207 protein-coding genes and 2 tRNA genes (2 of these 209 cut by a window edge) are annotated in these 226320 nt (G+C 66.1%); 73 read left to right on the forward strand and 136 right to left on the reverse strand.

Annotated elements, in window-relative coordinates:
* Positions 1-723, forward strand: partial view of a Xaa-Pro dipeptidase gene (pepQ, locus tag GRB96_RS10805; protein ID WP_161432147.1) — the 3' portion only. Its footprint begins 579 nt before the window's first position; only the last 723 of its 1302 coding nucleotides appear in the window; its start codon lies off the left edge, out of view; the stop codon is at positions 721-723.
* A gap of 18 nt (positions 724-741) precedes the next feature.
* Here the strand turns inward: pepQ and msrA are convergent, their stop codons facing one another.
* The 4 genes from msrA to GRB96_RS10825 are packed head-to-tail and all read right to left on the reverse strand — an operon-like array spanning position 742 to position 8136.
* Positions 742-1356, reverse strand: a complete 615-nt coding sequence (gene msrA, locus GRB96_RS10810; RefSeq protein ID WP_161432148.1) for a peptide-methionine (S)-S-oxide reductase MsrA — start codon at positions 1354-1356, stop codon at positions 742-744.
* A gap of 26 nt (positions 1357-1382) precedes the next feature.
* Positions 1383-5390, reverse strand: a complete 4008-nt coding sequence (tamB, locus tag GRB96_RS10815; protein ID WP_338074032.1) for an autotransporter assembly complex protein TamB — start codon at positions 5388-5390, stop codon at positions 1383-1385.
* Positions 5354-7216 (reverse strand): autotransporter assembly complex protein TamA, encoded by a 1863-nt coding sequence (gene tamA, locus GRB96_RS10820; protein ID WP_161432149.1) that lies wholly within the window; start codon positions 7214-7216, stop codon positions 5354-5356. Before tamA ends, tamB begins: the two co-directional genes overlap by 37 nt.
* Before the next feature lie 50 nt (positions 7217-7266).
* Positions 7267-8136, reverse strand: a complete 870-nt coding sequence (locus tag GRB96_RS10825) for a coiled-coil domain-containing protein (RefSeq protein ID WP_161432150.1) — start codon at positions 8134-8136, stop codon at positions 7267-7269.
* A 185-nt stretch (positions 8137-8321) separates the two neighbouring features.
* Here GRB96_RS10825 and GRB96_RS10830 point away from each other — a divergent pair, with 185 nt between their 5' ends.
* Positions 8322-8933 (forward strand): Fe-Mn family superoxide dismutase, encoded by a 612-nt coding sequence (locus tag GRB96_RS10830; RefSeq protein ID WP_161432151.1) that lies wholly within the window; start codon positions 8322-8324, stop codon positions 8931-8933.
* Here GRB96_RS10830 and GRB96_RS10835 read toward each other — a convergent pair.
* Complete coding sequence (locus tag GRB96_RS10835; RefSeq protein ID WP_161432152.1) at positions 8900-10189, reverse strand: nucleotide sugar dehydrogenase; 1290 nt, start codon at positions 10187-10189, stop codon at positions 8900-8902. The genes GRB96_RS10830 and GRB96_RS10835 overlap by 34 nt on opposite strands.
* A gap of 3 nt (positions 10190-10192) precedes the next feature.
* Positions 10193-11083 (reverse strand): UTP--glucose-1-phosphate uridylyltransferase GalU, encoded by an 891-nt coding sequence (gene galU / locus GRB96_RS10840; RefSeq protein ID WP_161432153.1) that lies wholly within the window; start codon positions 11081-11083, stop codon positions 10193-10195.
* A gap of 224 nt (positions 11084-11307) precedes the next feature.
* Here galU and ubiG point away from each other — a divergent pair, with 224 nt between their 5' ends.
* Together ubiG and GRB96_RS10850 are read left to right on the forward strand one after the other, a co-directional pair.
* Positions 11308-12033, forward strand: coding sequence for a bifunctional 2-polyprenyl-6-hydroxyphenol methylase/3-demethylubiquinol 3-O-methyltransferase UbiG (gene ubiG, locus GRB96_RS10845; RefSeq protein ID WP_161432154.1), 726 nt, complete (start codon positions 11308-11310; stop codon positions 12031-12033).
* Positions 12030-12689, forward strand: a complete 660-nt coding sequence (locus tag GRB96_RS10850) for an HAD-IA family hydrolase (protein ID WP_240894155.1) — start codon at positions 12030-12032, stop codon at positions 12687-12689. Before ubiG ends, GRB96_RS10850 begins: the two co-directional genes overlap by 4 nt.
* A gap of 24 nt (positions 12690-12713) precedes the next feature.
* On the opposite strand, the gene GRB96_RS10855 is transcribed toward GRB96_RS10850, so the two are convergent.
* The 14 genes from GRB96_RS10855 to GRB96_RS10920 form a co-directional block, all read right to left on the reverse strand.
* Positions 12714-13478, reverse strand: a complete 765-nt coding sequence (locus GRB96_RS10855; protein ID WP_161432155.1) for a YciK family oxidoreductase — start codon at positions 13476-13478, stop codon at positions 12714-12716.
* Positions 13479-13494: 16 nt separating this feature from the next.
* A complete protein-coding gene (gene ybgF / locus GRB96_RS10860) occupies positions 13495-14277 on the reverse strand; it encodes a tol-pal system protein YbgF (protein ID WP_161432156.1) in 783 nt (260 codons plus the stop codon).
* A 29-nt stretch (positions 14278-14306) separates the two neighbouring features.
* Complete coding sequence (gene pal / locus GRB96_RS10865; RefSeq protein ID WP_161432157.1) at positions 14307-14849, reverse strand: peptidoglycan-associated lipoprotein Pal; 543 nt, start codon at positions 14847-14849, stop codon at positions 14307-14309.
* 20 nt (positions 14850-14869) lie between these two features.
* A complete protein-coding gene (tolB, locus tag GRB96_RS10870) occupies positions 14870-16156 on the reverse strand; it encodes a Tol-Pal system beta propeller repeat protein TolB (protein ID WP_161432158.1) in 1287 nt (428 codons plus the stop codon).
* Entirely contained in the window at positions 16156-17334 is a 1179-nt protein-coding gene (gene tolA / locus GRB96_RS10875; RefSeq protein WP_161432159.1) for a cell envelope integrity protein TolA, read from the reverse strand. Before tolA ends, tolB begins: the two co-directional genes overlap by 1 nt.
* Positions 17335-17341: 7 nt before the next feature.
* The gene (gene tolR, locus GRB96_RS10880) at positions 17342-17782 is read right to left on the reverse strand and encodes a protein TolR (RefSeq protein ID WP_161432160.1); all 441 of its coding nucleotides are present in this window, start codon (positions 17780-17782) and stop codon (positions 17342-17344) included.
* 12 nt (positions 17783-17794) lie between these two features.
* Positions 17795-18484 carry a protein TolQ gene (gene tolQ / locus GRB96_RS10885; protein ID WP_161432161.1) on the reverse strand — a complete coding sequence of 230 codons (690 nt, stop codon included), beginning with the start codon at positions 18482-18484 and terminating at the stop codon, positions 17795-17797.
* Positions 18485-18495: 11 nt separating this feature from the next.
* Positions 18496-18912 (reverse strand): tol-pal system-associated acyl-CoA thioesterase, encoded by a 417-nt coding sequence (gene ybgC, locus GRB96_RS10890; protein WP_161432162.1) that lies wholly within the window; start codon positions 18910-18912, stop codon positions 18496-18498.
* Positions 18909-19946, reverse strand: a complete 1038-nt coding sequence (ruvB, locus tag GRB96_RS10895) for a Holliday junction branch migration DNA helicase RuvB (RefSeq protein ID WP_161432163.1) — start codon at positions 19944-19946, stop codon at positions 18909-18911. The genes ybgC and ruvB overlap by 4 nt, the downstream gene beginning before the upstream one ends.
* 4 nt (positions 19947-19950) lie before the next feature.
* A complete protein-coding gene (gene ruvA, locus GRB96_RS10900; protein WP_161432164.1) occupies positions 19951-20562 on the reverse strand; it encodes a Holliday junction branch migration protein RuvA in 612 nt (203 codons plus the stop codon).
* A gap of 136 nt (positions 20563-20698) precedes the next feature.
* The gene (gene ruvC, locus GRB96_RS10905) at positions 20699-21238 is read right to left on the reverse strand and encodes a crossover junction endodeoxyribonuclease RuvC (RefSeq protein ID WP_161432165.1); all 540 of its coding nucleotides are present in this window, start codon (positions 21236-21238) and stop codon (positions 20699-20701) included.
* 9 nt (positions 21239-21247) lie between these two features.
* Positions 21248-21997, reverse strand: coding sequence for a YebC/PmpR family DNA-binding transcriptional regulator (locus tag GRB96_RS10910; RefSeq protein WP_161432166.1), 750 nt, complete (start codon positions 21995-21997; stop codon positions 21248-21250).
* Between the two features lie 246 nt (positions 21998-22243).
* Positions 22244-24025, reverse strand: a complete 1782-nt coding sequence (gene aspS, locus GRB96_RS10915) for an aspartate--tRNA ligase (protein ID WP_161432167.1) — start codon at positions 24023-24025, stop codon at positions 22244-22246.
* Positions 24026-24086: 61 nt separating this feature from the next.
* Entirely contained in the window at positions 24087-24350 is a 264-nt protein-coding gene (locus GRB96_RS10920) for an FmdB family zinc ribbon protein (protein ID WP_161432168.1), read from the reverse strand.
* 171 nt (positions 24351-24521) lie between these two features.
* On the opposite strand from GRB96_RS10920, the gene GRB96_RS10925 reads away from it, so the two are divergent.
* Genes GRB96_RS10925 through GRB96_RS10935 form a run of 3 tightly spaced genes read left to right on the forward strand, consistent with a single transcriptional unit; the run spans position 24522 to position 27384 of the window.
* Positions 24522-25460: a D-2-hydroxyacid dehydrogenase gene (locus GRB96_RS10925; RefSeq protein WP_161432169.1), complete on the forward strand. Its 939-nt coding sequence runs from the start codon at positions 24522-24524 to the stop codon at positions 25458-25460.
* A gap of 2 nt (positions 25461-25462) precedes the next feature.
* A complete protein-coding gene (locus GRB96_RS10930; protein ID WP_161432170.1) occupies positions 25463-26425 on the forward strand; it encodes a ribokinase in 963 nt (320 codons plus the stop codon).
* A gap of 14 nt (positions 26426-26439) precedes the next feature.
* Positions 26440-27384: a nucleoside hydrolase gene (locus GRB96_RS10935; RefSeq protein WP_161432171.1), complete on the forward strand. Its 945-nt coding sequence runs from the start codon at positions 26440-26442 to the stop codon at positions 27382-27384.
* Positions 27385-27387: 3 nt separating this feature from the next.
* Here GRB96_RS10935 and GRB96_RS10940 read toward each other — a convergent pair whose 3' ends face one another.
* A complete protein-coding gene (locus GRB96_RS10940) occupies positions 27388-27660 on the reverse strand; it encodes an acylphosphatase (RefSeq protein WP_161432172.1) in 273 nt (90 codons plus the stop codon).
* Positions 27661-27687: 27 nt separating this feature from the next.
* Entirely contained in the window at positions 27688-28722 is a 1035-nt protein-coding gene (locus tag GRB96_RS10945; RefSeq protein ID WP_161432173.1) for a YihY/virulence factor BrkB family protein, read from the reverse strand.
* A gap of 154 nt (positions 28723-28876) precedes the next feature.
* Here GRB96_RS10945 and GRB96_RS10950 point away from each other — a divergent pair, with 154 nt between their 5' ends.
* Positions 28877-29971: a bifunctional nicotinamide-nucleotide adenylyltransferase/Nudix hydroxylase gene (locus tag GRB96_RS10950; protein ID WP_161432174.1), complete on the forward strand. Its 1095-nt coding sequence runs from the start codon at positions 28877-28879 to the stop codon at positions 29969-29971.
* A gap of 19 nt (positions 29972-29990) precedes the next feature.
* Here GRB96_RS10950 and GRB96_RS10955 read toward each other — a convergent pair whose 3' ends face one another.
* From GRB96_RS10955 to GRB96_RS10980, 6 genes are all read right to left on the reverse strand, one after another.
* Positions 29991-30908, reverse strand: a complete 918-nt coding sequence (locus tag GRB96_RS10955; RefSeq protein WP_161433089.1) for a LysR substrate-binding domain-containing protein — start codon at positions 30906-30908, stop codon at positions 29991-29993.
* A gap of 65 nt (positions 30909-30973) precedes the next feature.
* Positions 30974-32392: a cardiolipin synthase gene (cls, locus tag GRB96_RS10960; RefSeq protein ID WP_161432175.1), complete on the reverse strand. Its 1419-nt coding sequence runs from the start codon at positions 32390-32392 to the stop codon at positions 30974-30976.
* A gap of 94 nt (positions 32393-32486) precedes the next feature.
* Positions 32487-33992, reverse strand: coding sequence for a fumarate hydratase (locus tag GRB96_RS10965; protein WP_161432176.1), 1506 nt, complete (start codon positions 33990-33992; stop codon positions 32487-32489).
* Between the two features lie 234 nt (positions 33993-34226).
* Positions 34227-36248 (reverse strand): excinuclease ABC subunit UvrB, encoded by a 2022-nt coding sequence (gene uvrB, locus GRB96_RS10970; RefSeq protein ID WP_161432177.1) that lies wholly within the window; start codon positions 36246-36248, stop codon positions 34227-34229.
* Between the two features lie 58 nt (positions 36249-36306).
* Complete coding sequence (locus GRB96_RS10975) at positions 36307-36723, reverse strand: OsmC family protein (RefSeq protein WP_161432178.1); 417 nt, start codon at positions 36721-36723, stop codon at positions 36307-36309.
* A 15-nt stretch (positions 36724-36738) separates the two neighbouring features.
* Entirely contained in the window at positions 36739-36936 is a 198-nt protein-coding gene (locus GRB96_RS10980) for a hypothetical protein (RefSeq protein ID WP_161432179.1), read from the reverse strand.
* Positions 36937-37078: 142 nt separating this feature from the next.
* On the opposite strand from GRB96_RS10980, the gene ygfZ reads away from it, so the two are divergent.
* A complete protein-coding gene (gene ygfZ, locus GRB96_RS10985) occupies positions 37079-38113 on the forward strand; it encodes a CAF17-like 4Fe-4S cluster assembly/insertion protein YgfZ (RefSeq protein ID WP_161432180.1) in 1035 nt (344 codons plus the stop codon).
* Here the strand turns inward: ygfZ and GRB96_RS10990 are convergent.
* Positions 38108-38866: a TatD family hydrolase gene (locus tag GRB96_RS10990; RefSeq protein ID WP_161433090.1), complete on the reverse strand. Its 759-nt coding sequence runs from the start codon at positions 38864-38866 to the stop codon at positions 38108-38110. The two genes, ygfZ and GRB96_RS10990, sit on opposite strands and share 6 nt — an antisense overlap.
* A 202-nt stretch (positions 38867-39068) precedes the next feature.
* Positions 39069-40658: a peptide chain release factor 3 gene (locus tag GRB96_RS10995; protein WP_161432181.1), complete on the reverse strand. Its 1590-nt coding sequence runs from the start codon at positions 40656-40658 to the stop codon at positions 39069-39071.
* A 168-nt stretch (positions 40659-40826) separates the two neighbouring features.
* On the opposite strand from GRB96_RS10995, the gene GRB96_RS11000 reads away from it, so the two are divergent.
* Both GRB96_RS11000 and GRB96_RS11005 read left to right on the forward strand, forming a co-directional pair.
* The gene (locus tag GRB96_RS11000; protein ID WP_161432182.1) at positions 40827-42101 is read left to right on the forward strand and encodes an ATP-binding protein; all 1275 of its coding nucleotides are present in this window, start codon (positions 40827-40829) and stop codon (positions 42099-42101) included.
* A gap of 28 nt (positions 42102-42129) precedes the next feature.
* Positions 42130-42669, forward strand: coding sequence for a response regulator transcription factor (locus GRB96_RS11005; protein WP_161432183.1), 540 nt, complete (start codon positions 42130-42132; stop codon positions 42667-42669).
* A gap of 136 nt (positions 42670-42805) precedes the next feature.
* Here the strand turns inward: GRB96_RS11005 and GRB96_RS11010 are convergent, their stop codons facing one another.
* Together GRB96_RS11010 and hybE are read right to left on the reverse strand one after the other, a co-directional pair.
* Positions 42806-43573, reverse strand: a complete 768-nt coding sequence (locus tag GRB96_RS11010) for a 3-hydroxybutyrate dehydrogenase (protein ID WP_161432184.1) — start codon at positions 43571-43573, stop codon at positions 42806-42808.
* Positions 43574-43667: 94 nt separating this feature from the next.
* Positions 43668-44126, reverse strand: a complete 459-nt coding sequence (gene hybE, locus GRB96_RS11015) for a [NiFe]-hydrogenase assembly chaperone HybE (protein WP_161432185.1) — start codon at positions 44124-44126, stop codon at positions 43668-43670.
* A gap of 149 nt (positions 44127-44275) precedes the next feature.
* On the opposite strand from hybE, the gene GRB96_RS11020 reads away from it, so the two are divergent.
* From GRB96_RS11020 to GRB96_RS11030, 3 genes are all read left to right on the forward strand, one after another.
* Complete coding sequence (locus GRB96_RS11020) at positions 44276-45097, forward strand: inositol monophosphatase family protein (RefSeq protein WP_161432186.1); 822 nt, start codon at positions 44276-44278, stop codon at positions 45095-45097.
* A 149-nt stretch (positions 45098-45246) separates the two neighbouring features.
* The gene (locus tag GRB96_RS11025) at positions 45247-45522 is read left to right on the forward strand and encodes a GrxA family glutaredoxin (RefSeq protein WP_161432187.1); all 276 of its coding nucleotides are present in this window, start codon (positions 45247-45249) and stop codon (positions 45520-45522) included.
* Between the two features lie 99 nt (positions 45523-45621).
* Positions 45622-46389, forward strand: coding sequence for a VOC family protein (locus GRB96_RS11030; protein WP_161432188.1), 768 nt, complete (start codon positions 45622-45624; stop codon positions 46387-46389).
* A 161-nt stretch (positions 46390-46550) separates the two neighbouring features.
* Here the strand turns inward: GRB96_RS11030 and GRB96_RS11035 are convergent, their stop codons facing one another.
* Positions 46551-47210 (reverse strand): CoA transferase subunit B, encoded by a 660-nt coding sequence (locus tag GRB96_RS11035; RefSeq protein WP_161432189.1) that lies wholly within the window; start codon positions 47208-47210, stop codon positions 46551-46553.
* 58 nt (positions 47211-47268) lie between these two features.
* Entirely contained in the window at positions 47269-47970 is a 702-nt protein-coding gene (locus GRB96_RS11040; protein WP_161432190.1) for a CoA transferase subunit A, read from the reverse strand.
* 177 nt (positions 47971-48147) lie between these two features.
* Between GRB96_RS11040 and GRB96_RS11045 the strand changes: the two genes are divergently transcribed.
* From GRB96_RS11045 to GRB96_RS11070, 6 genes are all read left to right on the forward strand, one after another.
* Positions 48148-49050 carry a LysR substrate-binding domain-containing protein gene (locus tag GRB96_RS11045; RefSeq protein WP_161432191.1) on the forward strand — a complete coding sequence of 301 codons (903 nt, stop codon included), beginning with the start codon at positions 48148-48150 and terminating at the stop codon, positions 49048-49050.
* 88 nt (positions 49051-49138) lie between these two features.
* A complete protein-coding gene (locus GRB96_RS11050) occupies positions 49139-50008 on the forward strand; it encodes an acyltransferase (protein WP_161432192.1) in 870 nt (289 codons plus the stop codon).
* A gap of 14 nt (positions 50009-50022) precedes the next feature.
* The gene (locus GRB96_RS11055; protein ID WP_161433091.1) at positions 50023-50895 is read left to right on the forward strand and encodes a LysM peptidoglycan-binding domain-containing protein; all 873 of its coding nucleotides are present in this window, start codon (positions 50023-50025) and stop codon (positions 50893-50895) included.
* A 93-nt stretch (positions 50896-50988) separates the two neighbouring features.
* Positions 50989-52143: a glycosyltransferase family 4 protein gene (locus tag GRB96_RS11060; protein WP_161432193.1), complete on the forward strand. Its 1155-nt coding sequence runs from the start codon at positions 50989-50991 to the stop codon at positions 52141-52143.
* Complete coding sequence (locus tag GRB96_RS11065) at positions 52115-52657, forward strand: phosphatase PAP2 family protein (protein WP_161432194.1); 543 nt, start codon at positions 52115-52117, stop codon at positions 52655-52657. Before GRB96_RS11060 ends, GRB96_RS11065 begins: the two co-directional genes overlap by 29 nt.
* 24 nt (positions 52658-52681) lie before the next feature.
* Positions 52682-53284 (forward strand): alpha-ketoglutarate-dependent dioxygenase AlkB family protein, encoded by a 603-nt coding sequence (locus GRB96_RS11070; protein ID WP_161432195.1) that lies wholly within the window; start codon positions 52682-52684, stop codon positions 53282-53284.
* A gap of 179 nt (positions 53285-53463) precedes the next feature.
* On the opposite strand, the gene GRB96_RS11075 is transcribed toward GRB96_RS11070, so the two are convergent.
* Positions 53464-54870 carry an alanine/glycine:cation symporter family protein gene (locus tag GRB96_RS11075; protein ID WP_161432196.1) on the reverse strand — a complete coding sequence of 469 codons (1407 nt, stop codon included), beginning with the start codon at positions 54868-54870 and terminating at the stop codon, positions 53464-53466.
* A 552-nt stretch (positions 54871-55422) separates the two neighbouring features.
* Between GRB96_RS11075 and gcvH the strand changes: the two genes are divergently transcribed.
* On the forward strand, positions 55423-55815 hold the full coding sequence (gene gcvH / locus GRB96_RS11080; protein WP_161432197.1) for a glycine cleavage system protein GcvH: 393 nt from the start codon (positions 55423-55425) through the stop codon (positions 55813-55815).
* A 106-nt stretch (positions 55816-55921) separates the two neighbouring features.
* Positions 55922-58816, forward strand: coding sequence for an aminomethyl-transferring glycine dehydrogenase (gene gcvP / locus GRB96_RS11085; protein ID WP_161432198.1), 2895 nt, complete (start codon positions 55922-55924; stop codon positions 58814-58816).
* Positions 58817-58906: 90 nt separating this feature from the next.
* Here the strand turns inward: gcvP and GRB96_RS11090 are convergent, their stop codons facing one another.
* Positions 58907-59830 carry a LysR family transcriptional regulator gene (locus tag GRB96_RS11090; protein WP_161432199.1) on the reverse strand — a complete coding sequence of 308 codons (924 nt, stop codon included), beginning with the start codon at positions 59828-59830 and terminating at the stop codon, positions 58907-58909.
* 99 nt (positions 59831-59929) lie between these two features.
* On the opposite strand from GRB96_RS11090, the gene ppnN reads away from it, so the two are divergent.
* Positions 59930-61291 (forward strand): nucleotide 5'-monophosphate nucleosidase PpnN, encoded by a 1362-nt coding sequence (gene ppnN, locus GRB96_RS11095; RefSeq protein ID WP_161432200.1) that lies wholly within the window; start codon positions 59930-59932, stop codon positions 61289-61291.
* Positions 61292-61372: 81 nt separating this feature from the next.
* On the opposite strand, the gene GRB96_RS11100 is transcribed toward ppnN, so the two are convergent.
* Both GRB96_RS11100 and GRB96_RS11105 read right to left on the reverse strand, forming a co-directional pair.
* Complete coding sequence (locus GRB96_RS11100) at positions 61373-61738, reverse strand: hypothetical protein (protein ID WP_161432201.1); 366 nt, start codon at positions 61736-61738, stop codon at positions 61373-61375.
* 1 nt (position 61739) lies between these two features.
* Complete coding sequence (locus GRB96_RS11105) at positions 61740-62204, reverse strand: flavodoxin domain-containing protein (RefSeq protein ID WP_161432202.1); 465 nt, start codon at positions 62202-62204, stop codon at positions 61740-61742.
* A gap of 191 nt (positions 62205-62395) precedes the next feature.
* Between GRB96_RS11105 and GRB96_RS11110 the strand changes: the two genes are divergently transcribed.
* A complete protein-coding gene (locus GRB96_RS11110) occupies positions 62396-62605 on the forward strand; it encodes a DUF2788 domain-containing protein (protein ID WP_161432203.1) in 210 nt (69 codons plus the stop codon).
* An 80-nt stretch (positions 62606-62685) separates the two neighbouring features.
* Here GRB96_RS11110 and ihfA read toward each other — a convergent pair whose 3' ends face one another.
* From ihfA to GRB96_RS11155, 9 genes are all read right to left on the reverse strand, one after another.
* Positions 62686-62988, reverse strand: a complete 303-nt coding sequence (ihfA, locus tag GRB96_RS11115) for an integration host factor subunit alpha (RefSeq protein ID WP_132041108.1) — start codon at positions 62986-62988, stop codon at positions 62686-62688.
* Positions 62989-63076: 88 nt separating this feature from the next.
* Complete coding sequence (gene pheT / locus GRB96_RS11120; RefSeq protein WP_161432204.1) at positions 63077-65458, reverse strand: phenylalanine--tRNA ligase subunit beta; 2382 nt, start codon at positions 65456-65458, stop codon at positions 63077-63079.
* 40 nt (positions 65459-65498) lie between these two features.
* On the reverse strand, positions 65499-66518 hold the full coding sequence (pheS, locus tag GRB96_RS11125; protein WP_161432205.1) for a phenylalanine--tRNA ligase subunit alpha: 1020 nt from the start codon (positions 66516-66518) through the stop codon (positions 65499-65501).
* Between the two features lie 126 nt (positions 66519-66644).
* Positions 66645-66998 (reverse strand): 50S ribosomal protein L20, encoded by a 354-nt coding sequence (rplT, locus tag GRB96_RS11130; protein WP_013332273.1) that lies wholly within the window; start codon positions 66996-66998, stop codon positions 66645-66647.
* Positions 66999-67033: 35 nt separating this feature from the next.
* Positions 67034-67228 carry a 50S ribosomal protein L35 gene (rpmI, locus tag GRB96_RS11135; protein WP_089725334.1) on the reverse strand — a complete coding sequence of 65 codons (195 nt, stop codon included), beginning with the start codon at positions 67226-67228 and terminating at the stop codon, positions 67034-67036.
* A 114-nt stretch (positions 67229-67342) separates the two neighbouring features.
* Positions 67343-67885, reverse strand: coding sequence for a translation initiation factor IF-3 (infC, locus tag GRB96_RS11140; protein ID WP_282040319.1), 543 nt, complete (start codon positions 67883-67885; stop codon positions 67343-67345).
* A gap of 11 nt (positions 67886-67896) precedes the next feature.
* The gene (gene thrS, locus GRB96_RS11145) at positions 67897-69816 is read right to left on the reverse strand and encodes a threonine--tRNA ligase (protein ID WP_161432207.1); all 1920 of its coding nucleotides are present in this window, start codon (positions 69814-69816) and stop codon (positions 67897-67899) included.
* Positions 69817-70103: 287 nt separating this feature from the next.
* Positions 70104-70754: an OmpA family protein gene (locus GRB96_RS11150; protein ID WP_161432208.1), complete on the reverse strand. Its 651-nt coding sequence runs from the start codon at positions 70752-70754 to the stop codon at positions 70104-70106.
* A gap of 263 nt (positions 70755-71017) precedes the next feature.
* Positions 71018-71485: a DUF2489 domain-containing protein gene (locus GRB96_RS11155; protein WP_161432209.1), complete on the reverse strand. Its 468-nt coding sequence runs from the start codon at positions 71483-71485 to the stop codon at positions 71018-71020.
* A gap of 209 nt (positions 71486-71694) precedes the next feature.
* Between GRB96_RS11155 and GRB96_RS11160 the strand changes: the two genes are divergently transcribed.
* Positions 71695-73152 carry an SLC13 family permease gene (locus GRB96_RS11160; protein WP_161432210.1) on the forward strand — a complete coding sequence of 486 codons (1458 nt, stop codon included), beginning with the start codon at positions 71695-71697 and terminating at the stop codon, positions 73150-73152.
* A 73-nt stretch (positions 73153-73225) separates the two neighbouring features.
* Here the strand turns inward: GRB96_RS11160 and cyoE are convergent, their stop codons facing one another.
* The 4 genes from cyoE to GRB96_RS11180 are packed head-to-tail and all read right to left on the reverse strand — an operon-like array spanning position 73226 to position 76549.
* Positions 73226-74179 carry a heme o synthase gene (gene cyoE, locus GRB96_RS11165; protein WP_161432211.1) on the reverse strand — a complete coding sequence of 318 codons (954 nt, stop codon included), beginning with the start codon at positions 74177-74179 and terminating at the stop codon, positions 73226-73228.
* A complete protein-coding gene (locus GRB96_RS11170) occupies positions 74172-75239 on the reverse strand; it encodes a COX15/CtaA family protein (protein ID WP_161432212.1) in 1068 nt (355 codons plus the stop codon). Before GRB96_RS11170 ends, cyoE begins: the two co-directional genes overlap by 8 nt.
* A gap of 27 nt (positions 75240-75266) precedes the next feature.
* On the reverse strand, positions 75267-75830 hold the full coding sequence (locus tag GRB96_RS11175; RefSeq protein ID WP_161432213.1) for a hypothetical protein: 564 nt from the start codon (positions 75828-75830) through the stop codon (positions 75267-75269).
* Entirely contained in the window at positions 75827-76549 is a 723-nt protein-coding gene (locus GRB96_RS11180; protein ID WP_161432214.1) for an SURF1 family protein, read from the reverse strand. Before GRB96_RS11180 ends, GRB96_RS11175 begins: the two co-directional genes overlap by 4 nt.
* Here GRB96_RS11180 and GRB96_RS11185 point away from each other — a divergent pair.
* On the forward strand, positions 76548-76739 hold the full coding sequence (locus GRB96_RS11185) for a DUF2909 family protein (RefSeq protein WP_161432215.1): 192 nt from the start codon (positions 76548-76550) through the stop codon (positions 76737-76739). The two genes, GRB96_RS11180 and GRB96_RS11185, sit on opposite strands and share 2 nt — an antisense overlap.
* 23 nt (positions 76740-76762) lie before the next feature.
* Here GRB96_RS11185 and GRB96_RS11190 read toward each other — a convergent pair whose 3' ends face one another.
* The 5 genes from GRB96_RS11190 to GRB96_RS11210 all read right to left on the reverse strand — a co-directional run bounded on the left by GRB96_RS11190 (position 76763) and on the right by GRB96_RS11210 (position 81389).
* Entirely contained in the window at positions 76763-77620 is an 858-nt protein-coding gene (locus tag GRB96_RS11190) for a cytochrome c oxidase subunit 3 (RefSeq protein WP_161432216.1), read from the reverse strand.
* The gene (locus GRB96_RS11195; protein WP_161432217.1) at positions 77617-78210 is read right to left on the reverse strand and encodes a cytochrome c oxidase assembly protein; all 594 of its coding nucleotides are present in this window, start codon (positions 78208-78210) and stop codon (positions 77617-77619) included. Before GRB96_RS11195 ends, GRB96_RS11190 begins: the two co-directional genes overlap by 4 nt.
* Before the next feature lie 24 nt (positions 78211-78234).
* Positions 78235-79869, reverse strand: coding sequence for a cytochrome c oxidase subunit I (gene ctaD / locus GRB96_RS11200; RefSeq protein WP_161432218.1), 1635 nt, complete (start codon positions 79867-79869; stop codon positions 78235-78237).
* Between the two features lie 59 nt (positions 79870-79928).
* Positions 79929-81047, reverse strand: coding sequence for a cytochrome c oxidase subunit II (gene coxB, locus GRB96_RS11205; protein WP_161432219.1), 1119 nt, complete (start codon positions 81045-81047; stop codon positions 79929-79931).
* 168 nt (positions 81048-81215) lie between these two features.
* Complete coding sequence (locus GRB96_RS11210; protein WP_161432220.1) at positions 81216-81389, reverse strand: DUF2970 domain-containing protein; 174 nt, start codon at positions 81387-81389, stop codon at positions 81216-81218.
* 140 nt (positions 81390-81529) lie between these two features.
* Here GRB96_RS11210 and GRB96_RS11215 point away from each other — a divergent pair, with 140 nt between their 5' ends.
* Positions 81530-81859, forward strand: a complete 330-nt coding sequence (locus GRB96_RS11215) for a hypothetical protein (RefSeq protein ID WP_161432221.1) — start codon at positions 81530-81532, stop codon at positions 81857-81859.
* A gap of 63 nt (positions 81860-81922) precedes the next feature.
* Here GRB96_RS11215 and GRB96_RS11220 read toward each other — a convergent pair whose 3' ends face one another.
* The 3 genes from GRB96_RS11220 to GRB96_RS11230 form a co-directional block, all read right to left on the reverse strand.
* Positions 81923-82657 carry an LrgB family protein gene (locus tag GRB96_RS11220; protein ID WP_161432222.1) on the reverse strand — a complete coding sequence of 245 codons (735 nt, stop codon included), beginning with the start codon at positions 82655-82657 and terminating at the stop codon, positions 81923-81925.
* Positions 82654-83013, reverse strand: coding sequence for a CidA/LrgA family protein (locus tag GRB96_RS11225; protein WP_161432223.1), 360 nt, complete (start codon positions 83011-83013; stop codon positions 82654-82656). Before GRB96_RS11225 ends, GRB96_RS11220 begins: the two co-directional genes overlap by 4 nt.
* A 93-nt stretch (positions 83014-83106) precedes the next feature.
* On the reverse strand, positions 83107-83373 hold the full coding sequence (locus GRB96_RS11230; RefSeq protein WP_161432224.1) for a DksA/TraR family C4-type zinc finger protein: 267 nt from the start codon (positions 83371-83373) through the stop codon (positions 83107-83109).
* Between the two features lie 295 nt (positions 83374-83668).
* Here GRB96_RS11230 and GRB96_RS11235 point away from each other — a divergent pair.
* Positions 83669-83745 (forward strand) — tRNA-Pro (locus GRB96_RS11235).
* Between the two features lie 140 nt (positions 83746-83885).
* Here GRB96_RS11235 and GRB96_RS11240 read toward each other — a convergent pair.
* Both GRB96_RS11240 and GRB96_RS11245 read right to left on the reverse strand, forming a co-directional pair.
* The gene (locus tag GRB96_RS11240) at positions 83886-84287 is read right to left on the reverse strand and encodes a PB1 domain-containing protein (RefSeq protein ID WP_161432225.1); all 402 of its coding nucleotides are present in this window, start codon (positions 84285-84287) and stop codon (positions 83886-83888) included.
* Between the two features lie 254 nt (positions 84288-84541).
* On the reverse strand, positions 84542-84883 hold the full coding sequence (locus GRB96_RS11245) for a hypothetical protein (RefSeq protein WP_161432226.1): 342 nt from the start codon (positions 84881-84883) through the stop codon (positions 84542-84544).
* A 182-nt stretch (positions 84884-85065) separates the two neighbouring features.
* Between GRB96_RS11245 and GRB96_RS15845 the strand changes: the two genes are divergently transcribed.
* The 3 genes from GRB96_RS15845 (at position 85066) to GRB96_RS11260 (ending at position 86491) form a co-directional block, all read left to right on the forward strand.
* Positions 85066-85239, forward strand: a complete 174-nt coding sequence (locus tag GRB96_RS15845; RefSeq protein ID WP_161432227.1) for a ribbon-helix-helix protein, CopG family — start codon at positions 85066-85068, stop codon at positions 85237-85239.
* Positions 85229-85792: a hypothetical protein gene (locus GRB96_RS11255; RefSeq protein WP_161432228.1), complete on the forward strand. Its 564-nt coding sequence runs from the start codon at positions 85229-85231 to the stop codon at positions 85790-85792. The genes GRB96_RS15845 and GRB96_RS11255 overlap by 11 nt, the downstream gene beginning before the upstream one ends.
* 492 nt (positions 85793-86284) lie before the next feature.
* Positions 86285-86491 carry a hypothetical protein gene (locus GRB96_RS11260; RefSeq protein ID WP_161432229.1) on the forward strand — a complete coding sequence of 69 codons (207 nt, stop codon included), beginning with the start codon at positions 86285-86287 and terminating at the stop codon, positions 86489-86491.
* A 39-nt stretch (positions 86492-86530) separates the two neighbouring features.
* Here GRB96_RS11260 and GRB96_RS11265 read toward each other — a convergent pair whose 3' ends face one another.
* From GRB96_RS11265 to GRB96_RS11295, 7 genes are all read right to left on the reverse strand, one after another.
* Positions 86531-89410, reverse strand: coding sequence for a tape measure protein (locus tag GRB96_RS11265; RefSeq protein WP_161432230.1), 2880 nt, complete (start codon positions 89408-89410; stop codon positions 86531-86533).
* A 435-nt stretch (positions 89411-89845) separates the two neighbouring features.
* Positions 89846-90250, reverse strand: coding sequence for a hypothetical protein (locus GRB96_RS11270; RefSeq protein ID WP_161432231.1), 405 nt, complete (start codon positions 90248-90250; stop codon positions 89846-89848).
* A 111-nt stretch (positions 90251-90361) separates the two neighbouring features.
* On the reverse strand, positions 90362-91282 hold the full coding sequence (locus GRB96_RS11275) for a phage tail tube protein (protein WP_161432232.1): 921 nt from the start codon (positions 91280-91282) through the stop codon (positions 90362-90364).
* Positions 91283-91557: 275 nt separating this feature from the next.
* Complete coding sequence (locus GRB96_RS11280; RefSeq protein WP_161432233.1) at positions 91558-91974, reverse strand: phage tail terminator-like protein; 417 nt, start codon at positions 91972-91974, stop codon at positions 91558-91560.
* Complete coding sequence (locus GRB96_RS11285; RefSeq protein WP_161432234.1) at positions 91971-92333, reverse strand: HK97 gp10 family phage protein; 363 nt, start codon at positions 92331-92333, stop codon at positions 91971-91973. Before GRB96_RS11285 ends, GRB96_RS11280 begins: the two co-directional genes overlap by 4 nt.
* The gene (locus GRB96_RS11290) at positions 92330-92683 is read right to left on the reverse strand and encodes a glutamate 5-kinase (RefSeq protein WP_161432235.1); all 354 of its coding nucleotides are present in this window, start codon (positions 92681-92683) and stop codon (positions 92330-92332) included. Before GRB96_RS11290 ends, GRB96_RS11285 begins: the two co-directional genes overlap by 4 nt.
* 1 nt (position 92684) lies before the next feature.
* Positions 92685-93068 carry a hypothetical protein gene (locus tag GRB96_RS11295; protein ID WP_161432236.1) on the reverse strand — a complete coding sequence of 128 codons (384 nt, stop codon included), beginning with the start codon at positions 93066-93068 and terminating at the stop codon, positions 92685-92687.
* Positions 93069-93118: 50 nt separating this feature from the next.
* Here GRB96_RS11295 and GRB96_RS15700 point away from each other — a divergent pair, with 50 nt between their 5' ends.
* Complete coding sequence (locus GRB96_RS15700; protein ID WP_161432237.1) at positions 93119-93277, forward strand: ribbon-helix-helix domain-containing protein; 159 nt, start codon at positions 93119-93121, stop codon at positions 93275-93277.
* Here GRB96_RS15700 and GRB96_RS11305 read toward each other — a convergent pair.
* From GRB96_RS11305 to GRB96_RS11320, 4 genes are all read right to left on the reverse strand, one after another.
* Positions 93274-93516, reverse strand: a complete 243-nt coding sequence (locus GRB96_RS11305) for a hypothetical protein (protein ID WP_161432238.1) — start codon at positions 93514-93516, stop codon at positions 93274-93276. The genes GRB96_RS15700 and GRB96_RS11305 overlap by 4 nt on opposite strands.
* Positions 93517-93575: 59 nt before the next feature.
* On the reverse strand, positions 93576-94526 hold the full coding sequence (locus tag GRB96_RS11310; RefSeq protein ID WP_161432239.1) for a major capsid protein: 951 nt from the start codon (positions 94524-94526) through the stop codon (positions 93576-93578).
* 150 nt (positions 94527-94676) lie between these two features.
* Positions 94677-95366, reverse strand: coding sequence for an NAD(P)-dependent oxidoreductase (locus GRB96_RS11315; protein ID WP_161432240.1), 690 nt, complete (start codon positions 95364-95366; stop codon positions 94677-94679).
* Positions 95367-95463: 97 nt separating this feature from the next.
* On the reverse strand, positions 95464-96588 hold the full coding sequence (locus GRB96_RS11320) for a phage minor head protein (protein WP_161432241.1): 1125 nt from the start codon (positions 96586-96588) through the stop codon (positions 95464-95466).
* A 153-nt stretch (positions 96589-96741) separates the two neighbouring features.
* On the opposite strand from GRB96_RS11320, the gene GRB96_RS11325 reads away from it, so the two are divergent.
* Positions 96742-97365, forward strand: a complete 624-nt coding sequence (locus GRB96_RS11325) for a recombinase family protein (RefSeq protein ID WP_161432242.1) — start codon at positions 96742-96744, stop codon at positions 97363-97365.
* Between the two features lie 228 nt (positions 97366-97593).
* Here the strand turns inward: GRB96_RS11325 and GRB96_RS11330 are convergent, their stop codons facing one another.
* From GRB96_RS11330 to GRB96_RS11340, 3 genes are read right to left on the reverse strand one after another with little or no spacing between them, the layout of a single operon-like run.
* On the reverse strand, positions 97594-98937 hold the full coding sequence (locus GRB96_RS11330) for a DUF4055 domain-containing protein (protein ID WP_161432243.1): 1344 nt from the start codon (positions 98935-98937) through the stop codon (positions 97594-97596).
* Between the two features lie 52 nt (positions 98938-98989).
* Complete coding sequence (locus GRB96_RS11335) at positions 98990-100246, reverse strand: terminase large subunit domain-containing protein (RefSeq protein WP_161432244.1); 1257 nt, start codon at positions 100244-100246, stop codon at positions 98990-98992.
* Positions 100233-100796 carry a terminase small subunit gene (locus tag GRB96_RS11340; protein WP_161432245.1) on the reverse strand — a complete coding sequence of 188 codons (564 nt, stop codon included), beginning with the start codon at positions 100794-100796 and terminating at the stop codon, positions 100233-100235. The genes GRB96_RS11335 and GRB96_RS11340 overlap by 14 nt, the downstream gene beginning before the upstream one ends.
* Before the next feature lie 255 nt (positions 100797-101051).
* On the opposite strand from GRB96_RS11340, the gene GRB96_RS11345 reads away from it, so the two are divergent.
* The gene (locus GRB96_RS11345; protein WP_161432246.1) at positions 101052-101384 is read left to right on the forward strand and encodes a hypothetical protein; all 333 of its coding nucleotides are present in this window, start codon (positions 101052-101054) and stop codon (positions 101382-101384) included.
* Between the two features lie 94 nt (positions 101385-101478).
* On the opposite strand, the gene GRB96_RS11350 is transcribed toward GRB96_RS11345, so the two are convergent.
* Positions 101479-105000 (reverse strand): DNA-primase RepB domain-containing protein, encoded by a 3522-nt coding sequence (locus GRB96_RS11350; protein ID WP_161432247.1) that lies wholly within the window; start codon positions 104998-105000, stop codon positions 101479-101481.
* Between the two features lie 707 nt (positions 105001-105707).
* On the opposite strand from GRB96_RS11350, the gene GRB96_RS11355 reads away from it, so the two are divergent.
* Positions 105708-106169, forward strand: a complete 462-nt coding sequence (locus tag GRB96_RS11355; protein WP_161432248.1) for a hypothetical protein — start codon at positions 105708-105710, stop codon at positions 106167-106169.
* Between the two features lie 102 nt (positions 106170-106271).
* On the opposite strand, the gene GRB96_RS11360 is transcribed toward GRB96_RS11355, so the two are convergent.
* On the reverse strand, positions 106272-106715 hold the full coding sequence (locus GRB96_RS11360) for a hypothetical protein (RefSeq protein WP_161432249.1): 444 nt from the start codon (positions 106713-106715) through the stop codon (positions 106272-106274).
* Between the two features lie 178 nt (positions 106716-106893).
* Here GRB96_RS11360 and GRB96_RS11365 point away from each other — a divergent pair, with 178 nt between their 5' ends.
* From GRB96_RS11365 to GRB96_RS11375, 3 genes are all read left to right on the forward strand, one after another.
* Positions 106894-107091, forward strand: coding sequence for an excisionase (locus GRB96_RS11365; RefSeq protein ID WP_161432250.1), 198 nt, complete (start codon positions 106894-106896; stop codon positions 107089-107091).
* 1 nt (position 107092) lies between these two features.
* Positions 107093-108226, forward strand: coding sequence for a phage integrase Arm DNA-binding domain-containing protein (locus tag GRB96_RS11370; RefSeq protein ID WP_161432251.1), 1134 nt, complete (start codon positions 107093-107095; stop codon positions 108224-108226).
* A 666-nt stretch (positions 108227-108892) separates the two neighbouring features.
* A complete protein-coding gene (locus GRB96_RS11375) occupies positions 108893-109702 on the forward strand; it encodes a hypothetical protein (RefSeq protein ID WP_161432252.1) in 810 nt (269 codons plus the stop codon).
* Positions 109703-110931: 1229 nt separating this feature from the next.
* Here the strand turns inward: GRB96_RS11375 and brxL are convergent.
* From brxL to GRB96_RS15580, 5 genes are all read right to left on the reverse strand, one after another.
* Positions 110932-113022: a BREX system Lon protease-like protein BrxL gene (brxL, locus tag GRB96_RS11380; protein WP_161432253.1), complete on the reverse strand. Its 2091-nt coding sequence runs from the start codon at positions 113020-113022 to the stop codon at positions 110932-110934.
* A gap of 3 nt (positions 113023-113025) precedes the next feature.
* A complete protein-coding gene (locus tag GRB96_RS11385) occupies positions 113026-115551 on the reverse strand; it encodes a PglZ domain-containing protein (RefSeq protein ID WP_161432254.1) in 2526 nt (841 codons plus the stop codon).
* Between the two features lie 201 nt (positions 115552-115752).
* A complete protein-coding gene (locus GRB96_RS11390; RefSeq protein ID WP_205743524.1) occupies positions 115753-116880 on the reverse strand; it encodes a Fic family protein in 1128 nt (375 codons plus the stop codon).
* A complete protein-coding gene (locus tag GRB96_RS11395; protein ID WP_161432255.1) occupies positions 116880-118733 on the reverse strand; it encodes a DUF262 domain-containing protein in 1854 nt (617 codons plus the stop codon). The genes GRB96_RS11390 and GRB96_RS11395 overlap by 1 nt, the downstream gene beginning before the upstream one ends.
* On the reverse strand, positions 118730-119485 hold the full coding sequence (locus tag GRB96_RS15580) for a hypothetical protein (RefSeq protein ID WP_205743525.1): 756 nt from the start codon (positions 119483-119485) through the stop codon (positions 118730-118732). The genes GRB96_RS11395 and GRB96_RS15580 overlap by 4 nt, the downstream gene beginning before the upstream one ends.
* Between GRB96_RS15580 and GRB96_RS15585 the strand changes: the two genes are divergently transcribed.
* A complete protein-coding gene (locus GRB96_RS15585) occupies positions 119450-119878 on the forward strand; it encodes a hypothetical protein (RefSeq protein WP_205743526.1) in 429 nt (142 codons plus the stop codon). The two genes, GRB96_RS15580 and GRB96_RS15585, sit on opposite strands and share 36 nt — an antisense overlap.
* Positions 119879-120633: 755 nt before the next feature.
* Here the strand turns inward: GRB96_RS15585 and GRB96_RS11405 are convergent.
* From GRB96_RS11405 to GRB96_RS11440, 8 genes are all read right to left on the reverse strand, one after another.
* Positions 120634-122535, reverse strand: a complete 1902-nt coding sequence (locus GRB96_RS11405) for an Eco57I restriction-modification methylase domain-containing protein (RefSeq protein ID WP_161432257.1) — start codon at positions 122533-122535, stop codon at positions 120634-120636.
* Between the two features lie 3 nt (positions 122536-122538).
* Complete coding sequence (gene brxC, locus GRB96_RS11410; RefSeq protein ID WP_161432258.1) at positions 122539-126210, reverse strand: BREX system P-loop protein BrxC; 3672 nt, start codon at positions 126208-126210, stop codon at positions 122539-122541.
* 14 nt (positions 126211-126224) lie between these two features.
* A complete protein-coding gene (locus GRB96_RS11415; RefSeq protein ID WP_161432259.1) occupies positions 126225-126797 on the reverse strand; it encodes a BREX protein BrxB domain-containing protein in 573 nt (190 codons plus the stop codon).
* A complete protein-coding gene (locus GRB96_RS11420) occupies positions 126778-127563 on the reverse strand; it encodes a BrxA family protein (RefSeq protein ID WP_161432260.1) in 786 nt (261 codons plus the stop codon). The genes GRB96_RS11415 and GRB96_RS11420 overlap by 20 nt, the downstream gene beginning before the upstream one ends.
* A complete protein-coding gene (locus tag GRB96_RS11425; protein WP_161432261.1) occupies positions 127560-128057 on the reverse strand; it encodes a BrxE family protein in 498 nt (165 codons plus the stop codon). Before GRB96_RS11425 ends, GRB96_RS11420 begins: the two co-directional genes overlap by 4 nt.
* A 147-nt stretch (positions 128058-128204) precedes the next feature.
* Complete coding sequence (locus tag GRB96_RS11430) at positions 128205-129725, reverse strand: Fic family protein (protein WP_161432262.1); 1521 nt, start codon at positions 129723-129725, stop codon at positions 128205-128207.
* 97 nt (positions 129726-129822) lie between these two features.
* Complete coding sequence (locus tag GRB96_RS15805; RefSeq protein WP_161432263.1) at positions 129823-133293, reverse strand: SNF2-related protein; 3471 nt, start codon at positions 133291-133293, stop codon at positions 129823-129825.
* Between the two features lie 104 nt (positions 133294-133397).
* The gene (locus tag GRB96_RS11440; protein WP_161432264.1) at positions 133398-134612 is read right to left on the reverse strand and encodes a DUF4236 domain-containing protein; all 1215 of its coding nucleotides are present in this window, start codon (positions 134610-134612) and stop codon (positions 133398-133400) included.
* A 133-nt stretch (positions 134613-134745) separates the two neighbouring features.
* Between GRB96_RS11440 and mntA the strand changes: the two genes are divergently transcribed.
* Positions 134746-135147, forward strand: a complete 402-nt coding sequence (gene mntA, locus GRB96_RS11445; protein ID WP_161432265.1) for a type VII toxin-antitoxin system MntA family adenylyltransferase antitoxin — start codon at positions 134746-134748, stop codon at positions 135145-135147.
* A gap of 31 nt (positions 135148-135178) precedes the next feature.
* Positions 135179-135583: a type VII toxin-antitoxin system HepT family RNase toxin gene (hepT, locus tag GRB96_RS11450; RefSeq protein WP_161432266.1), complete on the forward strand. Its 405-nt coding sequence runs from the start codon at positions 135179-135181 to the stop codon at positions 135581-135583.
* Here hepT and GRB96_RS11455 read toward each other — a convergent pair.
* From GRB96_RS11455 to GRB96_RS11475, 5 genes are all read right to left on the reverse strand, one after another.
* On the reverse strand, positions 135568-137022 hold the full coding sequence (locus tag GRB96_RS11455; protein WP_161432267.1) for a DNA recombination protein RmuC: 1455 nt from the start codon (positions 137020-137022) through the stop codon (positions 135568-135570). The genes hepT and GRB96_RS11455 overlap by 16 nt on opposite strands.
* The gene (locus GRB96_RS11460) at positions 137022-137912 is read right to left on the reverse strand and encodes a DUF7281 domain-containing protein (RefSeq protein ID WP_161432268.1); all 891 of its coding nucleotides are present in this window, start codon (positions 137910-137912) and stop codon (positions 137022-137024) included. The genes GRB96_RS11455 and GRB96_RS11460 overlap by 1 nt, the downstream gene beginning before the upstream one ends.
* A gap of 112 nt (positions 137913-138024) precedes the next feature.
* On the reverse strand, positions 138025-139260 hold the full coding sequence (locus GRB96_RS11465; RefSeq protein ID WP_161432269.1) for a hypothetical protein: 1236 nt from the start codon (positions 139258-139260) through the stop codon (positions 138025-138027).
* A complete protein-coding gene (locus tag GRB96_RS11470; protein WP_161433093.1) occupies positions 139257-139883 on the reverse strand; it encodes a condensin complex protein MksE in 627 nt (208 codons plus the stop codon). Before GRB96_RS11470 ends, GRB96_RS11465 begins: the two co-directional genes overlap by 4 nt.
* A 26-nt stretch (positions 139884-139909) precedes the next feature.
* Complete coding sequence (locus GRB96_RS11475) at positions 139910-143587, reverse strand: ATP-binding protein (protein ID WP_161432270.1); 3678 nt, start codon at positions 143585-143587, stop codon at positions 139910-139912.
* A 535-nt stretch (positions 143588-144122) separates the two neighbouring features.
* Here GRB96_RS11475 and GRB96_RS11480 point away from each other — a divergent pair.
* Positions 144123-145079 carry a zinc metalloprotease HtpX gene (locus GRB96_RS11480; RefSeq protein WP_161432271.1) on the forward strand — a complete coding sequence of 319 codons (957 nt, stop codon included), beginning with the start codon at positions 144123-144125 and terminating at the stop codon, positions 145077-145079.
* An 83-nt stretch (positions 145080-145162) separates the two neighbouring features.
* Here GRB96_RS11480 and GRB96_RS11485 read toward each other — a convergent pair whose 3' ends face one another.
* On the reverse strand, positions 145163-145630 hold the full coding sequence (locus GRB96_RS11485) for a hypothetical protein (protein ID WP_161432272.1): 468 nt from the start codon (positions 145628-145630) through the stop codon (positions 145163-145165).
* A 180-nt stretch (positions 145631-145810) separates the two neighbouring features.
* Between GRB96_RS11485 and nfo the strand changes: the two genes are divergently transcribed.
* Entirely contained in the window at positions 145811-146659 is an 849-nt protein-coding gene (nfo, locus tag GRB96_RS11490) for a deoxyribonuclease IV (protein WP_161432273.1), read from the forward strand.
* Complete coding sequence (locus GRB96_RS11495; protein WP_161432274.1) at positions 146656-147144, forward strand: GNAT family N-acetyltransferase; 489 nt, start codon at positions 146656-146658, stop codon at positions 147142-147144. The genes nfo and GRB96_RS11495 overlap by 4 nt, the downstream gene beginning before the upstream one ends.
* A gap of 242 nt (positions 147145-147386) precedes the next feature.
* Here the strand turns inward: GRB96_RS11495 and GRB96_RS11500 are convergent, their stop codons facing one another.
* Positions 147387-148742, reverse strand: a complete 1356-nt coding sequence (locus GRB96_RS11500; RefSeq protein WP_161432275.1) for an IS1182 family transposase — start codon at positions 148740-148742, stop codon at positions 147387-147389.
* A gap of 78 nt (positions 148743-148820) precedes the next feature.
* Entirely contained in the window at positions 148821-149945 is a 1125-nt protein-coding gene (locus tag GRB96_RS11505; protein WP_161432276.1) for an RNA-guided endonuclease InsQ/TnpB family protein, read from the reverse strand.
* Between the two features lie 209 nt (positions 149946-150154).
* Here GRB96_RS11505 and GRB96_RS11510 point away from each other — a divergent pair, with 209 nt between their 5' ends.
* The 4 genes from GRB96_RS11510 (at position 150155) to GRB96_RS11525 (ending at position 153222) form a co-directional block, all read left to right on the forward strand.
* Complete coding sequence (locus tag GRB96_RS11510) at positions 150155-151150, forward strand: TRAP transporter substrate-binding protein (protein ID WP_161432277.1); 996 nt, start codon at positions 150155-150157, stop codon at positions 151148-151150.
* The gene (locus GRB96_RS11515) at positions 151151-151681 is read left to right on the forward strand and encodes a TRAP transporter small permease subunit (RefSeq protein WP_161432278.1); all 531 of its coding nucleotides are present in this window, start codon (positions 151151-151153) and stop codon (positions 151679-151681) included.
* Positions 151678-152937, forward strand: coding sequence for a TRAP transporter large permease (locus GRB96_RS11520; protein ID WP_161432279.1), 1260 nt, complete (start codon positions 151678-151680; stop codon positions 152935-152937). Before GRB96_RS11515 ends, GRB96_RS11520 begins: the two co-directional genes overlap by 4 nt.
* A gap of 72 nt (positions 152938-153009) precedes the next feature.
* Entirely contained in the window at positions 153010-153222 is a 213-nt protein-coding gene (locus GRB96_RS11525) for a hypothetical protein (protein WP_161432280.1), read from the forward strand.
* A gap of 54 nt (positions 153223-153276) precedes the next feature.
* Here the strand turns inward: GRB96_RS11525 and rluF are convergent, their stop codons facing one another.
* Positions 153277-154392 carry a 23S rRNA pseudouridine(2604) synthase RluF gene (rluF, locus tag GRB96_RS11530; RefSeq protein ID WP_161432281.1) on the reverse strand — a complete coding sequence of 372 codons (1116 nt, stop codon included), beginning with the start codon at positions 154390-154392 and terminating at the stop codon, positions 153277-153279.
* 242 nt (positions 154393-154634) lie between these two features.
* Here rluF and GRB96_RS11535 point away from each other — a divergent pair, with 242 nt between their 5' ends.
* The 3 genes from GRB96_RS11535 (at position 154635) to GRB96_RS11545 (ending at position 161343) form a co-directional block, all read left to right on the forward strand.
* The gene (locus tag GRB96_RS11535; protein WP_161432282.1) at positions 154635-157352 is read left to right on the forward strand and encodes a cation-translocating P-type ATPase; all 2718 of its coding nucleotides are present in this window, start codon (positions 154635-154637) and stop codon (positions 157350-157352) included.
* A gap of 89 nt (positions 157353-157441) precedes the next feature.
* Complete coding sequence (locus GRB96_RS11540; protein ID WP_161432283.1) at positions 157442-160009, forward strand: DUF2339 domain-containing protein; 2568 nt, start codon at positions 157442-157444, stop codon at positions 160007-160009.
* Positions 160006-161343, forward strand: coding sequence for a DUF3999 domain-containing protein (locus GRB96_RS11545; RefSeq protein WP_161432284.1), 1338 nt, complete (start codon positions 160006-160008; stop codon positions 161341-161343). Before GRB96_RS11540 ends, GRB96_RS11545 begins: the two co-directional genes overlap by 4 nt.
* Before the next feature lie 154 nt (positions 161344-161497).
* Here the strand turns inward: GRB96_RS11545 and hrpB are convergent, their stop codons facing one another.
* From hrpB to GRB96_RS11565, 4 genes are read right to left on the reverse strand one after another with little or no spacing between them, the layout of a single operon-like run.
* Positions 161498-163930 carry an ATP-dependent helicase HrpB gene (hrpB, locus tag GRB96_RS11550; RefSeq protein WP_161432285.1) on the reverse strand — a complete coding sequence of 811 codons (2433 nt, stop codon included), beginning with the start codon at positions 163928-163930 and terminating at the stop codon, positions 161498-161500.
* A 6-nt stretch (positions 163931-163936) separates the two neighbouring features.
* On the reverse strand, positions 163937-164239 hold the full coding sequence (locus GRB96_RS11555; RefSeq protein ID WP_161432286.1) for a type II toxin-antitoxin system mRNA interferase toxin, RelE/StbE family: 303 nt from the start codon (positions 164237-164239) through the stop codon (positions 163937-163939).
* On the reverse strand, positions 164224-164412 hold the full coding sequence (locus tag GRB96_RS11560; RefSeq protein WP_161432287.1) for a hypothetical protein: 189 nt from the start codon (positions 164410-164412) through the stop codon (positions 164224-164226). The genes GRB96_RS11555 and GRB96_RS11560 overlap by 16 nt, the downstream gene beginning before the upstream one ends.
* 41 nt (positions 164413-164453) lie before the next feature.
* Positions 164454-165122 carry a TetR/AcrR family transcriptional regulator gene (locus GRB96_RS11565; RefSeq protein ID WP_023007013.1) on the reverse strand — a complete coding sequence of 223 codons (669 nt, stop codon included), beginning with the start codon at positions 165120-165122 and terminating at the stop codon, positions 164454-164456.
* Positions 165123-165324: 202 nt separating this feature from the next.
* On the opposite strand from GRB96_RS11565, the gene xdhA reads away from it, so the two are divergent.
* The 4 genes from xdhA (at position 165325) to guaD (ending at position 171646) form a co-directional block, all read left to right on the forward strand.
* On the forward strand, positions 165325-166821 hold the full coding sequence (xdhA, locus tag GRB96_RS11570; protein WP_161432288.1) for a xanthine dehydrogenase small subunit: 1497 nt from the start codon (positions 165325-165327) through the stop codon (positions 166819-166821).
* Positions 166805-169306, forward strand: coding sequence for a xanthine dehydrogenase molybdopterin binding subunit (gene xdhB, locus GRB96_RS11575; protein WP_161432289.1), 2502 nt, complete (start codon positions 166805-166807; stop codon positions 169304-169306). The genes xdhA and xdhB overlap by 17 nt, the downstream gene beginning before the upstream one ends.
* A complete protein-coding gene (gene xdhC / locus GRB96_RS11580) occupies positions 169303-170148 on the forward strand; it encodes a xanthine dehydrogenase accessory protein XdhC (protein ID WP_161432290.1) in 846 nt (281 codons plus the stop codon). Before xdhB ends, xdhC begins: the two co-directional genes overlap by 4 nt.
* A gap of 181 nt (positions 170149-170329) precedes the next feature.
* Entirely contained in the window at positions 170330-171646 is a 1317-nt protein-coding gene (gene guaD / locus GRB96_RS11585; RefSeq protein ID WP_161432291.1) for a guanine deaminase, read from the forward strand.
* Positions 171647-171649: 3 nt separating this feature from the next.
* Here guaD and GRB96_RS11590 read toward each other — a convergent pair whose 3' ends face one another.
* On the reverse strand, positions 171650-172249 hold the full coding sequence (locus tag GRB96_RS11590; protein WP_161432292.1) for a protein-methionine-sulfoxide reductase heme-binding subunit MsrQ: 600 nt from the start codon (positions 172247-172249) through the stop codon (positions 171650-171652).
* Between the two features lie 14 nt (positions 172250-172263).
* Positions 172264-173229 carry a protein-methionine-sulfoxide reductase catalytic subunit MsrP gene (gene msrP, locus GRB96_RS11595; RefSeq protein ID WP_161432293.1) on the reverse strand — a complete coding sequence of 322 codons (966 nt, stop codon included), beginning with the start codon at positions 173227-173229 and terminating at the stop codon, positions 172264-172266.
* A gap of 232 nt (positions 173230-173461) precedes the next feature.
* Here msrP and GRB96_RS11600 point away from each other — a divergent pair, with 232 nt between their 5' ends.
* Positions 173462-174451, forward strand: coding sequence for a cytochrome-c peroxidase (locus GRB96_RS11600; RefSeq protein WP_161432294.1), 990 nt, complete (start codon positions 173462-173464; stop codon positions 174449-174451).
* Positions 174452-174588: 137 nt separating this feature from the next.
* Here GRB96_RS11600 and GRB96_RS11605 read toward each other — a convergent pair whose 3' ends face one another.
* From GRB96_RS11605 to GRB96_RS11635, 7 genes are all read right to left on the reverse strand, one after another.
* Positions 174589-175581, reverse strand: coding sequence for an adenosine deaminase (locus GRB96_RS11605; RefSeq protein ID WP_161432295.1), 993 nt, complete (start codon positions 175579-175581; stop codon positions 174589-174591).
* Positions 175582-175684: 103 nt separating this feature from the next.
* Positions 175685-177664 (reverse strand): DUF4139 domain-containing protein, encoded by a 1980-nt coding sequence (locus GRB96_RS11610; RefSeq protein ID WP_161432296.1) that lies wholly within the window; start codon positions 177662-177664, stop codon positions 175685-175687.
* Between the two features lie 39 nt (positions 177665-177703).
* Positions 177704-179431, reverse strand: coding sequence for a thiol reductant ABC exporter subunit CydC (gene cydC, locus GRB96_RS11615; protein WP_240894158.1), 1728 nt, complete (start codon positions 179429-179431; stop codon positions 177704-177706).
* Positions 179428-181101, reverse strand: a complete 1674-nt coding sequence (gene cydD, locus GRB96_RS11620; RefSeq protein WP_338074034.1) for a thiol reductant ABC exporter subunit CydD — start codon at positions 181099-181101, stop codon at positions 179428-179430. Before cydD ends, cydC begins: the two co-directional genes overlap by 4 nt.
* Positions 181102-181104: 3 nt before the next feature.
* A complete protein-coding gene (gene cydB / locus GRB96_RS11625; RefSeq protein WP_161432297.1) occupies positions 181105-182106 on the reverse strand; it encodes a cytochrome d ubiquinol oxidase subunit II in 1002 nt (333 codons plus the stop codon).
* Between the two features lies 1 nt (position 182107).
* Positions 182108-183520 (reverse strand): cytochrome ubiquinol oxidase subunit I, encoded by a 1413-nt coding sequence (locus GRB96_RS11630; protein WP_161432298.1) that lies wholly within the window; start codon positions 183518-183520, stop codon positions 182108-182110.
* 286 nt (positions 183521-183806) lie between these two features.
* On the reverse strand, positions 183807-184790 hold the full coding sequence (locus GRB96_RS11635; RefSeq protein ID WP_161432299.1) for a calcium/sodium antiporter: 984 nt from the start codon (positions 184788-184790) through the stop codon (positions 183807-183809).
* 197 nt (positions 184791-184987) lie between these two features.
* Between GRB96_RS11635 and GRB96_RS11640 the strand changes: the two genes are divergently transcribed.
* The 7 genes from GRB96_RS11640 (at position 184988) to GRB96_RS11670 (ending at position 192632) form a co-directional block, all read left to right on the forward strand.
* Positions 184988-186337: a paraquat-inducible protein A gene (locus GRB96_RS11640; protein WP_205743649.1), complete on the forward strand. Its 1350-nt coding sequence runs from the start codon at positions 184988-184990 to the stop codon at positions 186335-186337.
* Complete coding sequence (gene pqiB / locus GRB96_RS11645) at positions 186334-188013, forward strand: intermembrane transport protein PqiB (protein WP_161432300.1); 1680 nt, start codon at positions 186334-186336, stop codon at positions 188011-188013. Before GRB96_RS11640 ends, pqiB begins: the two co-directional genes overlap by 4 nt.
* Before the next feature lie 18 nt (positions 188014-188031).
* The gene (locus GRB96_RS11650; RefSeq protein WP_161432301.1) at positions 188032-188637 is read left to right on the forward strand and encodes a PqiC family protein; all 606 of its coding nucleotides are present in this window, start codon (positions 188032-188034) and stop codon (positions 188635-188637) included.
* Positions 188638-188789: 152 nt separating this feature from the next.
* Entirely contained in the window at positions 188790-190109 is a 1320-nt protein-coding gene (locus GRB96_RS11655) for a DEAD/DEAH box helicase (RefSeq protein WP_161432302.1), read from the forward strand.
* 69 nt (positions 190110-190178) lie between these two features.
* Positions 190179-190730 (forward strand): hypothetical protein, encoded by a 552-nt coding sequence (locus tag GRB96_RS11660; RefSeq protein ID WP_161432303.1) that lies wholly within the window; start codon positions 190179-190181, stop codon positions 190728-190730.
* Entirely contained in the window at positions 190723-191928 is a 1206-nt protein-coding gene (locus tag GRB96_RS11665) for an MFS transporter (RefSeq protein WP_161433097.1), read from the forward strand. Before GRB96_RS11660 ends, GRB96_RS11665 begins: the two co-directional genes overlap by 8 nt.
* An 86-nt stretch (positions 191929-192014) precedes the next feature.
* The gene (locus GRB96_RS11670; protein ID WP_205743527.1) at positions 192015-192632 is read left to right on the forward strand and encodes a hypothetical protein; all 618 of its coding nucleotides are present in this window, start codon (positions 192015-192017) and stop codon (positions 192630-192632) included.
* Between the two features lie 105 nt (positions 192633-192737).
* Here GRB96_RS11670 and murB read toward each other — a convergent pair whose 3' ends face one another.
* The 9 genes from murB to GRB96_RS11715 form a co-directional block, all read right to left on the reverse strand.
* A complete protein-coding gene (murB, locus tag GRB96_RS11675) occupies positions 192738-193757 on the reverse strand; it encodes a UDP-N-acetylmuramate dehydrogenase (protein ID WP_161432304.1) in 1020 nt (339 codons plus the stop codon).
* A complete protein-coding gene (locus GRB96_RS11680; RefSeq protein WP_161432305.1) occupies positions 193757-194233 on the reverse strand; it encodes a low molecular weight protein-tyrosine-phosphatase in 477 nt (158 codons plus the stop codon). Before GRB96_RS11680 ends, murB begins: the two co-directional genes overlap by 1 nt.
* Complete coding sequence (gene kdsB / locus GRB96_RS11685; RefSeq protein WP_161432306.1) at positions 194233-195039, reverse strand: 3-deoxy-manno-octulosonate cytidylyltransferase; 807 nt, start codon at positions 195037-195039, stop codon at positions 194233-194235. Before kdsB ends, GRB96_RS11680 begins: the two co-directional genes overlap by 1 nt.
* Positions 195039-195248, reverse strand: coding sequence for a Trm112 family protein (locus GRB96_RS11690; protein ID WP_161432307.1), 210 nt, complete (start codon positions 195246-195248; stop codon positions 195039-195041). Before GRB96_RS11690 ends, kdsB begins: the two co-directional genes overlap by 1 nt.
* A 10-nt stretch (positions 195249-195258) precedes the next feature.
* Positions 195259-196326: a tetraacyldisaccharide 4'-kinase gene (gene lpxK / locus GRB96_RS11695; RefSeq protein WP_161432308.1), complete on the reverse strand. Its 1068-nt coding sequence runs from the start codon at positions 196324-196326 to the stop codon at positions 195259-195261.
* A gap of 76 nt (positions 196327-196402) precedes the next feature.
* Positions 196403-198175 (reverse strand): lipid A export permease/ATP-binding protein MsbA, encoded by a 1773-nt coding sequence (gene msbA / locus GRB96_RS11700; protein ID WP_338074035.1) that lies wholly within the window; start codon positions 198173-198175, stop codon positions 196403-196405.
* Positions 198172-198609 carry an ExbD/TolR family protein gene (locus GRB96_RS11705; RefSeq protein WP_161432310.1) on the reverse strand — a complete coding sequence of 146 codons (438 nt, stop codon included), beginning with the start codon at positions 198607-198609 and terminating at the stop codon, positions 198172-198174. Before GRB96_RS11705 ends, msbA begins: the two co-directional genes overlap by 4 nt.
* Positions 198606-199304, reverse strand: coding sequence for a MotA/TolQ/ExbB proton channel family protein (locus GRB96_RS11710; protein ID WP_205743528.1), 699 nt, complete (start codon positions 199302-199304; stop codon positions 198606-198608). Before GRB96_RS11710 ends, GRB96_RS11705 begins: the two co-directional genes overlap by 4 nt.
* Positions 199305-199344: 40 nt before the next feature.
* A complete protein-coding gene (locus GRB96_RS11715) occupies positions 199345-201627 on the reverse strand; it encodes a DNA internalization-related competence protein ComEC/Rec2 (protein WP_161432311.1) in 2283 nt (760 codons plus the stop codon).
* Positions 201628-201740: 113 nt separating this feature from the next.
* On the opposite strand from GRB96_RS11715, the gene GRB96_RS11720 reads away from it, so the two are divergent.
* A complete protein-coding gene (locus GRB96_RS11720; protein ID WP_161432312.1) occupies positions 201741-202280 on the forward strand; it encodes a DUF2062 domain-containing protein in 540 nt (179 codons plus the stop codon).
* Between the two features lie 96 nt (positions 202281-202376).
* Here GRB96_RS11720 and GRB96_RS11725 read toward each other — a convergent pair whose 3' ends face one another.
* The 4 genes from GRB96_RS11725 to GRB96_RS11740 all read right to left on the reverse strand — a co-directional run bounded on the left by GRB96_RS11725 (position 202377) and on the right by GRB96_RS11740 (position 207610).
* Complete coding sequence (locus GRB96_RS11725; protein ID WP_240894159.1) at positions 202377-203090, reverse strand: ABC transporter ATP-binding protein; 714 nt, start codon at positions 203088-203090, stop codon at positions 202377-202379.
* A gap of 37 nt (positions 203091-203127) precedes the next feature.
* Positions 203128-204369 carry a lipoprotein-releasing ABC transporter permease subunit gene (locus GRB96_RS11730; protein WP_161432314.1) on the reverse strand — a complete coding sequence of 414 codons (1242 nt, stop codon included), beginning with the start codon at positions 204367-204369 and terminating at the stop codon, positions 203128-203130.
* Positions 204370-204482: 113 nt separating this feature from the next.
* Positions 204483-206789 (reverse strand): EAL domain-containing protein, encoded by a 2307-nt coding sequence (locus GRB96_RS15810; RefSeq protein WP_161432315.1) that lies wholly within the window; start codon positions 206787-206789, stop codon positions 204483-204485.
* Positions 206786-207610: an SEL1-like repeat protein gene (locus tag GRB96_RS11740; RefSeq protein WP_161432316.1), complete on the reverse strand. Its 825-nt coding sequence runs from the start codon at positions 207608-207610 to the stop codon at positions 206786-206788. The genes GRB96_RS15810 and GRB96_RS11740 overlap by 4 nt, the downstream gene beginning before the upstream one ends.
* Positions 207611-207768: 158 nt before the next feature.
* On the opposite strand from GRB96_RS11740, the gene GRB96_RS11745 reads away from it, so the two are divergent.
* Both GRB96_RS11745 and GRB96_RS11750 read left to right on the forward strand, forming a co-directional pair.
* Positions 207769-208824 carry an agmatine deiminase family protein gene (locus tag GRB96_RS11745; protein ID WP_161432317.1) on the forward strand — a complete coding sequence of 352 codons (1056 nt, stop codon included), beginning with the start codon at positions 207769-207771 and terminating at the stop codon, positions 208822-208824.
* Positions 208825-208908: 84 nt separating this feature from the next.
* On the forward strand, positions 208909-209808 hold the full coding sequence (locus GRB96_RS11750; protein ID WP_161432318.1) for a carbon-nitrogen hydrolase: 900 nt from the start codon (positions 208909-208911) through the stop codon (positions 209806-209808).
* Between the two features lie 82 nt (positions 209809-209890).
* Here the strand turns inward: GRB96_RS11750 and GRB96_RS11755 are convergent, their stop codons facing one another.
* From GRB96_RS11755 to GRB96_RS11785, 7 genes are all read right to left on the reverse strand, one after another.
* Complete coding sequence (locus GRB96_RS11755; protein WP_161432319.1) at positions 209891-211132, reverse strand: uracil-xanthine permease family protein; 1242 nt, start codon at positions 211130-211132, stop codon at positions 209891-209893.
* A 68-nt stretch (positions 211133-211200) separates the two neighbouring features.
* Positions 211201-211830, reverse strand: coding sequence for a uracil phosphoribosyltransferase (upp, locus tag GRB96_RS11760; RefSeq protein WP_161432320.1), 630 nt, complete (start codon positions 211828-211830; stop codon positions 211201-211203).
* A 118-nt stretch (positions 211831-211948) separates the two neighbouring features.
* Positions 211949-212647 (reverse strand): uracil-DNA glycosylase, encoded by a 699-nt coding sequence (gene ung / locus GRB96_RS11765; protein WP_161432321.1) that lies wholly within the window; start codon positions 212645-212647, stop codon positions 211949-211951.
* Between the two features lie 16 nt (positions 212648-212663).
* The gene (gene gpt, locus GRB96_RS11770; protein ID WP_161432322.1) at positions 212664-213143 is read right to left on the reverse strand and encodes a xanthine phosphoribosyltransferase; all 480 of its coding nucleotides are present in this window, start codon (positions 213141-213143) and stop codon (positions 212664-212666) included.
* Positions 213144-213147: 4 nt separating this feature from the next.
* Positions 213148-213693, reverse strand: coding sequence for an adenine phosphoribosyltransferase (locus GRB96_RS11775; RefSeq protein WP_161432323.1), 546 nt, complete (start codon positions 213691-213693; stop codon positions 213148-213150).
* A 22-nt stretch (positions 213694-213715) separates the two neighbouring features.
* Positions 213716-215020 (reverse strand): NCS2 family permease, encoded by a 1305-nt coding sequence (locus tag GRB96_RS11780; RefSeq protein ID WP_161432324.1) that lies wholly within the window; start codon positions 215018-215020, stop codon positions 213716-213718.
* A 147-nt stretch (positions 215021-215167) separates the two neighbouring features.
* Positions 215168-215797 carry a riboflavin synthase subunit alpha gene (locus tag GRB96_RS11785; RefSeq protein ID WP_161432325.1) on the reverse strand — a complete coding sequence of 210 codons (630 nt, stop codon included), beginning with the start codon at positions 215795-215797 and terminating at the stop codon, positions 215168-215170.
* A gap of 384 nt (positions 215798-216181) precedes the next feature.
* Between GRB96_RS11785 and GRB96_RS11790 the strand changes: the two genes are divergently transcribed.
* From GRB96_RS11790 to GRB96_RS11805, 4 genes are all read left to right on the forward strand, one after another.
* The gene (locus GRB96_RS11790; protein WP_161432326.1) at positions 216182-217243 is read left to right on the forward strand and encodes a methionine ABC transporter ATP-binding protein; all 1062 of its coding nucleotides are present in this window, start codon (positions 216182-216184) and stop codon (positions 217241-217243) included.
* The gene (locus GRB96_RS11795) at positions 217224-217877 is read left to right on the forward strand and encodes a methionine ABC transporter permease (RefSeq protein WP_161432327.1); all 654 of its coding nucleotides are present in this window, start codon (positions 217224-217226) and stop codon (positions 217875-217877) included. The genes GRB96_RS11790 and GRB96_RS11795 overlap by 20 nt, the downstream gene beginning before the upstream one ends.
* 88 nt (positions 217878-217965) lie before the next feature.
* Complete coding sequence (locus GRB96_RS11800; RefSeq protein WP_161432328.1) at positions 217966-218754, forward strand: MetQ/NlpA family ABC transporter substrate-binding protein; 789 nt, start codon at positions 217966-217968, stop codon at positions 218752-218754.
* A gap of 203 nt (positions 218755-218957) precedes the next feature.
* Positions 218958-219416, forward strand: a complete 459-nt coding sequence (locus GRB96_RS11805; RefSeq protein WP_161432329.1) for a GAF domain-containing protein — start codon at positions 218958-218960, stop codon at positions 219414-219416.
* 71 nt (positions 219417-219487) lie between these two features.
* Here the strand turns inward: GRB96_RS11805 and GRB96_RS11810 are convergent.
* Positions 219488-219564 (reverse strand) — tRNA-Val (locus GRB96_RS11810).
* Positions 219565-219688: 124 nt separating this feature from the next.
* Positions 219689-221173, reverse strand: coding sequence for a glycerol kinase GlpK (gene glpK, locus GRB96_RS11815; protein ID WP_161432330.1), 1485 nt, complete (start codon positions 221171-221173; stop codon positions 219689-219691).
* A gap of 117 nt (positions 221174-221290) precedes the next feature.
* Between glpK and glpD the strand changes: the two genes are divergently transcribed.
* Positions 221291-222787 (forward strand): glycerol-3-phosphate dehydrogenase, encoded by a 1497-nt coding sequence (gene glpD, locus GRB96_RS11820; RefSeq protein ID WP_161432331.1) that lies wholly within the window; start codon positions 221291-221293, stop codon positions 222785-222787.
* On the opposite strand, the gene GRB96_RS11825 is transcribed toward glpD, so the two are convergent.
* Positions 222774-223361, reverse strand: a complete 588-nt coding sequence (locus GRB96_RS11825) for a histidine phosphatase family protein (protein ID WP_161432332.1) — start codon at positions 223359-223361, stop codon at positions 222774-222776. The two genes, glpD and GRB96_RS11825, sit on opposite strands and share 14 nt — an antisense overlap.
* 109 nt (positions 223362-223470) lie before the next feature.
* Here GRB96_RS11825 and GRB96_RS11830 point away from each other — a divergent pair, with 109 nt between their 5' ends.
* Positions 223471-224535, forward strand: a complete 1065-nt coding sequence (locus tag GRB96_RS11830; protein WP_232910909.1) for an endonuclease/exonuclease/phosphatase family protein — start codon at positions 223471-223473, stop codon at positions 224533-224535.
* Between the two features lie 3 nt (positions 224536-224538).
* Here GRB96_RS11830 and GRB96_RS11835 read toward each other — a convergent pair whose 3' ends face one another.
* The gene (locus tag GRB96_RS11835; protein ID WP_161432334.1) at positions 224539-225918 is read right to left on the reverse strand and encodes a class II fumarate hydratase; all 1380 of its coding nucleotides are present in this window, start codon (positions 225916-225918) and stop codon (positions 224539-224541) included.
* Positions 225919-226111: 193 nt separating this feature from the next.
* Here GRB96_RS11835 and GRB96_RS11840 point away from each other — a divergent pair, with 193 nt between their 5' ends.
* Positions 226112-226320, forward strand: the 5' portion of a protein-coding gene (locus tag GRB96_RS11840; protein ID WP_420841784.1) for a phasin family protein. It continues 169 nt past the right edge of the window; 209 of the gene's 378 nt are visible here — the first part of the coding sequence; it begins with the start codon at positions 226112-226114; its stop codon lies beyond the right edge, outside the window.

Here is a 226320-nt window from a genome sequence, read left to right on the forward strand (position 1 = left end):
CTCGCCTATCTCGGCGCCTCCCGCCAGCGCGAGGGCGAACTGCCCTACGCCAATATCATCGGGGTCAACGCCCACGGCGGGGTGCTGCACTACCAGCACTATGATCGCCAGGCGCCCGGGTTGCGTCACAGCCTGCTGGTCGATGCCGGTCATCGCCACCGCGGCTACTGTGCCGATATCACCCGTAGCTGGGCCGGGCCCGATGCCGACCCGGCCTTCCAGCCGCTGGTCGACGGGGTCACCGCCATCAAGGATCGGCTGGGCGCGGCCCTGGCCCCGGGTGTCAACTTCGTTGCACTGCAGGTGAGGATGCACCGGGAGCTTGCCGAGCTGCTGATGGACCAGGGGATCGTCCGCGGTTCCGCCGAGAGCGCGGTGGAGAGCGGCCTGACCCGCGCCTTCTGCCCCCACGGCCTGGGCCACCTGCTCGGCGTCCAGGTCCACGACGTGGCCGGGCGCATCGATGCGGCGGGCCGGCCGCTGCCGCCGCCCGAGACCCACCCGGCGCTGCGCCTGACCCGGTCACTGGAAGCGGGCATGGTGGTGACCATCGAGCCGGGGTTCTACGTGATCCCGATGCTGCTGGCACCCCACCGCGGGCGGGCTGACGTCGACTGGGGGCTGGTCGAGCGACTGGCCGGCCACGGCGGCATTCGCATCGAGGACAACCTGGTAGTCACCGCGGATGGGGCCCGCAACCTGACGCCCAGTGACGCGGGCTGAGCATGGCCCGCCGGGGCCTCAGCCGATCGGGCAGCTGACCCCGGTGCCGCGCAAGCCGCAGTAGCCGCCGGGGTTCTTGTGCAGGTACTGCTGGTGATACTCCTCGGCGTAGTAGAAGTCGCCAAGCGGGGCGATCTCGGTGGTGATGCGCCCGCCGCCGGCCCGGGTCAGGGCCTGCTGGTAGGCATCCCGGGTACGCTCGACGACCGCCTGCTGGGTTTCGTCCTGGGTGAGGATGATCGAGCGGTACTGGGGACCGATATCGTTGCCCTGGCGGTCACCCTGGGTAGGATCGTGGGCCTCCCAGAACACCTGCAGCAGACGCTCGAGGTCGATCTCGGCGGGATCGAAGATCACCCGCACCACCTCGGCATGGCCGGTGCGCCCCGTGCAGGTTTCCTCGTAGGTCGGATTGGGGGTGCTGCCGCCGGCGTAGCCCACGGCGGTGACGTAGACGCCGGTCAGCTGCCAGAACAGCCGTTCGGCGCCCCAGAAGCACCCCAGACCCAGCACGATCTGCTGCATGCCCTCGGGCAAGGGTGGCAGCATGCCGCGGCCGTTGACCGCATGCACGCCGCTGATGGCAAGCGGTGTCGCGCGTCCGGGCAGGGCCCGGCTGGGATCAAGCGTCATGGCGTTCTCCTTCTCAATACTGTTCGCTATTCATCGTCCAGGATCCGCGGATTGCCGGCACGGCTGAAGGTGTAGACCAGGTCGACCGCCTGGGCAGCACCGGAGACCGCCTCCAGGTAGAGGCTGCGCCAGATGTTGTAGCGCAAGGTAAGCTCGGCGATGGGCGAGAAGACCCCCACACCATAGCGCACCTCGAGATCGTCGGTCAGCTGGCCACTGAGGGTCACCTGGCTGTCCTCGCCGCTGCCGGCGGTGTCCAGGGTCAGGTCGGAGACGCCAAAGGCTTCACCGATGCCGCCCACCGCGCCGCCGGCCTGCCCCACCGCCATACCCACCAGCGCCGAGGTCAGGGCGCCATCGGTGTCGCTGTCGTTGGGCGCGCGGCCGCGCAGCAAGTAGGAGAGCGCGCTGGCCTCGTCCATGGCTGGCTCCGAGAACACCCTCAGCTGCGGCGAGGCGGCACTGCCGGTCACGCGCAGGCCGGCGATCACCCCATCCTGGGTGGCATCGGGGTTGCGCACCGCCTCGAAGTTGAGCAGCGGCTGCCCGGGCGGGCCGCTGAACAGCAGCTGCCCCTCGCGGATCAGCAGGTCTTGTCCATAGGCGCGGAAGCGACCATCCACCAGGCTGACGTCACCGAACAGCTGCACCGGGCCGTCCTGCTGGCGCACCTCCAGGGTACCGGAGAGGCCGGACTCCAGCCCGTAGGCTGAGAGCTGCATGTCCGGGCCGAGGCGCAGCCCGATCTGCACATCCAGTGCCATGCCCGCCCTGGCCATGGCGTCGGCGGTATCCTCGCCGTTGTCATCCCCTGTCGCGGCCCGCTCGGCCTCGCGCCGGGCGCGCTCATCGTCCTCCCGCGTGATGATCACCTCGTCGGGGCTGGGGGCGACCGCCGAGGCGGGCAACTCGCCGACCTCCAGCCGCGCCCAGGGAACCTGGACATCGCCGCGCACCTGCAACAGGGTCGGTCGTGCGCGAATCTCTAGGTCGGGGGCGATGCGTAGTCTCCCGAACTCGGGCAGTACCGCCAACACCGGCTGCTCGCGGCCACGCAGGGAGACGTCGGCGCGCCAGTCGTCCGCCGAGGGCCAGGCGGCGTCGCCATCGATCGAAAGGCGCCCCTCCTCGGCGGCGATATAGCCCTGGATGCTCGCCGCCGTGCCGGCCAGCTCGATGCCTACCTCACCGTCGCGGACCTCCACGGGCACGTCGGCACCGCTGGCCTTGAGCCCGCTCAGATCGATGCGCCCGCGCATCTCCGGCGCCTCGAGGCGACCCGCCAGATCGATGTCACCAGCGAGGCTCCCCTCCAGGGTCTCCATGCCGGTGACCAGGCTGCGATAGGGCGCCAGGCGCAGACCCTCGAGGGCAAGGTTGCCCGTCAGGCGCCCGTCCCCGGCGGGGTCGTCGATCCGCGCTTCAAGCGCCAGGCTGCCGGCCTGGTCGAGGCCCAACTCCATGGCGATCTCGGCATTCTGCTCATCGGCACTGAACCGGCCGCCGAGGCGTGCCTCGGGCAACGACCAGGGCTGGCCATAGGCATCCTGTCCATCCAGGGCCAGGCGACTTTGCAGGCGACCGTCCGCCCGCCAGCTACCGCCGTCGCCCCAGCCGGCATCGAGATCCAGCTCGGTCACGCCTTCGGCCGACCAGGCCTCCGGCAGGAAGGGATCGAGCAGTGCCATGGGCACCTCCTCGATCCTGAGGGTGACTTCACCGCCCTCCGCCGAGGCAGCCATGGGCTCGACCAGGCACAGGCTGCCGCCCTGGCGTCGGCTCAGGCAGAACGGTTGCACCCGGGCACTACCCTGCTCCAGGTCGGCGGCGAAGAGCGCGGGGCCGTCGAGGCGCAACTCGCCCTGCTCGGCATCGACCTCGAGGCTGGAGAGCTGGCCCGCATAGCGGGTGCGCGCCTGGTCGAGCCCCCCTTCCAGCACCAGGGCGGCACGGGAGAGCGGCATGCCGGATGGCGCCGCGGCGTCCAGGGTCAGGCGGTGCTCGGAGAGTCGGCCATCCAGGGCTAGGGCGATCTCGTCGAGGCGCTGGCCGCCGGCCTCGAGGCCGGCAATCTCCAGGCCCACCTCCATGGCCGGATCCTCGAGCCCGCTGACCCACCCGACCAGGCTGAGCCGGCGAAGCCGGTTATCGGCGAAGGCCAGCGAGTCGCCGGCGAGATCCAGGTCCAGGCCGGGCGCCTCCAGGCTGCCCTCGGCCTCGATCCGACCGCTGATGCGGCCCGACAGAGCCTCGTGCAGGCTGGCCAGGTCCGGCATGTCGATCTCACCCGAAAGGTCGATGCTCGGCTCGCTTACCTGCCCGGCCAGCTGCAGGCGGTTCTCACCCTGGCGGAAATCCAGGGTGGTGACATCCCAGCGCATCTGGCTGTCACCCTCGAGCTCGGCTCGCAGGGCCAATGACCGCTCCTGCAGTTCGCCGTCGATGGCCAGGTTCGGTACCGCCAGGGTCCAGCCTTCATCGGTCTGGCGGAAACGCGCTTCCACGTCGCCGTCGAGGCGGCCGGGCAGGCCCTCCACGAAGCGGCCGGGGTCGACGTTGTCGAGGCGAGTCTCGGCATCCACCGTGACGCCATCGGTCCAGGCGACACGCCCCCGGCTGACCACAGAAGCGTCGCCGAGGGAGAGCGACAGCGGTGTCCAGGCAAACTGGCCGAGATCACCGCTGCCGGTCAGGGCGAGACGCGTGTAGGGGAGCTGGGGGCCCTCGGCATTGAGCGAGGCGGCGATCCGGTAGTCGACCAGGCTGCCTTCCAGGCGCAGGGCCAGGTCCTCGACCAGCCAGGGCTCGATAGCATCGCCCTGCTCGTCGACGCTGCCCGGCAGTGGCCACTGCACCAGCTCGCTCGCCAGGCCGGCGGTAAAGGGCAGGGTCGGATCCAGGACATCGAGACGCGCATCCAGGGCCAGATCGACCGGGCCGCTGAGTTCCAGGCGCACCAGCAGGTCTGCCAGGCTGCCATCGAGGCCCAGCTCGATACGCTGCCCGGCCAGCGCCGGCATGATGTCGGGAAGCCACAGGGCGCTCTCCAGGCGCAGCTCCAGGGGGTAGTCGCCAGTCAGGTCGACGGCGGCCGCCAGGCTGGCGTCGCCATCGCGGGTGGAGATATCCAGCGGGCGCACCTCCAGGGAGTGCCCCTCGCCGAACAGCGACAGGGCAAGGCGCTCGACCCCGTACTCCACGGCGCCCTCCACCGCACTGTCCTCCACCAGCAGTTCCGGCACCTCCACGCGCAGCGGCAGGGTCACCTCAGGCAACTCGCGGCGTGGCTCCTCCTCCAGGGCGCTGGCCGCCAGTCCCTCGGCGGGAGCGGCCACCTCGTCGGGGAGTGGCGAGCGCACCGTGATGGCGGCGTCGATGGCCTCGGCGGCGAGGCGCGGGCCTTCGTATTCGCCCTCGCCCAGTGCCAGCCGAGCACCGGGCGACAGCGGCAGCAGCAGACGGGTGCCGACCAGGCGGGTGGGCAGCAGGCTGAGCGTATCGCCCTCGGCCGTGGCGCCGGTGCTGAAGTGGTCCCAGCGCAGCCGGGTACCGTCGGCGAGCAGCACTTCGACGTCGTCGAGGAAGATTCGCCGCAGCTCGATGGGGAACGGCAGCTCGATCGCCCCCGGGGGTTCGCCGGAGGGAGATGGCGACTCATCCTCGGCTTCGCTCTCGGCCAGGCGCACCCGGGCCCCCTCCACGCCCAGTACCTCCAGGCACAAGCGGCCGGAGAGCACACACTCCTCCGACCACTCCAGCTCGAGTCGACGCACCGCCACGTTGGCCGGCCCGGCCTGCATGGCGAAGCCCTCGAGGACCAGGCGGTCCAGGGGAGCGCCCTCGTAGGCATCGAGGGTAAACACGCCCATCCGTTGGCCCTGGTCGAGCAGCAGACCGGTGCCCCAGGGCGACAGCGCGAGCCCCAGGGTGAAGAACACCAGGCCGAAGAGCCACAGGGGCAACAGGATCAGCAGGCGAATCAGCGCCCAGAGCAGGGTCAGAACTCTGGACCGATGGCGAAGTGTAGGCGCCACGAATTGTCCTCGTCGTCGAACGGGTGAGCGATATCCAGGCGAATCGGGCCGACTGGGGAGACCCAGCGCACGCCCAGTCCCGCGCCGGTCTTGAGGTCATCGGGGCCCCAGTCTTCGAAGGCGTCACCGGTATCGACGAAGGCCGCCCCCCACCAGTCGCCGGTCACGCGGTGTTGCCATTCCAGGCTGTAGGTGAACATCTGCTGGCCCCCGGTGAGTTCGCCCTCGTCGTCACGCGGCGAGAGGCTCTCGTAGCCGTAGCCACGCACGCTGTTATCGCCGCCGGCGAAGAAGCGCAGCGACGGGGGAATCAGCGAGAAGTCATCGGTCTCGATGGCGCCGACGCCGACGCCGGTGACCACGCGGTTGTTGGCACCGATCTTGCGGATCCAACGCGACTCGCCGGTGAGGCGCAGGAAATCGGCGTCGGAGCCCCACAGGCCGTCGGAGACCTCCAGGCTCAGCTGCTGGCGATCGCCCCAGGTGGGGAACGTCGGGTTGCGGGTTCGGGTGCGTGACCAGCGGACCCCCGGGTAGAGCAGCAGCACCTGCTCGCTGTCGCTGCCTTGGGTAAAGTCCTCGTAGGTGGTGCGCACATAGAGATGCTGGATCCAGCCATTCTCGAACTCCCAGCGGCGCGCCCCCTCGACGGTGGCTTCCAGCGACCGGGTGTCATCGTTGTCCTTGTGGCTGAGTCCGTACTGGAAGCGATAGCTGTCGCGCAGGGGGTTGTCGAGTGGCAACGTGTAGAGGCCCCCGAAACGCTGCTCGGGAGCCGACAGATAGAGATCATGGTCGAGGCCGTGGCCGTAGCGGTTGATCCACGGCTGCTCCCAGGAGAAGCGCATCCGCGGCCCCACGTCGGTGGCGTAGCCGACGCCCACCTCGAACTGGTGGCGGTCGGCCGGCGCCACGCTGACGTCGATGGGGACCGAAGGGAACTCTTCCTGGCGCGCCATCAGCGCCGCCGTCCCCGCCAGGGCCGCCCCGGAGAGGCGTGGTGGCAACTCGTAGCTGCCTTCGCCGTCGGTTGCCACCGCCTGGGACCAGCCCGGCTTGGCCTCCTCGAGCGCCAGGGGTGGGCGCTGCAGTCGGGGTCTCACGGTGACGGAACGGAACCACTCGGTCTGCCCCAGGCGCTGGTTGAAACTTGCCAGCTCGCCGGCCAGGTAGGGATCGCCGGGGGTGAAGGGCAGCAGCCGTCGCAGACGCTCGGGCTCGATATGGCTGCCGGAGATGGCCACGTCGCCGAAGCGGTAGCGCGGGCCGCTGTCCAGGGTCAGGTAGAGCCTGGCGCTCTCCTCAAAGGGGCGTACTTCCATGCGACGGTCGGCATAGCGCCACTCGAAGTAGCCACGCTCCAGGGCCAGGTTGGCCAGCTTTCCGCGCAGGCTGTCGTAGGGAGCGTGGACCAGTGGCTCTCCCACGGCCAGCGGGAAGGCATCGATGGCCTCCTGGAAGGGAGGATCCTCCTGGGCCCCCCCCTCGAGTCGGAAGTCGAGGGTCTCGATCCGCACCCGCGGGCCCGGCTCGATGGCGAGCTCGACATACTCGGGTGCCTCGCCTTCCGCCAGGCGGACCTCGATCTGGGGTTCGTAGTAGCCATAGACACGCATCGCCTCGGCGGTACGGCGACGCGATTCACCTTCCAGCCGTGTCCGGCTGTACTGGGTCTCGTCCAGCCCCTCGAGGTAGTGACGGATGTTGTCCGCCACACTGCCCTCGATACCATCGATGCGGGCCTCGATGGCCAGCACGCCCGGAGCGGGCAACAGGCCCAGCACCAGAGTCGCCGTGATCAGGCGCACTCCCACGCGATTCTCCATATCCCTACGCCTTGCCGTCTGCGACTCGTGGGGATGCCCTGACGCAAGCCTCAAGGCCTGAGTGCCTCGAGACGGGCGCTCAGCGCAAGCTGGCTGCGCCGCAGTTCGCCCGCCTCGGCCTCGAGCGCGCTCAGGCGCTGGCGCAGGGCATCCCGTTGTTGGCGATCATCTTCCCGCGCCTCGTCGACGCCTTCAAGCGTCTCGGCAAGCGAGGCGACTCGCGCCTGCAACTCCTCGAGGCGTGAGCGCTGCTCCGCCTGGCCATCGGCCAGGCTCTCCTCGACCGCGGCCTGGCGCTCCCGCAGTGCATCGAGGGCAGTTTCATCGATGGCCTGCTCCTGCAGTTCGGTGAGGCGCCGGTCATGCTGCTCCTGGGCCTCGCTGAGCAGATCGAGACGCCCCCCAAGGGCGCCGCGCCCCTCCTCGCCGGCGCGCTCCAGGGCGTCGAGGGATCCCTGGAAGGCGGCGAGCATCGCTTCGCGGGTTGCGGCGGCCTCGCCCATGCGGGTCAGGCGCGCCTCCTGGCGATCGATCATGCCTTCCAGGCGTTCGAGCCCTGCGGCGAGGTCCTCCTCGACCACGCCGAAGTGTCGTTCCTGGGAGGCGTCCTGACGCTCCAGGGCGTCGAGACGCGCCTCCAGTCGCTCGAGGCCATCACCTTGACCGATGGCAGCATCGAAGCGCGCATGAACATTGGAGAGTTCCCCGCTCAGCCGCGCTGCCTCGGCCTCAAGGCGCTGACGCTCCTGCCAGACGAACCAGCCCATGGCCCCCAGGGCTCCGACGAGCATCAGTACCAGCAGCCACAGCGGCCAGACCCGGGGAGGCTCGGGATACCGGGGGCGGTGTGCCGTCAGGCTGGCTTCCGGATCCGGGACGATCGGTCCGGCGTAGCGGCGCGGTTCCGGACGCTCTGCCATGCTCTACTCCTTGTGTGGCCGGGGCTGGGATGCCGGGATACGGGTCGCCTGATATCATGCCGAGGCGCCCGGAGGCATGCCCATGCGACGGCAACCAGTGTAAAGGGTTCACGGTCTCCAGCGCACGGGGCGAGGCCAACGCTGCTGCTCCCGTTGCCCATTGACCCAGTCGCCAAGGAAGCCCGATGTCATTCGAACTGCCTGCCCTACCTTACGACGCCAAGGCCCTTGAACCGCACCTCTCCCGCGCGGTGGTGCAGCAACGCCACGGCGAGCTGCAGCGGGCCTGCGTGGCTCGCCTCAATCGGCTGGTCGCCGGCACGCCCTGGGCGGAGTGCTCCCTGGAGGCCATTCTCCTGGGCGCTGAAGGCGCCCTCGCCCAGCAGGCGGCGCAGGCCTGGGCCTTGACCTTCCACTGGCACAGCCTGGCGCCGCGCCCAGGGACCCTGCCCGACCCGCTGGCCGCGGCCATCGGTACCGCCTTCGGCGACCTCGAGGGGCTCCGTTGCGCCCTCGAAGAGGCCGCCGCGGAAGTCAGTGAGGGGGGCTGGGTGTGGTTGGTCGCCCAGGGCGAGGCGCGGGAGCTGGCCGTGGTGACCACCGCCGACGGCGAGCTGCCTCTGGCGCCGGGAGTTATCCCGCTGCTGGCCCACTACGTGGCGCCAGAGGCCGAGGAGGCCGCGGCCTTCTGGGCACTGGCCAACTGGCGATTCGCCATCACCAATCTCATGGGTTCGGCCGCGCCAAGCCGGCCATCCATCCCTCAGGGGTCGGCGCGACGGCCGATGCCGCGATAGGTTAACCCCTGGGCGGCGACCCATGCCGGGTCATAGATATTGCGCCCATCCAGCACCAGGCGCTCGGCCAGCAGCGTGGCCAGTTGTCGCCAGTCGGGATTCCAGTAGGCCTTCCATTCGGTGACCAGCATCAGGGCGTCGGCCCCCCGACACGCCTCCAGCGGGTCGCCCTCGAAGAGCTCCAGCAGCGGGTGGTTGCCCACCTCCTCACGCAGCGCCGGCAGCGCCGCGGGGTCGTGGAGGCGAACCCGCACCCCCTGGGCCCATAGTGCGCGCAGCAGGGTCAGCACCGGGGCGTGGTCGATGCGAGCGGTTCCGGGCTTGAAGGCGGCTCCCCAGATCGCTACGCAGCGCCCTTCCAGACGGCCATGGAGGTGCGCCCACAGCTTGCGGAACAGCGTCTCCTTCTTGTGCTCGTTGATGTCGAGCACCTGCTCGAGCAGCGCCGAGCGACGCCCGCTGGAGAACTGTACGTCGGCCAGGCGCATCAGGTCTCGGGAGAAGTTGGGACCGCCGAAGCCACAGCCGGGGTAGAGATACTCGTAGCCGATACGGGGATCCGACCCCATCCCCTGGCGCACGAACTCGACGTCGACGCCCAGGCTGTCGGCGAGCCCCGCCACCTCGTTCATGTAGCTGATGCGGGTCGCCAGCATACCGTTGATGGCCAGCTTGGTGAGCTCCGCCGCACGGCGCGGCATGCGCTGGATCACCTCGCGGCGCCGATTGAAGGCACGCAGGAGCTCGCGGACCTGTGCCTCCGCCGACTCATCGTCGCAACCCAGCAGCCAGCGACCCGGCCGGGTGAAGGTTTCCCAGGCACGCCCCTCCTCGATCATGTCCGACAGGGCCACCGCGTGGCTGCCCTGCCCCAGCCTGGCCTCCAGCCGCTCGGTCTCGCCGACCGGGAAGGTGGAGTGGTTGACCAGCAGCCGTGACTGGGCCCCGTTGCTGCCCAGGGCCACGAACAGCTCGTCGAGATCGCCGCGCTGCTCCGGCGAGAGCGAGAGCCAGACCACCTCCTGGGGGTGCTGCAGAGCCTCCTCGGCGCTCGCCACTAGGCGCAGGCTGGCGTCGGCCAGTCCGGACTCCAGCTGGTCGAGCAGACGCGGCTCGCGAATCAGCCAGTCGGCCCGCCGCAGGGTGGACCAGGGCTGATCGCCGTGGGGCAGCCAGGTGACCTCATGACCCACCCAGCAGAGGGCGGCGGCGGCGGTGGCGGCGGAGAGTTCGCTACCGTGAACCAGCACATGCATGCGTCAGTCCTCCCCGGCGTAGCGGGTGAGTAGCTCGCGGAACCCCTCGCCGTAACGCGCATGGCGACGGCCATAGGCGAGGATCGCCTCGAGATAGCCGAGCTGATGACCGCAGTCGAAGGTCTTGCCGCGCATGCGATAGGCATCGACGCCCTCACGGGCGCGCAGGGCCTCGATGGCGTCGGTAAGCTGGATCTCGCCGCCGGCACCGGGCGGGGTCTCGGCGAGCAGCGCGAAGATGCTGCCGGGCAGCGCATAGCGGCCGATCACCGCCAGGTCAGAGGGAGCCTCCTCTACCGGCGGCTTCTCCACCACGCCGGCCAGCGGCCGTGACTCGCCGGGGGCGGGAACCTCCCCGCCGGTGTCGACGATGCCGTATTTGCTGGTCATCTCGTGGGGGACCTCCTCGACCATCAGCTGGGCGTGGCCGCTATGCTCGAAGGCCTCCAGCATGCCGGCCAGATCGTTGCGATCGAGACCCTCGTCATCCACCAGCACATCGGGGAGCAGCACCGCAAAGGGGGCGTCGTCGCCCACCACCGGGCGCGCGCAGAGCACGGCATGACCGAGGCCCAGCGGTTCCGGCTGGCGCACACTGATGATATTGACGTCGTCCGGCACGATGCTGCGCAGCTCCTCGAGCAGCTCGTGCTTGCCCTTGGCCTCGAGACTCGCCTCGAGCTCGAAGTGCTTGTCGAAGTGGTTCTCGATGGCCGCCTTGCTGCCGTGGGTCACCAGCACGATATCGCGGATGCCGGCGGCAACCGCTTCCTGGACCACGTACTGGATCACCGGACGGTCAACGATGGTGATCATCTCCTTGGGAATCGCCTTGGAGGCCGGCAGGCAGCGGGTGCCGAAACCGGCGACGGGAAGCACGGCCTTGCGAATCATGGTGAAGTCCTTGTCGATCTCTCAGCATCAGTGGGTGTCACCGCGGCTAGCGGCGTTCCTTCCCGGGTGAGAGACGTGGGAATGCCTCCCCGGGAACAGGTATCATGGGCATGATACCGGACGCGACCAGGCCTGCCACTGTGTCGACACTACGACAGCGACTGTAGCGTCACGCCAACAACTTGGCCGAGGCCTGTAACATGAACCAGCAACGGAGAGCGCAGATGGGCGCAACATCAACCTCAGCGGACAACGTGGATCCGGGTGAGATCGCCAAGTTCGAGGCCCTGGCGGGACGCTGGTGGGACGCCACGGGGGAGTTCAAGCCGCTGCACGATATCAATCCGCTGCGCCTGGACTTCATCGACGCACGTGCCGGTCTGGCCGGGCGGCGTGTTCTGGATGTGGGCTGTGGCGGCGGCATCCTCGCCGAGGGCATGGCCCATCGCGGTGCCGAGGTCACCGGCATCGACCTGGGCGAGGCCCCGCTGGGCGTGGCCCGCCTGCATGCCGAGGAGAGCGGGCTTGCCATCGAGTACCGCCGGGTCAGCGTCGAGGCCCTGGCCGAGGAGGCGCCGGGAAGCTTCGATGTAGTCACCTGCCTGGAGATGCTGGAGCACGTGCCGGATCCGAGCTCGGTGGTGCGTGCCTGCGCAACCCTGGTCAAGCCCGGTGGCCAGGTGTTCTTCTCGACCCTCAACCGTAACCCCAAGGCGCTGGCCCTGGCGGTGGTGGGGGCCGAGTACCTGCTGCGCATGCTGCCCCGTGGCACCCACGACTATGCCAAGTTCATCCGCCCCGCCGAACTGGCCGGATGGTGCCGTCAGGCAGGCCTGGAAGTGCGTGAGCAGAGCGGACTGGTCTATAACCCGCTGAGCCGCCGCTACCGGCTGCACCCGACCGATGTCTCGGTCAACTACCTGATGCACTGCCGGCGCGACGAAGCATGATCGCGATGTCCCGCCCCGCCGCCCTGCTCTTCGATCTCGACGGCACCCTGGTGGATACCGCACCTGACCTGGCCCGGGCCACCAATGCCCTGCGCGAGCACCATGGCCTCGCCGCCCTGCCCTATCCGCTGATCCGCGCCCAGGTCTCCAACGGCGGCAGCGCCCTGGTCGAACTCGCCCTGGGCCTGGCGCGTGACATGCCAGGACACGACGCGGCACGCGCCTTCCTGCTCGCCGCGTATGGCGAGGCGGTAGCCGAGGAGAGTTGCATCTTTCCCGACCTGGTGCCGTTGCTGGCGGGCTGGGAGGCGGCCGAGCGTCCCTGGGGGATTGTCACCAACAAGCCTCGAGCCTACGCCGAGCCCCTGGTGGCCGCCCTGGGGCTGTCGCCGGGAGCGCTGCTCTGCGCCGATGACCTGCCGGTCAAGAAGCCCGATCCGGCACCGCTGCTGGAGGCGGCGCGCCGCCTGGGTGCCGATCCGGCGCACTGCTGGTATATCGGTGACCACCTGCGCGACATGCAGGCGGCAAGGGCGGCCGGCATGGCCGCCGTAGCGGTAGGCTGGGGCTATATCGAGGAGCAGGACGACTACCGCCGCTGGCCCGCCGACCTCTGGTTCGAGACCGGCGAGGCGCTGGCGGCGGCGCTGGAGTGAGAAGGCACGCCAGCGGCAGTGGTGTCAGGCCTTTGGCGGTTGGGCGTCGAACTTCTCGCCGTTGTGGCCGCGGCTCTCGGGGCCCATCAGCCACAGGTAAGTGGGCATGATCTCCTCGGCGGTGCGCAGGGCAGCGGGATCCTCGCCCGGATAGGCGGTGCGGCGCATCTGGGTGCGGGTGGCGCCGGGGTTGAGGCTGTTGACCCGGATGCTGCCCAGGTGCTCCAGCTCATCGGCAAGCACTTCCACGAAGCCCTCGGTGGCAAACTTCGAGACCGCGTAGGCGCCCCAGTAGGCGCGTCCCTTCCTGCCCACGCCGGATGAGGTGAAGATCACCGAGGCATCCCGGGAGCTCTTGAGGAGAGGCAGCAGTGCCTGGGTCATCCAGATCGGGCCATTGATGTTGACCTGCATGACCTGCTCCCAGAGCTCGGGATTGTACTGCTCGAAGGGCATGATGCGACCGAGCTGCCCGGCATTATGGAGGATGCCATCCAGGCGGCCGAATTCCCGGTCCAGGGTCTCGGCCATGTCGTGGTAGTCCTTGAGGGTGGCACCCTCGAAGTTCAGCGGAAAGATCGCCGGCTGCGGGCCGCCCGCGGCCTCGATCTCGTCGTATACCGCCTCCAGCTTGGCGATGGTGCGCCCCAGCAGGATCACCGTGGCACCGTGTCGGGCATAGGCGAGTGCCGCGGCCCGGCCGATGCCATCGCCGGCACCGGTGACCAGGATCACGCGGTCGTGCAGCAGCTCGCTCGGCGCCTGGTAGTCGATCTTGCAGGTGGTCATTGGTTCTCCTCGGTGATCAGTTGCCGGCGTCGCGCAGGAAGTCGCCAGCCAGCCCCGCCGCGGTGCTCTCGGGATATGCCTCGCGGACCCGCTCGAGCAGTTCCCGGCTCTCGTCCGGCTGGCCCTGGCGCGCCTTGAGCAGGCCCAGCTTGTAGAGGGCGTCGGGTACCTTGTTGCTCTCGGGGTAGTCGTCGAGCACCGTGCGGAAGGCCGCCTCGGCGGGTTCCAGGCGCCCCTCGGCGGAGTGCAGTTCGCCCAGCCAGTAGTGGGCGTTGGGGGTCAGGCGGCTGTCGGGATAGTCGCCCACGAAACCCTCGAAGGCGGCAATGGCCGCATCGAACTCGCGTGCCTGGACGCTGGCGAAGGCCTGCTGATAGGCCGCCTGGGCATCGGGGTCGTCGCTGCGCGGGGCCGGAGAGTCGGCCTGGTCGGCCACCTGGTTTGCGGCCTGCTCGTCGACTCTCTGGTTAGCCGGGGCGGCGCCCACCGACAGCGAGGAAAGGCGATCCTCGAGGTCCATGTACTGCTGACGGGTCTGCCCGCGCAGCTGTTCGAGCTGATGGCGCAACTCCTCGACCTGGCCACGCAGGCGGCGAAGTTCCTCCTGGTGCTCCTGGACCTGGTTGAAGATCACCAGACTGCCACCCGCCGCCTCACGGGTCTCCGTCTGCTGGTAGAAGGTGCTGGGCTGTGCGGTCAGGTCCTCGACCACCGGCTGCTGCGCCAGTGCAGGAAGCCCTACGGAGAGCGGGAGCACCAGGGCTCCCGCACCGCACAGTCCTTTCAGACCGTGTTTCATCTGTGTCTCCCTCGACACGGGCGGTCGCCTCAGTAGGCGAACACGACCCGACGGTTCTGGGCGAAGGCCTCTTCGTTCTGGCCGCGTGCCGCGGGACGTTCCTCGCCGTAGCTGACCACCTCGACCTGGGAGGGGGAAACGCCCTGCACGGAGAGGAACTGCTCTACCGAGCGAGCACGCCGCTCGCCCAGTGCCATGTTGTACTCGCGGGTGCCACGCTCATCGGTGTGACCCTGGAGCACTACCCGAGCATTGCCGTTCTCGCGCAGGTAGCGGGCATTGGCGGCCAGTACCGGCTCGAACTCGGTACGAATACGGTCGCTGTCGAACTCGAAGTAGATGGTGCGCTGCTGGGGGATACGACCGTCCGCCTGCTGGCCGGAAGCCCCTGCGGTGCCACCGTAGCCGGAGCCGCTGGCCCGACCATCGCTCACGCCGGTGCTGCTGGCACCGCTGCCGTCGCGAGTTCCGTCCATGGAGCCGTCCTGGGTGCCGCCGGTGCTGGAACAGCCGGCCACCAGGGCCAGCGACAGGGCGACTGCCAGGGAGCGGGCATAGGGCTTGAATTGCATCGTTTCATACTCCTGAAGCATCAGTTCATGAAAGGTGACCACGCGGGTTCGCGCACGTCACCCTGAGCGGAGGGCAGCCGGAAGGACGCGCGTCCATCGGCAGTGACTGCCCCCAGCACCCCGCTGTTACCCTGCTGGGTGGCGAAGATTACCATGGTCCCGTTGGGCGCAACACTGGGCGACTCGTCCCAGCGTGAATCACTCAGCGTGACCAGGCGACCGCTCTCCAGATCCTGGCGAGCGACCTGGAAACCGTTGCCGGAACGATGGATCAGGAACAGCGACTCGCCGTCCGGCGAGAAGCGGCCGCGGGCGTTGTAATTGCCGGTGAAGGTCATGCGCTTCTGTTCACCGCTGGCCAGGTCGTGGCGGTAGATTTGTGGCCCGCCGCTGCGGTCCGAGGTGAACAACAGGCTGCGGCCGTCCGGCGCCCAGAAGGGTTCGGTATCGATGGCCGAGTCGTTGGTGATGCGCTGCAGGTCGCGTGACCCGATGTCCATCACGTAGATCTCCGGCTGACCATCCTTGGAGAGCGACATCGCCAGCCGACGACCGTCCGGCGACCAGGCGGGTGCCCCGTTGAGGCCCTGGAATGAGCTGATGCGCGCCCGCTTTCCGGAGCCCAGTTCCTGGACGTAGATGGCCGGGCGTTCGGTCTCGAAGGAGACATAGGCCAGCTTGCGACCGTCAGGGGACCAGGCCGGCGACAGGATCGGCTCTCGCGAGCTCAGCACCTGCTGGCTGTTGTGGCCATCGGCATCGGCCACGTAGAGGGCAAACTGCATGTTGTCGCCCACGCCCTGGGAGGTGACGTAGGCGATGCGCGTGGAGAAGGCACCGCGAATGTCAGTGATCGCCTCGAACACCTGGTCGCTGATGTAGTGCGCGGCGCCGCGCAGCTCGCCCGAGTCGGCAGTCACCACCTCGCCGAGCATGCGTTTCTCGCCACTGACATCCATCAGTTCGAAGCGCAGCCGGTAGCCGTCGCCCTCGCGCTCGGCGCTACCCACCACCAGGTAGCGCACATCCAGGGCCTTCCAGTCGCCGTAGCGTACTTCATCGGCGCTGGCGGGCTGGTCCATCATCTGGCGGCGCGGCAGCGGTTCGAAGTAACCGCTGCGCTCGAGGTCGTCGTGAATCACCTGGGCAACGTCCTCGGGCAGCCCCTCGCCACCGGCGAAGGGCACCACGGCAATGGGCGTGGCACTCTCGTTGCCACGGGTGATCTCGATCGTCAGGTCGGCCTGGGCGAGTTGACTCACCAGCAGCAGCGCGGCGGCCAGCCAGGCAGTCATCAGGGATTTCATCAGCGTACATCTCCCGGTCTGAAGCGCAGATTGAATTGACGGTAGTCCCGTTGCACGCCGGCTGGCAACTGTCGCAGTTCGGCGAACGGCGCCGCGGCCTCGACGGCCTGTACGGCGGAACGGTCGAAGGCAGTGTCACCGCTGGAGCGTGAGATCTCGGCGACAAACAGCTCTCCGGAGGGGCCTAGCCGTACCGATATCTCGGCCGTCGCCCCGGAGGAGACATTGGGGGGAATGCGCCAGGCCTGCTCCACGGCCTGGCGTACCAGGGCGATAAAGTCGTTGGCTGCCTGCTGCCCCTGTTGCGCATTGGCGACACGCTCATCCGCCCCCTCGATCAACCGCTGCATCTCTGCCTCGGCCTGCTCGCGCTGGCGTGCGGCCTCCTGTTCGCGACGGGCTTGCTCCTCGGCCTCACGCTGGCGTGCGGCCTCTTCCGCCTCGCGACGGCGCTGCTCCTCGGCTTCCTGTTCGCGGCGGGCCTGCTCCTCCGCCTCGCGTTGGCGTGCGGCCTCCTCCTCGCGACGGGCCTGCTCCTCGGCCTCACGCTGGCGTGCGGCCTCTTCCTCACGACGGGCCTGCTCCTCCGCCTCACGCTGACGTGCGGCCTCCTCCTCGCGACGGGCTTGCTCCTCCGCCTCGCGCTGGCGTGCGGCCTCCTCCTCGCGACGGGCCTGCTCCTCCGCCTCGCGCTGGCGTTCGGCCTCCTCCTGGCGTCGCTGCACCTCGGCTTCGCGCTCGCGCCGGGCCTCTTCCTCGGCCTGACGCTGCTCCTCGAGACGCCGGGTCTCGGCCTCGGCCTCCTCGCTGCGCCTGGCAGCCTCGGCCTCGGCGGCCTGACGTGCCTCCTCGAGCGCCTGTTCCTCCACCTCTTCCTGCGCCTCGCGCTGCGCCTCCTGAGCGGCGGCCTGCTCTTCCGCCTGGCGGGCCTGTTCCTCGGCTTCGCGCTGCTCTTCGGCCTGCCTGGCCAGGGCACGCTGACGCGCCGCCTCGGCCCGCTGGGCCTGGTCGGTAACGGTCTCGGTGCTGACCAGGGTCGCCTGAACGATGGAGGATGGCTGGGGCTCGCGGTCGCTGGCCGGCAGGCTGATCACGCTGATCAGCAGCACCAGGACGTGCAGCCCAACTGCCAGCAGCGTCGGCAGCCCATAGCCTACCCGGGCATGTCGTCTGGCCATGGTGCGCTTACTCCCCCCCGCTCGGCGGCTCGGAGATCAGCCCCACGTTGGCGACGCCGGCGGTCTGCAGCGTGCCCATCAGGGTCACCACCTGGCCATAGGAGACGTTGCGATCGCCGCGGACCATCACGGGCGTGCCGGGCTTGCGTTCGAGCAGGATGATCACGCGATCGGCGACCTCCTCCAGGGGCATCTCGGTCTCGTCGCCGCCGATGGAGAGGTAGTACTGACCGTCGCGATCCACCGACACGATGATCGGGTCGCTGTCCTCGGGGGGATCGATTGGCTCCGAGGTCACCTGGGGAAGATCGACGTTGACCCCCTGGGTCAGCATGGGTGCTGTGATCATGAAGATCACCAGCAGCACCAGCATGACGTCGATAAAGGGGACCACGTTGATCTCGCCCATGGGCTTGCGGGCTCCCCCGCGATGAAAGGGTCCATGCATGACGTGACTCCCTCAGGCACCGCCGGCGTCTGACCGGCCCTGCAGGTTGCGGTGCAGGATGGAGTGGAACTCCTCGGCGAAGTCCTCGTACTTGCCCAGCAGGCGGCCGGACTCCGCGGACAGGCGGTTGTAGAAGATCACCGCCGGGATGGCGGCGAACAGCCCCATGGCAGTGGCGATCAGGGCCTCGGCGATCCACGGCGCCACGGTGGAGAGGGTCGCCTGCTGGGCCATGGAGAGGGACTGGAAGGAGCCCATGATGCCCCACACCGTGCCGAACAGCCCGATATAGGGGCTGGCCGAGGCCACGGTAGCCAGGAAGACCAGGTGCAGGTTGAGACGCTCCTCCTCCCTGGACCAGGCCACCCGCATGCTGCGCTGCACCCCTTCGAGGATCGCCTGGGGACTGCGGGTCTTGGACATCAGCCGGTTGAATTCGCGAAAGCCGGCGCGAAAGATGTGCTCGGCGCCCTGGGTCTCCTGCTCCGGGGGCACCTCGCGGTAGAGCTCATTGAGATCGACACCGGACCAGAAGCGGTCCTCGAAGCCACGGTGGGCCTTGCGGGCGCGGCGCATCATGAAGGTGCGCTGGAAGATCACGATCCAGGAGAGGATCGACCCCACCGTGAGCAGCAGCATGACCAGCTGCACCACGGTGCTGGCGTTCATGATCAGGTGGGGTATGGACATGGCGTCGTTCACGGGCATCCTCGTCAGGCTTGCGGTTGAGCAGAAGTGTGAGCCAGCAGCTCGGCGAGCGCCGGCGGCCAGGGTATGGGCCTGAGGCGCCTGGCGTCGATACAGGCGATGTCGACCCTCGCCTCGCACAGGGGTTCCCCGCGACGGGTCACCACCTGGCCGAACTGCAGCCGGGCACGACCCGCGGTCAGGACCTCCGCGCTCACCTCGAGCGCGTCATCCAGCCTGGCGGGCTTGGCATAGCGGCACTCCAGCCGGTGCACCACCAGCTGGACCCCGCTCTCGAACAGCGCGTGCTGGGTGATGCCCCGTGCGCGAAGCCATTCGCTGCGTGCCCGCTCCATGTACTTGAGATAGTTGACGTAGTAGACGATGCCGCCGGCATCGGTATCCTCGATATAGACGCGAACCGGGAAGCGAAACTCGTTCATGGACGGGTCTCCCCCGCCGCATCCTCGGCGCCGGCCGCGGGAGCCAGGCCGAAGTGCTGCCAGGCCTGGCGAGTCACCACCCGACCGCGGGCGGTGCGCATCATCAGCCCCTGCTGTATCAGGTAGGGCTCGATCACGTCCTCGATGGTGTCGCGCTCCTCGCCGATGGCGGCGGCCAGGGAGTCGACGCCCACCGGCCCGCCGTCGAACTTCTCGATCATCGCCAGCAGCAGGCGGCGATCCATATGGTCGAGGCCGTGCTGGTCGACATGAAGCATGTCCAGGGCCCGGTCGGCGATGGCGGCGTCGACATGGCCGTTGCCGCGCACCTCGGCGTAGTCGCGCACACGGCGCAGCAGCCGGTTGGCGATGCGTGGCGTGCCCCGGGAGCGTTTCGCCACCTCCAGCGCCCCTTCGGGATCGGCCACGACCCCCATCAATCGCGCCGAGCGTGAGACGATCTCGGTGAGCTCCTCGATGGCATAGAACTCCAGGCGCTGGACGATACCGAAGCGGTCACGCAGCGGCGAAGTAAGCAGGCCCGCTCGGGTGGTGGCGCCCACCAGGGTGAAGGGCGGCAGGTCGAGCTTGATCGAGCGTGCCGCCGGCCCCTCGCCGATCACGATATCGAGCTGGAAGTCCTCCATGGCGGGATAGAGGATCTCCTCCACCACCGCCGAGAGGCGATGGATCTCGTCGATGAACAGCACATCACCAGGTTCGAGATTGGTGAGCATGGCGGCCAGGTCGCCGGCGCGCTCCAGCACCGGTCCAGAGGTCGACTTGAGCCCTACCCCCATCTCCTCGGCGATGATGTTGGCCAGGGTCGTCTTGCCGAGCCCGGGAGGACCGAACACCAGGGTGTGGTCGAGGCTCTCGCCGCGTCCACGAGCGGCGCCGATGAAGATCTCGAGCTGCTCGCGCACCCGGGGCTGGCCGATGTAGTCGGCGAGTCGCTTGGGGCGAATGGCGCGATCGACGGGCTCTTCTCCTTCGCGGACGTCGGCGGCGATCAGACGGTCGCTCTCCAGCATCGTGCTACCCCGCCATCCGGCGGCTCAATGCCGCCTTGATCATGGCCTCGGTACTGCCCTCGCCCTCGAGGCCACTGAGCATCCTGGCCGCCTCGGTCGGCTTGTAGCCGAGGCTGACCAGCGCCGCCTCGGCATCGGCCAGCGGGTCCTGTTCCGAAGAGCCCGGCTGACTGCCGCCCTCGAGTCCCGACAGGGAGGGCTCCGGGGACTCCCAGTGGGGGAAGCGGTCACGCATCTCGATGATCAGCCGTTCGGCAGTCTTCTTGCCGACGCCGGGCAGCCGCGTCAGCGACTTGACGTCGTCATCCAGCACGCAGCGCCGGAACGCCGCCTCGTCCATGCCGGAGAGGATCGCCAGGGCCAGCTTGGGCCCCACGCCGTTGACCTTGATCAGCGCCCGGAACAGGGTGCGTTCCTGGTCGCGCAGGAAGCCATAAAGCAGGTGGGCATCGTCACGCACGCTGAGGTGGGTGTAGAGCGATACCGCCTCGCCGACGGCAGGCAGGGCCACCAGCGTGGTCATGGAGGCCTCCAGCTCGTAGCCGACGCCGGCCACATCCACCACCAGCCAGGGGGGCTGTTTGTCGAGAAGCGTGCCTCGCAGGCGTCCGATCATGGGAAGTCCGTATCCTTGCGTCAGGGTGGGCGGCAGGCGCCGCCGTTGGAGCCACTATACTGGTCGGCCGCGGGGCTGGCCAGCCCGGTAGAACGGCGTTCGAGAACGCCGAAAGCGTCGCCTGGAAGCGACAGCGTCAGGGCCGAAAATCGCGCCAGGAGCTGCCCTTGCGCCGGCTGCGATGGCCACCGAAGCTGCCGCTGGTCATTAGCCCGCGGCGCGCATGGGCGTGGGTCAGGGCAATGGCCAGGGCATCAGCGGCATCGGCCTGGGGCATCGCGGAGAGCCCCAGGATCGCGGTCACCATATGCTGCACCTGGAGCTTGTCGGCACGCCCCGAGCCGGTCACCGCCTGCTTGATCTGGCGCGGGCCGTACTCGCTCACCGGCAGGCCGTGGTTGGCCGCACAGACGATGGCGGTGCCGCGCGCCTGGCCCAGCTTGAGGGCCGAGTCGGCATTCTTCGACATCACCACCTGTTCGATGGCGAACTCCGCCGGGCGATGCACGGCGATCAGCTCGCTCACCCCCGCATAGACCTGGGCCAGCTTCTGGGCCAGGTCGTCGGCGCGGATGCGGATGCAGCCGCTGGCCACGTAGCGCGGCGTGGCCGTGGTCACGTCCAGCACGCCGTAGCCGGTGATCCGCGAGCCGGGGTCGATGCCCAGAATCAGCATGTCGGCCATTCACTCGATAGCGTCGAGAACGGCATCGTCGAACTCCGCGTTGGTGGTGACATTCTGGACGTCATCCAGGTCCTCGAGCATGTCGATCAGGCGGATCACCTTGCGGGCAAGCTCCTCGTCCTCGATCGGTGTGGTGGTCTCGGGGAACAGGCCCAGCTCACTGCGCTCGGGCTCGATGTTCGCCGCGATCAGCGCCTCCTTGACCTCATGGTAGGCGTCGGGGGCCGTGACTACTTCCAGGGTGTCGTCATCGAGGGTCACGATATCATCGGGCTCGGCCTCCAGAGTCGCCTCGATCACCGCCTCCTCCGAGATTCCCGCAGGCAGCGCCAGGCGGCCCTGCTTGTGGAACATGAAGGCCACCGAGCCGCTGGTGCCGAGATTGCCGCCGCACTTGCTGAAGGCATGTCGCACTTCCGAGACGGTCCGGTTGCGGTTGTCGGTGAGGCACTCGACCATCACCGCCACCCCTTCCGGGCCGTAGCCCTCGTAGATGCACTCCTCCATGGCGTCATCATCGGCATTGCCGGCGCCGCGGTCGATGGCGCGCTGCACGGTGTCCTTGGGCATGTTGCTGGAGAGCGCCTTGTCCACGGCGGTGCGCAGGCGCGGGTTGTCTGCCGGATCGGGGCCACCCTGGCGCGCGGCCACGGTGAGCTCACGGATCAGCTTGTTGAAGATCTTGCCGCGCTTGGCGTCCTGGGCCGCCTTGCGGTGCTTGATATTGGACCACTTGCTATGGCCGGCCATGTTACCTCCTGAACGAGTAGGCCACGCTGGCTACCTCAAGGCTCGGGGCTGTTCCGGCGACAAGCCTGCGAGGAGGCGCTGTGAACCCCTCCCTGGGCGCTACCGACGCCATCCCTGGCGTAGGACCTCCTCTCCGGCTTGTCCCCGGCGCCCCTCGCCGGCCGGGTAATCCGGCATGGCGGAGTGTGCAGGACACAACACCGGCGCCCTGGGGCGCCGGTGAGGTGTATCGGGTCGGGGGCGACGTCACTCGCCGGTGGACTCGGCCCTGGCCTTCTGCCGCAGGCGGATATTCAGCTCCTTGAGCTGATCTCCGCTGACCTCGCCAGGCGCGTCGGTCATCAGGCAGGCCGCACTCTGGGTCTTCGGGAAGGCGATCACCTCGCGGATGGTACGCCCGCCGGTCATCAGCATCACCAGGCGGTCGAGGCCGAAGGCCAGGCCGCCGTGGGGCGGTGCGCCGTACTGCAGGGCGTCGAGCAGGAAGCCGAACTTCTCGCGGGCCTCCTCCTCGCCGATGCCGAGGATCTCGAACACGCGGCGCTGCATCGCCTGGTCATGGATACGGATGGAACCGCCCCCCAGCTCGGTGCCGTTGAGCACCATGTCGTAGGCACGCGAGAGCGCCTCGGCGGGGTTCTCCTTGAGCTCCTCGGGGCTGCATGCCGGCGAGGTGAAGGGGTGGTGCAGCGGGCTGAGGCGACCGTCGTCGTCGGCCTCGAACATCGGGAAGTCCACCACCCACAGCGGCGCCCACTCCCGGGTATAGAGGTCGAGGTCCTCGCCCAGCTTGACGCGCAGCGCACCGATCGCCTCGTTGACGATGCGCGCCTTGTCGGCACCGAAGAAGATGATGTCGCCATCCTCGGCACCCACCCGCTCGAGCAGCTCCTCGACGACGTTCTCCATGAACTTGACGATGGGCGACTGCAGCCCCTCCAGCCCCTTGGCGCGCTCGTTGACCTTGATCCAGGCCAGTCCCTTGGCGCCGTAGATGCCGACGAACTTGGTGTACTCGTCGATCTCCTTGCGCGAGAGCCTGGCGCCACCGGGCACGCGCAGGGCGGCCACGCGACCGTCGTCGGCGCTGGCCGGCCCGGAGAATACCTTGAAGTCGACCTGCTTCATCAGGTCGTCGACGTCGGTGAGCTCCAGCGGAATGCGCAGGTCGGGCTTGTCGGAACCGTAGCGGTTCATCGCCTCGTGCCAGCTCATGCGCGGGAACTCGGGCAGCTCGACGCTCAGCACCTCCTGGAACAGCTGGCGGATCATCGCCTCGGTGATGCCCATGATGTCCTCTTCCTCCACGAAGGAGGCCTCGAGGTCGATCTGGGTGAACTCCGGCTGACGGTCGGCACGCAGGTCCTCGTCGCGGAAACACTTGGCGATCTGATAGTAGCGATCGAAGCCGGCCACCATCAGCAGCTGCTTGAAGAGCTGTGGCGACTGGGGCAGCGCGAAGAAGCTGCCCGCATGGGTACGGCTGGGCACCAGGTAGTCGCGGGCACCCTCGGGGGTGGCACGGGTCAGGATCGGCGTCTCGATATCGAGGAAGCCCTGGCCCTCGAGGAAGGCGCGCACGCTGTGGGAGATGCGCGAACGCAGGCGCAGCTTGTCGATCATCTCCGGGCGACGCAGGTCGATATAGCGGTGCTTGAGACGCACCTCCTCGCCCACCTTGCCATGCTCGTCGAGCTGGAACGGCGGGGTGGCGGCGGTGTTGAGCACTTCCACGTCCTTGGCCAGCACCTCGATCATGCCGGTGGGCATGTTGGGGTTCTGGGTACCCTCGGGGCGCAGCCGGACGCGGCCCTGGATGCGCAGCACATACTCGCTGCGGGCGCGGTCGGCGTTGGCGAAGGCCTCGGCGGTGTCGGGGTCGACCACGACCTGGGCGATGCCATCGCGATCGCGCATGTCGAGGAAGATCACGCCCCCGTGGTCACGGCGGCGGTGTACCCAGCCGCACAGGGTGACCGTCTGGTCCACCAGGGTCTCGTTGAGCTGGCCGCAATAATGGCTGCGCATGTCGTGTCCTGTTCTGTTGCGTGGTGTAAGTCGAATAACGTGAAACGACGAGGGGCAGCCCTCAGGCCGCCGCTCCATCCTTCTTGCTTGTCTTGCCGTCCGGCTTGGCGCCACCGCCGTCACCGGCGAGGTTCTTCTTGCTGCCGGACTTGAAATCGGTTTCGTACCAGCCACCGCCGGCCAGTCGGAAACCCGCGGCGGAGACCAGGCGCGACAGCGCCGAGGCCGAGCAGGCGGGGCAGTCGGTCAGCGGCTCTGCGCTGAGCTTCTGAAGCTTTTCCAGGCGGTGGCCGCAGGCCTTGCACTCGTATTCGTAGATGGGCATGGTTTGATCACTCCAAATCGTCATCACCCAGTTCAGGACGCGGTCGGGCTGGGCCCGACACAGGCGATATGCGGCCGGCCATGGCAACTTCCAAGCCTGCCAAAGCCCGCTATTATAGCGCGCCACACACCAGTGCGGGCAAGGCGCACCTCACACAGCAAGGAACCTCCGATGAAAGCCGTCATTCTCGATGCCGCAAGTCTCGGTCCCGATGTCGACCTGGCCCCTCTTCGCGAGCAGCTCGATGACCTGGTGGTCCACGAAAGAAGCACTACCCACGAGGCCCGGGAGCGCCTCGCCGCCGCCGAGGTCGCCATCGTCAACAAGGTGGTACTGGACGCCGAGACCCTGGAGGCCCTGCCCTCCCTGAAGCTGATCTGCGTACTGGCCACGGGAACCAACAATATCGACATGGCCGCGGCCAGGCGCCTGGGCATCGCGGTGAAGAACGTGACCGGCTACGGCACCGCCAGCGTGGCCCAGCACACCCTGATGCTGCTGCTGGTCCTGGCCAATCGCCTGCCGCTCTATCAGCGCGACGTGGCGGCAGGCCGCTGGGGCGAGAGCCCCTTCTTCTGCCTGATGGATCACCGCACCCTGCAGCTCGAGGGCAAGCACCTGGCGATCGTCGGCCAGGGGGAGCTGGGGAGCCGTGTGGCACAGCTGGCCGAAGCCTTCGGCATGCGCGTGACCTTCACCGCCCGTCCCGGTAACGAGGCCCATGACGACCGCCCGGGGCTGGCCGAGCTGGCCTCGGAGGTGGATGCGATCAGCCTGCACTGTCCGCTCAACGAGGCCACCCATCACCTGGTTGGTGCCGACCTGCTGGCACGCCTCAAGCCGGGCGCCCTGCTGGTCAACTGTGCCCGAGGCGGCATTATCGACGAGGAAGCGGCGCTCGCCGCCCTGCGCGAGGAGCGCCTGGGCGGGCTTGCCGTGGACGTGCTGCCCGAGGAGCCGCCGCGGGATGGCCACCCGCTGATTGCTGCCCTGCAGGAGCCGCTCAACCTGATCGTTACGCCCCACAACGCCTGGATCACGCCCGAGGCGCGCCAGAACGTGGTGGCGCTGACAGCCGACAACCTCCGCGAATGGTCACGGGGGCGGTGACGATGCAGCGAGTCGAGAGCCAGCACTTCTACTGCCACAATTATGGTTCCATCAACCTCGACCACTTCTACCGGGTCCCACACCTGGTGGCGCCGGGGGAGACCCTGGCCAGCCGCGACTACCGTGTGGGGCTGGGCGGCAAGGGCGCTAACCAGTCGCTCGCCATGGCCCGGGCCGGTGGCCGCCTGAGCCACTGGGGGCGAGTCGGGCGCCAGGACGCCTGGGCCCGCGACATTCTGGCCGAGGCCGGGGTCGACATCAGCCGAGTCACCCTGGTGGAGGAGCCCAGCGGCCACGCCATCATCCAGGTGGATGACAGCGGCGAGAACGCCATCATCCTGTTCCCCGGCGCCAACCACGGAAACTCGCGAGAGCAGTTGGCCGAGCTCGTCGATGCTGCCACCCCGGGTGACTGGCTGCTGCTGCAGAACGAGCGTAGCGGTCTGGAGGAGCTGATCCCCCTGGCCATCGAGCGAGGCCTCAGGGTGGCCTTCAACCCGGCGCCCATGGATGACAGCGTGGTGCAGCTGCCGCTGTCGCTGTGTTCCGTGCTGTTCATCAACCGCACCGAGGCCGCCCGACTGGCTGGCCTTGCCGTGCAGAGCAGCGCCGAGGCACTGCTCGATGCCCTGGCCTCACGGCTGCCCGAGACCGAGCTGGTGCTGACCCTGGGCGGCGAAGGCGCCTGGTACCAGCACCACGATGAACGCCGCCACCAGCCGGCGCTACCGGTCGTGGCGGTGGACACCACCGCCGCCGGCGATACCTTCATCGGCTACTACCTGGCCGCCCTGCAGGCGGACATGCCCATCGCCGAGTGCCTGCGCCGCGCCGCCACTGCCGCGGCCCTCGGCGTGCAGCGCCCCGGCGCCGCGGAGAGCATTCCCGCCCTCGATGAGGTGGAGCGGGCCCTGAAGCAAGGCCCCGGATCACCGGGTGCCCCCGTCAACCCTGAAGCCCCCTGACCGCGGAGCGCGTCATGACACATTCCATCATCTTCGATACCGACCCCGGCGTGGATGACGCCCAGGCCATCGCCATCGCCCTGCGCCATCCCGAGATTGAGCTGCTGGGCATGACCACCACCTACGGCAATGTCGACGTGGGGGTGGCTACCCGCAATGCCCTGCTGCTCGCCCAGCTGGCCGGGCGCGACGATGTCCCGGTCGCCCAAGGCGCGGCGGCGCCCATGGTCAAGGCCCGCCATGCGCCCCCCGCCCATATCCATGGCGCCAACGGCCTGGGCGATATCGCCCTGCCCGAGGTCGAGGGGCGGGCCGATCCCCGCAGTGCGGCACAGTTCATCGTCGATACCGTGAGCGCCCGCCCCGGCGAGGTGACGCTGGTGGCGGTAGGTCCGGTGGGCAACCTGGCAGCGGCGCTGCAGCTCGACCCCGCGATCATCGACAAGGTGAAGCAGGTGGTGATCATGGGCGGGTCGGTCCGCGAGGGCGGCAATGTCACCCCCGTGGCCGAGGCCAACATGTTCAACGATCCGGATGCCGCGTCGAGGGTGCTGACTGCCGGGTGGCCGTTGACCCTGGTGGGGCTCGATGTCACCCACCGCTGCGTGCTGACCCCGGAGCACATGAAGCGCATCGAGGCGGGACAGGGAGAGCTCGGTCAGGTGCTGGCCGGCAGCTACGCCTTCTACCGTGACTTCTACCACGAGTTCCTGGGCATCGATGGCTGCTGCCCCCACGACAGCTGCGCCCTGGCCTGGCTGCTGCGCCCGGAGCTGTTCACCACGGCCCGCGGTCACCTCACCGTGGCCACCGAGGGCGATGCCGAGGGGCAGACGATCTTCGCACCCGAGGGGCGCGGCTTCATCGAGGCGCGCTGGTCGCGGACCCCGCTGGTGCATGTCTGCCTGGGTGTCGAAGGCGAGGCGGTCAGCGACTGGATCGCCGACGTGCTCGCCTGAGGCTCAACCGGTACGGAAGTCGTCCGGGGCGTGGGTCTCGAGCACCTCGAACTCCACGTGGGTGACGCGGGCGTTCTCCGGGCCCTTCCACAGCCACTCGCCGACGGTCTTCACCGCCTCCTGATGGCCGCACAGCAGTACCTCCACGCGGCCATCAGGCAGGTTGGTGGCATGGCCGGTGAGGCCGTGCCTGAGCGCCTGCTCCTGGGTGGCGCGGCGGTACCAGACGCCCTGGACCTTGCCGGTCACCAGGGCCTTCAGGCAAGTCGTCTGCATGACGCAATCCTCCTCGCAGGATGATGCCTACCTTTCTATCACATCCCTTTCTATCGGGCCGGGGTCGCTGTCTGCCACCGCCGAGGTGGTGCTCTCAGTGGTTCCAGGCGCCGACGCCTTCCGCTGACCATCATCGAGCAGCTCCCGCCGGACCACCACGGCGGTGTTGCGGGGCACCAGCGGCTTGCCACGCTCGGTCAGGTGGCAGCGGGTGAAGGCGGCGCCGAGCAGCAGGATCAATGACGAGTAGTAGACCCACAGCAGGATCATCACCACCGAGCCCGCCGCCCCGTAGGTGGAGGCGGTGGCGGTATGCGACAGGTAGACGGCAATCACCGAGCGGCCTACCGCGAACAGCAGCGCGGTCACCAGGGCTCCCACCACCACGTCACGCCAGCTCAGCACCACGTCGGGCAGGACCTTGAAGATGGTCGCGAAGAGCGCGGCGATCACCGCCAGGGAGACCAGGAACTCGGCGGTGGTGGTCAGCAGTCCCACGTAGGGCACCATCTCGTCGGCGGCCTGCAGGGCAGCGCGAAGCATCACGCCCAGGACCAGCGAGACCAGCAGGATGAATCCGATGGAGAGCACCACGGTCAGCGACAGCAGGCGGTTCTTGATGAACACCAGAGCGCTGTTGGCACTGGGTCGCGCGGTCACTCCCCAGATGGTATTGAGGGAGAATTGCATCTGGGCAAATACCGTGGTGGCACCCACCATCAGCGCCCCGAAACCCAGCAGAGTAGGCAGCAGCCCGGACTCCTCGATGCGCGACTGGGCGACGGCGGCCTCGATGGCGGCGGCGGCGTCCTGGCCCATGGTGCCCTGCAGCTGGGCGACGATCTGGCCGTGGGCGGCCTCCTCTCCCAGCACCAGACCGATCACGGTGACCGCGATGATCACCGTCGGTGCCAGAGAGAACAGCGTGTAGAAGGCCAGCGAACCGGCGTAGCTGAAGGCGTTGCGTTCCAGCCACAGGCGGATGGCGCCATGCACCACGCGCCACCAGAACCGCAAGCCAGCCTTGAGCCGGGCGGGCGTCAGTTTCCTCGGATCGAACATCGAACTCCCCACTTCCCTGTAACCTGTCGAAACATCGTTTCACCACAGCATACCCGAAGCCCGCCCGAGGCGTCTCGCCGAAGCCATCAGGCACATTGCAAGCCACTGTCAGCACAAACATAATGGAGAAATCACTTCACAGCAGGCCCCTCGAATGAGCCCTTGCACGGACGCCACCTCCGAGAGCCCCGATTTCGACTGCCTGGTCTTCATCGGTCGCTTCCAGCCGCCCCACCTGGGCCATCTCGCGGTGATCCACCAGGCCCTTAAGCGTGCCCGGAAGGTGATCGTGATGGTGGGGTCGGCCTGGCAGGCGCGCTCCCTGCGCAATCCCTGGCGCTTCGAAGAGCGCCGCGCCATGCTGCGCAGCGCCTTCGATGCCGAGGAGAACGAACGCCTTGCCGTGGTACCGCTGCTCGATGCGCTCTACAACAACGACGTCTGGGTGCGTGACGTGCAGCGCAAGGTACGCGATATCGCCAGTCCCCTCGGGGCGCGACTACCGCGCATCGGCCTGATCGGTGCCAGCCGCGGCCAATCCAGCTACTACCTGTCGCTATTTCCCCAATGGGAGTCGGTGAGCGTGCCACTGGTGGAGGGCATCTCGGCCAGCCAGATACGTGAGCGCCTGTTCCGCTCCACGCCCTCTGCCGGCGACTACCTGAGCACCGGCGCCTCCCATGATCTGCCGCCCGGTGTCGTCGATGCCCTGCGCGACTTCTGCGCCGGTGAGGGTTACCGCCAGCTGATCGAGGAGCAGGTGCTGCTCGACCAGTACCGCAGCGCCTGGGCCCAGGCGCCCTACCCGCCCATCTTCGTCACGGTCAATGCGGTGGTGGTGCAGTCCGGGCATGTGCTGCTGGTGCGGCGCACCGCCGCCCCGGGCAAGGGGCTCTACGCCCTGCCAGGGGGGTTCATCAATCCCCATGAACGCCTGCTGGATGCCTGCCTGCGAGAGCTGCGCGAGAGGGTGCGGCTGAAGGTGCCGGAGCCGGTGTTGAAGGGGTCGCTGCGCGGCCAGCGCCTCTTCGACGAGCCCCATCGCAGCTGGCGGGGGCGCACCCTGGCCGAGGCCTTCTACTTCGCGCTGCGCCCGGAGCAGCAGCTGCCGCGCCTCAAGCCGGTCCAGGGCGGTGATCACGCGCGCTGGGTGGCACTGGCCGACCTCGACCCGGAGAGCCTGTTCGAAGACCACTTCTTCATCATCCAGGACTTCCTGGGCCTACCCGCCGATTTCGGCGGTTCCTGACCCAGCACACCGCGCCCTGTCAGGCCTCCAGGAAGTCCCGGGGCAACTTCTGCATCTGCTTCCAGAGCTTCTCGACGCCGGGCTTGTGCACCAGCGAGCAGCGGTAGAGGCGGATCTCCAGGGGGATATCCCACTTCTCGTCACCGGCCCGTACCAGGCGGCCATCCTTGAGCTCCTCGCGGATGCAGAAGTCGGGAATCCAGGCCATGCCGATACCCTGCATCACCATGCCCTTGAGCCCCTCGGCCATGGCAGTCTCGTAGACGGTGCGCAGGCGCAGGCGCAGCGGATCGTTCTTGAGCAGCATGCGCACGCTGCGCCCGAGGAAGGCGCCCTGGGTGTAGGCGAGATAGGGAATTGACTCCTCCCCCTGCAAGGGGAAGCGTGGCTCACCGTCCTCGTCCGGCAGGCAGACCGGCAGCATCTTCACCTGGCCGATGGAGAAGGAGGGGAAGACCTCGGAGTCGAGCTGCATGGTGGCGTGGGAGTCGTGATAGGCGAGCATCAGGTCGCAGTTGCCTTCGCGCAGCACGTGGATCGCCTCGCCCACGTTCATGGCGACCAGGCGGGTGGGCAGTTCGCCGACGCCCTGCTGCAGGCGCGAGATCCAGGGCGGGAAGAAGCTCAGCGCCAGGGAGTGCGCGGCGACGATGTCCAGCGCCTCGTTGGCCATGGCCAGGCCCCGTAGATGTCCGAGGCTCTCATTGAGTTGCTCCACCAAGTTGCGGGCGGTGACCAGGAAGAGCTGACCTTCCGGAGTCAACCCGACCGGGGTGGTGGAGCGGTCCACCAGGGTGGCACCCACCGCTTGCTCAAGGGAGCGGATGCGGCGACTGAAAGCCGGCTGGGTGACATGGCGCTGACGCGCCGAGGCGGAAAAGCTGCGCGTATTGGCCAGGGCAACGAAGTCCTCCAGCCACTTGGTCTCGAGGTTCACCGCGACTCCCGATCCGTGGTGGGCGTAACGACCGACCATGCCGGTCATCGCAAGCATTTAATATATCACTGAATCGGGGCCAGCAGGTAGGCGGCTCGGGAGAGCAACTTGCGCCACAATGGCCGCGAGGTGATCTCCTCGATATCGATGCGACGGCAGTCGCTGAAGTCCTTCTCGAGCATCAGGCGGACCTGGGCGGCAAACTGGCGGTCAGGCAGAAAGGCGGTGATCTCGAAATTGAGGCGGAAGGAGCGATTGTCGAGGTTGACCGTGCCGACGCTGGCCGCCGCATCATCGATCAGCATGACCTTCTGGTGCAGGAAACCGGGCTGGTAGCGGTAGACCTTGACGCCAGCACGCAACATATCGGGCAGGAAGGAGAAGGCCGACAGGAACACCAGCAGGTGATCGGGACGCTCGGGCATCATGATGCGCACGTCCACGCCGCGCATGGCCGCCAGACGCAGGGCATCCTGCACCCCCTGGTCGGGCACGAAATAGGGGCTGGTGACCCAGAAGCGCTCCCGGGCGCTGTGAATGGCGTGCTGGACCAGCAGGCTGGCGGTGTCCTGCGAGTCGGCCGGGCCCGAGGGCACGATCACCACACTGTGGCACTCCTCGCAGGTCAGCGTCGGCTGCCAGGCCAGGTTGATCAGCTCACCGGTGGCCCAGTGCCAGTCCTCCCAGAAGGCCTCCTGAAGACCCAGTACGCTGGGCCCGCTCAGCTTGAGGTGGGTGTCGCGCCAGGGGCCGTGGCGGGGATGGTGCCCCAGGTACTCGACGCCGACGTTGAAGCCACCGAGCCACCCTTCCCTGCCGTCCACCACCAGCACCTTGCGGTGGTTGCGAAAATTGAGCTGGAAGCGATGCCGAAAGCCCCGCGAGGAGCGGAACGCGCTGACCTCGATGCCTTCCTCGGCCAGGTCACGCAGGTAGCCTTCGTTGAGCTGGTGGCTGCCCACCTCGTCGTACAGGAAATAGACCCGCACGCCTCGGCTGGCGGCGCGCACCAGGTGCCGCTTGAGCTCGCTTCCAAGGGCATCGTTGCGCACGATGAAGAACTGCACCAGCACATACTCCTCGGCCCTCTCGATACCGTCGAAGAGGCTGTCGAAGGTCGCCTGGCCGTCGATCAGCAATTCGGCACGGTTGCCGCTGGTCATAGGCATCTGGGCCAGCTGCTCCACCGCACGCACATCGGGGTCGCGGGCATCGGCGAGAAAGGGTTCGACCTGGGAGCGGTAGCGTGCCAGCACCCGGCGCAGCACGCTGTCGCGCTCGCCACGGGCCGAGACATAGCCATAGAAGCGCGGCTGCCCGAAGATCCAGTAGGCAGGCACCGCCAGATAGGGAAAGGTGAGCAGGGAGAGGATCCAGGCGATGGCTCCCTGGGAGGTACGGCTGGACAGCAGGGCGAGTACCGCGGAAAGGATACCCAGCAGATGTACCGTAAAGATCGCCAGCCCGATCAGCCAGGACGTCATGCGCACTCCCTGCAAAAACAGTCCTGTGCAGCATACTCAAACGACAGCGGCCCCGCCAGGAGGCGGGGCCGCGGTAGCGCCTGAAGCGGCTGGGTCACGCCCGCTCGGCGATGATCTCCTTCCACTTGGCGGGACCGGTCTGGTGCACCGAGGTGCCCTGGCTGTCCACCGCCACGGTCACCGGCATGTCCTCCACCTCGAACTCGTAGATGGCTTCCATGCCGAGATCCTCGAAGCCCACCACACGGGCCTTCTTGATCGCCTGGGCCACCAGGTAGGCGGAGCCACCCACCGCCATCAGGTAGACCGCCTTGTTGTCGCGGATCGCCTCGATGGCCGCTTCGCCGCGCTCGGCCTTGCCGACCATGCCCTGCAGGCCGGTCTCCTCGAGCATGGTGCGGGTGAACTTGTCCATACGGGTGGCGGTGGTCGGACCGGCCGGACCCACCACCTCGTCACCCACCGGATCCACGGGGCCCACGTAGTAGATAAAGCGGCCCTTGAGGTCCACCGGCAGCGGCTCACCCTTGGCGATCATGTCGACCATGCGCTTGTGAGCGGCGTCGCGGCCGGTCAGCAGCTTGCCGTTGAGCAGCAGGGTGTCACCGGGCTGCCAGGTCTGCACCTCCTCGGGCGTCACGCTGTCGAGGTCGACGCGCTTGACGTTGTCCCCCGCCTCGCGGGTGATCTCCGGCCAGTCCTCCAGCTTCGGCGCCGGCAGGGCCGCAGGACCGCTGCCATCCAGGGTGAAGTGGGCATGGCGGGTGGCGGCGCAGTTGGGGATGATCGCTACCGGCTTGTTGGCGGCATGGGTCGGGTAGTCCTTGACCTTGATGTCGAGCACCGTGGTCAGGCCGCCCAGGCCCTGGGCGCCGATGCCACTCTTGTTGACCCGGTCGAACAGCTCCAGACGCAGCTCCTCGGCACGATTGGAAGCGCCGCGAGCCTGCAGCTCCTGGATATCGATGGGGTCGAGCAGCGCCTCCTTGGCGATCTCCATGGCCTTCTCGGCGGTGCCACCGATGCCGATACCCAGCATGCCGGGCGGGCACCAGCCGGCACCCATCTTGGGCAGCTGCTCCATGACCCAGTCGACCACGCTGTCGGACGGGTTGAGCATGGCGAACTTGGACTTCGCCTCGCTGCCGCCGCCCTTGGCTGCCACGTAGACCTCGACCGTATCGCCGGGGACGATCTTGTGGTGGATGATCGCCGGGGTGTTGTCGCCGGTGTTCTTCCGGGCGCCGTCAGGATCTGCCAGCACCGAGGCACGCAGCACGTTGTCTGGCAGCTGGTAGGCGCGGCGCACGCCCTCGTTGACCATGTCGTCAAGGCTCATCTCGGCATCCCAGCGCACATTCATGCCGACATGCAGGAAGACGGTGACGATGCCGGTGTCCTGGCAGATGGGGCGATGGCCCATGGCACACATGCGCGAATTGATCAGGATCTGGGCGATGGCGTCCTTGGCCGCCGGGTTCTCCTCGCGCTCATAGGCCTGGGCCATGGCGTCGATGAAATCCTTGGGATGGTAATAGGAGATGTACTGCAGGGCATCGGCGACGCTCTGGATCAGATCATCCTGACGAATCACGGTCATGGGCAAGGGACTCCTTGGCTTGTCGGCATGCCCGCTCCTGAACGGCGCTTCGTGGCCGCGGTGGCGGGCTCGAACGGGCGGCATTATACCCTACCCTTCGCTCTGTCTTCATTGATGCCACCAAAGTGGATCATGTGTGGTTTGAGAAAGTAGATAACGGTATAATTAGCGGTTTCGAAACCCTCAGGCTACCTACCCTGATGCTCAGCACAATGGCGGCAGCGTCAGGCTGCCTTACCCTAGCGCCAGCTGGCGTTCCCTGAGCTCATGCAGGCGATCACGTAGCCGCGCGGCCTCCTCGAACTCCAGGTTCTGGGCCGCCTCCAACATGGCATCCTCGACCCGGGTGAGCTCTCGGACCAGCTCCTGGGGGGGAAGGTCTGCGGGGTCGTAGACACCGGCCGGCTCGGCCACCTTGCGCTCCCCGCGACGCCCCTTGCCCTTCTTCCCCGGTGTCTGGGCCGCCTCGAGGATATCCGCCACCGAGCGCGTCACCGTGGTCGGAGTGATGCCGTGCTCCTCGTTGAAGGCGATCTGCTTGGCACGGCGGCGCTCCGTCTCGTCCATGGCACGACGCATGGAGTCGGTGACCCGGTCCGCGTAGAGGATCGCCTTGCCATGGGCATTGCGCGCGGCCCGCCCCATGGTCTGGATCAGCGAGCGCTCGTTGCGCAGGAAGCCCTCCTTGTCGGCGTCGAGGATCGCCACCAGCGAGACCTCGGGGATATCCAGGCCCTCGCGCAGCAGGTTGATGCCGACCAGCACATCGAACTTGCCCAGGCGCAGGTCGCGAATGATCTCCACCCGCTCCACGGTATCGATATCCGAGTGCAGGTAGCGTACCCGCACCCCGTGCTCGTCCAGGTATTCGGTGAGATCCTCGGCCATGCGCTTGGTCAGCGTGGTCACCAGCACACGCTCGCTGGCCCCTGCGCGCAGGTGGATCTCGGAGAGCAGGTCATCCACCTGGGTGGTGGCCGGACGCACCTCGAGCTCCGGGTCGAGCAGGCCGGTGGGCCGTACCACCTGCTCCACCACCCGGCCGGCATGCTCGGCCTCGTAGGGGCCAGGTGTCGCCGAGACGAAGATGGTCTGGGGACAGATCGCCTCCCACTCCTCGAACTTCATGGGACGGTTGTCCAGCGCCGAGGGCAGCCGGAAACCGTACTCCACCAGGGTCTCCTTGCGCGAGCGGTCGCCCTTGTACATGCCGCCGACCTGGGGAACGCTGACGTGGCTCTCGTCGATGAACAGCAGCGAGTCGTCGGGCAGGTAGTCGAAGAAGGTGGGCGGCGGCTCCCCGGGGTTGCGCCCCGAGAGATAGCGGGAGTAGTTCTCGATGCCGTTGCAGTAGCCGAGCTCCAGCATCATCTCGATGTCGTAGAGGGTGCGCTGCTCCAGGCGCTGGGCCTCCACCAGCCGCTCGTGCTTCCTGAGCCACTCGAGGCGCTCGACGAGCTCCGCCTTGATCTGGTCGATGGCCCCCAGGATCGTCTCCCGGGGGGTCACGTAGTGCGACTTGGGATAGATGGTCATGCGCGGCACCTCGCCACGCACCTCGCCGGTGAGCGGGTCGAACAGCCGGATCGAGTCGATCTCGTCATCGAACAGCTCGACGCGCACCGCCTCGTCCTCGGCGTCGGCCGGGAAGATGTCGATGACGTCGCCGCGCACCCGGTAGGTGCCGCGCTTGAAGTCCATGTCGTTGCGGGTGTACTGCAGTTCCGCCAGGCGGCGCAGCAGCTTGCGCTGATCGATCAGCTCGCCGCGGGTGAAGTGCAGGCGCATCTTGAGGTACTGGTCGGGATCACCCAGGCCATAGATGGCGGAGACCGAGACCACGATCAGGGCGTCGCGGCGCTCCAGCAGTGCCTTGGTGGCGGAGAGGCGCATCTGCTCGATATGGTCGTTGATCGAGGCATCCTTCTCGATGAAGGTGTCCGAGGAGGGCACATAGGCCTCGGGCTGGTAGTAGTCGTAGTAGGAGACGAAATACTCCACGGCGTTGTCCGGGAAGAAGGCCTTGAACTCGCCGTAGAGCTGGGCCGCCAGCGTCTTGTTGGGCGCCATGACGATGGTCGGGCGCTGCAGGCGCTCGACCACGTTGGCCATGGTGAAGGTCTTGCCGGAGCCCGTGACCCCGAGCAGGGTCTGATGGGCCAGCCCCGCCTCCAGGCCACTCACCAGGCCTGCGATGGCCGATGGCTGATCACCGGCGGGCTGGAACTTCGAGGCGAGGCGAAAGGGCTTGCTCATGGGGTCTCCGAGTTGGGGCGGCGGCCGACCCGGCCGCCGCTCGGTATCACGCCCCGGATCAGACCGGGATCACGGCTCGGGTGCTCACCTCCACCGTGGAGCTGGTCATCAGCCGGTGGATGGGGCACTTGTGGCTGATCTCCTCGAGGCGCTCGACCTGCTCCGGGTCGCTGATGCCGTGGAAAGTCATCTCCACCTCGAGGCGGTAGGTGCCGTGGCGCTCATCGCTGTCATCGCGGTGCACCTTGACGCTGATGCCCTCCAGGGGCCACTTCTTGCGCCGCGCATACATCATCGAGGTGATCGCCTTGCAGGCCCCAAGCGACAGATCGAAGTAGTCGTGGGGGTCGGGGGCACCGCCCTCGCCGCCGTAGGCTTCCGGCACATCCACGAACAGGTCCTCGAAGCCGTCAAGCTCGACCCGCTGACGGAAGATATGGTTGCGTACGCTCTGGATATCAATGGTCTTCTTCACACGGATACTCCCTGCTCACCTGACTTGGATCGGTAGCCTCAGGGCCTCGATCGCCTTGATCATCGCCTCCCGCCGGGCGCGACCCTCCACCTCGGCGCCGTGGCGCCCCACCTCGGCACTATCGACGCCATCGAGCATCATCAACGCGGTGGTGATGCGATTGACCTGATCGGCGTCGGTGACACCCTCGAAACTCAGCGACTGGTGGGCCATGACGTGACTCCTGGCTTGCCTGGCATGGATGAACCCGGGAGTCTAGCATGGGCCACCCGGGCCGGCAGCGGTTGCAATGTCGCGGCGGCGCCCGCATGTCTCCGGATATCCCGACCCTTTCCCTGACACGACGAGGCTTCCCATGCAGGACTGGATCACCGAGCTGGGCGCACGCACGCTCGCCGACGACCACATCACCTTCGACACACAGGATGCCGCACGTCAGGCCCTGGATGCCACGGTGGTGACACCGCTCCTGCAGTTCGGTGTGCTGGATGTGGTGGGCGCCGATGCCGAGAAGTTCCTGCAGGGCCAGGCGAGCGCCCAGCTCAACCTGGTCGATGGCGACTTCGCCCCACTGACGGTGTTCTGCACCCCCAAGGGGCGGATGCTGGCCAACGCCCAGCTGCTGCGCGTGGCCGAGGGCCACTACCGGCTGATCCTGCACCGCGACCTGGTCGACTCCCTGGCCGACCACCTGAAGAAGTTCGCCGTCTTCTACAAGGTCCAGCTGACAGCGCGGGATGACCTGGCGCTGATCGGCCTGATCGGCCAGGAGGCCTCGGCACTGGCCGAGGTACGCCTGGATATTGCCCCTCCCGCGATCTGGCATCAGGCCGGCGACGCCGAGACCCAGCTGCTGGCACACCCCGGCCCCCGCCCGCGCCTGCTGGCCATCCTGCCAACCGAGCGGGCGACGGAGGTCTGGCCGACCCTGGCAGAGCAGGCCACGCCGGCAGGCAATGCGGTCTGGTGTTTGCACGATATCCAGGCGGGTCTGGCCTGGTTGACCTCACACCACCGCGACGCCCTGCTGCCGCAGATGATCAACTGGGAGGCACTGGGCGGCATCAGCTTCAAGAAGGGCTGCTACACCGGCCAGGAGGTAGTGGCACGCGCCCACTTCCGGGGTCAGGTAAAGCGCCGGTTGATGCGTGGCCAGCTCGACGGCAGCGTACTGCCGGAAATCGGCAGCCCCGTCCTCGACACCAATGACAAGGCGGTGGGAGAGGTGATCACCACCGAGCTCGACGCCTACGACCAGGCAGAGGTGCTGGTAGTGCTAAGCACCAAGGAGGATATCGGCCCTCTGAGTGTGGCCGGGCAGAAGCTCAAGCTGCTGCAGCTGCCCTACCCCATCGAGCGCCTCGATCCGGAGAGCCTGGCGGCGTCATAGCCGAAACAGGCGACGGGCGGTGGCAGTGCTGTTCGCTGCCACCGCCTCCGAGCCCTGCCCCCTCAGCCCGGCGACGACCCGGCATACCTCGGCCACTCGGGCGGGTTCATTGCGCTCCCCCTGGTGGCCAGCCAGAGGCATGTCGGGACTGTCGGTCTCCAGCACATAGCCATCATCGGGCAGGCTCTGCACCGCCCGCTGCAGGCGTTTGGCCCGATCGAAGGTGACCGCCCCGCCAAGACCCACCACGAACCCCAGGTCGAGGAACTTGCCGGCCTGCTCCGGGGAGCCGGCGAAAGCGTGAACCAGGCCGCCGGCGGGAAGGTCGAGCTGGCGCAGCCGCTTGGCCACCGGGTCGTTGGCCCGTACGCAGTGGACCACCACCGGCAGCTTGCGCGCCTTGGCAATACGCAGCTGCGCGTCGAACAGCCGCCACTGGGCGTCCAGGGTGTCGCCGAAGCGGGCGTCGATGCCGCACTCGCCCACCGCCACCGATTGCGGGTTCGCTTCCAGCGCCTGCGCCAGCGCCTCGATGTCCCCCTCGGCGTGCTCCTCCATGAAGTAGGGGTGCAGCCCCAGGCAGACACTGACATCATCGCGTGCGCCCAGCGACAGCACGGCGGGCCAGCGACGGCGCGTCGTGCCCGGCACGATGAATTGCGCCACACCCGCCGCCCGGGCCCGTTCGATCACCGCCTCGCGGTCGGCGTCGAAGTCGGGGAAGTCCAGATGGCAGTGGGCGTCGATCAGCATAGTGACAAGCGACAAGGATCAAGGCGCAAGGCAGAGGTATCCTTGCTACGTGCATGAAGCGAGGGAGCGCCGGGGGCGGGTCGAAGAGGAGGTCCTATGCCAGGGATGGCATCGGTAGCGCCCAGGGATGGGTTCACAGCGCCTCCTCGAAGGCCCGCCGCCGGATCAGCCCCGAGCGACGCAGCAACTTATCGCCAGGGTATCAATGCTCCCGGGTGGGCTGGAAGCGGATCTCCGGCCAGCGCTCCTGGGTCATCTGCAGATTCACGCGCGTTGGGGCGATATAGGTCAGGTAGCCGCCACCATCGATGGCCAGGTTGGTGCTCGCCTTGCGCTTGAACTCCTCGAGCTTGCGGGCATCGTCGCAGTAGACCCAGCGTGCGGTATTGACGTTCACCCCCTCGTAGACACAGTCGACCTTGTACTCCTCCTTGAGGCGGTGGGCGACCACGTCGAACTGCAGGGTACCCACCGCACCGAGGATCAGGTCGTTGTTGTCCAGCGGCATGAACACCTGGGTGGCTCCCTCCTCGGAAAGCTGCTGCAGGCCCTTCTGGAGTGCCTTCATCTTCAGCGGGTCCTTGAGGCGCACGCGCTTGAACAACTCCGGCGCGAAGTGCGGGATGCCGGTGAAGCGCATGTCCTCGCCCTGGGTGAAGGTGTCACCGATCTGGATGGTGCCGTGGTTATGCAGGCCGATGATGTCGCCAGGCCAAGCCTCCTCCACCTGGGCGCGGTCCGAGGCCATAAAGGTCAGGGCATCGGCGATCTTGACGTCCTTGCCGATGCGCACATGGCGCATCTTCATGTTCTTCTCGTACTTGCCCGAACAGACGCGCAGGAAGGCGATGCGGTCGCGATGGTTGGGATCCATGTTGGCCTGGATCTTGAACACGAAGCCGGTAAAGCGGCCATCCTCGGCCTCCACGGTTCGCGTGTCCGTCTCGCGAGGCTGCGGCGGTGGCGCATATTCGACGAAGCCGTCGAGCATCTCGCGCACCCCGAAGTTGCCCATGGCGGTACCGAAATAGACAGGCGAGAGTTCACCGCGCAGGTAGGCCTCGTGGTCGAACTCATGGGACGCCCCGCGCACCAGTTCCACCTCCATGCGCAGCTCCTCGGCCTGCTCCTCGCCGAGCACCGCGTCCACCTCGGGGTTGTCGAGCCCCTCGATGCGCTTGTCATCGGGAATGCGGCTGCCCTGCCCCTGGGTATAGAGGTGGATGGTGTCGTTGTAGAGGTGGTAGACACCCCTGAAGTGACGCCCCATGCCGATCGGCCAGGTCATCGGCGCGCACTGGATATTGAGCACCTCCTCGACCTCGTCCATCACCTCGATGGGATCGCGGATGTCACGGTCCATCTTGTTGATGAAGGTGAGGATCGGCGTGGTACGCAGGCGACACACCTCCATCAGCTTGATGGTCCGCGCCTCGACGCCCTTGGCCCCGTCGATCACCATCAGCGCCGAATCCACCGCAGTCAGGGTGCGGTAGGTGTCCTCGGAGAAGTCCTCGTGGCCGGGCGTGTCGAGCAGATTGACGATGCGTCCGCCGTAGGGGAACTGCATCACCGAGGTGGTCACCGAGATGCCGCGCTCCTGCTCCATCTTCATCCAGTCGGAGGTGGCGTGGCGGTCGTTGCGCTTGCTTTTCACCGAGCCGGCCATCTGGATGGCATTGCCGAACAGCAGCATCTTCTCGGTGATGGTCGTCTTGCCGGCATCCGGGTGCGAGATGATCGCAAAAGTGCGTCGAAGCCCGGTCTCATGGGCCTGTTTCTGGTCTGACATGCGTTGGGTTCGCCAATTGGTTCTCGACCTTGTACTCGAGGAGAGCAGCGCGGGGCCGAGAGAGGAGTTTGGCGACTATTCTACGCCCTCGCCGGGCCGAAATGTAGGTCGGACACGCCACCCGACGCCACAGGCGCGCTATCATGTGGCGGTCGAAAAGGAGCCAGCATGCAGACCACCCAGCCACTGCCCCTCTCCACCCCCAATCGCAACCTGGTGCGCTTGACCATCGTGCGCGGCATCACCTGGACCGGCTTCCTCGCCGCCATCATCTTCGGGGTCGAGGTGCTGGGCTTCGAACTCCAGGTAACCGCGGTGATCGGTGTGGTGCTGGTGATGGCGGTGATCAATCTGGCCACCTGGTGGCGCCTGGGCCGCCACCGCGCGGTTACCGACGGCGAATACCTGCTCCACCTGCTGGCCGATGTTGCCGGCCTGACGCTGCTGTTCTACTTCACCGGCGGCGCCAGCAACCCTTTCATCACCTACTATCTGGTACCGGTGACCATCGCCGCCGCTACCCTGCCCTGGCGCTGCGCCTGGATCATCGCGGCCACCTCCATGCTCGGCTACAGCGCGTTGCTGGCCTTCCACTACCCGGTACCCCAGCTGACCGGTGGCCACGGGCCGACCGCCGGTCTCAACCTGCACGTGCTTGGCATGTGGCTGAACTTCGCCCTCTCGGCGGGCCTGGTCACCTTCTTCATCTACAAGATGGCCCACGCCCTGCGCAGCAGGGAGCAGGCACTGTCACGGACCCGCGAAGCCGCCCTGCGCAACGAGCAGGTGCTCGCCGTGGCGACCCAGGCCGCGGGTACCGCCCACGAGCTGGGCACCCCGCTCTCCACCATGGCGGTGCTGCTTTCCGAGATGCGTGCAGAGGCCGAGGACAACCCCATGCTGCAGAAGGATATCGAGCTACTGCGCCAACAGGTGGATACCTGCAAGTCGCGGCTGCAGCAACTGGTGGAGAGCGCCGACCGCCGCCGCATGGGCGAGCCGCAGATCACCGATGCCGAGGTGTGGTTGGCCGGGGTGGTCCAGCGCTGGCTGGTGCTGCGTCCGGATGTCAGCCACCACATGACAGTGTCCGAACACCGCAGCCGCCCCTGGCTGGCGGTGGATACGACCCTCGAGCAGGCGCTGACCAACCTGCTCAACAACGCTGCCGACGCCAACCCCGACGACATCGTCATCGGCCTCGACTGGCATGACGACGAGGTAATCATCGATATCCGCGACCACGGTCCCGGCGTTGCCCTGGCTATCGCCGACCAACTCGGCGAGACCTTCGTCTCCACCAAGAGCAAGGGGATGGGCATCGGCCTGTTCCTGACCCATGCCACCATCAACCGCTTCGGCGGCGGCGTCAGCCTATACAATCACCCCCAGGGTGGCACTCTGACCGAGGTCGTGCTGCCCCGGGCCCCCGCTGCCGAATGAGCTCACCCACCATCCGAGCGAGAGACCCATGCAAGAGACGCCCGAACGCCTGCTGATCATCGACGACGACGAGATGTTCTGCCACGTGCTTGACCGTGCCATGACCCGACGCGGTTACGAGGTGGTAGTCGCCCGGGACGCCCAGGAGGCACTCTCCCTGGCCCGTCAGCACCGCCCCACCCTGGCCACCCTCGACCTCAAGCTTGAGCATGAGTCCGGGCTCCAGCTGTTACCGGAGCTGCTGGAAGTGGTGCCGGAGTGTCGGGTGGTGATCCTGACGGGTTACTCCAGCATCGCCACGGCCGTGGAGGCGATCAAGCTGGGAGCGGTCAACTACCTATGCAAACCGGCCGATGCCGACGAGGTGCTGGCCGCATTCAACAAGCATGATGGCGACCCGCAGATCGAGGTGGCCGACCAGCCCCCCTCAATCAACCGCATCGCCTGGGAGCATATTCAGAAGGTGCTGCAGGAGCACGACGGCAACATCTCAGCCACCGCCCGCGCCCTGGGCATGCACCGCCGCACCCTGCAGCGCAAGCTGCAGAAACGACCGGTACGGCGCTGAAAGCTGGAAGCTGGAAGCTGGAAGCTGGAAGCTGGAAGCCAGCGTGATTCCGCTAACTCTGGGGTTAAGGTTTTTCTTCCAGCTTCAAGCTTAAGCCCGCGAAGCGGGCGTTCTTACAGCTCCGGGCAAAGCCCGGTTATTGCGCCGTCCACCCCAGATCCATATTCCAGCTCGCCCCGGTGACGGCGCCGGCGGCGTCGGAGGCCAGGTAGGCCACCAGCTCGGCGACCTCGCCGGGTTCGATCAGGCGCTTGACGGCGGCATTCTTGAGCATGATCTGCTCGATCACCTCCTGCTCCTGCATGCCGTGCAGCTTCGCCTGATCGGCGATCTGATTGTCGACCAGCGGCGTCTTCACGTAGGCGGGGCAGATGGCATTGGCGGTGATGCCCTGGGCGCCACCCTCCAGCGCCGCGGTCTTGGTCAGGCCGATCATGCCATGCTTGGCACTGATATAGGCCGACTTACCTGGCGATGCCACCTGGGCGTGTACCGAGGCGATGTTGACGATGCGCCCCCAGCCATTCTCGCGCATGGAGGGCCAGGCTGCCTGGGTGAGCAGGAAGGGCGCGGTCAACATCAGGTCGATAATCTGGCGCCACTTCGCCTCGGGAAACTCCTCAATCGGCGAGACGTGCTGGATACCGGCATTGTTGACCAGGATATCCACGCGCCCGAAACGCTTGATCGCCTCGGCAACGGCAGCCTTGCAGGCTTCGCCGTCCGTCAGGTCGGCCTGAAAGAAACTGGCGCCGGCCTCCTCGGCCACCTCGCGCCCCGCGGGATTGAAGTCCACCGCCAGCACCTGATGACCCAGTTGGCAGAAGTGACGCACCACCGCCTCGCCGATACCACTGCTGGTACCGGTGACGAGGGCGACGCGGGGGGTGACGGACGCTGACATTGACGACTCCTTGTTGATGCAGATTGTGTAAACACGCGGAGCCACCAGCATAAGGGGATGGCGGCATGTCGCGCCACCTCGGCGAGGTGGCGAATCACTCTCCGCGCGGAGAGGTTTCCCCGGATTGCTGTGCGGAAGCCATCACCCGCTCCATCAGCCGCTGGGCGAGGCGGCTGGCATCCTGTCGGGTGGCGACATCGGCGAGATCATCGAGCAGCACCAGGCGCCAGCAGCCGAGCGACTCTCCCAGAGCCACGGCTTCCATGGGGTAGCGCCCCGAGGGCAGCGACAGCGTGCAGCACTCTCCTGCTAAAGGCATGGGCTCGGTATCGCCGGCGGGCAGCATCACCAGCCACAGCGACACCGGCGTGACCAGGGCACCCACCAGCTGTTCGCCGTGCTCGGGCAGGCGATAGCACTGGAAACAGAGTGCATCGGCAGCCAGCCGCGGATTGAAGTGGGACAGCGACTTGGACTCGCGCAGATGGCTGGCGGTCCAGGCCTCGGCAAGCCGTCGCAGGCGCTGATACTGTTCCGGAGTCAGGGCATGCATGAGTCTCTCCACGATGTCGGGCGGCGCCAGTATAGGCGCAGCGAGCCGCGGGGCCCAGAGGCCATCGGCGCTCGGCCGGCGAGCTGCTAGGCTATCGACACGCGCCATCCCGGAGCTGTCCAGCCCAGCCCAATCAGAGGGAGTCCACCATGACCGACAACCAACGCCTGCAGCATGCCCTGGAGATCGCCCTGGAGGCGGGCGAGCGTATCCGCGATGCCCGTCATGACCGGGACTTCGGCCATCGCTACAAGGGCGGCGAGGAGCTGGTGACCGATATCGACGTGGCGGTGGATCGCCAGATCGGCTCACGGCTGGAGACCACCTTCCCGGGTGAGGCACGCCTCAGCGAGGAGCTCTCTCCCGACCGCAGCGTGCTGGCCGTGGAGGGGCCACTGTGGGTTGTCGATCCCATCGATGGAACCGTCAATTTCGCCCACGGGCTTGCCCACGTCGCGGTCTCCATCGCCTGGCTCGAGCATGGCGAGGCGCGTATCGGCGTGGTTCATGCCCCCTTCCTGGGCGAGACCTACACGGCGATCCGCGGTGAAGGAGCCTGGCGCAACGGCGAGCCGATTCACGCCAGCCGCCGCAACGACCTGAGCCGCAGCCTGGTCGCTACCGGCTTCCCCTACCGCCGCGACAGTCGGCCACCGCTGATGCGCCGCCTCGCCGCGGTGCTCGATCGCTGTCAGGACGTGCGCCGCAACGGCTCGGCGGCACTCGATCTGTGCGACGTCGCCTGCGGACGACTGGATGCCTACTACGAGAGTGTCTCGCCGTGGGACTTTGCGGCCGGCTGGCTGATCGCCAGGGAGGCCGGCGCCCGCACGGGTCACCTCTACCCCTGCCCCGAGGGCATTCCCGCGGCACTCTATGGGGAGAACCTGCTTGCCTCGAGCCCGGGTATCCACGCCGAACTGGGCGAGCTGCTGCGGCGTGCCGATGCCGGTGAACTGGACACGCCATGAACTATGGCGGTCACAATCCATGGCGGCTGACAACCCATAGCGGCGGACAATGGCTCGGCTCGCCAGGACCTATTGGCCAGGGCGTCCGCTATCACGGACAATGGTGCCATCTTTGTTCCAGCCAGCGCCCCAGGCGCCAAGGAGAACCCATGTTCGTCACTATCTACGGCCGCCCAGGCTGTCCCTTCTGCGTGTTCGCCAAGGACCTTGCCCAGCGCCTCGAGGCCGCCGGGGCCATCGAAGGCTATCGCTATATCGATATGTATGCCGAGGGGCTGACCAAGGCCGATCTGACTGAGAAGGTGGGCCAGACCGTGCACACCGTGCCCCAGGTATTTCTGGATGCCACCCCGATCGGCGGCTTCTCCGAATTCGATCAATACGTGCGCAAGCAAGGCCTGCTGTCTGCAGCCCAGGCCCACTGACACCGGCTTCCCTCGAAAGCGTAGTACTGGCGTTGAAAGGTCCCTTGACGCTGATGCCTATACTTCCCGCCAGTCACGACGACAAGGGAAGCGCTTTCAATGCAGAGGGAAGAGTTCATTCAGCAGTTATGGCTGGATTTTATCCACCAGCATCCGGAGATCGGCGGCCTACGGCTCTGGCCGCTGGATGCCCCGGTCGAATACCTGGCCCTGTTGACCCTCAATCACCGCCATCATGGCATGGATGCCCTGATGCCAGCGCTCGCACACTTCGGATACCGCATCCGTCACCGTCACGCCATGGCCGACCGCGGGCTGCTGGTCAACCTGCTGGCACCGCCAGGCACAGGCCCCTGGCTGGCCGTCGCCGAACTCCAGATGGGCACTCTGGCCAGGCGACCCCGGGCCCTGCTCGAGACGCTTGTCGACCAGGCCCCCGAGTCCGCCCACCGCGGCACCAACCGCCTGTGCCGGGGACGGCCCTGGCCAGTGCCTGACTGGGAGAGTTACCAGACCCTGCACCAGGCACACCCCCTGGCCGCCCTGCTCGCCGTCAACGGGCCGCGGCTGCACCATGTCGGCTACGATTGCCGGCACCTCGATGCCTCCCTTGAGGAATTGCACCGGGGGATGGAAGAGGCCGGCTTTGCCGGCACTGACGATCGCCATCACGGCCTCTTTCCCATCTCGCCGCTGGTCGACTATCGCTTCTACCCGTCAGGCTCGCGACGGCTGCCCTTCGCCGAGGGTGACGAGCACCGTGTCGAGACCGGTGGCATCGCGCTGGTACAGAAGTCGGTCAGCGCCCACCAGGAGCGAGTGGTCGAACTGCTGTTGCCTCACCACACCCGCTGCCAGCTCTCCTGACCTGTCGTCCACAAAATCTGTGGATAACGCTGTGCAACATAGGCGACCACGCCACTAACCACCGGCCGTATGACGCGATGGTCATAAATTCGCCGTCCCCGAACGCGCGCGGCCCGGACGCTTGACGTCCGGGCCGCGGCAGCAGCGTTGAGGGTCACGCCTCAGTCGAAGGTCATCTCCGGGACGTGATCGGGCACCACCAGCTTGCCCGCGGTCAGCGACTTGATCTCCTCTACGGAGACGCCCGGGGCGCGCTCCTTGAGGTGGAAAGCGCCGTCCTTGATCTCCAGGTAGGCGAGGTCGGTCAGCACCCGGTTGATGCAGCCGGCGCCGGTCAGCGGCAGGTTGCAGCTCTCCAGCAGCTTGGACTCGCCGTGCTTGGAGGCGTGAGTCATGGTGCAGATGATGTTCTCTGCGCCCGCCACCAGGTCCATGGCGCCGCCCATGCCCTTGATCAGCTTGCCGGGGATCATCCAGGAGGCGATGTTACCGTTCTGGTCGACCTCGAAGGCCCCCAGCACGGTCAGGTCGACGTGGCCGCCGCGGATCATGGCGAAGGACTCCGCCGACGAGAAGATCGCCGCGCCGGGACGCGCAGTTACCGTCTGCTTGCCGGCGTTGATCATGTCCGGGTCGACCTCCTCCTCGGTAGGGAAGCGCCCCATGCCCAGCAGGCCATTCTCGGACTGCAGCATCACGTCGATGCCGTCGGGGATATAGTTGGCCACCAGGGTCGGAATGCCGATGCCCAGGTTGACGTAGAAGCCATCTTCCAGTTCACGCGCCACGCGCATTGCCATCTGTTCGCGAGTCAGTGCCATCTTGTTGCCTCTTTGTTCGATGAGAAACGGTCGGTGAGAAACGCCAGCAGCGAGGAGATCACGCCTCGCGCACGGTGCGCTTCTCGATGCGCTTCTCGAAGGAGCCCTGGATGATGCGGTCGACGTAGATCCCCGGGGTGTGAATCTGGTCGGGCTTCAGCTCGCCGGGCTCGACGATCTCCTCGACCTCGACCACGGTGATCCGGCCGCAGGTGGCCGCCAGCGGATTGAAGTTCTGGGCGGTATCGCGATAGACCACGTTGCCGTAGCGGTCGGCCTTCCAGCCCTTGACGACGGCGAAGTCGGCGTGGAACGCCTCCTCGAGGATGTGCGGACGACCGTTGAATTCGCGCACCTCCTTGCCCTCGCCAATGGGCGTGCCGTAGCCCGTGGCGGTATAGAAGGCCGGGATGCCGGCACCGCCGGCGCGCATCTTCTCTGCCAGGGTGCCCTGGGGGGTCAGGATCACCTCGATCTCGTCGTTGAGCATCTGCTGCTCGAACAGCGCGTTCTCCCCCACGTAGGAGGCGTAGATGCGCGAGATCTGCTTGTCTTCCAGCAGCAGGCCCAGGCCGAAGCCATCCACGCCGCAGTTGTTGGAGATCACGGTCAGGTCGTTCACACCGCGACGCTTGATCTCGGCGATCAGGTTCTCGGGAATGCCGCACAGGCCGAAGCCACCGGCGGCGACCGTCATGCCGCTCTCGATGCCTTCCATCGCCTCTGCATAGGAGTTAACGCGCTTGTCGAATCCGGCCATAGGACGCCTCGTGTTGTTGTGGGCTGAAATTACTCAGGAAGAATAGCGGGTCTTTGGGAGACTCGTTGCCCTAGTGTTAGTGCGGAGGATATATTTGTTAAGTTTGTTTTTCTTATCATTTGATCGAAAAACCTCATAAATTAAACCTTGGTCGCATACCCACTTCCGGTAGCCATCATGACCGTCAAGCAGCTTCGCGCCTTCCTCGCCGTGGCCAGCGCCCTGAGCTTTACCCAGGCCTGCGAGCGCCTGCACCTTTCCCAGCCTGCGCTTAGCCTGGCGATCAAGGGGCTCGAGGAGAGCCTGGGCGGACGCCTGCTGACGCGCAGCACACGCAGCGTACGGCTGACACCCGAAGGCGAATCGCTGGTCCCGCTGGCCAAACGGCTGCTGGCCGAGTGGGACAACACCGAGGAGCTAATGCGCCAGCGCTTCACCCTGCAGATGGGCCGGCTCGGGGTGGCCGCCATGCCTTCCTTCGCCGGGAACCTGCTGCCCCCGGCGCTGATGGCGTTTCGACAGCGTTACCCGCGCATCAATGTCACCGTGCACGACGTGATCAACGAGCAGGTGATCGAGATGGTGCGCAACGGCCAGGTGGAGCTGGGCATCGCCTTCGAGCCCGAGGCCGTGGGCAGCCTTACCTTCACGCCCCTGTTCAGCGACCGGTTCGTCGCCGTGGTGCCGCCCCACTCACTGCTGGCCGGGCACGCCTCGCTGCGCTGGGAGATGTTGCTCACCCACGACTTCATCGCCCTGCAGCGCCCCTCCATGGTGCGCCGCCTGCTGGAGCAGCAGCTGGAAGCGGAAGGCATGGCACTGCCCGGCGCCTTCGAGAGCCACCAGCTGGCCACGGTGGGCCGCATGGTAGCCAGCGGACTGGGAGTCAGCGCAGTGCCCTCGCTGTGCCGTGGCCAGATGGAGGAGCTCGGCGCGCGCTGCCTGACACTGGAGGCCCCCGTCATACAGCGCGACGTGGGCATCCTCACCCATGGCGAGCTCTCCACCGCGGCCCTGGCCCTGAAGGAGGTGATCGTCGAGACCCAGGGCCCCGCCGCCGGGCATCTCACCGGCCCATAGACCGCGGGCGTTGGTCGCAGGCGCTGGGCAGGCGTCGGGGGATCCTTTAGCATTGCCGACATTCCACAGGCCACCCATGGAGATCGGCATGTCGACCCTCAGGGGCATCGTCAGCCTGCTGCTGCTCACCCTGACCACCCTGCTGTGGGGCCTCCCCCTGCTGCTGATGACGGTGGTCAAGCTGATCACGCCGGGCCATCGCCTGCGCCTGGCGGTGCTCAGGGTGCTCAATGCCATCGCCCTCAACTGGATCGGGCTGAACCTCTGGTGGATGCGGCACTGGCTGAAGCCGCGGCTGGAGATCGAGCTGCCCGAAGGACTCTCGCGCCAGCACGGCTGGCTGGTGCTCTCCAACCACCGCAGCTGGACCGATATCTTCGTGCTGTTCTTCGCCCTGCACCGGCGCATCCCCATGCCCCGCTTCTTCCTCAAGCGACAGTTGATCTGGATCCCCATCGTGGGCCTGGCCTGGTGGGCACTGGAGTTCCCCTTCATGCGCCGCATGACCGCCGCACAGCGTGCCCGCCACCCGCACCTCGCCCGGCGCGACCAGCAGGCCACGGAGCGCATGTGCCAACGCGCCCGGGAGATGCCTATCGCCATCTTCAATTTCGTGGAGGGTACCCGTTTCACCCCGGCCAAGCATGCCGCCCAGGACTCGCCCTATCGGCAGTTGCTGAAGCCACGCGCCGGTGGCGTTGCCCAGGTCCTCAACCTGCTCGGCGACCAGCTTGCCGGGATCCTCGATGTCACCCTCCACTACGACAATCCGCGCCCCACCTTCTGGGGGTACCTGTGCGGGCGCGAGGAACGCATCGTCATGCACACCCGCCTCATGCCTGTCGAGGACTGGATGCCGGGTGGCAACTACCAGGATAACGCCAGCGACAAGGAACGCTTCCACACATGGATCAATGCGCTTTGGCACCAAAAGGACGATCGGCTCTCGCGCTTCTGATCGTCCTGCTGCTGATGCTGGCCGGCTGTGCCTCGCAGCCGTCGGACAGGGCGACGCGGGATGCGGCCGAGGCATCCCGCGTCGGGGGTTGGGTCATCGTGCAGCGAGGCGACACCCTGGGTGAGCTGGCACAGCGCGGCGGTGTGCCCCTGGAGCGCCTGCAGCGCTTCAATCCCGACGTCGACGCCAGGCGTCTGGCGGTGGGCCAGCGCCTGCTGATGCCGACCCAGCGTGAGCGTGCACCATACCGGGGGCCCTACCGCTACCAGGTGCGGCCCGGGGACACCTACTCGAGCATCGCCCGTCGCTTTCGCACGGAAGCCTCGCGAGTACAGGCCGCCAACCCCGGGGTCGCCCCTACCCGCCTTGCGGTGGGCCAGCTGATCAGTGTTCCCCTGGCCTTGGGAGGCTCCCGCACCAACCCGAGCTCGGCGAGCGGCAACGGTGCCGGCGCGAGTGCCCCATCCTCGCCCCGCCGCGCCAGCCTGCCGGATCCCGGCAACCTGCCGAGCTCGGCGCGCCGCTGGCCCTGGCCGCTGGACGATTATCGCATCGTGCGACCCTACGGCACCGACAGCCGAGGCACCCTGCAGCCGATGCTGCTGGCCACCGACGCAGGCGCTCAGGCCAAGGCCGTGGCGGCCGGCGAGGTACGCTATGCCGGCAGCATGCGCCAGCTCGGCAAGGTGGTGATCGTCCACCACCCCGATAACCTGCAGAGCGTCTATGCGCTCTGTGAGCGACTGCTGGTGGAGAATGGCCAGGCCGTGGCGCGCGGTGAGGCACTCTGCGAGGTGGGTTACAGCAACGCCACCGAGCGCCATGATCTGCTGTTCGACCTGCGCCACGGGGGCAAGCCGGTGAATCCTCGCGGCGTGCTGCGCTGACATGCCCGCTTAACCAGCCTGTCGCCGTCCTGTCATCCGCAACCACCATCCTTGAGGCAACCGGGCGCAAGCCCGCCTGCAACGAGGATGGTGATGCGCATCTGCCTGGTCAGCGAGACCTGGACGCCCGAGGTCAACGGCGTCGCCCATACCCTGGCACAGCTGAGCGGCGAACTACTCGCCCGCGGCCATCACCTGCAGCTGATACGCCCGCGACCCAGGGTGCCTGGTTCCGCTGCGAGGATGGCGAGTGAGCTTCAGGTACCGGGGCTGGCCGTGCCCGGTTATCGCCAGGTGCGCTTCGGGATTCCCGCCACACGACGTATCGTCAGGTGGTGGCGCGAGACGCCACCCGATGTGGTCTACCTGGCCACCCAGGGGCCACTTGGCTGGTCCGCACAGCGAGCCGCAGGCCGCCTCGGCCTGCCCCTGGTCGCAGGCTGGCACACCAATTTCGACCACTACTGCCGGGACTACGGCATCCCCTGGCTGGCACCGCTGGTGGAAGCGCGCCTGCGCACCTTTCACAACCGCTGCGCCGCGACCCTGGTGCCGACCCACGCCCAGCGTGATGACCTGCGGCGACGCGGCTTCCTGGAGCTGCGCTGCATGGCCCGGGGGATCGATGGTACTCGCTTCTCCCCGGGGCACCGCGACGAGGCCCTGCGCAGCCGCTGGGGCGCGAGCCCGCACACCCCGGTGGCACTGCATGTGGGCCGGCTGGCCCCGGAAAAGAACCTCGACCTGCTGCGCGACAGTTTCCGCGCCATGCGCGCCGCCCACCCCGGGCTGCGCCTGGTCGTCGTCGGCGACGGGCCCTCCCGGCGCTCCCTGGAACGCAGCCTGCCCGAAGCCCACTTCACCGGGTTCGTATCGCCCGAAGCGCTGGCCCGACATTACGCCAGCGCCGACCTCTTCCTGTTCCCCTCCCTGTCGGAGACCTGGGGCAACGTGCTGCTGGAGGCCATGGCCAGTGGCCTGGGAGTGATCGCCTTTCGTCACGCCGCCGGTGCCGAACTGATCGACGACGGACACACAGGCCTCTCGCTGGCTGCCGGCGACGAGGCGGGCTTTCGGGAGGCCGCCGTGGCGCTCTGTCAGCACCCCGCCCGCTGGGCACGGCTGGGACGAGCCGCCCGCATCCGGGCCCTCGACTACACCTGGTCCGCCATCACCGACACCTTCCTCTCCACCCTCGAAGATGCCCGGGAGAACCGCCATGCGACCGCACGCGCCTGCCGTGTTTGAACGCCTCGACATGCTCGAATGGCAACTCTGCCGACGCCTGGCCCGCTTCAACCTCTATCGGCCCTGGCTGACCACCCTGCGCATGGCCAGTCACCTGGGCGACTGGCCGGCCTGGGTGGTGCTGATCGCTGCCCAGCCCCTGCTGCAGCCGGAGAAAGGCTGGCACTATCTGCTCCAGTACACCCTGACCGCCCTGATCGCGATCGGCGTCTACCGGTTGCTCAAGACGCGACTGTGTCGCGAACGCCCCTTCATCACCTTCGTTGGCAACGTCAGCCGGCAGGCGCCGGCCCGGGACCGCTACAGCTTCCCCAGCGGCCACACCATGCATGCGGTGATGTTCCTGACCCTGACCGCAAGCCACCTACCCTGGCTCGCCCCCTGGCTGGTGCCACTGGTAATACTGATCGCCCTATCCCGGGTGGGACTCGGCCTGCACTACGCCAGTGACGTGCTGGCCGGAGGCCTGATCGGGCTGCTGTTTGCGTGGGGCAGCCTGGCCCTCGTCGGCTGAGGCGCTGCATGGCATCCTTGGTGCATGCCGATCGAGACCCTGCTTGCCGACCCGCCATTGTGGCTCATGGATCCCCTGCTGGAGGAGCCCGATGCCAGTGCGCTGCTCGCGGCCCTGGATGCCGAGCTCGCCTGGCAGCAGCCTTCCCTGCGCCTCTACGGACGCGAACACCCCATCCCGCGCCAACAGGTCTGGATGGGGACCCCCGAAGCGAGCTATCGCTACTCCGGCCGTGAGTTCCTGCCCGAGCCCTGGCATCCCGCCGTGGCCGATCTCCGCGATCGGGTGATCACTGCCCTGGTCGCCGCCGGTATCGATGCCCGATTCAACAGCGTCCTGCTCAACCGCTACGCCAGCGGCGAGGAGCGCATGGGCTGGCACAGCGATGACGAACCCGAACTCGGCGACGACCCGCTGATCGCCGTGGTCAGCCTGGGCGCCGAGCGCCCGTTGCGCTTTCGCTGGAAGCGCCGCGAGGCCCCGGCCTTCAATGTCTGGCTGCCCCACGGCAGCCTGCTGGTGATGGGGCCGGGCGTGCAGCGGCGACTGCAGCATGCCCTGCTGCCACGCCGCCTGCCGGGAGTTCGCATCAGCCTGACCTTTCGACTGGTGATGTCCGCGTGCTGAACAGGTCCTGCCCAACTCAGGCCTCTCGACCAAGTCATGATGATCGATAGAGATAACGGTATATAGTTCCGGGCATCGCCAATCCCATGGCGATGCCGCTTCATGCCACCATGTGGTGCCCCGATACGCGAAGAGGCGCCCCGTGGGGCGCCTCTTCGGTCGTCATGGCAAGCGTGGCCTCACGACTTGTCGTGGTCCAGCTCCTCGCCCGGCAGCACTTCCTCGCCGTTGAAGTAGGCGCGTGCCAGCTTGAACACCACCGGCGACAACAGGGCCAGGGCGATCAGGTTGGGAATGGCCATCATGGCATTGAAGGTATCCGCCATCAGCCAGATGAAGCCCAGCTGGGCCATGGCACCCAGCGGGATTGCCAGCACGAACAGCACCCGGTAGAGCATGATCGAACGGGTGCCGAACAGGAACTGGAAGCACTTCTCACCATAGAAGGACCAGCCCAGGATGGTGGTGAAGGCGAATACCGCCAACGCCAGCGAGACGATCTGGTTGCCCATGCCCGGCAGCGCCTCATCGAAGGAGAGCGCGGTGAGCGATGCGCCCGCCTCACCGGTTTCCCAGACACCGGCCGTCAGGATCACCAGGGCGGTGATGGAGCAGACGATGATGGTATCGATGAAGGTACCCAGCATGGCGATCAGGCCCTGGCGAACCGGGTTCTTGGTCTGCGCCGCGGCGTGGGCGATGGGCGCGCTGCCCAGGCCTGCCTCGTTGGAGAAGACGCCACGGGCGACACCGAAGCGGATCGCCGCCATCACCGCCGCACCGGCGAAACCGCCCATGGCGGCGTGGGGGTTGAAGGCGTAGTAGAAGATCATGCCGAAGGCGTCGCCGATCTGGCCGGCATTGATGGCCAGCACGACCAGGCCGGCCAGCACGTAGAGGATGCCCATGATCGGCACCAGCTTGCCCGCCACCTTGGCGATACGCTTGATGCCGCCGAGGATGACCGCCCCGGCCAGCACCATGATCACCACCCCGGTGATCCAGTGCGGCAGGCCGAAGGTGGAGTTCAGGGCATCCGCCACGGAGTTGGACTGCACGGTGTTGCCGATACCGAAGGCCGCCACGGCACCGAAGAAGGCGAAGGCGCCGGCGAGCCACAGCCACTTACGGCCCAGGCCGTTCTTGATGTAGAACATCGGGCCGCCGACATGATAGCCGGTGCTGTCCGTCTCGCGGTAACGCACCGCCAGCACGGCCTCGGAGAACTTGGTGGCCATGCCCACCAGCGCCGTGATCCACATCCAGAACACCGCACCGGGACCACCCAGGGCGATGGCGGTGGCCACGCCGGCGATGTTGCCGGTACCGATGGTGGCGGAGAGCGCCGTCATCAGGGCGTTGAAGGGAGAGATCTCGCCCTCTTGCTCCTTGGTCTTGGTCTCGCCGGGTGCCAGTTTGCGATCGCGCCCTTGCCACATCAGCTTGAAGCCGGTGCCAAGCTTGCGGATCGGCATCAGCTTGAGGCCGGCCTGCAGATAGATACCCACCCCGAGCAACAGGATGAGCATCAATGGCCCCCACACCACGCCGTTGATGGCGCCGAATATACTGTTCAAGGTTTCCACGTGAATCTCCCTAAGCGATTATTGTTGTGCGCTGAAGTTTAACGCTCCCGGCACCCCCCGTGGCCGCCAGGGTCGACTGCCGCCACTACAGCGTATGATCCACCGGGATATGGCTTTACAGGCGCGCAAACCACAGCACAAGCCCGCGTAACATAGCGGATTCTATGGCCACGACACCACCTAGACGAACGACGCAGATTCAACACCGGCCGTCGCACGTCAGGCACAAGTTTCCGATCAGAAACCTGCAGACCCACTCGCACAGCGTACCGCCTGTCAGCATAGACCGACAGGCGCTCGGCGTCGTCTGGGCGTACCCACCTGCGCAGGCGGCAGGATCGAGCTGCCCGTTTCACCCCGCCAAGCCCGCCGGACGGCAGCTTTAGCGCTCGCTGCTGGGTCAGCCAGGCTGGACGGATGCGCCGCGACGGGCCACCCTGAATGGCGAGCCCCCGCCCGGCGGGTCAGACTCACGGTGAGGGACTCGCCAAACGCCGCTAATGGCGGTAGCATTCGTCCTGCCTGGAAAAACTTTTCTTATAGGAAATTTCGATGAGCTCTATTCCTGCCAATCTGCGTTATGCCGAAAGCCACGAGTGGGTCCTCGACAACGGCGACGGTACCGTGACCATCGGCATCAGCGACCACGCCCAGGAGTCCCTGGGTGATGTGGTATTCGTCGAACTGCCCGAGGTCGGCCGTACCCTCGAGCTCAAGGAAGAGTTCGGCGTTGTGGAGTCGGTCAAGGCCGCCTCCGACCTCTACGCACCGGTGGCCGGCGAGGTCATCGAAGTCAACGAGGCGCTGGAAGATGCGCCCGAGACGCTGAACGAGTCACCCTATGAGGATGGCTGGATCATGAAGGTGCGCCTCGAGGATGCCACTCAGCTCGACGACCTGCTCGACGCCGACGGCTATGAGGCCGTAGCCAGCGCCGACGACTGAAACCGCTGCGTCTATCTGGATGGCCCCGACCCTCGGGTCGGGGTCCCGACGATTCGCCGTGCCGCCCCCTTGGCGACCGGCCTCAATTTCATCGATAGGGTGTTACATGGCTCTCGACAACCGCCGCCTGGCCGACCTGGCCGCTCATGATGCCTTCATCCAACGCCACAATGGACCTCGCGAGCAGGAGGTGAAGGCCATGCTCGCCGAGCTCGACATGCCGAGCCTGGACACCCTGATCGAACGCACCGTGCCCGCCGATATCCGCCTGGACCGTGAGCTCGACCTCGACCCGCCCAGGAGCGAGGCCGAGGCGCTGAGCTACCTGCAGCGTCTGGCTGCCCAGAACCGCCCCTTCAAGAGCTATCTGGGCCAGGGCTACCACGGCACCCACCTGCCCACGGTGATCCAGCGCAACGTGCTGGAAAATCCCGGCTGGTATACCGCTTATACGCCCTACCAGCCCGAGATCTCCCAGGGCCGCCTGGAGGGCCTGCTCAACTTCCAGCAGGTAGTCATGGACCTGACCGGCATGGAGCTGGCCAACGCTTCGCTGCTCGATGAGGCCACCGCCGCTGCCGAGGCCATGGCGTTGTGCAAGCGCTCCAACAAGAAGATCAAGAGCGATGTCTTCTTCGTTGCTGACGATGTCCTGGCCCAGACCCTGGACGTGGTGCGTACCCGTGCCGCCTACTTCGGCTTCGAGCTGGTGGTGGCACCGGCGGAACAGCTCGCCGAGGTGGAGGCCTTCGGCGCCCTGCTCCAGTACCCCGGCGAGAGCGGGCGAGTGAGCGACCTGGCACCGCTGCTCGAGACGGCCAGGGAGCGCGGCATCATGACCTGCGTGGCGGCCGACATCATGGGCCTGGTGCTGCTGAAGGAGCCCGGCGCCCTGGGCGCCGATATGGTGGTCGGCTCCACCCAGCGCTTCGGCGTGCCCATGGGCTTCGGCGGTCCGCATGCCGCCTTCTTCGCCACCACCGACAAACTCAAGCGCTCGATCCCGGGTCGCATCATCGGCGTCTCCAAGGACAGCCGTGACGGCCAGGCCCTGCGCATGGCGATGCAGACGCGCGAGCAGCACATCCGTCGCGAGAAAGCCACCTCCAACATCTGCACCGCCCAGGCACTGCTGGCCAATATCGCCGGCTTCTATGCCGTCTACCATGGCGCCGAGGGGCTGCGTACCATCGCCGGTCGCATCCACCGCCTCACCACCCTGCTGGCGCTGGGCCTGCAGCAGAAAGGTATCACCCTGGTCCACGACAGCTGGTTCGACACCCTGCGCCTGACCGGTATCGATGCCGGCAAGATCCATGGCCGAGCGCTGACCCACGAGATCAACGTCCGCTACTTCGACAACGGTGATGTCGGCATCGCCCTGGACGAGACCACCACCGCCCATGACCTCGACGTGCTGTTCGACGTGCTGCTCGGCGAGGAGCACGGTCTCTCGGTGCGCGAGCTGGACGAGCGTGCGGTGGCCGAGGGTGCGAGCGGCATCCCCGCCGCCTGCCGTCGCGACAGTGACTTCCTGACCCACCCTACCTTCACGCGCTACCGCAGCGAGACAGAGATGCTGCGCTACCTCAAGCGCCTGGAAAACAAGGACCTGTCGCTGGCCCACGCCATGATCCCGCTGGGCTCATGCACCATGAAGCTCAATGCCACCAGCGAGATGATTCCGATCACCTGGCCGGAATTCGCCGAGGTACATCCCTTCGTGCCCCGCGACCAGGTGGCCGGCTACAAGCAGATGATCGACGAGCTTTCGGCGTTCCTGGTGGAGATCACCGGCTACGACCATATCTCCATGCAGCCCAACTCCGGTGCCCAGGGCGAGTACGCCGGGCTGGTGGCCATTCGCCGCTATCAGGCCTCCATCGGCGAGGGGCATCGCGATGTCTGCCTGATCCCCAGCTCCGCCCACGGCACCAACCCTGCCTCGGCGGCCATGGTCGGCATGAAGGTCGTGGTGGTGGAGTGCGACGCCGACGGCAATATCGACGTCGATGACCTGCGCGCCAAGGCCGAGAAGCACGGTGATGCCCTCGCGGCGATCATGATCACCTACCCCTCCACCCACGGCGTCTTCGAGGCCGGGGTGCGCGAGGTATGCGAGATCGTCCACGCCCACGGTGGCCAGGTCTACGTCGATGGCGCCAACATGAACGCCCAGGTGGGCCTCTCGCGCCCCGGCGACTTCGGCGGCGATGTCAGCCACCTCAACCTGCACAAGACGTTCTGTATTCCCCATGGTGGCGGCGGCCCGGGCATGGGGCCCATCGGCGTCAAGGCGCATCTGGCGCCCTTCGTCTCCAACCACGTGGTCACGCCCATCGACGGCGTCAACGCCGAGTGCGGCGCCGTGGCGGCGGCGGCCTTTGGCAGCGCCTCGATCCTGCCGATCTCCTGGGCCTATATCAAGATGATGGGCGCCCGCGGCCTGCGCGAGGCGACCGAGCTTGCCATCCTCAACGCCAACTACATCGCCAAGCGCCTGGGCGAGCACTACCCGGTGCTCTACAAGGGCGAGAATGGCACCGTGGCCCACGAGTGCATCATCGATATTCGCCCGCTCAAGGCGGCCTCGGGGATCAGCGAGGAGGATATCGCCAAGCGTCTGATGGACTACGGCTTCCACGCCCCCACCATGTCCTTCCCGGTGCCCGGCACGCTGATGATCGAGCCCACCGAGTCGGAGTCGCTCTACGAGATCAACCGCTTCTGCGACGCCATGATCAGTATCCGCGAGGAGATCGCCCGCGTCGAAGCCGGCGAGTGGCCCGCCGACAACAACCCGCTGGTCAAGGCACCGCATACCATGGCCGACCTCATGGATGAGGCCTGGGAGCGCCCCTACTCCCGCGAACTCGGCGCCTTCCCCAGCGACGCGGTCAAGGCGGCCAAGTACTGGCCGGCGGTCAACCGGGTCGACAACGTCTTTGGCGACCGTCAGCTGATCTGCTCCTGCCCGAGCATCGACGAGTATCGTGACTGACGCTCGCTTAGGCGACATCACGATATGACAGGGCCCCGCCATGGCGGGGCCCTGTCGCGTTCGGGGGCAGGCGTCGCTGGACAGGAGGCGCTAGAGCGACGGCCCCACCTCGGTGGGGTCGCCGTAACCGTGCAGTGCCATGCGCCGTTGCTCGCGGAAGTCCTCAAGCAGGCGCACATAGCGTCGCGGCATCTCGCTGCCTGTCCGAGTCACGTGATACAGCGTCTCGTGAACGGCCACGGGCAGTTCCATCGCCTTGACCTGACGCTGCCAGGGCGAGGTCTCCAGCACCGGCCGCGATACCACCGTGAACCCCAGGCCGCGGGCCACGGCATCCAGCACCATGCCCACCTCGTTGGTGAAGCCCTGGCGGCGAAAGTGGCTCATGGAACGAAACTCCCTGGGAAAGTTGCCGCGCAGCAGCGCACTGGCGTGGTTCAGGCCGTCGAAGTAGCTGATGAAGCCGATACCCATCAGATCGGCCAGGCCGGTACCGGTAAAATCCGCCGGCACCACCAGACACAGCGGTTCGCGATGCCAGGGGGTGACTTCCAGGTCGGGATGGCGCATGGGCTCGGTGACGATGCCAAGGTCATAGCGCCCCGCCAGCACATCCTGGGAGATCTCCTGATTGAAGGCGAAGCTGTAACTCACCGTCAGCCCCGGATACATCTGCTGCTGGCCGAGCAGGAAGGGATAGAGCATGCTGCCGACGCTACCCGGCGAGGCCAACCGACAGTCGCCCGAGTAGGTAGAGTCGGCGTCCAGCGAGTGGCGGAACTGCTCATGCTCGGCGAACAGCTTGAGGGCGTAGTCATACACCCGCCGGCCAGCCTCGGTGAGGGTGAAGCGTCGACCGTGACGCTCCAGCAAGGGCTTGTCCAGGTAGCGCTCCAGCTTGCGCACATGCTGGCTGACCCCTGGCTGGGTCATCTCCAGTCGATGGGCGGTCTGGGTGAAGCTGCCGGTCTCGACCAGGGTGATGAAGGTACGAAAGTAGAGCGCATTGAACATGGCGGATCACACGGCGAGTGGAGCGACGATTCTATCACTGCCGTCCCACCCGGCGTGATAGCATCACGGGGCACTTTTCCGCACGACAAGGACGCCAGCATGCCCGACACCATCTCCAGCACCATCTCGCCGGAAGGCAGCCTCGAGATCCTCTCCCAGCACGAGGTCGCGCGCCTTCACGACACCTCTCGGGCCGGCCTGCACGACCTGCTGCGCTGTTGCGCCCTGGCGGTGCTCAACTGCGGCTCACCCACCGACGACGGCCTGGCGCTGATGGAAGCCTATGCCGACTTCGATATCGAGGTAGTGCCCCAGGACCGCGGCATCCGCCTGAAGCTCACCAACGCCCCGGCCGAGGCCTTCGTCGACGGCAAGATGATCCGCGGCATCCGCGAGCATCTCTCCGCGGTGCTGCGCGATATCGTCTACGTCTACAACGAGATCCAGGGCCACCAGCGCTTCGACCTGACCACCGGCGAGGGCACCACTAATGCGGTGTTCCATATCCTGCGCAAGGCCGGCACTTTGAAACCGGGTGTCGACCCCAGCCTGGTGGTGTGCTGGGGTGGCCACTCCATCTCCCGGGAGGAGTACGACTACAGCAAGGACGTGGGCTACCACCTGGGGCTGCGCGAACTGGACATCTGCACCGGTTGCGGCCCCGGTGCCATGAAGGGGCCGATGAAGGGGGCCAACGTCGCCCATGCCAAGCAGCGCCGCCATCAGGGCCGCTACCTGGGGGTCTCGGAGCCCGGCATCATCGCCGCCGAGGCACCCAACCCCATCGTCAACGAGCTGGTGGTGATGCCGGATATCGAGAAGCGCCTGGAGGCCTTCGTGCGCCTCGGCCACGGTATCATCGTCTTCCCCGGCGGCGTGGGCACCGCCGAGGAGATCCTTTACCTGCTGGGGATCCTGTTGCACCCGGACAACGCCGACATGGCCCTGCCGGTGATCTTCACCGGCCCGGCCAGCAGTGCGGCGTATTTCGAGCGCATCGACGAGTTCCTGGCCTATACCCTCGGCGACGAGGCACGTCGCCGCTACCGCATCATCATCGATGACCCCACCGAGGTGGCGCGCACCATGCGCAAGGGGATCGACGAGGTAGCCGAGTATCGCCGCGCGCGCCAGGATGCCTTCTATTTCAACTGGCGACTGACCATCGACCGTCCCTTCCAGGCCCCCTTCGAGCCTACCCACGAGGCCATGGCGGGGTTGACGCTCGATCGCGACCAGCCAGTACATGAGCTGGCAGCCAACCTGCGCCGCGCCTTTTCCGGGATTGTCGCCGGCAACGTCAAGGAGCACGGCATCCGTGCGATCAAGGCCAACGGCCCCTTCCGACTCAGCGCCGAGCCCGAGCTGATGGCACGCCTGGATGAGCTGCTCGACTCCTTCGTGGCCCAGGGACGGATGAAGCTCTCCGGCGAGTACGAGCCCTGCTATACGCTGGGCTGAGCGGCAAGGGGCAAGGGGCAAGGGGCAAGCCAAGGAGTTTCCTTGTCGCTTGCTCCTTGTGGCTTGTAGCTGATGGCTGGCCTAACGCGGCGCCTTGATCCAGAGCGACAGGGCATGCAGCAGCAGCCCCAGGGTGGCGCCGTGGGCGATCAGCAGTTCCCAGCCGATGAAGTCGGTGACTAGCGCGTGCCAGGCACCCATGCCGGCCAGGCCGGCCACCAGGCAGAGCCCCAGGCGGCCCACCAGCCGCGGCAGGCGCCGCCGGGCCTCGGCTTCGAGCAGGCGCCACTGGACCACGGCCACCGCGGCCACGACCGCCAGGGCAAGCAGGATCAGGTTCAGGCGATTGTCGTGGCCACCCACCAGATAGCGGGGGATGGTAGCGAACATCAGCACGGCTAGCCCCAGCACCAGGCTGAGGCGCTCCGGTGTGGGGGTCGTGCCCACCTCAGGCGACCTTGAGCTGCTGGGCGTCGATCCACTCCTCCACCCAGGGAAGCGCGGCATCATCGGCCATGAAGGTCTCCATGGCGTCGACTTCCAGGCGCTCGCCCAGCCGCTGGGCGCCCTGCCCCGCGAGCAGTTCATCGAGCTGACGGCCAGCACCGCAGAAGGTCTCGCCATAGGAGCTGTCGCCCAGGGCGATCAGCCCGTAGCGCAACCAGCCGAGGCCAGGACTCTTCTCGCCGATGGCATTGGCGAAGGGCGCGAAGGCGCCGGGGTAGTCGCCACTGCCGGTGGTGGAGACGCAGAACAGCGCCAGGTCGGTCGTCTCGGCGTCGAGATCGTCCAGGGTGGGGTTCTCGAGGATGGCGACCTCGTAGCCGGCTTCCTCGAACAACGGCTTGACCTGCTCGGCGACGTCCAGGGCGCCGCCATACATGGTGCCAACAAAGATCTTCAGCATGGGCATGTCACGGATTTACCTGAGAAATATACGCGAATAATAACATGTCTCCCCACCGTCTCGCATCCACCCCGACCCGCACGCTCGCCGTGTCTGAATCTGGATCAAGAGCGTGGCATTTCGTCGCAGGTATCGCGCTGCAGTCAGCGGGAATAACCAACTAGAATAGTGGGTTTTTAACCTCTGGCGGAGAAAGCATGCAACAGACCTTCGAGGCGTGGATCACCCCGCTGATGATCGGCGGGTTGATCGTGTTCATGTGCTTCATCATCTGGGACCTGGCGAAGAAGTCCAACGCCGGACGCTTCGGTACCATCATGCTGTTCGTGGTATTGGGCGCCGGCATGCTCGGATATGTGCTCAAGGTGGTCATCACCTGGATGCTGGAGAACGGCGGAGCCGTCTGACCCTGACCCCACACGCCGCTTACGAAAAGGGCCACCCCCATGGGGTGGCCCTTTCGCGTGTCAGGCGGAGGCGGGTCGGTTCAGTGATGCTCGCCGCGGTAGCCCTCCACCTGGCTCTTGAGCTTCTGGCCAGGGCGGAAGGTCACCACCCGCCGGGCAGAGATGGGGATCTCCTCCCCCGTCTTGGGGTTGCGACCGGGCCGCTCGCGCTTGTCGCGCAGGTCAAAGTTACCGAACCCGGACAGCTTGACCTGTTCGTTCTCGCGCAGGCAGCCGCGTATCTCCTCGAAGAAGGCCTCCACCATGGACTTGGCCTCCCGCTTGGAGAGGCCGAGTTCAGCATGCAGGTGTTCGGCCAGCTCGGCCTTGGTCAGTGCGCCCATCGTCACTCTCCCCTCTTGGCCCATCCCGGCCAACCCGGGTTCGCTAGACGGCCGATACCCGCAAGCCTCATCCCGCGACGCGCAACATCTAGCCGCGTAGCTCGGCACCCAGATGCTGACGGGACTCGTTGACGATGGCATCGACCAACTTGTTGATTTCCTCGTCATTAAGCGTGCGCGAAGGATGCTGCCAGGTCAAGCCCAGGGCCACGCTCTTGCGCCCTTCCGACACACCCTTGCCCTGATAGACGTCGAACAGCCGGCACTCGATCAGCCATTCACCGGCCTCCGCGCGCAGGGTATCCAGCAGTGCCTGCACCGGCAGGTCCTCGTCGACCAGGAAGGCCAGGTCGCGGCGCACCTCGGGAAAGCGCGACAGCGGCATGAAGGCCGGCACACGGCCGTGGGTCAGGGCATCGAGGCGCACCTCGAAGAGTACCGCCTCCGCCTTGAGCCCCAGCTGGGCGCGGACTGCCGGATGCAGGGTGCCGATCCAGCCGGCCTCCTCCCCACGGTGCAGGATGCGGGCACACTGCCCAGGGTGAAGCGAGGGATGCTCGGCGGGCTCGAAGCGCCATGCCTCGGCGTCGCCGCCCATGGCCAGCAGGCTCTCGAGATCGCCCTTGAGGTCGAAGAAGTCCACCGGTGCTCGATTGCCCGCCCAGCCTTCCGGCTCGCGGGAGCCGCAGGCCAGGGCGCCGAGCATCGGGATCTGCGCCAGATCATCGAGCTCGCCGCGGAATACCAGGCCACTCTCGAACAGCCGTACCCGGCTCTGCTGACGATTGAGGTTATGCTGAAGCGCCCGCACCAGACCCGGAAAGAGGCTGGCCCGCATCACCGAGAGATCCGTGGAGATGGGGTTGGCCAGTACCGGCGATACCGCCTCGGGCAGCAGGGTCTTCTGCAGATCAGGTGCCACGAAGCTGTAGGTCACGGCTTCCTGGTAGCCGCGGGCCACCATCTGGCGGCGCAACCTGGCCAGTGGTGTACGTGCCTCATGATCCGGCCGCAGGCCGAGTCGCGCCTGGGGACGGCGCACGGGGAGGCGATTGTAACCATGGATGCGGGCCACCTCCTCGATCAGGTCCTCCTCGATGGCAATATCGAACCGCCAGCTGGGGACCAGGACGCGCCACCCCGACTCGGTGGTCTCGACCTGCATGCCGAGGCGTTCGAGAATCTCGCCAACCTCTTCGCCGGCAAGCGCCTTGCCCAGCGCCTGCTCGAGGCGTGCGCTGCGCAGGACGACGCGGCGGGCCTCCGGCAGGTGAGCTTCGCTCGCCACCTCTACCAGGGGGCCGGCGTCACCACCCACGATCTCCAGCAGCAACGCCGTGGCGCGCTCGGCAGCCTCGCGGGCCAGCCGAGGGTCGACGCCGCGCTCGAAGCGATGGGAGGCATCGGTGTGCAGACCATAGGTGCGTGCCTGGCCGGCTACCGCCAGGGGGGTAAAGAATGCCGATTCCAGGAAGATGTCACGGGTTTGCTCGTTGACTCCGGAATGCTCGCCCCCCATGACGCCGGCGATGGCCAATGGACCACGCTCGTCGGCGATCACCAGGGTCGAGTCGTCCAGGCTGACTTCCTGGCCGTCAAGCAGCACCAGCCGCTCGCCCTCTCGAGCCAGGCGCACGATCACCGCACCACTCAGGTTCGCGCGGTCGAAGGCGTGCAGCGGCTGGCCCAGCTCGAGCATCACGTAGTTGGTGACATCCACCACCGGGTCGATGCTGCGCACACCGCCGCGGCGCAGGCGCTCCACCATCCACAGCGGCGTCTCGGCACCTACGTCGACGCCCTTGATCAGACGTCCGATATAGCGCGGGCAGCGCTCGCCATCCTCGACCCGTACCGGGAAGGTCTCGTCATGGGAAGCCGCCACCGCGGCGACCTCCGGCCCCGTCACCGCCAGGCGGTTGAGCACGCCGACCTCACGGGCCAGACCCTTGAGGCTCAGGCAGTCACCGCGATTGGGGGTGAGGTCGACCTCGATGGTGTGGTCGTCGAGCCCCAGCCAGGCGCGGAAGTCCTCGCCTACCGGCGCCGAGCCGGGCAGCTCGAGGATCCCCGGCGAGGTCTCCTCCTCCAGGCCCAGCTCCGAGGCAGAGCAGATCATGCCGCGGGACTCCTGGCCGCGCAGCTTGGCCCGCTTGATCTTGAAGTCACCGGGCAGCACGGCACCGACCCGGGCGAAGGGCACCTTCTGCCCCGCCGCCACGTTGGGCGCGCCGCAGACCACCTGCACCGGCTCGCCGCTGCCGTCGTCGACCCGGCAGACGCTGAGCTTGTCGGCATCCGGGTGCTGTGACTTCTCCAGCACCTCGGCCACCACCACCCCCTCGAAGGCCGCGGCAACCGGCTCCACGGCATCCACCTCGAGGCCGGCCATGGTGATCTGGTCGGCCAGGGCCTGGGTTCCGAGCTGAGGCGAGACCCACTCGCGCAGCCACTGTTCGGAAAATTTCATGGCAAATCCTATCGCTGTGTTCTGCTTATCCGGTGGACGATCAGGCGAACTGGCGCAGGAAGCGCAGGTCGTTGTCGAAGAACAGCCGCAGGTCATTGACCCCGTAGCGCAACATCGCCAGGCGCTCGGCCCCCATGCCGAAGGCGAAGCCGGTATAGCGCTCGCTGTCGATGCCGGAGTGGCGGAACACCTCGGGATGTACCATGCCGCAGCCCATCACCTCCAGCCAGCCACTATGGCCGCACACCCGACAGCCGTCGCCGCTGCACATCACGCACTGGATATCGACCTCGGCAGAAGGCTCGGTGAAGGGGAAGTAGGAGGGGCGGAAGCGCACCGAGAGATCGTCACGCTCGAAGAAGGCGTGCAGGAAGTCCTCGATGGTGCCCTTGAGGTCGGCAAAGCTCACATCCTCATCCACCAGCAACCCCTCCACCTGGTGGAACATGGGCGTATGGGTGAGATCCGAATCGCTGCGATAGACGCGACCCGGGCACACGATACGGATCGGCAGCCTGCCCTCCTTCATGGTCCTAACCTGCACCGGCGAGGTGTGGGTGCGCAGTAGCCGCGTGGCATCGAAGTAGAAGGTATCGGCCATCCCTCGCGCCGGATGGTGGGCGGGAATGTTAAGGGCCTCGAAGTTGTGGTAGTCATCCTCGATCTCGGGGCCGACCGCCACGTCATAGCCGATACGCGTGAACAGCCCCTCGATACGCTCCAGGGTGCGAGTCACCGGGTGGAGCCCACCGCTGGGCTGCCCCCGGCCGGGCAGGGTCACGTCGAGGCGCTCGGCGGCGAGGCGCGCCTCCAGGGCGGCCTTCTCGAGGCTGGCCTTGCGTGACTCGAGCTCGCCAGTCAGGGCCTGCTTGGCCTCGTTGATACGTTCGCCGGCGGCCGGGCGCTCGGCGGCGGGCAGTTTGCCCAGCCCCTTGAGCAGCGCGGTGATCTCGCCCTTCTTGCCGAGGTAGCGCACGCGCAGCTCTTCCAGGGCCGCGATGCTGTCGGCGGCCTGGATCGCCTCGCGGGCCTCGGTGACCAGGTTGGGAAGGTGGTCCATCCGTTGCGCTCCGAATTCGATACGTAAAACACAGGGCTAAAAAAACAGGGGAAGAGCGGCTGCTCTTCCCCTGCGACGTCTGCGGCCCTCCGGCTGAAACCGGACAGCCGGAAATGACGCTATCTCTTACTGGGCAGCCTTGGCCTTCTCGACGATGGCAGCGAAGGCTGCCTTCTCGTTGACGGCCAGGTCCGCCAGGACCTTGCGGTCAATCTCGATGCCGGCCTTCTTCAGACCGCCAACGAAGCGGCTGTAGGACAGGCCGTGCTGGCGTGCGCCGGCGTTGATGCGCTGGATCCACAGGGCGCGGAACTGGCGCTTGCGTTGACGACGGTCGCGATAGGCATACTGACCGGCCTTGATGACCGCCTGCTTGGCGACGCGAAAGACACGGCTGCGGGCACCGTAGTAGCCCTTGGCCTGCTTGAGAATCTTCTTGTGACGACGACGGGCGACAACGCCACGCTTGACACGAGTCATAGCTTACTCCTGACGAAAATGGAATCTACCAAGGGTTACAGGTTGGGCAGCATCCGCTGGATGAGCGCCTTGTCCGCGTCGTGGATCTGCTTCATGCCACGCAGTTGACGCTTACGCTTGGTGGACTTCTTGGTCAGGATGTGGCTACGGAACGACTGCTTGTGCTTGAAGCCGTTGGCCGTCTTCTTGAAGCGCTTGGCAGCGCCGCTGTTGCTCTTGATCTTCGGCATGAGAATAACTCCGCTCGAGGTTCTTCAGAAAACCCGAGGCCGACGCAAGACGCTGACGCCTCCCGCCCGTTTGACCGGCCATCGGATCACTTCTTTTGGTACTGCTGGTACCGCTTACTGCTTCTTCTTGGGGGCAATGATCATGATCATCTGGCGACCTTCCATCTTGGGGAAGGACTCCACGGTCCCGAGCTCTTCGAGGTCGGCGGCGATCCGCTCCATCAGCTTGCGGCCGATGTCCTGGTGCGCCATCTCACGACCACGGAAGCGCAGGGTGACCTTGCCCTTGTCACCGGCTTCGAGGAAGCGCGTCAGGTTCTTCATCTTGACCTGATAGTCGCCCTCGTCGGTGCCAGGCCGGAATTTCACTTCCTTGACCTGAATCTGCTTCGTCTTCTTCTTCTGGGCAGCCTTCTGCTTCTTCTGCTCGAAGACGAACTTGCCGTAATCCATGATCTTGCAGACGATCGGATCGGCATTGGAGATCTGCACGAGATCCATACCGGCGGCTTCGGCACGCTCCAGCGCCTCGCTGGTGGGCACAATGCCCAGCTGCTCACCGTCGCTGTCGATCAGGCGAACCTGATCCTCGGTAATGCGCTCGTTCATCGGGGGGCGCTTATCCTGGACGCGCCCTCTTGGGTTGCTACGCTTGATGTTCCGTCTCCTTAGGCAATTGACGAATGTCTCTCACCGAGTTCGTCACCGAGGCGGGCCATGAGTTCATCGACCGTCATGGTGCCAAGGTCTTCTCCGCTGCGCGTACGCAGGGCAACCGAGTCGGCTTCGACTTCCTTATCTCCCACCACCAGGAGATAGGGAACTTTCTGCAAGGTATGCTCGCGGATTTTAAAGCCGATCTTCTCATTCCTCAAGTCCGCCTTGACGCGCAAGCCGAATTTCTGCAGACGACGCTCGAGATCCAGCACGAATTCGCGCTGGGAATCGGTGATATTGAGGATCACCGCCTGCTGTGGCGCGAGCCACAGCGGCATGGCACCGGCGTAGTGCTCGATGAGGATCCCCAGGAAGCGTTCGAAGGAGCCCAGTATCGCACGGTGCAGCATCACCGGTGTCTTGCGTGCGCCGTCCTCGTCGACGAACTGGGCGCCGAGGCGGCCGGGCAGGTTGAAGTCGAGCTGCAGGGTGCCGCACTGCCAGACGCGATTGAGGCAGTCGCGCAGGGAAAACTCGATCTTGGGTCCGTAGAAGGCCCCCTCGCCCGGCTGCAGCTCCCACTCGAGGCCGGTGGCATCGAGGGCGGCCTCGAGGCCCGCCTCGGCACGGTCCCACAGCGCCGGCTCGCCCATGAAGTCATCGGGGCGAGTCGACAGCTTGAGCTCCACATCGTCGAAGCCGAGATCCTGGTAGACCTTGAGGGTCAGGGCGATGAACGCCTCGGCCTCGGACTGGATCTGCTTCTCGCTGCAGAAGATATGGGCGTCGTCCTGGGTAAAACCGCGTACGCGCATCAGGCCGTGCAGGGAGCCGGAGGGCTCGTTGCGGTGACAGCTGCCGAACTCCGCCAGGCGCAGCGGCAGGTCCCGGTAGCTCTTCAGCCCCTGGTTGAACACCTGCACGTGACAGGGGCAGTTCATGGGCTTGATGGCGTAGTCGCGCTTCTCCGACTCGGTGGTGAACATCAGCTCGCTGTAGTGGCCCCAGTGACCGGACTTCTTCCACAGCGAGAGATCCACCACCTGCGGTGTCTTGATCTCCTGGTAACCGTTCTCGATCTGAACCCGGCGCATGTACTGCTCCAGGGCCTGGTACATGGTCCAGCCATTGGGGTGCCAGAACACCATGCCCGGCGCCTCCTCCTGAAGGTGGAAGAGGTCCATCTTGCGCGCCAGCTTGCGGTGGTCACGCTTCTCCGCCTCCTCGAGACGCTTGAGGTAGGCCTTGAGCTGCTTCTTGTCAGGCCAGGCGGTGCCGTAGATGCGGGTCAGCATCGGTTTCTCGGCGTCGCCGCGCCAGTAGGCGCCAGCCAGCTTGGTCAGCTTGAACGCCTTCAGGTGCCGGGTATTGGGCACGTGGGGGCCCCGGCACATGTCGATATACTCTTCGTGATGATAGAGGCGGATACTCTCGCCTTCCGGTATCTCGCGGACGATCTCCTGCTTGTAGGGCTCATCGCGATGCAGGAAGGTGAGCATCGCCTTGTCACGGTCGACGTACTCGCGGACCACGTCATAGCCCTTGTCGATCAGCTCCTTCATGCGCTTCTCGATGGCTTCCAGATCCTCGGGGGTCGCCGATCGGCCGAAGTCGATATCGTAGTAGAAGCCATCCTCGATGACCGGGCCGATGGCCATCTTCGCCTCGGGATAGAGCTGCTTGACGGCATGGCCGATCAGGTGGGCACAGGAGTGGCGTACCACCTCCAGGCCTTCGGGATCCTTGGCAGTGAGGATGGCCACCTCGGCGTCATGCTCGATGATGTCGGCCGCATCGACCGGCACACCATTGATCTTGCCGGCTACGCAGGCCTTGGCGAGTCCGGGGCCGATATCCTCGGCCAGCTGCATCACGGTAAGCGGTTCGTCGAAGCGTCTCTGGCTGCCGTCGGGCAGGGTCACGATGGGCATGCAGGGGTCCTTTCGCGCAGTGGTGGCCCATACGAAAGACCACATGTCGCAGTGAACGAAGAATGGAAGCGTAGTGTCACCCGGAGACCGACCATCGCCGGCGGCGTCGAACGCCAGGCGAGACGGTGTCGGCCCGTGCCGGATGACGCGCTACGATAGCAAAGCGCCAGGTCGGGCGCCACAGTCCAGGCGCAGCAAGCCAGGCGCACCGACCCAGACGAATCAGGGGCGCCCGAAGGCGCCCCTGCCTCGCGAACTCAAGGAGTTCGCTTGAGATTGAGCCGAACTTACTGGCTCATGATCTCGACGCGACGGTTCATGGCACGACCTGCGTCGGTCTCGTTGGTAGCGACCGGACGCTCTTCGCCATAACCCACGGTGCGCATGCGATTACCGGCAACGCCCTGGCTCATCAGGTAGCTGGCCACGGAATCGGCACGATCCTGGGAGAGGCCCAGGTTGTACTCGTTGGAACCCACGGCGTCGGTGTGACCGGCGATGGTCACGCGAACCTCGGGGTTGTTGTTGAGGGTGCTGGCCACCTGGTTCAGCTCGGAGGCGGCACCGGGGCGCAGCTCTGCGGAGTCGAAGGCGAAGGTGACGTCGCTGGACAGGGTCACCGGCTCGAAGGGCTCGGGCTCCGGCTCCGGCTCGGGCATCGGCTCGGGCTCGGCTACCGGCTCCGGTGAGTCAGCACACAGCATGGCACCGATGGTGGCACCCGCAGTACCGCCGATGGCAGCACCAGTGTCCTCATCGGATTCACTGCTGGTGGCATAACCGATACCACCACCGATCACACCGCCGGCCAGGCCACACACCATCGGGTGCTGGTACCAGGGCTTGTCGACAGAGGACGTCGTGTTGGAAGTGGCACAGCCGGAGAGACCGACCACCAGAGCAGAACCGAGCAGCAAGCCAGTCGTGGACTTCTTCATATGAAACTCCTTCTCTTTTCTTTTATCGCTCCAGGGCAGGCAACAGCTTACCGCCTTCCCAGATGATCCCGACGATCGGATGTTGCGCTCTACGTCGCAACATCCATGCCGCGACACAGTAACCTCTCGAAAACGTTCACTGGTCTCGACACGCTGCCAAGCTTGCAGTAGCCCGACAGATCTTTCAATCGCATATGGCTAGATTAGCAGACTTGTGGCGAATGCGCACAGTGTTCGATAAAACAGTTTGTCGAAGCATATTCTCAATGCAGGCTCGCCGGCCAGTCGCGCCGGAAGGCCAGCGCCGCCCTGGCAGCCTCGAGTACGGCATGGCGATGCTCCTCCTCGACCGCGAAGCGCTCCTTGTCCTCCTTGAAGCGCTCCTTGGGGCTGAGCGCCTGACGCGCCTCATGGGTATGCAGGTGCCGGGTAAGGGCATGCACGTCGCCGAAGGGGCGGAAACTCTCGCGTTCCAGCAGGCGCGAATCGAGGATCTCCAGCAGCACCTTGCAGCGCCACGCCCCTTCAGTGATATCGACTTGCTCCTGGAGCAGCGCCGAGGCCACCAGCTCGAGGTTCTCCAGGCAGTTATCGTGGGCGCGCTTCATCTCCTCCTGCTGACTCGCCCGGCGCCGGCGAACTTCACGCCACAGGGTAAAGGCATAGGCGCCAAGTCCGGCGATGATCACCAGAGCAAGGCCGGAGAGGATAAGGGCAGTGGTGGTACTCATCGGGGATCACCGTGGTATCACGAGAAATGGACTGACGATTCTACCCGCTTGCGCGCCGCCACCCCAACGTCACCGCGACGACACCCCGGTAGCCGCCGAGGGTTTCAGGCATGATGCCACCGGCACAGGACGCTGACGTGTGGCTGCATACTTAAGTATGATGCGATCACCTAGTGTTTCATGCATCCCGCCAACCAATGGAGACTGGCATGTCTGAGTCCCCCACTCCCGCAGGCGCGCCAGCGCCGCCTTCTACCGCCGCCAGGATCGGCCTGTGGCTCGGTCCTCTTCTGCTGCTGGCCACCCTGCTGTTGCCGCCACCGGCGGAAATGTCACCGGCGGCGTGGGCCTGTGTCGGTATGGCGCTGCTGATGGCCACCTGGTGGTCCACCGAGGCCATACCGATTCCCGCCACCTCGCTGCTGCCCATGGTACTGGTGCCCGCCCTGGGGCTGGGCAGCATGGGCGAGGCCACCGGCAGCTATGCCAATCCGATCATCTACCTGTTCCTGGGCGGCTTCCTGCTCGGCATCGCCATGCAACGCTGGGAGCTGCACCGCCGCCTCGCCCTGCACGTGCTGAAGCTGGTGGGGCACCAGCCGCGGCGGCAGATCGCCGGTTTCATGCTCGCTACCGGCTTCCTCAGCATGTGGGTCTCCAATACCGCCACGGCGATCATGATGTTGCCCATCGGCATGTCGGTGATAAGCCTGCTCGGCGACAGCGATCCCGAGGAGCTCAGGCGCTACGCCACCGCCCTGCTGCTGGCCATCGCCTACTCGGCCAGCATCGGTGGCGTGGCCACCCTGATCGGCACGCCGCCCAACGCCCTGCTCGCCGGCTACCTGGCCGAGGATCGTGGCATCGACCTGGGCTTCGCCCAGTGGATGGTAGTTGGCCTGCCGATCAGCATCGCTATGATGACGGCGGCCTGGTGGTGGCTGACCCGGCGCGGCTTCGCGCTCAATGCGGCCGACCAGAGCGCCGATATGATCGACGACGAGCTGAAAAGGCTCGGTCGCATGTCGACCGCGGAGCGCCGGGTGGCCATGCTCTTCACCCTCGCCGCGCTGGCGTGGGTGGCCCGCCCGCTGCTCAATGACGCCGGCCTGTCCTGGCTCACCGACACCGGCATCGCCATCGCCGCCGGCATCGCCCTCTTCCTGACTCCCAGCGGGGCACGGCCCGGTGAGCGACTGCTGGTCTGGGGCGATGCCCAGAAGGTCCCCTGGGGCATCCTGCTGCTGTTCGGTGGTGGCCTCGCCCTGGCCGGCACCATCACCCGCACCGGGCTGGCGGAATGGATCGCCAACCAGCTGGGGATCTTCGGTACCCTGCCGCTGCTGGCCATGATCGGCATCGTGGTCCTGGTCATCATCTTCCTGACCGAGGTGACCTCCAACACCGCCACCGCCGCGGCCTTCCTGCCACTGCTGGGCGCCCTGGCGCTGTCGCTGGATATCTCTCCGCTGCTGATCACGGTGCCGGCGGCCATCGCCGCCAGCTGTGCCTTCATGATGCCGGTGGCAACGCCACCCAACGCCATCGTCTTCGGTACCGGCCATATGAAGATCCAGTCGATGATCCGGGCCGGCTTCGCCTTGAACCTGATCAGCAGCGTGCTGGTGACCCTGATGGCCTACGGGCTGATCCAGCTCTTCTGGTGATCTCTCTCCCTGCCAACGACACGGGCCCGGCAGATGCCGGGCCCGTGTCGTTGTCGCTAGGCGATGGCACCCACTACTGGATCCCCGGAGCCATCCACAGCGACCAGGCCTGGGCGTAGTGATCCAGCAGCAGCACGCCGAACAGCCCCAGGATATAGCGAATAGAGAACCAGAAGGCGGCCAGGGGAGCCTTCGGGTCCTGCCCCCGCCACACCCGGTAGTTCCAGACCATAAAGCGCATATTGAGCGCCATCACCCCGACCAGATAGAGCGCCCCGCTCATGCCGATGGCGAAGGGCAGCAGGGTCACCGCCACGGTCAGCCAGCCGTAGAGCCACACCTGCAGTCGGGTAAAGGCCTCCCCATGGGTGACCGGCAGCATCGGCACACCGGCACGGGCATATTCATCGCGCTTGTGCAGTGCCAGTGCCCAGAAGTGCGGTGGGGTCCAGGCGAAGATGATCAGCACCAGCAGCAGCGGCTCGGGGCCGACCTGGCCGGTCACCGCCGTCCAGCCCAGCAGCGGCGGCGCCGCCCCGGCTACCCCGCCGATCACGATGTTCTGGGGCGTGGCGTGCTTGAGGAAGGCGGTATAGACCAGTGCGTAGCCGATCAGCGAGCCCAGGGTCAGCCAGGCGGTCAGGGCATTGACCTGCCACACCAGCAGGGCGAGACCGGCCAGCGAGAGCAGCGTGGCCCACGCCAGGGCGATGCTCCCGGGCATGCGCCTTGCCGCCAGCGGGCGTCGCGAGGTACGCAGCATCATGGCATCGAGGCGCCGGTCGACCACATGGTTGAAGGCCGCCGCCCCGCAGGCGGTCAGGCCGATCCCGGCCAGGCCGTAAAGCACCACGGCAGGCGACGGCAGCACCGGCTGCGCCAGCGCCATGCCCACCAGGGCACACACCAGCATCACCAGCACCACCCGTGGCTTGCACAGGGTCACCAGGTCCCGCCAGCCCCATTCACCCAGCGCCGGGGACGGGAGTTCGGCGACACGGATCTCGGTCGTCAGCGCATCAGACATGGAGCCACTCCTTCTTCTGCAACGATGATTGTTGTGTCGTGGTCGACGCCGGCGCCAGGCAGCGCCATCTCCAGGAAGCCAGCGCCAGGCTCAGCACCAGCGCCACGGCGCCAGCGGTATGCAGCAGCGCCAACCACAGGGGCAGCCACAGCAGCACATTGGCCACCCCCAGCGAGAACTGCACCCCATAGGCCAGGCCCAGGGCACCCAGCCACGGACGCATCGCCGTCTCGCGCCAGTAGCACAGCAGCAGCGCCAGGATCGCGACTCCCAGCGCCAACGCCCCCAGGCGGTGCCCCACCTGGATGGCACTGCGCGCCTCGGCATGCAGTTGACCATGCAGGTAGTTGGGGCCGACGCTCTGGGTCAGGTGAAAGCCCTCGCTCCAGTCCAGGCCGGACCACCACTCGCCGTTGCAGGTGGGGAACCCCTGGCAGGCGATGCCGGCGTAGTTACTCGACACCCAGCCGCCCAGCGCCAGCTGAACCACCAGCAGGAAGGCAGCCAGCCCCCAGAGTGGTGTCAATGCGCGGCGCGGCGCGGCAACCCCGCCAGGCGCCAGGCTGCCGCTTGCACAACGCCGCAGGCGCAGATGCAGCCACAGGAACACCAGCATCACGCCAAGCCCCCCCAGCAGATGCAGGGTGACCACCTGGGGCCACAACCTGAGGGTAACCGTGAAGGCGCCGAACGCCCCCTGCACCAGGATCAAGGCCAGCAGCCCCAGGCTGAGGCGCCAGGGGTAGTCGGCACGTCGCCGCAGGGGCCTGCCCAGCACCACCAGGGCGATGACCAGCAGACCCAGGGAGGAAGCCACATAGCGATGGATCATCTCCATCCAGGCCTTGGCACTCTCCAGCGGTGCTTCCGGGGTGTGGGCCAGGGCCCGCCCCTCGTCGGGCACCACCAGGGCGCCATAGCAGCCCGGCCAGTCGGGGCAGCCCAGCCCAGCATCCACCAAGCGCGTCCAGGCGCCCAGCAGGATCACCCCCACCGTCAGCACCACGCCCAACAGGCTCAGCATCTTGAGCAGTGCCAGTCGCCGCTGTGCTGCGTGCATCGCCCCACCTCCCTTGTCATTGCAGGATCAGCGTCCCGCCAGCTCCTGGCCCGCCAATTCCTGACCACCCTGCCAGGGTGCCTCCGGATTCATGCGCAGCAGGCGCCCCAGATCTGCCTTCACCGCATAGGGGTCCACATCCGCCGGGTAACCAAGCACCGGCTGTCCACGCGGGTCGAGCAGCCATAGCCGACCCGGCTCGAGCCAGCTTGGCCGCTCGGCCCAGCGCGCCACCACCTCGCCGGGCAGCGCCTCGGCCTGGCCGCCCACGCGCAACCGGCTGACGCGGGGCGCCTCACGCCCCAGCGCGCGATGCAGACGCCACCACTGGTCGCTCAGCTCGGCACAGCGCCGTCCGCAGTCGAAGGCCAGTACCCAGTCGCCGGACACCGACGGTGCCATGTTCGCGGCCAGTGGCCACTCGGCGAGTACCGGAATCTCCGGGGCCAGTTCACCATGGGCCGTGCGCCCCTCGGGGATGCCGACTCGCCCTAGCGCCATGACCGTGGCCACCAGCACCGGCAAGGAGAGGAACAGCAGCAGCGCCAGCAGCTTGAGCCGCCCGTAGCGCGCAGCATGGGTCATCGTCATTTTGAGTCCTCCACGGGCAAGCCGTCGCGGCGCATGCGCCGCCCGCCGATAATCATCACCACCAGTGCCGCCAGCGCCAGGCCCCACCACTGGACGGCGTAGCCCACATGTCGGCTGGGCGGCATCACGCTGGGCGTCCACCAGGCTGGCAGCGCGCCGGGCCCCTCCTCCAGATGCAGCCAGCCGGGGTGGGCGAAGTCGAGGGCCCAGGCGTCGAGCTGGATACGCTGCAGCCGCGCGCCCTCATGGTTGGGACCGAACAGCGGCGCACCCTCGCCCGCCGCCTGCCAGCGCCCACACAGGGTGACCCTGCCCTGTGGCGTCGCCACGGCAGGGTCGGCACGGCTGGTACCGGTCTCCAGAAAGCCGCGCTGCACCAGCCAGATGCGGCCATCATCGCCTCGCAGCGGGGTTAGCGGAGCGACCCCCAGGCGACCCTCATGAGTCCGGTTGTCCAGAAACAGCGTGTGATCCGGCAGATACTCGCCGCTGAGCGTGAGACGGCTGCCCTGGGGGGGCATCTCGCTGGGCGCGGTCAGGGTCGGCGCACTCGCCAGCCTTGCCAGATAGTCACGCTTTTCCTCACCGCGCTCCCACTGCCAGAGGCCCAGTGCGAGCCCCAGCACCACCAGCAGCGACCACAGGCTCCACCACAGGCGTTGCCGCCACCGTCCGTGGCGGGCATGCTGGGAAACATTGCTGCCCAAGGAGTGTTCCATGCTGCTCAAGGTCCTGATCGCTCTGGTGTTCCTGGCCATGCTGGCGAGCCTTGCCGCCGGTGCCGGCTTCCTGCTACGCGACAGCGGCACCTCCCGGCGCCTGCTGGTCTCCCTGAAGCTGCGAGTGGCGCTGGCCGCCACCCTGCTGGCCCTGCTCTTCTACGGCTTCTATGCCGGTAGCCTGGGCTGATCCTGCGAGTCCCTGACACTGGATCAGAACACATAGACGAACAGGAACAGCCCGATCCATACCACGTCCACGAAGTGCCAGTACCAGGCCGCCGCCTCGAAGCCGAAATGGTTCTCCGGGGCGAAGTGCCCCCGCAGGATACGGAGCAGCATCACCGTCAGGATGGTGGCACCGATGATCACATGGGCCCCGTGGAAGCCGGTAAGCAGGAAGAAGGTCGCCCCGTAGATCCCCGCCTCCAGGGTGATGCCGTAATGGTGGTAGGCCTCGTAGTACTCCACGCCCTGGATGATGATGAAGGTGAAGCCCAGCAGCACGGTGACCAACAGCCAGTTGCGCGTGGTCTCACGCATCCCCTCCTTGAGCCCCTCGTGGGCCACGGTGAGAGTGATACTCGAGCCCACCAGGATCAGGGTGTTGACCAGTGGCAGCTGCCAGGGGCTGAAGGTATCGCGGGGGCCGGCCACGTCGCCCGGCGGTTCCAGCAGCGGCCAGCTGGCGGTGAATTCCGGCCACAGCAGTGCGGCCACGCCCTTGGCCCCGTCGCCGTCCAGCCACGGCAGCGCGAAGGTGCGCACATAGAAGAGCGCACCGAAGAAGGCGGCGAAGAACATCACCTCGGAGAAGATGAACCAGGCCATGCCCTGGCGGAAGGAGCGATCCATCTGGGCATCGTAGAGCCCCCCGCGAGACTCCTTGATCACATCGCGGAACCACAACCCCATTACCGACAGGACCGCCAGCATGCCGACCGCCAGCAGCGCACTGCCCCGACCGTGCACCATGACCATGCCGGCCCCTATCATCATCGTGCCCAACGCCAGGGAGCCCAGTATCGGCCACTTGCTGGTTGCGGGAACGTAGTAGCTGCCACCACTCATGCCTCATCTCCTATGCCGCCGCTCGCCCGTGCCTGAAGCGCCGCTTCATCTCGGGTGACCGGATACAGGGTGTAGACCAGGGTTACGGTATTGACGTCCTCGGGCAGGTCCCGGGTCAGCTGGAACACCAGCGGCGCCGACATCCTCTCACCCGCCTCGAGGCGCTGCTCCTGGAAACAGAAGCAGGTCAGCTTGCGCAGGTGCGGGTTGGCGCGCGCCGGCGACACGCTGGGCACCGCCCGCCCCCAGACGGCGCTGTCGCCGGTGTTGTGAAAGGCGAAGCCGACCTCGGCGCTCTGCCCCGGATGGATGCGTACCTGGCGCGTCTCGACATCGATGTTCCAGGGCAGCCCGGCGCTGCCACGGGTCACGAACTGCACCGTCACCATGCGCGAGGCATCGACCTCCTCGTGCACCAGGGCCTGGGCCGAACCACTGGTCTTGCCATTGAGCCCGGTCACCTCGCAGAAGACGTCATAGAGGGGCACCAGGGCGAAGGCGAAGGCAAACATTCCGGCCAGGGCGAACAGCGTCTTGGCGACGGTACGTCGCACCCCCTGACGGCTGGCGGGCTCCCGGACATCGGACATGGCGGTCTCCTCCTGGCGCTGGCCTCACTCGCCTTGGCGGTGGAAGGTGGGCGGATGCTCGAAGGTATGCAGGGGCGCCGGGCTCGGCACGCTCCACTCCAGATCCTCGGCGCCCTCCCAGGCCTTGGCCGGGGCCTTTTCGCCGCCTCGCACGCACTTGATGATGAGTATCACGAAGAGCAACTGCGAGGCACCGAACAGGAAGGCACCGAGGCTCGAGGCCACGTTGAAGTCAGCGAACTGCAGCGCATAGTCGGGGATGCGTCGCGGCATACCGGCCAGCCCCGAGAAGTGCATGGGGAAGAAGGTCAGGTTCACGCCGATCACCGACAACCAGAAGTGCCACTGGGCCAGCTTCACGTTGGGGTAGTGACCGGTCCACTTGGGCAGCCAATAGTAGGCCGCGGCGAGGATCGCAAACAGCGCGCCCGGCACCAGCACATAGTGGAAGTGAGCCACCACGAAGTAGGTGTCGTGGTACTGGAAGTCCGCCGGCGAGATGGCCAGCATCAGTCCCGAGAAGCCACCGATGGTGAACTGCACCACGAAGGCCAGGGCAAACAGCATGGGTGGTTCGAAGCTGATGGAGCCGCGGAACATCGTGGCGATCCAGTTGAATACCTTCACCCCGGTGGGCACCGCGATCAGCATGGTGGTGTACATGAAGAACAGCTCGGCGGCGAGCGGCAGGCCCACGGTGAACATATGGTGCGCCCACACCAGGAACGACAGGATGGCGATGGATGCCGTGGCATAGACCATGGAGGCGTAGCCGAACAGGCGCTTGCGAGAGAAGGTCGGGATGATCGCCGAGACGATGCCGAAGGCCGGCAGGATCATGATGTAGACCTCGGGATGCCCGAAGAACCAGAACAGGTGCTGGAACAGCACCGGGTCCCCGCCGCCGGCGGCATTGAAGAAGCTGGTACCGAAGTTGATGTCCATCAGCATCATGGTGACCGCCCCGGCCAGCACCGGCATCACTGCGATCAGCAGGAAGGCGGTGATCAGCCAGGTCCAGCAGAACAGCGGCATGTCCATCAGGCGCATGCCCGGGGCACGCAGGTTGAGGATCGTGGCGATGATGTTGATGGCGCCGAGGATCGAGCTGACACCGGCAATATGCAGCGAGAGGATGAAGAAGGTGGTGGACGGCGGCGCGTAGGTGGTGGAAAGCGGCGCATAGAAGGTCCAGCCGAAGTTGGGGCCACCCCCGGGCATCAGCAGGGTGCTGAGCAGCAGGGTAAAGGCCACCGGCAGCAGCCAGAAGCTGAAGTTGTTGAGTCGCGGCAGGGCCATGTCCGGCGCGCCGATCTGCAGCGGCACCATCCAGTTGGCCAGCCCCACGAAGGCCGGCATGATCGCCCCGAACACCATGATCAGCCCGTGCATGGTGGTCATCTGGTTGAAGAACTCCGGCACCACCAGCTGCAGCCCGGGCTGGAACAGCTCGGCGCGAACCACCAGCGCGAAGACCCCACCGATAAAGAACATCGTCAGCGAGAAGATCAGGTAGAGACTACCGATCTCCTTGTGATTGGTAGTGAGCAGCCAGCGCATCAGCCCGCGCGGGGGCGCGGCGTGGGCACTCGCCTGGCCACCGGCACTGGCGGTGGAGCTCTGCTCGACGGGGTGATGCAAGGGCAACTTGGGCGCCATGGTGAATCTCCCTGATCTTCGCTGTTCTTATCGGATCGCGCTGGGCAACATGGGCCGGCCTAGTCGGCCAGCCGCTCGGCTATCTCCGCAGGCTGCACCAGGTCACCGGTGTCGTTGCCCCAGGCGTTGCGTTCATAGGTGATCACGGCAGCGATCTCCACCGGGTTCAGGGTACTGCGGAACGCCGGCATCGCCGCGCCCGACACGCCGTTGATGACGACATCGATGTGCCGCTCCCGGTCATCCATCAGCGCCTGGTTGCCTGCCAGCGCCGGGAAGGCCGGCGGGTTGCCGCTGCCGTCGGGCTGGTGGCAGGAAGCACACACGGCGTTGTAGCTCTGCTCGCCGCGCGCCATCAGCTCGTCCATGGACCATTCGCGGTCGACCCCTTGCGCCTCCTGGGTTGCGGCCTCCTTGCGCTCCGCCAGCCAGGAATCGAACTCCTCGCCCTCCATGGCGTGCACCACGATGGGCATGAAACCGTGATCCATGCCGCACAGCTCGGCGCACTGGCCGCGATAGATGCCGGGCTCGTTGATGCGCACCCAGTTCTCGTTGACGAAGCCGGGAATGGTGTCCTGCTTCACGGCAAGGTCGGGGACCCACCAGGAATGGATGACATCGTCGGAGGTAAGCAGGAAACGCACCTTGCGCCCCACCGGCAGCACCAGTGGCTCGTCGACCTCGAGCAGGTAGTGCTCGCCACGCTCGCCTTCGCCGCGGATCGATTCCCGCGGCGTGCCGAGGTTGGAGGTAAAGGCCACATCCTCGCCCAGGTACTCGTAGCGCCAGCGCCACTGCTGCCCGGTGATCATGACATCCAGGTCGGCATCGGAGGGGTCGTACATCTTCTTGAGAGTGGCGGTCGCCGGAACGGCCATGCCGATGAGGATCAGCAGCGGGATCGCCGTCCAGATCACCTCGACCAGGGTGTGCTCGTGGAAGTGCGCCGACTTGGCCCCCCTCGAATGCCGGAAGCGGAACAGGGAGTAGAACATCACCCCGAACACCACCACGCCGATGACCACGCAGATCCAGAAGATGGTCATGTGCAGCGAGTGAATCTCACGGCTGACGTCGGTCACACCCACCGGCATGTTCCAGCCATTGGCCATGGCCAGCGTCGTCATCAGGGGGACGACCAGGCAACCTGCCATCCACACGATAAACGTGCGCATCGGCGCCTCCTCCTTGCTAGTTGTCGGGGCTTGTTTTTGTCGTGAGCTGTCGTGTCATGCGACAGGCGCACACTGCTGGTCGGTCAGTTCAGATACGCCTCATGAAAGGAGTGTAGACGCCTCGCCTGCGGCCGACTGTCGCAGACCTCCATTCCGCCAACGGCACTTTCAACGGGCCACCGTCACGGCAAGCACCGCCACCAGCACCACCAGCACAAGGGCCATCAGTATGCCCACGACAATGAAGGCCACAGGATGGCCCTTCTCGAAATCCTCACGTCGGCGCACATCCTTCTGCACGCCGAAGAAAGCCGCCAATACCGACTTGACTACGCTCCACATCGCACTCTCTCCATGACAGGGATCAAACTTGCACCGATTCACCGCAGGCCCTACCGGCATGGCTCCCCTATACTCTAGTCAAGACACCACGGCATATGCCGCATTCATCCATCCGGTGATGCGTTCAACAGGAGGTCATCATGTCCCAGAATCCCTTTGCCAACCCGATGTTCGAGTGGTGGCAGCAGCAGTGGACGAAGGGGGTCAATCCCATGGCTCGCACCCAGCTGGCGTGGATGGAGAGCATGGCCGAGGCCCTGCAGTTCGAGGCCCAGTTCCTGAAGGCCATCGCCGAGAGCGGTGAACGGATGGCCAAGTGCTTCAACGGCAAGCAGCCCACTACGCCGGAGGAGGTGCAGGCCTGCTACGAAAAGCTGGTAAAGGAGGTAGGCGACGCCCAGATGAAGCGCCTCGAGCAGGCCTCACAGCTCACCCACGATTTTCGCAAGCGACTGTGGGAAGAGATCTAGCCAGACAAGGTGCGGTGAGCACCACACCCAGCGAGAGACAAGGCGCCCTGACGGGGCGCCTTTTCAGTTACCCAGCCCGAACAGCCCCGTGATCAGCGGCAGCAGGAAGGCCGTCAGCAAGCCGGTCAGGCCCATGGCCAGGCCCGAGAAGGCCCCAGCCACTGCACCGATGCGCGCGAATGCCTGAGCGGTACCGAAGCCATGGGCAGAGAGCCCCAGCGCGAAGCCCTGCACCGCCGGGTCCGTGATGCGCAGCAAGCGGAACACCCAGGGCGCCAGTGCACAACCGATGGAGCCGGTCAGCAACACCAACCCCGCCGCCAGAGAGGGAATCCCGCCGATCTGCTCGGCGATACCCATGGCGATGGGCGAGGTCACCGAGCGTGGTGCCAGAGAGAGCACCGTTTCCGGGCGCGCGCCCATGGCCAGGGCAATGCCCAGGGTGCTGGCCACCGCGGTGACGATGCCGACCACACAGGCCACCAGCAGTGGCACCAACAGGCGGCCCACCCGCTCCCGGTGGTCGTAGAGCGGGATCGCCAGCGCCACGGTGGCCGGCCCCAGCAGGAAGTGGATGAACTGGGCCCCCTCGAAGTAGGTGGCGTAGTCCATATCCACGAGCAGCAGCAGGCCGATCAGAATGGCGATGGAGAGCGTGACCGGGTGCACCAGCGGCGTCCCCCCCAGCGCCTTGTTGATGCGCACCGCCAGGGTAAACACCAGCAGCGTCACCAGCAGGGAGAGCAGCGGATTACCGGAGAGATAGACCCACAGCTGGTCGAGTGTCGCGACGTTCATCGCCCCTGCCCTCTGCGACGACGATTGAGTCGATCCAGGGCCCAGGCAGTGGCGGCCAGAGTCAGCGCCGTGGATACCACCAGGGTGACGAGGATCGGCAACAGATCTCGGCCGATCAGTGCAAAGTGAACCATCAGCCCCACGCCCGCCGGCACGAAGAGCAGCGTCAGATAGTTCAGCAGCCCCTCGCCGGTGATCCTGAGACTGGTGGGCACCTTGCCTCTCACCATCAACCCGACCAGCAGGATCACCATGCCGATAACCGGCCCCGGTATCGGCAGGGTCAGGCCACGCGCCACCAGCTCACCCAGAAACTGGCAAGCGAGCAGCACGCTCATTCCCATGATCAGCGGCATTCGCCACCTCCCGCAAACAAGGCCATCCAAGCCGGAACGCAGGGTATGCTGCCCTGCGCCGGAGCAAACCACCGAAGAATCAGGCGGGCCAGCTCAGCGCAACTGGCTGTCCTTGCTGCCCCTGCGGTTGTAACCCGCCGTGGCGCCCTGCCGCTTGTCACGCTCTGCCTGGCAGGCGACACACAGACGCACCCCGGGAATGGCCTCGCGCCGCGCCTGCGGTATCTCGTCATCGCACTCCTCGCAGTGCGTAAGGCTCTCGCCATGCGGCAGCCGGCTGCGCGCCAGCGAGACCGCATCCTCAACGCTGGCATCGATCTGATCCTGAACCGCACCATCCTTGCTCCATCCGCCCGCCATCTCCATCTCCTCCCGGCCATCAGGCCGGCAACGCCTACTCACGCCCGGCCCTCACGAGCAAGTCTCGAAGCGGGTTACCGGACACACCTCTACGTGGCGAACCACGTCACCGCTTGTGCTCGATCCTGATGATTGCGTCACATCATAGTGCATAACCCAGGCCGGCCCCAGAGGCTCCGAGCCAAGCGATTGATAAGAAAGTGCAAAAGGGGCTTTTCATTTGCCCACGAAAGCGCTAGTATACGCCTCGTTCTCGGGGGACAGGCCAGATAGCCACAAAACCCGAAAACAGAGTCGGAGCGTGGCGCAGCTTGGTAGCGCGTTGCAATGGGGTTGCAAAGGTCGCAGGTTCGAATCCTGTCGCTCCGACCAGAAACATCAAGAGAAACCGCCACTTACGGATCATGCCGGGTGGCGGTTTTTCGTTGCGCTCAAAATATTATCAAAATATTGTCAAAACTCGCGGGTGGTTTGGCCTGTTGCAGGCCTGGCTACGCAGAGGGCTAGCACCCTCAATCGAACCAGCTCAAATAGTCTTCCCGATCGTCCACGTATCCGTACGACCGGACCCAAGACCGTACCAGGCGCTCAAGCATCCACCATTGCCAGGCGTGCCGCTGTACCTCGGATCCGTGCTCCTCGAGCCACTCGAAAATGGGCCGGGTATCCACCATCCGGTCGCCGCCCACCATCGAACACGGCAGCCCCTCGACGCCGCCCAGGATCACATCCGACCCCGACATCTGCTCCGGCAACAAGGAATCAAGCTCCCCGTCCGGGTACTTGAGCCCGTATCGGGTCGGTGGGTTGCGGAGGAGGGACTTGAAGTCCGCTTTCACATCGCGCTTGCGGAGATGGAGCCGGCGGAGGCCCTGCTGGTGGCGGAGTTTGATGGCTTCGGCGGTTGCAGTCATGGCTACTTTCTCCCGTAAGTCTGGGCTTTTCCAGCTTGCGAGGGGGAGCCGCCTTGAAGTAGGATGGCCATCCCCGCAGCAAGCGGTGTGGTTCTCGAGAAGCGGCAGTTGGTCGCTGGGCAGCTTCTCGAACAGATTGAATGACAGCTAACGCTGGGAGGTTGCCGCCTCCCGGCGTTTTGCTGTGCATTCGATGACAGGATACCCTACAGGGGCACACCCGTAAAACTCACTTCCGCTTTAAAATGAACCACTTAAACTTGAACCCCTCTCCCTGTATTCTCGGCTTCGGGCCCTCTCAATAGCGGCAGCCCCTTCCCCGCCGCCACCTGAGCCTCAGCGATCTCCAAGTGCCACATGATCGCCGCCGCAACAACGTCTACATCCATGCCTGCCGGCCGGCACAGCCGAGCTAGCTGCTGCCGATCTCCGAACAGATCCTCCACTGCCTCGAGATACGCTTTCTTCGCAGCTGGCTTGCCCACCCCTGCTCCTGTCCAGCCAGCCGCCGCATCCCTCGCATAAACGATGATTGCGGATATCCAGAGCGCCTGAAACGCCTCCAGATCGGGGGTGTTTGGTCTCTTCTCCTGCATGGTATGTCTCCTACAAAAATACTGCCTGCAGGATACCAGCAAAAACCAAGCATTTCCTGTGCCATATTCTACTTATTCATTTATAAACAACGCCCTGAAAGGCAGTTTTCCGTCTCAGGCCTTGCGAAACCGCTCGCCCTGTAGTACAGTAATACGCAGATCTACAAGCAACAGGCCGACCAATGCCAACAATCACCGTGCGCTTGAGCGAGGACGAGAAAGACCGGCTGGATGCCGCCGCCAGACGGGCCCGCCTACAAACCGGGGACGCTGTCTCGCTCTCCGACCTCGTTCGCGAGGCGCTCCGCTGCCACCTGGACAGGCTCGACAGGGAGGATCACGTCGATGAGCCGTAATACCCTCACCATTCGAACCTTGCCGTCAGACAAGCTCTGGACCACCCGCCTGGACCAGCTCCTCAACCTGGCTCAGCGGGACGACGGCGCCGCGGACGTTCTGGTGGATCGGTTGCTGGACCTCGAGCTCGAGCGCCGGATGGAGCTCCTGCACGATCGCGTTGGTGACTACGGCATCACGAGTAGCGAACTTGTAGGAATGCCCACGGGCGGAAGCTCCCGCCCTGCCGAGATCCAGTATCGCGCCGGCAGCGGCATGTCCGAATGGCACCACAAGGCAAAACACCTGGTCGCGCAGCTGCCTCAGCGCCGGCAGATTGCCGTGCTGTTCCAGGCCGCCAAGTGCTCTCCCCGAAAAACCAGCAGAGCCGCCCTGTGGCAGGCCTCGTACGCCCAGGTCGTTGACGACCTGCCGACCTACCTCCTCGACCTCGGCTTCGCCCCGGGCATCGCCGAGACTCGCCCGTACCGCAATGGCCAGGCGCTCAAGGATGCTGCCCGGGCGGGCAAGGCCTGGCTCAAGGAGCAGATCGTGGGGGTGGAGGATGAGTGAGATCGAGCTGCTGCGGACATTCCTACGCTACGACCCAGAGACGGGTGGCCTCCGGTGGGCGATGAGCCGGCCGAAGTTGCCCGGAGAAAGCGAAGGGGCCCACCGCCGTTGGCACAACCTTTACGCAGGTCACGTGCCTGGGTGTGTCCAGCAGAACGGGAAGCAGGAGAGGCGCGTTTTCCAGCTTCGCGGCAAGCAGTACTCCGCGCACCGGGCGGCCTGCGCCCTCCTTTTTGGGGTGGTGCCCCGGGAGGGAGACGTCATCGCCCGAAATGGAGACTACCTTGACCTCCGCTCATCCAACCTGAGATTGGAAGGCACGCGAAACAAGTCCGCCCGGAGGCCGACTGCCAGGGGCGGCCACAAAGGCGTGTACTGGAACAAGAAGAGCCAACGCTGGCATGTTCGGGACAGCCAGGACCGCCACGTGGGCTGCTTCAGCGACTACGAACAGGCGGTGTCTTGCCGTCGCACAGCAACGGGAGAAGAAAATTGAACCACCTCGACTACCAAGAGATCCTCGAAGCCCACAACACAGCATTCTGCTCAGCCCGAGCGCTGGCAGAGATCGCCGAACAGGAAGAGCTCCGGCAGCAGGCCTGCGGACTGCCCCACCTCGCCGAAATCGCCAGGCGCGAGAAGCTGAAGAAGGAGCGCAGGGAAGCCGCGTTGGACACGCGGATCCCCCACGCTCCTTGAGCGCGGCCTCCCGCCCGAGTGGGTGGGAGGAGCCCCTGCTCAACGACCCCGCTGGAAGCGGTCCAACACCCCTCGCGGACGCATCTCGCGGTGCATGATATTCATCACCTGCGTCTCGACGGCCTTGGCCACCTGCTTGCCCATCTGCTCGCCGTCACCCTGGTCGTTCTCTGAGCGCTCAACGTTGACGGTGATCTCGGGGTTGAAGTAGGTGTCGCCTCCGCCTTTCAGCTTCCTGGCCGTTTCCTCACGGCCGGTGACGTTGGCAGGTCCTTTGACGATCTCGGGGCCCACCTCGCCGACGATGCCCCACTGGCCTGATGGGATGCGGCCGCCTTTATCGTAGGCGCCGGCGTAGCCACCATCGCCACCGCCGCTAGCGCTCAACGATACCGCCTGAATGTCGCTGACGATGCCCGCCGTAGCGGCCGCCACCGTTGCCATGGCCCCGAGGTTTGCTGGAAAAGGCATGGCCGCTGCCTGAGCGATACCCTGCTGGATCGACATGATTGACTGGGCGATAGAGAAAGCCTTCTGGGTTGCAAACATGGCCTTGTAAATGCCTGATTGCTCCCCCGCGAAACCTTTTGCCAACCCAGCCAAGTCGCCGAACAGCTGTTCACCGCCGGCCAGTCTTGCCTGGCCGATTGCTTGCTCGATGCGGGCGTTTTCCTGCTCCCGCCGGCGAGTCAGATCGTTACTGCGCTGGGCATACTGCTCCTCGTTGATGATCTTGGCATCCAGGAGTTCCTGCTGCTGCTGGAGCTGACGGTCGAACCAGGCGTTCTGCTGATCCGCCTCGCCCTGGATCTGGTTGGCTTCGGAGAAGGCCCCGCCGGTTTCTGGAGACAGACCGCGAACCGACGGCATCCCGCCAAACAGCTGCTCATCGCGGCGCTGGTTCCATTCTCCCATCGCCAGCTCCTGCTCGGGGCCAGAGAGGTTGCCCTGGATAACCTGGCGGTCGTCGTAGAGCCCGGCGATGTCCTTCGTGAAGCCGAGGTACTCCTCCCGGACGTCCTTGATCTTCTGCAGGACCGGGTTGGCGGCCTCAACCGCTTCCTGAAACGTCTGCGCGATCTTCTGGGTCGCCAGGCTGTAGTCGCTCTGGCTGATTTTGCCAGCCTTGTAGAGCGACTCGAGCATGTTCATTTGGTCATTGTGCTTTCGCACCGCGGCCTGGACGGGCCCATCCACGATTTCGTGGAATCGAGCTAGGTCGCCGGAGAAGCTCTTCAGTGTGGATGAACCTCCCCCACCCCCGGATCCACTACGGCCCGGCTTACCAAGACTTTCCAGGTGGGCCTCGAGCACGTCGAGCTGACCCTGGGCCTCCAGCACCTCAGTCTGGGCCTCTTCGGCCTCCCGCTTCAGCTCGCCCACAGGAGTGCGGGGCGCTTCCTGGCGCTGCACCGCTCCCCCAGTCAGCCCCATGGCGATGGTTGACGAGAAGTCCTGCCGAGCAGCAGACTCCTGCTCCGACACCGACCTGGTCGCTTCACGGGCCGCTCGCTCAAGATCGACCATATCGGCCTTAAGCTCGGTAATCTTGTTCTTGGTGATCTCCCTGGAGAGATTCGACACCGACTCGGCGAAGTCATCTGTTGCAGTAATGGCTTCACGGGCGGGCGGCTCAACCAGGCCGAGCTCTTCGCGGTAGCTGTATACTGCTGTCGCAGCCAGAGCGGCAACACCAACTGGCCCACCCAGGCCGGCCATGACCACGGAAAGCCCACGTCCGGCTGCAGAAGCCGCAATGGTGGCAGCGGTCGACGCCTGCATGCCCTTGGTCAACGGGCCGTACTCTCGCGTGAGGATGCGGTTGGCTTCCGTGAGCTTCTGGGCTCGAAACTGGGCCTGAGTCATGCTCGCGCTATGCTGATACATGACATCGCCCAGCTCGTCCTGCATCGCAGAGGTCATACGACGGGAGTCCAGGGCCACACCGGAGAACTGGCGGGACAGGCCGGCCAGCGACTTCGAGAGTGCAGCAGCACCGGCGGTAGCAGCGTTGCCAAACAGCCGAGCGGCGAAGACGCCGGCCACCACCTTGGCGACAGCGGCCATCTCGTCGAGGCTCTCGGTGAGCATCACGATGGAGTCGCCCAGTACCTCCGCACCTGCCCCCACCTCCTCTGAGGTGCCGAAAAACTCCGTCAGGTTGTTCTGGGCCTGAGTCATCTTGTCGGCAAATGTCGCCATCGACTGGCTATATTCGCCCTCGACCTGGTCGCTAATCCCTTGGATCGCCTCAACCACTCGGTCAGCAGTGATCTCCCCTGCCTCGGCCATGGCCCGCATCTCGCCACGGGACTTGCCCATGGATTGCGCGATGGCGTCGATGATGTTGGGGCTGGCTTCAAGGACTGCATTGAACTCCTCGCCGCGGAGTACGCCGGATCCAAGGGCTTGGCCAAGCTGAGTGGCTGCACTGGCAGCCTCCTGAGCAGACGCACCGCCCAGGGACAGCATCTTCTGCAGCGTGGAAGTCAGCTGGATGGCGCCTTCCTGCGAGACGCCCAGCTCGTCGGTGGCGAACTTGAGCCTGGCATAGAGGTCGACGGTGCTCTCGAACGAAGACCGAGAGCCGTTGGCGGCCTCCATCAGCTTTTGCTGCACCGATGTCAGCTCGCTGGTGGAGTCAGTGACGGTCTTGAGGCGGTTTTCGGCGTTGCGCCAGGCATCGGCATACTGGATGACTTCTCGGGCTCCCAGGGCGCCAGTGAGGCCCACCAGCGCGCCAGAGGCGGCCAGGGCCACACCGCGTAGTCGGTTGATGGAAGCATTGACTCCATCGACGGACTCGGATGTTTGCTGCCCTGTGCGTTCGGTGCGGGTCAGGTCGCGCTCGAAGCGGCGTAGCTGAGAGCGGGCACCGCTCGAATCAACGACGAGCTCCAATCGAGATTGATAAGCCATGGGTGTTTACCTAAATTTGTTGGATCAACCAGGAGGGAAAATGGAGCCAGAACAGCAAACTGACAGCTTGGTGGAGTGGCTGAGGGATATTGCGGGTATCGATGCCAGCCTCTGGGACCAGGAGGACACCTCCTCAGGTTGAGGAGGCGGAGCTTCTGGCTGCCTCCAGCCAGTCGTCGTCCAACGCCTGAATCACTGCCAAGGCTTCCTCCGTATCGGCGGGGAAGCCCAGCTCTTTGACCAGAGCGATGATGTCCAGTGGTTTGATCGGCAGAGGCCCCGCTTCGAGGTAGGAGCGCTGAGACGAGCAGTGTCGGAACAGGGCCAGCCACTGCTCCGTGCGACGGTCCAGCTCGGGCGGCTCAGCCTCTACGCCGAGTTGTTCGTGGACGCGGTAGAACTCGGCGTAGGCTGCCTCAAGGGGCTGGCCAGGCTTCAGCCATTCTCGCTGGAATCGGTAAAACCCACGGCGGCGTCGGCCTGCTCCTTGATGTCTTCTCGGCGGAAGTTATCGAGATCGTTGGCTTCCTCGAGGATCTTCGACACGAGGTCAGGGTTCTCGGAGAGGACCTTGACCGCTGCGTCGACGCTGTACGGGATATTGGTACCTTTGGCATCGATCACATCCTCCCAGCCCTTCAAGATGCCAGTAGCTACCGCGGTATAGAGGGCTTTCTCACGAGCCTTTGGCGTTTTTGCCTTACGGTAGCCGTTGGCCTCGAGAGCTTCCTCGTAAACTGAGTTTCCCGCTTTAGCGATCCGGAACCGGCCACCGTCAATCTCACGCCAGACGCCGGACTCGAACTTATCTGCTGCGTACTTCTCGCTTTGAAAAGCCATGCTTGTCTTCCTATTCGCCGTTGAAATTTGATAGCCGTTAAGGAGCTGGGCCGTCTCCGACCCAGCTATCCGCTCCCGGAGCACGGCAGAACACCCGCGGGAGCGAATTCGTTAAGCGGAGGTTCGCTCGATAATCAAGGTCTCGCCGGCGGAGTCCACTGCTGCAGTGCTTTCGAACGCCATGGTCAGCACGCCTGACGTCTCACCACCGGGCAGCTCCGAGCTCATGAACTCACGACCAATCGAGAACGTATAAGAAGTAGTCCCGTCCCCCATGGTGAAGCTCGAGCCAAACTCCGCGTTTTCGAGGGTGCTCTTCCACATATCGAAAGCATCCGCCGTCATGCGGAGGGTTTTCGATGTAGTGACGGCGGACTGGCCAATCGTCTGGCGTTTGGTTTGCTCGCCCACGCAGCCATTTCCTCCGTCGTAACCGTTCTCAACGGTCAGCCCCATCTCGGTGATGCAGCCCGCGACAGGCGAACCGTCGATGGTCAGACTGGAGATGTTGTTCGATGCGTCGAAGAAGAGAGCACTGGGGGCGGGATCGAAGGTCTCACCGGAAGCCTGGAACTCGGGGTCCACCTCCTCGCCCACCATTTCCATTGAAGCCGTGACCTTCTCACCGGCATTCATATTTAAGGACATGCTGTTCACAGCGCAGTTGCTGAATAGCACATGCTTGTCGACGTCGAGGTAGGATTTGACGATCTGAAACCGCTTGTCGGCCACGCCCACGGACAGCTGGTCCGTGCCGGCGGTCGGTGTGTCTGTCTGCCAGTCGCTTGCCAGGGCGGCAGCCAGGAAGTCGTCGAATACCAGGGGGGCCATCTCGACATCGATTGAGCCGGACACCGTGATCTGGGTTACCTTTTGACCGCCGGCCTTGCGGTTGCTGGAAATAGCTTCGCTTTGCTTTGTCTCAGGTGTGGCAGTAAAGGAGTCGGAGGTGAAGTTAACGACTTGGAACGGGCCAGTATCGCCGATGCGGTATGCCAGCCGAACACGGTTGGCGGAGTTGGTAGTAGCCATATGTGCAATGCTCCATTGAGCGGATTGGTGAAACAAAAAACCCGCTCATGGGCGGGTGTGTGGTGTTGGAATACTTTACAGGTGGAGGTCGACAATTTTGTGCGCGCTAGACGGTGTTTTATATATAGAGCTGCGCGCACAAATTCTCCGCTGTAACCCGCGTGGTTGAGCGGTTTAGGTCTTTTTTCACCCTCGCGAATGTCGATCGACATTCGATCCGTTTCCGGGCGTTTTTCAAGTGGCGGAAACCACCTTTTGGTACCAAATATCCAACACTAGCCGGCGGTGAAGTCCACGTCGATCACGGCCATGAACCAGCCGTCAGAGGTGCCTGCTCGATTGGCGCTGTAGCAATCGGTGACCAGGGTTCCGCTCCGCCAGTACTCCAGGTGTTGGCCCAGCGAGTCGCCAATCTCCAGTGTCTGGCGGACGGTGCCGTTCTCGGGTACGAAGACCTGGACCTGGATCTTGCCTGTAGTGCGAGAGGACGGCTCATGGCCGATCGTGGCAGTTGCGGTGTCGGCTACGTTGATAACAGGCCGGATCCACGCTGACCTCTTGCCTTCCCAGGCGGCTTTGAGCCGCGGGCTGGCGGGGACGTTGTCCCAGTCGACTGGGAGGTTCGGGTCGTAGCTGGCCAGCCATTCGGCGATGCGGGCATTTACGACTTGATGGATCTCGAGAAAAGTCACCTGGTGAACCTCTCCTTGGTAGCCAACGCTGCATTTCCGTATACCCCCGCCGGCGCCTGCTGGCTGTGGCCATGCTCGAGCCGTTCGCCATACGGACTATTGCTCTGGATATATACGGTGCTGTAAGGCACATTCAGCGAGGCGATGGTGGCCTTGCCCTCGGCCTCAGTGGATGCCGTGGTTGAGTGGTCTTCCGAGTCGATACTGACGGTGTGGGACTGCCGGTACGCCCCGGTGTCGACCGGGCTGGCAGAGATGATTCGGCCCAGGGCGAAGGAGGCCATATCCTTCTGCCGCTCGGTGAGGTCCTGCTCGATCTCGTCCAGGAAATCCGTCGGCCGGCCATTCCATTTGCTCATACGACACCCAGCTGGATTTCCAGCGTGGCGCTCACCGGGTCGCGCTCTACACTCTTCACGGCCAGATCCTCTATTTTGTCGTCCACCTCAGGCACCCGGTCGATCTCGTTCGCCAGGCATATCAGCTTGACGTCAGTGGCGGGGATGCCGAGAGTATCGAGCTCCCATAGGGTGTAGTCCGTAAAGACCCCCCGACCACTGAAGGGGGTTTCTTCAGCGGTGTACTCCATCTCCACTGGGTCATACACAACCTCACCCATGTGAACGCCGGAGAACTCGGATACAGCGTCGGCCAGGTCGGTATCGAACGCCTCAGCCAGGCTTTCTTCTAAGTCAGCTTTCAGGCCCATGTCAGAGCCTCCCCAAGATCTGAGCGCCGTGTCGTTTGGTTCGATAGGGCTGAAGCAGCGCCGTTACCATCTGCATCGCTGCAGTCTTGGCGACCGAGCCCTCAGCGTATTCTTTCCGGCTGGTCACCGGGCCCGCGGTAACGGTCTTGCTCTTCACTGCTGGGCCCTGGTCGCTGAACAGCTTGCCCTGGGCGGCCTCCTGGGCAGCGTAGGCACCGGCCTGTAGGACGGGGTCAGGGGTGGGGTCATCCTGTGCCTGCTGGTTCAGGTTCTGCGCCGAGAGAAAGATATTAGCTTGGCGTATCGCGTCGGCAGCGTCACCCTCACCCTGCCAGCCGGCGGGGAGCAGTGAATCGGCGTCAGCGACAGTGATGAAGGTGTGCATTACGTTGATCCCTATGCCACCTCCGCCTCGTTATCAGGCAGGGTGTAAGTGTGTTTGACGTTGCCATCCTCGTCGTAAACTTCGACGAAGAGCTCAAGGAAGAGGTGCGACGACTGGCCGAGGAGCAGCACAGGTCAATGTCGAACCTGGTCGAGAAGGTGCTGCGGGAGTACGTCGACGAATCCAGGAAGGAAGCCAGTAAGGGCTAGCCTTCGCTCTCTTCGGAAAGGTCGGGCTTCGGCTCGGCCTTTTTGCGTTTGGCCTTCTTCGGCTTGTCACTGGTGACTTCGATGCCAGCGGCTTCGTAGGCTTTGACGATCTCAGGCCACTCGCCGTCTTCGATCTCAACGCTGGTGACGCCATGCTCGGGACTGTGGAAGAACTGCGGGTTCCGGTAACTGATACCGGGCTTGAAACCAGTAGCTCGAGCTGTGTAAACGATGTGCATCTGTTGACCTCCATCTGATTCAAGGGCGGGGGCCAGCCCGTAGGCTGGCCCATGGCGGTTTACTTGCTGTTGACAGCAACGCCTGCGGTACCCTTCACGTCGGAAGCCACCTGGGTCCAGCTTGCGCCAGTGCCCAGTTCGGCATCGGTCGGAGCTTTGGCGCCACTATAGGCGTAGCCACGAACGCCCACATTGAACGAACTCTCCGCTTGGAAGGTGCGAACCAGGTTCTCCCTGCCAGTGGTGGTTTCGATGTGGCTGTCCATGTCGCCGTTATCCTCAACCTTGATGCCACCTTGGGTCAGGCCCAGCGTGGTGAAGAAGGTGCCGTTATCTTCATAGGAAAGCGCCGGAGAGTCGGAGCAGACCAGAATGCGACCGAAACCATCCTGCTGGATGTTCACCGTTCCGAACTGGAACAGCTGGGTGTTGTTCGCCACGTTGGCCGAGTACAGATCGTGAAGCGGCTTCGAATGGCACACCCACGCAACCAACTGACTGGCCTGGTCACCGAACTTGGCAGCGCCCTGCAGCAGAGCTTGGAGATCCAGCTTGTTGGCAGTGCCGTCATAGACCGCATCAGCGTTGCCTGTAATGGCGGCGCGGGCGGCGATGATGCTGGCGTTCAGCTGATCCTGCAAAATTGCTTCAGCCAGTTCTTCGCCAAGCATAACGCCGGCTTCTTCGGGGTTCTCTTGGATCCAGCGGTAGTGGGACGGGCTGAAAGTCACCGGGCTGGTGCCGGTAGCCACCTTCACACTGGTCTCGTTGAGCATCTCCAGCGGAGTGGGGTCCACGGAAGTGTTGGCATACGGATCACGGCGGCGGACGAAATTCTTCACCGCGGCGAAGGCAGCCTGGTGGGAGAAGTCGCCCACGTTCTGAGCTGCACCCAGTTGGATGGCGCCGCGGCTAGCCTCGTTGAACGCATTCACGTTTTGGGCGAGAGCTTCGCCAGAAGCGCGGAATACGTAGGTCTTGAAAGTGCTCATGACGTCTTGGGTAGACATAGGGTATTACCTCGTTACTAGGTTTGAGGGCTTTATCGCCCGAGATGGAACTTGGTGTTGCTCTGGCCTAGCCAGTTGGGTTTTAGCCCCCGTCCTTGACGAGGCTTGGACGACCCCGGACGGGCCGGGGTAGCCGGTACTGCGATGCAATCATCCGCGGGCTTTCAGGTACGCAACCTTCTCGGCGGCTGACATGTTGGAGGTCCACTGCGTAGGTGCTCCCCCGCCGCCATTCGAACCCGGCGCCCCGCTGCCTTTCGGCTGGGGGAAGAGGTGTGGCGCCTGTTCTTTCAGCGCATTCAGCCATTCACCGGTGCCCAGTGGTTCGCCGTCCTTGCCGAGGACGCCGTCGCGGGCGGCCAGTTGGCCCGCTTCATCGACTGTGAATTGGCTTCGGGCTCGCAGAAGAATGTCATCCACTGCTGACGGTAGGACGCCGGCCTGTGCCGCCTCGCGACGGATCTCGTCCGAGAGGGCGCGATCCCGAAGAGCGCTGGCCTGGGTCTGGGCCTGCTCGAGCTTGGACTCGAACTCCTCGCGCATGGCCTTGGTGCGGCGGTTCACGACTTCATCGGCCTTGCCCTCGGCAATCAGCCGGGCCTCCTCGTCTTCTTCGAGAACCTGCTGCAGCTTGCGGGCTTTATCGACATCGATGTCGGAGTACTCGCCGAGCTGGCTTTTGAGCCGCTTCTGCGCCTCGAGCAGCTCGTCGCGCTTGGACTTCAGGCCCCCGACCTCTTCATCGAGAGCTGCTTGATGGGCGTCGGCCAGCTTCTGGGCCTGCTCCTCGGTCACGTCGTCGCCGAGAATCTGTTTCAGGTCGTCGAGTTCAAATGCCATGGTGATGTGCTCCTAGAGCTGGTTGGTGTCGCCGGCCTGGCCGACGCTCATGAAAAAGCCCGCTCGATGGCAGGGCTTCAGATTGAAACTGTTGGGGTTATGCGCTGAACAGCCGGTCGAATGTCTCGCGGTCCTTCTGGCGAAGCTGATCAATGGTCAGCTCGGCGCCCCGGGGATCGACGAACCGGTCCAGGCTGTAGCCACCTTTGCGATACAGCTCGTAGCGTTTCGGACCCAGCCAGTCGAGTTGAAAAGCTCGATCCTGACGAGCGAACCACTCAGGAAACTTGGTGGAGGCCGATACCTGGCCGACTTCGAGGGCCGCCTCCCGGCGCTGACGCTTGGTCATCCGGCCGATACTGCGAAACTCACCTTTGATTTTTCTGGCCTTGACGTAGGGGCGCTCTCCACCGTCATCACCTGGTGTCTGGGGGCGGTAGAAGCATCGGCAATTCGGGTGAGCCGGCGGCTGAGGGTGAGGCTTCCCAACTTCAAAGACTTTGCCGTCAAGGTTGGCACAGGTCTTGCAAGTGCGCCCATCAAGTGTGGATGTCCACGCGACCTTCCGGACGCCTAGCGCCTGGTAGACCTCAGCATTCGCTTGACTAGCCAGGTGAGTCCTTGCAGTGCGAACATCCCTATCCACAGCGTTACGAGTGCTCTGGACAACGCCATCCTTCCGGCGGAGCGCAGCCGTGCCGCGGATCGCTGTCGCAATGTCCGAGGCTGACTGGCCGTCAGCGAGGCCTTGCCTGATGGCTGACCTGACTCGCTTGTCGAGTGTTCGTGGGGTCTCATCCAACATCTCTCGAATCGTTGATCCCGCCACCGGAGTAGCCAGCGCTGCACTCCAGACCCCGCTGACCTGGGGTGCATCCCCTTCGATTCCGGCCCGGGCCAGCACGTCCGCGGTGTAGCCCACCTCGTTCTCTATCAGCTCTTTTGCCGCCGGCATGAAGACGTCGTTCAGGTTGGCACCGAACGTGTCGATGAAGTCCTTGATCAGGTTGTCTATGCCGCGCAACCGGCTGGTCGTGATTCTGCCGGCAGCGAATGCGCTGGCCTCCGCAGGGGTCAGCGACTCCAATCTGCCTCGAAGTTCGCTGACCATCTCTGCGGCTGAGCGGTCGAGCTGCTCGATGACGTCGTTGATGACGCCGGATGACAGGCGATGGAGGTTGGCCCCATGTCTCACTAGCGCGTCGAGGATTTTTTCGCTCATGGTGACCTTTCAACGGTTGAGGCTGTGTTCTTTCGGGTGTACCTGAAAAAACACCGAGAGGTTTCACGATATATCGTATTCATTGCTAGGGTTTTTCGACCCAAACGACTACACTTGCTGTGAACACACCTTAAAGACCACAGGAGCCTCATCATGCTCGTGCCAATCGTCCGCGCCTACCTTCGCGCTTCCACCGATGACCAGGACGCCAACCGTGCTAGGGGCGCCCTCAAAGCGTTCGCCAAGGAGAGAGGCGTAAGGATCGTCGCTTGGTACACCGAAAACGCCAGCGGCGCCAAAGGCGACAGGACAGAACTGGCCCGGCTCATTGCCGACTCGGAGCCGGGCGATGTCTTGCTGGTTGAGCAAGTGGACCGCCTTACGCGCCTCAACAAGGCGAACTGGGATCAGCTGAAAGCAGCCATCAAAACGGCTGGACTTCGGGTTGTCGCTGTCGACCTACCTACCAGCTACGCTGCGCTAACCGCTTCGAGTGATGATGACTTCACAGGGCGCATGCTCGACGCAGTGAACAGCATGTTGCTGGATATGGCCGCAGCCATGTCTCGCAAAGACTACGAGGACCGGCGCCGGCGTCAGGCCGAGGGCATCGAGAAGGCCCGGGAACGGGGTGCTTACAAAGGGCGTCCCGTCAACCAGGAGCTGCACAACCGGATCCTGGAGCTACGTAGTGCAGGCTTCAGCTACCGTAAAACCGCGGAGATGCTGGGCTGCGGAGTTTCAACTGTGCAGCGTGCAGTGAAGCAGAGAAGCTAGCTCACCTTCCAGGCCAGGTACAGGACGACGAGGAACAGGACCAGCACCCGCCCCTCATCACTCACAGATGACCCAGAGCGGCATAGACGAGGGCGATGGCGGCCGCCGCGCCCATGGCAATTAGGATGTTGCGAAACATGGCGGCCTCCTCAGCCAATCAGAACGTCCAGGAAAAGCGGCGACACGGAGTAGCCGAGAACGAAAACGAAGTATTTCCAATCGAGCTGATCAAGCATCGACCACACCTCCCTCGCGCTGCTCTTCCAGCTCTTCGTCGGACAGCGACGTGACCCCGGTCTTACGCAATGCGTTGTAGAGCACGGATCTCGGCAGCTCGCCGGCCAGCGTCATGTTGCTGACGATCTGTACCAGCGCCGAGTCGATCACCTCGCTGCTGAACTTCGGCTCAACCGCGAACAGGGGTAGCTGCGTGGCGCCCGCCCAGACGGCGAGATAGCCCAGCACCTGCTCGATGGCTTCTGCGGCTTGGTGGCAGACGTTGTGCAGTGTGGCCTGCTGGTCGTCCTGCCGGGCTCGTCGGGCATCGCCGGACTCCGCGGAGCGGCCTCGGTCGAGCACCCGGGCACCGGCCTCGAGCGCAGCATCACGCTGGTCGAGCATGGCCTGACGGGTGGCCTCGATGCCGGTCCCAGAGGTCTCAAGGTAGAACGCCGACGCTCCCTCGGGAAGCGTCCAGGCGGCCATCGGCCCGCTGACCCGGAGATCAGTATCCTCATCCAGTCCGGTCACGACCGGCTGAGGGTGGGCGCAGTGGTGCAGCGCCTGGTGGTAGTCGCCTGACAGGCGGTAAAACTGCATCGCGGCCTGGGCCATGCTGAGCAGCGGGATAGGATCCACGGCAGTGTTGTTGTCGCAGCTGCCGGCGAACGTCAACGGTATGAAGTCCAGGGTGCCGGCCGTGGTGCCGGGGTAATCTTCGCTGATCACGTCACCGTCCGCGTCGAACAGCCGGACTCGGTAGGCACCGTCCTGCAAGTCGAGGACCCGGTAAACCGTCTCAACGCTGTCGTCAAACTCGTCCTCGGCAACCGAGCGAGTCTCAACCATCACGACCTGGGTCAGCTGCCCCGCCTGCTCACGCCAGCGGATCACCGACTCAGCGGCGTACTGGGCGATGAAGGGGCGACCGTCCTCGTCGAAATCGGCGAGTAGCGCCACGCGCCCGGCTTTCAGCAGGTCGCCGACCACGCGCTGGAACAGCTGCTCGAGGCCGAAGCCGTCCTGGGTACCGACGTTCTGTAGCTGCCGCGGCAGATCGACAGTGGGTGCCAGTCGGCTGACCAGGCCGTTCATCGAGCGTAGTGAGTCTGATACCCAGGCCGGGTACTGAGCGCGATCAACGTAGCTGCGGTAGATCTGCGCCGCCTGTGCCGGGTCGATCGGGCTGTCCTCGGCTCGGGCGTAGGACTCGGCAGCGATCATGCCGCTGGTCTTGGGGAGATAGCGAGTTGTAGCACCTTTGATAGTGCGCTCACCCGCGAGACTGTCGCTCATCAAACGCCAGTCCGGCGCCTGGTCCTGGTATTCAGCGATGGGCGTGGAGACTGACATTTGACTGGATATCCTTGGTGGTTGGTTGTTGCAGCGGTGGCTACGGCGAGACTCACACCAGGCCGACAACGCGCTTCATTTGGGGCTTCTTCGGCTTCACTACCGGGAACATTTTGGTAATGAAATAGCCACCGGCGTCAGTGACGTGATCAGTGCCTTTCGTCTTGTCGGGCGCGCCGTGGCGGTTGTAGGCCATCTGCTCGAGGCCGGTGGTGTATTCCGGACATCGTGTCGTATTGACGAGGTAGCGACGGTCGCCGTTGGCGTTGCAGAACATGCCACACATCGACAGGATGCGATCCCGAACAGCCGGATTTGATTTATCAGCTACGACCTTGAAGCCCGCCTTTTTGAGAAGAGCCAGGTCGTTGGTGCTGGCATCAACCGTCTTGCGGCTGCCGCCCGAGGCGTCAGGGTACACGCTGATCTTGTGGTCGGCGTATCGCTCCTTGATGAGGTCGATCATTGCCGGCGTATCCAGAACGCCCGTCAGCTCGCCGACCGCCAGCGGGAGGCCATCGCGAATGACGTGCACCACCGCGCTCATGTTTTCGATATTGAAGTCCATGCCGACGTGGAGGTGCTCGCCCCGCTTCTCGACGGCGTCGGTATGGTTCATTTCACGGGAGAAGGTGTGGTAGACCGTGCCGGAGGCCAGGTTGACGAACTCGCCGCGCAGATAGGCCCGGAGCTGTTGCTCTGGATAGATATCGCGCAGCGATTCGATGTAGCCGTCCGGCAGGTGCGGATTGCTATGCGTCGGCGCCTGGATGATCCGGTAGCCGGGCTGCGGGTGCTGCCGCCAGGTTCGGTAGACGAAACGAAACCCCTCCGGGGTGGTGGTCGTGCCGACCGTGTTGGGCTTTCCGTCAGGCTTCTTCTGGCGATTCCGCGAGAGGATGCGGCGCCAGACCTCGGCGGCGTCATCGGCCTTGAGCGTATCCAGCTCGTCCACATCCGCATCGGCATGTTCATAACCGATAATGCGTGATGGAGTGTCCATCGAGCGAAAGAAGATCTTGCCGTATCCGGGAATCTCCAGGTAGTTCAACGGACTTTTGTACAGGCGATATTGAATGCCCAGCTTGGTCAGTGCCTCCTCGAACCTCGGGAAGGCGATCATGCGGACCAGGTCATACGTCGGGCAATAAAAACCCCGGTTCAGGCCGGGGTACTTGAGCTTGCCGAAGATTGAGCGGAGAACAGCAGCTTCCGTCTTTCCTGCACCGAACCCCGCCACCATCGCTGGGAATTGGTCCTCTGCCACCAGGTAGTCGAACTGGGGCTTAGAGGGTTCAACTCTCGGCATGAGGATTTACGACCTCGATGTTGATGGCAGTGGGTTCAGCCGATGAATTCTCGGGGTTCCAGGCATTGACGCTGACATGACGGCCCAGAAGATCGAGGTTCTTCGCCTTGTCAGGCCACTTGATCTTCTTCATCACCGCTTCAGTGTCGCCCGACATCATAGTTTGGACGTCCAGTCCGTTGATCGATGTGCGCCACGACTTCGGCCAGTCCTTGATGGGCTTCATGCTGCCGTCGTCGTTCAGGATATCGAGTACATCCAGCTGATCGATCTCATGGAGACGGTTCAGCACATAGTCGGCGTCTACCTGAGTCCGCTTGGAACGTTCGGCTTTTGCCTTTTGAATGGCGTCCCAAACATGCCGCATGCTTGGCTTGCAGGCATCTCTATTCTTGCCCACCCATATAGGCGCCTGCTTTCTAGCAGTAGATTTTGCGTAACCGGCGCGAACTGCTGCCTGGTAAGCATTAAGATCAACAAGGTACTCTTCGACGAAAGCCTGCTGAAGGACAGTCAGCTTTCGACCCTTATCAGCAGTAGTTTTCGCCATCTCAAGATACCTATCTAGTAAAAAGCCCCGCTGAAATAGCAGGGCTTTGTTGAATTCGGGGTGCCGGCATGCGGGAAGAAGCGAACCGCTTGCCGGCGGGCTGTCGTCCACACGTCGGCGGAGGAGTACCGACCCAATTCGAACCAGCCTAGCGATATCGTAGCCTAGTCGTGGAGTCGCGTCAACACCTAAGTCATTGTTTTGAAATGCTTATTTGCGTATAAGCGGAACATGTTTCAGTGAATTGCGGTGAGGATGTGGCGTCGTGGTTGCTTTCTTGACCTGATCCGCAAGCTCGGAGGATTGATTGAGGTGGGCGTGTTTTCTTCCACGCTTCGACGTCTCGAGCAAGAGGGCAAAATACTCGTCCGGGGTGTCGAACCGGGAAGTATGCATTATTGGGACCGAACATCATTGAAGTCTGGCGAGACGGCCACAGCGCTATGCGGCTGGTGGGAAGAATTCTCTCAAGCAGTACATGGCGGCGAGATTGAACGAAGCGCGGAACTGCAGGTTCTCGACGCCGCGCTTGAGGAGGAAGAAGAAGAGGATTGGGACCAGGCGTTAGCGGCCCCAGCGCCTCGCTGAGGCCGTTTGCTTGCATGGGGGTAGGCAACCTACTGCCTACCCTCACTTCGCCGCTACAGAGCCTCACAGGCGGCCGTCCTTGGCCGCCCCGCCACTAGGCCGCGGACTGCTTCGCGTACTCACCGTCGTTGGCCGACAGCTCCAGGCCTTCGAAGCGGACGCCACCAGGCTGAGCGAAGCCCGACATCACGAGCAATGAGTCGATGCGTTGCTGGGCCGTCCACTCGCTCCGCGGCGTGGTCGGGATGGCGCCGATGCGGTCCTGGCGAATCTCGCGAAGTGCTTCCCCCATCTCGCGGCGGGAGCTGCCTTCGCTGCCAATGTCGGCGAGGGTGTCGCGAGAGGTCTTCTTACGACCCTTTTTGACCCCAGGCAGACCACCCTTCGATGCACGAGCTAAGGGGTCAGTGGCTGGCTTCCTGGAAGCCGACCTTTCCGATGAACATATAGTGCTATCACCCCGGGGGTCGGCTTCGGAAAACCCGTCAACCACGGGGCTTGCGGGCGATTCGGTGTCCGTTTGGGGTAATTTGCCCAAATTACCCCAAACACCGTTTTTGTCGTCTGCGATTCGCTTACCGAAGATCGCGTAGCTCGGCTTCATAGACCACCGGTAGCGCCTTTGCTTGACCCCCTTCTCCTGAACTCGGGTGCTCACGTAGCCCCAAGCCCCCATCCAGCCGCTGAACCAAGAGCCCAAGTCTTTATTATCAGCAGCTTTCCTCTCCTTGTCGTTCAACAGGGCCGGCAGCCCGCCCAGGCTCAGAACTCGGTTGGCCTCCCTTGTCTTACCACCAACCACTTCCTGGATAGCCTTCATCATGTCAACGGCCTCATCAGCACTGCGGAGCACATGCCGCCCGGGCTTCGTCGGATTGAACGGATCCAATCCCGCCTTAGCCGCTGTAATATCCGCCAGGCGCTTGAGCACACACTCATCCATGCGCCCGTGGCGCTTACCCTGCAGGTTCTCGTGATCCACCCATAACCAGCTAGCCAGCTTCGACCGCTTCACCAGTTCCCCTGACTGGACCTCCTTGGCCATGTCCTCAGGCATGTTGCCGTCTTCGTCCAGATCCCCGTCGGTCACGTGCAGCTGTAGCTCAGCACTCCCCCGAGCAATACGAGCACTGAGCTCAGGCGTAGGCTCGAGCTTCTTCAGCTCCTCAACCTCTTCCCAGCTTTCTACGCGCCCAGCGGAGGCTACACGATCGACCCGCCGCTGTTTAACGCTCTTCTTGCTGACCTCATGCTCGACGTCCGCCTCGATATCTTCCGGCTCGATGATCTCCACATCGTACCCGGCTTCCAGGGCGTACACGACGAGGGCAACGGCTGGGCAGGTTCTCCAGCCATTGTCGGCCACGATCTTGGTCGCCACGCCGCCCACCCAGGCTGAAATGGATTCATTCACGCCACTTTCAGCGAGGTCCAGGTAGGCCGGTCCCTCCTCGGGGAGAGTGTCTTTCAGAGTCTTCCTCCAGTCCTCCAGGTTCCCACCCACGCCCGAACGGCTGCGCCAGGCCATGCTGGTGAGCTGGACATGGATAGTGTCGTCAGTGGCCTCCCTTTGGCGTTCGGCCTGCTGCATCAGTGACTCCGGCGCGGTGATCCCGTCGTAGAAGCCGAGTACATCCCGGACGTCATACTCGAGGCTGAGCCCTGACTGCCACACCGGGCTGGCAGCCAGCAAGGGCTGCTCTTTAATCCAGCGAGGGATATCCGACATGAACAGTTTCTGCTCTGCCAGGCCGCGGGTCTCCGAGGTGAACGCCAGGTAGCCGCGCTCACCCCATGCCTCCACGTCATTGCGGTTGTCGTGGAATAGGTAGGCCTTCTTGGCGTTCCTAGCCATCTCACCGACAGCGCGCGTTTCGTTACCGTTTTTATCTTTGCCAGACAGGTACAGATTTAGTTTCTTGCGCCTGTGTACGCTATCGAACCGGAGGACCCGGGTGATGCCCAGGTACTCCATCAGGTGCCCACCAGGGGGGGTGATGTCGGCATCTGCCATTACTACCTGTGCACCGCTGTCGACGACCTCCTTGAGCAGCGCCAGGACTGCCATGGCTGCCGGGTTTTTGATGTTCCCGCGATGATCGAACAACACTTCGGCCTCTGACGAGAACTCGTCGATCAGGATGAGATTTGAATCGCGAATGTGCCCCTTAACGGACTCACTGATTGCCGCTGTATGGGGCGTGGTGACCAGTTTGCTACCCCACGTGCTCGGGTCGTTGGAGTAGAGGCCCATACCCAAGCGGCGGGCGGTTTCCCCACAGAGGGAGATGAGATGGCTCAACAGGACGACGGCATTGCCCTTCTCCACCATCGGAGCAAACACCTTTGACGTCTTGCCGGCGCCACGGTCTGCCCAGACGACGCACGAGCTACCCCCGATGGCGTCGAAGCCGTTCTCAATAGCACCGCATTGCTCTACCACTGAAAGGTCCGGGAGCGAGGCATGCCGCCCACCAACGAGTTTCCACTGGTCTTTGCTGATGGACTCGATGGTGAACGAGCCGCCACCCTCTGCTTCTCGCTCAGGCAGGTGCTCCCTGGCCAGAGCTTTCAGGTTGGCCCCGCCCTCTTTCGCAGCTTTAGCTACGCTCGCCCAGGTTGGACGGCTTACGCCACTGGCACGAGAGAAGAACTTCCAGAGACTGCGGTTTTCTTTCTCATCGAAGGCGGGGTTCCAGGCCCCAGCAAGGTCGCCCCGGCACCACTCCAGCATGAGCTCAAGGCCGCCCTCCAGGTGGCCCACCTCGTGCTGGATCCCACCGACAATAGTCTTCCAGGATTCATGATCACCGTTAATAATGGGGTCAACGTAAGTGAGATATTGACGAGCCGCTTCTATGTTGAGTCCCCAGCGACCATCAGCCTCTTCCCCTTGCTCCATCCGGGCCCTTACACGCGCCACTTCCTCTTCAAACATGAGCTTAGAGGCGGCACGCTGGACTACTATGGGCGGGCTAACGGGCCTACCGGTTCCACCTACTATCCGAGAGCGGAACGGTTCGCGCTTCTGGTGAAAGAAACCAGGCAGACGAAAAGGCTGACTTAGCTTAGCGACAGCAGGGTCCGCACCCTCATCAGACAGAAGATTAGCCAGCGCTTTCGTCAGGTACTCTTCTGTACCGGGCAAGGGGGACCAATCAACAGGTACCGTCCAAACCAGCTGGTGTTTACCTGGTGAAGATTCAACGATAAATGTGGGCAAGGGCAGGCGCCGCTCCTCCAGAACGCTAGGGAGGCGCTCCAGGCGAGTCGTGTCGGGCGCATCCAGGTCGGCCACGAGGTTGCGGAAAGCAGCCGTGTTTTCTGACCTACGAGCCTTCCCCTCGTATTCCTGGGCCCCCCAGTAGATCGCATGACCTTCACGGTTGAGCCGTGTCAGGCGGCGGCCCAGGGACGACAGGCTCCCCCGGCGCTGATACGGCTTACCTCGATTCGAGTCCGCCTCGGGTTTTGCCAGGAAGATCAGGCTACCGGACGGCTGTACTACGTCCAGAAAGCGTTGCGCTTCCTCCAGATCGACCACTAACTCTTGCCCGTGAGCACTGGGCTCGCAGGCTGCATCGGAAAAGTTGACTGATTCGGTATCGAGGGTCATAATTCACTCACTTGTTGAAGTGTGTATCTAGCCCGCTGTGTCCGCAGCGGGCACCTTTTTGCCAGCTACCTGGCGCCTCCCCTGCTTCTCGAATCCGGCATATCGCTGGAGAACCTGCCGTGCCTGGTATCCGAGTGCAGCAAAATCATACCACCCAACCCGGGGAGCTCACAAAGAAAAAACCCTTTTTATACAACGCTTTAACGTGTAACAGCGTTTTATGAATGGGCTGGATTGGCGGGAAAATTGAGCAGTCCATGGGGCTGAAAACCCCGTGAAATACGGGTTATGCGAGTTATGCATAGGGCATGCACCAGACCAATGACTGCATAACACCCATAGAAAACCTGCCCCAGAGAGAGCATGGAATCTGCCGTGAAGGTGCTAGTGAGCATAGGCATGGTGGAGGCTCCAAAACCGCTGTTGAAGTCCGCCTGCCAAAACGAAGGGAGGCGGGCCTATAGGGGTTGGCGTACCGGTGAACCAAGCTGGAAACCGGCGCATCCGAAGATGCCCACCTACAGACCCGCCATAACGGGACTGGGCACAAAAAATCCGCCTTGTGTTAGCGGATGGCCCGCTCGGTTCATTTCAGGACGCCAATCCTGGCCGCAGATTTTGCTGCAGCAACATCAATATACCAACACGTAACCAGTGCAGCAAGACTCCGTGCTACGCTTGAGTCTCACCGACTTTCGGAGGCTGCCATGACTCACCCTGCCCTTGCACCCTGGAAAAAGGTTATAGCCCTACGTACTCGCCTGCTGCGAGACCTCGCAACCCACCCTCAGACCTCTCTTAGCGAAGCCGACACCGAACTTCTTCGAGAGACTGTCTCCGACCTGGAAAATATCTCCGAGGAGATGGAGCACACGGAGTTCTCAGGAGAAGTTATAAAGCACCGCTGGCATCCTATCGATGGAGGATACCAGCTGGAGGTAGTCGTGGATGGTAGGACGCTCCCCCCGAGCGAAATGTACGTGATAGTCGCATGGAGCTCGGAACTAAAAACTTGGGTTGTAGCAGACAAGTATTCGTCGTACGAATACTTCCAGGTCCACAAGGCCAAGACCCTTCTATCTCGGAAGGCTAGGCACCTTGCCAATCTCAAGGTTGCTGAATTGCATAAAAGTGGGCCGCCAAGAAAACTGCCAGTGTGTGTCGAGTGACACCTCATCAACGATATTCGATTTTTTAGGGAAGGCCCTCGGACAGAATACCTTTTTCACGTTCAAGGGCCCGGGAGATAACAACACTGTAAGAGCAAAGATTTATTTAGCCCTAATGCACAGTAGCTTGATCATGTCGTTGTTAACGCTATAATTATACTTTGGGTTAACCTCCCAGAAATTAGGTTCATCACCCACCATAAAAAACCATTTATACCCGTTATAACCCCCAAAACTATTTTTAGCGTTCACCTGACCACAAGTACTAGAGTTTAGCTCATCTGAATCTGGCACGGAGAGGAAAATATCTTTAAACTTAGCCGACTCAGGGTCTTTAAGCCTCTGCTTTACCAGAAACTTTACCCTCTCTTCCTCTTCTTCAGCCAGAGGCTCCCTGAACCTCTCTATTTTTTCATGAGACCCCCCATCATTTGTAGTAGCCTCAGTAGTTTCAAACACACTATTTTTCTTCGGCACTCCGGAGTAACCTACACACCCTGAGATTGAAAAGAGGGCAGCTGAAATTACTATTGCTCTAACAACCATTAAAAAAACCTCTTTCGGAATAAATATACACAGTAACCCCGCCCATCGGCAGAGAGCCTCCATCCTCTATCAGTAGCTTAGTATACGCAATCAGCTTAACGTCGAACCACGCCAATCCAGTCGGTTTCGCAACGGATTGGTATAATGTGTTCAAACACGTTGATCCGCGAGGAAACAGATGAGCAAGCTGATGGATCTCGACCAGTGGCGGCGGGCCCGCTTCGCCGGCAAGCCACCAAGCATGACTACCGTGCGCCGCTGGTGTCGCGAAGGTCACGTCCCTGCCAAGAAAATGGGCGGCACCTGGTTCATCGATCTGGACGCCGAGCGCCGTCAGACCGGCAACCCGCTCGTCGACGCTATCCTGGAGGCGTGACGTGGCACCACGGCCTCGCAAGCGCAAGAACCGCGGCCTCGAGCCCAACCTCTATGAGCGCAACGGGTACTACACCTACCGCCGCCCGGACACTGGCACCTGGCACGGGCTGGGCCGCGATCGCGCTGAAGCGCAAGACGCTGCTCGGATCCTCAATGCCCGGCTGATGCGGGGAGTGGACTACGTCGCCCAGGTAATGGGCGAGGAAGGAGACTCCCTGGGCGCTGCGGTGAAGGGCTGGCTAGCCGAGTGGGTCGAACCCGACCGGAAGCTCAGCAAGTGGACGAAGAGCGCCAAGCGTGGGCGCGGCAAGCGGTTGATCGAGGATGCCGGTGACCTTCCCCTCGCCCAGATCACCACGCGCTGGTGTGCCCAGTACCTGGACGAGCACCACCAGGGCAGCGCCTACGTGCAGTACCGGGCGGTGCTCTCCCAGGTTTGCCAATACGCGCAGACGAAGGGATGGCTGGAGGCGAACCCAGTAGCCCCGACCCGCTCGAGCAACCAGTATGAGAAACAGCGCAAGCGCCTCACCGTCGAGCAGTTCCAGTCGATCCACGGGATCGCGCCGGAGTGGATGCAGATTGCCATGGAGCTAGGCTTGCTCTGCCTGCTAGGCCGGGCTGAGGTGGTGAACGCCCGCTTCGACGACGTGCGCAACGGCCGCCTGCACTACGTACGCCAGAAGACGAAGGAGCGAAGCAAGACGGCCTACGTCGCCATCGCCCTCACCCCGCCCATTGAGGATCTAATCAAGCGGGCCCGGGCCCTACCACCGGTGTCGCCCTACATCGTGCACCAACAGCCCGCACGGTTGCGCAAGAGTGCCAGCAAGGAGCACTGGTCCCAGCTGAGCGCCGACCAGCTCAGCAAGGAGTTCCAGCGGCTTCGTGAGAAGGTGCCGAGCATCGCTCGCCTGCCCGACAAGGCCAAGCCTACCTTTCACGAGATCCGAGCCCTGGGTAGCCGCCTCCACGAGCTCTCTGGTACCGACGTCGCATCGATTCAGGTGCTGATGGGCCACGCGGATCCGGAGATGACCGAGGTCTATCTGGATGGCCACGACATACGCTGGCAGCAGGCCCAAGGCAGCGCCCTGAACATGGCCGAGCTGTTGTCAAAACCCGTCTCGTAACCTATTGATTTATAATGGCTGGCATGCCTGATTTGACCGCACCCGAAATCGGGGGTTTTCAAAGTAAAAACAGTAGCTTACAATGCACTCGGCGGAAAAATGGGGTTGCAAAGGTCGCAGGTTCGAATCCTGTCGCTCCGACCAGAAACATCAAGAGAAACCGCCACTTACGGATCATGCCGGGTGGCGGTTTTTCGTTGTGCGCCATTCTAGGTGACATATAGGTGACACGGGTCAGCAACACCCAGCAACCAAGATCAACAACTGGCTCACCAGCTCCACTCGCATGACATCCTAGCTACGGCCCGGAACCCCGGTCCCCACCCTCTACCCTGGAGCCATCCGCTTCCCGCATTCTGCTGCTGGATGCCCATCGGCCGCATCGAGCAAAGAATTCATTGACGTTCAAAGCCGTCCTGAAGTAGCTTCACGGAAGCGCCGATTTGACCCTCAGCTTGCGGGCGCTCTACAAATCCAGCTAAAGCGTCGCCAGAGACCCGCTTTAGTCAACGCTGAGCGGGTTTTTGCTGTCTGGCCTCCGGGCCACCGCCGATTTAAGCACCAACTTGCGGGCGGGATAAAAGTTCAGCTAAAGCGGCGCCGTGGCTCACCTTCCCCCTGAGTCGGCGCTTGCCGACCGATCCCATGGGGGGAGAAGGAGTTCACATGCCGAACCTCAATCAACATTCTGATGACCTTCGTCTGGACCCCTGGCTCAAGCAGCCAGAGAACCGCGTCAGCGTGCCAGATGATGCCGAGCTCGCCTGCCTGCAGGAGATCAACCTGGGTGGCGTGGATATCATCCCCGAGGCGCTATTCTTTCGCCGCCACGATGGCCAAGACGAGCTATGGGCGGCCGGCCTGCGCCACGGTGCCCCCGGCAAGCCGCGTGATGTTCAGCTGGCCAGCGCCTACAAGCAGGGGCGCGTCGCCTGGGCTAGTAGTCAGGGTACCCGTTCGACAGGGGCCGAGATCCTGTTCCGCGCCCTCACCGCAGCACGCCATGGCCATGTCTGGCCCGAGGACTTTCTGGAGGGCCCGCTGATCACCGAAGCCACCCATTGTCAGATCCTCGGCGAGCTGCAGGCCGAGATCGACCGCAACACTCGGGAAGCCGGGGCCCAGGCAGGGACAGAAATCATCGAGTTGGCTCGTCGACTGGGCCTGAGACCCGAACCTGCGGGACGCTCGCCCTCGGCCTGGTACGCAAACTGTCCCGGGAAATCCCATCGACTGATGATCAGCAGCAACTCCAATCAGTTCGGTTGCGGGTACTGCCGTGTAAAAGGCGGCGCTGCTGAGCTAGAGGCACTAGCTCAAGAGCGAAAGCAAATAAATTCACCTACCTGCAATGTTTCGGATGACCGGACCGGATCAGGAGGGAAGAGTAGAGCTCGAGATCCCATGGCGGTCCAGAAAGAGCGGGACCTTTTCGAACGTCTCCGAGGAATAAGAAACGTACCTTATTCCGAATAACGCTACGCTAGTCGATCACCTTGGGCCCCAGAAAATCATGGGGCCCTCTTCATATATGTGATAGGCATCGGGGAGTGAGATGCCAAAAAGCCTGTCTATCCCATCCCACTGTCCCACCACCTAATATTGCAAATGAATCTTTCATATTTTTATATGACCAAATTGATGCAGGATAAAAAAATGCTGCCCACCGAGATCACCTAATCACAGCATCTCATCGAGCCCACTGCGAGCAAATTTTTTAACAACATAAGATAAATTTAATAGCCTATCTTCTTCGCCCGCTCCTTCCACTCCTTCTTTTTCTGCTCGGTGGCTTGGGAGGGTTCGCTCTCCTGGCATCCAGAGAATCCTTATAGCATTCCGCTTCTATCTCATTGCCTCTTTCAGAAATGTAGCTCAGCGAAATCTTCTCAGGCCCACTCTTTCTAAGAAAAGCAATGCATGCCGAAGTTACGCTGTCTCCATCACCGAACCCATGTGTGAGGTGGCGCCGAGTAAATACCACCTTCTCCTCACCCTCGAGCTCTCCAGAAATCTTTAATATATTCTGATCAACCCTGCTCACGAAACTAATGATAAATGGCGACCACCCCTCTTTCTGCCAAGTGTAGGTTCTTGACGGGGCTGAGCGAGAAACATCTCCGATGAGTCCAGGCCGGCTATTGTGGTCTGTACATGGATGCTTAGGCCATGGCGGACCAAGCTCATCGAAGAACACCCGACCGCCCTCAGGTGACTGATAGAAAAAGACAAAATCCCCACAAACGGGGCAGGTAGCATTCGGGATGGTAAAGCTTTCGTAGCTTTTATCGATCGGGGGCACACCCGGGAAATACCCCGAAAACGCGCCTGGTAATGAGTTACCAGAAGACTTTCCCTTGTGGCCCTCCCCGCCCCAGCCGCACCGGCAATCAGGCGAGTGATTCCATGCATTACACATATCACCTCCATAAAAGGTGAGTCGGCTTGCAGAAACTCATCTACTTTGGCTTCACGCCTCCGCCGCTGTAGAAACGGCGACCAGAGGTCCTGTACTCTTCCTTGTACTTCCTTCTAGCTTTGGCATAGGCAGCTTGACGAGTAAACCCCTTGCTTATCAGTTGGGAGGCCATCTCCTGCACCTTTTTCGAGTTCTGACCATCCCCCTGCGTCGAAGGCTTTCGCCTCATCAGAATACCTTTCTGCTTATCGTTGAGCGGCATACATCACCTCGATAGCGGACTCACCTACCCACGAAAAATATCCACCTTTGTCTCAAGGCACCTTCTCATGCTCAGATCATGTGCCCCTACCCCGAACCACAGATCAGGCTTCTGATAAAAATCCAGCCCGCGCCCGATCTTGATCATCCAGCCGTTGTCGATCCGAATCTCACGATCATGCATATTCTCGTTGACCAGGATCTTTAGTTCGATATCCAGCTCCAGGAGGCTCTGCTTGAGCTCCTCGAAGCGTTCGTTGAGCATCTTGAGGTCGGTATCCTGGTCGTAGCTTGTCGTCAGCACGATCTTGCGGACAGTGGGTGACTTGATCACGGCCTCGCAGAAGCGCACGAAGTTGTGGATCTGGTGGTTGGCCCTGATGTAGGGGTCCTCGATCTCAACCTGCTTGGCACCCTGCAGGTAAGGCAGGATCAGCGCCTCATAGCTATAGCCGGTATCGCCATAGTGAATCGTGAAGTGCTGCTCCTCGGGCTCAGGTTTGGTCTCTGCTTCAATCGCCGGCGATGGTGGCTCTGTCGGCACTTCCACACCAGGCACCATGGGAGTACTGGTCTGTGTCTCCGCGGGCGTGTCGTCGCCCTCCTCCCCAGCGTGAATGTTGCGCCGGCTCGGCTCCTGGGTTGCCGCGGCAGTCCTCGACTCGGGGCAGTAGACAATTACTTCCTCTCCCGTAGCCGTGAAGTAGGAAAGATTGATACGCGAGAACTCATCATCGGTCTTGCGCTTGTTCATCTGCTCCTTGACCCGGCGGCGGGTCTCCACGGCATAGGCCACATACTCCTCGAACTCCTCATCGCTCGGCTTGCCGTTGGGATGAAGAATCTTGAGGAAGGCGCACAGCGTCTTCTTGATGCCCTTCTCGTCGCGCCCCTCCACGGCATCGCCCAGCTTCACCCGGCTGGAGACCTCCTCGTAGCGGTTGGTCTGCTTGAACTGGTAGTGGAACGCCTCGGCCAGGTAGTCGGTGATAAAGCCGTAGTTGCCGGTCAGGAACTCGCTGCTGTTCTTGGGCATCTCCCAGCCAGGCAGGTAACAGGCGAAGCGGTCCTGCACTGCCAGGTCGAACTCCTTGGGTAACGGTTGGAAGAGGTCATACACCTCCGAGTTGACGATCTGCTCCACGGAGAGATCCAGATTGCCCACATAGGCCATGGAGGCCTGAGCGATGACCTCGACGCCGCGAGAGAAGCGGCCGTTAGCCATGAAGTCCTTCATGATCTGGATGGTGTCGGGATCCTTGATCTTGATCCCACCGACCTCGTCGAAGGCAACGGTATCCCAGTACCCCACCAGGCCGATCTTGCGGCGCTGCACGTTGTAGAACAGGGTCGCCTTGGTAGCCTGGCCCCCGCTGATCAGCGTCGAGTAGGGTGAAAACTCGCTGTAGAAGTACGACTTGCCGGTGCCCCGCGGCCCCAGCTCGATGAAGTTGAAGTTAGGCTCGATCAGCGGTGCCAGGCGGGCGATGAAGTGGAACTTCACGCGCTTGGTTAGACGGGTCGGCTCCAGGCCTACCGAGCGCAGGATGACGTCCATCCAGTCATCACGGCTGAAGGCTTCGCGTCCCTCGCAGTAGCGGTCGAAGTCGAAACGACTCAGCTGGATCGGACGCAGGTCCTCCACGAAGAAGGCGTAATCGTCATCCTCGATCTCGTTGTAGCCGATGGTCACCTCGGCCCAGAGTCCACCCTGAAGCAACCGCTCGTTGTCACGATAGAACTTCTCGCTGATCGCCACGCGGCGGGAATCGAAGTTCTCCAGGGCAGCCCAGTGCCGCCGGTCCTTCTCGATATAGTTGACGTGAACCTTGTCGATGAAGCGATGCTTACCCTTGGTCGCCACCCGGGACTGGGCCGCGTTGGCCTCGTTGGGGCGCACGTAGTTGTCGTTGAGGGTATCCAGCACGGCTTCCATGCCGGCCTGGATCTCTTCCGGCTCGTCGCTGGCGCAGTAACGCGCCAGCAGAAACTCGAGCACGAAGGTCGGCACATTGGTGCCCTTCTTGATGCGGTGCAGGAGGTCCTTGCGAACCACCTTGCCATCGAACAGTGCGGTCAACTGCTGGTCGAGATTATCCTGATCAAATTGATCCATGGCTTACACCGTATAGTCCGTTTCAAGGTCGATCTGGCTGTAGACAGTATGGGTCCTGGGGTCCAGGGCCTTCACCTTGAACTTGCCCTCGTATTCCATCTGCATCTTCAGGTTCACCTTCACCGCTTCACCCGGTTGCAGGCTCAGCGTGCCCGTCGCCGGGTTCACCGGGCCGGTCGCCCTGGCCTCGCCGACCACGTTGCCCTTCTTGTCCTGAGCCTCGAGCAAAATCTCGTAGCTGCCCTCACTGGAGAACATGTCGGCCGCTTCAACGGCCACATCGATCACCGGCACCCGGGTGGTGATACGCGTCGCACCTTGCTTGTAGCTGATGCTGATGCTGGCTCGCTTCACGCTAGGCTGTTCGTGGCTTCTGAGCTGCATCCGGATCACCGGCACGACGCACTCCTGCAGCGAAAGGCCACCATGGAAGTACTGCAGGCCGACCCGGTAAGGCGCCATGGTGAGCGGTGCCGCTAGCCTCGCCGCATTGCTGCGTATCCCGAGGCGCTCGGTCTCCATCACCAGGTGGTGGTCATCCGCCGAGCCGTCACCCAGGGCACAGCGATCGTGAACGATCAGCCAGTCTCCATGCGGCTTAGTGGCCACATCACCGGCACCAGCATGGTTGTTCATGTAAAACCCGTGGTCGGTCGCGATCACCACCTCATGGAAGCCATGGTCGACCAGGCGGTTCACCGCCATGCGAATACGCTTCAGCGCATTGGTGATCTGTGCCGGAGCTGTCTCGGGGTGGTTCTCGAAGTGGCTGTCGATCTCCACGGAGCGCAACACCAGCAGGTCCGTCTCGGGGTCGATCTCGGGCCCCTTGTTGCGCACGAAGTCCTCGAGGCGCATCTCGGCGAAACGTTGCCCATAGCGACGCCGGAAAGCGTCCATCCGCTGAGCCACGGTCGCTACCGGCTTACCGTCCAGCATGGGTACCACCCCATCCTCGCCCTTCTCCACCGTCAGCTGGTCATCGGCGCCGGGCAGCAGGCTGGCCATGCCCACCGGTGTCACGCTGGGGAGCTGAGCCAGTGACGGCTGCATCTCGATCGAGCCGTCGTCAGCCAGCTGCTTCTCGAGTGCCACGCCCAGCTCATAGCGCAGCGCATCCACCATGAAGTAGGCCACCCGATGGCCGTTCTGCTTCAGCTGAGGGGCCACGAGACGATCGAAGGCCTGGGTATTGGCCAACATGCCGGGCAGCGGCCACCCAGTCTTCTTGATCAGTCGCATGAAGCATTGCTGGGCTGACTCCGCCAGGTTGGCGTAGCACTTACGGGCGCGCTGGATCAGCGCTGACATCTCGCCGCGAGTGTCTTGCCACACGTAGTCGCTCACCGCCTGCTCGAACTCACGATGCAGACGATCCATCTCACGCAGAGCGCCTACATAGAACTGCACGAGACCTTCCAGGCTATCGGAGTACTCCGGCAGGCGCTGCTCGAGGTCGTCGCAGACCTGAGCGAGCGACGCCGCTGAATCGACCAGATACCACTTCTCCCTGCTTTCCCCCTGGGCCGTCCATACGGAACGCTCATGCTGGCCCAGGATGCCTCGCACCCGCTCGATGTCCCCCTGGTCGAAGGCCGCCATAGCCTGCTGCAGAAAAGTCCGCTCCTCGAACGGGAAGGTATCGCGCACCCCCAGATCGGTCAGTGCCCGGCACTGATCCGGCAGGTTCAGATCAGCCTCGATCTCCTCGGCCTTCTCGATATAGAGGTCCTGGCTGCGCCGATCATTGCGCAAGGTATCGCACAAACCTTCGATGATCGGGCGTACCCCCTCCTCGCCCCGGGGAATGTCGGCCAGGGCCTCGGGCAGTGACTCCGGCAGGTCAAACACGAACTCGCTGAACAGCACGAAACGCCACAGCTCATCGGCAATGGAGGACCAGGTCTTGCCGCGAGTACGCAGCTTCAGCCCCAGGGTACGCTTGAAGAGATCTCGCGCTTCACTCACCCAGGCATCATTGGCTTGCAGTGCCTCGAGCTGATGGGTGTCCGGCGCCATCAACCCCAGCAGGATGTCGCGGCTGGATTCCGCACCCAGCTGCGCGCGCAGGTTAGGCCAGCCCACACCGCCACCCACGGCATCGATCACAGCGAAATCGGGGTTGGCATCCTCGGCGAAGAGACGACGGATCTCCTCAGCATGCTCCGGCTTGGCCTTGAGGCACAGCGACTGGAAGCTGTCACCGTCGCCATCCGGAAAAACCCCGCCGCAGGCCGCGAAGGGAGAAAACGGGTCGACCTGCTTGTGCTCCTCATCCACAGGGGCCTTCATCGGCACGTACACCAGCAGGCTCTTGATCTCGTTACGACCCAACGCCTGGAGAGAACACATCGCCTGTTCCCGGCTCTCGATGCTGCTCTCGGTGGCGTCCACCACTACTGTGGAATCACTCGCCAGCCCCTGGCACAGCCGGCGATAGCGAATCTCGGGGTCATAGACCACCACGACCGAGCTCATACGCAGCCGCTCGGCCAGCACCTGCTCCTGGATGTAGGCCTCGATACTCATCTAGTTCACACTCCTGTTCCCTGGCGCATCGCCTACCGGATCTCGTGCCCGGCTAAATTCATGAGCCTGCTGGTCTGCATGATCCAAGTCCAGCAGCCTTGCGGCATCTGTTTGTCGCTCACGCGTAAGCGACAACATTATTTGTGGGTCATATTATGGATAAAGTGATCCACAAAACCTGTTGTGGCTCACCGATGACCCTCAAAACGCTTCAGTCCCCTCAGCGATATTCAACAACGCAGGGAAGCACAGCACAGCAGCCCGGCGTCCGCTGGCTTCTATCAGGTCACGCAATACCGGATCTTCTCCTGATCGTAAAAGCTGGAGGATCCGCTTGGCGGTGGCCTCGGGAATGCCTGCGCTAGCCACGAAATCCGAGCTCTTGAAGATCGGCCGCGCGAATATCCAGTCCAGGGCCAGGATGGCGTACTGCGAGCGTGTCAGCTCGGGGAGCTCGCGCTTCATGCGCTCGTAGAGCTCGAGGATCTGCGTCGCCCGCTGCTGGTTCTCCTCGGCCTGGGACTGCACGGCCTGGAGGAAGAAGCGGCACCACCCCGTCCAGTCGCCATCACGGGAAACCGCCAGCAGTCGATCGTAGTACTCATCCCGGCTGGCCTCGAAGAAGGCGCTGATGTAGAACATCGGCCGCTGGATCAGCCCGACCTGCCACATGAACAGCGGCACCAGCATGCGCCCAAGCCGGCCGTTACCGTCCAGGAAGGGGTGAAGCGCCTCGAATTCGGCATGCAGGATGGCCAACTGAACCAGGCGATCTGGAGCATCGGAGTGCGCGTAACGCTCCCAGGCGCCCATGGCATCCGGTAGCTTCTCGGCCGAGATGGGAACGAAGCGGGCCTGCTCGATGCTGCAGCCGGCAGGACCAATCCAGTTGGGAATGCGGCGATAGGCCCCCGGGGACTTGCCATGCCCCCTCACACCGGAGAGCAGCACCTTGTGCGCTTCGAGGATGACTCGCTGGGACAGCGGCAGCGCCTGCAGCATCTCTTCTGCCTGGCGTACCGCGGCACGATAATTCTGGATCTCCTGGATGTCGGCACGGCGATCGGGGCTCAGTTCGGCCTTGTCTCCCTCTGCCTCGAACTCTAACACCTCACCCATGGTGGCCTGGGTGCCTTCGATACGCGACGACAGCACCGCCTCCTGGGTAGTCAGGGGCGACAGCAGAACCGAAGCGTTGGGAATGGCCGCCAGGGTCCCGTCGTAGCGCGCAACCGCCGCAGAAGCTGGCCCCAGCAGCGGAATCAGCTGTGGCCAGTCGAGCTGCTCGGGCGGAAAGTCACCCAGATGGTAGTGAACGGCCATCGCCATCAGCTCTCCATGGTTGCCGGCGCCTGCCACAGCTGGTGCAGGTCTGGCTGACGCCCAGCGGCAAGTCCCTCGACCACCTGGGCAACCCGCCCTGCCCGGTCCTCGAGGAAGCGCTCGAAGTCCTGCTTGAGCCTCTCGCGCGCCTCCGGCTGCTGAAGATCACCGTAATCGCCCTTGGCCAGCAGGTCGTAGTCGATAAGATGGGTCTTCATGCGTTGGCGAACCGTGTCCTCGCCGGCCCAGTCCACACGCTCCTTCAGGTAGGCGAGCGGATCCTTGCGGCCGATCACACGGTTGGTCTTCCAGGTGATCAGCGCACAGTTGAGCGCCAGGAAGCTCGGTATCTCGGCCTCCTGAAGCAGCGCATCGGGGAACACATGGTGGTACTCCCGCTTCTGTAGGCTGTCATAGCTGGCCGGCTGGTTATCAGCGAAGTCCCGTGCCTCCAGATAGGTCGTTACCGCCATGATGCCCCGCGCCTCAATGCCCATGGCCTTGGGCCAGCCTGCCGCCTTCAACTCATCCTTGGTCGCCAGCGGGTACTGGGTGCGGTCCATCAACGGAATCTGCGCGATATGCGTTTCGTCGAACTGCTGGTTCTTGAGCACTGCCTTGAGCGCCTTGAAGTCCGCATAGGCCCGCGACGAGGAGGAGTTCTCATAGCGATCGGTAAAGAACGCCGACCAGAGGTAGCGCTGCAGCAGGGTCTCGGCCTTGCCACGATAGTCGCCGTCATCGGGAATCAGCTCGTAGCAGGCCGCGATCACCGGGAGCACGGCATTGGTAGGGAGCCTGGCGGCATCGTGAATACCCTGGCTGGCCAGGAAGAACGCCATACGCTCCAACCCGCGTTCCAGGTGTTTCCAGTTATCGACCAACACCTGCTTGTTCATCTCGATCATGCCGCGGTTGTTCGGCACCTTGTCCTGCAGCAGCGCCGAGGTCGAGAGAATCAGGTCTCGCAGTTCGGCATAGCGCTTGGCGTGGGAGCAATAGGAGTCGAGCCGCGCCTCGAGGTCATGCAGCGAACTGCCGGCGACGCTCTCCACCTCCGCCACGATAATGTCGTAGAGCGATAGCGGCTTACTGTTGGTATTCATATTGATGAACACCTGCAGTGCCACCTCCTTGGGAGTAGCCGCCGGCAGTGCCAGGTAGGGAAGGTTGAAGTGAGTCACCCGTTCCCTGAGCTGATTGATGGTGTCTTTCAGCTTTTCCTGCAGCGTCATGTAGGCCTGAAGCTTTTCGAAGGCATCCTCATCGCTACCCGACGGCCTCAGGTGCTGGGTAGCATCGGCCAGCCAGGTGGATACCTCAGCGTTCATGTCGCCAGGCCGCAGAAGCGAGATAGGAAATAGGCCACGTTCCAGGGTGTATCGTGGATCATCCGCCCAGAGCGGCATCCGCCTGCCATGCTTGTCGAACCACCTGGGCTTCATGAAGACCTGAACCTCGTCGCCGGCCTTCTCGTCACGAGGGTCAAAGTCCGGGTGGTAGACGAAAAAGGTCTCGTACTCGTAGTTGTTATGCATCGCCCGCCAGAAGGCCGTCAGCCGCTGCTGGCCATCCAGCAGGTGCTGGGTCACCGTGCCTTCCTTTGCCGGCTCGGCGGTGCTGATAAACCGAGAAACAAAGTTTTTACTTTCGTCTTCGTTACCATCGACCTGGAGGATCAGCACCACACCCATCGGCAGGTTGCTGATCACCGTATCCAGGAAGCTGGCGATCCTATGCCGGTCCCAGGCCTCCATGCGCTGGAAGCGTGGCAGCTTGATCGAACCACGCTGGATGTCGTGAAACCATTCGCCAAGGCTGCGATCGTGCGCTTTGCTGGACTGCACCATGATGCTCATTCACTGCTCCCTGTGTTTTTCTTCCGCCCGCGCGCCTTCTTGGGCGACGGCTCTGGTTCGACGAAGAGGTGCTCGAGGTCGTGGGCGATGGCCAGCGACTTGTCGGTGACACACTTCTCGCGCACGCGCTCCGGCCAGTAGGCCATGGCCAGGTGGGCCCAGTCGTAGTCGCCCTGCTCCAGCTTCTCCCAGGTTTCCTTGAGTACCTTCTGCCACGGCTTGTGGCGGAACAGCGGCCAGAGCGGCGCGGCGGTGATCTGCACGCCGTCATCGTGGTTGAGTTTGTAGTCTGGGGCGATCTTCAGCAGGGTGTCGCGCAGGTCGGCCAGCTCGTCGCGGAAGTCACTCAGCTCCTCCAGGCGCTTCTCGTCGGCACGGCTGAGGCTGACGCCCGCCAGGCGCAGGTTGCTCAGCTCACTGTCGACTTGTTTGAGCTTGGGCTCCACGAAGTCGTTGACCGCTGTGAAGAGGGTCTGGTTGGTCAGGTCCGGGTAGTAGAGCCACAGGGTGTAGCTGCCCGAGGCCGTGGCCAGCGGCCAGTAGATCGGCGCCTTGCGGCGGCTCTTGGAGTACTGCTGCAGGTGGTACTTGAAGAAGTCGCGGCGTAGCCAGCGGCGCAGGTCTTCGTCGACGTGGGCATCTACCGTCTCAAGCACATCGGCCATCAGCCGCGGCAGGTCATGCTCATGGCCGGTATCATCCACCAGGATACCGGCATGGCGATGGTAGGGTTCATCGCCGTCGGGCAGCATACCGGGGCTCTTGGCCGGCAGAGGATCGAATGGTTCAGGTTCGGGAGGCACTTCGCGCTCGCCGGTGGCCAAGCGCCAGTCGAAGCGGCCGAAGGCGACACCGGCTGTCCAGGAGAGCAGCGCATCCAGGGGGGGAGCCTCTTCTGCTTGGCTTTCGTTGTCGTCGTCTTCTCCAACATCTTCTGCTATAAAGGCATCTCCCTGAGCCGCCCGACGATCTTCCTCAGAGAAGTCGTAAAGGTCGAATGCGATATCGTCTATTTGGGTCTGAATTTCGGCCAATTCGATATGAATAACATCAGGATCATAGTCACTCACTCGATCACGCAAAGTTTCTGGCACCAAAAATGCATGCGAGGTCTCGGTTACAGTATCGAGCATTCGTTTGAGTGACCATGATTTGTGTGCTAACACGGCGAGGCGCCCCTTGATCCTCTCGTTAAGATCAGGGGCGGGAGTTTTCTGAATGACGCCTACTTCGTAGGAGCCAAATGCCATCTGAAGCGACACCAGTAACCTGAAAGCATGGGAGTTGACGATAGCCAGTAAGGCCAACAACTCTTCCGAATCATCATCCTCAACAAAAACGGCTGGACCTTTATCGGCGAAAATACAGCCTGCCGGCATAACTCTCAAGCTGAGACCGCCTTGTGTACGACGCGGCCAGGTGAGGCCTGGGCGGAAATAACAATGAGGATTGTGAAGCTCTGCCTTCCAGTGAGGACTCCAGCCCCTCTCTGCCCTATAGTCACTAACAAAGGTTTTGGCCTCTAAACCATCATTCATCCATCTAATAACCAAATAAACATCAGCATAAAATGGAGAAAACACTCCACCCTTTGCAAATGAAGGAAAATCCTTTTTTCCTCGTAGAACTTCCCAATGCGTTCTAAGAAACCTACCATCATCTTTTGTTGAGGCCCCTATGGCTGCAATCCTTTCTTTATTTTGGACTGCAGGGTACTTAACAAAAGCCCTGCGCACTGGCTCACTGACCCAGTACGCAAATGGATTCCCCGGTATGTCATTAAATGTAGCTGAATCCACATCAAAGGTACGAGGATCAGTCTCACCTCGCCTAATGCTTTCACAAGCGCTTAACAGCGCCTCACTTTTATCAGATTCTTTTAGAAATCGCAGAAAATGGCTCATTCTTGCTTCTCCAACACATAGGCGGCAGCCTCTACCATGGCGTCGTCCATTACGCCATAACCCAAGTCAGCCATAACCTCTGGACGCCCAATGCCCAGCACTATGTTTTCACGCCATTTCCGATAGGTAGTTATAAAAAAACAGGCTCGTGACGTAACTGCTCCCAAGCGACCACCTTTATTGATAAGCGCTAGGCCACGTTCAACAAAGATCGCCAGCAAATCATTCTTGCTGTTGGGATAATCCTTTCCAAGTTTGGATTTAACTCCAGCACTGAGCGCGCCAAAAGGCGGATTCATCACTACCACGTCGAAGACCACGCGACAGAGATCAATCATGCGCAGGCCCTGCAAGGCATCCTGGGCGAAGAGGCGACTCTGATAGGTGGCGCCGGCTTCCTCGGAGAACTCGACCAAGGCCCGGCGCAGGCGCTCCTCGGCCTTCTGCCAGGTCTCCTGCTCCTGCTCGGCGAAAAGATCGCTGCCCTTGCCCACATAGACCTGGCGGATCAGCGCGGGGAGCTCCTTCTCGGCGCGCAGCAGCACGCCGAGCTCGGGCAGGCCCTTGAGCATCTGCAGGGTCTTCTCGAAGAGTTCGGCATCCTGGCGATCCAGACGGGCCATAAAGGCCTCGCGGAGCGCCTTTTCGGCAGGCGGGGCCACCGCGGCGATAACGTTGCCCTGCCCCACGTCCGGGCGCTCCATGGCCTGTACGCCGGCCTCGTGCCAGGCGCGCTGGGCACGCAACCACAGCGCCAGCGAAGCGATCTGGGCGGCACGAGGGTCGATGTCCACCCCGTAAATGTTGTGCTCGATGATCAGTCGCGGCACGTCGCGCAGCAGGGCCTCTTCATCGCCATAGGTATGGCAGAGCGGCGCGAAGCCGGCCTCCGGCTGGGTGGAGACGTCCAATGAGCCAGGGCCATGCTGCTGCTCCCACTGCCAGGCGTCGCGGTATATCTGCAGGAAGAGGTCGAAGGCGTAGAGGCCGAAGTGCATGGAGCCACAGGCCGGGTCCAGCAGCTTGAGGGTACGCGGGTCGCGCAGCTTGACTCCTGCCTCGGGCTGCTCGTCGGGCTTCACCAGCAGGTACTGACAGCTGTCGCGCAGCGGCGTGGTGCCGCCGGTGGCGTTGAACCATTGGCGACCCAGGGTGTTGTCGACCAGGAACTCCACCACATAGCGCGGGGTGAAGAACTGGTTGCGCACCGCCAGCTCCCGGCTGTTGCGCGGTGCCTGGCTTGCCTTGCGCATCGCCTTGCGCTCTTCCTGGCTGTTGAAGTACTGGTAGATCCAGCCGATGGTCTCGTCCAGCGCCCACAGCGGCTCAATCTCGTGGTCGTTGAGCAGCGCCAGCAGTTCGTTGAGCGCCGTCTCACGGGGGAAGAGCCGCCCTTGGGGCGCGAAGCGGTCGAATAGCGCCGGCAGATCGAGGGCGAACTCGTCGAAGAGGCTGAACAGGAAGGTCTGGTAGGCCTCGCCGGTCTCCCCCAGGGCGGTGCCGGCCACATGACGATAGAGCTCGAAGGCCTGGGACTGAACACCCTGGCTGACGGCGGGCAGCAGCAGCCCACGCGCCTCCATCATCAACAGCGCCGCCAGGCGGTTGAGCACGGTGAAGGCCTGTTCGCGGATGATGCGTTGGATGGCCATCTGGCGCTGGGTCTTGCTCTCGCCTTCCCCGGCCAGGTAGTGGGCGAGCGTTTCACGCAGCAGTGCTGCGGTGTGGCGTTCACGGTCGGTCAGATGGGTCAGCCGCGAGAGCTCGGTCACCTCGCCGGTGAGGGGATCGAGGCCGTAGTCCTGCTGCAGCTGCAGCGTGAACTCGTCAGTCAGTGTCTTGCGACAGTCGCTGACCAGGCGCTGCAGACGGTTGCGTGTACCTTGATCGAAGGCCATGACTTACTCCTTGTCGCGGTTCTCGGGGGCCTCATCGAAGGCGACGTCCAGCTCGAAGGCATGGGCGTACTCCAGCTCACCGCGCAGCTTCTGCAGCTCACGGATCATGGCGTCGAGGGTGTCCAGGGAGGTGATGCGCGAGCGCGTCTTGAAGCGCCGGGTGAGCACCTTCTTGTTCTCCTGGCACCCCTCCTGCTCCTCCTCGAGCTCTTTCTGCTCCTCGCGGATACGCTCCTGCTGGCGCTCGCGGCCGACCCGCTCGATATGCTCTTTGAGGGAGGCCAACTCCGCCTGGAGCTCGTAGTCACGGTTGACCAGACGCTTGAGCCCCTCGATATCAGTCGAGGCTTCCAGCGCCAGCGCATCCAGGCGGCCGAGCAGGTCCTGCTGCTCCTGGTTGGTCAGCTCAGGCCACTCCGGCACCCGGGCGAGCTCCTGCTCCGCCTGGCGCAGCCGCTGCTGCTGCTGTTCCTGCATGCGCTCGGTGGCCTGGCGTACCTGGCTGCGCAGCTCGGTGAGGCGGGTATTGAAATCCGAGGCGCTGCGGTACGCCTCCTCGGAAGCCAGGCGAGTCGCGATCTCCTTTAGCGGTTCGGCCAGCTCCGCCTTAAGCTCGCCAGGAATGCCGCTGCCGGGCAGCCCTTCGATGGCCTGGGCCAGAGCGCGCAGCTCCTTCAGGGTATCCTCCAGACCCTGCTCGAGCGCCTTCTTGAGTTCGGCCGCCCAGGTCAGGTTGTCATAGAGGCTGGATTCCTGCCGGCCCAACCGCTGGGGTGCGTCGGAGCCATCGGTGAGCAGGATGTCCGCCATGTCACGCCCCATCGCCTCGAGACGCTCGTCGCCGGGGAGCCCCAGAGCCTGCAAGCGGCCGGAGAGCGAGGCATAGCGCTGCTGAAGCTGGGGGAAGAGCTTGGTGGCCGCCTTGCTGATGGCATCCTCCAGCGGTACCACCATATCGCCGCTCAGCTCGGTCAGCCGCTTGGAAGCCAGCGCCAGCATGTCCATGGAGGGGCGGTCTTCGCGCAGAGAGATCCCCACGTTCTTGAAGGCGTTGTTGCTCTTCAGTGCCTCGATGGCCTGCTGGCCGTTGACGGTCACCTCGCGCCCGGAGACCTTCAGCTTGATCACCCCGCCGACGAGCATGGCGGCCACCAGGTAGCGCAGGGTGTCCTGGGACCAGCCGTAGGGAGCATCGCTGAAGCGACTTGAGAGGCTCTTGCCTTCCACCATGCCGACCCGGTCGATGTGGTCGCGGATGCTGACCAAGGCACGATGGTCGGTGTTGATGCCGGGCTGGCCACCTTGTTGGGTCACCAGGCCAAGGGGGTCCAGCTTCGTGGTGATTCCGCTGAGGTTGCCCACGCGCAGGAAGCGCTCGGCCAGATCGCTCTGCACCCGCTCGGGAGCCTCGCCATAGCGACTGAACACCTGACCTGCCACGCCAGCCAGCTGCTTGCGCGCGGCCTCGGGGAGCTCGCTGGCCAGGCTTTCCACCGCCGTGGTCTGCCCGCGGAAGATGAAAGAGCCCTGGACCAGGCTGCGCTTGATCAAGCGCTGCAGGTCGGCGCCCAGACGGCTGGCGCGCTCGACCTGGGCGCGGCAATAGTCGCGCACCTCCTGGTCGGGGTCGTGGCGGAACTTGGCGTCGATCTCCTGGCAGCGATAGATGTCCGCGGTGAGGTCATCCAGTTCGGGCGACTTGCGCCCCACCAGGTAGATCAGGTTCTCGTTGGCCTTGACCCGGGAGTCGTCCTGGAGGCGCGAGCGAGCGGCATCGTAGTCGGTGGGTTCGACCAACTCGACCACAGTCTGGATGGGATGGCGGTCCCCCGCCAGGGAGGTAGGCAAGCCCTCGGGGCCCTGGGTCTTGAGGCCGGTCTGCACCGAGAGCGAACCATGCAGCTGGGTGCTGGGCAGCGGCGAGAACACCTCCTCCAGCGCGCGGTTGAGGATGCGCTTCATTTCCACGCCGCGCAGCGGGATCTGGGTGCGCTCCTGCTCAATATCGTTGAGCTTCTCGCTGAAGAAACAGAGGAAGCCATCCTGCTCGCCGAAGGGCACGATCGAGTCACCGATCAGCTCCTCGATGGCGGCATTGATCTCCTCCGCCTGGCTGCCACTGGCTACCTCGGAGTGGATCAGGCTCGCGACGTTGCGCCGGGTAATCGGCAGGTTGCCGAGGATCTGCAGCACGGCCACTGTCTTGGCGATGCGCTGGGGCAGCTCGGCGTCGCGATAGCGGATCTTGGTGACCGTATTCACGGCCTTGTGCCAGTTGGGGAAGGCGCGCTCGATATCTTTCTCCAGGGCGTCGTAGAGGGTCACCGTGGTGGCCAGCCAGCCCACCGGCTGGTCGGCGACGGGTATGCGCTTGCCATCGCCCTCGATCAGGATGTCCTGGATCACCTTGATGGCCGAGCGCAGGCCGATGCCGCCGGTCGAGCGCGCCAGCGCCCCCAGCAGGTGCAGCAGGATGTCGAAATGCGCCGGCAGGAAGGGGTAGAGGTCGATGAAAGTCTGGCGATCGAAGTCGGCCCCGTAGGCGCGGGCATCCTCCAGCTTGGTGTTGTGGCGCAGCGCCTGGCCGTACTGGTCGAACAGCTCACCGAGCTGCTTGGCTCCGTCCGGCGACTTGCCGAGCAGGCGGGTATAGCAGATCTCCTTGATGTCATCGGCCTCAAGGTCGATGGAGATCGGGAAACGGTCCTTGAGCTTGAAGAGCTCCGGTGAGTTGAGCGAGGCCCGCGGATCATCCTCGGTCAGAGTCTGCTGGCCGGTGCCGATCAGCCACACCTTGCCGTTGCCCTGGGCCTTGATGTTCTTGGCCAGGCCATCGAGGTTGAGAATCAGCGGCTGGCGCGCCCCCACGTACTGCCCCACCTCGTCGACGATGAAGATCACGTGCTCCTTGCCGGAGTGCTCGCGCACGATGTCCAGCATCTCCTGCACACGATCATTCTCGAAACGGATCACCTCACTGGTGGCGGTATTGAAGGAGGCCGGCGTGGTGAAGAGCGAGGGGTAGAGCTCGTGGGCGATCTCCGGTATCAGGCTATCGACCACCAGCTCGTCGTTGCGATAGTCGCGCCAGGCCTCGCCACCGGTCTTCTCCTCGAAGAGCGTAAGGAACTCCTCATAGCGCCCCTCCTGCTTCAGGCGGCGCTCCAGGGAGGCCACCTTGAGGTTGCGCGAGTAGCCGGCCCACTGCAGCACCTTGTAGTAGAGGACGCTGGAGACCTCCTCCATGGTGGCACCACTGACCTGCTCGGTGGCCAGGTCCAGCATCAGCACGGCGGCAGGGAAGCGCTTGGCCACGGTACTCAGCAGCTGGCGGGTGGTGGTGTTCTTGAGACGGTCCTGGAGGTGTTGGCGGAAGGGCACCCCGTCGATGGTGACGCTGTCGTCGAAGGCCAGGCCGAGGTACTTGGTGAAGGAGCTCTTGCCCGAGCCGTAGAAGCCCGATACCCAGACGCCGACCTCATTCTCGCCACCGGCTTCCATGGCGACCTGCATCTTGGTCAGCAGCTGGTTGAACTGCTCGTCGATGGCGTCGGTGACCACATACTCGGAGATCTCCTTTCTCAGGCGCTCCTCCTGGGAGACGCCGTAGGCGATCACCTTCTCGATACTGCGGTAGATATCGCGGCTGGGGTCAAAAAGCTGTTTGATTTCCATGAGTCACTCCTTCCTTAGCCGCCGACGTGGACCGACCGGTAGTTGCCATCTTCCGGGTAGAAGCCCAGAAACTTGAGCCGCGTCTTGCCGGTGCGCACACCCGGGTAGAGGAATACGGTGGGCACGTGGAAGCGTCCCTGTAGCTGGCCTTCGATGACCCCGATGCGCATGTAGGGGTGCAGCGCCTCCAGGTCGGTCACAAGCAGGATGCTGGCTGGGTTGCCCTCCAGCTCGCTCAGCTTGGCCTCGAGACGCTCCTGCAACGCGCCGTTGGCCACGGCGTTGGCGAGCGACGTATTGGTCTTCTTCCAGTCCTGGGGATTGCGCTGATCGGCCGCCAACCAGATCTTGCGCATGCGGGCCTGGGTGAGGATCTCGTCGACCGCCTCAGCGATGGAGAAGGTGTGAACGTCCCATCCCTCGTTGCCCAGCCGGCTCTTCCAGGCGGCCAGATGACGCTTCACGGCCAGGATCTGCTCCGGGCGAAACACCAGGTAGAAGATCGGCTCGAAGCTGGCATGGCCGAATTCGCGGCCGTGGCGTATCCGCTCCATCAGCTCGTTGAAGTCAGTATCCAGCGAGGACATCGACCACCTTCTGCATATTCTTGTGCTGCCAACTGATGTGGGTGACGTCACCGGCGGTCTGCATGATCAGCAGCCCCTCGAGCGAGAGCCGCTTGAACTGCTCCCGCACATCCACGCGCTCCAGGCCGAAGAGCTGCCAGTCGGGATGGTTGAGCACCTGATTGTCGCCCAGATCCTGCAACTTGAGGTCATAGGCCAGGTAGCCGGCCACGCGGGTGGAGAGACGCAAGGAATAGAGCCGGCGTGGCCCACGCAGCCGATCCTCCAGCAAGCCGAAGTCGGCGCAGGCACTGAGCAAGTAACCGGACATCCGGCTGATGGTGCTGTCAGCCCAGCGCTTCTGGGTCCTGCCCTCGCGCACGGCATCCTCGACGAAACGCAGCGCATCATCCCGGGAGAGGCTGTTTCGCCCGGAGGTATAGCGCGGCCAGTACACCTCGCGAATGAAGTCGGCAAGGATGACGTTGGCTCGCGCGGTATGCAGCATCAGCAGCTGGCGGCGCTCGTCGCTATCGAGACAGGGAAAGAGCAGCTTCACCGATTCGGCGACACCTGGCTGGCGCAGGTAGCGTGGGGCAAAGCACTCCTTGACGATGTTGAGCAGGCGACGTGCTGTCACCAGAGGAAACTGGCCGGACTCGAGGGCTCGCTCGTATAGCTGCTGAGTAGACATGTCCGGCTCGTAGAGCTCGAGAAGCCGCTGGGTCTCCTCGATCAGCCCCAAGCCGGCCTGAAGCTGGGTGGTGTAGAGAGGCGGCTGACTCACTGCGCCTCCCGCAGGTAGGGATAGGTCTGGATACCGCGTCGGAAGGCGTCCAGATAGAGGCCGGCCATGACAGCGAGTGCGGTGCCGAGATCTTCTCCGAGGTCACCCACCACCACCGGCCCCTCCTCCGCCTGCTGAGGCGAGGCCAGCGTCTGCAGTCTCGCCAGGGCGTTGTCCGGTGAAGCCGTGTGGGCGAGGAGCCGCTCACCCTCCTCGCGGTCGGCGATCAGGCTGGCGGCACCCTGTTCGTAGTGCTCCGGCATATGGAAGAGGTGGAGGGTGCGGCCTACACCGATGCGTTCATCGTGAACCCGGCGCGCGGCCTCCAGCACACCCTGGTATTGCGCCTGATGAGCGGAGCGCCCGAACACGGGAGTCAGGAAGGCCATGGCGGTCTGGCCGAAGAAGTGGGAGCCCCACCAGGCGGGGGACTGCTCCCCCAGGTAGCCGACGAGCACACGCAGCTCGGCCAACTTTGCTGCATCCTTGATCATGTTGTCCCCTGCATTCCCGCGGAGGTGAACGCTAAACCACTGATAAACCTTGGGCTAACGATGATGCCGCTCACCTCCTTTTGAAGCCATGTTACGCCAGGCTAACAAACGGCGCGAGGCCTGATCAGGCAGCCGTAGCCAGCATAGTCATGGGCCAGCGGGCTCACCCTGCTCCTCATCGACAAGCGCCTTCCGGGCTTCCGCTTCGATGGCGTCCAGCACCTCTTCGGGTACCTGGTAGCGAAACTGCTTGCGGCGATTCTTCGAGAGCACGCCGTCATGGCTCAGGCACATCATCACCAGCCGTGACAGATCGCTGCCGCGCACATCGAAACGCGTGTCGATGGCGCGATAGACGCGGTCGAAGCAGGCCAGGTAGCGAGTTTCCGCCTTCAGGTCCTCCCTCAGTGCCTCCCTCGCCATACGCAGCGTGAAGGCCACCGCCTGGGTGGCATCCCAGTATCGATAGAGGTTTTCGCTCCCCTCGAAGTGGAATTCATGATGGTCGGCATCGATCCAGTTGACCCGCCACTGCTCCCGAGCCAGTGTCGAGAAGGCTTCGAGTGCCGCGAGGTAGTCGCCTTCATGCCGCTTCATGGCGATGGAAATGGGCAGCAGATTGCCACGCGGCAACTCGCCCAGCCGGCACAGCGTATGGTGCAACAGAAACCGGGAAATGCGGCCATTGCCGTCCATGAAGGGGTGCAGGAAGACGAAGCCGAACGAGATCACGGTGGCGGCGACAAGTGCCGGCACACGCTCGACGGAAGAGCCGCCCTGCCCCTCGGGCAGCCTATTGGCCCATCCCATGAGCGCTTCCATCAGGGTCTCACAGAGCCCGGGAGGTGGCGGCAGATAGCTGACACCGATGGCACCCGGCAGCCCGTTATGCAGATAGTTCTGCTCATGGCGAAAGGCGCCCGCCTTGTCGAAGGGATTGCTGACAACGCTGTTCTGAAGGGCCACCAGATACTCTTCATCCAGTGGCTGGCCATCATGTGCCTTGCGCAGCAGTTGCATGAAGCGGTGCTGCTTGTCGGGGGATGGCGATTCGCGCTCGATCTCGAACGAGGACTGCGTCTCGCTGAGATAGGCCCATTGGATGGCGCGATCCAGCATGCCTGGCGGCAGAGACGCCATGAAGGCACGCGCCTCGGCCAGGATATCTTCCCGCAGGAGCGCCTCGATCTCGGGAGTCCGACGCACCACTGGGCAGTATTGGAGGGTGCCCAGGCCATTGACGTCCACACGCCAGCGGCTGTTACGCCTGGCCGGGCCCGTCAGGTAGCGCTCAGGGTCGAACAGCGGTACGGCGCTGCCCTTGACCGAGGGCTCCAGCGGCAGCAGTTCCACGAAGCTCTCGTACAGGCAAGCCACTCGACGCAGATAGATGCCGTTGGGTGACGCCTCCAGGGCCGCAACAAGCGTCTCGACCGGCAGGTGTGGCAGCGTCTCGGCAAGAATGGCCAGGTCCACGCCCTCATGCTTCAGGGCGAACAGCAGATGCGAAAGCACGTCATCATCTGATGGCGCACGCTCCGGCGGCACGGCAAGTTCTTCCTCGAGCCACATCAGGCGCGTCACCGGGCGCACTCGCGCCGGGCATCGCGGCGGCAGGACACCCAGCGCCAGGTGCTGATGAAGATGCGCATAGCCAACGTTTTTCATCACCATGCCCGGTTAACGAGATATTTCGTTGACTACAGCAGGAAAATCTTCAGTTCTCAACAAAGACTGGCTTTTTTCTTGACCCCTGCCCCGCTCGTTACACCACCGGCGCAAACAGCAGCGCCAGGTCTTCCTCGTCGAACAGCGGGCCGTCGCCCTTTTGTTCTGCGCCGCCCTCGAGGATGGAGGCGGCGAGGTCGGCCTTCCGCGCCTGCAGGTCGAGGATGCGCTCCTCCACGGTGCCGGCGCAGACCAGCTTGTAGACGAACACCGGATTCTGCTGGCCCATGCGGTGGGCGCGGCCGGTGGCCTGGGCCTCCACCGCGGGGTTCCACCAGGGGTCATAGTGGATCACGGTGTCCGCGGCGGTCAGGTTGAGGCCGGTGCCGCCGGCCTTGAGGCTGATCAGGAACACCGGGATCTCGCCCTGCTGGAACAGCGCCACGCGCTGGGTACGGGTTCTGCCGGGGGTGTCGCCGGTCAGGGTGGTGAAGGGAATGCCGTCCTTCTCGAGGGCGTCACCGATCAGCGCCAGCATCTCGGTGAACTGGGAGAAGATCAGGATGCGCCTGCCCTCCTCCACCAGCGGCGGCACCAGCTCGCGCAGCTGGTCGAGCTTGGCCGAGCGCTTCGTCTTGCGCGCGCTGTCCAGCTTGACCAGCCGCGGGTCGCAGCACACCTGACGCAGCTTGAGCAGCGCATCGAGCATGACGATGCCGGAGGCGGCCAGGCCGCGCTCGGCGACGGCCTGCTGGACGCGCTGGTGCTGGGCCAAGCGCAGGCTCTCGTAGAGCTCGCGCTGGGCGCCGCTCAGAGTGACCTCGCGGCGGGTCTCGGTGATCTCCGGCAGCTCGGTCAGCACCTGCTGCTTGGTGCGGCGCAGCATCAGCGGGGCGATGCGCCGCGAGAGACGCTGACGTAGCTCGACATCTCTCTCCTTTTCGATGGGGGTGCGGAAGCGCTGTCCGAACCATTGCTGGCTGCCCAGGGCGCCCGGGGCCACGGCATCGAGCTGAGCCCACAGCTCACCCAGGTGGTTCTCCAACGGTGTGCCGGTCATGGCGATGGCGCGCTGGGCGTTGAGCTCGCGCACCGCGCGGGCGGTCTGGCTGGCGGCGTTCTTGATCGCCTGGGCTTCGTCGAGCACCAGCAGGCCGAAATCATGTTCGCGCAGCCGCTCGAGATCGCGCATCAGGAGCGCATAGGTGGTCACCGCCAGGTCAGCGTCGGGCAGCGCTTCCTCGAACTGGCGCTCGCGCTGCGCCTTGCCGCCCTGCAGGGCGACCACCTTGAGCTCGGGGGCGAAGCGCTCTGCCTCCGCACACCAGTTGCCCACCAGGCTGGTGGGCGCCACCACCAGGGTCGGGCGGGTCAACGCGCCACGGGCACGCTCGTCGAGCACATGGGCCAGCACCTGCACCGTCTTGCCCAGGCCCATGTCGTCGGCCAGGATGCCGCCGGTACCGAGCTCGGAAAGGAAGCGCATCCAGGCGATACCGCGGGCCTGATAGTCGCGCAGCTCGCCGGCGAAGCCCTCCGGCGCCGGCAGGCTGGCGGGCAGCTCGCGCAGGCGCCGGGCCAGGGCGGTGACGTCCTCGCGCCCGGCCCAGCGCTCGTGCTCGGCCAGCGGCGCCAGCTTCTCGGCTGCCATCACCGGCAGGCGCACGGCCGCCTCGTCGTCTTTCTCGTCGCCGAGCCAGTCGAGGATCGGCGCCATCAGCGAGCGCAGCCGGGAAAGGGGCATCACCAGCCGGCGATTCTCCGGCAGGGCCAGCGTCCAGCTGGCGTCGTCGGCCTCGCCCTCGGCGGGCTCCAGCGGGAAGGCGGGATCCCGGAACAGCCGGCGCAGGATGGGCAGCAGGTTGAGGCGCTCGCCCTCCACCTCGATATCCAGTGCCAGGTCGAACCAGCCATTGCCGGCCGGCTCCAGCTCGCCGACCCAGTCATCCGGCTCGACGACGGTAGGTTCCTCGGGGAAGTCATCGCTGAAGATGACCACACAGCCCGCTTCGCGCAGCCTGGCGATCATCTCCCACCACTCGTCGGGCCCGGCCAGGTGGGTTGGCCACTCATTGGCACAACGTGGCGGCGTGCCTTCGCGCGGCAGCAGCAGCGACCATTCGGGCAGATCGAGGTGCGCCGGCACGGCATCGATCTGCTGCAGGCGCTCCAGGGTCACCATGCCGGGCGGCAGGTTGCGCACCAGGGCCAGCTCCGCCTCGCGGTCGCGCTTCACGGTAAGGTGCTGGCCGTCGCGGAAGGCCTGGTGGCTCTCGCCCTCCTCCGGTGGCACCTCGATTCCGGCGTAGTCGAAGCCCACCACGGCGGCGCCCACCTCGATCCAGTGCGGCACCATGGCGCCGTCGCGGTAGCCCAGTTGGCCGGTGGCGACTCTCATGGTGACCTTGAGGCGCGGTGCCACTCCCTCAAGGGTGCGCTCCTCGACTTCCTGGGGGGCCGGCAGCCGCCTGGAAAGACCCGGGACCCGATGCAGACGCTCGGTCAGCCAGCCGCTCATCTCGGGGGGCAGCGGCGGCGCGCGGCGCAGGCGCATCAGCACGTCGGGGTCACCTTCCAGTCGCCCGATGCGACCGCGCCGCTCATCGAGATAGCACAGCTCGGTGCCGGCCCGCACGATCACCGCCTGATCCGAGATGACGTCGGCGGGTTGGGTATCCGCACGCAGGTGCTGGTTGCCATCGGCATCGGGCTCCCAGGCGAGGGCCAGCCGACAACTGGGGCCGGGGTCGAGCATGGTGCCGGTCTGCTTGGGGTGGAACAGCAGCGGAGGGGTATCGCTCTCCAGCAGCGACCACAGGGCGCGCGCCTGGAAGGCGTGGGTGACACGGCTCCAGCGCTGCTCATTGGCTCCCACATACTGCCGCCGCTGCTCGCCCAGCATGAGCAGCTCCAGCGCCTCTTCCTCATCCGCTGCCAGTCCGTGAGGCGGCCTGGGGGTGAGCCCGCCACCGCTGCGCACCATGATGGGTCGCGGCTTGACCCAGCCGTTGCCGCGGCTGCGCTGTTTGGCGGGGCGCAGCCACACCGGCGACACCTGCAGGGTGGGGGCACGCGGGTCAGGGTCAACGTCGAGGAACAGCGCCAGGCGATAGTCACTCTCCAGTTCCTCGACGTAACGCCTGCCGCCAAGTGGCGTCTGGAGCTCGGCAAGCCAGGACTCCCAGCGCTGCTCCAGCAGCGCCGTGTCGTCACGTGGCGGAATGCCATCGGCCTCCAGGTCATCGATGAAGCTCTGGATCACCGCCACCGCGTGCTTGCACTGGCGTCCCACCGGGCAGCTGCAGTCGCTGACCACCCCCATGCTGTGGTCATCAGGATCCACCGCGAGACTGGTGAGGTAGCGCCTGTGACCGCTGCCCTCCACCTGGGCCCGCAGCACCAGCATCTCTCGTTCTCGCTCGAGTCGGATTCCGTGACGCACCTTGCCCTGCCGCGCATAGCCACGCCCACGGGTCAGCGAGCGTGGATCGAAGCTGCGCTGCCAGGGGATATCCTCCAGGGTGTGGTAGAGCTTCAGGGCGGGGGCGGCGAGTTGGGGATCCGACACGAATAGTCCTCACGGCTTGAAGGCGAGGCCAGTATTGGAACGAAACCCGCCGCCGAGAGCAACCAGAGAACCGCCCGACGCTACGCCTGACGCCCGGCGTCACCCTACACCAGCTTCAGCGGCTCGATGTCGCGGAAGATTCCCGTCTTCGTCATGTCGCGGCGCAGGGTGAAGGCCTCCAGGGCGGCCACCGGGTCGACCTGGTCGAGGCGGTCGAAACGGATCGCCTCCCACTGGGCGCGAGTGACCTTGACGCTGTAGAGGTACTGGTCGCGCTCGGCGCCGGTGGCGGGGTCGACCACCTGGCGGTAGCCGGAGACCCGCGCCTCCTTCACCCCCGGCAGGCGGGCGAACACCGCCCCCAATACACGGAAGGCGATGCCGTGGACATGGTCGCGGTAGAGCTTGCGCTGGCAGGTATCGCTCAGCCGGCGCGACGAGAGCTTGAGCTGTTTGGGGGGCATGCCCCAGTAGCGATCGGGCATCTCCTCCTCGCCGGGCAGGTCGATGTCCACCGCGATGGTCGAGATATCGCTGCCCAGGTCGAAGTCGATCAGCGTCTCCCGCGGCCAGTCGATCTCCTCCAGCCGCTCACGCAGGGTCGCCTCCATCGCCTCCGGATCGTCCCAGACGCCCTCGCTCTCGCGGCGATGGCGGGCAAACTCGGCGGCATCGTGCTCCGCCTTGCGCCACTCCCAGGCTCGATAGCGCTCGTCGAACTCGGCCTTCAGGCGCCGACTCTGCGCCTCCCGGGCTCGCCGGGCCGGAGGCCACAGCGCATGCCACCACACCGGGGCCAGCGGCTGAAACGGTGCCGGGGGCGGCTCGTCGAAGTCGCGCATCGCGTAGCCTGTGACCTCGGGCGCCGGGGTCTCCTCGTGGAGGCGCCCCAGGCGGTCGAGGTCGGCGTTGAGGCGCTCGCAGTGGGCCTGGAGCTGCTCGCGCAGGCTCGCCTCGGCATGGCGACGCACCTCACGCGCCTCGGCATCCGACATCGGCGTGCCATCGGCATGGAAGTAGCGGAGCTGGCCGCTCTCGTCGATCTCGAGGGTCAGCGCCAGGCTATCGCCCTCGGCCAGCCGCTGGGCCAGGGCCGAGGCCGCTGCGCTCCGGCTGGCACGCCGCTGGCGACCAGCGCCGGAAAGCTTCTGCCGATAGGAGAGGCCGGTGCCGGGGATCCCGGCATGACCATGCACGCCGCTGGGCCCGACACTTAGGCTGGCACCCCGCGGGCCCACCGAGAGGCCCAGGCCGCGCTTGCTGAGGTTGAGGCGCACCCCGGGTGCCAGGCGGATGCGACGCTGGAAACGAAAGGCCATCTCGACTCCCTGCTCCCTATGCTGACTTCCTACGGTCCTACCCCCATGGCTCAACGGCTGCATACCTGCCGCCTGAACCTGTGATGGGGATGGTAGACTGGCGGCAAACCTTCATCACGCCAAGGGATTCACTATGCCGGATATCGACATCCTGCTCGAGGCCTTCGCCGACATGGCCAGACGCGAGCCCAGCATCGCCGTGCTGTGGCTCTACGGCTCCCACGCCAAGGGCACTGCGACCGCTCAGAGCGACATCGACCTGGCCGCAGCCTTCCGCGACTTCGAGCAGGACCCGCTGGAGCGGCGCCTGCGGCCCGAGCTGCTGACTCAGGCCTGGCAGGATGCCATGGGGCTGGAGGCGGAGCGCCTCTCCATCGTCGATATCAACCTGGCTCCCCTGCCACTGGCCCATGCCGTGATCCGCACCGGAAGGGTGCTGCAGGCCAACGACCGACTGCGCCTGGCCCGCGAGGAAAACCGCATCACCTCTATGTGGGAGCTGGATCACCTCTACCATCAGCAACAATTCGCCTGATGCCTCAGGTACCGACCACAGGACCCCCGCGATGGAACCCGAATACATCGATGCCATGGGCGAGCACCTGGCGACGCTTGCCGAAGAGCTGGAGCAGCTACATGAGGCGTCCACGATGGCGAACGGTCTCAACGCCCTGCTCTACCGCGCCGCCGAACGCAACCTGCAGCTGCTGACGGAGGCCTGCATCGGTATCGCCAAGCAGCGCCTCAAGTCGCAGGGCAGCGTTGTTCCGAGCGATGCCCGCAAGGCGTTCGACAAGCTGCGCGAACAGGGACTCGATGCCAGCGACGTCCCCTGGAACAAGGTGATCGGGCTGCGCAATGCGCTGGTGCACGACTACCTGAATCTTGATGCCGCGATCGTCGAGTCCATTATCCGCCAGCGAGAGTATCGCCGGCTGCTCGACTTCGCACAGGCTCAGCTCCGCGCCTGATCGTCGCTCCGCCCATCACCCGGCGGGGCCGTGCCCACTTCGAGCCTGGCACGCTCGAGGATCTCGGCAGGCAGCTCCTTCTTTACCGCCACGCCCAGTTCGCGGAACTCGCTGGCCTGCTTGACCAGGTTGCCACGGCCGTTGACCAGTTGCCCCAGCGCGCGGTCGTAGCTCTCGCGGGCGCCATCGAGCTTGCGCCCCACGTCCTGCATGCTGTCGAGGAAGGTGGAGAGCTTGCTGTGGAAGCGCTCGGCCTTGCGGGCCAGCTCGGCGCTGTGGCGGCTCTGGTTCTCGAAGCGCCACAGCTGGCCGACGATATTCAGGCTGGTGAGCAGCGTGGTGGGAGTGGCCACCAGCACGTTGCGCTCGATGGCGCGCTGGTAGAGGGTGGCGTCGTGGCGCAGCGCCTCGATATAGGCCGACTCCACCGGGATGAACATGATCACCACCTCCGGCGAGTTGAGCCCCGGCAGGTCGTAGTAGTGCTTGTCGGCCAGCTCCTCGATGCGATCGCCCACCGCCCGGGCGTGGTCGGCCAATGCCCGCTGGCGGGTCGGCTCGTCCTCGGCGTTGACGTACTCCAGGTAGGCGGCAAGCGAGGTCTTGGCGTCAATCACCAGATGGCGCCCCTCGGGCAGGTAGACCAGCGCATCGGGGCGGCGCTTGCCCGCCTCGGTGGTAAAGCTCTTCTCGCGCTGGTAATCCTCTCCGGGGCGCAGACCGGCACTGTCGAGCACGTTCTCCAGCATCAGCTCGCCCCAGTTGCCCTGGACCTTCTTCTGCCCCTTGAGCGCCTCGGTCAGCTGGGCGGCCTGGTCGGTGATATCGCGATTGAGCTGCTGCAGGTGCTTGAGCTCGGTGGTCAGGCTGGCGCGCTGGGCGGTCTCCTGGTGGTGCAGGGTCTCGACCTTCTCGCGGAAGCCCTTGATCTCCTCCTGAAAGGGCTTGAGCAGCCCCTGCAGGTTGCGCTCGGAGAGCGACGAGAAGGCCCTGCCCTTCTGCTCCAGCAGCTCATTGGCGAGATTCTCGAACTCCACCTTGAGCTGGCCCTTGCTCTCCTCCATCCACTGCAGCTGGCGGGCGAAGTGCGCCTCCTTCTCCTCCAGGCGAGTGGTCAGCTCGCCATGGGTCTGCTTGAGCGCATAGTAGGCCTCGCGGAAGCGGTCGAGCTCCCGCGCCTGGGCCTGGTTGGCTTCGCGCTGGGTCTCCACCTCGCCTTCGGCTACCTGCAGCGCCACCGTCTGCTCGCGGGCCTCCAGCTGCTGGGCATGCAGCTCGCCACGTATGGCCTCCCGCTCGCGGCGTGCGTTGCTCAGGCGACGTTGCTGGAGGGCGAAGGCGATCACGAGGCCTGCCGCGAAGGTGGCCAGGCCCAGGATCAGCTGGGTCGTGTCGAGCGTCTGCAGGAGTTCCACGGTGGCGTCTTCCGGTTGGGGCATCAGGGAGTCGGGCGGGGGTGCAGCGGCACCGCGACCCAGTCGTCGGCGCTGCCGAACCACTGCTGCAGCAGGCCGCGCTGCTCACCGAGCAGGATGGCGAGATAGCGAGCCAGCGGATGCTCCTCGGGCAGTCGCGCCGCATGCTGGCGCAGCGCCGCCTGGAAGCGCTGTTGCGTGGGGGGCAGCTGCTGGACATTGGCACGCTCGGCCACCAACTCAAGGGGTGGCAACAGCTGGTGGCTGGCACCTCGCTCCAGGGCAATGCTCACCCCCTTGGCATCGAAGTCACCCAGGTAGAGGTGCGGCCGACCGCTTGCGGCCCAGTCGGTGGCCAGGTCGGTGAAGCCGCCGCCATAGAAGCTATCGCCGCGGTAGAGCACCAGCGGGCGCGGCCAGGACGAGAGTGCCGGCAGCGTGTCGGGCAAGCCGTAGAAGCTGTCGAGGTTCTCGACCTGCACCAGGGCGTCGAAGGCGGCGAGTTCGAGGTCGTGCCGGTCGAGATCGAGGCAGTCGTGCGCCCGGCAAGCGACCCCGGGACGGCTCACCGCCGGCAGGCTGGCCAGCACGCGGCGGGCACGCGGCTTCTCGCGGACGCCCTTCGCCTCGCGGTTGCCGAGTTCCGCCTGCTCGGCGGTGGAGAGGCCTGAAAGCTCGGCGGCGATGGCGGGCTCGCCCAGGGCGGCCAGGGCCTCGTCGATGCGGTCCAGCAGCTCACGGTCGAGCACCAGACGGGCATGGGTGAGGCGCGCACCGAGTTCGATATCGTGCGCCTGGCACCAGGCCACGATCTCGTCGACCGCCCTGCCCCGGCGTTTCCCCACCACGGGCTCGCAGCGGAGCCGTTCGGCGGCATCGCGAAGCTGTTTGCGGGCGCTTGTGGTCAGGTGCAAGGGGGTCTCCTCCTATATCGGGCGCCTGCGGCGCCATCGCGCAGGATCTGCGCTCCTACAGTCAGGCCTTCCACCTGTGGGAGCCCGATTTATCGGCGATCAAGTCCGTCCGTCAGGCGAGCTGAAGGGTGACGTCGTGGATCAGCCGGACATGATTGTAGCGGCTCGCCTGGCTCTCCTGCTGGCTGAGGCGGAAGGCGCGCTGCTCGCTTCTGGGCAGCCCCTGGAATTCGGCGATCACCTGGAACAGCCAGATCTCCTCGCTCCACTCGTACTCCCCCTGCTGCAGGAACTCCAGAGCGCTGAGCCCCTCGCCACCGTCCACCACCGCCAGATAGAAGCGCTCAACGTCCTCCTTGAGGGCCTGCTGGCGAGCGGCCACGAGGGTGTCCTCCTGAGGCGCGGCGGCACCCGCGGCGGTCACCGGTTGCGGGCGCGGAGCGGGCCGCGGCAGGCGGTGCAGCAGTTCGCCGAGCACACGGCTATCGGGATGGTGGTCCAGGGCAGCAGCACCGGCGGCGACCAGCGGGGCGGCGCGGTTGACCAGTGCCGGCACCTCGCCGCGCCGGGCGTAGTTGCCGGGGACGAAGCCGGGGTGCTCACGCAGGAACCCGGCCATGCCGGCCACCAGGCGGCTGCGCGACTGCTGCTGGCGGAAGCGTGCCATCAGCTCGACCAGGCGCCGCTGTACCTCACGCAGGCTGGTGTAGTGCTGGGTAAGCTGCTGCTGCAGGCCGCTGACCAGCAGCTTGCGCAGCGCGCCGTCGCTGCCCACCAGCTCGATCAGCTCGTCGAAGTCGATCAGCGCCAGGCCGTCGAGCAGGCGCACGATCTGTTTCTGGGCGCGCTGGTTCTCGCGGATCTTGTCGCCCAGGCGGCTGACGAAGCCGAAATCGCCGTTGAGGCGTCGCCACAGGCTGTCGATGGCGTCGGCGAAGCGGCCATTGAGGTCATCCACCTCCTGGCGCAGGCGCAGCAGCTGCTGCTCCTGACGCCAGTATTCACCGCCGTCGCGGGCCTCGCGGTAGCTCTGCACCAGGCTACGTAACAGCTCCAGGGTCTCGGCCACATCGGCGTTGACGTGGCGGCGGCTCTCGTCGGCGAGCATCTCGGCGATCAACTCGCGCACCTTGGGCGCCAGCTTCACCCCGCCCTGCTCATCCGGGCGCCACAGGATGCGTGCCGCCAGCAGCCGGTTGAGGGCGGTGGTGCTCAGCCCCTCCAGCGGCACCTCGTCCCGGGCGTAGCCGGCCATCAGCGCCTCGGCGTGCTTGCCCAGCAGCGCCAGGCGCTCGACCCCGGTGCTGACCAGGCGGCTCTCCAGGGCGTGGGGATGGTCGACACTCACAGCAGGCTCTCCTGGCCGCTCGGCGCCTGGTCATCCACCGGCAGGTTCTCCTCGTCGCGGATGAAGCGCGCCAGGTCGATGAGGTAGTCGATCTTGGCGGTGACCAGATAGTACTGGCGGTCGGCATGGGGCTGGAGCAGGTAGCCGTGCTCCCTGAGCCGCTTGAACACCTGCTTAAGCTGGGCGTCGAGCTGGTCGCTCTGGGAGCCGAAGAAGGGGTCGCTGGCCAGGCGCTCGAGACGCTCGCGCAGCCCCTGGTTGTCCTCGCAGCGCGAGCTGAAGTCGGCGGGCTTGAGCACCTCTCCGGGCGCGGCCGGCCCGTCGCGCCCCAGCGCCTCCTGGACCAGCTGCAGCCACTCCAGCAGCGGCAGCAGGCTCGCCACGGTCTCGCCCAGCTGCCGCGAGAGCTGCTCCCGGGCGGCCTCGTCGAGCACACGCCAGGCCAGGAAATAGACGCTGCCCTCGTCGTTGCTGGCCAGGCGGCGGTTGAGCGGGCGCAGGTAGGCGTCGATCCGCTCGCGGGTCTCATCGTCCTGCAGGCGGCGAAAGGCGCCCTCGTCGCTCACCGCGCAGATGAACTCGCCGGCCAGCAGGCGCTCCAGCAGGGGACCGAACTCTACCATGGAGCGCTCCATCGGGGTATGTTCACTCATGATGCCGCCTCCTCGGCGCGGGCCTGCAGGCGCTGGGCCAGGCGGCTCAGGCGCGGCTCGATGCGCTTGAGGCGGCGCTTGGCGGGGGCGGCCTCGTCACGGTCGATCAGGTAGCGATTGTGGAACAGCAGCAGCACGTCCGACTCGGGATTGGGGAAGGCGCCGACGATATGGATGCGGTTGTTGTCGCAGGCGTCGAACAGCTTCTCGACGTTGTGGTAGGCCAGGGTGCCGATCTCGTCGATGGGCCAGTGGATGACGATCTCGGCCGGGCCACGCAGCAGTCGGGTGAAGGCGAGAAGGAACTTGCACAGGATCAGGTAGGCCATGCCGTGGCTGGAGGACTCCAGCAACTGGCGGTCGTTGCGGATCACCAGGTCGGTGCCGCCCTCGTTGAGGTGCAGCTCCAGGCGCAGCAGGCTCTCGAAGCTGTACTGCTGGTCGCTGCGCAGCAGCTCCACCACGTCGGCCAGGGCATCCAGGTAGTCGTCGCCGGGGAGCGGCTGGCCCGAGTCGCGCCACTCGCGGTAGCGCTGGGCGAAGCGTTTGAGCGGCTCCCAGAAGCCCAGCTCGTCGATGGTCGACTGGATCCTCACCTCGGCGCGGCCGATGCCCTCGAGCACCAGGTCGTCGGCCACCTCGTCGGAGAGGCGCCGGCTCTGGGCGCTGATGCGCCGATTGAGGTCGCTGAATACGGTGAAGAACTTGTCGAGGTCGTCGGAGAGGTTGCGCCCCTCCTGCAGCAGCTGCTGCTGTTGCCCCTCGAGCAGCTGGAGCATGCCGGCGATCACCGGCAGCAGGCGGCGCGGGCTCTCGCCGTCGAGCCGGGCGCGTTCGGCCGCAAGGGTGGCCTGGAAGTCGGCGCTGGCCCCCTTGATCAGCTCGGACTCGAGCTTCTCGCAGCCACGGCGCAAGGCGTCGAGCTCACGGGCGTGGTCGGTGAGACCCTGGCGCAGACGCTCGATGCGCTCCTCCACATCCCCCGGTGCCTCGCCGAGGGGCTCGGGAGCCGGCTCCAGGGCCAGGGTTTCCAGCTTGTCGAGCAGCGGCGCCAGGGTCTCCACCAGCGCCCTGGCGTCGTCACGCCGGGTGGCAAGTTCGCTCACCGCGGCCTGATGCTCGCTGCGGGCAGTACGGAAGTCGGCAGCATGCTGTTCGCGCTCCCGCGCCAGGGCATCCCGGTCGCGGGCAAGCTCGGCCTCCTTCGCGACCAGGCGCGGCTTGCGCTCGCCCCACTCCACGCGCATGAAGTGACGATACTCCCTCAGTTCATCCTCGCGCTCGGTGGTCTGTCGAATACGCTTGCCCAGCGCCTCCAGCCGCGCGCGGGTATCACGCACGGTCTCGGGGTCGACACCCTGCTCGGCCAGCTCGCGGTCGAAGGCGGCGGTGAGCTCGTCGCGCTGGCGGCGATGCTCCTCCTTGTGCTCGGCGAGCTGGCGGCGGTACTGGGCGACCTGCTGGTCGAAGCCAGCCAGCCGCCCCTGGAAGTCGGCGGTCAGCTCCAGGCGCTGGGCACGGTGGCCATCGGCCAGCGCCTCCAGCGCCCGGCGCTGCTCGTCGCGCAGCGCCTGGTGAGCGGCCTCCTGCTCCGCCAGTGTCTCCTTGGCGCTGGCCTGGCGCGCCTGCTGGGCGGCGGCGTGGCGCTGCTGGCACTGGCTGCGGGCCTGCAGGGCGTAGTCCACCTCCTCGGCGGCACGGCGGCGGGCGACACGCGCCCGCTGGAGGCGGGCATCGGCCTCCTGCACCTTCTGGTGGCAACCGCGCAGCGACTTCTCGGCAGTCGCTTCGCCCTCCTCGGCCTGGGCCAGCGCCTGCTCGGCGGCTTCGATCTCGGCCAACAGGCTGGCCTCGTCCTGGGCATAGTCGGGCAGCGCGATGGCAGCGAGGTCCAGGGCGAGCCCGAACAGGTCGTCGCTGCCCTCCTCGTTGAACTGGGGAGCGAGGTCGCGGCGCTCGAGCAGCTCCGGGGCGATCACCTTGCCCAGGCTCTGTTCCCAGCCTGGGCGGTGATGGCGCAGGAAGTGACGCAGGCTGCCCTGGGCGGGATCACGCTGGATCAGCAACTCGTCGAGGTGTCCGCGGGCACGCGACAGCTGGGTGCGGGCCAGCTCCAGGTCGCGCTCGGCCAGCCCCCGGGCCTGGCGACACTCATCGAGTTCACCACGCAGTGATTCCACGGCGGCGGCAGCGGCGCTCTGCTCGCTCTGGGCCTGGTCGACCCGAGCCTGGGCCTGCTCTGCCTCGCGGGCCTCCTCCGCGCTCTGGGCGGTGTGGGACAGCTGCGCCTTGAGTTCGGCGAGACGCGCGGTCACCTGCTCCAGGCGGGCGCGATAGTCGTCATCCAGGGCCTGGCGGCGGGCCTGGTAGTCGGCCTCCAGGCGACTCTCGGCCTCGCTCTGCTGGTCACGGCAGGCCTCCTTCTCCTCGCCCAGGGCATCGATCAGCGCCTGGAGCTCGTCGCGGCGCGACTCGAGCAGGTCGCCCAGCTCCACCAGGCGCGCCTCCAGCTTGGCCTTGCTCTCCTTGACCGCCTGCTGCATCAGCTCCAGGTGGTCGCGCAGCTGTTGCTGCTGCTCACGCCACTGGGGCAGCGCCTTGAGGTCCTGCTCCAGGCCCGGCATATCCGCCGCCTCGTAGGCCTCGAACTGGCGCTGCAGGTCATCGAGAACGCCGCGGGTCTGGTCGAGCTCGCTGTCGACACGGCTGGCACGGTCGTTGAGGGCGTCACGGCGCTCCTGATAAGCCGTATCAAGGGCCTTGAAGTCACGCTGGCGCTGCTGGATCTCGGCCTCGCGCTCGGCCTGGTCCCGCGCGGCACGGTGGCGGTCCGCCTCCAGCTGGGGCTTGAGCTGCCACAGCGTCGCCTCAAGGTCGGCGATCTCGCGATCCAGGCGTTCGAGCTCACCCAGCGAGCGCTGCAGCGGCTCCAGGCGCATGGACTGGCGCATGCGAGCGATCCACTCGCGGGCCTTGGTATTGCGGATACGGGTCACCGGCAACTCGACCCCGTCCTCCTCGAAGATCGCCGCCAGCATGGTCTTGAGGGTATCCATCTTGCCCTCCTTGGCATGCACCGCGGAGACCAGCTTCTCCATATGCCGGATGCGCTGGCCGGGACGCACCAGGCTGAAGCGGGCGGCCACCTGGCGCAGGCGCAACCCCTCCTTGCTGTTGCCCCGAGGCTGGGTCCCGGTCTGGGTGAAGTCGTTCTGGATCACCGCGCGATACTCGGAGGTGGCCCCCAGCTTGGGCGAGACCGATACGCCCCGCCGGCGCAGGCCGTTGGCCCACTGGGCATAGTCCAGGGCGGCCACGCCGGCCTCGCTCTCGACCAGGTAATCCTCGGGGCGGTAGGCGTCGCCGACGAAGCGGTACTCGACTCCGCCCTCGCTGCGCCGGGTCAGCACCGCCTGGCACACATCACCCTCCTCGCGGCGGTATTCGTAGACGAGATAGCTGTTGCGATGCGGCAGGTAGAAGGCATCGAACTTGAGGCGCGTGCGTGGCACCACCTTGTTGGGCAGCTCACCATAGAACACCGGCACCAGCCGCTGCAGGGTGGTCTTTCCCGAGGCATTGGTACCGCAGATATTGGTGTGGCCATCCACACTGAGCTCGACCACGCCCTCGAGGTGGCCGTGTATCATCACGATGCGAAGCAGCTGGCCCATGTCGCGTCCCTGGTCGTTTGGCATGGCGGTAGCCGGGTCATCGCCGGCGAGCGCACATAGTGCCGGAGCGGCGCTGGCTTCTCAATTGGGCCCGCGGGAGGCAGTGGGCGCAGGCGACCCGAGGCAGCCGTGAGTCGGCACCTTAGACGGTGGAGCAGACGAGAGGAGAAGCGAGAAAGAGACGAAAGAGGGAGCAGAGGTAGGGTGGCCGTCCCTGGCCGGGGGAAACTGGGTCAACGAGGCTTAGTCGATATAGGTGGCGATCGCCTCGCGGCAGGATCGGATGGCCTCGGCCTTCTCCATCAGGTGTTCCAGGATTTCCGGGATGTCAATGGACAGTGGCATGGGGTATCTCCAGGTTGATTACCAGCCTAATAGAACCCATCCCCGCGCCTTTTTCAATCTCTTTGGTAAGGGTTTCCATAATTCTTGCGCGACTGTAACCGAATGTTTCTTCACGACTTCAGCGCGTGGTTCCACCGGCAGGTGCCAGCAGGACCCGGGCGCGGTAACCTGTTGGCATCAGGAGGATACGATGCTCTCTCGCTTCACCGCCCAGCGCCTGCACAACACCCTTCAGCACCTGCTGATCCTGGCCGGCATGTCGCTGCTGCTTGCGGTGCCCGCCTGGTTGCTGGCGGGAAGCGGCGGTGTGCTGTGGGCCTTCGGCCTGGTGATGCTGACCCTCTACCTCGGTGGTCGGATACCGGCGCGACTGGTGCTGGCGCGCACCGGCGCCGGGGTGCTGCATCGCCACCAGGCGCCGCAGCTCTATCGCGTGATGGACCTCCTCTATCGGCGAGCGGGGCTCACCCAGCAGCCCTGGCTGTTCTATGTGCCGTCGCCGGATCTCAATGCCTTCGCCGTGGGGGATGCCGAGGACGGCGGCATCGCCATCACCGAAGGATTGCTGCACGGCCTGTCCCTGCGTGAGTTGGCCGGCGTGCTGGCCCACGAGGTCAGCCATCTGCGCCACGGCGACACCCGGGTGATGTCCATGGCCGCCACCATGACGCGGCTCACCATCTGGGGGGCCTTCCTGGTACAGCTAGCGCTGATCGCCATGCTGCCCATGGCCATGGCCGGCGAGATCCGCATGCCCTGGCTGGAGCTGATGGTGGTGGGGCTGGCCCCCGTGGCGAGCACCCTGCTGCAACTGGCACTGTCGCGTAACCGCGAGTTCACCGCCGACCTGGAGGCGACGGCGCTGACCCGCGATCCGCAGGGCCTGGCCGACGCCCTGGAGGCCCTGGAGCGACGCAACGGGATGTGGCTGACGACCCTGTTCGGCCGCAGGCAACTCCCGAGCTGGCTGCACTACCTGCAGACCCATCCGCCGACAGATGAGCGGGTGCGGCGCCTGCTGGCGCTGGCCTCGCAGCAGGGGCCCCGGCCGCCCTCCTCGCGCCCCTCCCATCCACTGGTGGAGACACGCCCGGAGCGCCAGGGGCATCGCTACTGGCTCGGCCGCCCCGGCAACCGGCGCCAGTGATGTAACGCAGACGGCACCCCGCGGGGTGCCGTCATGCCGGGAACCACGGTCGCCGAGGCGACCGCAAGCCCATCCGAGGAGGATTACTGGGCGGGCGCCTGCTGCTGTTGCATCTGCTGCTGCATCTGGCGCATCTGCTGCTGGCGCTCCTCGATCTGGCGTTCCAGCTCGTCTCGCTGCGCCGGGCTCAGGGCCGCCTGCATGCGCGACTGCATCAGCACGCTCTCGGCGGTCATCTCGCCGGTGAGGTCACCCAGCAGCTCGGCATCCTGGCGAATGGCGGCCTCGTCGAATTCAGGGCCGGCATTCTGCTGCAACCGCATCTGCACTTCCTGGGCCTCGCTGCGCAGCGACTGGATACGCTGGCGAGACTCGCTGAGCAGGCTCACCAGCTCCTGCTCCTGGCCCTGGTCGAGGTCCACCATCTGGTCGAGCTGGGCCACCTGGTCCTCGGCGCTGGGCGCCTGGCCCTGGGGCATCTGCTGGGCGAAGGCCGGCACGGCGAGCGCCAGGGACAGTGAGGATACGGCGAGCGACTTGCGCAGGGTCATGGGATCTCCTGAGTCTTAGAATTGGCCCCTGACCCTAGCGGACCGCATCGGGTGGCGTCCACCGTCGCCACGAATCCATGCCCTCTGGTTCGACGCTGGGGTTCGGCCTTCGGATCGGCGACAATCCCGTGATCCACCCCCCTGGAACCCTGGACCAGACAGCACACAGGACCCTACTGCATGAAATACATCGGAGCCCATGTCAGCGCCGCCGGCGGCGTCGACCAGGCGGTCGAGCGCGCCGTGGCGATCGGCGCCAACGCTTTCGCGCTGTTCACCAAGAACCAGCGCCAGTGGCGAGCCAAGCCGCTCGACGAGGCGGTGGTTACTGCCTTCCGCGACGTCTGCCGACGCCACGGCTTCGGTCCGGGACAGATCCTTCCCCACGACAGCTATCTGATCAACCTCGGCCACCCCGAGGCCGAGGGGCTGGCCAAGTCCCGGGCTGCGTTCCTCGACGAGATGCAGCGCTGCGAGCAGCTGGGCATCGACCGCCTCAACTTCCATCCCGGCAGCCACCTGCGCAAGATCAGCGAGAGCGACTGCCTGGCACGCATCGCCGAGTCGCTCAACCAGGTGCTCGCCGAGACTGATGGCGTCACCGCGGTACTCGAGAACACCGCGGGTCAGGGCAGCAACCTGGGGTGGCGCTTCGAGCAGCTGGCCGAGATCATCGAGCAGGTGGAGGACAAGTCGCGGGTCGGCGTGTGCATCGACACCTGCCACGCCTTCGCCGCTGGCTATGACCTGCGTACCCGGGAAGCCACCGTCGCCATGCTCGACGAATTCGACGCCGTGGTGGGCATCGAGTACCTCAAGGGGATGCACCTCAATGACGCCAAGAGCGAGCTTGGCAGCCGGGTGGACCGTCACCACAGCCTCGGCCAGGGCAATATCGGCAGCGACTGTTTCAGCGCCCTGATGCAGGACCCGCGCACCGACGACATGCCGCTGGTACTGGAGACCATCGAGCCCGCCATCTGGGCCGAGGAGATCGTCTGGCTGCGCACCCAGCAGGAGGCGGCATGATCACCTTGCGAGCCTACCACCCCGACGACTGGCCCGCGCTGTGGGCCATGCTCGCGCCGGTGTTCCGCGCCGGCGAGACCTATGCCGTGCCCCGGGACATCACCGAGCAGGATGCCCACCGCATGTGGATCGAGCTGCCGCGGGCGGTACGGGTGGCGGTGGACGAGGCGGACAAGCCGCTGGGCACCTACTACATGAAGCCCAACCAGGCCGGCCCCGGCGACCATGTCGCCAACTGCGGCTATATCGTCGCTGCCGAGGCGCGAGGCCGTGGCTTGGCGGGGCAGATGTGCGAGCACTCCCTGGGACTCGCCCGGGAGCTCGGTTTCACCGCCATGCAGTACAACCTGGTGGTGGCCACCAACACGGTGGCGGTGCGGCTATGGCAGGCCCACGGCTTCGCGGTGTGCGGCACGCTGCCCGGCGCCTTCCGCCATCCGGTGCTCGGAGCGGTGGACGCCCATGTGATGTACCGCCGGCTCTGACACTCCCCGCCCGCCGCGCTTCGCGCTTTGGGCGAGGGTTCTGAGGTCACCCCCAGAACCTTCCTGCTTCGACACGCCTTCACTAGCAGTCTGTCGGGTTATGGGTGTCGCTCACAGTAACGACACCCACTTCTCTCCATTTTCGTGTTGGCGCCGGCCATGTCAGCAACCTGGCGTCGTTCGGCAATCCTGGAGTAGCCTGAGCGCTTGTGACGCCGCCCTATCAGGCTAAGGGACGGCCCTCAGCCTGCTGCCAAGCGATGCATCCGCTTGATATTCCATGCCAGGGTGGCCAGTCGCCACTCACCGCTGACCTTATCCAGACCGCGTAGCGAGAACTGCCGGAACCCCATCACGTGATTGATGATCCCGAAGACCGGCTCCACCGTGTGCTTGCGCAGCGCATAGAGCGCTCGGCCCGCCTGCGTCTTCAAGCGGTACGCCATGTGCTCGACGGGATCCTCGCTCTCCGGTGCGGGCGGGTCCGCGGCGAAACGTTCGAAGACCGGCAGGTGATGGATGTCACGCTTCATCGCCAATAGCGGTTCGATACCATGGTCATGGCAGGCCTGGATATTGGCGGTACTGAAGTAGCCGGTATCACCCAGCAGGTGGTCAGGCTTGCCCAGCGTCTCCGGGTAACCCTGCCAGGCCGTCAGTAACGGCATGACTTGCTGCTTGTCGTTGGTCGCCTGAGTGACGTGGACATGGGTCACCAGCAGACTCTCGGTATCGACGGCGGCCTGGGCGTTGTAGCACTGATCAAACCCCTTGCCGGTGACCGGCATGATGCGAGACTGCGGGTCGGTGAAGTTGATCTGGTCCTTGTCACGCGGGCCGCCAGTCGGCGGTTCGGGATCACGCCCACGGGGCTTCTTGCCGGCCTTGCGCTGTGCGTCTCGTCGCGCCACCTTTTCCTGGTAGGCGGCTTGCTCGGTGGCGTCCCGCTCCTCGGCACGCGCCTCGATCTTGGCCTTCGCCTCGGCGATGGCCGCCAGGCGTGCTTCACGGCGGGCAATCTCGGCGGGGATATCCATGCCATCGGCAGCGTCCTCCTTGTCCGCCGACTCGGCCCGCTGCGTCAGCGCTTTCACCTCAGCCCTGAACTGCGCCTCCAGCTTCTTGGCGTGGCCATACGATAGCGCCTTGTGCTTGCTGGCGTTGGCCTTGAGCTTGGTGCCGTCCAGGGCGATGGTGCCGAGCTTGAGAAGCTTCATCTCGCGGGCCAGCAACAGCACCTGCACGAACAACTGCTCCAGTTCCGGCAGAAAGCGGCGGCGAAAGGTGGCCAGCGTGTCATGGTCGGGATGGGTATTGGCGGCCAGGTAACGGAACGCCACCGAGTCATAGGTGGCGCGCTCGATCTTGCGGCTGGAGACCACCCCGGTGGCGTAGCCGTAGACCAGCAGGCTCAGCAGCACCGCCGGGTGATGCGCCTTGTGCCCGCGGCCGGCGTAGCGCCGCGTTAATGCCGAGAGGTCCAGCTGCTCGACAACATCCACCACGAACCGTGCCAGGTGGCCATCGGGCAGCCACTCATCCACCGAAGGCGGCAGGAGATAGTCGGTCTGGCGGTCAACGGGGATGAAGCGACTCATGGCGACGTTCCAGTAGTGGCGGCATGCTGAGAGTATCTCACGGCATTATCGAAAACCCGACAGACTGCTAGGCCGTGACTAGGCCACGGCCCCCGCTCCAGTCGCTCCACAGGCTAACCCCGCCAGCCCGGCGGTTCGGATATTTCTGGCCGCGTTGATATCACGGTCGATGGCTTGGCCGCAGCCCTCGCAGTGCCAATGGCGTTGCGATAGCGGCAGTTTCTCAACTTGGTGCCCACAGCCGTGGCACCGCTTGCTGCTCGGCAGCCACTGGCTGACTTTCACCAGTTGCCGGCCCGCCCAGGCGGCCTTGTATTCGAGTTGGCGCACAAACTCTCCCCAGCCGGCATCGCTGATGGCCTTGGCCAAGGAACGGTTTTTTACCATGCCCACGATATTGAGCGATTCGACACACAGCACTTGGTTTTCGTTAATCAGCGTGCGGGTCGCTTTGTGGATCGCATCGCGGCGGCAGTCCGCGATCCTGACATGTAGCCGCGCCACTTTCTGGCGCAGCTTGTGGCGGTTGTGCGAGCCTTTCTGCTTTTTCGACAACCGGCGTTGCAGATAGGCCAGCTTGGCCTCATAGCGTTTGAGATGACGCGGGTTGCCCGACTTCATGCCCTCGCTGGTGATGAACAGGTCGGTCAGGCCGAGATCGATGCCTACCATCTTCGGCGTGACCGGCAGCGTCTCCGGCTCGAACTCGCACAGGCAGCTGATGAAATAGCGGCCGGCACGATCCCGCGAAATCGTGATGCTGGAGGGTTCGCTGGGCAGCGGGCGGCTCCAGCGGATCGGCAGCGGCGCCGTGGTCTTGGCGATGGTGATCTCGCCATCGCGATAGCTAAATGCCGCCTTGGTCAGCCGGATCGACTGCCGGCCGTCCTTGCGCTTGAAGCGCGGATAGCGCGCCTTGAGTTTGGGGTTGAAAAAATTGTCGAAGGCCGCCTTTTGATCGCGCAGCGTCTGCTGCAGGATCACGCTGGAGACATCCTTCAACCAGGGATAGTTGGCCTTGAGCGCGACCAGGCGCTTTTCTGCGGCGGCGTGCGACACCGGCTCGCCGCGCTGCTGATAGGCCTCGGTGCGATAGGCCAGCGTATTGTTCCAGACAAAACGGGTACATCCGAACGACTGCGCCAGCAGCACCGCCTGCTCGGGGGTGGGGTAGAACCGTTCTTTGTAGGCACGCTTTGTCATACTGGAAAGATATCAGGGGTTCGAGGCAATATCCATTCAGCACCGCTTCGCGGTGCGCGCTTGTATCACCGCCCGATTGGGCGATGCTTTACGCGCTGTTTGGTAAGCCGCCCAGGCCCGGCCAGCGTCGATTGACCGCTTTACCCGCCTCGGTGCATGCTCTTGGACGCTGGACTTCGCAACACGCTGACACCAAAAGGAAACCAACAATGAAAGGCTTTGCACGCAGCTCGCTGGCACTGGGCATTTCACTGGCCGTGATGGCCTCTGCCAACGCATCAGATTTCGCCGACATGGATCCTGTCACCCTGCGCCTGGCCCACGTGGTCAACGAGCAGGACGGCTTCCATATCGCCGCCATGAAGTTCGAGGAGCTGGTGGAGGAGCGCACCGACGGCAAGGTGGACATCGAGCTCTACCCCAATGCCAGCCTGGGCGACGAGCGCACCCTGCTCGAGGGGATGCAGATCGGCACCGTGGACATGGGCGTGATCACCAACGGTCCGGTGGCCAACTTCCTCGAGGAGATGGCGGTGTTCGAGCTGCCCTTCCTCTTCCCCAGCCCCGAGGCCGCCTACGAGGTACTCGACGGCGAGATCGGCCAGGAGCTGCTCGACCGCCTTTCCGAGGTCAACCTCAAGGGCCTGGCCTATGCCGAGCGCGGCTTCCGCAACCTCACCAACAGCGAGCGGGCGGTCACCTCGCCGGATGACATCGACGGCCTGCGCGTCCGCGTGATGGAGAACCCGGTCTACGTCGACACCTTCCGCGAGCTGGGTGCCAACGCGGTACCCATGGCCTGGACCGAGGCGCTCACCGCCATGCAGCAGGGCACCATCGACGGCCAGGAAAACCCGGTCAACGTCATCCACTCGTTCAAGCTCTACGAGACCCAGGATCACATGACCCTGTCGCGCCACACCTATGCGCCGGCGCTCTTCGTGATGGGCATGCCGGTCTGGAATGCGCTGCCGGAGGCCGCCCAGGCGGTGATCGAACAAGCCGCCCAGGAGGCCGCCGAGCACGAGCGCCAGGTGAATGCCGAGATGGAGGCCGAGCAGCTGGCCGAGCTGCGCGAGGCCGGCATGCAGATCGTCGAAGAGCCCGATATCGCCGCCTTCCAGGAGGCCGTGGCCCCGGTCTACGAGCAGTACGGTGAGCAGTTCGGCGACTATCTGCCGCGCATCCAGGAGGCGCTGAAGTAAGTGACCTTCTCCGCCCATTCCCTGCTGCGACCGCTGCGGTGGAGTGAGCGCGCCCTCGACGCCACCATCGCCCCCGTGGTCTTCACGGCGATGGCGGCGTTGATCGGTGTGATCACCCTGCAGATCGTCTCGCGGGTCTTCTTCACCGCGGTGGGCTGGACCGAGGAGGTGGCGCGCTTCCTGCTGGTGTGGATCACCTTCCTGGCCGCCACCCTCGCCTTCCGCCGCGGCCGGCATATCGCCGTGACCTTCGTGGTGGACGCCCTGCCCGGGCTGCCCCGGCGCCTGGCGCGCATCGCCGCCCTGCTGGTGTCGCTGGGCTTCCTGCTCGGGCTGGTCACCATCGGCTGGGAGTACATGCAGGTGCAGAGCTTCCAGAAATCCGCCTCACTGCGCCTCTCCATGACCTGGGTCTACGCCGTGATCCCGCTATCCGCGGCGATCATGGCCTGGTATGCCCTGGTGGACATCGCCGGCCTGGCACTGGGCGATGACCCCGTGCCACACGCCGACGACGAGGAGCAGCCATGACCGCGCTGCTCTTCGTGCTGTTCCTGATCTTCATGCTGCTGGGAGTACCCATCGCCCTGGCCATCGGCGCCAGTACCCTGGTGGCGCTGCACGCCCAGGGCGTGCCACCGATGGTGGTGACCCAGCAGATGTTCCAGGGCATCAACTCCTTTGCCCTGGTGGCGGTGCCCATGTTCATCCTCGCCGGCGACCTGATGGCCCAGGGCAAGGTGAGCGAGAAGCTGGTCGACTTCGCCGATTCGCTGTTCGGCTTCCTCAAGGGGGGCCTCTCCATCGTCTCGGTGGGGGCCGGGATGTTCTTCGCCGCCATCTCCGGCTCCGGGGCGGCCACCACCGCCGCGGTGGGCTCGAGCCTGGTGCCGGAGCTGCGCAGGAAGGGCTACGAGCCCGCCTCGGCGGCCAGCCTGATCGCCGCCAGCGGCACCATCGGGGTGGTGATCCCGCCCTCGGTGCCGATGATCATCTATGCGGTGATCGCCCAGCAGTCGGTATCATCGCTGTTCCTGAGCGGCATCCTGCCGGGCATCGCCATGGGCCTCGGGCTCTCCGCCATCGCCATCGTGCAGGCCTACCGCCGCAACTACCCGCGGGGCACCGCCCTCTCGGCGGCCACCATCTGGCGCACCTTCCGAAGCGCCAGCTGGGGCCTGATGACTCCTGTGATCATCCTCGGCGGCATCTTCTCGGGGATCTTCACGCCCAGCGAGGCGGCGGTGGTGGCGGTCAACTACGCCCTGCTGGTGTCGCTGTTCATCTACCGCGACCTGAACCTGGCCGACGTCTACCGCATCCTGATCCGCTCGGCCATCACCACCTCGGTGATCATGCTGGTGATCGCCACCTCGGCGGTACTCAGCTGGACACTCTCCAGCTGGCAGGTGCCCGGCGCCATCGCCCAGGCGGTGCTGTCGCTCTCCACCGACCCGCTGGTGATCATGCTGCTGGTGGTGGCGGTGATCCTGCTCACCGGCGTGTTCATCGAGACCGCCAGCGCCCTGATCATCCTCACCCCGGTACTGCTGCCGCTGGTCACCCAGCTGGGCATCGACCCGATCCACTTCGGCCTGATCATCGTGGTGGGCCTTGCCATCGGCATGATCACCCCACCGGTGGCGATCAACCTCTACGTGGCCTCCTCGGTCACCCAGCTGCCGCTGGAGCGCATCACCCGGGCGATCATCCCCTACCTGTTGGGACTGATCGCGGTGCTGCTGCTGGTGGTCTACGTGCCAATATTGCTCGGCTGGTCGGGTTAAGCGGCCTTGACCCTACGCCGGCCAGCGGTGACGCTGGCCGGCCCCCCTTCACCGTCTCACCGGAGAGATTCCATGTCCCTCACCCGCCCGCGGCTCGCCGCCCTCGCGCTGCCCCTCACCATCAGCCTGGCACTGCTCGCCGGCTGCACCACCTACAGCTACCCGGACCGCGAGAGCGAGACGGTATGGGGCGTGCCCGCCGAGGACGAGACGCTGACCCGGGAGGAGCGCGAGAACGCCCCGCCGCGCTATCGCGTGCCGGGGGAGGTGCCCGAGTCCGACTAGGATGTCCACGGCCTCAGCTGGTTGCTGCGGCCCCCGCGAGAGGCAGATGAGGACCTAGCGCTTCCTGCCCCGCGGCTTGCCGCCCGGGGCGAGGGCCTTGGCGCGCGAACCCGAGGGACGCCCGCCCTTGGGCTTGCCCCCCGCCTTGCTTGCCGCTGCCTTCTTTCCCGCCGGCTTCTTGCCGGGTCCAGCCCCCTTCTCCGTCACCTTGCGCCTGGTGGGCTTGCCACCGCCGAGCTTTCCAGCACCGGTCTTTCCAGCACCGGTCTTTCCAGCACCAGTCTTTCCCGCCCCCGGTTTGGCGACGTCACCGCGGCGAGACGCGCTGCGTTGCCCGGTCGCCGCCTTGCCTGACGACCTGCTTCCGGGCTTCCCGGTACCGCCTCGGCTGCCCTTGCCGGCCTTGCGTCGCGCCGTGCGACGCTCGGGCTGCTGGGCCTCGGAGCTGGAGTGCTCGGTCAGGGAGAGGATCGTCGACACCTCGGCCGGGGTCAGGTCGCGCCAGTCGCCGGTGGCCAGCCCCTTGAGCGAGACGTTCATGATGCGGATGCGTTCGAGCTTCACCACCTCATAGCCGAACACCTCGCACATGCGCCGAATCTGGCGATTCAGCCCCTGGACCAGGGTGATGTTGAAGACGAAACGCGACTCCCTGACCACCCGGCACTTCTTGGTGACCTCGCCGAGGATCGGTACCCCACCGCCCATGCCGGCGATGAAATCGTCGCTGATCGGCTTGTTGACGGTGACCCGATACTCCTTCTCGTGCTGGTTGCTCGCCCGCAGGATGCGGTTGACCAGGTCGCCGTTGTTGGTCAGGAAGATCAGCCCCTGGGAATCCTTGTCCAGCCGGCCGATGGGAAAGATCCGCGCGCCATGCCCGACGAAATCGACGATGTTGGCCTTCTCGACCGGGTCCGTGGTGCTGACGATGCCCACCGGCTTGTTCAGCGCGATGAACACCAGGTCCTCCTCCTCCAGTTCCAGGGGCTCGACGACCTGGCCATTGACCTTGACGACGCTGCCGGGGACGACCCGGTCACCGGGGGTGGCGCGCCGGCCATCGATCTGCACGCTGCCCTGCTCGATGTAGCGATCGGCTTCCCGCCGCGAGCACATGCCGCTTTCGCTGATGTACTTGTTGATCCTTTTCGAGAGGGTCTGGGCCATGGGACACATCCGGAAGGTAAAGTGAGCTGGTAACAACGGGCACTCATTCTAGCAACTGCAGGCCCGGGCCTCGACCGAACTCATCACCGCGCCAGGGCTATCACAGCTAGCCATGCAGCGATAGCGAAAGTCGCCGCCTCATTTCAGCAACTTATCACTGAAGCTTGCCCTGCATCACTGCACTGCAGCATCGAGTGTGTTACACCTTAGTCTTCATCACGCCCGCAGCCGGAGGTCACAGGATGTCCGAACCCCACGCCCGGAAGGCAATCGCCTGGCACGCCCAGCCCGAACAGGAAGCGCTGGAGCGTCTCGAGGCCGACAGTGACGGGCTCTCCGCCAGCGAGGCCCAGGCGCGGCTGGAGCGCTTCGGCCCCAACCAGCTGCAGCAGGCCGAGGCCCGCCCCTGGTGGAAACGCCTGCTCGAACAGCTCAACAATGTCCTGATGCTGGTACTGATCGGCGCCGCGGTGGCGAGCCTCGGGCTTGGCCATGGCGTGGATGCGATCGCCATCCTGGGCGTGGTGCTGATTATCGCCCTGATCGGCTTCATTCAGGAGGGCAAGGCCGAGCAGGCGCTGGAGAGCATTCGTGACATGCTCTCCCCCCAGGCCAAGGTGCTGCGCGACGGCAAACGCCAGACGATCCCCGCCGAGCAGCTGGTGCCGGGTGACGTGGTGATGGTGGAGAGTGGTGACCGGGTGCCGGCGGACCTGCGCCTGCTGGAGGCCAGGCGGCTGCGCACCGAGGAGGCCTCCCTGACCGGCGAGTCCACCGCCGTGGACAAGGATACTCCGCCGGTGGCAGAGGACGCCGACCTGGGCGACCGCACCGGCATGGCCTACGCCGGCACCATCGTGGTCCAGGGCGCTGCACGGGGCCTGGTGGTGGAGACCGGCACACGCACCGAGCTCGGCCGCATCTCCGAGATGTTGCGCGGCGTCGAGCAGCTCAAGACACCGCTGCTGCGCCAGATCGATCGCGCCGGTCGCGTGCTGGCGCTGATCATCCTGGTGATCGCCATCCTCACCGCGGCCTTCGGCGTGCTGGTCCACGGCCAGCCCGTCGGCGACATGTTCATGGCCGCGGTGGGCCTCGCCGTGGCGGCGATCCCCGAGGGCATGCCCGCCATCGTCACCATCGGCCTGGCCCTGGGGGTGCAGGCCATGGCCCGCCGCAACGCCATCATCCGGCGCCTGCCGGCGGTGGAGACCCTGGGCTCCATCTCCACCATCTTCTCCGACAAGACCGGTACCCTGACCCGCAACGAGATGACCGCCCGGTCGATCTGGCTGCCCCAGGGCGAGATCCGCATCGACGGCACCGGCTTCGCCCCCGAGGGTGACTTCCACGCGCTGGATGAGGGTGGCGAGGCACAGGAGGCGCCGCTGGATCTTGACGACCATCACGCCCTGCGCCACTTCCTCAAGGTCGGCGTGCTCTGCAACGACGCCGAACTGGCCCGCGAAGAGGGCCACTGGAAGATCCACGGCGATCCCACCGAAGGCGCCCTGGTGGTGGCGGCCGCCAAGGCGGGCCTGGAGGCGCGCGCCCTGCGCGGCGATCACGACCGCCAGGACGCCATCCCCTTCGAGTCCGCGAACAAGTACATGGCCACCCTGCATGAGATCGACGGACGCCACTGCCTGCTGGTCAAGGGCGCCCCGGACCGCCTGCTTGAGATGTGCCACCGCGTGCGCCAGGAGGATGGCGAGGACAGAGAACTCGATCACGCCGAGTGGGAAGAGCGCATCCATGCCCTCTCCGGGCAGGGGCTGCGGGTGCTGGCGCTGGCCGAGAAGCCCCTCCATGACGTCGAGTCGCTCGAGGATCACCACGCCGAGGACGGCCTGGTGCTGCTGGGACTGGTGGGACTGCTGGACCCGCCCCGGGACGAGGCCATCGAGGCGGTGAAGGAGTGCCTGGCCGCCGGCATCCGTCCGGTGATGATCACCGGCGACCATGCCGTTACCGCCCTGGCCATCGCCCGCCAGCTGGGGTTTGCGCATACCGAACGCGCGATCAGCGGCCGCGAGATCGAGGCGATGTCCGACGCCGAGCTGGCCGAGGTAATCCTCGAGGTGGATGTCTTCGCCCGGGCCGCACCGGAGCACAAGCTGCGCCTGGTCCAGGCGATGCAGTCCCACGGCGGCATCTGTGCCATGACCGGCGACGGGGTCAACGATGGCCCGGCGCTCAAGCGCGCCGACGTCGGCGTGGCCATGGGTATCCAGGGCACCGAGGCCGCCAAGGAGGCCGCGGAGATGGTGCTGGCCGACGACAACTTCGCCACCATCGTCGGAGCCATCCGCGAGGGGCGCAAGGTCTACGACAACATCCGCAAGACCATCACCTACCTGCTGCCCACCAACGGTGCCCAGGGGCTGGCGATCCTGCTCGCCGTGCTGGCCGGCACCCAGCTGCCGGTGACCCCGGTGCAGGCGCTGTGGGTCAACATGGTGGTGGCGGTGACCCTGGGCCTGGCACTGGCCTTCGAGAAGGGCGAGGGGGACCTGATGCGTCGTCGGCCCCGGGACCCCGACGCCGCCCTGCTCGACCTCTTCCTGCTGTGGCGGGTGGGCTTCGTCTCGATGCTGCTGCTGCTCGGCGTGTTCGGGGTCTTCTCCTGGATACTCAATGCCCAGGGAGGCAGCATCGAGCAGGCCCGCGCGGGGGCGGTGAACATGCTGGTGGCGGGCAGTGCCGCCTACCTGATCAACAGTCGCTTCCTCACCGCCAGCACCCTCTCCCTCCAGGGGATCTTCGGCAGCAAGCCGATATGGGGCTCCATCGCCGCCGTGGCCCTGCTGCAGCTGGGCTGGACCTACCTGCCGTTCATGCAGTTGGTGTTCGGCGGTGAAGGGCTCGAAGCCCCCCACTGGCTGGCGATCTTGCTGGTGAGCGTGGCCATCTACCTGGTGATTGAGGCGGAGAAGTGGGTGCTGCGACGGCGGCGCTGACCCCACGGCACCAACGACAGCGGCACGCTTGTGGCCCATGCTGTGGAGGTCGCGGGTGTCCTGAGTAACCCCAGCCAGAGAGGAAGGCCATGCCGCTGCTGCTGACACTGCTGCTGCTCCTGCTGGGGCTGCCGAGCCTGGTGGCCATCGTCGCCCTGATGCGCCTCGCCCGTCTGACGCGTCGGGTGGAGTCACTGGAGGCGGCCCTGGCCCGACCCGCCACGGAGGACGCGCCGGCCGCCCCCTCCCGGGGCAGGAAGGTCGAGACAGGCGCGAGCCGACGCCCCCTCTGGCGCGACGGCCTCGCCCGCCGGTTGTCCAGCGGAGCTCGCCGGGTGCGAGGCGCCGCGGCAGGCTGGCTCAGCGAGGGCAACCTGCCGGTCAAGATCGGTATCCTGGTGCTCTTCGCGGGGCTCGCGGCACTGATCCGCCACGCCTCCACCCAGGGCTGGCTGACCCTCTCCATCGAACTGCGCCTGGCCGGCATCGCCGTCCTGGCGGTGGCCGCCCTGGGCTTCGGCTGGCAGCAGCGTCGCACCCGGCGGGTGTTCGCGCTGAGCCTGCAGGGCGGGGCCATCGGCGTGCTGTTGATGGTGATCTTCGCCGCCGCCCAGCGCTTCGCGCTGCTGCCCCTGCCGTTGGCCTTCCTTCTCAGCGTGGCACTGGTGGCCGGGCTCGGGGTGCTGGGCGCACTCCAGAATGCGCTGGCACTGGCCGTGCTGGGCAGTCTGGCGGGCTTTCTCGCGCCGCTGTGGCTGGCCCGTGCTCCTGGCGATCCGCTGGTGCTGTTCGGCTACTACGCGCTGCTCAACCTGGGCATCTTCGCCATCGCCTGGGTGCGCCACTGGCGGCTACTCGACCTGCTGGGTTTCGTGGCCACCTTCGCCATCGCCACCGCCTGGGGCGTTCTCGACTACAGCCCCCGGCACTACGCGGTGGCCCAGCCCTTCCTGGCACTGTTCTTCCTGCTCTACCTGCTGATCCCGATCCTCCACGCCAGGCGCCGACAAGCGCAGGCGTCGCCGCACAGGACGGACAGCCGCATCGACGGCAGCCTGGTCTTCGGCACGCCGCTGGTGGCGTTCGGTCTCCAGGCGGCGCTGCTCGAGGGCGAGCGGCTGTCGCTGGCCCTGTGTGCCCTGGGCATCGCACTGCTCTATGCCCTGCTCGCCAACTGGCTACTGCGCCAGGCGCGCACGCGTCCGCTCGGTGAGGCCCACGCCGCCCTGGCACTGGGCTTCGCCACCCTGGCGATTCCGCTGGCACTCTCGGCGCGAGTCAGCGCCGCGCTCTTCGCCGTGGAGGGGGCCGCCCTGATATGGCTGGGCATTCGCCAGCACCGCCTGCTGCCCCGCCTCGCCGGCCTGGCCCTGCAGCTGGTTGCCGGCCTGACGCTGCTTGGCAGCCTTGTCTTCGCCTGGGCCGTGGACACTCCCGTCGCCAACGCCGCCTTCATGGCCGGGGTGATCCTTGCCGCGGCGGGCCTCGTCTCCGCCGAGACCCTGTGGCGAGGCGCTTACCCCCGCTGGGCGCTGGCCGCCCTCGCCTGGGGCCTGGCCTGGTGGCTTGCCATCGCCGCCCGGGAGATCGACCTGTTCGCCGCCCCGGCCATGGTCGATGACTGGCGCCTGGCGCTGCTGGCACTCACCGGGCTGGCCCTGGCCGAGCGCTACCGCCGCCGGCCGGCTGCGGCGCTGGCCTGGGGCGTCGCCGGTGGGCTGCTGCTCGCGGCCCTCCTGCTGGCCGGGGCGCTCGAGCGCCTCCTCGTGGCTCCTCTCGCCACCGGCCCCCTCGCCCCCTGGGGCTGGGTACTGGTGATGGCGCTCGGCTATCGCCAGCTGCAGGGGCTGGCGCGACACTCCGAAGCGCTCCAGGACGAGCCCCTGCCGCCCGCCGCCTGGGCCCAGGGGGCCTGGCTCGCCTCCACGCCACTCTTCCTCAGCACCCTGCTGCTGCAACCGCTCCCCCTGAACCTGGCACCCGCCTGGCAGCTCGCCGCCGCGCTGCTGCCCTGGCTCACGCTCGCCGCCCTGCTCTGCCACCGACCCGGCTGGGTGCTGCGCCCCCTGGCCGAGCCGGCACAGGCCTGGCGCGTATCGCTCGCGACCGGCCTGCTGCTGGTGCTGACCCTCGCCTGGGTGGCGCTGCTGCCGCGCACCGGCGCCCCCTTCCCGCTGCCCTGGCTGCCGCTGGCCAATCCCCTGGCGCTGGTGCAGTGGGCGACGCTGCTGATCGCCTGGCAGCTCTGGCGAGGCGGCCTCTGGCCTGCGACGGCGGACGGCCACGCCCCGGCCCTGCTGGGGGCCACGGCCTTCCTGCTGCTCACCGTGGAGTTGCTGCGCGGAGCGCATCTGGCGGGCGGTGCCCCCTGGTCGCCGGCGATGCTGGAACTCGGCCTGGTGCAGACCGGCATCACCCTGCTGTGGAGCCTGCTCGGCGTGATCGGCTGGGTGCTGGGCTCGCGGCGCCACCAGCGCACCCTGTGGCAACTCTCCGCACTGCTGATGGCGGTGGTGCTGGTCAAGCTGGTGGCGGTGGATCGCCAGCACCTGGGCAATCTGCTGGGCATCGCCTCGTTCATCGGCTACGGGCTGCTGTGCATCGGTGTGGGCTTCATCGCCCCGGCACCGCCGCGGCAACAGGAGGAGGCGACATGAGACGCATCGGGTATCTGGCACTGCTGGCCTGGCCGGCTCTCGTCGCGGCCGGGGAGCTCGAGGCGGAGTGGAGTCACGCCTGGCCGCTGAGTGTCGAGGAACCGGCGGCGGCCTATCGCCTGGAGCTGACCCCGGAGATCTACCGAACCCTGCACTCCCCGTCGCTTGCCGATCTGCAGGTGGTCGACGCCCGTGGCCAGGCGGTACCCACCCTGATACAGCCTGCGCCCGCCCCGGCGTCGACCGAGCGCCTGCAACGGGCACCCTGGTTTCCGCTGCCACCACTGCCCCTCGACGATGCGCGCTGGGAACTGATCGGCGAGACCGACGCCGAGGGCCGACTGCGCCGCATCGAGACCCGAGGCGGGGGATCCAGCGACGCCCGGGAGGCCGGCGCCGCCCTGGTCGACCTGAGTGCGATCCAGCGCCCCGTTACCGCCCTGGACCTCAGTTGGGACGACGCCGCTGCCCCGCTGGACAGCCTCTACCGGGTCGAGGCGAGCGATGATCTCGAGACATGGCGTGGCGTGCTGAGACAGGGACGGCTGCTGGATATCACCCACGACGGCGAGCGCCTGGTGCGTCGTCGCCTCGAGCTGGGCGAGGTCTCGGCCCGCTACCTGCGCCTGCGTCCGCTGCCGGGCCATTCCGCAGTGGTTCTCGCCGGCATCCAGGCGGTGACGCGTCAGTCGGGGCCGGTAGCGAAGCCGAGCTGGGAGTCCCTCGAAGGCGTTCGCGCGGAAGGCGGCGAGTTCCACTACCGAATGGCGTCACGACTGCCGGTGAGCCTCGCCGATGTGACGAGCGACACCCCCTACGCCGCACGCTGGCGACTGGAGAGCCGCGAGGCGCCGGACGCCGCCTGGCAGGCACGCACATCGGCGTGGACGGGCTATCACCTGGTGGAGAGGAATGGCGAACTGCGCTCGCCGCCCCAGCCGCTGCTCGGCACTCATCGCGACCGCCACTGGCGACTGCTCGCCGACTCGCCACGCAGCGGTCCAGCGCCAACACTGCGCCTGGGCTACACGCCGGAGCGGGTGGTGTTCCTGGCCGAGGGCGAGGCCCCCTGGCGGCTGGTGGCCGGCAGCGCTCGGGCACGGCGCCAGCAGGCCGCGGTGGCGCCGATGCTGGACTCGCTGCGTCGGCGCCAGGGTGAAGGCTGGGAGCCGGCCAGTGCTCACCTGGGCGAGCGGCAGACGCTGGCCGGCGAGGCCGCCCTGACACCACCCCGGGACTGGACACTCTGGCTGCTGTGGAGCGTGCTGGTCGCCGGTACGCTGCTGGTGGGCGGTCTGGCGATTCGCCTGCTGCGCCGCGGCAATGAGGCCTAGGCTCTGTCCGAAAACTGGCTGCGCTCGGCCATACGGCGTTAAAAATCGACTCAAAGTACTCATTTACACCCCGTAAACTCCGTCTTTTCGCCGATTTTTGCCTTGTCTGACCTTCGCTCGCCGACTTTTCAGACAAAGCCTAGGCTGACAGAGGCTAGCGGCGCTTGGTGCGGGCGGTGGCCTCGGCGGTAGTGGGGTCCTCGGGCCAGGGGTGCTTGGGATAGCGCCCCCTCATCTCGCGGCGCACCTCGGCGTAGCCGCCCGCCCAGAAGCTCGCCAGGTCGGCGGTGACCTGCAGGGGGCGCCGCGCCGGCGAGAGCAGGTGCAGCAGCACCGCCGCGCGCCCGTCGGCAACCCGCGGCGAGGCGTGCCAGCCGAAGCACTCCTGCAGCTTCACCGCCAGCACCGGCGACTGGCCCTCCAGACAGGGGGCGTAGTCGACCCGGTGTCGGGCACCGCTGGGCACCGCCAGGCGCTCGGGGGCGAGCTCGTCGAGCCGGGCGCGCAGCGGCCAGTCGAGGGTGTCCAGCAAGAGGCGAGCCAGCGGCAGGCGCTCCACGGCCTCCAGGCGCGTGATACCGTCGAGGTGCGGGGCGAGCCAACTCGCGAGGGTCGCAAGCAGCGCTTCCTCGCTGGCCTCCGGCCAGTCATCACCCAGGGTCGCCCGCAGCAGCGCCAGGCGGCCGCGCAACTGGGTGAGCGACTCGTCCCGCGGCAGGCCGCGGCGGCGTAGCGCCTCGAGCAGGGCCTCGCGCACCGCCTCGGCAGGCAACCGCTGGAGCGGGCGGCGTTCGAGCACCACCGCCCCCAGGCCGCGCACCTGCTCGCCGACAAGGCGGCCCTGCTCATCGGACCACTCCAGGCGTGGGCGCCACTCGGTGCACTCGGGATAGAGCGCCGCCAGGCGCTCGACGCCAAGCCCCACCGCCCGGTAGATCCGCGCCCCGCTCGCCTCGCCGGAGAGCTCGGCGGCCACCAGCAGATCGGCGTGGGCCAGGGGGTGCGCCTCCGTCAGGGTCGCCAGCCCCCCGGAAGCCAGGCGAAAGCGGCCCGGGGCGTCCAGGCGTTGGGCGATGCGTTCCGGGTAGGCGACGGCCAGCAGCTCCCCCAGCGGAGCCAGGCTCGCCACCTCGAGGGGCACACCGGCGGTCCGGGCCAGGCGCTCGGCATCGCGCCACCACTGACGATATCTGCGGGGCTCACGCAACCGCGACTGCAGCGCCCATTCCAGGTCGCGCTCCTCGTCACCACCGCGCTCCTCCAGCAGTGCCACCAGGGCACAGGCCAGCGGCAGCGCATCGAGCCCATGGGAGCGCTCCAGCATCGCCGCCAGGCGCGGGTGGGTCGGCCAGCGGGCGGCGGAGCGCCCCGGTTCGGTCAGATGGAAGGCGTCGTCAAGCAGGCCCAGGCGATGCAGCAGCTCGCGCCCGGCGGCCAGCGCCGCCTCGGGCGGCGGAGTCACCCAGGCCAACTGGCTCGGGTCGGTGATGCCCCAACGGGCCAGCTCGAAGGCGAGCGGCGCCAGATCGGCCTGGCGGATCTCCGGCTCGCCATGGGGAACCAGCGGCTGCTCCTCGGCCCACAGCCGTAGGCAGAGGCCCGGCCCCTGGCGGCCGGCGCGGCCACGGCGCTGGTCGGCGCTGGCGCGGTTGACGCGGCGGGTCTCGAGCCGCGTCAGGCCGCTCCTGGGCTGGAACACCGGCACCCGCTCCTGACCGGCGTCCATCACCAGGCGCACGCCATCCACGGTGACGCTGGACTCGGCGATGGCGGTGGCCAGCACCACTCGCCGGCGCCCCTCGGGGTCCGGGCGCAGGGCGCGGCGCTGGGCTTCCAACGGCAGGCGGCCGTGCAACTCCATCACGACAAGCTCAGGCGCCCGGCCGGCGAGCTCCCGGGCCAGCCGGCGAATCTCCGCCACCCCGGGCAGGATCACCAGGGCATCGCCTGCCTGCGCCGCCATGGCCTCGAGCAGCGCACGGGCCTGCTGGGGGGCGGTGTCGTCGCGGGCATTGAGGGCGCGGTGGCGAGTCTCGACGGGGTAGCTGCGCCCGGGGCAGTCGATCACCGGGGTCGCCTCCCCCAGCACCCCGAGCAGGGCCTCGACATCCAGGGTCGCCGACATCACCAGCAGGCGCAGGTCGTCGCGCACCGACTGGGCATCAAGCGCCAGCGCGAGGCCCAGGTCCGCCTCCAGGCTGCGCTCGTGGAACTCGTCGAAGAGGATGCCGGCCACGCCTTCGAGCAGCGGGTCCTCCTGGAGCATCCGGGTCAGCACCCCCTGGGTGACCACCTCCAGGCGGGTGTGCGGGCCGACGCGACTCTCGCCGCGCATGCGGTAGCCGACGGTCTCCCCGACCCGCTCGCCCAGGCTCTCGGCCATGAAGCCGGCGGCCAGGCGCGCCGCTACCCGCCGCGGCTCCAGCAGCAACAACCTCCCCTCGCGGGCCCATGGCGCCTCGAGCAGCGAAAGCGGCACCCGGGTGGTCTTGCCGGCGCCGGGTTCGGCCACCAGCAGCGCACGGGGATGATCGGCCAGGGCCGCCTGGATGGCGGGCAGACGGGACTCGATGGGAAGTGACGTCATGCCGGCTTACTCGAAGCGACCGCTGTTCTCGAGAAGGCGTTTACCATGCACGACGACAACAATCAGCACTGTGTCATCACCACTTTGATAAACAAGACGATAGCTATAAACGAAGGCTTCTCGAAGGGTAGGATCCTTGAATTCCGGTACAACACGGCCGCTGTCGGGGAATTCGGCGATATCGCGCGCCTTGGCCACCAGCTTGCCGACCACTGCCGATGCGTAGAACGCGGAATCACGCTCGATGTACTCGGCGATCAGCTCAAGGTCCTCGAGGGCTTCCGGTGACCAGACTAGCGTTGCAGCCACTTGGCCAGCCTCTCCTCGACCTGTGCCTGACTCAAGGTCCCCTCATGCTCAGCTCGGGTGAGACCACGCCGGACCTTTTCGGTGACATAGAGGTGATACTGGATGTCCTCGAGGGAGCAATCCTCGGGCAGCGATTCGAGCATCTGCCGTACATCCTGCTTTGCCGTGTTCATCTCACCCTCCACCGGCCATGCCGTGTTTCGTATCCATCCTATCATGCGCCTTGTGGCCTGGACGTCACGCCGCACCCCTTGAGGATCACCCGGGTCAAAAAGGCGGTGATCGCCTCCACGTCGGCGTCGCTGAGCGACTCGCGGTCGGTAATGCCGAGCACCTGGGCCTCGAAGTCGGCGTAGTGCTGGGTGGCCGACCAGATCAGGAAGATCAGCCATACCGGATCCACCGGATCCATCAGGCCGCGCTCGGCCCACTGACGGAAGATCGCCGCGCGCGCCTGGACCCAGTCGCGCAGGTCGCCGCGCAGGTACTCCTGCAGGAAGGGGGCGCCACCCAGGATCTCGGCGGCGAACAGCCGCGAGCCTTCGGGGTGGCGCCGGGAGAGCTGCATCTTGCTGCGGATGAAGGCCTCCAGCACCTCGGCCGGGTCGTCGTCCACCGAGATGTCGTCGAGCAGGGCGTTCCAGCGCGCCATCATCCGCTCCAGCAGTCGAACGTAGAGGCCCCGCTTGCTGCCCATGTAGTAGAGCACATTGGACTTGGGCAGCCCCGCCTGCTCGGCGATGGTGGCCAGGCTGGCGCCTCGGTAGCCGTGGGCGGCGAAGACCCGCTCGGCAGCGGCCAGGATCTCGCGCTCGTTGCGCTCTCGGGTAGCGCCGTTGCCACCCTCCCCCCTGGGGTTCGCGGGGACATCGCCCTGGCTCATCAAGCGCCTCCTGGCCATATGAAAGGTTGCGGGGGAGTTTGCCGCATGCCCCGGGAGCTTGCAAAGCACCCATATCTGGACCATGCTGAGATCATTCCTGACCGAATGGTCAAGATGCTTCCTGAAACGAATCCCTGACGCGATCGACGGTCGCAACAACGAGTCGCAATCAACAGTCGCAATCAAGAACAGAGACAACACGATGATCGACTTCCTGCTCAACGGGCAGCCCCGCCGGTGCGAGGCCTCGCCCGACACCAGCGTGCTCGAGCTCCTGCGCGACACCCTGGGCCAGACCGGCACCAAGGAGGGTTGCGCCTCTGGCGACTGCGGCGCCTGCACCGTGGCCATCGGCGAGCCCGATGCCGATGGCAAGACCCGCTACCACGCCGCCAACGCCTGCATCACCCCGGCCCACCAGCTACAGGGCCGCGCCCTGGTCACCGTGGAAGGCCTGGCCCGGGGCGAGACCCTGCACCCCGCCCAGGCGGCCATGGTCGAGCACCACGGCAGCCAGTGTGGCTTCTGCACCCCGGGCATCGTGATGTCGCTCTTCACCCTGCATGAAAGCCAGCGACGAGGAGATGGAGAGCGTCCGGCGCCCCTGACCCCGGAGCGTCTGGAGGCGGCGCTTGGCGGCAACCTCTGCCGCTGCACCGGCTACCGCCCGATCCGCGATGCGGCGCTGGCCATGGGCGACTATCCCGAGGCGCGCGCCGAGTGGCTCGACCTCGCCGTGGATGCCGCAGCCCCGCCGCAGGAGGCAGCGCCCGAGGCGGCCTTCGTCCAGCCCACGACCCTGGAGGCACTGGTCGCCGAGCGCCGCGCCCACCCCGAGGCGCCGCTCGTCGCCGGCGGCACCGACCTGTGGCTCGAGGTGACCCAGCGCCTTGCCCGCTTCCCGCGGGTGGTAGACGTCACCCGGGTGGCCGAGCTCGCTACCCTCGAGGAAACCACCCTCGCGGATGGCCGCGCCGGCTGGTGGATCGGCGGCGCGGTGACCTGTGCGCGGCTCGAGCCGCTGCTCGCCGAGCACTACCCGGCCTTCGCCCACCTGCTGCATCGTCTGGGCTCGGCCCAGGTGCGCAACCGCGGTACCCTGGGCGGCAACATCGCCAACGCCTCCCCCATCGGCGATACCCCGCCGGTGCTGCTCGCCCTGGGCGCGCGGCTGTGGCTCGCCGGACCGAAGGGTGAACGCGAGCTGCCCCTCGACGACTTCTTCCTCGACTACAAGAAGACCGCCCTGAACCAGGACAGGGAGTGCGAAGGCGAGGTGATCCGCGCCATCTTCCTGCCCAGGCCAGAGGCGGGACGACACCTGAAGGTCTGGAAGCTCTCCAAGCGGCGCGAGGACGATATCTCTGCGGTGCTCGGAGCCTTCGCCTGGCGCCTCGAGGAGGGCGTGCTGCGCGACGTGCGCCTCGCCTTCGGCGGCATGGCGGCGACCCCCAAGCGCGCCGCGGCCGCCGAGGCGGCCCTGGAGGGGCAGGCGCCCAGCGAGGCGTCCTTCGCGGCGGCCCGTGCCGCCCTTGCGGAGGACTTCCAGCCCATGAGCGATGTGCGTGGCAGCGCCGATTACCGCCGCCTCTCCGCCGCCAACCTGCTCGAACGCCTGCGCCTGGTGGTGACCGCCGATGGCCAGGACACGACTTCCACCAGCGCCCGGGAGGTGATGCTCGATGCGTACGCTCACTAGGCTTTCGACCCAGGCGCCCGAAGCCGCGCCGGCTCAGGCACCCGACACCCGCCCCGATGACCTCGATAGCAACGCCGCCGCGGCACGCCGCGACCTCGAGGGGCGTATCCAGGGCTCGGGCCCGGTCGCTCGCGAGACCCTGGGCCAGGGCGGCGCCGGCAGCGCCCGTGCCCACGAGAGCGCCATCAAGCACGTCACCGGCCGGGCCGCCTATATCGACGACCTCAAGGTGCCGGCGGACTGCCTGCACCTGGCGCTCGCCCTCTCGCCGGTGGCCCATGGCCGCCTGACCCGCCTCGATCTCGACCGGGTCCGCGCCCTGCCCGGCGTGGTGGACGCCGTGGGCTTTCCCGACGTGCCCGGCCACACCGATATCGGGCCGGTCTTCCCCGGCGACCCGCTCTTCGTGGAGGAGGAGGTCAGCTACGCCGGCCAGGTGCTCTTCGCGGTGGCCGCCGAGAGCCATCGCGCCGCCCGGGAGGCGGTGAAGGCGGCCCTTGATGCCGGCGTCGTGGAGATCGATGAGCACCCGGCAAGCCTCGATGCGGTGGCCGCTACCGAGCGCGGCGAGTTCGTGCGCCCCACACATGTGCAGGAGCGCGGCGACTGGGCGGCCAGCCTGGAGGACGCCGCACTGACGGTGATCGGCGAGCAGTTCGTCGGCGGCCAGGAGCACTTCTACCTGGAGGGCCAGGCCTGCCTGGTCACCCCCACCGAGGACGAGGGCGTGGTGGTGCACACCTCCAACCAGCATCCCAGCGAGACCCAGAAGCTGGTGGCCGAGGTGCTGGGCGTACCCCTGCATGCGGTTACCGTGGAGGTGCGCCGCATGGGCGGCGGCTTCGGCGGCAAGGAGACCCAGGCCTCGCCCTGGGCCTGCATGGCCGCCCTGGTCAGCCGTCGTACCGGCCGTGCGGCCAAGCTGCGCCTGCCCCGCGGCGAGGACATGCGCGTTACCGGCAAGCGCCACCCCTTCCACAACCGCTACCGGCTGGGGGTGGACGCGCAGGGCGTGATCCAGGGCGGCGAGATCACCGTGATCGGCGACTGCGGTTACTCGCCGGACCTCTCGGATGCCATCGTCGACCGCGCCATGTTCCACGCCGACAACGCCTACTCCCTGGGCCAGGCGCGGGTCACCGGCCACCGGGCGCGTACCCATTTCGCCTCCAACACCGCCTTCCGCGGCTTCGGCGGCCCCCAGGGGATGATGGTGATCGAGGCGGCCATGGACGACATCGCCCGGCGCGTGGGCGAGGACCCGCTGACCATCCGCAAGCGCAACCTCTATCGCCAGGGTCGGGACGTTACCCACTACGGCCAGAGCGTGGAGCAGCTCGGCCTGCTGCATGAGCTGGTGGCGCGGCTGGAGGCGAGCAGCGACTACTGGACACGCCGTAGCGAGATCGCCGCCTTCAACGCCCAGAGCCCGGTGGTCAAGCGCGGCCTGGCGCTCACTCCGGTGAAGTTCGGCATCTCCTTCACCGCCCAGCACCTCAACCAGGCGGGCGCCCTGCTCCACGTCTATACCGACGGCAGCGTGCAGATCAACCACGGCGGCACCGAGATGGGCCAGGGCCTGCACACCAAGATCTGCCAGGTGGTGGCCCGGGAGCTGGGCCTCGACCTCGACGCCGTGCGCATTACCGCCACGCGCACGGACAAGGTGCCCAACACCTCGCCCACCGCCGCCTCCAGCGGCGCCGACCTCAACGGCATGGCCGCCCGGGACGCCTGCCTGAGGCTCAAGGAGCGCCTGTTCGACTTCGCCGCCGAGCACTTTTATCAAGGGCATGCCCTCGACCGCGAGGGCATGCGCCTGGAGGACGGCCACCTGGTGGCGGGCTGGGGTAAGAGCGAGCGGCGCATCCCCTGGGGCGAGCTGGTGCAGACGGCCTACTTCGGGCGGGTCTCGCTTTCCGAGAAGGGCTTCTACGCCACGCCGCTGATCCACTACGACCGCCAGACTGGCCAGGGGCGCCCCTTCTACTACTACGCCTTCGGCGCCGCGGTGGCCGAGGTGCGCGTGGACACCCTGAGCGGCGAGTACCGGGTAGAGGGAGTCGACATCCTCCACGACGTGGGTGACTCCCTCAATCCGGCCATCGACGCCGGCCAGGTGGAGGGCGGCTTCATCCAGGGCATGGGCTGGCTCACCAGCGAGGAGCTCAGGTGGAACGAGGGCGGACGACTGATCTCCGATGGCCCGGCCACCTACAAGATCCCCACCTTCGGTGACCTGCCGCCGCGCTTCAATGTCGCGCTGATGGAGGGCCACCCCAACTCCATGGCGAGCCTCTACCGCTCCAAGGCGGTGGGCGAGCCGCCCTTCATGCTGGCCATCTCGGTATGGTCGGCGCTGCGCGACGCCCTGGCGAGCCTCACCGACTACCGCGAGTCGCCGCGGCTGGACACCCCGGCCACCCCGGAGCGGGTCTTGATGGCCGCCGAGGCGCTGCGCCACCGCGGGGAGTCGACGCCATGAGCGCCCATGCCGAGAGCTGGCATGCCGCCCTGCACCGGCTGCAGCGCGAGGGGGTGCCCCACGCCCTGGCCACCCAGGTGACCAGCGCCGGCTCCACCCCGCGGGAGCCCGGGGCGCGGATGGTGATCACCGCGGATGCCGTCTTCGATACCCTGGGTGGTGGCACCTTCGAGTGGCAGACCATCGAGGCGGCCCGCCGCCGCCTTGAGCACGGCGAGCCCGGCATGAGCCTGGAGGCCTTCAGCCTCGGCGGGCGCAGCGGCCAGTGCTGTGGCGGCTTCGTCAACGTGCTGCTCGAGGTCTTCCCGGGCAGCCCCGTGACCCTGGTGCTGTTCGGCGCCGGCCACGTCGGCCGCGAGATCGTGCGGCTGGCCGAGCCCCTGGGCTGGCAGCTCCTCTGGCACGACAGCCGCGACGACGCCTTCCCGGCCTGGGCCGACGAGATCCCGCGCCTGGAGTGCCGGCGCACCACGGACCCGACCGCCGCCGTGGCCGAGCTGCCAGCCGGCAGCCACGCCTTGGTGATGACCCATGACCACGCCGAGGATCGCGACCTGGTGGACGCCCTGCTCAAGCGCGACGACACGGCCTCGCTGGGCCTGATCGGATCGAAAAGCAAGTGGGCCAGCTTCCGCTCGCGGCTGTCAGACGCCGGCCATGACGCCGAGTCGCTGGCCCGGGTGCGCTGCCCGATCGGCATGTCGACAGGGGGGACGGGCGGCGACAAGCGCCCCTACGCCATCGCCCTGGCCACTCTCGCCGAGCTGCTGCCGCTGACCGCCGACGCTGAGCGCCCCGACCAGCGCGGCCTGGACCCCGCCGTGCTGCGTGACCTGTTCTAGCCGGCGACCCCGAACGATCCACCGAGCCGCGACAACGATGGCCAGCGGGCGCCGGGAATAGGCCGAAGAGGAGGTCATTTGCCAAGGATGGCAAATGTAGCGTCCAGGGAAGGATTCACAGCGCCTCCTCGAAGGCCTGTTGCCGGATGAGCCCGATGGCGGTAACAAACGAGCCCAAAAGATGACGAACAACGACTCGCGCGTGCTGCGCGCCGAACTGCTGAGCTTCGATGCCGACCCCGGCGACGACGATACCCCGGCACCGGGCAGCGTGCGCCACCACCCCGATGGCGCAGTATGGATCGAGAACGGCCGCATCCGCGCCGTGGACGACTACGCCGCCCTGGCCCCCGAACTGCCGCCGGGCATCGAGGTGGTCGACCACCGCGGCAAGCTGATCAGCCCCGGCTTTATCGACAGCCATGTCCACTACGTGCAGCTGGAGATCATCGCCTCCTACGGGCGACAGCTGCTCGACTGGCTGAACGACTACACCTTCCCCGAGGAGCTGCGCTTCGCCGACCCCGACCACGCCGCCGCACTCTCCGAGGCCTTCCTCGACGAGCTGCTGCGGGTCGGCACCACCACCGCCCAGGTGTTCTGCTCGAGCCACCCCACCTCGGTGGACGCCTTCTTCGCGGCGAGCCACCGCCGCGGCCTCTGCATGCTGGCCGGCAAGGTGCTGATGGACCGCCACGCGCCTGAGGGGCTCACCGACGATGTCGTGGGCGGCATCCGCGACAGCGAGCGTCTGATCAGCGACTGGCACGGCAAGGGGCGGCTAGGCTACAGCCTGACCCCGCGCTTCGCCCCCACCTCCACCCGCGCGCAGCTCGACGCCACAGGCGCGCTGCTGCGCAACGACGAAAGCCTCTGGCTGCAGACCCACCTCGCCGAGAACACCGGCGAGCTCGACTGGGTAGCCGAGCTCTTCCCCGGCAGCCGCGACTACCTCGAGGTCTACGAGCGCTCCGGCCTGGTGGGGCCGCGCAGCACCTTCGCCCACGGCATCCACCTCGACCAGGAGATGCGCGGGCGGCTCGCCGAGCGCGGCGCCAACCTCGCCTTCTGCCCCAGCTCCAACCTCTTCCTGGGCAGCGGGCTCTTCGACCGCCAGGCCGCCCGGCAGATGGGGCTCAATGTCACCTACGCCAGTGACGTGGGGGGCGGCACCGACCTCTCGGGGCTCGCCACGCTCAAGGCCGCCTACCAGGTGGGCCAGCTGCGCGGCCAGCCGCTCACCGCCTGGCAGGGCCTCTATGGCCTGACCCTGGGCAACGCCCGGGCGCTCTCGCTGGATGACCGCATCGGCCGCCTGGCGCCGGGCATGGATGCCGACCTGGTGGTGCTCGACCCCGCCGCCACGCCACTGCTGGCGCGGCGCACCGCGCGCAGCCGGAGCCTGGCCGAGACCCTCTTCGCGCTGATGATGATGGGCGACGACCGTAGCGTGGCCGAGACCTGGGCAGGCGGCCGGCTCCAGCATCAGCATGACTAGGCACTATTGGCGATGGCGGGCGGCATCCACCAGCCGGAACAGGATCAGGGCGGCGACCACGGCGACCACCAGCATCGGCAGGCGATAGTCGGCCCGGGTCAGGATCCACAGGTGGGTGGCAGCCAGCGCCGCCGAGACGTAGACCAGGCGATGCAGCCAGTGCCAGGCGCGCTCCCCCATGGCCTGACGCACTCGCCGGAAGGAGGTGAGCGCCAGGGGCACCAGCAACACAAGGCCCACCACTCCGTAGCGCACATAGGGAAGGTCCTGCATGTCGTGCCAGATCCACTCCCAGGCCCAGTATTGTTCCAGCCCCATCCACGCCAGGGCGTGGGCACAGAGCCAGGCGAAGGCCCATAGCCCCACCTGGCGTCGAGCGATCATGATGCCTACCCAGCCGGTGAGCCGGAAGGCGGGGCTGAAGGCGATGGTGGCCAGCAGCAGGGCCAGGCCGATGCGCCCGGTCAGGTGCACCATCGCCTCCTCGGGGACGACGCCGAGGTCATCCTGCCCCCAGCGCCAGGCGAGCCACAGCGCCGGCAGCAGGCCGGACGTCAGCACCAGCAGGCGGAACATCAGCACCGGGCCCTTGGCGATCGACATGCGACTCCCCGTCGTCAGAAGTGCTCGTTCAGGTCCATACCGGCGTAGAGCCCGGCGACCTCCTCGGCATAGCCGTTGAACATCAGCGTCTCGCGCTTGCCGCGCTCGCCGATACGCCGCTCCCGGGCCTGGCTCCACCGCGGGTGATCCACCTCGGGATTGACGTTGGCGTAGAAGCCATACTCCTCGGGGTTCTGCTCCATCCAGGCGCTCACCGGCCGCTCCTCGGTGAGGGTGATGCGCACCACCGCCTTGATGCTCTTGAAACCGTACTTCCAGGGCACCACCAGGCGGATCGGTGCGCCGTTCTGGTTGGGCATCACCTCGCCGTACATGCCCACCGCCAGCAGGGTAAGCGGATGCATCGCCTCGTCGATACGCAGCGCCTCACGGTAGGGCCAGTCGAGGATCGAGCTCTTCTGGCCACGCAGGTTCTCGGGGTCATGGATCGACTCGAAGTGCACGTAGCGGGCCCTTGAGGTGGGAGCATGGCGCTTGAGCAGGTCGGCCAGCGGGAAGCCGACCCAGGGAATCACCATGGACCACGCCTCGACGCAGCGCAGCCGATAGATACGCTCCTCCAGGGTCTCACGCTTCAGCACCTCCTCCAGCGCCAGGGTGCCGGGCTTGCCCACCTCGCCATCGATGGTGAGTGACCAGGGGTCGGTAATCAGCTTGTGGGCATAGACCTCGGGATCACTCTTGCGGACCCCGAGCTCGTAGAAGTTGTTGTAGGCGGTGGCATCCTTGCGGTGCGTAAGGGTCTCGCCACCGGCGAATCCACGTGATGGCAGGTCGCCTTCGAGCCTGTCGGCCAGGCTCTCCTGCCAGGCGTAGGCGCTGCTCGGCAGCAGCAGCCCCGGCGCCAACGCCGCGGCGCCCAGGGCCGCCCCGCCCTGGATAAAGCGCCGTCGCTGGCGAAACAGCTCTCTTGGCGTCACCTCGGATTCGGCAATGACGGGGTAGCGGTAACGGGCCATGGCATCTCTCCCATAGGAAGGAATATCGCGCCAGCTTCCATGACCCGGCGTGACCGGTCCAGACGGCAATCCCTATCGGGGCAATTTCTTGATGCAGGTCAAGCAACCCCCTTGTCCGACCGTTGTACTGGGTTGATTAGTATCAGGCCAGCTGCCTAACTGGCTGATAGAACGTTAACCATCGATTAACGGCTTCACTGCCTGACGGGTCATTACACAAAGGGGAATCATCATGTACAACAAGCGCCTGCTGGCCACGGCCGTCACCATCGGTTCGGCCCTCGCCATCTCGACCCCGGCCCTGGCCGATGACGGCCTCGGCGACTATCGCGACCGCTTCGAACCGCTGCCGCACCTGCCGGCGATTCCGGCGGACAACTCCCTCACCGACGCCAAGGTGGAGCTCGGTAACATGCTGTTCTTCGAGCCACGCATCTCCTCCAGCGGGGTGATCAGCTGCGCCACTTGCCATAACCCGGCGCTGGGCTGGACCGACCGTATCCCGCGGGCCACCGGCCACGACGGCCAGATCGGCGAGCGCAACACCCCCACGGTGCTCAACTCCGGCTTCCTGGGCTCGCAGTTCTGGGATGGCCGCGAGCCGGACCTGGAGGGCCAGGCAGTCGGTCCCATCGAGGCCGACGTGGAGATGGCCATGGATCTGGATCAGGCCCTGGAGCGCCTGGAGGGGTTCGAGGTCTACGAGCAGAAGTTCGCCGCGGCCTTCCCGGACGATGAGGACCCGATCAGCGCCGATAACCTGGCCCACGCCATCGCCAGCTTCGAGCGCACCCTCAATACCCCGGACTCGCCCTTCGACCGTTACCTGCACGGCGATCTGGACGCCCTGAGCGACCAGCAGAAGGACGGCATGGTGGCCTTCGTGGACAACGGTTGCATCGCCTGCCACCGCGGCCCGGCGCTGACCGACAGCCAGTTCCACCGCATCCAGGTACCCGGCTCCACCGATGTCGGCCGCTTCGACGTCACCGGCGAGGAGAGCGACCGCCATCGCTTCCGCACCCCGACCCTGCGCAACGTGGCAGTCACCTACCCCTACATGAACAACGGCGCCACCGAGACCCTCGAGGAGGCCGTGGCCATCATGGGTAAGGAGATGCTGGGTCGCGACTTCGAGGAGCAGACCATCGCCGACATCACCGCCTTCCTGCACAGCCTGACCGGCGAGCAGCCAGACTACGAGGTGCCGGCCCTGCCGTGACCCTGGCGCCGGGCTGTTGCGGCCCGGCCCTTGAGGAACATGGAATGCAACGCGGCCCCGAGGAGCTGTCCCGGGGCCGCGTCGTGTTTCGCGACCGTGTTACACCACTCGTCGTGAGGTAGTGTGCGAGCCAGCGCCTACGCCTCGGCCAGCAGCCGGCGCAGCTCGTCGCGGCGGGCCTCGTCGACGAAGGCCGCCTCGATGGCGTTGCCGGCCAGGCGGCGGAAGGTGGCCTCGTCCCAGCCGAAGGCACGCTGGCAGGCGAGGAAGTTCTCCAGCATGCCACCACCGAAGTAGGCCGGGTCATCGGAGTTGAGGGTGACATTGAGCCCCTCGGCGAGCAGGCGCGGCAGCGGGTGATCCTCGAGGCGTTCGACCACCTTGAGGCGCACATTGGAGAGCGGGCAGACGGTGAGTACCGTCTGCTCATCACGCAGCCGGGCGACCAGCTCGGGATCCTCCAGGCAGCGCACCCCGTGGTCGATGCGACACACGCCGAGGTGGTCAAGTGCCCCGCGGATATAGGCGGGAGGCCCCTCCTCGCCGGCATGGGCCACCCGCGGGATACCCAGGCACCGGGCCCGCTCGAATACCTCGGCAAACTTCTCCGGCGGGTTGCCCTGCTCGGCGCTGTCCAGCCCCACGGCGTCGAGCATCTCCCAGTAGGGGGCGGCCTCCTCCAGCACCTTGAGCGCCTCGTCGGCGTCGCGGTCGCGCAGGAAGGCCATGATCAGGGCGGTGGAGAGCCCCAGTTCGCGGGCGGCCTCACGTCGCGCCAGGGAGAGCCCCTCCATCACCACCTGAAGCTCGATGCCACGCGCCAGGTGCGCCTGGGGGTCGAAGTGCATCTCCACGTGAACCACCCCCTCGGCGTGGGCGCGTCGGAAGTAGTCCATGGCCAGGTCGTGGAAGTCCTGGGCGGTCTGCAGCACGCTCATGCCCTGGTAGTAGAGGTCCAGAAAGGACTGCAGGTCCGAGAAGTCGTAGGCGGCGCGCACATCCTCCACCGTGGCATAAGGCAGCGCGATCCCGTTGCGCTCGGCCAGGGCGAACATCAGCTCGGGCTCCAGCGAGCCCTCGATATGCAGGTGCAGCTCGGCCTTGGGCAGGCGGGTCAGGAAATCACGCATGGTTCGTCTCGCTCTCCTCGGATCCTATCATCACATCCTGATAGAAAGCGGGCCGCCGCGCAAAGCCCCGGCCGTCAACGCCCTCTTGAGCGTATCAACGCCCTCATGGCAGCCGGCGCAGGGTCTCGGCCAGCGCCTCGCGCCGCCGCTCTCGCTCCTGCTCGGCGCGCTGGCGCTGATCCTCCAGCTCGGCAATGCGCTCCTCCTGGGCCTTGAGGTCGGCCAGGTAGCGCTGGCCGAGCTCGTTGTCGGTACCCACCACCGCCAGGTTGTCGCGGATGCGAGCCTGGCCCTCGCCGGCCCGCCCGAGCCCTTGCTCGATACGCTCGAGTTCACGCTCCACCTCGGCCAGGGCCCGGCGCCGCTCCAGCACCGCCTCCAGCTGCGCGGCGGTATCCCCCTCGGCGGCATCGCGCCACTCCACCAGTTGCGCCACTCCGGCATCGACCAGGGCCACGCTCTGGCGGCGAGTCAGCGTCTCCAGGGCCTCCACCTCGCCACTCTCACCGGCGGCCAGGGTCAGTGCCAGGCGACGATGGTTCGGCGTGCTCTCGACCAGGGCGTCGGAGGCAAACTCCCACCCCTCGCGGCGCGGATGCTCGATCAGCACCTCACGGCTCTCGCGGGCATCGTTTTCCACGGCATAGCGGGTCAGGCGCCGGGACTGGTGGGTGACGCGCAGCGCGCCGTCGACGATCACCATTCGCTCGAGCCGCTCCTCGGGACGGGTGCTCTCCACCACCCGCACCTGGCGGTCGGCGGCGAAACTGGCCAGCCGCGACTCACCGGCCGGGATGCCGGGCAGGTTGACGTCCCCGACGTGGCCGACCCGAGCCTCGTAGACGGTCACCAGGCCGGGCGGCAGCCAGGCATCGGTGGTGTTCTCCAGGCGAACCGCAGCCACCGGATGGCGCTCGCCGCGCTCGGGCTGGTAGAGCGACACGCGCCGAGCGGGCACCTCGGCGTCGATATAGGGCAGCGACAGGGTGCGCCCCGCGGCGAGGTCGACCGCGTCGGGCAGCCGCCAGGTGGCGGCAGTCGCGCTCTCGACCACTTCGGGACGCGATGCCGGAGCCGCCGGCGCCGCTACGCTGCGGCTCACCGCCGCATCACCATAGGCCATCATGGATTCGGCCTTGGCACCCCCCAGGGAATCCATGGCACCCTCGTCGGGCCGCACCGGGGCGGTGGCATCGGCGCTGACCGGCACCTCCGGCCGAGACGCCCAGTAGCGCTCCAGCAGGCGCTGGGTCAGGGTCACCGGGGCGCCGCTGGAGAGGGTCAGGGCCACGTCATCCCAGTCGCTGCCGCTGGCGTTCTCGACCACCGACCAGGCCTGCAGACGCGCGGCGTCATCGGCCTCGAGCAGAAGGCGGTAGGCGCTCTTCCATACCGGGGCGGCCACCACATAGGTCAGCGACACCTCGCGCTCACCCTCGCCATCGAGCTCGATGGCGATGCGGCGCATCTCCTCGGTGCGTGCCCGACCGCTGACCTCGGCGGCCTCGCCCAGGCGTTCACGCAGGGCACTATCCAGTACCTCCAGCCGCGCATCATCTCCCAGGCGCAGCGTCGCCACGCCACCCTCGGCATCGAGCAGCGAAAGGGTGCGTACGCGGTGCCCCTCCTCGTCGGGTTCGCTCTCCGCCACCCCCAGCAGCAGCCCCTCGAGGCGCTGACCGCCGGAGCTGACCCGCACCTCCACGCCCTGCAGGGTCGCGGCCAGGCGGGCCACCGAGCCCAGGTCATCGGGACCGAAGGGTAGCCGACGGAAGGTCTCCTCCAGGGTCGCCAGGCCATCGAGGCTGAGGCCCCGGATGCGGCCACCGGGGTCCCGGACGACGAGGCTCTTGAGTACATCGTTGACCTGCTCGAGGGGCACCTCCAGGTAGAGGGTCCCGTCGCCGTCCAGGCGAGCGCTGCGCTGAACCTCGGCCAGGCCACCGGAGGAGAGGGTCACCGCCTCCACCGGCAGCTCCTCGGCCAGGACCGAGCCCAGTGGCCACACGGTGACCAGGGCGGCGGCGATACGAAGCGTGGAGTGGCGGCGATCTCGCCGGGTGGCTGCGTCCCTGACACGCATGGTCGTCTCCTTGGGTAGGCCGATTCGAAAAAAACTGGTTCAGGTATAGCCTGCCAGCCGGCCTTCGACCAGCGTCAGGCGCCGATCGATCCCCGGCGGGTCGAAAGCCCCGTCATCCAGCTGGTGCATCAGGAAGATCACGCTGCGCCCGGCCAGCCAGGCATCCAGGCGCGGCTTGAGGCGTGCCACGGTGCCGGCGTCCAGCCCGGCGAAGGGTTCGTCGAGCAGCACCAGATCGGGGTCCAGCAGGTGCAATCTTGCCAGGGCGAGGCGCCGCGCCTGACCGCCGGAGAGGCGCCGGCCACCCTCGCCCACCCGTGTCGCAAGCCCTTCGGGAAGGGCCTCCGCCCAGGCCGCCAGCTCGACCCAGGCCAGCGCCGCCCACAGCTCGCCCTCCACCGCATCGGGCCTGGCCAGGCGTAGGTTGGCGGACAGGCTGTCATCGATCAGGTCGATGCGCTGGGTCAGCGCCGCCACGCGGCGACGCAGTTCGGCCTCGGGCCAGGCCGGGAGCGCCACCCCGCCCAGCCGGATCTCGCCGCCGGAGGGCTGGAGCTGGCGCAGCAGCAGCGCCGCCACGCTCGACTTGCCTGCCCCCGAGGCACCGCACAGCGCCAGCCTCTCGCCGGGCTCCAGGCGCAGCGAAAGCCCCTCGAGGGCCGCCAGGGGCGCCCCGGGGTAGTGCAGCGAGACGCCCTGCACTGCGACCGAGAGGGGCCCGGGAGGTGGCGGCTCACCCGCCGTCGCTTCGCTCCTGCCCGCGGCCTGGCGCAGGCCGCTGAGCCTAGCTGCCGCGCCACGGGTGGCCCCCAGCCAGGTGAAGGCGGCGGGAAGCCCGGCCAGCGCCTCGCTCATGGCCAGCACCGCCAGGGGCATCATCACCGCCAGGGGGCCCGAGAGTGCCCCGGCCTGCCAGGCCGTGGCGGCGAGCCAGAGCGCGGCGAGCGCCGCCGCCCCGACCAGCAGGACAGACAGGGCATTGCCCAGCGCTACCAGGGTGCCGAGCCGACGCTGGTCACGGTAGAGCCCGGCCTCCAGGGTCTCGAGGCGCCGACGCTGAGCGTCCAGGGCTCCGTAGGCCTCGAGCTCCGCCAGCCCCTGCAGCTGTTCCACGAGGCGCCCTCTCAGCGCCTCGCGGTCCTCGACCTGGCGCCGGCTGGCGGCCATGCCCAGGCGAGCCTGGCCGACCACCAGCCAGGCCCAGCCGACCAACAGCAGACCACCCGCGGCGAGTCCCGCCGCCGGCGCCCACAGGGCGAGGAAGCCTGCCAAGCCGAGGATCGCCAGCAGCGCCACCGCGGCGGGTGCCAGCAGGCGCAGGAAGAGGCTGTCCAGGGCGTCGATATCGGCGGTCAGCCGGTTGAGCCAGTCGCTGGCGCGACGCTGCGCCAGGGCATGGGCGTCGAGGCCGGCGACCACAGCGAACAGTCGCCCGCGCAGGTCCGCGAGCAGGCGCAGCACCGTGTCGTGGTTGTAGAGCCGCTCCAGGTAGCGAGCCACGGTACGGGTCACCGCAAAGGTGCGGATGCCGCCCCCCGGCAGGTAGACATCCAGGCGCGCCGCCACGCCTGCGGCCAGCAGTAGCCCGGTGAGACCGGTGGCGGTGATGAACCAGCCAGACAGCGCCAGCAGGCCGATGGCGGAGACCAGGGTCAACGCCATCAACCCCGCCCCGCCAGCCAGCCGTCCTCGATGGCGAGCCAGCATGGCCAGCCAGGGCGCGAGCTCAGACAGCAGGCCTCGATGGCCCTCGCCGGGTCGACTCATGGCGATGCTCCTGTGTCTGTCTCCAGTGCCAGGCACCGGTCGGCCAGCGCCATCAGCGCCGGATGGTGGGTGGCGATGACCAGGCAGCGGCCCTGCTCGGCGAGCTCACCAAGTGCGGCGATGACCCGCGCCTCGGTATCGGCGTCGAGACTCGCCGTGGGCTCGTCGAGCAGCACCAACGGGGCGTCGGACAGGAAGATCCTGGCCAGTGCCAGGCGTTGGGCCTGCCCGCCGGAGAGCCCGGCGCCGCGCTCCCCCACGACGGTGGCCAGGCCTTCCGGCAGCCGCGCCAGCAACTCGCCCAGGCCGGCATGCTGCAGCGCCGCGACCAGGCGGGCATCGTCCGCCTCTGGGGCGGCCAGGCGCAGGTTGTCGGCCAGGCTACCCTGGATCAGCAGCGGGCGCTGGTCCATCCAGGCGAAAGTCAGGCCCGGGGCCGTCCGCCTCCGCCCCTCGTTTGGGCCCAGGAAGCCGGCAAGCAGCTGCAGCAGCGTGGACTTCCCCCCGCCCGAGGGAGCGGTGACCGCCACCACCTCGCCGGGCACCAGCGTCAGGTCCAGGGGCCCCAGCACGCGACCGCGCCCGGGGTAGTCGACGCAGGCGCCCTCGAGGCGCACCAGCTCCCCCGTCGGCGCCGGATCGGTCTTCTCGGACACGCCACGCAGCGACTCGACATCCGCGTCGAGCAGCGCCACCAGGCCATCGGCCGCCCCCAGGGCCGCGGCACGGTCGTGATAGTGCTGGGAGAGCACGCGCAGCGGCTGGAAGAACTCCGGGGCGAGCAGCAGCACCAGCAGGCCGCTGTAGAGGGTCAGCTCGGGCGAGGGGCCATAGCCGATATAACCGAGCAGGCCGAAGCCGACATAGATCGCCACCACGGCGATGGCCACCGAAGCGAAGAACTCCAGCACCGCCGAGGAGAGGAAGGCCACGCGCAGGGTGCGCAGGCTGCGGCGGCGATAGTCATCGGCGGCGGCATGGACCTCGTCGGTCGCCTCCCGGGTGCGACCGAAGAGCTGCAGGGTGCTGACCGCCCGGACCCGGTCGATGAAGTGGCCGGAGAGCCGCGATACCGCCTCGAACTGCTCACGATTGAGGCGCTCGGCCCCCATGCCCACCAGGGCCATGAACAGGGGGATCAGCGGTGCCGAGAGCACCAGGAAGAGCGCCGCCAGCCAGTCGAGCCAAGCCACTGCGGCGAGCACCAGCAGCGGCTGGATGATCGCGAGGAGCCGCTGGGGTCGATAGCGCGCCACATAGCCGTCCAGCGCCTCCACCTGCTCGACCAGCTGGCTGGCCAGAGACGCCGAGTGGCGTGAGGCAAGCCCCGCCGGTCCCAGGCGCGCCAGGTGATCGAGCAGTTCGGCACGTACCCGATGACGCAGGGCCAGGCTGGCGGCAACTCCCAGGCGCTCCTGGGCGAAAAGCGCCAGGCTGCGTACCCCCAGCAGCCCCAGCATGCCCAGCGCCAGGGGAGCCAGGTCGAAGACCGGCACCTCGGCGACAAGCAGTTCGCTGACGAAGCGGGCGAGCAGCGCCAGCTGCCCCAGGGTCGCCAGGGTGGCGGCCATCCCGGCGGCGACCGCCAGGCCGAGGCGAACACGCTCCGCGGCGGCATGCGCGGCCAGCCACCGGGACGCGTCCCCGGTGGCATTGCGGCGATCGGCCACCGCCTAGTGGTAGCCGTCGCCGGGACGGACCTTGCCGCGGAACACCCAGTAGGTCCAGGCGGTGTAGGCCAGGACGATGGGGATCACGAAGAGCACGCCGATCAGCAGGAAGAGCTGCGACTCGGGCGCCGAGGCGGCATCCCAGATCGTGTAGTTGGGAGGCACGATCACCGGCCACTTGCTGGCCACCAGGCCCAGGTAGGTGAAGATGAACAGCCCCAGGGTGGCGATGAACGGCTGGCCCTCCTGGCGACGGTAGACCGCCATCACCAGCCAGGCGGCACAGGCCAGAGCCAGGGTCGGCAGAATCCAGATCAGGTGGATATGGTTGAACCAGCGCTCGAACACCGCGGGGTCCACCAGCGGCGTCCAGAAACTGATCATGGCGAAGGCGGATAGCACCGCCAGCAGCAGGGCCGGGGTGATGCGATAGGCCCAGCGCTGCACCTCGCCTTCCGACTTGAGGATCAGCCAGGTGGCACCGAGCAGCGCATAGCCCGTCATCAGGCTGATGCCGGTGAGCACCGCGAAGGGGGACAGCCAGTCCAGGGCACCGCCTACGAACACGAAGTCCTCCACCGGGAAGCCCTCGATATAGGCACCCACCACGGCCCCCTGGGCGAAGGCGGCCACCGCGGAGCCCCAGCAGAAGGCGCGGTTCCACCACACCCGGTTGCGCCGCGACTTGAAGCGGAACTCGAAGGCTATGCCGCGGAAGATCAGCCCGGCCAGCATCAGGAAGACCCCGATATAGAGCGCCGGCAGGTAGACCGAATAGACCAGCGGGAAGGCGCCCAGCAGGCCGGCCCCACCCAGCACCAGCCAGGTCTCGTTGCCGTCCCACACCGGGGCCACGGAGTTCATCATCACGTCCCGGGCCTCCTCGTTCGGCGCGAAGGGATAGAGGATGCCGAGGCCGAGGTCGAAGCCATCCATGAGCACATACATGATCACGCCGAAGCCGATGATCAGCGCCCAGATCACGGAGAGGTCGAAGGATTCCATGTCACTGCCTCCAGGTCGGTGCCGCATCGTCATCGAAGCGGGCGTTGGCTGCCGAGAAGGGACGCTTGGCGTGATGGGCCTCGCCGGAATCATCCCCCGATTCGGGCAACATGCCCTGGCGTACCACGCGGGTCAGGTAATAGAGGCCGCAGGCGAACACCACGGCATAAACCGCCATGTAGCCGAGCAGGGTAAACAGCGCCATGCCGCCGGTCAGAGACGGAGTCACGCCCTCGGCATGGGTCATGACACCGTAGACCAGCCAGGGTGCGCGTCCGGTCTCGGTGACGAACCAGCCGGCCAGCACCGCGACGAAGGGCGTCACGCTCATCACGCGCAGCGTCTGCAGGAAGCCGCGATGCCGATAGACGCGGCCTCCGCGGCGCAGCCACAGACCGACCAGGGCGACACCGATCATCAGGAAGCCCAGCCCCACCATGACCCGGAACGACCAGAACACCAGCCACACCGGCGGCTGCTCCTCCGGCGGCACCTCGCTGATGCCCGGCACCTCGCCATCGGCATGGTGGGTCAGGATCAGGCTCGCCAGGCTGGGAATGCCGATCTCGAAGAGATTCTCCTGGGCCAGCTGGTCGGGCCAGGCGGCCAGCAGCAGCGGCACGTTGGGCCCGGTCTCCCAGTTGCCCTCCATGGCGGCCACCTTGGTGGGCTGGTGCTCCAGGGTATTGAGGCCGTGGAAGTCGCCGATCACCGCCTGGGCGGGGGTCAGCACCAGCAGCAGCCACAGGCACATGGATAGCGCCCGGCGGTTGGCCTCGACGTCACGGCCGATCAGCAGGTACCAGGCGCTGACACCCGCCACCACGAAGCCACCGGTGACGAATGACGCCATCACCTTGTGCGAGAAGCGCCACGGGAAGGAGGGATTGAAGATCGCCGCCGCCCAGTCGGTGATATGGAAGCGGCCATCGATCAGTTCGGCACCGGCCGGGGTCTGCATCCAGCTGTTGGCGGAGAGGATCCAGAACGAGGAGATGAAGGTGCCCAGCGCCACCATGATCGAGGCGAACAGGTGCACCCCCTGGGGCACCTTGCCGCGACCGAACAGCAGTACCCCGAGGAAGGCCGCCTCCAGGAAGAAGGCCGTGACCACCTCGTAGCTGAGCATCGGCCCCATGAAGTTGGCGGTGGCATAGGAGAAGTTGCTCCAGTTGGTGCCGAACTGGAAGGACATCACGATGCCCGACACCACCCCCATGCCGAACACCACGGCGAAGACCCGCGTCCAGAACAGCGCAAGGCGGTCCCAGGCGGGATTTTCGGTCTTGTAGAAGAGGCCGTTGAGCACGGCGATATAGGACGCCAGGCCGATGGTGAACACCGGGAAGATGGCGTGGAAGGAGACCACGAAGGCGAATTGCAATCGCGACAGCAGGAGAGGATCCAATTCCATGACGCTTGCCTCGTTACGCAGGTAACTCGAGAAGGTCGCAAGGGATGCGGATGCGCCGCTGGCGCATTGTGCTTCGGGAACCGACAGCCGCCGGTACCGTGACGCATTCCTCCTGGACACCAAGGGGACAGGCAAAGCCTAGCAGGCCCGAGAAAAATGAGGAGCGCTCCTTAAATAACCCGGACAGCTAAGCTTATTCCTTTCCCAAGATCAGCATACGCCTATTCGCCACTGAGCGGACAGCGCTGGCAACGCTTTCCGGGGTGTCTCGTTGTCGCAGCCTGCCTCAGCCGGCACCGCCGCTGATCACCAGGTTCACCATCCAGCCAGTGTAGGCGATGAACATCGAGAGCAGCACCGCCCCTTCATAGCGGTTGATGCGTCCCTCGCGCCCCCGCCAGCCCATGGCGAACACCCCCAGCAGGACCGTCATGACGGTCATCAGGCTCCAGTCGCGCAGCAGCACCTCACTGCCCACCTCGATGGGATGAATCACCGCCGCGAGGCCCACCACGCCCAGGGTGTTGAAAAGGTTGGAGCCGACCACGTTGCCCAGCACCAGGTCGTGCTCACGGCGACGCAGTGCGCTGATCGACGAGGCGAGTTCGGGCAGCGAGGTGCCCACCGCCACCACGGTCAGGCCGATGATCAGGTCGCTGACCCCGAAGCCCTGGGCAATGGCCACGGCCCCCCACACCAGCACGCGCGAGCTGATCACCAGCAGCACCAGGCCGACACCGGTCCAGATCAGGCCGACCTTCAGGCTCATGGGGTGGACCTGCAGGCTCTCCTCGGTCTCGGCGGCCAGCGGGTCCGCGCCCTCGCCGCGGGCCCGCCAGATGCTGACACCCATGAAGGCGGCCAGCAGCACCAGCAGCAGCCCCCCCTCCAGGCGACCGATCATGCCTCCCCACATCAGCAGTGCCGAGAGAAGCGTCACCGCCCCCAGCACCGGCAGTTCGCGACGCACCACCGAGGAGTGCACCGCCAGCGGTGAGACCAACGCCACCAGTCCCAGGATCAGGCCGATGTTGGCGATATTGGAGCCGTAGGCGTTGCCCAGCGCCAGGCCGGGATTGCCCTGCCCCGCCGCCAGCGCCGAGACCACCAGCTCAGGCGCGGAGGTGCCGAAACCGATCACCAGCATGCCGATAAGCAGGGGGGAGAGCCCCAGGCGCGCGGAGGTCGCCGCCGCACCATCGACGAAGCGCTCGGCGCTCCACACCAGCAGGATCAATCCTGCCACTACCGCCACTGCGGGTAGGATCATCGTATCGTTCCCGTTACATTCAGGTTTGCATGTTGGAATATGGTAGTGCCCGCGGGGACGTGTCACACTTTCCACCTGCCCACGGCCCGGCGAGTGTACGCCGGCGCCCGGCATCGAGTGAAGCCGAGCCCCTGGAGAGACGACGCCCCTTGGCCACGCCCCCCCTGCGCATCCGCCACCGCCTGACCTCCCCGCAGCTGCTGCAGGGCGAAGCGCCGCGGATCGAACGCACACCGCCGGAGAGTCGCGCGCGACGACGCCTGCGCGCCTGCGAGGAGTGCGACTGGGTGGTGGCACTACCGCCACTGCGTCCCGGCGAGAAGGCCGACTGCCCGCGCTGTGGGCATACCCTCGTCAAGCGCCATTTTCGCCCCGCCCAGCGCAGCATGGCCCTGGCCCTGGCGGCCCTCATGGCGCTGGGGCTGGCGCTCGCCTTCCCCTTCCTCAGCTTCAGCGTGGGCGGCATCGGCAATCGGATCGAGCTGAGCCAGACCGCCACTACCCTGATCGGCTTCCACCAGCCGGTGGTGGGTGGCGCCGTGATAATGACCATCGTGGTGCTGCCGGCGGTCTACCTGGCCGGGGTGATCTGGCTGCAGCTGGGCCTGCTGCGCGACGACCCGCTGCCGGCCAGTCGCACCATCGCCCGTTCGCTTGCCCACCTCAATCCCTGGATGATGGCCGATGTCTTCATCATTGGTGCCCTGGTCAGCCTGATCAAGATTGCCGGGATGGCCGACATCGACCTCGGCGTGTCGTTCTGGTCATTCTGCGCCTTCGCCCTGCTGCTGCTGATGACCACCCAGTCGCTGGATGCCGACTGGATGTGGTTCTCCCTGGCCGGTGAACCCCGCGCCCCGGAGGGCACCCGAACCGGGGAGACCGCCGCCCCCCAGCGACTATCCGGCTGCCACACCTGCGGCCTGATCGGCCGCCTCGATGCCGACGGCCATGGCCGCTGTGACCGCTGTGGCGAGGCGCTGCATGCCCGCCACCCCCATAGCGTGCAGCGGACCTGGGCACTACTCGCCGGCGCCTCGATCATGTATATCCCGGCCAATGTCTATCCCATCATGACCACCACCAGCCTGGGCCAGAGCTCACCCTCCACCATCGTCGGCGGGGTGGTGGAGCTGATCCAGATGGGCTCCTGGCCGGTGGCTGCGATCATCTTCATCGCCAGTGTGATCGTGCCGGTGGGCAAGCTGGTGGCCCTGGCCTGGCTGTGCCTGGTGGTTCGCCGCAGCAACGAGCTCAATGCGGCCACCCGCACCCGGCTCTACCGGATCACCGAGTTCATCGGTCGCTGGTCGATGATCGATGTCTTCGTCGTCGCCATCCTGGTAGCACTGATACGCGCCGGCTCACTGATGTCCATCGAACCGGGGCCCGCCGCCCTGGCCTTCGGCGCCGTGGTGGTGATCACCATGGTGGCCGCCATGACCTTCGATCCGCGCCTGCTCTGGGACAGCCCGCTGCCGCGCAGCGAGCGATCGCCACGCACGTCCGCCCCCGATGGGCGACACCCGGAAGGAAACTCTGGATGAGTGAAGACACACCGCATCACGACGACGCCTCCGACACTCTCAACCGCGCCAGGGCCACGCCCCAGGCACGCTTCTCGCCGATCTGGATCGTGCCCATCGTGGCGCTGCTGATCGGGGCCTGGCTGGTATGGGACAACTACCGCAGCCGCGGCCCGCAGATCACCCTGACCATCGGCAACGCCGAGGGCATCGAGGCCGGCAGCACCCTGATCAAGACCCGCAACGTGGAGGTGGGCCGGGTCGAACAGGTGCACCTCTCCGAGGACCTCTCCACGGCGGTGATCACCGCTCGCATGAGCCCCGGCAACGAGGCAATGCTGGTCGAGGATAGCCAGTTCTGGGTGGTCAAGCCGCGTGTCGGTCGCGAGGGCATCAGCGGGCTGGGTACCGTGCTCTCCGGCGCCTATCTCCAGCTGCAGCCAGGCGAGAGCGAGATCGAGTCCCGCGAGTTCGAGGTCAGTGACCAGCCTCCGGTGGCACCGGCCGGCGCCGCGGGCCTGCGCATCAACCTGATCAGCCAGCTGGGCAACTCGCTGCGCATCGGCGACCCGGTCACCTACCAGGGCTACACCGTGGGCCGCGTCGAGGAGGCCACCTTTGACGCCACTACCCGGCGCATGCAGCATCGCGTGTTCATCGAGGCCCCCTACGACAGCCTGGTCACCGAAAGCACCCGCTTCTGGTCGGCCAGCGGCATCGATCTGCGCCTGGATTCCGAGGGCTTCCGGGTCAACGTCGAATCCTTCGAGGCCCTGCTGGGTGGTGGCGTCACCTTCGGCGTGCCCGAGGACCTGCCACTGGGCGGCACGGTGGAGGCCGACACCACCTTCAACCTCTACCCGGACGAGGACACCGCGCGCCAGGGTACCTTCAACCGCTACCTGGAGTTCGTGCTGCTGGTCGATGACTCGGTGCGGGGCCTCTCCAAGGGTGCCCCGGTGGAGTTCCGCGGGGTCCGCGTGGGTACCGTGGCCGCCGTGCCCTGGAACTTCACCGCCGAGCAGCCCACCGGTCGCGGGGGCTTCGCCATCCCGGTGCTGATCCGCATCGAACCCCAGCGCCTGGGCATCGAGAACCAAGAGGTCGACATCGAGGAGTGGCGGGAGCGCTATGACCGCTTCTTCGAGCTGGGCCTGCGTGCCACCCTCAAGAGCGGCAACCTGCTGACCGGGGCGCTGTTCGTGGACCTCAACTTCCACCGCGACCTCGAGGACGACTACGCGCCGCTGACCTTCGCCGAACAGCGTGTCTTCCCCACCACCTCCGGCGGCTTCGCGCTGATCGAATCCCAGGTCACCGACCTGCTGGCCAAGCTCAACGACCTGGAGGTGGAGCCGCTGCTCGAGGGCCTGGATCGCAACCTGACCGCCTCCCAGGCAATGCTCGAGGAGGTACGCAGCCTCTCCACGTCACTGCGAGAAGTGGTCGAGGATCCCGGCACGCGACAGATGCCGGCCAACCTCAACGCCACCCTGACCGAGCTGCGCGGCACACTGGAGGGCCTCTCGCCCGAATCTGCGGCCTACCAGGAGCTGGTCAGCGCCGTGGAGCGTCTGGAGCGGCTGATGCGCGACCTGCAGCCGGTGGCCCGGACGCTCTCCGACAATCCACGCGCCCTGCTCTTCGACAGCCTCGATGCCGAGGATCCGCTGCCCCGCGCACCGCGCAACGACTGAGCACAAGGAGATCAGGCGATGAAAGCAAGACGATGGATCGGCGTTACCCTGATGACGGTGCTGCTGGGCGGCGCACTGGGGGGCTGCGCCAGCAGCACGCCGGCACCCGAGCGCTACACCCTGCCCGCCGCTCCGGTTCAGGACGCGGCCGGCGCCGAGGCGCGCCACCAGCTGCTGCTGGCGTCACCGCGGCTCGCCCATTACCTGGACGTGGATGGCATCGTCATGCAGGTCGACGACATCACCCTGGTGGAGGCCCGTGGGCACCAGTGGGCCGAGGCCCTGGGCCGCCAGCTGCAGCGCGCCCTGCGCGACCGCCTGGCGAACCGCCTGCCCGATACCCGGGTCATGCTCGAGGAGCCCGGGAGTCGCGAGGCCCAGGCGCTGCGCCTGGCACTGGAAATCGACCGCTTCCAGGGTCGCCACGATGGCCTGGCCGTGATCGGGGGGCGCTTTCGGCTTTATGCCCCCGACGGCAGCCTGCTCGCCATGCACAGCCTGGACGTGGAGAGCGTCCTTGCGGCCGACGGCTATCCGGCGCTGGTGCGCGCGCTGGGCCGTGGCTGGGACGAGGTGGCCGAGCGGCTCGCCGAGGTCATTGAGCAGGAGCGCCCGCAAGAATAGCTGCGTCGCGGCCACCGATCTGGCATAATAGCGCTCGCGGCACATCAGCGAGTCCCTCCTGCCGCGCCCTGACCCCCGAATTTTATACGCCCCGGCCCGGGACTGGTCACGCGCGACTGCGTGACACGGCCGAGGCGTTCTGCGGAGACCGCATGACCTTTTCCGACCTCGGCCTGCGTGCCGAACTGCTGAGTGCCGTCGAGGCACAAGGCTATACCACCCCGACCCCGATCCAGCTCAAGGCGATTCCCGCCGTGCTCAAGGGCGGCGACCTTCTCGCCAGCGCCCAGACCGGGACCGGCAAGACCGCGGGCTTCACCCTGCCGATGCTGCAGCGCCTGGCCGACGGCCCGCGCCCCGGCAAGCGCCAGGTGCGCGCCCTGGTGCTGACACCGACCCGCGAACTGGCCGCCCAGGTGGGCGAGAGCGTGGCCGACTATGGGCGCCACCTGACCCTCAAGAGCCACGTGATCTTCGGCGGCGTGGGCCAGCAGCCCCAGGTGGACGCGATTCGTCCGGGCCTGGATGTGCTGGTTGCCACCCCGGGACGCCTGCTCGATCTGCAGCAGCAGAAGCACGTCGACCTGTCGAAAGTCGAGATCCTGGTGCTCGACGAAGCCGATCGCATGCTCGACATGGGCTTCATTCACGACATCAAGAAGATCCTGCGGGTACTGCCCGAGAAGCGCCAGAACCTGCTCTTCTCGGCGACTTTCTCCAACGAGATCCAGGCGCTGGCGAACAAGCTGCTCGACGATCCCGAGATGATCGAGGTCGCCCGCCGCAACACCACCGCCGAGCTCGTCGACCAGGCGATCTATCGTGTCGACCGCGAGAAGAAGCGCGAGCTGCTGGCCCACCTGATCACCGAGCACGACTGGCATCAGGTACTGGTCTTCACGCGTACCAAGCACGGCGCCAACCGCCTGGCCGAACAGCTCTCCAAGCAGGAGATTCCGGCCATGGCGATCCATGGCAACAAGAGCCAGTCCGCGCGCACCAAGGCGCTGGCCGCCTTCAAGACCGGTGACCTGCAGGTGCTGGTGGCCACCGATATCGCCGCCCGCGGCCTGGATATCGAGGAGCTGCCCCATGTGGTCAACTTCGAGCTGCCCAACGTCGCCGAGGACTATGTGCACCGCATCGGACGCACCGGCCGCGCCGGCAGCGAAGGCCAGGCGGTCTCGCTGGTCTGCGTCGACGAGCACGGCCTGCTCAAGGGCATCGAGCGGCTGATCAAGCGCGACCTGGAGAAGCGCATCGAGCCTGGCTTCGAGCCCGACCCCAATGCCAAGCCCGAACCCATCGAGAACGGCCGCAATCGTCGCGGTGGCGGCGGTGGCCGCGGCGGCAATGGCCAGAAGCGCGGTGACGCCGGCCAGAACCGGGGGCAGGGACAGCGCCGCGGTGGCGAGCAGCCCACCGCCACTCGGCGTCGTCGGCGCGGTGGTGGTGGTCGCCAGCAGGCCTGAGGCCAGACTGGCAGACAGCATCGCAATATGCGAATGTAGCTCGTTTCCCCCACCAAGCGTCACGCCACCATGCTGAAACGACTCTTCGGCAAGCAGCCCATCGAGGTCTGGGTCATCAAGCAGGTCGACAGCGACCTGCTTCACCTGTGCGGGCGCGCCACCCTGCCCGCCAAGCCCAGCCGCAAGGCGGTGCTGGCAGCACTGGCCGGAACCGGGTACCAGGGCCCCGTCACCATGCTGGCGGGCGGAGCCGTGCTCAATGCCCGGCTCTTCCAGGCCCTGGTGCCGATCGACGAACTGCAGCTGCTCCCCGATGGCCAGGCGCGCTGGCGGGGGCGCGACTGGCAGCTCGCCCAGGCGCCCCAGCGCTGCTGGACCTATGAGGGCCGTCTGGTGGCCAGGCCGGACCCGCTGGGCGGTACAGGCGCCCTGGTCAGCGCCGAGGATGTCTCCGGCATCCGCCGCCAGGCGGAGCAGGAGGCACCCCGCCGGCCTGGGGAAGTAGTCTTTCGCCCCGAGAACCGCGCAGAGGATCACCCGCTGATCGCCTCCCGTGATGAGGGGGTGCCGCGTGCCCCACGCCCCAAGCCCGGATGGGAGCGCCGCGACGATGATGGCTGAGCGCACACCGAAGGCCAGCCTGGCCCTGTTCATTGCCCTGATGGTGCTGGTGGGACTTAACCTGCGCCCCGCCCTCTCTTCCCTGGCGCCGGTACTGACCCGCATCCAGCAGGAGACCGGGCTCTCGCCGCTGGCCATCGGCGCCCTCACCACCCTTCCCGTGCTCTGCCTGGGGCTGTTCGCCCCTCTGGCCCCCTGGCTGGCCAAGCGCCTCGGGCCCGAGCGGGCCCTGGCCGCCGGCCTGATGCTGCTGGCCGCAGGCTTGCTGCTGCGCGGCGTGCCGCTGATCACCACCCTGTTCATCGGAACCCTGATGGTCGGCGCCGCCATCGGCGTGGCCGGTACCCTGCTGCCGGCCCTGGTCAAGCGCGAACTGCCCGCCGGGGCCGACCTGATGACCGGTGTCTACACCATGGCGCTGTGCCTGGGCGGCGCCCTGGGGGCGGGGCTGAGCATTCCCCTGGCCGACTGGCTGGGAGCCTGGCACCTGGGGCTGGCCAGCTGGTCGCTGCTGGCCCTCATCGCCCTGCTGGCCTGGCTGGCGCTGGCTCCCCACCGCGACGAGGCGGCGCTGCCCGGGGGCGGCGGCTCGATGCGCTCGGTGCTGGGCCAGCCCCTGGCCTGGCAGGTCATGCTGCTGATGGGGCTGCAGTCGTCGCTGGCCTATATCGTCTTCGGCTGGCTGCCCACCCTACTGGTGGCCCGCGGCTATGGCGAGGCCGAGGCGGGCTGGATGATGGGTGCCTCGGTGATGGTGCAGCTGCCCGCCGCCCTCGCCGCGCCCTGGCTGGCGCGCCTGGGTCGGGACCAGCGGCCTGCCCTGCTCTGTGTGCTGACCCTAAGCGCCACGGGATTCTGGCTGCTGCTCCAGGCCACGCCCTCGCTGCGCTGGCTCGGCGTGATCCTCCTCGGCCTGGGCCAGGGAGGCAGTTTCAGCATGGCGCTGACGCTGATCGTGCTGCGTACCGGTAACTCGCGCCTGGCCGGAAAACTCTCCGGGCTGGCCCAGGGCGGTGGCTACACCCTGGCCGCCATGGGCCCGCTGGGCGTGGGCGTGATGCTCCAGTTAGGCCTGGGCCTCACCGCCATCACAAGCGTGCTGGTGACGATCTGCGCCCTCGCCGCCGGCTTCGCGCTGTTTGCCGGACGCAACCGCCGCCTGGAGATCGACGATGGCGGGAAGGTGGTGACCCGCTAGCGCCTCCCGCACCGGGTCAATGCCGGAATGCCGCCCCACCGCTAGTGTGGCGATTCTCAAGTTCGCATAATTAATCTGGCTTGTCGGTGCGTCGATCAAGAGCTGACGCTGCTCGACCCAAGCCCGAGGCCCCCAAGGCCGAAGCCCCGAAGGCAGAGGCCAAGCCCGAAGCGCCCAAGGCCGAAGCCCCTAAGGCAGAGCCCAAGCCCGAAGCGCCCAAGGCCGAAGCACCCAAGGCAGAGCCCAAGCCCGAGGCACCCAAGGCTGAAGCCCCGAAGGCAGAGCCCAAGCCCGAGGCAACCAAGGCCGAAGCTCCCAAGGCAGAAGCCAAGCCCGAGGCACCCAAGGCTGAAGCACCGAAGGCAGAGCCCAAGGCCGAGGCTCCCAAGGCAGAAGCACCGAAGGCAGAGCCCAAGGCCGAGGCTCCCAAGGCAGAAGCCAAGCCCGAGGTAACCAAGGCCGAAGCCCCGAAGGCAGAGTCCAAGCCCGAGGCGCCCAAGGCCGAAGCACCGAAGGCAGAGCCCAAGCCCGAGGCACCCAAGGCCGAAGCCCCGAAGGCAGAGCCCAAGCCCGAGGCGCCAAAGGCCGAAGAGCCCAAGGCCGAGAGCCGTGCCAGCCGCCGTCGCCGCCGTGCCCACAACGACCCGCGGGAGATCCGCCGTCGTGAGCAGGAGGCCAAGGCCCAGGAAAACCAGCAGCGCTAGGCGGGTCAAAGGCGGAGCCGAGGCTCCGCTTTCCCCCCCACCAACGACAGCGCCCGCAGCCTTGGCTGCGGGCGCTGTCGTTTATTGCTCTCGGCCAGGGAGCTCTCAGGGGCTCTCGCTGGCCAGCCGTGGCTCGCGCTCCAGTAACACACCGAAGCGCTCGCGCACGCTATCGGCGACACGCCCGGCAAACTCCAGCAGCTCCTCGGCACTGCCGCCACCGAAGTGGACCAGCACCAGTGCCTGGCGCTCGTGCACGCCGAAATGCCCCTCTCGCCAGCCCTTCAGGCCACAGCGGTCGATCAGCCAGCCGGCGGCCAGCTTGACGCGGCCATCCGGCTGGGGGAAGTGCGGCATCTCGGGAAACTCGGCCAGCAGGCGCTCGGCCAGTTCGACCGCTACCAGCGGGTTCTTGAAGAAGCTGCCGGCATTGCCCAGCAGTGCGGGGTCGGGCAGCTTCTCGCGGCGGATGGCACACACCGCCTCGGCCACCTCGAGGGCGGTGGGCGATGCCCCCGTGCGGCTCGCGAGATCACCATAGCCGAGGCGCGGCTGCGCCAGGCGAGAGACACGCAACACCAGCCGGGTAATCACTACGCGTCCCGCCAGTGCTCCCTTGAAGACGCTGTCGCGATAACCGAAGGCGCACTCACTCGGCGAGAGCACCGCCTCACGCCCATCGTCGAGATGGATCAGGTGCACCGCCTCGATGACATCGCTCAGTTCCACGCCGTAGGCGCCGATATTCTGGATCGGTGCGGCGCCGCAATGGCCGGGAATCAACGCCAGGTTCTCGGTACCCCAAAGGCCAGCGGCGGCCAGCGCCATGACCAGCTCGTGCCAGTTCACCCCGGCCTCGGCATGGACCAGCACCGCGCCCTCCTCGCCCTCCTCCTGCCACCAGTCGGCCATGGCCGGCTGAATAACCAGGCCCGGCAGGCGTGCTGGCAGGATCAGGTTGCTGCCGCCGCCCAGCAGGGTCAGCGGCCAGTCATGCGCGCGCGCCTCGGCCAGCGCTTCTCCGAGCTGCGCGACGCTACCCGGTGCGATAAAGCGTTCGGCCACACAGGGCAGGCCCAGGGTATTGGCCTGGCTCAGGTCGTGGTTGCGCTGGATCGACGCCATCAGCGCGGCGTCTCCAGGCGCACGGCGATCTCCTCCAGCAGCCCGTCGGCGGCTCGCTCGACCAGGTCGAGGACCTCCTCGAAGCCATCCTCGCCGCCATAGTAGGGGTCGGGGACGGCGGTGTCCGGCAGGTCGGCGAACTCGAGGAAGAGTCCCATATGGACGTCGAGGTCGTCGGGCGCCTGTTCATGCATCGCCTGCAGGTTATCGTGGTCCATGGCCAGCAGATAATCGAAGGCATGGAAGTCGGCGGCGTCCAGCTGCCGGGCGCGCAGCGCCGAGAGGTCGATGCCGCGCCGGGCGGCCGCCTCCCGGGCGCGCTGATCCGGCGCCTTGCCGACATGCCAGGGGCCGATGCCACAGGAGTCGACCGCGACCCGGTGGGCCAGGCCACGCTCCTCGAGCTTGCGGCGAAAGACCCCCTCTGCGGTGGGAGAGCGGCAGATATTGCCCAGACAGGCGAACAGCACACGCATCAATGGCCTCCCGATTCAGCGTCGTCGGTAGTCAGCAGGGCCCGCACACGGGCCAGGTCCTCGGCGGTGTCCACTCCCGCGGGATGGGGCTCCCGGGCCAGCGCCACCTGGATGGCGTGGCCATGGTGCAGCGCACGCAGCTGTTCGAGATGCTCCAGGCGCTCCAGGGGCGACGGCAACCAATCGCGGTACTCGGCGAGAAAGCCGGCGCGGTAGGCATAGAGGCCGATATGGCGCAGCCAGGCATCGGTCTCGAGCCACTCGGGCCGCGTGGCGAAGGCATCGCGATCCCATGGGATGGGTGCCCGGGAGAAGTAGAGGGCGCGGCCATCCAGGGCGCGTACCACCTTGACCACGTTGGGGTTGAACAGTGACTCCACCTCGCCGATCGGCTCGGCCAGGGTGGCGATGGAAGCCCCGGGATCATCGAACAGTCGCTCGGCGACCTGATCAATCAGCGCCGGGGGGATCAGCGGCTCGTCGCCCTGGACGTTGACCAGTACGGCATCGTCATCGAGCCCCAAGCGCTCGGCGACCTCGGCCAGTCGGTCGGTGCCGGAGGGGTGGTCCGCGCGGGTCATCACCACCTCCGCTCCCAGCGGCGCCATGGCCTGCTCGATACGCGGATCGTCGGTGGCCACCACCACCCGAGTCGCCCCGCTCTCCCTGGCACGTCGCCAGACGTGGGCCAGCATCGGCTCACCGGCGATCTCGGCCAGCGGCTTGCCGGGCAGCCGTGACGAGGCGAAGCGTGCCGGGATGACCGCGATGAACTCCCTTCGATTTTTCCCCGTCCCCTCCGCCATCAGGCCTCTCCCGTGCGTCCGGGCGAGTCATGCAGCTTCTCGTCGACGGTGAGCTGTCGCGCCTCCTCGGCCAGCATCACAGGAATGCCATCGCGGACCGGATAGGCCAGGCCATCGAAGAGGCAGTGCAGTTCATCGGCCTCGCGGTGGTACTTGAGCTTGCCCTTGCACAGCGGGCAGACCAGCATGGCCAGCAGTTCCTTGTCCATCGTATTCACCTCACTTCGGGGGATGAGCCGGCATCTCGCCGGCTCGCGAATTCGTGTCATCGTTCCCGGGCACCCGACGAGCCCTCAGCGCCGTCAGGCGCTCGTCGAGCCAGGCGACAAAGGCAGGCTCGGGAGCGGCCTCCACTTCCAGCACCCAGCTCTCCCCGGGGGCCAGGTCACGGCACTTGACGGCATCCTTGGCGGTCATCACCAGCGGCCGATGATCGGCGAAGCGCAGCTCATCGGCACGGAAGGCATGATGGTCACCGAAGGGGTGGGGCATCACTTCGATGCCGAGCCCCTCGAGGGTCTCGAAGAAGCGTTCCGGTCGGCCGATGCCGGCCACGGCATGCACCGGCCCCGCGAAGGGTGGCGCCGCGATGGGGTAGCGCCGGCCATCGCCAAGGCGACGCCAGGCAGATGGCACCAGCGTCATGCGCCGGGCGGCCACGGGCAGAGTGCGCTGCGCTTCGCCGTTGACCAGGGTGGCATCCACGCTCTCCAGCCGCGACAGGGGTTCGCGCAGTGGTCCCACCGGCAGGCAGCGACCATTGCCGAAGCCCCGCGCACCATCCACCACTACCAGCTCCAGGTCGCGGGCCAGTGCCAGGTGCTGCAGGCCATCGTCGCTGACCAGGATATCGCAGCCGGCCTCCAGCAGCCGGCGAGCGCCGCGCGGACGGTCGGGGTCCACCACCACCGGCACCCCGCTCTGGTCGGCCAGCATGCGCGGCTCGTCACCGCAGGCCGCGGCCGGTGTCGAGGGCTCCACCAGCAGCGGATAGTCGGCGCACTTGCCGCCATAGCCCCGCGACAGGATACCCGGCCGCCAGCCGCGCTCGGCCAGGTGCTCCACCAGCCAGGCCACCAGCGGCGACTTGCCGGTGCCGCCCAGGGTCAGGTTACCGACCACGATAACCGGCACCGGCGCCCGCCATGCCTGGCGGCGCCCGCTGGCATAGGCAGCGACGCGACGCCGCACCGCCCAGCGGTAGAGCGCCTCCAGCGGGCGCAGCAGCCCCAGCCAGGCATCCCCCCGGTAGGCGGCGGTCAGCCAGCGCTCGCCCAGCCCGCTCATGCCGGCCTGGACTTCCGGCAGCGCAGGCGATGCTGCGCCGCGGCCAGGGTCGCCATCCCGACTGCCTGCCTGCGCTTCATCCCGGGTCCGCCTCCTGGAACTGCAGGCGATGCAGCGCCGCATAGGCACCATCACGGGCCAGCAGCTCGGCATGGCTGCCCTGCTCGATGATCTCGCCCTGCTCCATGACCAGGATGCGATCGGCGCGCTCGATGGTGGAGAGGCGGTGGGCGATCACCAGGGTGGTGCGCCCCTTGCAGACCTCTTCCAGTGCCGCCTGGATATGGCGTTCGGACTCGGTATCCAGAGCCGAGGTGGCCTCGTCGAGGATCAGCAGCGGCGCATCCTTGAAGATCGCCCGGGCGATGGCCAGGCGCTGACGCTGCCCGCCGGAGAGCATCACGCCGTTGTCACCGACCAGCGTCGCATAGCCCTGGGGCAGGCGCTCGATGAACTCATGGGCATGGGCGGAGCGGGCCGCCGCCTCGATGGCTGCCGGATCGGCGTCGTCCACGCCGTAGGCGATATTGTCGGCAATGCTCGAATTGAACAGGGTCACCTGCTGGGAGACCAGGGCGATCTGGCGGCGCAGCGGCGCTAGCCGATAGTCATCCAGCGGCACATCGTCGATCAGCACGCGCCCGGCACTGGGACGATAGAAGCGCGGCAGCAGGCCGACCAGCGTCGACTTGCCGCTGCCCGAGCGCCCGACGATCGCCACCATCTCGCCCTCGGCCACCTCAAGGTCGATGCCCTTGAGCACCTCCGGCTGGCCATCGGCATAGCGGAAGGCGACCCCCTCCAGGGTCACGCGACCGGCAAGTCGCGAGGGCTCGTAGGTACCCTCGTCGCGCTCGGGAGGCTGCTCGAGCAGCCCGAACAGCTCCGACGAGGCGGCCAGGCCCTTCTGGATCTCGCTGTTGATCTCGGTCAGCTGACGCACCGGCTTGGCCATCAGCGAGGCGGCGGTGATGAAGGCCACGAACTCGCCGGCGGTCATGTCGGCCATCAGCGCCGGCGACATGGCCAGCCACACCAGTACCGCCAGGGCCAGGGCCACCAGCAGCTGGATCACCGGGGTACTGACCGCCTTGGTCAGCGCCTCCTTCAGGCTCTGCTGGCGGTTGTAGTCGCTGGCCGCCGCGAAGCGGGCCTTCTCGAACTCCTCGGCGCCGTGGGTGCGCACCACCCGGTAGCCGGAGAGCGCCTCGGAGGCGACGTGGGTGACCTCTCCCATGGAGGCCTGGATGCGCCCCGAGATACGCCGGAAGCGCTTGCTGGTATAGCTCACCACCCCGCCGATCAGCGGGGTGACCGCCAGGAACAGCAGCGTCAGCATCCAGTTGGTCCACAGCAGGTAGCTGACCAGGCCGATCACGAAGAGACCCTCGCGCAACAGGATGGTCAGTGCCTTGGTGGCCGCCCCGGTGACCTGCTCCACGTGGTAGGTGACCCGCGAGATCAGGTGGCCGCTGGAGTGGTTGTCGAAGAAGCGCCCCGGCAGATGCAGCATATGGTTGAAGACATCGCAGCGCAGCGCGTGGACCACGTTACGCGCCACGTTGCTCATGTAGTAGGTGCCGAGAAAGGTACCCAGCCCCCGGGCGGCGAACATGCCCACCACGAACAGCGGCAGGAACAGCCGAAAGGCGGCGTCGGGCTCCTGGATGCCGTCGATCAGGCGCTTCATCATCTCCGCCAGGGCGGTGCTGGAGGCGGCATAGATGGCATAGCCGAAGATGGCCAGGGCGAAGGAGCGCCAGTAGGGGCGCACATAGCCCAGCAGGCGGCGATAGAGCGTCACGCCCGACTGCCGGGAAGCGTGTTGGGAAGTCCCGATGGGGGTCACGGCGTCTCCGCTGGTCTGGGAAAGGAATCGCTCGACGAACTCTCGGTAGTCGCTATCCGCACGCGCTGGATACCCTGCTGTCCGGCCTGGTCGAGGGCACGCACCACATCCGCATGGCGGGCTTGGGCATCGGCCTCCACCACCAGGCCATGCTCGCGGGCCTGCTCCGCTTCGGCGGCCAGCGCCGCACCCAGCGACTCGGGGGCCAGTTCACGCCCTGCCAGCCGATAGACGCCCTCGGCGGTGACCACCAGGGTCACCGGCGACGGCTCGGCGGCGACGCCACTGACCGACTCCGGCAGGGTGAGTTCGAGCGCCTGCCGGGTCTCGAAGGTGGTGGAGACCATGAAGAAGATCAGCAGCAGGAACACCACATCGATCAGCGGGGTGAGATTCACCTCCACCGGGTCACGGCGGCGCCGGGGGAACCTCACGGGCGCTTCACCTCAGGAGCGAGCCGACCATCGGCCTCGACGCGCTCGGCGTCCCGGGCCGGCTCCTGGCGCTCGGCCAGCGTGAGATCGTCGCCATAGTGGGCCAGGAACTCCACCACCTGGCCGGCCTGCTCCTCCATGCGTACGGTGATATCCTCGACACGCCGCTGAAAGTAGCGGTGGAACATCAGCGCGGGAATGGCCACGGTGAGACCCGCCGCGGTGGTCACCAGGGCCTGGGAGATGCCGCCGGCCAGCTCACCCGCACGGCTCGCCCCTTCCGCCGACACGATCACCGCGAATACCTCGATCATGCCCACCACGGTGCCCAGCAGGCCGATCAATGGGGCGATGGCGGCGATGGTGCCCAGCGGGCTGAGGAAGCGTTCCATGTCGTGAATCACCGCGGTGGCGGCCTCGGTCAGGCGCGCCCTCACCTGCTCGTGGCCGAGCCGGGCATTGCGCAGCCCGGCGGCCAGCACCCCGCCCAGCGGCGAGTGACTCTCCAGCCAGTAGAGATTGACCTGGCCGCGGGTGATCAGGGTGCACACCTCCTGGCCCAGCCCGCGCGGGGCGATGCGCCCGGCGCGCAGGGTCCACAGGCGCTCGATGATGATCACCGTGGCCAGCAGCGAGCAGCCGAGCAGCGGCAGCATCAGCCAGCCCCCGGCGATCAGGGCCTCCATCATGTCCATGCGCACATCCTCTCCGGTGGCCGCGGGAGTCCAGCCGCGTTTACGGCGATTCTAACGCAAGGTGCCCGCAATCGACACCGGGCCGAACGCCGGGCCGGGCCGTCTCGGGAATCGACAGCTCGTCACCGCCGAGTCGGAAGGTCAGCGCGCCGTCCAGGCCGGTGCTCCACTGGCAGACCCCGGCGCGCCGGAAGCGCCTGACTACCTCGGGCGCCGGGTGGCCGAAGGGGTTATGGCGCCCCACGCTATAGACCAGGTGGCGAGGGGCGAGCGCCGCCACCAGCGCCGGACCCGAACTGGTGGCACTGCCGTGGTGACCGGCGAGCAGCAGGCTCACGGGAGCAGCGGCCTCGCCCAGCAGCCGCCGCTCCTGTGCCTTGCCCAAGTCGCCGGTCAGCAGCAGGCGATGATCGCCGGCGGTGACCTCAAGCACGCAGGAGCGGTCATTGTCCGAGAGCCCCCTTACATCGTGGGGTGGCCACAGCAGGCGGAAAGCGACGCCGTCACGACGCCACTCGCGACCGGCCCTGCAGGGCTCGCCCCCCGTCCCCGGCAGCGCTGCCTGGGGCCCCAGGTAGTGCTCGACGCGATGCTGCGCCTCCAGGCCCGCCACCCCACCGGCATGATCACCATCGGCGTGGCTGACGATCACCGTGTCGAAGGCTTGTCCCGGTGGCCACAGCGTTTCCAACGGCGTGAAACCCGAGGCGAAGCGCGGCCCGGTATCGTAGAGCAGCCGATAGTCCGCGGTAGCGAGCTCGACCAGCTGGCCCTGCCCCACATCATGAACCCTGACCACCAGCTCACCGGGCGGCAGGCGCTCGGGCTGCCACAACAGCGGGACCAGCACCAGCAACAGCGAGGCCGTCACCCGCAAGCGTCGATCCAGGCCGGGCAATCCCCACAGCATCGCCAGGACCAGAAGCGCGAGCGCCACCGGCAGCGTCTGGACGGGTTCGGGGTGCCACAGCGGCAGCCACGCTGCCGCCGCATCCAGCAGCCATGCCAGCCCTTCAGCCAGCCGTGCGAACAGCCACCAGCAGGCCTGTGTCAGCCCCGGCAGGGGTGTCAGCAACCACCCCAGCAGTCCCAGCGGCACCAGCAGGCTGCCCACCAGCGGCACGGCGACCAGGTTGACCAGCGGTGCCCCCGGAGCCAGACGATCGAAGGCCAGCAGCACGGCGGCGGCCATCGCCGGGGCCAGCAGCAGTTGGGTACGCACCAGCCCCCACAGCCAGCCACGCACCCCGCGCGGTCGCGGACGACCCTGCCAGATGAGGATCAGCATGGCCACCGCCCCGAAGGAGAGCCACAGTCCCGGCCGCCAGGCGCTGAGCGGGTCGATCAACAGCACCAGGGCGAGCGCCAGCCACCAGCCCTGCCAGGGCCCCGGCGCATGGCGCCCGCTGGCTACCCAGAGGCCCACCAGGGCCATGGTCAAGGCGCGCAGGGCTGGTGGCTCGAGTCCGGCCAGCAGCGCATAGCCACTCGCCCCGCACGCCGCCAGCCACCAGGGCCATACCGTCAGTCGCCAGCGCTCCGGCGTCACCAGGCGTGCGACGCCGCGACCCAGCAGCAGCACGAAGGCCGCCACCAGGCTCACATGGAGGCCGGAGATCACCATCAGGTGGGTGGTGCCGGTGGCGTTGAGCAGCGCCCAGTCCTCATCCGAGAGGCGCTCGCCGGCCCCCAGGGTCAGGGCCGCCAGCCAGCGTGACGGGAGTGGAGGCAGCTGTTGCCTGTCGAGCAGTGCCAGTGCCAGGCCCCGAGGGTCGGGCGGCGCCGTGGCCAAACGTTGCGGAGCCGGTGCGTCGCGGACATAGCCGGTCGCCTGGATGCCCTCGCGCCACAGCCAGGCGCGATAGTCGAAGGTACCGGGGTTGGCGAGCCCGCCGGGGGGTCGCAGCCTGACGGCGAGTGCCCAGCGCTCCCCCTTCTGCATGGGCGGCGGCGCATAGGCATTGAGGCGGACTCGTGTCAGCTCATCACAGGGCAGCCGCGGCGAGGCGATGGGCCGACACCGCTCCACGGCCACGCCGAGTCGTGTCAGCCGCCCCTGCGACACCACCGATTCGAGCCGCCCCTCCAGCACCAGGTCGACGCCCCCCAATCCGGGCGGCAACTGCCCGCCCTGCACCGTGAGCACGGCGCCCGCCATCCAGGAGACCAGCAGCACACCCGCCACCGCCGCCCTGCAGCGTAGCGCCAGGCTAGCCAGTAACACCAGGCCCAGCCCCTCGGCGAGGCCCGGCGGCGGACTGGCCCCCAGCCCGATGCCCGACAGCACGGCGAGGGCCAGGGGAAGTGCCCATCCTCTCGGCATTGCCTGGCTCCGACAACCGGGGCCGATCTCCCCGCAGCGTGAAAGGCCGCGGGTGCGGTCACGCGGCCTTGTATGGATAATAGGCCAGGTCACGATGCCGCGAGCCAGTGCCCATGCCGCGCCGCCTGCTACAGCGCTACATGCCCCACCCCGATACCCTGAGGCGACAGCGCTCGCTGCGCTTCATGAACGGCCTGATCGGCAATCCCGCACTATGGGTGCTGACTCGACGCAGCGTGGCCAACGCCTTCTCGGTGGGCCTGTTCAGCGCCATGCTGCCGATCCCTCTGCAGATGGCGGTGGCGGCCTGCGGCGCCTGGCTGGCACGTTGCAATCTCCCGCTCTCGGTGGGCCTGGTCTGGGTCACCAACCCCTTGACCATGCCGCTGATCTTCTACGCCAATTACCGCCTCGGGGCCTGGCTGATGGATGTACCGGCACGCGACGCCCCCGAGCGCCTCTCCCCCTACTGGATCGCCGAACGGCTGGGCGACATCCTGCCCTCCCTGGCGCTGGGCTCGGTGGTCACGGCGGTGGCGCTGGCGCTCGTCGCCAACCTGGCAGTGCGGCTGCTGTGGCGCTGGCAGATCTCGCGCAGTTGGAAGGCCCGCCATCGACGGCGGCGCCGAGCCGACTGCGACGACGCCCTGTAGTCCCCCAGGCACGACACCATCCTGCCCCAGCTCAGGCCCCCACAATGCAGGCGGCCGCCTCGAGAGGCGGCCGCAGGCATGGCGAACGGTACGGGCTCAGCTCGCGGTCGACGCACGCGGCTGTTCGCTCAGCTTCCCTTCGTCGAGGCGCATGACACGATCCTGGTGGGCGGCCAGGGCAGGGTCGTGGGTGACGATGACGAAGGCGCAGGCGGCGGTACGGGCCAGCTCATCCATCAGCGCCAGGATGCCGGCAGCGGTGTGCTGGTCGAGATTGCCGGTGGGCTCGTCCATCAGCACCAGGCTGGGATCGGTGACCAGTGCACGGGCGATGGCCACCCGCTGGCGTTCGCCGCCGGAGAGCTCGCCGGGCTTGTGGTCGGCGCGCGATGCCATGCCCACCTTCTCCAGCAGCTTCATGGCGCTGGCCTCGGCCACCTTCTTGCGCTGGCCACGCACGATCAGCGGCAGGGCCGCGTTCTCCACCGCGGTGAACTCGGCCAGCAGATGGTGGAACTGGTAGACGAAGCCGATATGACGGTTGCGGAAGCGTCCCAGTGCGGCCTCACCGAGGTTGAGCAACGACTCGCCGGCGATACGCACCTCGCCGCGGCTGGGCCGGTCGAGCCCGCCCAGCAGATTGAGCAGTGTGGTCTTGCCGGAGCCGGAACTGCCGACGATGGCCACTCGCTCACCGGCATTGACGGTGAGGGTGAGCCCATCGAGCACGGTAATGTCCTGAGGCCCCTCGCGGTAGACGCGGGTCAGGTCGTGGCACTCCAGCATCGTCTGCCCGGCGGTACGTTGCATGGCTGTCTCCTGGTGGGGGCTCGGGGCGTGGCGGGCATCACTCATAGCGCAGCACCTCCGCCGGCTGCACGCGGGCGGCGCGCCATGCCGGATAGAGGGTGGAGAGGAAGGTCAGGACCAGGGCCGCGGCGACGATATTGCCGACGTCCTCCCAGTGCAGCCGCGAGGGAAGATTGCTGATGAAGTAGACACCGGCGTCGAGGAACTGGATGCCGAACACCGCCTCGACCCAGTCGATGATGTCGGAGATGGTCAGTGCCAGCAGCACCCCGAGCCCCACGCCCACCAGGATACCGATCACCCCGATGGCCAGGCCCTGGACCACGAAGATGCCCATGATCGAGCGCGGCGTGGCGCCGATGGTGCGCAGGATGGCGATATCGGCGTGCTTGTCGGTAACCACCATGACCAGGGTCGAGACGATATTGAAGGCCGCGACGGCAATGATCACCGTGAGCAGCAGCGCGATCATGCGCTTCTCCATCTGGATCGCCTGGAAGAGGTTGCCGTGGGAGAAGGTCCAGTCGTAGCCGCGGTAGCCCGGCCCCAGCTCGTTGACGATCGCCCGGGTCTCGGCGCTCGCCGCGAACAGGTCATCGAGCTCCAGGCGCAGGCCGCCCACGGCGTCGCCCAGGCGCGCCAGGGTCTGCATGTCCTCGATATGGGCATAGGCCAGGGCGGCGTCGAGATCAGCCCCGACGCTGAAGATACCGCTGACATTGAAGCGCTTGAGTCGAGGGAAGACCCCGGCCGGGGTGATCGAGGCCTCGGGCACCAGCAGGGTGACCCGGTCGCCGACCCCCACCCCCAGGCGTCGCGCCAGGATCGAGCCGAGCACGATGTTCCACTCGCCGGACTCGAGGTCGGCTAGACTGCCCTGCTGCATGTTCTCGCCGATGATCGACACCCGATCCTCCCACTCGGGATGGATACCATTGACCATGGCGCCCTCGTTGCTGCCGCCTACCGAGAACATGCCCTGCTGCTCCACGTAGGGGGCGGCACCGATCACCCGGTCGCGCGTCATCAGGCGCTCAGCCAGCGCCTCCCACTCCACCATGCCGGTGCGTGACTCGATCTTGGTGTGGGGCACCATACCGAGGATCCGTGTGCGCAACTCGTGATCGAAGCCGTTCATCACCGAGAGCACCAGGATCAGCACGGCCACACCGAGCATCAGGCCCAGCATGGAGGTCAGCGATATGAAGGAGATGAAGTGGTTGCGGCGCTTGGCGCGCACATAGCGCAACCCGATCAGGAAGGGCAGTCTATCCAGCATTGATGGCGTTCCTTGTCGGCGATGGCCCTGTAGCAAGGCGGCATTAGCCCTGCAGCAAGGCGGCGGGCGCCCATGGTAAGGCTTTTGCCTTGGCGCTGCATCGCCGGGAAGCGCTAATCCACGGGATTTGCACGGCTCTCGCCGATGGCAGCCGCGAACTCGGGATGCGGCTCGGGCATGCCGATGCAGGCGCCCTGGGCGAAATCCACACCCAGGGCGCGCACCCGTGACAGCACCGCCTCGCTGTGCACGAACTCCGCCACCGTGGCGATGCCCAGTTCGCGGGCGAACCCCACGATACCGCGGATCAGGGTCTCGGCATCGGCGTCGGTATCGACCTGACGCACCAGGCTGCCATCGATCTTGAGCAGGTCCACGTCGAGACGAAGCAGATGCTCGAAGTTCGAGTAACCGCTGCCGAAGTCATCGATGGCGATGCGCACCCCAAGCGCCTTGGCCCGCTCGATGAAGGCGCTGACCACGGCATAGTTATCGATACCCTCGGATTCGAGGATCTCGAAGATCAGCCGCTCGCCGGCGCCACTCTCGGCCACCCGCGCCAGCAGCACCTCGCTGATCTCGGCATCGGCGATATCCTCGCCGGAGAAGTTCAAGGAGAACTCGTGGGGACTCTCGGCCATGGCCGTCAGGCAGCGATCGATCATGGTCAGCGTCAGCCGGCGGTAGAGCCGACTGCGCCGGGCCACCTCGAGGAAGACGCCGGGACTGACCGGGCTGCCCTCTTCATCCAGCATCCGCACCAGGCATTCAAACTTGCCGACCCGCCCGCTCGCCACCTCGAGAATCGGCTGGAAATAGGCCACGACCCGGCCATCATCGAGGGCCTCGGCCAGCCGATTGGCCCAGGCCAGGTTGCGCTCATAGTCGCGGCGCACCCGGGTGGCCGGATCATAGAAGGCGAAGGGCCGCTGCTCTCCGCGGGCCTGCTTGAGGGCGATGTTGGCCGACGAAAGCAGGGTCTCGTCGCCATCGCTGCCGCGCTCCAACTGCCAGCTCGAGGCCACGCCCAGAGTCATCTGCAGCGGCAGTTCCTGCCCCCGCCAGTCGAGCCGCAGGCCGCTCAGGGAGTGGTAGAGAGATTCGACAGTCGCCTGCAGGGTGTCATCTGCCACGGCACCGGGGAGCCACACCGCCTGCTCGTCACCGGGCATGCGATAGAGCCGGCAATTGCGCCAACCACTCGCCTTCAACAACTCTTCGAGACGCGTCGCCAGGTGCTGGATCACCCGGTCACCGCAGCGATGGCCGAAGAGGTCGTTGATCTGCTTGAAGCCGTCGACATTGACCAGCATCAGCGAACCCGCCCGGCCCGCCTCGAGGTCGGCCAGCAGTCGCGCGCGGTTGGGCAGCCGGGTCAGCGGATCGGTATAGAGAGTGCGCAGCTGGCGCAGCAGCCCCGCCACCAGGAACAGGATCACCCCCGCCAGCACCAGCAGGGCCAGGCCGATGCCGACCAACAGCTGCAGGTTGACCCCGCGCATGGGGGCCAGGACGGCATCGATCTCGGCCTGGGGCACGGCGATACCGAAGACCATGCCGGCGCGGGAGGTATCGTGATAGAGCGACCAGGGCTCTCCCCCGAGGGCGAGATCGCGCCGCACCATGCCCTCCACGGCGGCCAGTTTGTCGGCGTCACGGTGCAGCTCCAGCGCCGACACCTCCTCGATGAGGCGCTGGGCTCGCTGCAGGTCCTCGGCACGGGCCAGGCTGGAGAGGTTGCGATTCTCGCGATCGACCAGGAAGGCGAAGGTGCTGGGGGTAACCTGCACATCGCTGACCAGGCCGATGATGTCATCGGCCACCCAGTCGCTGGCGGCCATGCCGAGCACGCGCCCCGCCGCATCGAGAATCGGCGCACTGACGCTGATCACCGCATCGTCGATACGCGGCTTGAAGTAGGTAGCGGTCCAGTGTGGCTGGGGGTTGCCCTCGCGCCAGCCATCAAGGCGGCTCTGCAACCACTCCGCCTGGGCCCAGCCGGACTCCAGTGGCTCGACCACCACACGCTGCTCCTCGCGACGCGCGAACATCGCGACGGGGCGCGCCGACCGGGTCAACCACAGGGTAGCTCCCCGGGCGTCGGGAAACTCTGCCAGGGCCTGCTCCAGGGCCTCGGATACCCTGGCCTCGCCCGCCTCCATCTCGGCAAGCAGTAAACCCGCCCGGGCCAACCCGCGGCTGTTCTGCTCCATGCGCCGATGGTGGGCATCGATGCGGTCGAGGTTGGCGTGGAAGGTATCGACGATCTGCCGCTCACGCAGCTCCGCGAGCGCACCCTCCGCATAGCGCAGATTGAGGGTCGAGAGCAGCCACATGCCACCGAAGAACAGCGCCACCAGCAGCGCCAGCAGCAGCATGATCAGGGGGCGGCGCCCGAGGACGGGGCGCTGACGTCTCACCGGGTGCCCTCGATGCCCGCATCGCCAGGCGAGGCGGTGAGTGCCTCGAGCCGCTCCCTGGCCTGGTCATCGCCGTTGCTCACGGCACGCCGGTACCAGCGCAACGCCTCCTCCCGTTCGCCAGCCAGTTCGGCCATGCTGCCCATGTGTCGCTGGGCACGGGGGTCATCCTGTTCGGCGGGAACCCGGCAGGCCTCGCGAGCCTTGCCCAGGTTGCGAATGGTGAACAGCAGGTAGCAGTCGTTGGCCTGGCGCCGATCCACCGCCTCCTCGACTCGCTCGTCGCGCTCCGCCAGGGGCTCGGCAGGCATCTCGACGGCATCGGGTGCGGGTGCCGCGGCGGCACGGCGTGCCTCCTGCTGGCGCACCCGTGAATAGAAGGCATTGACCTCGGCGGGGCAGGAGTAGAGGTAGCCGCGCCGAAAGCGAGCCAGGGTCTCACGACTGACGGGGCGCTCGGCATACTCGTCGGCGACGGCCGCACAGCGGCGATCACGCTCCTGCGAGATATCGGTCAGCACCTCGGCATAGCGAGGATCCTCGCCATGCTTCTCCAGATAGCGGGTCAACGGATCGATGTAGGGCTGGTCGAACAGCGCCTGACGCTCTTCGCGACGCTCCCGGGCCAGCGCCGCCTGTTCCGCATCATCGCGTCCGAAGAGTCCTGCAAGGCGCTGACCCTGGGCGCTGATCGCCTCGCCGGAACGCGTCAGCCACTCGTTCGAGGTGCTGGCCACCGTTTCACGGTCGGGAAGCGAGGTACAGCCGCCGAGCATCAGACCAAGCAAGGTGATCACGGAAAGCAGGGAACTGGCGCGCATGCGACTCCTTAGCGACCCCGGAACGGTCGACGTTGCCATCAGGATACCACCGCCCGGGGCGAAGACCACCCGGGGCTGTGCCGTCCTGTGCGCTTGCATAGCGCGACCGGGCCGCCTACATTCGCCGCCTGACACCCCACGATCAGGGACATGACCCGATGGCCACACGCCTGCTCCCCGAGTGGCATCCCCAGGATGCCGTCCAACTGACCTGGCCCGGCCCGGAGAGCGATTGGGCATCGATGCTGGAGCGCATCGAGGCGACCCTGGAGGCGATGGTGGTCGCCATCGCCCGCTACGAGAGCGTGCTGATCAGCGTGCCCACCACGCTTGTCCGCACCCACCTCGCGCGACGCTTCTCCCTGCTGGGTGTCCCTGCCGAGCGGCTGACGCTGGTGGTCGCCGAGGCGGACGACACCTGGGCCCGCGACCATGGCCCCCTGGCCGTGGAGTGCGACGGCAAGCTGGTACTGAACGACTATGTATTCACCGGCTGGGGCGGTAAGTTTCCCGCCGCCAGGGACAACACCCTGACCCGCCGCCTCGCCGCAGCCGGCGCCTACGCCTGCCCGGTCAGCGAGCGTGGCCTGGTACTGGAGGGCGGCGCCATCGAGAGCGACGGCGAGGGTACCCTGCTCACCACCGAGGCCTGCCTGCTCAACCCCAATCGCAACCCCGGGCTCGACCGCCGCGCCGTGGAGGAGTGGCTCCACGCGGACTTCGGCGTGACGCGGGTGCTGTGGCTGTCCCACGGGCACCTGGAGGGCGACGACACCGACAGCCACGTGGATACCCTGGCGCGCTTCTGCGACCCGGCCACCATCGCCTACGTGCATTGCGACGACGAGCAGGATCCCCACTACCCGGCGCTTGCCGCCATGGAGGCGGAGCTCAAGGCGCTGCGCCGCGCCGACGGCCAGCCCTACCGTCTGGTGCCCCTGCCCTGGCCCAAAGCCTGCCTGGATCCCGAGGACGGCCACCGCCTGCCGGCCACCTATGCCAACTTCCTGATCATCAACGGCGCCGTGCTGGTGCCCACCTACGGCGACGCCGCCGACACCCGGGCATTGAATGCCCTGGCCGAGGCCTTTCCGGAGCGGGATATCGTGCCCATCGACTGTCGCAGCGTGATCCGCCAGCACGGCAGCCTGCACTGCCTGACCATGCAGCTGCCCAGTGGCAGCCTGAACATCCAGGCGACTGACCAGGACTAAACGAGAGGCCCGGGGATAGGTTGTAGAGAATGTGAGGCTATCGCCGGATACGCCTCGAGCAAAACATAACGAGGAGAACTCAACATGTCCCGTCATCTGAAGGTCGGCCTGGTCCAGCAGCCCGCCTGGCCTGACAAGGCCAGAAGCCTCGCCGAGAGCGAGGCCGGCATCCGCGAGCTGGCCGCCGCCGGCGCCGAGCTGGTCATGCTCCAGGAGCTGCACGCCACCCACTACTTCTGCCAGTACGAAGACACCGAACTCTTCGACCTGGCCGAGCCGCTGGACGGCCCCACCGGGACCCGCCTCGCAGCACTGGCCGCCGAGCTCGATATCGTGCTGGTGGGCTCGCTGTTCGAGCGCCGCGCCGCCGGCCTCTACCACAACACCGCAGTGATCTATGACCGCAAGCTGGGCGCCGTGGGCCACTACCGCAAGATGCACATCCCCGACGATCCGGGCTTCTACGAGAAGTTCTACTTCACGCCGGGGGACGCCGATGGCACCGGCCAGGGCTTCGCCCCCATCGACACCTCGGTAGGCCGGCTCGGCGTGCTGGTGTGCTGGGACCAGTGGTACCCGGAAGCAGCGCGCCTGATGGCCCTGGCCGGAGCGGAGCTGCTGCTCTACCCCACCGCCATCGGCTGGGACCCCGCCGACGACGATGACGAGAAGGCGCGTCAGAAGGACGCCTGGACCCTGATCCAGCGCAGCCACGCAGTGGCCAACGGCGTGCCGGTGGTGGTGGCCAACCGCGTCGACCACGAGCCCGACCACTCCGGGGTCGGCCGCGGCGTCGACTTCTGGGGCGGCAGCTTCATCGCCGGCCCCCAGGGGGAGCTGCTGGCCCACGCCGGCACCCAGGCCGAGCGCCTGCTGGTGACCCTGGACATGGACCGCGGCGAGGACGTGCGGCGGATCTGGCCGTATCTGCGAGACCGCCGCGTCGACGCCTACGGCGACCTGACCCGCCGCTATCGGGACTGAAGAGCGCTAACTGCCTGCGTCAGAGGATGCCAGAGCAACCCGACTCGTAGGAGCGCGATGTATCGCGCGATAAATCGTGCTCCTACTCCTCCTCGGCGCCGGGCAGCACCCAGTTCAGGACGATGCCCACCAGGGCGGCCAGGCTCACCCCCTGCAGGGTGAACTGGCCACCACCCACCTGCATGCCACCGATGCCGAACACCAGAATCAGCGAGATCACCACCAGGTTGCGCGGCGCGGTCAGCGAGTGGCCGGCACGCACCAGGGTGTTCATGCCCACCACGGCAATGGAGCCGAACAGCAGCGTCATGATCCCTCCCATCACGGGCCCGGGGATGGTCTGCAGCAGCGCTCCCAGCTTGGCGATGAAGGCCAGGGTGATGGCGGTGCAGGCGGCCACCAGCATGATGCGCGGGTCGAAAGCGCGGGTCAGGGTCACCGCCCCAGTCACCTCGGAATAGGTGGTGTTGGGCGGCCCGCCGAACAGCGCCGCGGCGGTGGTGGCCAGGCCATCACCGAGCAGGGTGCGATGCAGGCCCGGCTTCTGCAGGTAGTTCTGGCGCGTCACCGAACCGATCGCCACCATGTCGCCGATATGCTCCACCGCCGGGGCGATGGCCACCGGGATCATGAACAGGATCGCCGCCCAGTGGAAGCTCGGCGCGGTGAACTCGGGGATCGCCAACCAGGCCGCCTCGCGCACCGGCGAGAAGTCCACCAGCCCCATCATCAGCGCCAGCACATAGCCAGTGACGATGCCCCCCATGATCGGGACCAGGCGCACGATGCCACGACCGAAGACCGCCAGCACCAGAGTCACCAGCAGGCTCGTCATGGACAGGAAGAGTGCCGGGCCGTAATCGATATGGTCGCTGGTCTCACCGGTCGCCATGCTCACCGCCACCGGTGCCAGTGCCAGGCCGATCACCATGATCACCGGTCCCACCACCACCGGTGGCAACAGGCGATGCAACCAGGCGGTGCCCTTGAGGCGCACGGCCTGGGAGATCGCCACGTAGACCAGGCCGGCGGCCATCAGCCCGCCCATGGTGGCCGACACACCGAAGTTGGCGATGGAGCCCTGGATCGGCGCGATAAAGGCGAACGACGAGGCCAGGAAGACCGGCACCGTCAGCTTCGTCACCCCATGGAACAGCAGCGTGCCGATACCCGCGGTAAACAGGGCTACGCTGGGATCGAGGCCGGTGAGCAGCGGCACCAGCACCAGGGCGCCGAAGGCGACGAACAGCATCTGCACGCCGGTGAGCAGGGTACGTGGCAGGGAGTCGACGGGCCGCGAGCCGGCCGCAGGGGTATCACTCATATGACGGGTCTCCATGAAAACGCCCCTGGAGCGAGGTCTCAGGGGCGTGATGAGAGGTTCGAAAGGGGTCAGCGAGTACCGAAGATCTTGTCACCGGCATCGCCCAGGCCCGGGACGATATAGCCATTCTCGTCGAGGCGCTCATCCACCCCGGCGGTATAGATCTCGATGTCGGGATAGGCCTCCTGCACCCGCTTGATCCCCTCGGGCGCCGCCACCAGGACGATCACCTTCATATGCTTGCAGCCCCGTTCGCGCAGCATGTCCAGGGTCGCCACCATGGTGCCGCCGGTGGCCAGCATGGGGTCGATGACGATGGCCATGCGCTCGTCCAGATCATTGGCGAACTTGGCGAAGTAGGGCACCGGCTCGAGGGTCTCCTCGTCGCGATAGAGACCCACCACGCTGATCCGCGCGCTGGGGATCAGGTCGGTGACGCCGTCGAGCATGCCCAGGCCGGCGCGCAGGATCGGCACGATGGTGACCTTCTTGCCCTTGAGCAGCTGTACCGGGATCTTGTTGCCGCTCCAGCCGTCGATCTCCTGCTCCTGGAGCTCAAGGTCCTGGGTCGCCTCGTAGGTGAGCAGCTTGGCCAGCTCACCGGCCAGTTCGCGAAAACTCTTGGTGCTGATACCAGCTTCACGCATCAAGCCCAGCTTGTGCTGGACCAGGGGGTGCTGGATGGCGTGGACGCTCATGGTCGGGACCTCTTCACTGGTGCGACGGGGGTTGGCGGGCGACGGAAACCGGTCGACCTTGGTCGCATGGACCACGGTGACAAATTGCGCGCCATTCTACCCGCATCCTGCGTTGAGGTTAAGGCGTGGGCGCGTCCGGTTGCTCGGGCAGTTGCCAGTCGATGGGCTCGCGACCGTGCTCGACCAGAAAGGCGTTGGCACGGGAGAAGTGATGGTTGCCGAAGAAGCCGCGGTGGGCGGAGAGTGGCGAGGGGTGTGGGGACTCCAGCACCAGATGGCGCGAGGTATCGATCAGTGCCTTCTTCTTGCGGGCCGGGCTGCCCCAGAGCAGGAACACCGAGGGCTCGGCATGCTCGCTCACCGTGGCGATGGCGTGGTCGGTGAAGGTCTCCCAGCCGCGGCCGCGGTGCGAGCCGGCATTGCCCTGCTCCACCGTCAGCGAGGTGTTGAGCAGCAGCACCCCCTGGCGCGCCCAGGATTCGAGATTGCCGTGATCCACCGGCCTGAAACCCACGTCCGCCTGCAATTCCTTGTAGATATTGACCAGCGACGGCGGGATGCGCACGCCTGGACGCACCGAGAAGCACAGCCCGTGGGCCTGGCCCGGTCCGTGGTAGGGATCCTGGCCGAGGATCACCACCTTGACCCTTTCCAGGGGGGTGAGCTCGAAGGCGCGAAACCACTCCGAGGAGTGGGGGTAGATCACCCTCCTGGCGGCCTTCTCGGCGGCCAGGAAGTCACGCAGCGACTGCATGTAGGGCGCCTCGAACTCGGCGTCGAGCCACTGCTGCCAGCTGGCGGGTAGCGGTGCTGCCATCCCTGCCCTCCTCGCCTCAGCGCTTGACCTGGTCGGCCAGCGGCTCGACGTAGGCCACGCCCATGTCCCAGGGGAACTGGATCCAGCAGTCCTGGGCCACCTCGGTGAGGTACTGGTCGACCAGCGGCTTGCCCTCGGGCTTGGCATAGACGGTGACGAAGTGTGCCCTGGGCAGCATCTCGCGGACCTTGCGGGCGGTCTTGCCGGTGTCCACCAGGTCATCGACCAGCAGCCAGCCCTCGCCGTCATGGTCGACGCCCTTCATGACGTCCAGCCCGCCCTGATCCATGTGGTCGTAGCTCTTGATGCACACCGTATCGATCAGGCGCACGTTGAGCTCCCGGGCGATCAGTGCCGCGGGGATCAGGCCGCCACGGGTGATGGCGACGATGCCCTTGAAGTCACGTTCCACCAGGCGGTGGCAGAGCTCGCGCACGTCGCGATGCAGCTGATCCCAGGAGACGGTGAAGTGCTGGTGGTAGCGGTTGCTGCTCATGGAATCATTCGTCCTCGGTGAAGGAACAGACGGCAAAGACGCCGTAGCCGGCCTCGCGGATGCGCTGGGATCCGCCGAGGTCCGGCAGGTCGACGATGGTGGCGGTCTCGACCACCTGACCGCCGCTGCGGCTGATCAGCTTGGCGGCGGCCAGCATGGTGCCACCGGTGGCGATCAGGTCATCGACGATCAGGATGCGGTCGCCCGCCTTGAAGGCGTCGGAGTGCAGCTCCACCTCGGCCTCGCCGTACTCCAGGGTGTAGGTCTCGCTGATGGTGCGAAACGGCAGCTTGCCCTTCTTGCGCACCGGCACGAAGCTGCAGCCCAACTCGTAGGCCAGGGGCGCGCCGACGATGAATCCGCGGGCGTCGATGGCCGCCACGGCGTCGATATCCATCTCCTGATAGCGGTGCACGAAGCTGTCGACCAGCTTGCGGAAGGCGGCACTGTTCTGCAGCAGCGGCGTGATATCCCGGAAGTTGACCCCCGGCTGGGGCCAGTCGGGGACGGTGCGGATGACGGACTTGATGTAGTCGCCGTAGATGCTCATGGAGGATACCGGTAATGAATGATCAGTCGAGGAACAGGAACTTGGCGGCGAACAGCAGGGCCAGCACGACCACCGCCGGATTCAGGTCACGGAAGCGGCCGGAGAGCGCCTTGATGGCAACGAAGCTGATGAAGCCCAGCGCGATCCCCTCGGCGATGGAGAAGGTCAGCGGCATGGCCAGGGCGGCGATCAGCACCGGGGCGGCGTCGGTGGGGTCTTCCCAGTTGGCATGGGCCAGGCTGCCGGCCATCAGCACCGCTACATAGAGCAGCGCACCGGCCGTGGCATAGGCCGGAATGGAGCCTGCCAGCGGGGCGAAGAACAGGCTGATCAGGAACAGCACGGCCACCACCACGGCGGTCAGGCCGGTGCGCCCGCCCGAGGCGATGCCGGCGGTGGATTCCACGTAGCTGGTGGTGGTGGAAGTGCCCAGCACGGCGCCGGCCATGGAAGCGGTACTGTCGGCCATCATCGCCCGACCGATGCGCGGCAGCTTGCCCTCCTTGTCGAGCAGGCCGCCCTTGTGGGCCACGCCGATCAGCGTGCCGGAGGTATCGAAGAGGTCGACGAACAGGAAGGCGAAGATCACGCTGAGCATCGCCACATCGAGTGCGCCGGCCAGGTCCAGGGCCATGAAGGTCGGGGCCATGGAGGGCGGCATGGACATCAGGCCGCCATACTCGTTATGGCCGAGCACCATGGCCAGCACGGTGATGCCGAGGATGCCGATCATCACCGCACCGGTGACACGCATGTAGGAGAGCGCGGTGATCACGAAGAAGCCCAGCAGCGCATACAGCGCCGACGGTTCGGAGAGGTCACCCACCGCGACGTAGGTGGCCGGGTTGGCGACCACGATGCCGGCGTTCTTCATGGCGATCATCGCCAGGAACAGACCGATACCCGCGGCGATGCCAAGGCGCAGGGAGAGCGGGATCGAGTTGATGATCCACTCGCGCACCCGGAAGATGCTGAGCAGGAAGAAGGTCAGGCCCGAGAAGAAGACCGCACCCAGCGCCGCCTCCCAGGTGTAGCCCATGCCCAGCACCACGCCGTAGGTAAAGAAGGCGTTGAGCCCCATGCCCGGGGCCTGGGCGATGGGATAGTTGGCCCACAACCCCATCACCAGGCAGCCCAGTGCCGCGGCCAGGCAGGTGGCGACGAACACCGCACCGTAGTCCATGCCCGCCTCGGAGAGGATGCTGGGGTTGACGAAGATGATGTAGGCCATCGTCAGGAAGGTGGTGAACCCCGCGATGACCTCCGTCTTGACGGAAGTCTTGTGCTCGGAGAGCTTGAATTGACGTTCGATCAGGCGATTCAGCATGGTGTCGTTCCTGGGCGCGTGGACGGTGCTGCGATCCTGGGTGCGGAAAAGCCGCACATGGTACCCAAAGCCTCACGGCGATGCGAGGCAGCGGTGTCTGCCAAGTTAAGCAGCTGACGGTAGCGGCGTCAGCCGCCGCCACCAACGCTAGATGCCACGGGTCTCCAGCACACGCTCAACCGTCTCGACGATGGCCTGGGTCTGGGGGTCGATCTCGATATTGACCCGATCGCCGGGCACGCGCACGCCCAGGATGGTGCGGTGCAGGGTCTCGGGTATCAGGTCGACGCAGAAGCGCGGGCCATGCTCGGCCGTGGCACGACGCACCTCGCCGATGGTCAGGCTCGCCCCGTCGACGCCGATATAGCCCTTGGCGAACAGGAAGCGACCCAGGGCATGGGGTAGCTCGAACCACAGCCGCCGATTGTTGGGCGCCTCGTCGAGCTCGACCAGCTCGGCCTGGGCCATGATGTGTCCCGACATGGCGTGCCCGCCTATCTCGTCACCGAAGCGCGCGGCCCGCTCGATGTTGACCCGATCCCCCACCGCCAGCTCACCGAGATTGGTGACGCGCAGCGTCTCGCGCATCAGGTCGAAGCTGACGCGTTCACCATCGATGGCGGTCGCCGTAAGACAGACGCCGTTATGGGCCACCGAGGCCCCGATCGCGAGCTCCTCCCCCAGGCTCCCGGGCAGCGCGACGACATGGGTACGGAAGGCCTCGGCCTCCTGGATGGCCACCACCTCGGCGGTGCCCTGGACGATACCGGTGAACATGACGGCTCCTGACAACTGGCGCCCACACGGGGCTTGGAAAGGAGGACGAGTGTAGGCAATTCGTCGCGCTCGCGTCCATTGCCGCCGGATACCACAAGATCCACCAAATCCTTCGACATCGACAAAGGATATTTCGACATTAATGACAAGAGACCAGGTAGCCCGTCGGCGTTATTGACAGGCCCATGGCCTGCCCCTATGCTTGCCGGCTACATTGAATGGCGCCGATTTGAACCCGGCTTGCGGGCGCCCGCGACATGACTCGGTCATGGCGTGAAGTGCAGCTAAAAGGGTGTGTCCAGCGTTGATGGCCACCCGCCAGGGTGGCCTTTTTTTGGCCCCTGCCCTGCACCGCCCGCCTCGGCGCCCACAGCGGTGGCATCCATGATCCGACTCGACAACGTTTCCAAGACCTATGTGCTCAAGGGCCGACACGGCGGCATCGCCAGGACCGTGCCGGCGCTCAAGCACGTCGACTTCCACGTGCCCGCGGGCCGCATCCACGGCGTGATCGGTCTCTCCGGGGCCGGCAAGTCGACGCTGATCCGCTGCGTCAACCTTCTCGAACGCCCGACCACCGGCACCGTCACCGTCGACGGCCGCGAACTCACCGGCCTGTCGCGCCAGGCGCTCAACCAGGCGCGCCATGGCATGGGCATGATCTTCCAGCATTTCAACCTGCTGACCAACCGCACTGTCTTCGCCAATGTGGCCCTGCCCCTGGAGCTGATGGGCATGCCGCGCGGCGAGATCCGCGAGCGGGTCACCCCGCTGCTGGAGTTGGTAGGACTCGCCGACAAGGCCAGCCAGTATCCGGCCCAGCTCTCCGGCGGCCAGAAGCAGCGCGTGGCCATCGCCCGGGCACTCGCCAGCCGTCCCAAGGTACTGCTGTGCGACGAGGCCACCTCGGCACTCGACCCACAGACCACCGGGTCGATCCTGGCCCTGCTGCGCGACATCAACCAGAAGCTCGGCCTGACTATCCTGCTGATCACCCACGAGATGGAGGTGGTCAAGTCGATCTGTCATCGGGTGAGCCTGATCTCCGACGGCGAGCTGGTCGAGGAGGCTGACGTGGGCGACTTCTTTACCGCCCCGCAGACGCGGCTGGGCCGCGAGTTCCTCAACGACTTCCTCAAGCTGGAGCCACCGCGGGCACTGATCGAGCGACTCGAGGCGTCCCCGGGCCACAACACCCACCCGGTGGTGCGCCTGGCCTTCCGCGGCGACGCCGTGGCCTCGCCGCTGGTGTCGCGCCTGGCCCGGGAGTGCGGCGTCGATGTCAGCATCCTGCAGGCCAAGGTGGAGTCGATCCAGGAGCGCACCCTGGGCCTGATGATCGCCGAACTGATGGGCCCGGCGGAGAAGACCCGCGAGGCCCTCGACTATCTCGAATCCCACGACCTGCAGGTGGAGGTGCTTGGCCATGTCCAGCGCAATGCTTGAACTGATCCTCGAGGCGACCCTCGACACCCTCTATATGGTAGCCATCTCCGGGGTGATCTCGGCCCTGGTGGGCATCCCGCTGGGGGTACTGCTCTATGTCACCCGCCCTGGTCAGGTGCTGGCCCAACCGGCACTCAACGGCGCGCTGGGAATCATCACCAATATCGGCCGCTCGATCCCGTTCATCATCCTGATGGTGGCGATTATCCCCTTCACACGCATGCTGGTGGGCACCTCCATCGGCACCAACGCCGCCGCCGTGCCGCTGACCATCGCCGCGATTCCGTTCATCGCACGCCTGGTAGAAGGCGCACTCAACGAGATCAACCCGGGCCTGGTCGAGGCCGCCCAGTCCATGGGCGCCACCCCCTGGCAGATCATCCTCAAGGTGCTGCTGCCCGAGGCACGGGGTGGCATCTTCACCGCCCTTACCGTCACCATCGTGACCCTGGTGAGCTACTCGGCCATGGCCGGCGCCGTGGGCGGCGGCGGCCTGGGCGACCTCGGCATCCGCTACGGCTACAATCGATTCAACCCCACCATCATGTTGATCACCGTGGCGATCCTGGTGGTCATGGTGCAGGGCTTCCAGAGCCTGGGGGACTACCTGGTAAGGAAGAGCGACCACAAGTAAGGAAGACACCGTTAAATAACATATTGATATTTAAAATATCAGGCTTATTCCTTTAGTATCGTAACGACACAACAGAAGGAGCGATTCCATGCGCAAGACACTGCTCGCCACCCTGCTGGCCTCCATCCTGCCCGTCGGCAGCGCCCTGGCCGATGATCACGCCATCAAGGTCGGCACCGTCGCCGGTCCCGAGACCCAGGTGATGGAAGTCGCCGCCGAGATCGCCGAGCGCGAGTACGGCCTCGAGGTGGAGATCATCGAGTTCACCGACTACGTGACACCCAACGCCGCACTGGCCGACGGCAGCCTCGACGCCAACGCCTACCAGCACGAGCCCTACATGCGCTCCATGGTCGAGGACCGCGGCTACGACTTCGCCATCGCCGGCTACACCTTCGTCTACCCCATCGGCGCCTACTCCGAGAAATATGACAGCATCGAGGCGCTGCCGGACGGTGCCACCATCGCCCTGCCCAATGACCCCTCCAACGAGGGGCGCGCGCTTATCCTGATGCACAACCTCGGCATGCTGGAGCTGACCGACCCCGAGAACCTGGAAGCCACGCCGCTGGATATCGCCGCCAACCCGCGCGACTTCGAGTTCCGCGAGATCGAGGCCGCCCAGCTCCCGCGCGTGCTGCCCGACGTCGATATGGCCTTCATCAACAACACCTTCGCCCAGCCCGCCGGTTTGACCCTGGACGACGCCCTGATCAAGGAGGGCCCGGAGTCACCCTACGTCAACCTGATCGCGGTACGCGGCGGTGACGAAGAGCGCGAAGCGATCCAGCAGCTGGTCAAGTCCTACCAGACCGAAGAGGTCGAGGCCAAGGCCGAGGAGCTGTTCGGTGCCCAGGCGGTGCCCGGCTGGAAGTAAGGTAACTCGATTGCCTAGCGGCAAGGTGCGCCGGGGGCAAGCCGGAGAGGAGGTCCTACGCCAGGGATGGCGTCGGTAGCGCCCAGGGAGGGGTTCACAGCGCCTCCTCGGCGGTCCGGCGCTCCGGGGCTTGCCGCCGGATCAGCACCGACAATGCCAGAGGGCCGGCCGCAAGGCCGGCCCTGCTGTTTCAAGGAGCCAAGATGACGCCCGACTATTCGCTACTCGACCGCCAGCTGGCAGCCCTTCTCGACACCCGCGACTGGCTGACCAACAGCGCCCAGACCTGTGCCTTCATCATGCAGCAGGTCCCCGATCTCAACTGGGCCGGGTTCTATCTGCAGCGCCAGCCGGAGCTGCTCTCCCTGGGCCCCTTCCAGGGCAAACCGGCCTGCCACCCAATTCCCTTCGCCAAGGGAGTGTGCGGGGCAGCCGCACGCACACGCTCCACCCAGCGCGTGGATGACGTCCACAGCGTGGCCGACCATATCGCCTGCGACGCCGACTCCAGCGCCGAACTGGTGGTGCCGGTCGTGGTTGCGGATCGACTGTGGGGCGTGCTGGACCTGGACAGCCCACGCCAGGGGCGTTTCACCGACGAGGACCAGGCGGGCATCGAGGCCCTGATGGCCACCTTCATCGAACGCACCGACCTCGCCTGAGCCTCGGCAGCCAGGCAGGAGGTACAAAACAAATCGCCCCCGCAGCAGGGCTGCGGGGGCGATTCTGTATCTGGTAGGACCAGGCGGATTTGAACCGCCGACCTCCACGATGTCAACGTGGCGCTCTAACCAACTGAGCTATGGTCCTGAATCTCCGCTGCGACAAGACTTCGTCGCGGCAACGGATGCGTATTCTACCCATCCGGCCCGGGAATGCAAGCCCTGATGTCACCCGCCAATGCCGGCGAATCAGCACCTTGAACGGTTTCACGCTACTCGGTACGCACCCGTTCGATGGCCTCCTTCCAGCCTCCATAGAGGCGCTCGCGTTCTGCCTCGTCCATCTGCGGCGAAAAGCGACGTTCACAGCGCCACAGCGCGGCGATCTCGTCGAGGTCACGATACCAGCCGAGCCGAAGCCCGGCGAGATAGGCAGCACCCAGGGCCGTCGTCTCCAGCACCGTGGGGCGGTCCACCGGAACGCCCAGCATGTCGGCGAGGAACTGCATCACCCAGTTGTTGGCCACCATGCCACCATCGACCCTGAGGATGCCCGGCGTGGCGGACATGTCATCGTCCATGCAGACCTGCAGGTCGCGGCTCTGGTAGCAGACGGCCTGGAGGCCGGCGGCGACGATCTCGGCGATACCGGTATCGCGGGTCAGGCCGAAGATCGCCCCGCGCGCCTTGGGGTCCCAGTGCGGTGCGCCCAGGCCGGTGAAGGCCGGCACCAGATAGACGCTATGGCCGCTGCGCGTCTGGCGCGCCAGGGCCTCGGTCTCCGCGGCGTCGGCAAACAGCTGCAGACCGTCGCGCAGCCACTGCACCGTAGCTCCGGCAACGAAGATGCTGCCCTCCATGGCGTAGGTGGGCTTGCCGTTGAGCCGATAGGCCACCGTGGTCAGCAAGCGGTTGCGCGAGGTCTCGGCGACCTCGCCGGTGTTGACGATCATGAAGCAGCCGGTGCCGTAGGTGCTCTTGCCCATGCCGGGCGTGAAGCAGGCCTGGCCGACCAGCGCGGCCTGCTGGTCACCGGCCACCCCGGCGATGGGCAACTCCTCTCCCAGCCAGCGGGCATCGACATGGCCGAAGTCGTCGCTGGAGTCCTTGACCTCGGGCAGCAGGTTTTCCGGGATGTCGAACAAGGCCAGCAGCGCCTCGTCCCAGCGCTGCTCATGGATATTGAACAGGGCGGTGCGCGAGGCATTGGTGGCATCGGTGGCATGCACCCGACCGCCCGTCAGCCGCCAGATCAGGAAGCTGTCCACGGTGCCGAAGGCCAGCTCTCCCCGCTCGGCCCGCTCCCGCGCACCCGGGACCTCATCGAGCAGCCAGCCGAGCTTGGTCGCCGAGAAGTAGGGGTCGATCAGCAGCCCCGTGCGTGACTGGACATCCTCCAGGTGGCCCGCCTCACGCAACTGCCGGCAGGCCTCGTCAGTGCGGCGATCCTGCCAGACGATGGCGTTGTAGAGCGGCTCGCCGGTCGCCCGGTCCCACAGCACGGTGGTCTCGCGCTGATTGGTGATGCCGACCCCGGCGATCGCCTCCGGAGCGATGCCCGTATCGGCGAGCACTTCGCGGCAGGTGGCGAGCACGGACTCCCAGATATCCTCCGGATCATGCTCGATCCAGCCATCGTGGGGAAAGTGCTGAGGGAATTCGCGCTGCGCCGTGGCCACAGCCTGACCATCACGATCGAAGAGGATGGCGCGGGAACTGGTGGTGCCCTGATCGATAGCGAGCAGATAGTCGGCCATGCCGGCTCCTGTTATCACCGTTGACGTATCATTCTACGGTACCCTCGGATGATCCTTACCGCCAGACTCGCGGGGCCCCGCCAGGGGCGGGGCTCCCACCCAGCCAGGAAAGCCGACATGCAGCAGGCAGACACGACCCAGCCGCTGGACCTGTTCGTGATCGGCGGCGGCATCAATGGCGCCGGGATTGCCAATGATGCCGCCGGTCGCGGCCTGACGGTCGGCCTGTGCGAACAGGGAGACCTCGCCGGCGCCACCTCCTCGGCCAGCAGCAAGCTGATCCACGGCGGCCTGCGCTACCTGGAACACCACGAATTCCGGCTGGTGCGCGAGGCGTTGCGCGAGCGCGAGGTGCTGCTTGCCAAGGCCCCGCACATCATCTGGCCACTGCGCTTCATCCTGCCCTACCGCCCCCACCTGCGTCCGGCCTGGATGCTGCGCACCGGCCTGTTCCTCTACGACCATCTCGGCAAGCGTGACAGGCTCCCGGGATCACGCAGGATCCGGCTCACCCCGGACCTGGGCCTGGCCGCCGACATCACCACCGGCTTCGAGTATTCAGACTGCTGGGTAGATGATGCCCGCCTGGTGGTGCTCAATGCCATCCAGGCCCGCGACAACGGCGCCGACATCCGTGTCCGCACCCGCTGCATCGGCACCCGAGAAGTCGACGGGCAGTGGGAAGTGGAGCTCGAGGAGGTCGATTCAGGCCGCCGCCTGTCCCGTCGCTGCCGGACACTGGTCAACGCCGCCGGCCCCTGGGTGGAGCAGGTGGTCCGCCACCAGGCCAGCAGGTCATCGCGGTACGGAGTGCGCCTTATCCAGGGCAGCCACCTGATCGTGCCTCGGCTGAACCATGACGAGCGTGCCTATATCCTGCAGAACAGCGACCGGCGCATCGTCTTCGCGCTGCCCTACGAGGAAGACTTCAGCCTGATCGGCACCACCGACCGTCGCTATCAGGGCGACCCGTCACGCGTCGAGGCGAGTGAGGAGGAGATCGACTACCTGCTGTCGGTGGTCAATGCCCACTTCCGCAGCCAGCTCTCCCGGGACGCCGTGATCCACACCTTCTCCGGGGTGCGTCCGCTGTGCGATGACGAATCGGCCGACCCCTCGGCCATGACGCGGGACTATACCCTCGACCTGGATGCTCGCGGTGCCCCGTTGCTGTCGGTCTTCGGCGGCAAGATCACCACCTACCGCAAGCTCGCCGAGGCCGCCCTGGCGGCGCTGGCGCCGCACCTGCCGACCATGGGCAAGCCCTGGACCGCCGAGACGCCGCTGCCGGGCGGCGATATCGGTGACCCGGCAAGCTACGAGGCTCAGCTGCTCACGAAATACCCATTCCTGGACGCCGCCCAGGCGCGGCGCTTTGCGCGCACCTATGGTTCGCTTTGCCAGACGTTTCTCGACGGCAGGGACTCTCAAGCCGCCCTGGGGCTGGCGTTCGGCGCCGGACTGACCGCCGCCGAGGTGGACTACCTCGTCGATCGTGAGTGGGCACGCTCCCTCGAGGACATCCTGTGGCGGCGAACCAAGCTGGCACTGCACCTCGACACCGTCGGGGTGCGTCGGCTCAGGGCGTATCTGGACACGCTCACAGGACAGTGATGCTGGCAGGCGTCAGCGACGGCGGCTCGCGATGTCTGTTCAGCTCGCGCCCTTCGAGGGCGGCGAGCAAGATCTGCAGCGGGTCCCCGTGGCTGACCAGCATTACGGTTTCACCGGCGAGGCGCTCCTCCAGTTCATCGATCACCGCCGTCATGCGGGCCGCCACCTCGACCACGCTCTCGACCCCGGCATGGCGATGCGTCGGATCAGCGGCATCCCGTGTCCAGACCTGCGCATAGTGGTCGTCTGTGCGCCCCTCGAAGTCGCCGAAGTATCGTTCCCGAAGCCTCGTTTCGGCGACGAGCGGAAGCCCGAAGTGACGCGCGATGCGCTCTGCCGTCTCCGTGGTACGACGGAAGTCCGAATGCAGGATTCGCTGGGGGATCGCCCATCGCCAGTCGGCCAGCAGCGCATCGAGCTGCTCCCGCCCTCGGCACGAGAGACCATAGCCGGCAATCCCCTGTTCCGGCGAGCTGATGATGACGCCCTGCTGGTTGGCCTGGCTGTGGCCATGGCGAATCAGCAGATAGCGGTTGTGCCGCCTGCCTGACGCTGCGGGAAACAGGTGGGTCATGGTGCTGGTCGCAATCTCCGGATTGAACGGGGTATCAGCAGAGCCTGATCGAGCCAACGTAACCTTCTCGAGGTATGCTGGGAGTATCGTCTGCAAGGGAACATGCCTAGTGGTCTCCATTGCGTCTGCCGTGCTTGCCTTGCTGCTGCTCGGCATCACCCTCGTCGCCAGGCTGCGCGTCACCTGGTGGTGGATTCGCGCTGCCGAATTCCCCCGGGTACAACTGGCCGCCGCCGCCCTGCTGTTGCTGCCCATCTGCACATTTGCCGACGCCCCCTGGTCTCTGGTTGGCCTTGGGAGCTGCCTGATGGTGATCGCGATCCAGGTCGTCCATGTACTGCCCTGGACCCCGTTCTGGCCGGTACAGGTCAAGCGTGCCGAGCCGGGACACGAGAGCCGCTGCCTGACGCTGCTGATCGCCAATGTCCTGACGCCCAACCGCAATGCCCGGGGGCTGATCGCACAGATCCATCAATACCGCCCCGACCTCGTGCTCACCCTGGAGTCCGATGGCTGGTGGCAGGAGCAACTCGATGGCGCCCTCAACGAGGCGTGGCCCCATGCAATAAGGGTTCCGCTGGACAACCTCTACGGCATGCATCTCTATTCACGCCTGCCGCTGGTCGACCCCGAGGTCCAGTGGCTGATCCAGGACGATATCCCCTCGTTTCATACCGGCGTTCGCCTGCCTTGCGGCGACGAGATCCGCCTCCACGCCCTGCACCCACGCCCGCCTGCCCCCGGCGAGAGCGAGGAGTCACTGTGGCGCGACGCCGAGCTGCTGCTGGTGGGCAAGGCGATCCACGACGACCCGGTGCCAACTCTGGTGGCGGGGGACCTCAACGATGTCGCCTGGTCTCGCACCACACGCCTGTTCTGCCGGGTAAGCGGCATGCTCGACCCACGCCGGGGCCGCGGCATGTTCAGCACCTTCCACGCCCACTATCCCCTGTTGCGCTGGCCGCTTGACCACGTCTTCGCAAGCGAGCACTTCACCCTGGGAGGCCTGAAGCGACTGCGCGGCTTCGGCTCTGACCACTTTCCCATCCTGGCCACACTCTGCTTCCGGCCCGCCCGAGCCGACGAGCATGACACCCCAGAGGCGGACGCCGAAGAGCACCGCGAGGCCCACAACACGGTCCACGAGGGCAAGGAGCGCGAGCAGCAGGAGTGAGCGCTATTCCGGTATTCCGCCCCGCGTCAGAGCAGCGGGGTCGAGCAGCCGCGTGAGCTCCTCCCGGGAGAGCTCGGTCTGCTCCTCGGCCACCTCGATGATCGGCCGACCGGCCTGGTAGGCCTGCTTGGCGATGGCCGCCGCGGCGTTGTAGCCGATCACCGAGTTCAGCGCCGTCACCAGGATCGGGTTGCGTGACAACGGCTCGGCGAGGTTCTCCTCACGCACCCGGAAGGTGGCGATGGCGCGGTTGCCGAGCAGCCAGGCGGTATTGCTCATCAGGGTGATCGACGTCAGCAGATTGTGTGCGATCAGCGGCAGCATGACGTTGAGCTGGAAGTTGCCGCTCTGCCCGGCCACGGTGACCGCCGTATCGAGCCCGATCACCTGGGCAGCGGCCTGGGCCGCCGACTCGGGGATCACCGGATTGACCTTGCCCGGCATGATCGAGCTGCCCGGCTGCAGGGCCTCCAGCTCGATCTCGCCAAGGCCGGCCAACGGGCCGGAGTTCATCCAGCGCAGGTCGTTGGCGATCTTCATGATCACACACGCCAGGCCCCTGAGCTGTCCGGAGAGCTCCACCGCCGCATCCTGGGAGGCGAGGCTGGCAAAGAAGCTGTCGTTTGGGGTGAAGGCGAGTACGCTCTGCTCGGAGAGCCGGGCGGCCATGCGCTCGGCGAACTCGGGGTGAGCATTGATGCCGGTACCCACCGCCGTGCCCCCCTGGGCCAGGCGGCAGAGCCTGACCAGAGCACTATCCAGGCGCTCGATGGCCTGCCCCAGCTGGCTCGACCAGCCGCCCAGTTCCTGGCTCATGCGCAGGGGCATGGCATCCATCAGGTGGGTACGACCGGTCTTGACCACGCCATCGAGATCAGCGGCGCGGCTGTCGATGGTCTCGCGCAGATGAACCAGGGCCGGACGCAGGCGGTTGGTCACCTCCAGCGCCGCGGCGACATGGATGGCGGTGGGAATCACGTCATTGCTGGACTGGCCCATGTTGACATGATCATTGGGCCCCACCTCCAGCCCCTTGCGACTGGCCAGGTTCGCCAGCACCTCGTTGACATTCATGTTGCTGGACGTACCGGAACCGGTCTGGAAGACGTCCACCGGAAAGTGCTCATCATGCTCACCGCGGATCACCGCCTCGGCGGCGGTGGCGATCGCCTCGGCGCGCTCGTCGTCGAGTAGCCCGAGCTCGGCATTGACGCGCGCCGCGGCGAGCTTGATACGCGCAATGGCATGAATGAACGGCGCGGGCATGGCCTGGCCCGAGACCGGGAAATTGTTGACGGCGCGCTGAGTCTGCGCCCCATAGAGGGCATCCGCCGGGACCTCCAGCGCCCCCATGCTGTCGCGTTCGCTGCGTGTCGCACTCATCGCCTGGCTCCTCATGTCGGCCGCGGTTCTCTCCCCTCACCATGGTGCCGCCCACCCCATTCGGCAAGGCCCGCGTCACTCGCGGTGCTGCTCGATATCGATGTTGCACTGCACAAGCCGCTCTGCTATTGTGCATCGCAACAGAGCAGCAACTGCTCCCCTACACTCAGTGAAACCAGGAGGTTCCACCATGATGAACGCCTTCAACTTCGACACCAAGGCCTTCGACACCAAGCAAGTCGAGTCCATGTTCTTCGCTCCGGCCCGCGCCTACGCCAACCTGGCGGTGGACTACAGCGAGAAACTGGCCCACGCCCAGCTCGACGCCACCAAGGCCTACACCGACACTGGCCTGGCCCAGCTGCGCACCCTGATGAACGTCAAGGATGCCGAAGGCCTGCG

This window comes from Halomonas alimentaria (assembly GCF_009902005.1).
GTDB lineage: Bacteria > Pseudomonadota > Gammaproteobacteria > Pseudomonadales > Halomonadaceae > Halomonas > Halomonas alimentaria.

Excerpts from the sequence above, each read along its gene's own strand:
- msrA (WP_161432148.1), bottom strand. The coding sequence starts at position 1,356 with ATGACGCTTGATCCCAGCCGGGCCCTGCCCGGACGCGCGACACCGCTT.
- tamA (WP_161432149.1), bottom strand. The coding sequence starts at position 7,216 with ATGGAGAATCGCGTGGGAGTGCGCCTGATCACGGCGACTCTGGTGCTG.
- GRB96_RS10825 (WP_161432150.1), bottom strand. The coding sequence starts at position 8,136 with ATGGCAGAGCGTCCGGAACCGCGCCGCTACGCCGGACCGATCGTCCCG.
- GRB96_RS10830 (WP_161432151.1), top strand. The coding sequence starts at position 8,322 with ATGTCATTCGAACTGCCTGCCCTACCTTACGACGCCAAGGCCCTTGAA.
- GRB96_RS10835 (WP_161432152.1), bottom strand. The coding sequence starts at position 10,189 with ATGCATGTGCTGGTTCACGGTAGCGAACTCTCCGCCGCCACCGCCGCC.
- galU (WP_161432153.1), bottom strand. The coding sequence starts at position 11,083 with ATGATTCGCAAGGCCGTGCTTCCCGTCGCCGGTTTCGGCACCCGCTGC.
- ubiG (WP_161432154.1), top strand. The coding sequence starts at position 11,308 with ATGGGCGCAACATCAACCTCAGCGGACAACGTGGATCCGGGTGAGATC.
- GRB96_RS10850 (WP_240894155.1), top strand. The coding sequence starts at position 12,030 with ATGATCGCGATGTCCCGCCCCGCCGCCCTGCTCTTCGATCTCGACGGC.
- GRB96_RS10855 (WP_161432155.1), bottom strand. The coding sequence starts at position 13,478 with ATGACCACCTGCAAGATCGACTACCAGGCGCCGAGCGAGCTGCTGCAC.
- ybgF (WP_161432156.1), bottom strand. The coding sequence starts at position 14,277 with ATGAAACACGGTCTGAAAGGACTGTGCGGTGCGGGAGCCCTGGTGCTC.
- pal (WP_161432157.1), bottom strand. The coding sequence starts at position 14,849 with ATGCAATTCAAGCCCTATGCCCGCTCCCTGGCAGTCGCCCTGTCGCTG.
- tolB (WP_161432158.1), bottom strand. The coding sequence starts at position 16,156 with ATGAAATCCCTGATGACTGCCTGGCTGGCCGCCGCGCTGCTGCTGGTG.
- tolA (WP_161432159.1), bottom strand. The coding sequence starts at position 17,334 with ATGGCCAGACGACATGCCCGGGTAGGCTATGGGCTGCCGACGCTGCTG.
- tolR (WP_161432160.1), bottom strand. The coding sequence starts at position 17,782 with ATGCATGGACCCTTTCATCGCGGGGGAGCCCGCAAGCCCATGGGCGAG.
- ybgC (WP_161432162.1), bottom strand. The coding sequence starts at position 18,912 with ATGAACGAGTTTCGCTTCCCGGTTCGCGTCTATATCGAGGATACCGAT.
- ruvB (WP_161432163.1), bottom strand. The coding sequence starts at position 19,946 with ATGCTGGAGAGCGACCGTCTGATCGCCGCCGACGTCCGCGAAGGAGAA.
- ruvA (WP_161432164.1), bottom strand. The coding sequence starts at position 20,562 with ATGATCGGACGCCTGCGAGGCACGCTTCTCGACAAACAGCCCCCCTGG.
- ruvC (WP_161432165.1), bottom strand. The coding sequence starts at position 21,238 with ATGCTGATTCTGGGCATCGACCCCGGCTCGCGGATCACCGGCTACGGC.
- GRB96_RS10910 (WP_161432166.1), bottom strand. The coding sequence starts at position 21,997 with ATGGCCGGCCATAGCAAGTGGTCCAATATCAAGCACCGCAAGGCGGCC.
- aspS (WP_161432167.1), bottom strand. The coding sequence starts at position 24,025 with ATGCGCAGCCATTATTGCGGCCAGCTCAACGAGACCCTGGTGGACCAG.
- GRB96_RS10920 (WP_161432168.1), bottom strand. The coding sequence starts at position 24,350 with ATGCCCATCTACGAATACGAGTGCAAGGCCTGCGGCCACCGCCTGGAA.
- GRB96_RS10925 (WP_161432169.1), top strand. The coding sequence starts at position 24,522 with ATGAAAGCCGTCATTCTCGATGCCGCAAGTCTCGGTCCCGATGTCGAC.
- GRB96_RS10930 (WP_161432170.1), top strand. The coding sequence starts at position 25,463 with ATGCAGCGAGTCGAGAGCCAGCACTTCTACTGCCACAATTATGGTTCC.
- GRB96_RS10935 (WP_161432171.1), top strand. The coding sequence starts at position 26,440 with ATGACACATTCCATCATCTTCGATACCGACCCCGGCGTGGATGACGCC.
- GRB96_RS10940 (WP_161432172.1), bottom strand. The coding sequence starts at position 27,660 with ATGCAGACGACTTGCCTGAAGGCCCTGGTGACCGGCAAGGTCCAGGGC.
- GRB96_RS10945 (WP_161432173.1), bottom strand. The coding sequence starts at position 28,722 with ATGTTCGATCCGAGGAAACTGACGCCCGCCCGGCTCAAGGCTGGCTTG.
- GRB96_RS10950 (WP_161432174.1), top strand. The coding sequence starts at position 28,877 with ATGAGCCCTTGCACGGACGCCACCTCCGAGAGCCCCGATTTCGACTGC.
- cls (WP_161432175.1), bottom strand. The coding sequence starts at position 32,392 with ATGACGTCCTGGCTGATCGGGCTGGCGATCTTTACGGTACATCTGCTG.
- GRB96_RS10965 (WP_161432176.1), bottom strand. The coding sequence starts at position 33,992 with ATGACCGTGATTCGTCAGGATGATCTGATCCAGAGCGTCGCCGATGCC.
- uvrB (WP_161432177.1), bottom strand. The coding sequence starts at position 36,248 with ATGAGCAAGCCCTTTCGCCTCGCCTCGAAGTTCCAGCCCGCCGGTGAT.
- GRB96_RS10980 (WP_161432179.1), bottom strand. The coding sequence starts at position 36,936 with ATGGCCCACCAGTCGCTGAGTTTCGAGGGTGTCACCGACGCCGATCAG.
- ygfZ (WP_161432180.1), top strand. The coding sequence starts at position 37,079 with ATGCAGGACTGGATCACCGAGCTGGGCGCACGCACGCTCGCCGACGAC.
- GRB96_RS10990 (WP_161433090.1), bottom strand. The coding sequence starts at position 38,866 with ATGCTGATCGACGCCCACTGCCATCTGGACTTCCCCGACTTCGACGCC.
- GRB96_RS10995 (WP_161432181.1), bottom strand. The coding sequence starts at position 40,658 with ATGTCAGACCAGAAACAGGCCCATGAGACCGGGCTTCGACGCACTTTT.
- GRB96_RS11000 (WP_161432182.1), top strand. The coding sequence starts at position 40,827 with ATGCAGACCACCCAGCCACTGCCCCTCTCCACCCCCAATCGCAACCTG.
- GRB96_RS11005 (WP_161432183.1), top strand. The coding sequence starts at position 42,130 with ATGCAAGAGACGCCCGAACGCCTGCTGATCATCGACGACGACGAGATG.
- GRB96_RS11010 (WP_161432184.1), bottom strand. The coding sequence starts at position 43,573 with ATGTCAGCGTCCGTCACCCCCCGCGTCGCCCTCGTCACCGGTACCAGC.
- hybE (WP_161432185.1), bottom strand. The coding sequence starts at position 44,126 with ATGCATGCCCTGACTCCGGAACAGTATCAGCGCCTGCGACGGCTTGCC.
- GRB96_RS11020 (WP_161432186.1), top strand. The coding sequence starts at position 44,276 with ATGACCGACAACCAACGCCTGCAGCATGCCCTGGAGATCGCCCTGGAG.
- GRB96_RS11025 (WP_161432187.1), top strand. The coding sequence starts at position 45,247 with ATGTTCGTCACTATCTACGGCCGCCCAGGCTGTCCCTTCTGCGTGTTC.
- GRB96_RS11030 (WP_161432188.1), top strand. The coding sequence starts at position 45,622 with ATGCAGAGGGAAGAGTTCATTCAGCAGTTATGGCTGGATTTTATCCAC.
- GRB96_RS11035 (WP_161432189.1), bottom strand. The coding sequence starts at position 47,210 with ATGGCACTGACTCGCGAACAGATGGCAATGCGCGTGGCGCGTGAACTG.
- GRB96_RS11040 (WP_161432190.1), bottom strand. The coding sequence starts at position 47,970 with ATGGCCGGATTCGACAAGCGCGTTAACTCCTATGCAGAGGCGATGGAA.
- GRB96_RS11045 (WP_161432191.1), top strand. The coding sequence starts at position 48,148 with ATGACCGTCAAGCAGCTTCGCGCCTTCCTCGCCGTGGCCAGCGCCCTG.
- GRB96_RS11050 (WP_161432192.1), top strand. The coding sequence starts at position 49,139 with ATGTCGACCCTCAGGGGCATCGTCAGCCTGCTGCTGCTCACCCTGACC.
- GRB96_RS11055 (WP_161433091.1), top strand. The coding sequence starts at position 50,023 with ATGCTGGCCGGCTGTGCCTCGCAGCCGTCGGACAGGGCGACGCGGGAT.
- GRB96_RS11060 (WP_161432193.1), top strand. The coding sequence starts at position 50,989 with ATGCGCATCTGCCTGGTCAGCGAGACCTGGACGCCCGAGGTCAACGGC.
- GRB96_RS11065 (WP_161432194.1), top strand. The coding sequence starts at position 52,115 with ATGCGACCGCACGCGCCTGCCGTGTTTGAACGCCTCGACATGCTCGAA.
- GRB96_RS11070 (WP_161432195.1), top strand. The coding sequence starts at position 52,682 with ATGCCGATCGAGACCCTGCTTGCCGACCCGCCATTGTGGCTCATGGAT.
- gcvH (WP_161432197.1), top strand. The coding sequence starts at position 55,423 with ATGAGCTCTATTCCTGCCAATCTGCGTTATGCCGAAAGCCACGAGTGG.
- gcvP (WP_161432198.1), top strand. The coding sequence starts at position 55,922 with ATGGCTCTCGACAACCGCCGCCTGGCCGACCTGGCCGCTCATGATGCC.
- GRB96_RS11090 (WP_161432199.1), bottom strand. The coding sequence starts at position 59,830 with ATGTTCAATGCGCTCTACTTTCGTACCTTCATCACCCTGGTCGAGACC.
- ppnN (WP_161432200.1), top strand. The coding sequence starts at position 59,930 with ATGCCCGACACCATCTCCAGCACCATCTCGCCGGAAGGCAGCCTCGAG.
- GRB96_RS11105 (WP_161432202.1), bottom strand. The coding sequence starts at position 62,204 with ATGCCCATGCTGAAGATCTTTGTTGGCACCATGTATGGCGGCGCCCTG.
- GRB96_RS11110 (WP_161432203.1), top strand. The coding sequence starts at position 62,396 with ATGCAACAGACCTTCGAGGCGTGGATCACCCCGCTGATGATCGGCGGG.
- ihfA (WP_132041108.1), bottom strand. The coding sequence starts at position 62,988 with ATGGGCGCACTGACCAAGGCCGAGCTGGCCGAACACCTGCATGCTGAA.
- pheT (WP_161432204.1), bottom strand. The coding sequence starts at position 65,458 with ATGAAATTTTCCGAACAGTGGCTGCGCGAGTGGGTCTCGCCTCAGCTC.
- pheS (WP_161432205.1), bottom strand. The coding sequence starts at position 66,518 with ATGGACCACCTTCCCAACCTGGTCACCGAGGCCCGCGAGGCGATCCAG.
- rplT (WP_013332273.1), bottom strand. The coding sequence starts at position 66,998 with ATGACTCGTGTCAAGCGTGGCGTTGTCGCCCGTCGTCGTCACAAGAAG.
- rpmI (WP_089725334.1), bottom strand. The coding sequence starts at position 67,228 with ATGCCGAAGATCAAGAGCAACAGCGGCGCTGCCAAGCGCTTCAAGAAG.
- thrS (WP_161432207.1), bottom strand. The coding sequence starts at position 69,816 with ATGCCCATCGTGACCCTGCCCGACGGCAGCCAGAGACGCTTCGACGAA.
- GRB96_RS11150 (WP_161432208.1), bottom strand. The coding sequence starts at position 70,754 with ATGAAGAAGTCCACGACTGGCTTGCTGCTCGGTTCTGCTCTGGTGGTC.
- GRB96_RS11155 (WP_161432209.1), bottom strand. The coding sequence starts at position 71,485 with ATGAGTACCACCACTGCCCTTATCCTCTCCGGCCTTGCTCTGGTGATC.
- GRB96_RS11160 (WP_161432210.1), top strand. The coding sequence starts at position 71,695 with ATGTCTGAGTCCCCCACTCCCGCAGGCGCGCCAGCGCCGCCTTCTACC.
- cyoE (WP_161432211.1), bottom strand. The coding sequence starts at position 74,179 with ATGTCTGATGCGCTGACGACCGAGATCCGTGTCGCCGAACTCCCGTCC.
- GRB96_RS11170 (WP_161432212.1), bottom strand. The coding sequence starts at position 75,239 with ATGCACGCAGCACAGCGGCGACTGGCACTGCTCAAGATGCTGAGCCTG.
- GRB96_RS11175 (WP_161432213.1), bottom strand. The coding sequence starts at position 75,830 with ATGACGATGACCCATGCTGCGCGCTACGGGCGGCTCAAGCTGCTGGCG.
- GRB96_RS11185 (WP_161432215.1), top strand. The coding sequence starts at position 76,548 with ATGCTGCTCAAGGTCCTGATCGCTCTGGTGTTCCTGGCCATGCTGGCG.
- GRB96_RS11180 (WP_161432214.1), bottom strand. The coding sequence starts at position 76,549 with ATGGAACACTCCTTGGGCAGCAATGTTTCCCAGCATGCCCGCCACGGA.
- GRB96_RS11190 (WP_161432216.1), bottom strand. The coding sequence starts at position 77,620 with ATGAGTGGTGGCAGCTACTACGTTCCCGCAACCAGCAAGTGGCCGATA.
- GRB96_RS11195 (WP_161432217.1), bottom strand. The coding sequence starts at position 78,210 with ATGTCCGATGTCCGGGAGCCCGCCAGCCGTCAGGGGGTGCGACGTACC.
- ctaD (WP_161432218.1), bottom strand. The coding sequence starts at position 79,869 with ATGGCGCCCAAGTTGCCCTTGCATCACCCCGTCGAGCAGAGCTCCACC.
- coxB (WP_161432219.1), bottom strand. The coding sequence starts at position 81,047 with ATGCGCACGTTTATCGTGTGGATGGCAGGTTGCCTGGTCGTCCCCCTG.
- GRB96_RS11210 (WP_161432220.1), bottom strand. The coding sequence starts at position 81,389 with ATGTGGAGCGTAGTCAAGTCGGTATTGGCGGCTTTCTTCGGCGTGCAG.
- GRB96_RS11215 (WP_161432221.1), top strand. The coding sequence starts at position 81,530 with ATGTCCCAGAATCCCTTTGCCAACCCGATGTTCGAGTGGTGGCAGCAG.
- GRB96_RS11220 (WP_161432222.1), bottom strand. The coding sequence starts at position 82,657 with ATGAACGTCGCGACACTCGACCAGCTGTGGGTCTATCTCTCCGGTAAT.
- GRB96_RS11225 (WP_161432223.1), bottom strand. The coding sequence starts at position 83,013 with ATGCCGCTGATCATGGGAATGAGCGTGCTGCTCGCTTGCCAGTTTCTG.
- GRB96_RS11230 (WP_161432224.1), bottom strand. The coding sequence starts at position 83,373 with ATGGCGGGCGGATGGAGCAAGGATGGTGCGGTTCAGGATCAGATCGAT.
- GRB96_RS11240 (WP_161432225.1), bottom strand. The coding sequence starts at position 84,287 with ATGACTGCAACCGCCGAAGCCATCAAACTCCGCCACCAGCAGGGCCTC.
- GRB96_RS11245 (WP_161432226.1), bottom strand. The coding sequence starts at position 84,883 with ATGCAGGAGAAGAGACCAAACACCCCCGATCTGGAGGCGTTTCAGGCG.
- GRB96_RS15845 (WP_161432227.1), top strand. The coding sequence starts at position 85,066 with ATGCCAACAATCACCGTGCGCTTGAGCGAGGACGAGAAAGACCGGCTG.
- GRB96_RS11255 (WP_161432228.1), top strand. The coding sequence starts at position 85,229 with ATGAGCCGTAATACCCTCACCATTCGAACCTTGCCGTCAGACAAGCTC.
- GRB96_RS11265 (WP_161432230.1), bottom strand. The coding sequence starts at position 89,410 with ATGGCTTATCAATCTCGATTGGAGCTCGTCGTTGATTCGAGCGGTGCC.
- GRB96_RS11270 (WP_161432231.1), bottom strand. The coding sequence starts at position 90,250 with ATGGCTTTTCAAAGCGAGAAGTACGCAGCAGATAAGTTCGAGTCCGGC.
- GRB96_RS11275 (WP_161432232.1), bottom strand. The coding sequence starts at position 91,282 with ATGGCTACTACCAACTCCGCCAACCGTGTTCGGCTGGCATACCGCATC.
- GRB96_RS11285 (WP_161432234.1), bottom strand. The coding sequence starts at position 92,333 with ATGAGCAAATGGAATGGCCGGCCGACGGATTTCCTGGACGAGATCGAG.
- GRB96_RS11290 (WP_161432235.1), bottom strand. The coding sequence starts at position 92,683 with ATGGGCCTGAAAGCTGACTTAGAAGAAAGCCTGGCTGAGGCGTTCGAT.
- GRB96_RS11295 (WP_161432236.1), bottom strand. The coding sequence starts at position 93,068 with ATGCACACCTTCATCACTGTCGCTGACGCCGATTCACTGCTCCCCGCC.
- GRB96_RS11305 (WP_161432238.1), bottom strand. The coding sequence starts at position 93,516 with ATGCACATCGTTTACACAGCTCGAGCTACTGGTTTCAAGCCCGGTATC.
- GRB96_RS11310 (WP_161432239.1), bottom strand. The coding sequence starts at position 94,526 with ATGTCTACCCAAGACGTCATGAGCACTTTCAAGACCTACGTATTCCGC.
- GRB96_RS11315 (WP_161432240.1), bottom strand. The coding sequence starts at position 95,366 with ATGGCATTTGAACTCGACGACCTGAAACAGATTCTCGGCGACGACGTG.
- GRB96_RS11320 (WP_161432241.1), bottom strand. The coding sequence starts at position 96,588 with ATGAGCGAAAAAATCCTCGACGCGCTAGTGAGACATGGGGCCAACCTC.
- GRB96_RS11325 (WP_161432242.1), top strand. The coding sequence starts at position 96,742 with ATGCTCGTGCCAATCGTCCGCGCCTACCTTCGCGCTTCCACCGATGAC.
- GRB96_RS11330 (WP_161432243.1), bottom strand. The coding sequence starts at position 98,937 with ATGTCAGTCTCCACGCCCATCGCTGAATACCAGGACCAGGCGCCGGAC.
- GRB96_RS11335 (WP_161432244.1), bottom strand. The coding sequence starts at position 100,246 with ATGCCGAGAGTTGAACCCTCTAAGCCCCAGTTCGACTACCTGGTGGCA.
- GRB96_RS11340 (WP_161432245.1), bottom strand. The coding sequence starts at position 100,796 with ATGGCGAAAACTACTGCTGATAAGGGTCGAAAGCTGACTGTCCTTCAG.
- GRB96_RS11345 (WP_161432246.1), top strand. The coding sequence starts at position 101,052 with ATGTGGCGTCGTGGTTGCTTTCTTGACCTGATCCGCAAGCTCGGAGGA.
- GRB96_RS11350 (WP_161432247.1), bottom strand. The coding sequence starts at position 105,000 with ATGACCCTCGATACCGAATCAGTCAACTTTTCCGATGCAGCCTGCGAG.
- GRB96_RS11355 (WP_161432248.1), top strand. The coding sequence starts at position 105,708 with ATGACTCACCCTGCCCTTGCACCCTGGAAAAAGGTTATAGCCCTACGT.
- GRB96_RS11360 (WP_161432249.1), bottom strand. The coding sequence starts at position 106,715 with ATGGTTGTTAGAGCAATAGTAATTTCAGCTGCCCTCTTTTCAATCTCA.
- GRB96_RS11365 (WP_161432250.1), top strand. The coding sequence starts at position 106,894 with ATGAGCAAGCTGATGGATCTCGACCAGTGGCGGCGGGCCCGCTTCGCC.
- GRB96_RS11375 (WP_161432252.1), top strand. The coding sequence starts at position 108,893 with ATGCCGAACCTCAATCAACATTCTGATGACCTTCGTCTGGACCCCTGG.
- brxL (WP_161432253.1), bottom strand. The coding sequence starts at position 113,022 with ATGGATCAATTTGATCAGGATAATCTCGACCAGCAGTTGACCGCACTG.
- GRB96_RS11385 (WP_161432254.1), bottom strand. The coding sequence starts at position 115,551 with ATGAGTATCGAGGCCTACATCCAGGAGCAGGTGCTGGCCGAGCGGCTG.
- GRB96_RS11390 (WP_205743524.1), bottom strand. The coding sequence starts at position 116,880 with ATGGCGATGGCCGTTCACTACCATCTGGGTGACTTTCCGCCCGAGCAG.
- GRB96_RS11395 (WP_161432255.1), bottom strand. The coding sequence starts at position 118,733 with ATGAGCATCATGGTGCAGTCCAGCAAAGCGCACGATCGCAGCCTTGGC.
- GRB96_RS15585 (WP_205743526.1), top strand. The coding sequence starts at position 119,450 with ATGGCGATGGTAGGGTTCATCGCCGTCGGGCAGCATACCGGGGCTCTT.
- GRB96_RS15580 (WP_205743525.1), bottom strand. The coding sequence starts at position 119,485 with ATGCTGCCCGACGGCGATGAACCCTACCATCGCCATGCCGGTATCCTG.
- GRB96_RS11405 (WP_161432257.1), bottom strand. The coding sequence starts at position 122,535 with ATGGCCTTCGATCAAGGTACACGCAACCGTCTGCAGCGCCTGGTCAGC.
- brxC (WP_161432258.1), bottom strand. The coding sequence starts at position 126,210 with ATGGAAATCAAACAGCTTTTTGACCCCAGCCGCGATATCTACCGCAGT.
- GRB96_RS11415 (WP_161432259.1), bottom strand. The coding sequence starts at position 126,797 with ATGTCCTCGCTGGATACTGACTTCAACGAGCTGATGGAGCGGATACGC.
- GRB96_RS11425 (WP_161432261.1), bottom strand. The coding sequence starts at position 128,057 with ATGATCAAGGATGCAGCAAAGTTGGCCGAGCTGCGTGTGCTCGTCGGC.
- GRB96_RS11430 (WP_161432262.1), bottom strand. The coding sequence starts at position 129,725 with ATGAAAAACGTTGGCTATGCGCATCTTCATCAGCACCTGGCGCTGGGT.
- GRB96_RS11440 (WP_161432264.1), bottom strand. The coding sequence starts at position 134,612 with ATGGCCTTTCGTTTCCAGCGTCGCATCCGCCTGGCACCCGGGGTGCGC.
- mntA (WP_161432265.1), top strand. The coding sequence starts at position 134,746 with ATGCCGGATATCGACATCCTGCTCGAGGCCTTCGCCGACATGGCCAGA.
- hepT (WP_161432266.1), top strand. The coding sequence starts at position 135,179 with ATGGAACCCGAATACATCGATGCCATGGGCGAGCACCTGGCGACGCTT.
- GRB96_RS11455 (WP_161432267.1), bottom strand. The coding sequence starts at position 137,022 with ATGCCCCAACCGGAAGACGCCACCGTGGAACTCCTGCAGACGCTCGAC.
- GRB96_RS11470 (WP_161433093.1), bottom strand. The coding sequence starts at position 139,883 with ATGGTAGAGTTCGGTCCCCTGCTGGAGCGCCTGCTGGCCGGCGAGTTC.
- GRB96_RS11475 (WP_161432270.1), bottom strand. The coding sequence starts at position 143,587 with ATGGGCCAGCTGCTTCGCATCGTGATGATACACGGCCACCTCGAGGGC.
- GRB96_RS11480 (WP_161432271.1), top strand. The coding sequence starts at position 144,123 with ATGCTCTCTCGCTTCACCGCCCAGCGCCTGCACAACACCCTTCAGCAC.
- GRB96_RS11485 (WP_161432272.1), bottom strand. The coding sequence starts at position 145,630 with ATGACCCTGCGCAAGTCGCTCGCCGTATCCTCACTGTCCCTGGCGCTC.
- nfo (WP_161432273.1), top strand. The coding sequence starts at position 145,811 with ATGAAATACATCGGAGCCCATGTCAGCGCCGCCGGCGGCGTCGACCAG.
- GRB96_RS11495 (WP_161432274.1), top strand. The coding sequence starts at position 146,656 with ATGATCACCTTGCGAGCCTACCACCCCGACGACTGGCCCGCGCTGTGG.
- GRB96_RS11500 (WP_161432275.1), bottom strand. The coding sequence starts at position 148,742 with ATGAGTCGCTTCATCCCCGTTGACCGCCAGACCGACTATCTCCTGCCG.
- GRB96_RS11505 (WP_161432276.1), bottom strand. The coding sequence starts at position 149,945 with ATGACAAAGCGTGCCTACAAAGAACGGTTCTACCCCACCCCCGAGCAG.
- GRB96_RS11510 (WP_161432277.1), top strand. The coding sequence starts at position 150,155 with ATGAAAGGCTTTGCACGCAGCTCGCTGGCACTGGGCATTTCACTGGCC.
- GRB96_RS11520 (WP_161432279.1), top strand. The coding sequence starts at position 151,678 with ATGACCGCGCTGCTCTTCGTGCTGTTCCTGATCTTCATGCTGCTGGGA.
- GRB96_RS11525 (WP_161432280.1), top strand. The coding sequence starts at position 153,010 with ATGTCCCTCACCCGCCCGCGGCTCGCCGCCCTCGCGCTGCCCCTCACC.
- rluF (WP_161432281.1), bottom strand. The coding sequence starts at position 154,392 with ATGGCCCAGACCCTCTCGAAAAGGATCAACAAGTACATCAGCGAAAGC.
- GRB96_RS11535 (WP_161432282.1), top strand. The coding sequence starts at position 154,635 with ATGTCCGAACCCCACGCCCGGAAGGCAATCGCCTGGCACGCCCAGCCC.
- GRB96_RS11540 (WP_161432283.1), top strand. The coding sequence starts at position 157,442 with ATGCCGCTGCTGCTGACACTGCTGCTGCTCCTGCTGGGGCTGCCGAGC.
- GRB96_RS11545 (WP_161432284.1), top strand. The coding sequence starts at position 160,006 with ATGAGACGCATCGGGTATCTGGCACTGCTGGCCTGGCCGGCTCTCGTC.
- hrpB (WP_161432285.1), bottom strand. The coding sequence starts at position 163,930 with ATGACGTCACTTCCCATCGAGTCCCGTCTGCCCGCCATCCAGGCGGCC.
- GRB96_RS11560 (WP_161432287.1), bottom strand. The coding sequence starts at position 164,412 with ATGAACACGGCAAAGCAGGATGTACGGCAGATGCTCGAATCGCTGCCC.
- GRB96_RS11565 (WP_023007013.1), bottom strand. The coding sequence starts at position 165,122 with ATGAGCCAGGGCGATGTCCCCGCGAACCCCAGGGGGGAGGGTGGCAAC.
- xdhA (WP_161432288.1), top strand. The coding sequence starts at position 165,325 with ATGATCGACTTCCTGCTCAACGGGCAGCCCCGCCGGTGCGAGGCCTCG.
- xdhB (WP_161432289.1), top strand. The coding sequence starts at position 166,805 with ATGCGTACGCTCACTAGGCTTTCGACCCAGGCGCCCGAAGCCGCGCCG.
- xdhC (WP_161432290.1), top strand. The coding sequence starts at position 169,303 with ATGAGCGCCCATGCCGAGAGCTGGCATGCCGCCCTGCACCGGCTGCAG.
- guaD (WP_161432291.1), top strand. The coding sequence starts at position 170,330 with ATGACGAACAACGACTCGCGCGTGCTGCGCGCCGAACTGCTGAGCTTC.
- GRB96_RS11590 (WP_161432292.1), bottom strand. The coding sequence starts at position 172,249 with ATGTCGATCGCCAAGGGCCCGGTGCTGATGTTCCGCCTGCTGGTGCTG.
- msrP (WP_161432293.1), bottom strand. The coding sequence starts at position 173,229 with ATGGCCCGTTACCGCTACCCCGTCATTGCCGAATCCGAGGTGACGCCA.
- GRB96_RS11600 (WP_161432294.1), top strand. The coding sequence starts at position 173,462 with ATGTACAACAAGCGCCTGCTGGCCACGGCCGTCACCATCGGTTCGGCC.
- GRB96_RS11605 (WP_161432295.1), bottom strand. The coding sequence starts at position 175,581 with ATGCGTGATTTCCTGACCCGCCTGCCCAAGGCCGAGCTGCACCTGCAT.
- GRB96_RS11610 (WP_161432296.1), bottom strand. The coding sequence starts at position 177,664 with ATGCGTGTCAGGGACGCAGCCACCCGGCGAGATCGCCGCCACTCCACG.
- cydC (WP_240894158.1), bottom strand. The coding sequence starts at position 179,431 with ATGAGTCGACCCGGCGAGGGCCATCGAGGCCTGCTGTCTGAGCTCGCG.
- cydB (WP_161432297.1), bottom strand. The coding sequence starts at position 182,106 with ATGGAATCCTTCGACCTCTCCGTGATCTGGGCGCTGATCATCGGCTTC.
- GRB96_RS11630 (WP_161432298.1), bottom strand. The coding sequence starts at position 183,520 with ATGGAATTGGATCCTCTCCTGCTGTCGCGATTGCAATTCGCCTTCGTG.
- GRB96_RS11635 (WP_161432299.1), bottom strand. The coding sequence starts at position 184,790 with ATGATCCTACCCGCAGTGGCGGTAGTGGCAGGATTGATCCTGCTGGTG.
- pqiB (WP_161432300.1), top strand. The coding sequence starts at position 186,334 with ATGAGTGAAGACACACCGCATCACGACGACGCCTCCGACACTCTCAAC.
- GRB96_RS11650 (WP_161432301.1), top strand. The coding sequence starts at position 188,032 with ATGAAAGCAAGACGATGGATCGGCGTTACCCTGATGACGGTGCTGCTG.
- GRB96_RS11655 (WP_161432302.1), top strand. The coding sequence starts at position 188,790 with ATGACCTTTTCCGACCTCGGCCTGCGTGCCGAACTGCTGAGTGCCGTC.
- GRB96_RS11660 (WP_161432303.1), top strand. The coding sequence starts at position 190,179 with ATGCTGAAACGACTCTTCGGCAAGCAGCCCATCGAGGTCTGGGTCATC.
- GRB96_RS11665 (WP_161433097.1), top strand. The coding sequence starts at position 190,723 with ATGGCTGAGCGCACACCGAAGGCCAGCCTGGCCCTGTTCATTGCCCTG.
- murB (WP_161432304.1), bottom strand. The coding sequence starts at position 193,757 with ATGGCGTCGATCCAGCGCAACCACGACCTGAGCCAGGCCAATACCCTG.
- GRB96_RS11680 (WP_161432305.1), bottom strand. The coding sequence starts at position 194,233 with ATGCGTGTGCTGTTCGCCTGTCTGGGCAATATCTGCCGCTCTCCCACC.
- kdsB (WP_161432306.1), bottom strand. The coding sequence starts at position 195,039 with ATGGCGGAGGGGACGGGGAAAAATCGAAGGGAGTTCATCGCGGTCATC.
- GRB96_RS11690 (WP_161432307.1), bottom strand. The coding sequence starts at position 195,248 with ATGGACAAGGAACTGCTGGCCATGCTGGTCTGCCCGCTGTGCAAGGGC.
- lpxK (WP_161432308.1), bottom strand. The coding sequence starts at position 196,326 with ATGAGCGGGCTGGGCGAGCGCTGGCTGACCGCCGCCTACCGGGGGGAT.
- GRB96_RS11710 (WP_205743528.1), bottom strand. The coding sequence starts at position 199,304 with ATGGACATGATGGAGGCCCTGATCGCCGGGGGCTGGCTGATGCTGCCG.
- GRB96_RS11715 (WP_161432311.1), bottom strand. The coding sequence starts at position 201,627 with ATGCCGAGAGGATGGGCACTTCCCCTGGCCCTCGCCGTGCTGTCGGGC.
- GRB96_RS11720 (WP_161432312.1), top strand. The coding sequence starts at position 201,741 with ATGCCGCGCCGCCTGCTACAGCGCTACATGCCCCACCCCGATACCCTG.
- GRB96_RS11725 (WP_240894159.1), bottom strand. The coding sequence starts at position 203,090 with ATGCAACGTACCGCCGGGCAGACGATGCTGGAGTGCCACGACCTGACC.
- GRB96_RS11730 (WP_161432314.1), bottom strand. The coding sequence starts at position 204,369 with ATGCTGGATAGACTGCCCTTCCTGATCGGGTTGCGCTATGTGCGCGCC.
- GRB96_RS11740 (WP_161432316.1), bottom strand. The coding sequence starts at position 207,610 with ATGCGCGCCAGTTCCCTGCTTTCCGTGATCACCTTGCTTGGTCTGATG.
- GRB96_RS11745 (WP_161432317.1), top strand. The coding sequence starts at position 207,769 with ATGGCCACACGCCTGCTCCCCGAGTGGCATCCCCAGGATGCCGTCCAA.
- GRB96_RS11750 (WP_161432318.1), top strand. The coding sequence starts at position 208,909 with ATGTCCCGTCATCTGAAGGTCGGCCTGGTCCAGCAGCCCGCCTGGCCT.
- GRB96_RS11755 (WP_161432319.1), bottom strand. The coding sequence starts at position 211,132 with ATGAGTGATACCCCTGCGGCCGGCTCGCGGCCCGTCGACTCCCTGCCA.
- upp (WP_161432320.1), bottom strand. The coding sequence starts at position 211,830 with ATGAGCGTCCACGCCATCCAGCACCCCCTGGTCCAGCACAAGCTGGGC.
- ung (WP_161432321.1), bottom strand. The coding sequence starts at position 212,647 with ATGGCAGCACCGCTACCCGCCAGCTGGCAGCAGTGGCTCGACGCCGAG.
- gpt (WP_161432322.1), bottom strand. The coding sequence starts at position 213,143 with ATGAGCAGCAACCGCTACCACCAGCACTTCACCGTCTCCTGGGATCAG.
- GRB96_RS11775 (WP_161432323.1), bottom strand. The coding sequence starts at position 213,693 with ATGAGCATCTACGGCGACTACATCAAGTCCGTCATCCGCACCGTCCCC.
- GRB96_RS11780 (WP_161432324.1), bottom strand. The coding sequence starts at position 215,020 with ATGCTGAATCGCCTGATCGAACGTCAATTCAAGCTCTCCGAGCACAAG.
- GRB96_RS11785 (WP_161432325.1), bottom strand. The coding sequence starts at position 215,797 with ATGTTCACCGGTATCGTCCAGGGCACCGCCGAGGTGGTGGCCATCCAG.
- GRB96_RS11790 (WP_161432326.1), top strand. The coding sequence starts at position 216,182 with ATGATCCGACTCGACAACGTTTCCAAGACCTATGTGCTCAAGGGCCGA.
- GRB96_RS11795 (WP_161432327.1), top strand. The coding sequence starts at position 217,224 with ATGTCCAGCGCAATGCTTGAACTGATCCTCGAGGCGACCCTCGACACC.
- GRB96_RS11800 (WP_161432328.1), top strand. The coding sequence starts at position 217,966 with ATGCGCAAGACACTGCTCGCCACCCTGCTGGCCTCCATCCTGCCCGTC.
- GRB96_RS11805 (WP_161432329.1), top strand. The coding sequence starts at position 218,958 with ATGACGCCCGACTATTCGCTACTCGACCGCCAGCTGGCAGCCCTTCTC.
- glpK (WP_161432330.1), bottom strand. The coding sequence starts at position 221,173 with ATGGCCGACTATCTGCTCGCTATCGATCAGGGCACCACCAGTTCCCGC.
- glpD (WP_161432331.1), top strand. The coding sequence starts at position 221,291 with ATGCAGCAGGCAGACACGACCCAGCCGCTGGACCTGTTCGTGATCGGC.
- GRB96_RS11825 (WP_161432332.1), bottom strand. The coding sequence starts at position 223,361 with ATGACCCACCTGTTTCCCGCAGCGTCAGGCAGGCGGCACAACCGCTAT.
- GRB96_RS11835 (WP_161432334.1), bottom strand. The coding sequence starts at position 225,918 with ATGAGTGCGACACGCAGCGAACGCGACAGCATGGGGGCGCTGGAGGTC.